Genomic DNA, 227,540 nt, shown 5'->3' with positions numbered 1-227,540 from the left:
CCTGCCGCAACCTCCAGGAGGACTTCCGCTGCGGCATCCACACGCGGCTGCGGCCCAGCGGTTTCCAGGGCTGCACGGTGTACGACTGCTTCGGCGCGGGCCAGCAGGTCTCCCAGGTGACCTTCGGCGGCGTGTCCTGGCGCGAGGCGCCGGAGACCGCGCGCCGGATGTACGAGGTGTTCCCGGTCGTACGCCAGCTCCACGAGCTGCTGCGCTACCTCACCGAGGCCCTGGCCCTGCCCGCCGCCCGGCCGCTCCACGCGGAGCTGCGCGCGGCGCTCGCCCGGGTCGAGGAGCTGGCCGGGGGCACGCCCGACGCGCTGGAGAAGCTCGACGTGGCACCCGTGCGGGCCGAGGTGAACCCGCTGCTCCTGCGGACGAGCGAGCTCGTCCGGGCGACGGCCGGCGGCAAGCCGAAGAGCCGTCGGGGAGCCGACCTGATCGGGAAGCGGCTGCGCGGGGCGAAGCTGCGGGGCGCGGACCTGCGCGGGGCGCTCCTGATCGCCGCCGACCTGACCGGGGCGGATCTGACGCTCGCCGATCTCATCGGCGTGGACCTGCGGGACGCCGATCTGTCGGGTGCGGATCTGACCGGCGCGCTCTTCCTCACGCAGCCGCAGCTGAACGCGGCGCGCGGGAACGCGGCGACCCGCCTCCCGGCGGGCTTCGAGCGCCCCGCGCACTGGACGCCCTGACGGGTGCGCCGCGGCGATCTCGCCGAGGGTGAAGGTCCGTGGCACGCCCGGTCACGCCGGCACCCCGGGAGATCAGCGTTCACGGCAGCATGATGATCTCCTGCATGAAGTGACCATGCGCCGGGCCGGTCCGTGCGAGGGCTTCCGGCGGAAAGCGAATGAGGCGGCCATGAGTGAACTGACGAAGCCCGAGATCGACCTTCCGGAGGGTGACGCTCCCACCGAGCTGACCATCCGCGACCTCGTGGTCGGGGACGGGCTCGAGGCGAAGCCGGGCAGGGTCGTCCAGGTTCACTACGTCGGGGTCACCTTCGCGTCCGGAAAGGAATTCGACGCCTCGTGGGACCGGGGCCAGACGTACAAGTTCGCCGTGGGCGGTGGCAAGGTCATCAAGGGCTGGGACCGCGGGGTCAGAGGGATGAAGGTCGGCGGCCGGCGAGAGATCATCGTTCCCCCGCGCCTCGGCTACGGCAAGCAGTCGCCCTCGCCGTTGATCCCGGCGGGCTCGACACTCGTCTTCGTGGTGGACCTGATCTCCGTCGCCGTCTGAGGCCTTCCGGCACCCGGCCTCTCCGTCCGGAACCAAGGCCGGACAACGCCTGCCCCCGGTCGCCGGCGACACCGCCCCCCACGTACGTCGCCCTGGGGAGGGCCGAGCCGGAGCGTGAGTGCCGCCCTGGTGCCGACGAGCGAATGGGTTCCGGCTTGACCTTCGACCTGGGTCGAAGGTCTACCGTCGAGGTGTGAGCACGATGCGCATATCCCAGCTCGCCGAGCGCTCCGGCGTGCCGGCGACCACTCTGCGCTTCTACGAGGGCGCCGGACTCCTGCCCGCCGACCGGACTCCGTCCGGCTACCGGCTGTACGGCGAGGACGCGGTCGAACGGCTCGCGTTCATCGGCGCGGCCAAGCACCTGGGGCTGCCACTGGAGGAGATCGGCGAGCTCCTGGCGGTATGGGAGGCGGGTGCCTGCCGGGACGTGAAGGCTGACCTGCGGCCGCGGATCGCCGCGCGCCTGGCCGAGACCGATGCTCGCGCTGCCGACCTGGCCGCGCTGACCGCCTCCCTGCACACGGCCCTGGAGCACCTGGACGCGCTGCCCGAGCGTGCGAGCCCCTGTGACCCCGAGTGCGGCCTCCTCACCACGCCGACTCCGGCCGCCGCCAGTACGCGGCTGGTGGACGCGGTGGTCGCGCCCGGCCGCCCGGCAGCCGAGGCGGAGGTGTGGCGGACGGCGCCGGTGGCCTGCTCGCTGACCGGCGACGGGCTGCACGAGCGGACCGTCCAATGGCGCGAGGCGGTCGACGGCGCCGTACGAACCGCGCTGCCCGACGGGCTGCGGCTGACGCTGCCGGTCGAGCGGACCGCGCGGGTGGCGGAACTGGCGGTGGCCGAGCAGCAGTGCTGTCCGTTCTTCGACTTCCGGCTCCATCTCGACGGCCCGCGCCTGCACCTGGAGGTCCGCGCACCGGCCGACGGGGCGAGCCTGCTCGCCGACCTGTTCGATCCCACCACCTGACCGCGCATGGTCGCCGACGGCCCTGGGGGCAGCCCCACCCTCAAGTCGGAGGGTGGCCTCACAGACCAGCCACCCATCCTCGCGTTGGCTTTCACCACTGGGGCTCCAGCCCCCGGCCTCCGCACGGAAGGCGCCGTCTCCTTCAGCAAGGGCACCTCATGAACAGCTTCGACTCCCCGCCCCGGCTCACCACGTCACCGCGACGGCAGATCGGCGTCCTGAGCGCGGTGACCGCGGTACTCCTGGCCGCCTTCTTCGTCGTACCCGGCTCCTTGTCCCATCAGGGCGTCGACACCGGCAACCTCAGCGCGACCTTCCGTAGCGGCATGGTCGGATACTGGGAGTCCGGCAGTCAGGACTTCCCCCGCCAGTTGGAGGCCACGGTCGCCTTCTGGTTCCGCTTCCACCTCGTCAAGGCCGGTGTGTCGGCCCTGCTCCTCGCGGCGACCGTGGCCCTCGGCGTCGCGCTGTGGCGGCAGTGGCGCCGGCCGGCTGTCGACCGTCCCGGCCGTGTCCTCCTCGCGCCGCCCGCCCTCCTTGCCACGCTGCTCGGGCCCTTCGCTCTTGTCGCGCTGGTGGCCAACGTACAAGGCGCGACAGCACCGTTCGCGTCGCTGCTCCCCCTGCTCACCAACGGTGGCGCCGACGGTGAACTCACCACCACCCTCGCCCAGATCCGGCAGCAGCTCGCCGACCACCCCGCCGGCCCGCACACACCCGCCCTCACCGCCATGGTCAACGACCTCGCCCTCTACCACGCGGTCCTGGCCGCGATGGCCGCCCTGGTCACCGTCGCCCTGGCCGCCATCGCCATCGCGCAGTGGCGGCAGCACAGGACCACCCCCGACGCCCGGTCCCGGCGCGCCTTGAAACTCGGGATCACCATGTCGGTCCTCCTGTCGGGCGTCGTCCTCGTCGTCGCCTTTGCCAACACCACGACCGCCACACACTCGCCGGAGGCACTCGCCGGGCTCTTCAACGGAGGCTGGTAACGGCGTCTGACACGCTTCCCCGGTCAAAATGCGTTGGCGAGGGATCCACTCAGTGGCAGGGTGGCTCGGTGAACATGGCACAGAACCAAAGGGCCCCTGTCGTGCGTCCCATCACCGACGCCGACATTCCTGCCGCGGTCGATACCCTCGCCCGCGCCTTCGCCGACTACCCCTACACGCGGCACGTCATCGCGGCGGACGATCACGAGGAGCGGATCCGGCGGTCCCAGGAGCTGTGCCTGACCCGCATCGGCATGGTGTACGGCCGAGTCTGGGTCGCCGACGAAGGCCGCGCCGTGGCTGTGTGGGCCATTCCCGGCCAGGATCCCTCGCCCGCCTTCGCTGAACTGGGGCCGATGCTCGGCGAACTCAGCGGCGACCGGGCCGCCGCTTCCGCAGCCGCGGACGCGGCCCTTGCCCCCTACCGGCCCCAGGAGCCGGGATGGTTCCTGGAAACCGTGGGAACCGCCCCCGAGGCCCAGGGACAGGGCCTCGGCAGTGCGGTGCTGATTCCCGGCATCCAGGAGGCCGAGCGCGCCGGGTGTCCGGCGTTCCTGGAGACCTCCAGCGAGGCGAACGTGCGGTTCTACGAGCGCCTCGGCTTCAAGGTCACAGCCGATGTCCGGCTCCCCGACAACGGCCCCCGCACATGGTGCATGCGCAGGGACCCGCGCTGAGTTCCCGAAATCTGGTGCCCTCCCTCGCTCCGTCCCCGTCGCTTCCGGTGAATCGCCCCTGCTCAGGTGGTACGGACGCCGGGCCGTGCGCATCCTTGGCCGGCGGAGGGCGCGCCGTCTGTTCGGGCGGACCTGCTCCCTTTGATGATCGCCGCCGAGGAACGCGGGAACGCCTGTGGACCGTCGACGGCGACAGGCTCGGGGGGAGCGGACATGACCATGCGGACGAACGAGGTGCCGCCCGGGGGACGGACCAGGCGCACCCTGGCCACGACGGGGGCGACCCTGGTCACCCTCTGTTCGCTCGTCTCCGGATGTGTCTTCTCCGGGGACGAGGGCGAGGCCATGGACGTCGTCTGGGACACTCCTGCGGACCGCAAGGCCGAACCGCAGGGTGAGGGGGCCTGGCTGTCCGGTGACACGCTGGTCCGCAGTCGCTTCGACGCGGTGAGCGGGTTCGACGCGCGTACGGGAAAGCGGAGTTGGGAGTACGTGCCGCCCGGCCGCTCGGCGGTCTGCCACGCCACGGCCGACACCGACGGCTCGGTTCTGGTCCTCACCCGCGACGGGGACGGCGCTTCCGCCTCGGCCAAGGGCAAGCCCTGCGCCACCGCCGTCGCGATCGACATGAAGGACGGCCGCGAGCTCTGGAAGGCCCCTCTCGGCGAGCCGGACCCGCCCCGATTGCAGCACTCCTCGGTGTCCGCCGGCAGCGGTGTCGCCGTGCTCCTCCAGAAGGACGACCTGCACGCCGTGGACGTGCGCACCGGGAAGTCCCGCTGGAAGGCGGCCCTCCCCAAGGACTGCGTCCCGGGCAGGACCGCCGTGGCCGAGCGCCAGGTCGCCGCCCTCCTCGCCTGCGGCGGCACCGACAACATCTGGGGCGACAAGGTCACGGAAGACGCCGAACTGCACGTCGCCACCTTCGATCCGGCCACCGGCGCGCTCGTGTGGTCCGCCCCTCTCGGCGGCCGACGCGCCATCCTCTGGGACGCCAGTGCGGAGTTCGTCTCGGCCGATCCGGTGGTCGTGGCGGCCTCGGAGAGCAATGACTCCGAGGCCGGGGCCTACCTCTCCTTCGGCAGGAACGGCCGCCCGAACCCTCCGATCGATTTCAGCGGTCCCTACGGCGAGATCGAGTTCCACGACCGCCTCAGGGCCGCGGCGGACGGCGACAGGCTCTACCTCCTGCCCCGCCACCGGAAGGTCGACCGCCTGACCGTCTTCGACCTGGCCACCGGTGCCGCCGTCTGGGGCGGCACCCGCCACGACGACCTCTACGAAGGCGACTCCGGGTACCAACTCGTCCTGCAGGACGGGAAACTCACCCTCCTCACCTCGCACCGCCGCGACCCCTACCGCCTCCACGACTTCGACCCCGCCACAGGCAAGCGACGCGAGGTCCGGGTCCTCCCCGACGACCTGGGCCCTGTGGACAAGCTCCTCACGTACGAGGGCCGGCTCATCGTCGCCCGCTACGACGCCTATTCGACAGGATCCAGGCCCTTCACGGCCTACGAACGTCGCTAGGCGTCGCGGGCGGCGGCCCCGCCCGGGACGTCCGTGCGGGCGGGGCCCGTCCGGTGCCGGCTGGGGCGGGTTCCGTAGACGCGTTTGAAGGCCACGCTCAGTCCGAAGGCGCTCCGGTAGCCGACCTGGCGGGCGATCGCGTCCACGGTGGCGTCGGTGCGCGCCAGCAGGTCGGCGGCGAGGGCGAGGCGCCAGCCCGTCAGGTAGGCCATGGGCGGTTCGCCCACGAGGTCACTGAAGCGACGGGCGAGGGTGGCGCGTGACACGCCGGTCTCCTCGGCGAGGGCGGCGACGGTCCACGGACGCGCGGGCCGGTCGTGGATCAGCCGTAGCGCCCTGCCCGCGACGGGGTCGCCGAGCGCCCGGTACCAGGCGGGCGGGTCGGCCTCCGGGCGGGAGAACCACTCCCGCAGCGTGGCCAGCAGCAACAGGTCCAGGAGTCGGTCGAGCACGGCCTGTTGTCCCGCGTCGTCGCGGTCGATCTCCCGGTCGGTGAGGTCCAGGATCGGGCCGAGCGTGCCGTCGTGGCGGACCACGAGCACCCGGGGCAGCCCCCTCAGCAGTCGTTCGGATACGCGGCCGTCGACCTGGTAGCTGCCCGTGAGCAGCACGGTCGAGCCGCCGTGGCCGTTCCCGCAGGTGCGGAGGCCGAGGATGACGTCGTCGCCGACGGACTCGCCGTCGCCGGTCGTGCAGCCGTCGGGGTGGACGACGTAGAAGGGCTGGGTGTCCGCACGGTCGTCGTCGGCGACCGTGAAGGGTTCCGTCCCGGACACGATGGCCACGTCGCCGCGGCCGAGGGCGACGGGCGGGGCGTCGCCGGGGACGACCCAGCCGGTGCCGCGCAGCATCGTGACGACGGCGAGCGGTGTCCCGGCGGTGAAGCGGACCGCCCAGGGCGGGGCGACGATGTTCCGGCTGAACAGGGCGCCGTCGGACCGCACTTCGTACAGGAGGCTCGCCAGGGGATCCACGCGGCGATCTTAGACGCTGAGACATCGAAGTGAGCGTGGAGGGCATTCCGTGACTCAGCGGTGCTCCGGTTGACTGATCACATGATGATCAAGACACGACCGATTCTGGTCCTCGGCGGTACGGGCAAGGCGGGACGCCGGGTGGTCTCCCGGCTTCGGTCGCTCGGTCACGAGGTGCGGGTGGCCTCCCGGCAGGGCGACGGGCCCGCCCGCTTCGACTGGACCGACGAGAACACGTGGGAGCCGGTGCTCGACGGCGTCGGCGCGGCCTATCTGATCGACTCGCAGCGCGACGACGCCGCGACGTCGATGCGGGTCTTCGGCAAGCTCGCCGCGGCGGGCGGTGTCGAGCGGCTCGTACTGCTGTCCCACCGCGACTGGCTGGCGTCCGAAGGTGAGGAGAAGCTTCCCTGCGAGCGCGCGGTGCGGGAGTCCGGCGCGGAGTGGACGATCCTCAAGCCGGCGTGGTTCATGCAGAACTTCAGCGAGGAGGGGTTCTTCCGGGGGCAGCTCCTCGAGGGCGAGGTCGTGCTGCCGACCGGGGACGGCGTCGAGCCGTTCGTCGATCTGGACGACGTCGCCGACGTGGCCGTGGCGGCCCTGACCGAGGCCGGCCACGCGGGGGAGGCGTACGAGCTGTCCGGGCCGCGGCTGCTGAGCCTGGGCGCGCTGAGCCGGGAGATCGGCGGGGCGACCGGCCGGGACATCGCCTACCGTCCCGTCTCACCGGCCGACTTCACGCGCTACGCCACGGGGAGAGGCTTGCCCGAGGAGGTCGCCGAGATGCTGAACCTCCTCCTCGGCTGGATCGGCGAGGGCCACTTCGCCCACCTCTCCGACGGAGTCCGGCGGGCGCTGGGCCGCGAGCCCCGCGACTTCGCCGACTTCGTCGCGAGGACCGCCGTGACCGGCGTCTGGCACGGCTGACGGAGCCGCGCGCGGGCTCAGGGGGTGTACGTGTACGGGGTCGTCGTGGAAAGCGTCAGGAAGCCCAGGCGCTGGAGGATGGGACGGCTCGTGTCCGCCGCGTCGACCTGGACGTAGCGGTGGCCGCGGGCCGCGGCGATGCGGACCCGGTGCGCGACGAGCGCGCGGTAGAGGCCGCGGCCACGCCAGGCCTCGACGGTGCCGCCGCCCCAGAGTCCGGCGAAGTCGGTGCCCGGGCAGAGTTCGAGGCGGGCCGCGCTGACGGGTTCGCCGGCCGCGACGGCGACGACAGCGGTGACCGTGTCCGGGTCGGCGGCGAGCCGGTCGAGGAGCTGACGGCCGATGTGGGAGCTGTCGGTGCCGAAGGCGCGTTCGTGGACCTCGACGACCTGGCGTACTCCGGCCTCGTCGGTGACGGCGTGGAGCTCGACGCCTTCGGGGAGCGGCACGTCCTGGGGCAGGGCGGCGGCTTCGGCGGCCATGAGGGTCTCGGGGTCCTCGGCGGTGAATCCGGCGGCGAGGAGGCGGTCCGCGAGGTCGGCGGGGCCGTCGTGTCCGTACAGCTTCCACTCGAAGGGGAGTCCGGCGGCGCGGTAGTGGGCGATCTGCGCGGCGATGGCGGCGTCGGCCCCGGCGGCGTCGAGACCGGACCAGAGGACGCCGTTCCAGGCGTGCGCGGGACCGGTCTGCCGGACGACGGGTCCGACGCGCTCGACGCGGCACCCGGGCCCGTCGGGGCGCGCCTCGCGGCGCAGCTGACGGTCGTAGAGGTCACGCAGGTGCTGGGGTTCCATGCGGGTCACTCCAGCACCGGGCCCGGCGCCCGGCAACAGGTTTTGCCTGGCCGGAGCGCCGGGCGCCGGGCGCCGGGCGCCGGGCCGTGGTGCTCCGCCGGTGCGGTCACGAGGTGGGGATGCCACGACGGCCTCGAAGGCGGAGGCGGTACGGGAGTGCTCGCCGGTCACCTTGACGGTGACGTGCTGGGCGGCGGTGGTGAGGGTCTTGCCGTGGCCGGGCGGCACGACGAGGCCGCCGCCCGGTCCGATGGCTGTGGCGGTCACGGGATGCCGGGTCCTCTCACCAGGTGACGGGCAGGGTCTCCGGGCCGCGGATGAGGGCGCCGCGCTGCCAGCGGAGCTGTTCCTCGGGGACGGCGAGGCGCAGGTTCGGGAACCGGGTCCACAGGGAGTCGAGGAGGATCTCCGACTCGATGCGGGCCAGGGCGGAGCCCGGGCAGTAGTGCGGGCCGTGGCCGAAGGCGACGTGCGGGTTGTAGCCGCGGTCGAAGTCGAGGCGCTCGGGCTCGGGGAAGACGTCCGGGTCGCGGTTGGCGGTCAGGTACGAGACGTAGACCGGCTCTCCTGCCGGGATGGTGACGCCACCGACGTCGACGTCCTCCAGGGCGATCCGGGAGAGGCCGACGGCGTTGCGGTGCGGGATGTAGCGGAGGAGCTCGTCGACCGCCTGCGGGAGGAGTTCGGGTTCGGCGCGCAGCCGGGCGAGGTGCTCCGGGTGGGTGAGCAGCGCGTACACCATGTTGGCGCTGTTGTTGCGGACGGCGTGGGCGCCGCCGATCTGGATGAGGACGGCGAGCCCGACGGCCTCGTGCTCGGTGAGGGCGTCCTCGTCGACGCCGTCGGCGAGGACGGCGGCGAGGGTCTCCTTGCCGGTGCCGTGGCTGCGGCCGACGAGTTCGGTGACGTACCGGCCCATCTCGGCCTTGGCCTGCTCGCCGGCCTCCCGTCCGGCGCCGGCGGAGATGATCGTGTCGGACCAGCGGGCCATGAGCGGCTGGTCGCCCTCGGGGACGCCCATGAGTGCGCTGACCATGGCGAGCGGGAAGGGGCGGTTGACGAGTTCCATGAGGTCGGCGGGGGCGCCGTGTTCCTCGACCCGGTCGAGGAGCCGGTCCATGACCTCCTGGGCGTGGCCGCGGAGCGCGGTCAGGGCGCGGGCGCTGAACGCGCGGGCGACGACGCGCCGCATCCGGGTGTGGTCCGGCGGGTCGGCGAAGCCGACGGCCCCTTCCATCGGGATGAAGTGCGGGGGGACGCGGGTGATGGAGCGACCCCAGACGGCCTGGCGGCTGAAGCGGGGGTCGACGGAGACGAACTTGACGTCCTCGTAGCGGGTGACGAGCCAGGCGTGGCCCTCGCCGTGCGGGAGCCGGACCCGGGTGACGGGGTCCTCGTGCAGCAGCTTGGCGAGCAGCGGGTCGAAGGCGAGGCCGGTGAGGTCGGGCACGGCCCAGAAGTGGACCTGAGGGGTGTCGGCGGTGTCGAGCGTGAACTGGGTGGACATGACGTTCACTTTTCCCCGCCATGTCACCCGACCGTTGTGATTCACCCGAAAGCACCCCAAGGTGTGATACCGGGGCGAATCACCCGGCCGGTGGGAGTGATCACGTCCCACCCCTTGCCAACCCCCCGGCCCCAGTGGTTTTACTGGCCCGCAAAGGATCTACCGAATGATCGGTAGTCCGTTTTACGACAGCGTGGACGACGGTACGGGTGAAGGAGCGGCGCATGCCGGATCTGACGGGACTGCTCGACAGCGGCGAACGGCTCGGGCGCGAGGAGCTGGCGGCGCTCCAGCTGGAGCGACTGCGCGCGACGCTGCGGCACGCGTACGAGAACGTGCCCTTCTACCGCGACTCCTTCGACGCGGCCGGGCTCTCCCCCGACGACTGCCGTACGCTCGCGGACCTCGCCCGCTTCCCCTTCACCGCCAAGTCCGACCTGCGCGACCACTACCCCTTCGGCATGTTCGCCGTCGACCAGTCCCAGGTGCGGCGGATCCATGCCTCCAGCGGCACCACCGGGCGGCCGACCGTTGTCGGCTACACGGACCGGGACCTCGACATTTGGGCGGACGTGGTGGCCCGCTCCCTGCGCGCCGCCGGGGCGCGCCCCGGGCACAAGGTCCATGTGGCGTACGGATACGGCCTGTTCACCGGCGGACTCGGCGCCCACTACGGCGCCGAGCGCCTCGGGTGCACGGTGATCCCCGCCTCGGGCGGCATGACGGCCCGGCAGGTGCAGCTCATCCAGGACTTCAAGCCCGAGATCATCATGGTGACCCCCTCGTACATGCTCACGCTGCTCGACGAGTTCGAGCGGCAGGGCGTGGATCCGCGCTCGACCTCCCTGAAGGTGGGTGTGTTCGGGGCCGAGCCGTGGACGGAGGCGATGCGGAAGGAGATCGAGGAGCGGTTCGCGATCGACGCGGTCGACATATACGGCCTGTCGGAGGTGATCGGCCCCGGCGTGGCGCAGGAGTGCGTGGAGACCAAGGACGGACTGCACATCTGGGAGGACCACTTCTACCCGGAGATCGTGGATCCGTTCACGGGTGAGGTGCTGCCGGACGGGGAGGAGGGAGAGCTCGTCTTCACCTCGCTGACCAAGGAGGCCATGCCGGTGATCCGCTACCGGACGCGCGATCTGACGCGGCTGCTGCCGGGGACGGCACGGGTGTTCCGGCGGATGGAGAAGGTCACCGGGCGCAGCGACGACATGATCATCCTGCGCGGGGTGAACCTCTTCCCCACCCAGATCGAGGAGATCGTCCTGCGGACGCCGTCCGTGGCCCCGCACTTCCAGCTCCGCCTCACCCGGGAGGGGCGGCTCGACGTCCTCACCGTACGGGCGGAGGCCCGGCCGGAGGCGACGGGCGAGCAGCGCACGGAGGCGGCCCGGGCGATCGCGGCGGCGGTCAAGGACGGGGTCGGGGTCTCGGTCGGGGTCGAGGTGGTCGACCCCGAGACGCTGGAACGGTCGGTGGGCAAGCTCCAGCGGATCGTGGACCTGCGGGAGCGGGGGGCCTGACGGCGCGGGACCTGGCGGGTGGGGGTGTCCGTCCCCGTCAGGTCCCCCTAAGGTCCCGTCAGGACTCCCCCGCCCCGCCGAAGCGGTCCCGCAGTTCGCGCTTGAGGATCTTGCCGCTCGCGTTGCGGGGCAGCTCCGGGGTGAAGTGGACGCGCTTCGGAGCCTTGAAGCCGACGAGCTTCTCGCGGGCGTGCGCGAGGAGTTCGGCCTCCGTGACCTCGCCGCGCGGCACGACGACGGCCGTGACCGCCTCGATCCAGCGCTCGTCGGGGAGGCCGATCACGGCGACCTCGGCGACGCCCGGGTGGGTGTAGAGGGCGTCCTCGACCTGCCGGGAGGCGACGAGCACGCCGCCGGAGTTGATGACGTCCTTCACCCGGTCGACGATGGTGAGGAAACCCTCGGCGTCGCGCACGGCGAGGTCGCCCGAGTGGAACCAGCCGCCCCGGAAGGCCGCCTTGGTCTCCTCCGGCTGGCGCCAGTAGCCGTCGCACAACTGCGCTGAGCGGTAGACGATCTCCCCTGCGGTGCCGTCGGGCACGTCCTTCCCGTCCTCGTCGACGACCCGGGCCTCGACATGGCGGACGGGCCGGCCGCAGGAGTCCATCCGGCCCTCGTGCTCGTCGGGTCCGAGGACGGTGGCGAGGGGGCCGATCTCGGACTGGCCGAAGCAGTTGTAGAACCGCAGTCCGGGCAGCCGCGCCCGCAGTCGTTCGAGGACGGGTACGGGCATGATCGAGGCCCCGTAGTAGGCCTTGCGCAGGGCGGACAGGTCCCGCCCGGCGAACTCCGGGTGGTTGGCGAGGCCGATCCAGACGGTCGGCGGCGCGAAGAAACTGTCCGCGCGGCCCGCCTCGATCAGGTCGAAGAGGACTGCCGGGTCGGGTCCGTCGACGATCGTGTTCTCCGCGCCGACCGCGAGGTAGGGCAGCAGGAAGACGTGCATCTGCGCCGAGTGGTAGAGCGGCAGCGCGTGTACGGGCCGGTCGCCCTCGCGCAGGTCGAGGGCCTCGACGGCGCTCGCGTACTCGTGGACGAGCGCGCGGTGCGTCATCATCGCGCCCTTGGGGAGGGCGGTGGTGCCCGAGGTGTAGAGGAGCTGCACGACCTCCCGGGCGTCTCGGTCGGGGTCGTACTCCTCCGGTACGGCGACCGCGTCGAGGAGCGAACCGGGCGCGTCCCGGAGGGCCTTGGCCGCGAAACCGTCCGGGACCCGGTCCGCGAGGGCGGGGTCGGCGAGGACGAGCGAGCTCTCCGACTGCTCCAGGAGGTACGCGAGGTCGTCGCCGGTCAGGTGGTGGTTGACCGGCACGTGGATCAGGTCGGCCCGCGCGCAGGCGAGGAACGCGATGAGGTAGGCGTCCGAGTTGTGGCCGTAGGTCGCGACGCGGGCGGACTCGGGGAGGCCGAGGTGGTGCGGCTCCCGCAGGAAGGCCGCTGCGGTGGAGACGGCCGCGTCCAGCTCGGCGTACGTCCAGGTCCGGTCGGCGTACCGGACGGCGATCCGGTCCGGGACGCGCTGGGCGCTCATGCGCAGGACGCCGTCGACGGTACGGCTGAGGAGTCGTTCCATGCGGTGATCCTGGGCGCGGAGCGGGCGGAAGGTCAAGTACCGGGCGCTACCCCGTACATGCTCGGAACCTCCCCCGACCTCGGATACCGAACGGGATGTTGACAAGGGGCCACGCAACTGCGTGCATGGTCCGACCCGCAGTGCTCATCCATCCGTTGGGAGGCACCTTGCACCTCCGCACCCGCCTGAAACACCTGGCACTCACCGGCGCGGCCCTCGCCGTCGTCACCGCCACGCTGCCCGGCGCGGCGGCGGCCGACTCCGGGGACCGGGGTCACCGGCCCTCCGACCGGGGCCTGTCGGCCGTCATCCGGTACACCGAGTACGGCATCCCGCACATCGTGGCGAAGGACTACGCGAACCTGGGCTTCGGCACGGGCTGGGCGCAGGCCGCCGACCAGGTCTGTGTCCTCGCCGACGGCTTCCTGACCGTCAACGGCGAACGCTCCCGGTACTTCGGTCCGGACGCCGCCCCGGACGGCTCGCTGTCCTCGGCCGCCACCAACGTGTCCAGCGATCTGTACTTCCGCGGCGTGAAGGACGCCGGGACGGTCGAGGAGCTGCTCCGGACCCCCGCGCCGGCCGGGCCGAGCGGCGACCTGAAGGAGCTGATGCGCGGCTGGGCGGCCGGCTACAACGCCTGGCTGCGGAAGAACCGGATCACGGACCCCGCCTGCGCCGACGCCGACTGGGTCCGCCCGGTCAGCGCGCTCGACGTGGCCCGGCGCGGCTTCGCCGTCTCGGTCCTCGGCGGACAGGGCCGGGCCGTCGACGGCATCACCGGCGCCCGGCCGCCCGCCGTTCCGCCGGCGACCGCTCCCCCGGCGATCGCTCCCCCGGCCGGAGCGGCCGGCGTGACCGGCACGGCACCCGATCCGGCGCGCACCGCGGAGGCGGCCCGCGCCCTGTTCGCCGCCGAGAACGCCACGATGGGCTCCAACGCCGTCGCGTTCTCCGGGGCCGCGACGGCCAACGGGCGCGGCCTGCTCCTGGGCAACCCGCACTATCCCTGGCAGGGCGGCCGCCGCTTCTGGCAGTCCCAGCAGACCATCCCGGGCGAGCTGAACGTCTCGGGCGCCTCGCTGCTCGGCACGACCGTCGTCAACATCGGCTTCAACGACAAGGTGGCCTGGAGCCACACCGTCGCCACCGGAGTCCCGCTCAACCTCCACCAGCTGACGCTCGCCCCGGGTGACCCGACCTCCTACCTGGTGGACGGCCGGCCGGAGCGGATGACCCCGCGCACGGTGTCCGTACCGGTCAAGGGCGGCGCCCCCGTCACCCGTACCCAGTGGTGGACGCGGTACGGCCCGGTCGTCGGCGGCCTCGGTGCGCAGCTCCCGCTGCCGTGGACGGTCACGACGGCGTACGCGCTCAACGACCCGAACGCGGCCAACCTGCGCGGTTCCGACACCGCGCTCGGCTTCGGCAAGGCGCGCTCGACGCGGGACGTCGCCGACACCCTGCGGCGCACGCAGGGGCTGCCGTGGGTCAACACGATCGCGGCGGACTCGGCCGGCCACTCCTATTTCAGCCAGTCGCAGGTGCTCCCCCGGATCACCGACGAGCTCGCCCAGCGCTGCTCGACGCCGCTGGGCCGAGCCACCTATCCGGCCTCGGGTGTGGCGGTGCTCGACGGCTCGCGCTCCGAGTGCGCGCTCGGCTCGGACCCGGACGCGGTCCAGCCGGGGGTCTTCGGCCCGGCGCGGATGCCGGTGCTGCGGGACACCCCGTACGTCGAGAACTCCAACGACAGCGCCTGGCTCACCCACGCCGACCGGCCGCTGACCGGCTACGAGCGGGTCTTCGGCACGATCGCCACCCAGCGCTCGCTGCGTACCCGGGGCGGTGTGGAGGACGTGGCGGCGATGGCCGACCGGGGGCGGCTCACGGTGGCCGACCTCCAGCGTCAGCAGTTCGCCAACCGGGCTCCGGCCGGTGACCTGGCGGCGGCCGACGTCGCCGCGGCCTGCCCCACGGCGTTGCCGGACGATCCCGAGGCGTGCCGGGCGATCGGGGCATGGGACCGGACGGTGAACGCGGAGAGCCGGGGCGCGCTGTTCTTCGACCGGTTCTGGCGGAAGTTCAGCGGTACGGTGCCGCCGGCCGAGCAGTGGAAGGTGCCGTTCTCGGCGGCGGACCCGGTCCGTACGCCGCACACGGTGAACACGGCGGCGCCGGGCTTCGCGAAGGCGCTGCGGGACGCGGCGGCTGAGCTGCGGGCGGCGGGGATCCCGCTGGACGCGCCGCTCGGCTCCCACCAGTTCGTCGTACGGAACGGGGAGCGGCTCCCGGTGAGCGGCGGGACCGAGTCGCTGGGCGTCTGGAACAAGACGGAGCCCGTGTGGAACGCGGCGGGCGGCGGCTACGTGGAGGTCGCGCACGGGACCAGCCACGTACAGGCGGTGGGCTGGGACGGGGGCCGGTGTCCGGTGGCCCGCACCCTGCTCTCGTACTCCCAGTCCTCGAACCCGGCGTCGCCGCACTACAGCGACCAGACCCGGCTGTACGCGGGCGAGCGCTGGGTGACCTCGCGGTTCTGCGAGAAGGACATCCTGCGCTCGCCGGCGCTGCGGGTGGTGGTCGTCAGGGGCTGACCCGGCCGTCCGGGAACCGAACAGGCCCTCAGGGGCTGAACGACAGGAACACGAAGGCGGCGAAGATCACGAGATGGACGCCGCCCTGGAGGAGGGTCGCCCGTCCGGGCACCACGGTCAGCGCGCTCACCACACCGGTGAGGACGAGCAGGACCATGTGGACCGGCCCCAGCCCGAGGACCAGGGGCCCGGACAGCCAGATCGAGGCGAGCGCGATCGCCGGAATCGTCAGACCGATGCTGGCGATCGCGGAGCCGTAGGCGAGGTTGAGGCTGGTCTGCATGCGGTCCCGGCGGGCCGCGCGGACGGCTGCGAGGGTCTCGGGCGCCAGCACCATCAGGGCGATGACGACACCGACGACCGCATTGGGCAGACCCGCCGACTCGACGCCGTCCTCGATGGTGGGCGAGACCAGCTTGGCGTTGCCGACGACGGCGACGAGGGCGAGGACGAGCAGGCCCAGGCTGGCCTGCGTCTCGCGCTTGCCCGGCGGGTCGGCGTGGTCGTCGGCCGACTCCTCGCCGGGCCGTGGGACGGGGAGGAAGTAGTCGCGGTGCCGGATGGTCTGTACGGCGACGAAGAGGCCGTACAGACAGAGGGAGGCGACGGCGGCGAAGGCGAGCTGCGCGGTGGAGAACTCGGGGCCGGGCTCACTCGTGGTGAAGGTCGGCAGGACGAGCGTCATCACGGCGAGGGTGCAGACCGTCGCGAGCGCGCCGCCGGAGCCCTCGGCGTTGAAGGCCGCGACGCGGGTGCGGAGCGTGCCGACGAGGAGGGACAGGCCGACGATGCCGTTACAGGTGATCATCACTGCGGCGAAGACGGTGTCGCGGGCGTACGTCGAGGTCTTCTCCCCGCCTCCCGCCATGAGGGTGACGATGAGTCCGACCTCGATGACGGTGACGGCGACGGCGAGGACGAGCGAGCCGTAGGGTTCGCCGACGCGGTGGGCGACGACTTCCGCGTGGTGGACGGCCGCGAGGACGGCGGCGATGAGGCAGACCGCGATGAGCGCGACGGCGAAGGCGGGGAGGTCACGCCCCCACGCCACGCCAAGCGCAAGCGCCGCCACCACCGGCCCCCAGGTGGTCCACTGCCTTGTCATTGACGCCGTGCTCGAACTCATGATCCGCATCCTGCCATAAACGGGGGTTTTACCCGGTTCGGCGGGAATCGCCACCGCCGGGGACCGGCGCGCGGAGGCCGGGGCCGCCCGGCACGACGCCGGTGCGACCCCTGGTACCTCGATCAGCTCTCAGGCGATCGGGCACCTCCACGCGTCAGCGCGGGTAGTTGAAGCAGGACGATGCCGACCGGGGGCAGTCCGCCCAGGCGTGGCCGGCATGGGTCCTGTCGTAGACATCGATCACCACTTCGGTGATGCCGCCGGAGATCCCGCTGCCGTCGAGCTGGATGTTGCCGTACGAGATCCACCGCCCCGCCGACGAGGACGAGCACTGGTCTCCGACGTCGAAGGAGTCGACGCGCGTGCCGCCCTGCCAGGCCTCGACGGTGAAGGTGGCGCACTCGCGGGGGGCGATGTAGAAGCGGACGGACGTCAGCGTGACCGACCGGTTGTACCAGGAGATCCCGCCCAGCACCTGAGCCCCGACCGCACCCGTCCCACCGCCGTGGACGGACGCGGTGTTGAAGCCGCTCGGGGCCGCGCTGGCCGCCGAACTCAGTCCCAGGAGCGAGGCCGTGGCCACGCCGATCGTGAACCCGATGTGCAGCAACCGTCGTCCCAGCATCGTCTCTCCCTCACGTCGCGGTTCCGCCCGCTGCCGCCGGGCAGTCCCGCACAACCTACCGATCCCTGACGACCCGGGAGAAGAGTGGCCGTCGGGTGCGGCCGGTCCGGTCAATCCAACGGGTCGCTGAGGCCGCGCTCGTACGCGGCGAGGGTCTCGAGGAACATCCGCCGCTGCGCCGCGTCGAGCGGGGCGAGGGCGGAGCGCCAGGCGTCCGCGCTGCGGCCGAGCCATCCGTCGATCGCGGCGGCGTGCGCCGGCGCGATGGAGACGATCTTGCGCCTTCGGTCGGCCGGGTCCTCGACCCGTTCCAGTACGCCCTTCCTCGTCAAGTCCCCCACCATGAGGCTCACGGTCGTCGGGGCGACCTCCAGGCGGGCGGCGAGCTCGTTGACGCTCAGCGACCCGTCGAACAGGAGGTAGGCGAGCAGCGAGAGGTGACGCGGCGCGAGCGTGAGTGTCTGCAGCTCGTCGGGAATCCTGATGCGCTTCACCCGCGAGACCATCCGAGGCATGAGCAGCAACAACGTGCGCACGGCATCGCAGCGGGGCGTTGATCACGATCTCGGTCCGGTGGCGGACGAGGGCGTCCGGGACGACGCCCTCGCCGCGGCAGGTGAGGGAGGCGCCGGGGTGGGAGCCCTTGGAGGGTGGGGAGTCGGCGGACGCGACGGCACCGGCGGGTGCGGCGGCGGTGCCGACCTGTCCGGGCTCGTACACGCCCTGCGCGACTGGGCCTTGACGGGCCCTCAGCGGTGCTTCCTCGTCTACGGCACGCCCGTCCCCGGCTACCAGGCACCCGCGGACACCCCCGCCGTCTCCTCCGAGATCATGACGACGCTGCTCGACACGTGCGCGGCGCTCCCCCAAGGGGGCGCCGCGACCTCGTTCGGCGGTTACCTGGAGGACCATCGGGACTGGGCCGCCGGCCATCCCGCCCCGCCCGAGAGCCGGCCGAACTCGACGAGCTGCTCGCACCCCGGCCCTGAGGCCGGACGCGGGGGGCTTAAGGCGTGCGGAAGCCGCGGAAGGTCACGTGCTTGCGCGTCTCGAAGCCGAGCTTCTCGTAGAGGGCGATCGCGCCGGTGTTCGCTTCGGCGACATGGAGGAAGGGCCCTTCGCCCCGCGCCTCGATGCGTGCCGCGAGCGCTCCGACCAGGCGGGCCCCGTGACCCTGCCCGCGGGCCTCGGGCGCGGTGCAGACGGCGCTGATCTCGGTCCATCCCGGAGGCCGGAGCCGCTCGCCGGCCATGGCCACCAGCGTGCCCTTCTCCCGGATGCCGAGATAGGTGCCGAGTTCGGGGGTGCGGGACCAGAACGGGCCGGGCCGGGTGCGTTCGACGAGGTCCAGCATCTCGGGCAGGCTGTCCGCACCCAGTTCGACCACGCGGTCGTCCGTCTCGTCTCCCGGACGCCCGGAGGCACCGCCGTCCGGCCGGATCATCTGGCGGCCTTCCAGGACGAAGACGGGCTCCCAGTCCGACGGCGGGAGAACCGGGCAGCTGAACATGTCGGCGAACTCGCCCCGGCCGAGGAGTTCGGTGAGGTCGGCCCACCTCGCCGGGTCCGGGTCGGTGGAGACGGCGGCGAAGGTCGATACGTCCGGCAGATAGGTGGCGGCCCGGCCGACGCGGCGGGCGAGATGCGCGTGACGGCCCCGGAGGGACTCACCCACGGGGTCGTCCAGGACGTAGGGATCGCGACCCGCCATCGTGTTGTCCCTCTCAAGCTCCGTGCCGAACGGGGAAGGCGGTCACCGTGGGAGACCTCCTCGCGGACGAAGTCTAAGGGGGCCGGGACGCCGCCCCGCGGGCCGGGTCCACCCGACCTCCGCCCGCCGCACCGCACGCCATGTGCCCAAGGAGTGGGCGGACCGCTACCGGGGCGCATTCGACGAGGGCTGGGACGCCTACCGCGCCGGTACCTTCGACCGGCAGAAGCAGCTGGGTGTCATGCCGCCGGACGCCGAGCTCTCCCCGCGTGACCCGGATGTACCGCCCTGGGAGTCCCTGTCGCCGGACGCGCGCCGGCTGGCCGCGCGGATGATGGAGGTGTTCGCCGGGTTCCTCTCCCACACCGACCACCAGATCGGACGGCTGCTGGACTTCCTCAAGGAGATCGGCGAGCTCGACAACACGCTGGTCATGGTGGTTTCCGACAACGGCGCGAGTGCCGAGGGCGGGGTCACCGGCACCACCAACGAGCTGCAATTCTTCAACAACGCACCGGAGTCGCTGGAGGAGAGCCTGGCTCGGATCGACGAGATCGGCGGCCCGGAGACGTTCAACCACTATCCGTGGGGCTGGACGTGGGCGGGCAACACACCGTTCAGGCGGTGGAAGCGGGAGACCTACCGCGGCGGTGTCAGCGACCCGTTCCTGGTCCACTGGCCTCGCGGTATCCAGGCCCGCGGCGAGATCCGGCACCAATTCGCGCACATCATCGACATGGTCCCCACCGTGCTCGACGTGCTGGGCGTCGAGCCGCCCGCGACCATCCGCGGGGTCACCCAGTCGCCACTGCACGGGGTCAGCTTCGCCCACACCTTCGACGACCCCGCCGCCCCGACCCGTCACCGCACCCAGTACTACGAGATGCTCGGCCACCGGGCGATCGACCACGACGGGTGGCGCGCGGTCTGCCCCTGGCCCGGCCCCTCGTTCGCCGAGGCCGGGCGCCCGTTCGGCACCCCGATCACGATGACGGACCTGGACGACCTCGACGCCCACCACTGGGAGCTCTACCACGTCGCCGAGGACGTCGCCGAGACCCGTGACGTCGCCGAGGAGAACCGCAGCCTCAGATCACCCAGGACCGGACCAGCTACACCTTCCGTCCCGGCACGCAGGTCCTCCCGGCCGCCGTCGCCCCCCGGGTCCTCAACCGGCCGCACAGCGTCACCGCCGACGTGGAGATCCCGGCCGACGGCGCCGAGGGAGTCCTGCTCTGCCAGGGCACCAACGCCGGCGGCTGGTCCTTCTACGTGAAGGACGGCCACCTGCACTACGCCCACAACTACGTGCGCCGCGCTCTGCACCACGTGGCCTCCGCCGAGCGCTTGCCCGAGGGCCGCCACGCGCTCCGCTTCGAGTTCGAGCCCACCGGGAAGCCGGACATCGCCCACGGCAAGGGCGCGCCCGGTCGCGCCCAGCTCTACGTCGACGACCGCCTGGTCGGCGAGACCGAGATGCCGTACACCACGCCGGTGGCCTTCAACCCCGGCGGCATGTGCTGCGGCGCGAACCCGGAATCGGCGGTCGCCGCCTACCGGGCGCCGTTCCGGTACACCGGCACCCTGCACAGCGTCACGGTCGACATGTCCGGCGACCTGATCGTCGACGCCCCCAGCGAGATGCGCAGGCACATGGCCCGCCAGTAAGGGCCCGCAGGCCGGGCCTGCCGCTGGTGAGGGCCTTGTCCGGCCCCGGTGCGATCGCCGCGCGTTGGGCCGACCGGGCTGAGCTGAACCGGTTCGGAGCAGGGCTCCCGTGGGCCTGGCCGACATCGCCATAGGGTCGGACTCCGCATCCCTGCGCGAGGCAGGACGGTCCCCGGGGCGGCGGCCCGGCACGCTGCCGCCCGCCCCCTGGCGCGGGTCGCCCCGGCGACGAACAGGTGCCTGGTGTGAGGAGTGCGGATGAACGTCTGGGCCGTCCTGGTCGCCGGCGCTGTGGTCGTCGGATACGGGGCGCTCTCACGGCGCTTGTCGACCACGGCGCTCTCGGGACCGCTGGTGTTCATGCTCGCCGGTGTGGCGATCGGCCCGCTGGGCCTGGACCTGCTGGACCGCGCGAAGGATCCCGAGGTCACGCGGGCGCTGCTGGAAAGCGCACTGGTCCTCCTGTTGTTCGCGGACGCGGCGGGGATCAAGGCCCGGGACCTGCGCCGGGAGGAGTTCCTGCCGCTGCGGCTGCTCGCGATCGGCCTGCCGGCCACGATGGCTCTGGGATGGCTGGCGGCCTGGCCCCTGCTGCCGGGCCTGGGCGTGTGGGAGCTGGCCCTGGCCGCCGTCATCCTCGCGCCGACGGACGCCGCGCTCGGACAGCAGGCCTTCTCCAACAAGCGGGTGCCCCCGCTGATCCGCGGCGGCCTGACCATCGAATCCGGTCTGAACGACGGCCTGGCCCTGCCGTTCTTCGTCCTGGCACTCGCCGCGGCGGGCGAGGGCCACGGCCATCCGGGCGTCGCCGAGACGTTCCTGCGCGCGCTGCTGCTGAGCAGCGTGATCGGAGTCGCGGCCGGCTGGGGCGGGGCGAGCCTGTTGCGCTGGTCGCTCATGAGGGGATGGAGCAGCTCCGACTGGCGGCAGTTCCTCGTACTCGTCGTCCCGGTCATCGCGTACGTCCTGTGCGCCGAGAGCGAGGGCAGTGGCTTCATCGGCGCCTGGGTCGCCGGTCTGGCCTTCGGCATCCACCTGCGCCACACCCCCGCCGGTCTGGGCCTCCGTCCCGAGGACGCGGATCCCGCGCAGAGCACCGGCTTCACCGAACGCCTCGGCCTCCTGCTCGCCTCGCTCAGTTTCCTCGTCTTCGGCGCGGTCATCCTGGGACCGGCACTCGAGCACCTGACGTGGCGCGTGGTCGTCTACGCACTGCTCAGCCTGACCGTCATCCGTATGCTGCCCGTCGCACTCGCGCTGGCCGGCACCGGCCTACGCCCCGCGTCCGTCGCGTACATCGGCTGGTTCGGCCCGCGCGGACTCGCCTCCCTGGTGTTCGGCCTCCTCGCCCTGGAAGAACACCTGCCCGGGGGAACCCTGCTGAGCGAGGTCATCGCCGTGACCGTGGGCCTGAGCATCATCCTCCACGGAGCATCGGCGCCCTTCCTCGGGGAACGCTACGGCGCATGGTTCACCAGAACCCTCCGCGTCACACCGAACCTGCGGGAGAACGCACTCGCGGACCACGGGACCCCACGCCGGGAAGGTGGAGCATGAGCACGTCCGACATCGACTTCGAGGCGGTATTCAACGCCCTGCCCGGCGCCGTCGCCCTGCTCAGCCCTGACCTGGTGTTCGCCGACGCCAACGAGGCCTACCTGTCGCTGTCCGGCCGCACGCGTGAGGAGGTGATGGGCCGCTACCTGTTCGACGTCTTCCCCGACGATCCCGGCAACCCGGCCGCAAGCGGCATGCGCAACCTGCACGACTCCCTGCGCAGGGTCGCCTCCACCGGGGAAAGCGACAGCATGGCGCTCCAGCGCTACGACGTCGAGGACCCGGACCGGCCCGGGGAGTGGCAGGAGCGGTACTGGAGCCCGGTCAACGTCCCGGTGCTCGCTCCGGACGGCGCCGTGGCGCTGCTCCTCCACCGGGTGGAGGAGGTCACCGAGCTCATCCGCGCCCGCAGCACCGGCAGCACCCGCAACGGAGGTGACGGTGCCCGCGTCCTGGAGGCAGAGCTCTACACCCGCGCCCGCGAACTCCAGGAACTCAACCAGCGCCTGCGCGAGGCCCACGCCCGCGAACGCGAAGTCGCACTCCACCTCCAGCAGTCGATGCTGCCCGCGCCCGGCCCGCTCGGCCACCGCGCAGCGGTGCGCTACCGGCCCGCCACCGGCCCCCTCAACGTGTGCGGGGACTGGTACGACCTGATCGACCTGACCGACCTGCCCCACCGCGACCACACCGCCGTCGCCGTCGGTGACGTCGTCGGCCACGGGCTGCACGCCGCCGGCGTCATGGGTCAGCTCCGCAGCGCCCTGTCCGCCGCCTCCCGGGTGGCAGCCGGGCCCGCCAAGGCCCTTGAAGTCCTCGATCTGTACGCCCGCCATGTCGACGGCGCGGAGTCCGCCACCGCCGTTTCGGTCTTCGTCGACTGGGCCGGCCGGACCCTCACATACAGCAGCGCCGGTCACCCGCCGCCCGTCCTCTGTCACCCGGACGGCACCGTGACGTTCCTCGACGAGGCGACCGATCCTCCGCTCGGAGCCCGCCCCGAACACGTACCGCGCCCCCAGAGCCGGACCGGCTTCACCGACGGCTCCACTCTCGTCCTCTACACCGACGGACTCGTCGAGCGCCGCCACGAGGACATCGACACCGGCCTCCACCGGCTCGCCGACTCCCTCACGCGCCACCGCACCGCCGACCCCGACCAGCTCGCCGACGCCCTCCTGAGAGACCTGATCCCGCCGGCCGGCATCACCGACGACACCGCCCTGGTCGTCCTCCGCCTATGACCACAGCGGGTCACAACGGGCGGTCGTGGCCCTCCCAGTACGGGTCGCGGAGGCGGCGTTTGTACAGCTTGCCGTTCGGGTCGCGGGGCATCGTGGTGACGAAGTCGAGGGACTTGGGTCGCTTGAAGCCGGCGAGGTGGTCGGCGCAGTGGGCCAGGATCTCGTCGGCGAGCGCCGGGCCCGGCTCGTGCCCCTCGGCTGCCTCGACGACCGCTTTGACCTCCTCGCCCCAGTCGGCGTGCGGGATGCCGAAGGCGGCGGCGTCCGCGACGGCCGGGTGGGTGAGGAGCGCGGCCTCGATCTCGGCCGGGTAGATGTTGACCCCGCCGGAGATGATCATGTCGATCTTGCGGTCGCGGAGGAACAGGTAGCCGTCCTCGTCGAGGACGCCCAGGTCCCCGACGGTGAAGAAGTCGCCGATACGGTTCTTCGCCGTCTTCGCCTCGTCCTTGTGGTACTGGAATCCGCCGGTGTTCATCTTCAGGTAGACGGTGCCCACTTCGCCGGGCGGCAGGCGTTTCCCGTCGTCGTCGAAGACGGCGAGTTCGCTGATCGGCCAGGCCCTGCCGACCGTGCCGGGCTTCTTCAGCCACTCCTCGGCGGTGGCGAAGGCGCCGCCGCCCTCGCTGGCCGCGTAGTACTCCTCGACGCACCGGCCCCACCACTCGATCATCGCCCGCTTGACGTGCTCGGGGCAGGGCGCGGCGCCGTGGATGGCGTGGCGCATGGAGGAGACGTCGTACCGGTCCCGTAGCTCCTCGGGGAGGGACAGCAGGCGGTGGAACTGGGTCGGGACCATGTGGGTGTGGGTGCAGGCGTAGCGGTCGATCAGCCTCAGCATCTCCTCCGGCGTCCACCGGTCCATGAGGACGAGCGGATGCCCGATGTGCAGGGCCGCGGAGGCGAACTGGAGGACGGCGGTGTGGTAGAGGGGCGAGCACACGAGGTGGACGTTGCCGTCGGCGGGCCGGATGCCGAAGATGCCGAGGAAGCCGCCGAGCGGCGTCTCCTCGGGGAGCCTGCCGGGCAGCGGGCGGCGGATGCCCCGGGGCCGTCCGGTGGTCCCGGAGGTGTAGTTCATGACCCAGCCGAGCGTGCGGTCGGCGGGTGCGGAGCCGTCCTGGCCGTCGAGGAGTTCGGCGTACGGACGGAAGCCGGGGACCGCGCCGACGGCGTAGCGGTGGCTGGGGGCGAGCCCGGCCTCGTCGGCGGCGAGGGTCGCCGCCTCGGCGAACCGCTCGTGGGCCAGCAGGACCTTGGCGCCGGAGTCGGCGACGATCCAGGCGATCTCGGGGCCGACGAAGTGGTGGTTGACGGGGACCAGGTAGAACCCGGCCTGGGTGGCGGCGAGATGGGCGGTGAAGAACTCGGGGCCGTTGGGCAGGACGACGGCGAAGGCGTCGCCGCGTTCGAGTCCGGCGGCGCGCAGCCCGTGGACGAGCCGGTTGGCCTCGGTGTGCAGCCGGCCGGCGGTCCACTCCTCGCCGTCGGGCGCGACGAGGACTGTTCGGCCCGGGTCCGCGGCCGCCTGGGCCCAGAATCCGGTGGTCGCCTGGCTCATGCCTCGCTCCGTCCCGCGATGCGGTTGATGCGGTCGACGGCCTTCTCGAAGCCCCGGGTGAGCTCGTCGACGACCTGCTGGACACTGCGCTCGGAGTTCATGCGGCCGACGATCTGCCCGACAGGCGTGCCGAGGAGGGGATCGACCTCGTACTTCTGGATACGGGAGACGGCCTCGGCCACCAGGAGTCCCTGGAGCGGCATGGGGAGCGGGCCGGGGCCGGCCGGGTCGTCCCAGGTGTCGGTCCACTCGGTACGGAGCTGGCGCGCGGGCTTGCCGGTCAGCGCGCGGGAGCGGACCGTGTCGCCGGAGCCCGCGGCGAGGAGCTTGGCGGTCAGGGCGCGCGAGTGCAGGTCGGCCTCGGTGGTGGTGAGCCAGATCGAGCCGAGCCAGACGCCCTGGGCGCCGAGGGCGAGTCCGGCGGCGATCTGCTCTCCGCTGCCGATGCCGCCGGCGGCGAGCACGGGCAGCGGGGACACCGCCTCGACGACCTCGGGGGTGAGGACCATGGACGCGATCTCGCCGGTGTGGCCGCCCGCCTCGTATCCCTGGGCGACGACGACGTCGATGCCGGCCTCGGCGTGGTGGCGGGCGTGCCGGGCGCTGCCCGCGAGGGCGGCGACGAGGACCCCGTGGTCGTGGGCGCGGGCGACGACGTCCGGGGGCGGGGAGCCGAGGGCGTTGGCGAGCAGTTTGATGGGGTAGTCGAAGGCGACGTCGAGCTGGCCGCGGGCGACCTGCTCCATCCAGCCGGTGATGCGCCACCCGGAGGCCTCGCCCTCGGCGAGTTCGGGCACGCCGTGTTTGGCGAGGGTCGCGCGGACGAACGCGCGGTGCTCCTCGGGGATCATGGCCTCGACGTCCGCCTCACTCACGCCCTCGACCTTCTTCGCCGGCATCACGACGTCGAGGCCGTACGGCAGCCCGTCCGTGTGCTCCTGCATCCAGTCGAGGTCGCGGGCGAGATCGTCGGGCGCGGTGTAGCGGACCGCGCCGAGAACTCCGAATCCGCCGGCTCTGGTGAGGGCGGCGGCCACCGCGGGGAAGGGCGTGAAGCCGAAGATGGCGTGCTCGATCCCCAGGGTGCGACTCAGCTCCGTCTTCATGGGCGGCAGGATGCCGCAGTGGCGCGGCGGAGGGAAGAGATTTTCTGATGCCACGTCAGATTCTTTTGCCGCCGCGCCGAGCGGCACGTTGACGTTTCGTCGCGGCGCGTCGTGGGAGAGGGTGGGCATGACGGAGCATGCGACAGCACGAGACGGAGTTCTGAGCCGCCGCGCGTTCGGCGGCGGGGTACTGGCACTGGGAGGTGCGGTGATGATCGGTGCGGTGCCGGGGGCCGCGGCGGCGGCCGGCCCGGGGACTGCGACGCGGCGGACGACCCTGCAGCGCGGGTCGGCCGAGCGGGCCGGACTGCTCCCGGACCACCTGGACCGGCTGGTCACGGACGCCGAGACCTTCCTCGCCCCCTCCCCCACGCACCCCTGGTACGCGGGGGCCGTGTTGCTCGCCGGGCGCGGCGGGACCGTCGCCCTGCACCGGCCGATCGGCTCCGCCGTCCGCTACTCCGCGTACGACGAGAAGACGGACACGGGCATCGAGCTGCCGCCGGGCGAGCAGCTCCCGATGACCGAGGACACCGTCTTCGACCTGGCGTCGGTCTCGAAGCTCTTCACCTCGATCCTGGCGGTGCAGCAGATCGAGCGCGGGACCCTGGAGCTGGAGGCGAAGGTCACCGCGTACCTCCCGGAGTTCGGGGGCGGCGGGAAGCAGGACATCACGGTACGTCACCTGCTCACGCACACCTCGGGGTTCCGGTCCTGGATCCCGCTCTACCGGGAGCCGACCCGGGAGGGGAAGCTGCGACTGCTCTGGAACGAGGTCCCGGCGAACGCGCCGGGTTCCACGTACCTCTACTCCGATCTGAATCTGATCTCCCTTCAGCTGATCCTGGAGGAGATCACCGGTCATGGTCTGGAAGTCCTGCTCCACGACGAGATCACTGCTCCGCTCGGGATGCACCGCACTCGTTTCAATCCACCGCTCTCCTGGCGGCCCGACATCGCCGCCACCGAGGACGCCCGGCGTCCCTGGTCGGGTCTCGACCGGGGCATGGTGTGGGGCGAGGTACACGACGAGAACGCCTACAGCCTGGGCGGGGTCGCGGGCCACGCCGGGGTGTTCTCCCGCGCTTGGGACCTCGCGATCCTGGCCCGTACCCTCCTCAACGGCGGCGCGTACGGCCGGGCCCGCATCCTCTCCCCCGAGTCCGTCGACCTGATGTTCACCGACTTCAACACCGCCTTCCCCGGCGACGAGCACGGCCTCGGCTTCGAGCTCTACCAGCACTGGTACATGGGCGCGATGGCCACCCCGCGCACGGCCGGCCACACCGGATTCACCGGCACCAGCCTCGTCCTCGACCCGACGACCGACGCCTTCCTGATCGTCCTCGGCAACTCGGTCCACCCGGTGCGCTCGTGGCGCTCCGGCTCGGCGCCCCGGGTCGCCGCGGCGAACCACCTGGCCCGCGCCGTCCCCGTCCGCCCCGCCCGGGGCCGCGCCGCCTGGTTCTCCGGCATGGCGAGCGCCACGACGGCCACGCTGACGCTCCCCCAGGTGCCGGGCGCGGCACGCCTGGAGTGTGCCCTGTGGTGGGACACCGAGCCGCACGCCGACCCCGTCGCCCTGGAGACCTCGGCCGACGGAGGTACGACCTGGCGGCCGGTGCCCTTCACCACCGGCGGCGGCACCGCGCACCCGACGGGCACGGTCGGCGGCTGGTCCGGCCGCGTCTGGCACACCGTGTCGGCACCGCTGCCCGGGACGGACTCGCTCCTGCGCTGGCGGTACACCACGGACCAGCGGTACGTGGGGCGGGGCGTGTACGTGGACGGGGTGCGGCTTCTCGACGCGGCGGGGCGCCCCGTGTTCGACGAGGCGCGGCCGGCGGACGGGGCCCGGATCGAGGCGAACGGCTGGGCCAGGTCGGCCGATTGAGCCCGCACGGACCGGGGGCCCGGACCTCGGGGCGGACTGCGCACAAGTGATCACATGAGGTAGCGTCCCCGCCGGGAGATCTCACCGGGGGGATGGGACGAACGCCTAGGCGAGCGTCCGTCGCGTCGCCCGTTCGCGGTGGCCTTCCGCTCCGCGGGGGTCGCCGCAACCGGCCCGCTGACGAACGCGGCACAACCGCTTCGAGGCCCAGCCGCCCCCATCGTCCTTCGCCCTCGCCTTCACACCGAGGTGTTCCTTCATGCTGCCCCTGTCCGAGCGCCGTCCACCGGGCGCTCGCCGCTTCGCGCTGCCCGCATGGCTGTGCGCGCTCTCCCTCGCCGCCCTGGCCGCGGTCGTCCTCGCGGTCACGCCGCCGTCGCGCGCGGCCGCGTCGACGACGATCGCCCGCGCCACGACGACGGCCACGACCGCCTCCGCGGCGGCCTCGCTCACCACCCAGGTGTCCACCACGCCGTTCAAGGCGCGCGAGAACTACTACTGCACGCGCATACCGGCCCTCGTCACCAGCAAGACGGGTGTCCTCCTCGCCTTCGCCGAGGGCCGCACGCGGCTGACGACGACCGGCTGCCACGACGTCGGCGACAACGACCTCGTGCTCAAGCGGTCCCTCGACGGCGGTGCGACCTGGGAGGCCCTCCAGGTCGTCGTCGGCGCGGGCGACGCGCTCGCCCACGGCAACCCCGCCCCGGTCGTGGACGCGGTCACCGGCCGGATCACGCTGCTGTACTCCAGCAGCGACTGGAACCGTGACGCGGCCAAGCCCTCGCGCAGCGGCTTCCCCCGCACCGTCCACGCCGTCCACAGCACGGACAACGGTCTGACCTGGTCCCCGAGCGTCGAGCTGCCGCAGCTGAAGGCCGCGGGGTGGAGCTGGGTGTCCACCGGCCCCGGCCACGGCATCCAGCTCGACCGCGGCCCGCACCACGGCCGGCTGATCGTGCCCGGCGACCACACGGCGGGGAGCAACACCACCGCGGGCGCCCACCTGTCCTACAGCGACGACGGCGGCTTGACCTGGCAGCTCGGCGCCACCACCACCCCCGTGGCCAAGTCCGGTTCGTACCCGGCGGAGTTGACGGTCGCCCAGACCGTCGACGGCGGCGTGTACGTCAACGCGCGCAACTCCGAGCCCACCCGCTGCGCCACCAACGAGCACCGGCTGGAGACCACGAGCGCCGACGGCGGCGCCTCCTTCGCCGCGCCCTTCACCCCGGTGGCCAACCTCGACACGTCCCCGACGTTCGGCTCGCTGCTGCGGCTGCACGCCCAGGACCGCGACGGCAAGCCGAACCGGCTCCTCTACTCGGGTCCCTCGCGCCTCGGCCCCAGCCCGCTGGAGGACCGGCGCGAACTGGCCGTCCGCTCCTCGTACGACGAGGGGAAGACCTGGAAGACCGTCGGCACCCTGATCTCCGCGGCCCGCACCGGCTACTCCGATCTGACGGCGCTGCCGAACGACTCCGTCGGCGTCCTGTACGAGACCGCCGGAAACATCCCGCACGGCAACGTCGCCTTCACGGCCTTCACCGAGGGCGCCATGGACACCGCCGCGACGGAGCTGCGCCGCCCGCGCACCGCCGACACCCGCGAGCGCCCCGCCGGCGAGCCCGGCAACCACGCCGTCATCCACGGCGGGGCCGCGCTCGGAGCCCGCGGCAGCGGCAAGGCCATGGAGTTCGACGGCCAGGACGACTACCTGCGTCTCGTCTGCTCGCCCTCCCTCCGGGTCGACGACCGGAACTTCACCGTCACGGCCTGGTTCCGGCACACGGCCACCACCGGCACGCTGCCGATCGTCTGGGCGTACGGGATGCCCGGCACCGACCCGCTGAAGAAGGGGCGGCACTTCTCGGTCCGGGCCGAACCCGGCACCGGAACCGCCGACGTCCTGCGGGCGACCGTCGGCACGGACATCGGTTCCACGGAGGTGACGCTGCCCTCCTCGTACAACGACGGCGGTTGGCACCACGTCGTGTTCACCCGCGACGGCCTCACCCTCGGCCTCTCGGTGGACGGCGGCGTTCCCGCCACGGCCGTCATGCCCGCGGGCAACTCGGCGACGGAACGGAACCTCACCCCCACCGGCGAGTTCACCATCCACATTGCGGCCCGGCCCGACTTCCCCAACCAGCCGGCCGGGGTCGCGCAGCTCTTCCGCGGCACGCTGGACGACGTGCGTCTCTTCCAGCGGGCACTGACCCCGGACGAGGCCACCCTGGTGAGGGACGGCTCCCTCGCCGTGGCCACCGCGGACGAGCGTCTCCGCCTCGGTTTCTCCACCATCTGGTAGCCGCGCGACGACCCATCCGGCGGGCGGACACCGTCCGCCGGAAAGGTCAGTCGCCGGCCTGCGACGCCGCGCGCAGGGCGGTCAGTACGGGGCTGATCAGGGGGTGGTCCTCCGCGCCTCGCCGGACGGCGGCGAAGACCCTGCGGGTCGGGGCGACGCCGTCGATCGGTCGGACGTGCACGCCCGTCAGCTCCATGCCGCGCAGTGCCGACCGCGGCACGAGCGCCACGCCGGCGGACGACGACGCGAGGGCGACGACGGCGCGGAAGTCGTCGGACGAGTGCTCCGGGTTCAGGGTGAATCCGGCGTACTCGCAGGCCAGGACGGTCACGTCGTGACAGGGATTGCCGGCGGACTGGCCGATCCAGGCGTCCTTCGCGAGGTCGCCGAGCGCGACCCGCTCGCCGTCGGCGAGGGGGTGGCCGGGCGGCAGCACCGCGTCGAAGGGCTCCGCGTAGAGCGGGACGCGGGTGAGCCGGGCGTCGTCCTCGCCCGGAGCGCCCCGGTACTCGACGGCGACGGCCACGTCGACCTGTCGGTCGAGGACCATCATCAGGCTCTCGTCGCCCTCGGCGTCCCGCACCCGGACCCGGATGCCGGGGGCGGAGTCGGCCAGGGCACTGATGGCGGGGGCCACCACGAGCCCGATGCCGGTGGCGAAGGCGGCGACCGTGACCGTACCGGCCTCGCCGGAGCCGTAGGCGGCCAGTTCGGACTCGGCTCGCTCCAGCTGGGCGAGGACGGCGTTGGCGTGGCTGAGCAGGATCTCGCCGGCCGGGGTCAGCCGGACGCCCCGGGCGCTGCGGTCGACGAGCCGGTGGCCGGTCTCCTGCTCCAGGGCGGCGAGCTGCTGGGAGACGGCCGAGGGGGTGAGATAGAGCGCGGCGGCCGCCGCCGTGACCGTACGGTGGTCCGCCACCGCACGGAGGATGTGCAACCGCCGCGCTTCGATCATGCCCCTAGTCTCGCAGGCCGCGGGGCCTGCGCCCGCCTCAGCCCTGGAGGGCGGCGCGGGCCTCGACGAACGCGTCCACGGCCCGGTTCACGTCCTCCAGGGAGTGCGCGGCGGAGAGCTGTACGCGGATCCGGGCCTGGCCCTGCGGCACGACCGGGTACGAGAAGCCGATCACGTACACGCCGCGCTCCAGGAGGAGCTCGGCCATGCGCCCGGCCTCGGACGCGTCGCCGATCATGACCGGGGCGATGGCATGGTCGCCGGGGAGGATGTCGAAGCCCTCCTCGGTCATGCGGGAGCGGAAGAGCGCCGTGTTGGCGTTCAGGCGGTCGCGCAGGTCGCCGGCGGACTCCAGCAGGTCGAGGACCTTGAGGGAGGCGGCGGCGATGACCGGGGCGAGGGTGTTGGAGAAGAGGTACGGGCGGGAGCGCTGGCGCAGCAGGGCGACGATCTCGGCGCGGGCCGCGACGTAGCCGCCGGAGGCGCCGCCGAGGGCCTTGCCGAGGGTGCCGGTGATGATGTCGACGCGGTCCATGACGCCGTGCAGCTCGGGGGTGCCGCGGCCGCCGGGGCCGACGAAGCCGACCGCGTGCGAGTCGTCGACCATCACCATGGCGTCGTACCGCTCGGCCAGGTCGCAGATCTCGGCGAGCGGGGCGACGTAGCCGTCCATCGAGAAGACGCCGTCGGTGACGATCAGCTTGCGCCGGGCGCCGCCCGCGGTGGCCTCCTTGAGCTGCTGCTCCAGGTCGGCCATGTCGCGGTTGGCGTAGCGGAAGCGGCGGGCCTTGGAGAGGCGGATGCCGTCGATGATCGAGGCGTGGTTGAGGGCGTCGGAGATGACGGCGTCCTCGGCGCCGAGGATCGTCTCGAAGACGCCGCCGTTGGCGTCGAAGCAGGAGGAGTAGAGGATCGTGTCCTCCTGGCCGAGGAAGGCCGAGAGGCGCGCCTCCAGCTCCTTGTGCACCTCCTGCGTGCCGCAGATGAAGCGGACGGACGCCATGCCGTAGCCCCAGCGGTCGAGCGCCGCGTGGGCGGCGGTGACGACCTCGGGGTGGTCGGCCAGGCCCAGGTAGTTGTTGGCGCAGAAGTTCAGGACCTCGCCGGGGCGCCCGCCCGCGGTGACGGCGACGGTGGCCGACTGGGGGGTGCCGATCACGCGCTCGGGCTTGTGGAGCCCGGCCTGCCGGATCTCTTCGAGGGTGGTACGGATGTCGTCGCGTACGGAATCGAACATGGGTCAGGCTCCCGCAGTCCAGTCGAGGATGATCTTGCCGCTCTTGCCGGAGGCCGCGTCGTCGAAGGCGGCCTCGAAGTCGGAGTACGCGTACCGGCCGGTGACGACGGGGGCGAGGTCGAGACCGCCCTCCAGGAGCACCGACATCGCGTACCAGGTCTCGAACATCTCGCGGCCGTAGATGCCCTTGACCGTGATCATGGAGGTGACGATCTTCGCCCAGTCGACGGCGAAGTCCTCGCTGGGCAGGCCCAGCATGGCGATCTTTCCGCCGTTGGTCATGTTGGCGACCATGTCGCGCATGGCGTGCGGGTTGCCCGACATCTCCAGACCGACGTCGAAGCCCTCCTTGAGACCGAGGGTGCGCTGGCCGTCGGCGATGGTCTGCTCGGCGACGTTGAGGGCGAGGGTGACGCCCGTCTTGCGCGCCAGGTCGAGGCGCTCCTCGCTGACGTCGGTGATGACGACGTTGCGGGCGCCGGCGTGCTTGGCGACGGCGGCGGCCATGATGCCGATCGGGCCCGCGCCGGTGACGAGGACGTCCTCGCCGACGAGCGGGAAGGAGAGCGCCGTGTGCACGGCGTTGCCGAAGGGGTCGAAGATCGCGGCGATGTCGAGGTCGACGGGGACGCGGTGCACCCACACGTTGGAGGCGGGCAGCGCCACGTACTCGGCGAAGGCGCCGTCGCGGCCGACGCCGAGGCCGACGGTGGCGCGGCAGAGGTGGCGGCGGCCGGCCAGACAGTTGCGGCACTTGCCGCAGACGAGGTGGCCCTCGCCGCTGACCAGGTCGCCGACGGCGATGTCGACGACGTCACGGCCCACGGAGGCGACCTCGCCGACGAACTCGTGGCCGATCGTCAGCGGTGTGGCGATGGACTTCTGCGCCCAGCCGTCCCAGGAGCGGATGTGGAGGTCGGTGCCGCAGATACCGGTCCGCTTGACCTTGATCAGTACGTCCCCGGGGCCGGTCTCCGGCTCGGGCACGTCCGTGAGCCAGAGTCCCCGCTCCGCCTTCAGCTTGACCAGCGCCTTCAATGCATCGGCTCCCGACGTGCGTGTCCTGTGATGTGCGGGTCCGGGCACGGCTGAGCACCCAAGATCCCTGGAAGAGAATCTTCCGTACACGGGGCTCCTGGTCCATCGAGGATTTCTTAAGCGCGCTCGCAGATCAGCTTCACGCCCCAGGCGGGCGCGTTCCGCCGTCAACGTGCGACGGGGTTCGGGTCACCGTCCGAGGGCGCGCGCGGGTCACCGTCCGTGGGCGCGCCGGTCACCGTCCGAGGGCGGCCATCGCGGCGTTGTGGCCGGGGATGCCGCTGACTCCGCCGCCCCGGATGGCGCCCGCTCCGCACAGCAGCACGTTGGCGTGGCGGGTCTCGACGCCCCAGCGGCCCGCGCCCTCCTCCCCGTACGGGAAGGAGAGGTCGCGGTGGAAGATGTGGCCGCCGGGCAGGCGGAGTTCGCGTTCGAGGTCGAGCGGGGTCTTCGCCTCGATGCAGGGGCGGCCGTCCTCGTCGAGGGCGAGGCAGTCGGCGATCGGCTCGTCGAGGTGGGCGTCGAGCTGGGCGAGGGTGGTCTTGAGGAGTGCGGCGCGGGTGCCGTCGTTGTCCGCGGCGAACAGCCGGGCGGGCGTGTGCAGTCCGAAGAGGGTGAGGGTGTGGTGGCCCTCGGCGGCGAGTGATGGGCCGAGGATCGTCGGGTCGGTCAGGGAGTGGCAGTAGATCTCGGAGGGCGGGGCGGTGGGGAGGTGTCCCGCGGCGGCCTCGGCGTGGGCGGTGGCGAGCTGCCCGTACCCCTCGGCGATGTGGAAGGTCCCCGCGAAGGCCTCGCGCGGGTCGACGGAGCGGTCGCGGAGCCTCGGCAGCCGGGTGAGCAGCATGTTCACCTTGAGCTGGGCGCCTTCCGGGGGCGGCTGGGGCGTCTCGCCGAGCAGGCCTGCGAGCGCCTGCGGGGAGGCGTTGACGAGCACCTGCCCGGCCTCGACGGTGCCCTCGCCGTCGTCGGCCGTGCGGTAGGTGATGGCGGCACGGTGTCCGTCGGTCTCGATACGGGTGACCTCGTGGCCCGTGAGGATGCGGGCCCCGGCGGTGCGGGCCGCGTCCGCGAGCGCGTCGGTGAGGGCGCCCATGCCGCCGACGGGGACGTCCCAGTCGCCGGTGCCGCCGCCGATGACGTGGTAGAGGAAGCAGCGGTTCTGGAGCAGCGTGGGGTCGTGGGCGTCGGCGAAGGTGCCGATGAGGGCGTCGGTGAGGACGACTCCGCGCACGAGGTCGTCGGCGAAGGTCCGCTCGACGGTGACGCCGAGGGGTTCCTCGAAGAGCATTCGCCAGGTCTCGGCGTCGTCGACGCGGGCGCGGAGTGCGGCGCGGGCGGGCAGCGGCTCGGTGAGGGTGGGGAAGATGCGGCGGGCCGCCCGGCCGGTACGGCCGTAGAAGGCCTGCCAGGCCTCGTACGCGCGGTCGGAGCCGGTGAGCGCGGCGAAGGAGGCCCTGGTCCGGTCGGGCCCTCCGCCGACGAGGAGACCGCCGTCGCCCTTCGGGGTGTACGAGGAGACGGACCGCTTCCGTACGGCGAAACGCAGCCCCAGCTCCCGCGTGATCTTCTCGGGGAGGAGCGAGACGAGGTACGAGTACCGGGAGAGCCGGGCGTCGACCCCGGCGAAGGGCCGTGTGGAGACGGCCGCCCCACCGGTGGAGCCGAGCCGCTCCAGGACGAGGACGGACCGTCCGGCACGGGCCAGATAGGCGGCGGCGACGAGGCCGTTGTGACCGCCTCCGACGATCACGGCGTCGTACGCGGGGGGTGCGCCGGGGGCGCCGGGAAGCGGGGCACGGGCGGTCATGGCTCATGCTCACACGGCGTCGACGGGCCGGGGAAGACCGTGGAGCCGGGGGGCACCGGATGGCCGACGCCGCCGTAGGAGATGATCACCATATGGCCGAGATCATCTTGATGTCCGATCCGCGCGTCACCTCGATACCCGTGGCGGAGTGCGGCGAACGCCTCGTGGACGTCCGCCGCGACGGCGTACTGCTCGTCGACCCTCGCAAGCAGGACCCGGACGGGTCCTTCGCCCACCTGCGCGAAGGTGTCGTCGAGCGCCTGCTCACGGCCCAGTCCCTGCTCCCGGACGGGCTGAGGCTGCTGTTCGTCGAGGGGTACCGTCCGCCCGCCCTCCAGCGGGAGTACTTCGAGGAGTACACGGACGAGCTGCGCGCGCTCCACCCGGAGTGGCCGGCGGAGCGGATCCGTGCGGCCGCGAGCCGGTACGTGTCGCCGCCCGAGATCGCGCCGCACAGTGCGGGCGCGGCCGTCGACCTCACCCTGGTCGGGCCCGACGGACGTGAACTGGACCTGGGGACCCGGATGAACGCGGGGCCGGAGGAGAGCGCGGGAGCGTGCTACACCGACGCCGACTCGATCGGCGCCGAAGCCCGCGCGCACCGGGACCTGCTGGGTGCCGTCCTGACCGCCGCCGGCCTGGTGAACTACCCGACGGAGTGGTGGCACTGGTCCTTCGGGGACCGCTACTGGGCCCTCATGACCGGGAAGCCCGCGGCGCTCTACGGCCCGAAGGAGCCGGCCCCGGGCCGCTGAGCGCTGAGCCGCTGAACCGCTGTGCCGCTGGGCCGGACCCGGCCGTCGGGGCTCACACCGAGTCCGGGCCGGGGAGGCCGGACGTGGCGCGGTGGAGGGCGGCGGCCTCCGTGGGGCGGCCGAGCCGCTCCAGGCACTGGGCCTCGTCGTCACGGCCCGCGAGGGTGTCCGGGTGGTCCGCGCCGAGGACCCGGGTGCGGATGGCCGCGATCGCCCGGTGCGCCGTCAGGGCCTCCTCCCAGCGGCCGAGCCGCCCGAGGGCGACAGCGGTCTCGCGGTGGCTCAGGAGGGTGTCGTGGTGCTCGGGGCCCAGGACGCGCTCCCGGGCGGAGCGGACGCTCTCCGACTCGTCGAGCGCCTCCTCCCACCGCCCGAGCCTGCCGAGGTTGACCGCGAGGGCGTGGCGGGCGCGCAGGGTCTCGGGCCCGTCGGAACCCTGCACGCGCGTGCGGGCCGCGACGACGTCACGGCAGACGTCCAGGGCGTCCGCGGCCTGCCCGATGCGGCCGAGGCAGACCCCGGTCTCGTAGCGGGCGGTGAGGGTGTCCGGGTGGTCGTCGCCGAGGGCCGCGGCACGCGCGTCGGCCACGGCGCGGTACTGGGCGAGCGCCTCCTGTCCGCGCCCCAGCCGCCCGAGGGTGTACGCGACTTCGTGGCGGGTCACGAGCGTGTCGGGGTGGTCCTCGCCGAGCAGCCGGGCCCGGGCCTCCACGACCTCGTTCGCCGTGCGGTACGACTCCTCCAGGCGGCCGAGGCGGCCGAGCGTGAAGGCGAGGTTGTGCCGGCAGCGCAGGGTGTCGGGGTGGTCGGGGCCCACGGTGCGCTCGCGGGCGGCGAGCACGGCGACGTACACCTCGTACGCCTCGGTGTGCCGTCCGAGGCGGCCCAGCGCGTACGCCCGCTCCTGACGCGCCGCCAGGGTGTCGGGGTGGTCGTCGCCGAGGACCCGGGCGCGGCCTTCGGCGACGCGGTCGAAGGCGTCGAGGGCGTCGGCGGGGCGGTCGAGCCGGGCGAGTGCGAAGCCGACCTCGTAACGGCTGGTCAGCGTGTCGGGATGGTCGTCGCCGAGGACGCGGGCACGGTGCTCGGCGACGGAGCGGTGCACCGTCTCGGACTCGTCCCAGCGGTCGAGCCTGCCGAGGCCGATGCCGGCGCGGTGGCGGCCGGCGAGCACGGCGAGCAGCTCCGCGGTGGGCCCGGGGGCGGGGGCCGCCGTCTCGTCGGCGAGCGAGCTCGCGTCCGACGCGCGCGTGGCGGTGGTCCACTCGGTGGTGAGCACGGCCGCGGCCGGGTCATGGGCGACCGGGCGCGGCGTCGTGGCGGCGCCGGTCGGGGCGCCCGCGACCACGGGCCGGTGTCCACCGCTCATCCCCCGGGCCCACGCGGGCGCGTGCGCGCCGGGGCCGGGGCCAGGCACCAGAACTCCCGGCACCGGGTACGGCGCGGTCTCCGCGAGCTCCACACCGAGGCCAGGGACGGGCACGGGCGCCGGGGTCGGGGCGAAGCGGCCCGAGACGATCCGGCGCCGCAGGTCGCCCGCGTCGGCGGGTCGCTCCTCAGGGACCTTGGCGAGCAGGTCGACGACGATCCGGTCGAAGTAGGGGGGCAGCTCGGCGCGGTGCGAGCGCGGCGGGCTCGGGACGGTGTCCCGGTGCCCGATGAGGATCGCCCAGGAGTCGTCCAGGTCGAAGGGCGGGGCGCCGGTGGCCAGTTCGTACAGCACGCATCCCAGCGAGTAGAGGTCGCTGCGGTGGTCGACCTCGCCGCCGCCGATCTGCTCGGGGGACATGTAGTGGGGCGTCCCCATGGCGATGCCGGTGGTGGTGAGCTTGGAGGTGAAGCCCATGTCGGTGCCGAGTCGCGCTATCCCGAAGTCGCAGATCTTCACCGTCCCGTCCGCCAGCCGCATGATGTTCGCGGGCTTCAGGTCGCGGTGCACGATGCCCTGGCGGTGTGTGTAGGCGAGGGCGTCGGCGACCTGGTCGGCGATCTCGACGAGGTCCTGGACGGGCAGCGGGTGCTTGGCGTTGGCCGTGAGGAGCTGGCTGAGGTTGCGTCCCTCCAGGAGCTCCATGACCAGGAACAGCACGCCGTCGTACTCGCCGAAGTCGTGCACGACGGTGATGCCCCGGTGCTGGAGCGCGGCGGCGACGCGGGCCTCGCGCCGGAAGCGCTCGCGCACCACCGAGAGGAAGTTCGGGTCGTGCTGCGGACCGAGTGGCTTGAGGCACTTCACGGCGACGCCGCGCCCGAGTGCCTCGTCGGTGGCACGCCAGACCTCGCCCATGCCGCCGCGGCCGATGACCTCGTGCAGGCGGTACCGGCCCTGGATCAGCCTGCTGTCCCCCATCGTGTGCTGTCGCCCCCGTCGCTTGCGTGCACCCTCCCCGACATGTCCAGTATGGCCGCAGGGTCCGACAGTGGGTACGGGTAGGGCGCGTGTCAGGGCTCGGAGGGTGTGCCGGCGCCCCCGCCCCGGGCCCCGAGGAGGGCGTGGGGATCGGGACGGGTGTCCCGGCCGAGGCGGTCCATGGCCCGGAGGATGTGCCGCGGCGGCAGCCGCCAGCGCAGGCGGTCGGGGACGCAGCGGAGGAGGTTGGCCGTCGCGGTGAGCCGGTGGGTGACGGTCTCGGGCGCCGGGGCGGGCCTGTCGTAGAGCGCGTGGGCGTAGGGAGGCAGGGTGTCGTACGCGAGCGCCGTCACGCGCCGCCAGATCACCTCGCGCGCCGGTACCAGGGCGGGTTTGACCGGCGGACGGCGCAGGAATTCCTCGACGGTCCGCGCGTCCGGCCCGGCGGCGAGCCGGGGAAGCACCGACGCGAAGTAGCGGGCGAGCGCGGCGGCGGAGCCCGGGACGGCGTCCGGGTCGAGGCCGACGAGGCGGGCGGAGACGCGGTGCTCGTCGAGGTAGCGGTCGGCCTGGGCGTCGGTGAGCGGGATGCCGGAGCGGCGCGCCACCGAGAGGTACGAGTCGACCTCGGCGCAGTGGACCCAGAGGAGGAGTTCGGGGTCGTCCACGCCGAGCAGCCGGTGGATCCGGCGGACGCGGGCGCCGGCCGCCTCCGCCGCCTCGGTGGTCCCGTAGCTCAGCGTGCCGACGAAGTTCGCGGTCCGCATGAGGCGCCCCCAGGGGTCCTCCCGGAAGCTGCTGTTGATCATGACGCCGCGGACGGCGACGGGGTGCAGTGCCTGGAGCCAGAGGGCCCGGACACCGGCGATCCACATCACGGGGTCGCCGTGCAGCTGCCAGGTGACGGAGCGGGGTCCGAAGAGCCCGGGGTCGGCGTCCTGCCTCATGTCGCTCAGGCTACGCCGGAAGCCGCCCCGGACAGCAGGTCCCGGGAGAACCGGTCCCGAAGGACTCGGGCCCGGTCAGGTCTCCGCTTCCTCCTCCGTGACGAGTACGCGGGTGGCGGGCGTGCCGACCAGTGCCGGGGCCCGTTCGGGACTCGCCCACACCCGCGTGCGGAGGAGATCCAGGAAGCCCTCGGCGCGCTCGGCGGTCGCGAAGGACAGGTCGACGACGACGTAGGCGGGGTCGTCGACGGGCCGGCGCACCTGGTGCCGGAGCACTCCGGCGTCCCTGCGGGCGTCGGCGAAGCGGTCGAACGCCGCCTTCCACACGGTGTAGTCGGTGATCGGGTGTTCGATGTGCAGGGTGATCACGGCTCCTCCTCCCGGCGTCCGGGGAACGCTTCCAGCGTGGACCGCGGCACCGCGTCGCGTACATCCCAGATCTCTGGGGTATCGGCCCGTACGCTCCGCCCATGCGCCTGCCCGCCGCCCACGCCCGCTCCCACGAGCGCGTGCTGCGGATCTGCGCGGCCGGCGGGGACGCGCACGCGCTGCGGGTCCGGCTGCTCCGGGAGTTCCGGGCGCTGCTCGGCGCCGAGGCGTTCGCGTTCCTCCTGACCGACCCGGCGACGTCGGTGGGGTGCGCGCCGGTGGCCCGGGTCCCGGTCCTGCCGGAGCTGCCCCGGCTGATCCGGCTCAAGTACCTGACCCGCGCGGACCGCTGGACGTCCCTCACCGGTGCCGCCGCGCTGAGCGGCCTGCCGGAGGAGGAACGGGGGCCGCTGTGGGAGGACCTGTTGCGGCCGGCCGGGGTGCGGGACGTGGCATCGGCGGTGTTCCGCGACCGGTTCGGCTGCTGGGGCTTCCTCGATCTGTGGCGGTACGGGGCGGAGTTCGGCGCGGCGGACCTGGCCTATCTGGACGCGGTGACCGCGCCGGTCACCGAGGCATTGCGGCGCGCCCAGGCCGCGGGGTTCCCGGCGCGCCCGCCGGGTGTGGCCAGGCCGGGTCCGCTGGTGCTGCTGCTCTCCCCGGACCTGCGGGTGCGCGGCCAGACTCCCGAGGCCCCGGCCTATCTGGCGGGCCTGATCCCGCCGGAGGAGGGCCGCGCGCCGGTCCCGGCGGCCGCGTACAACGTGGCGGCGCAGCTGCTCGCCCGCGAGGCGGGCGTCGATCCGAACCCGCCACGCGCGCGCGTCCACCTCGCCGACGGCGTGTGGCTGACGCTGCGCGCGGCACGGATCGACGACGGCTCGGGAGTAGCCGCGCCGGGAAAACGCGCGCCGGGCCAGGGGATGTCCCCGCCGTCCGATCGGGAGATCGCCGTGACGATCGAGGAGACCACCCCGGCCGACCGGCTGGACGTGTTCTGCCGCGCCCACGGCCTGACGGGCCGTGAGACGGAACTGCTCGGCCATCTCGCCGACGGCGCCGACACCGGCGCGGTGGCGCACGCGATGTCCCTGTCCGCGCACACCGTCCAGGACCACCTCAAGTCGGTCTTCGCGAAGACCGGCACCCGCCACCGCCGCGGCCTGCTCGCGCGAGCACTGGGGACTTAGCCGTCCTGGGGCCCGCCCTTGCGGACCGTGCAGTGGAGCGAGTCGTCCACGATGTCGGCGACGATCGTGTCGCCGGGCCCGGCCTCGCCGCCGAGCAGCAGGTTGGCGACGCGGTTGTCGAGTTCCCGCTGGATCGTGCGGCGCAGCGGGCGGGCGCCGAACGCCGGCTGGTAGCCGTGCGCGACGAGCAGCTTCTTCGCCGCTTCGGTGACCTCAAGGGTCATGCCCTGGGCGTGGACGCGGCGCTTGCTGCGGTCGAGGAGGTGTTCGAGGATCTCCGACAGGTCTCCCTCGGTGAGGCTGTGGAAGACGATGATGTCGTCGATGCGGTTGAGGAACTCCGGCAGGAACTTCCCCCGCAGGTCCTGCATCAGCTCGTCCTTGAGCTCGGCCGCGTCGCCCTCGTGGGCGAGGATGCGATGCGCGCCGATGTTGGACGTCATGATGACGACGCAGTGGCGGAAGTCGACGGTGCGGCCCTGTCCGTCGGTGAGCCGGCCGTCGTCGAGGATCTGGAGCAGCGTGTTGAAGACGTCGGGGTGCCCCTTCTCCACCTCGTCGAACAGCACGACGCTGTACGGCTGGCGGCGGACCTTCTCGGTGAGCTGGCCGGCCTCCTCGTACCCGACGTATCCGGGAGGCGCGCCGACGAGCCGGGCCACGGTGTGCTTCTCCTGGAACTCGCTCATGTCGAAGCGGATCATGCGGTCCTCGTCGCCGAACAGCAGCTCGGCGAGCGTCTTGGCGAGTTCCGTCTTGCCGACGCCCGTGGGCCCGAGGAAGAGGAAGGATCCGACGGGACGGTTCGGGTCGCCCATGCCCGCCCGGTTGCGGCGTACGGCCTCGGAGACCGCGGTGACCGCCTCGGCCTGGCCGACGATCCTCGCGTGCATCTCCTCCTCCAGCCGGAGGAGCTTCTCCTTCTCGCTGGCGGTGAGCTGGGCGACCGGGATGCCCGTGCGGCGGGAGACGATCTCGGCGATGTCGGAGGCGGTGACCGAGACGACGCCCTCGCGGCGCTCCTCGATGCCCGCGAGTTCGCCCTCGATCTCGGCCATCTGCCGCTTCAGCTCCGAGGCCTTCTCGAACTCCTCGCCCGCGACGGCCTGGTCCTTCTCGCGCGCCAGCTTCGCGAGGCGGTCCTCGCGGCTGACGACCTCGGTGGAGCGGCCGGCGCTGCGCAGCCGTACCCGGGCGCCGGCCTGGTCCATCAGGTCGATGGCCTTGTCGGGCAGGAAGCGGTCGCTGATGTAGCGGTCGGAGAGTTCCGCGGCCGCGGTCAGGGCGCCGTCGGCGAAGCGGACCTGGTGGTGGGCCTCGTAGGCGTCCCGCAGTCCTTCGAGGATCTGCACCGTCTCCTCGACGGTGGGCTCGGGGATGAGGACGGGCTGGAAGCGGCGTTCGAGGGCGGCGTCCTTCTCGACGTACTTGCGGTACTCGTCGATCGTCGTCGCTCCGACGACGTGGAGCTCGCCGCGCGCGAGGGCGGGCTTGAGCATGTTGCCCGCGTCCATCGAGCTCTCGCCGCCGGCTCCCGCTCCGACGACCGTGTGCAGCTCGTCGATGAAGAGGATGATGTCGCCGCCCGCCTCCTGCACCTCCTCGATGACCTTCTTCAGCCGCTCCTCGAACTGGCCGCGGTACTGGGCGCCCGCGACCAGGCCGGACATGTCGAGGGAGACGACCCGCTTGTCCTTGAGGATGTCGGGCACCTCGCCCGCCACGATGCGCTGGGCCAGTCCCTCGACGATGGCGGTCTTCCCGACGCCGGGCTCGCCGATCAGCACGGGGTTGTTCTTGGAGCGCCGCGAGAGGATCTCGACGGTCTGCTCGATCTCGGCGGCCCGGCCGACGACGGGGTCGAGCCTGCCCGCCTTCGCCTCCTCGGTCAGGTCCCTGCCGAACTCGTCGAGCGTCGTCGACGGCTGCTGTGCCTGCGCGCCCGCCTTGCCCTGCCTGCCGGCTCCGGTGCCGGTCCCGATCCCGGACCCGGACCCGGCCCCGGTCCCGGGGGAGCCGTCCGCGCGTACCGCCTGGTCCGCGACGCCGCGCACCTTCCGTACGTCGACACCCTCCGCGCGCAGGAACCGGGCGGCGCCCGAGTCGGCGTCGTTGAGGAGCGCGCCGAGGATGTGCTCGGGGCCGATGTACGAGACCCCGGACGCCTGCGACGTGGCGTGCGCGAGGGCGAGTGTGCGCTTGGCTGCGGGGGTGAGCCCGGGCTCGGCGGACGGTTCCTGCGACTCCCCGGGAAGCGCCTTCTCGATCTCCGCGGCGAGCGCCGCGGGGTCCACCCCGGCCTGGGCGAGGAGCCGCCGCGAGGGGTCGACCTGGGTGGTCGCCCACAGGAGGTGTTCCGTGTCGAGGTCGGACGTGCCGTCCTCGGCCGCCCTGCGCGCGGCCAGGTTGAGGAGCTCGTGCGACGACTCCGTCAGCAGCCGCCCGATCGGTACGCGCTGCACGGCCGGGGGCGACGACGCCGGCGACATCCCGAAGAACCGGCTCAGCAGATCGCTGAACGGGTCGTCGGGCGAACCGAAGGGTGAACCGAACGCCATCGACATGCCGAGCTCCTGGTGCGCAAGGGGATGGTCCTCGTCTCACACCCAAACCCGATGTCGATATGTCCGCAAACGGAGCGACGGTGGGCGGAGAGAGGAGCGGAGAGCCCCCGGGCCGAGCCGTATCGTCACCGCCGGGCAGAACACCCGATCAGCGTCTGATCACAGGAGGCACCAGTCATGAACATCCCCGCATCCGGTCGACGCGTGCTCGTCAGCGGCGCGTCACGGGGGCTCGGCCGCGCGGTGGCCAGGGCGTTCGCGGTCAACGGCGACCGCGTGGCCGTCCACTTCGGCTCGCGCGAGGAGGAGGCCCGTACCACCCTCGCCTCCCTGGCCGGCGGCGGCCACACCCTGGTCGGCGGCGACCTCGCGGACCCGTCGGGGGCGGTGGCCGTGGTGGACGCGGCGGCGGAGGCGTTCGGCGGAATCGACGTGCTGGTGAACAACGCGGCCGTGAACATCCGCCACCCCCTGGCGGAGACCCCGTACGAGGAGTGGGTGGAGGTGTGGCAGCGGCACGTGGCCGTGAACCTGCTCGCCACGGCCAACCTGAGCCATCTCGCGGCGCGGCGGATGATCGACCAGGGCGGGGGCGGCCGGATCGTGAACATCGGCTCCCGTGGCGCCTTCCGGGGCGAGCCGGACCATCCGGCGTACGGGGCGACGAAGGCCGCCGTGCACGCGCTGGGCCAGTCCCTCGCGGTCTCGCTCGCGCCGCACGGGATCGCCGTCGCCTCGGTCGCCCCCGGCTTCTTCGCGACGGAGCGGGTGGCGCCGCGCGTGGAGGGACCCGAGGGCGAGGCGATCCGGGCGCAGAGCCCGTTCGGGCGGGTGGGCTCGGCCGAGGAGATCGCAGCGGCGGTGCTGTGGCTCGCCTCCCCCGCCGCCGAGTGGTCCTCGGGCACGATCCTCGACCTCAATGGCGCGTCCCATCTGCGGAGTTGACGTCGGCTCGGGGCCGCACGCCACGGCCCTGCGCGTAGCGTCACCGAGGTGAGTACCCGTACTCAGGTATCGTCGCCCGGACTCCGCGATGCTGATGCTCGAACACCGGAGCGTCATGCGTCACAGGGGGACACACATGAACCACGCCTTGCAGCTGCGCGCTGCCACGCCCGAGGATCGCGACTGGATCCACGAGCTGCGCCATCGCGTGTACGCGGCGGAGCTGGGGCAGCATCCGGTGGATCCGTCGGGGCGGCTGAGCGACGGGCTCGACGGCGACAACGTGTATCTCGTGGCCGCGCGCGGCGAGACGCGGATCGGCTTCGTCAGCCTCACCCCGCCGTGGGTCGGCCGCTACTCGCTCGACAAGTACCTGACGCGCGAGGAGCTGCCGGTCCTGACGGACGAGGCGCCCTTCGAGATCCGCGTCCTGACCGTCGAGGAGCGCTGGCGGTCCACCGCGGCGGCGCCACTCCTCATGTACGCGGCGCTGCGCTGGGTCGCGGCGCGGGGCGGCCGCCGGGTGGTGGCGATGGGACGCACGGAGCTGCTCGACATGTATCTCGCCGCCGGGCTGCGGCCGGTGGGACGGACGGTCCGCTCGGGCGCGGTCTCCTTCGAGGTGCTGACCGGCGCCGTGGCCGAGCTGACGAGGACGGTCGCGGAGCGCCACGGACGGACCCTGGAGCGGCTGCGGGCGGACCTCGACTGGCGGCTGGACGTGACGTTCGCGCCGCGCGCGGACGGCTGCGAGCACGGCGGTGCGTTCTTCTCGGCGATCGGTACGGACTTCCGGACGCTGACCCGCCGTCACGAGGTGGTCGCGGCCGACGTGCTGGACGCCTGGTTCCCGCCGTCCCCCGATGTCCGCGCGGTCCTGTCGGACGATCCGGGGTGGGCGGCGCGGACCTCGCCGCCGACGGGCGCGGAAGGACTGCTCGCGGAGATCGCCGGAGTCCGTGGGCTGCCGGTGGAGTCGCTGGTCGTCGGGGCCGGCTCGTCCGACCTGATCTTCCGGGCGTTCGGCCGGTGGCTGACGCCGGGCAGCCGGGTGCTCCTGCTGGATCCGAGCTACGGCGAGTACGCGCACGTCACCGAGCGGGTGATCGGCTGCCATGTCGACCGGCTCACGCTCCGCCGCGAGGACGGCTGGCTGCTCGATCCGGCCCGGCTCGCCGCCGCGACCGCGAGCGGGCGGTACGACCTCGTGGTCGTGGTCAATCCGAACAATCCGACCGGACGCCACGCTCCCGCCGACGCGCTGCGCGCGGTGATCGAGGCCTCGCCCGCGCGGACCCGCTGGTGGATCGACGAGGCGTACCTGGGCTATGTCGACCCGGCGGATTCGCTGGCCGGACTCGCCTCGGTCGACCCGCGGGTCGTGGTCTGCACCTCGCTGTCGAAGATGTACGCGCTGTCGGGCATGCGGGCCGCGTATGTGGTGGCGGACCCGGACACGGCCGGGGAGCTGCGCCGCTGGACGCCGCCGTGGCCCGTGAGCCTGCCGGCCCAGCTGGCCGCGGTGACAGCGCTGCGCGACCCCGCGTACTACGCGGAGCGCTGGGCGCGCACCGCTGTGCTGCGCCGGGAGCTCGCCGCAGGGCTCGCGGAGCTCGACGGGTTCTCCTCGGTCGACGAGGGGGTGGCGAACTTCCTCACGGTGACCCTGCCGCCGGACGGTCCCAGCGCGCCCCTGCTGGTGCGCGAGTGCCGCCGCCACGACGTGTACCTGCGGGACCTGTCGCCGATGTCCCCGGCGTACGAGGGAAGGACCGTCCGCGTCGCCGTCCGCGACACGGCCGAGAACGCGCGGATCGTGGCGGCCTGCCGAAGCGCCCTGGAGGCCTTGGGCGCACCGGGGCCGGTGCCGGTGGCGTCGGGCGTGCGGGTCTCGTCGGGCGTGCCGGACGGGCGGGTCTCCTCGTGACGCCGACGGTCGCCGGTCTCGTGCCGTACCTCGGCGGGGCACTGGCGGTCGGCGGGATCGCGGTGGCGGCGACCCGCCAGCGTGAGCTGGTGGTCCGCTGGTGCGTGTGGGCGCTCGGAGTCCCCCTGGTCACTGCCGCGTTCTGGCTCGGCCCGCCGGGGATCGCGGTCCTCTCGGCCGTGGTCGGAGTGGTCGCGGTGGCGGAGTACGGCGGGCTGCTGCGGCTGGCCGCGGTGGACCGGGCGGTGCTCGGCGCGGCGGTCGTCGGGCTGATCCTGACCGCCTGGCTGGCACCCGGGGAGATGCTCCGGGTGGCGGCGATCGGGGCGCTCGCGATCGCCGGGGTGCCCCTGCTGTCGGGCGACGCGGAGCACGGGCTCCGCCGCCTGGGGGCGGGGCTGCTCGGGCTCGTGTGGCTGGGTGCCCTGGCCGGCCTCGTGCCGTCGGGCGCCCTCGGCCTCGTCCTGTTCGTGGCCGTGTCGATCGCCGACATCGTCGCGTACGCGGCGGGTCGCCGTCTCGGCGGCCCCCGGCTCTCCCCGCTGTCGCCCGCCAAGCGGTGGAGCGGCACGCTGGCCGGCGCGGCGGCCGGTCTCTGCGCGCTCGCCGCGCTGTCGTCCCTGACGTGGCAGATGGCGGTGGCCGTGGCGGTGGGCGGCCCGCTCGGGGACCTGCTGGAGTCGATGGTCAAGCGCGGTGCCCACGCGAAGGACGCCGGCCGCTGGCTGGCCGGCTCCGGCGGCCTGCTGGACCGGATCGACTCCCTCCTCGTCGCCCTGACGGTGCTGCTGGTACTGAGCTGAGGCACGGTTCCGCGAGGTGGGGACCAAGCCTCCGTCATCCGGCCCCGTTATTCTGCCCGCGTGAACGGTACGGATGAGGTGCGGGGTCTTCCCGACTGGCGGGTGCTCGTCGTCGGGGGCGCGTCGGGGATGGGGAAGACCGGTGTCGGCCGGGCATTGGCACGACGGTACGACGTCCCCGTCGTGGAGGTCGACGACATCGTGGAGGCCCTCCTCGCCGTCACCCGTTCCGAGCACCTGCCGGAGATCCACTTCTGGCGCACTCACCCGGAGGCCGCCCGTCAGGCGCCCGAGTCGGTGGTCGAGCGGCAGATCGCGATCGCCGAGGCGCTGGCGCCGGCGATCGAGGCGGTGGTGGCCAACCACGTGGGCACCGACACCCCGGTGGTACTCGAAGGCGACTACGTCCTGCCCGGACCGGCGACGCCCGGCGGTCCGGTCCGTGCCGTCTTCCTCCACGAGGACGACGAGGCGCAGGTGACGGCCAACTACCTGCGCCGGGAGCCGGAAGCCGGACCGCAGCGGCATCGCGCACGCGTCAGCGTGCTGTACGGCCGGTGGCTCGCCGCGCAGGCCCGGGCCGCCGGCGTGCCGGTCATCGCTCCGCGTCCGTGGGAGAACCTGGCCGACCGCGTCGCCGAGTCGGTTGAGGGCGGCTGCCGACGGTCCGGGGATCGTCTCCTTCACGAGCGAGGCGGGCATCCGCCACGGCCCGAGGACACCGCATCGGTGGGGAACGGCACCAGGCTCTCGCCTCGCACGGAGGTCGCCATGGCGACGAAAGCAGCCGCCACCCCAAGGCCGGCAAGCACTCCGAACAGTTCCGGATAGCCGCCCAGAAATCCGACGAGGGTGGCTGCCCCGAAGGGCGCGAAGGCTGAGGCCGTCATGGCGGGAGCGCTGAGGATGCCGGAGAGTCGGCCGTAGTGCTGTGTGCCCCAGCGGTCGGTGATCGCGGTCGCCTGGAGGAGCGTGAGATTGCCGCGGACCATCCCGGCCGCGATCGACACCGTGATCACCAGGCCGTACGGGCCCGGCGTGACGGCGAGGGCCGCGGTGGTCACGGCGCCGAGCGCGATGAGCGTCGTGGTGCGCACTGTCGTGCCGGTGTGGCGGGCGAGCGGGGCGTAGAGAGTGCGGCCGAGGGTCTGGCCCGCGCCGCCGAGGCCGAGGGCCCAGGCGGCTTGTGTCGTGGTGTAGCCGCGTTCGAGCAGGAGCGGGACGAGGGTGACGACGACGGCGTACATCGCGAAGGCCGAGAGCGTGAACGCGACCGCGAGCAGGAGGAACGGTCGGCTTCGGGCTACGGCGCCGGGGCTCGCGTCCGTACCGGCCGGGGAGGGTGGTGCCGGGGGCCAGGGGGCTCTGAGGGCGATGGCGTGGGCCGGGATCGTGACGGCGGCGAGGATCGCCGCCAGCACCAGATAGGTCTCGCGCCACGTCAGTTGGGCGGCCAGGGCGGCGGTGAGCGGGGCGAAGACGGTGGAGGCGAGGCCGCCGGCGAGGGTGACGATCGTGAGGGCGCGGACGTGATCAGGGGCCCACCAGCGGGTGAGTGCGGCGAACGCGGGCTGGTAGAAAGTGGCCGCCATGGCAATCCCGCCCAGCAGCCACCCGGCGAAGAAGACCGGCAGGTTCGGCGCCAGGGCCACGATCACCAGACTCAGGACCCCGGCGACGGAGCCTGCCGTCATGACCGTGCGGGGGCCGCGGTGGTCGATGATGCGGCCCACGCGGATTCCGGCGATCCCGGAGATGACCAGGGCGAGCGAGAACGCCGCCATCGTGGCGCCGGTGGACCAGCCGCTGTCGGCGGTGATCTGCGGGTTCAGGACCGGGAAGGCGTAGTAGACGATGCCCCAACTGGTGATCTGGGTGGCGCAGAGCGCGGGCAGGACGGCACGGGGCCGCGACCGGTCCCCCGCTCCGGTCGCGGCTCCGCGGGTGTGAAGGTCGGTCATCGAGAGATCAGCAGCATCCGCCGGCGGCGACCGGTTCACTCGCCTCGTTGTCGGCGGTGGTCGCCGTGCCGGCGCAGCAGGTGCTGCCCTGTTCCTTGGTCAGGGTGGCGGCGTCGGCCTTGACCACGTACACCTCCCACGGTTCGCGGCCGGGGCCGTGGACCCACACCTTGTCCTGGAGGGCGTAACAACAGGTGGTGTCGTTCTCCTCCGTCGTCGGCAGACCGGCCTCGCCCAGGCGGGTGGTGGCGGCGTGGACCGCCTCGGTGGTGTCGACTTCCACGCCGAGGTGGTCCATGCGGGTGTCCTCGTTCTCGGCGCCTTCGATGAGGACGAGCTTGAGCGGCGGTTCCGCAAGGGCGAAGTTGGCGTAGCCGTCGCGGAGTTTGGCCGGTTCGGTGCCGAAGAGCTTCGTGTAGAAGGCGACGGATGCCGCCAGGTCGGGAACGCGGAGGGCGAGCTGTACGCGGGACATCGTGTTCCTCCAGCTGTCGGTGGATGGGACGGGTCAGCAGCCGCCGGAGGCGGCCACCGGGGCTCCGACGCCGATCTGGAGCGCGGCCGGGGTCGCGCAGCAGCCGCCGCCGTCGGTCGTCGTGTCGGCGGGCTGCTCGAAGAGGCCGGCGCCGCCGCAGACCCCGGTCTCGGGGAGGACGAGCTCGACGCGCTCGGCGGACTCACGGTCACCGGCGATCGCGGCGACGACCGAGCGGACCTGCTCGTATCCGGTGAGCGCGAGGAAGGACGGAGCGCGGCCGTAGGACTTCATGCCGACGAGGTAGACGCCCTCCTCCGGGTGTGACAGCTCCTTCACACCGTGCGGGTAGACGGTGCCGCAGGAGTGCTGGTTCGGGTCGATGAGCGGCGCCAGTTCGACGGGGGCCTGGAGGCGGTCGTCGAGACCCAGGCGCAGCTCGTCGAGGAAGGACAGGTCGGGGCGGAAGCCCGTCAGGACGATGACCTCGTCGACCGGGTCGAGCCGGCGGCCGTCCTCGGCGACCAGGACCAGTCGATCGCCGTCGCGCTCGATCGCGTCCGTACGGAAGCCGGTGACGGCGTCCGCGTACCCCTCGTCGACCGCGGCCTTCGCCGCGAGGCCGAGGGCGCCACGGGCGGGGAGCTGGTCGGCGCCGCCCCCGCCGAAGGTGTTGCCCGAGATGCCGCGCCGCAGGATCCATGTCGCACGGGTGTCCACGCCGTCCTGGGACTTCGCGAGGGCGGCGAGCGTGGCGAGCGCGGTGAAGGCGGAGGCTCCGGAGCCGATGACGGCGGTGCGCTTGCCTGCATATCGGGCACGCACGGCGGGGTCCTTGAGGTCGGGAACGCGGTAGGCGATCCGGTCGGCCGCAGCGCGCTCGCCGAGGGCCGGGAGGCCGTCGCCGCCGGCCGGGCTCGGGGTGGACCACGTACCGGAGGCGTCGATCACGGCCCGGGCGAGGACGCGCTCCTCGCGTCCGTCGCCGTACCGGATGTGCACGGTGAAGGGTTGCTGCTCGCGGTCGGCATCGACGACGCGGTCGCGGCCGGTGCGGGAGACACCGGTGACCCGGGCGGCGAGCCTGATCCTGTCGCCGAGGACGTCCGCGAGCGGCTGGAGGTAGTCGGCCGCCCAGTCCCCGCCGGTCGGGTACGTGTCGGCGGCGGGCTTCACCCAGCCGGTCGGGGCGAGCAGCTTCTCGGCGACCGGGTCGACGACCTCGCCCCACGCGGAGAAGAGCCGCACGTGGGACCACTCCCGTACAGCTGCTCCCGCCCGGGTGCCGGCCTCCAGGACCAAGGGCTCCAGGCCCCGGTCGACGAGGTGCGCGGCAGCGGCCAGACCGGCGGGCCCGGCTCCGACGACCACGACGGGCAGCTGGTCGGTGGCGGTGACGTTCACGGCTCTTCCCCTTTTGATTCGACGTTCGTCGATCTCTTGGCCTTCAGCATGGCACTTGCTTCGACAGGCGTCAACATAGACATCTATCGAATCCAGGGTGGCCGCGGGGCTCGCTCGCCGACGCCACAGCCGCACAAGAGACGAATCCTCGGGCCTCTGGTTCGACATGTGTCAACATAGACACATGTCGAACGTGAAGGTGCTCCCGGTGCTGGAGCCCGAGACAGCGCCCTGCTGCCCGCCACTGAACGAGCGGCCGCTGACCGCCGAGGAGGCCGAGCGGACCGCCGTCATGTTCAAGGCGCTGGGCGATCCGGTCCGACTGCGGCTCTTCTCCTCCGTCGCCTCGCACGAGGGCGGCGAGGCATGCGTCTGCGACATCTCCGACGTCGGCGTCTCCCAGCCCACGGTCTCCCACCACCTCAAGAAGCTGAAGGAAGCGGGCCTGCTCTCCTCGGAACGGCGCGGCACCTGGGTCTACTACCGCGTCGAGCCCGCCGTCCTCGCGGCCATGGGAGCGCTTCTCACCAAGGCCGCCTCAGTCTGACCGCAGTCCGAAGACGGCCGGGTCATACGGGAGCACGGTCGTCCAACGCGGACAGGCCGATATCGGGGCGCACGGCCCGTTGTCCGAGGGTTGCCGTAGCGTTCCCCGCGTTCGCCTGCCCTGGGAGATTCGCGTGTCCGCTCGTGCCCGGCTCCGTGCCACCGTCCCCGCTCTCATGCCCTCGACGGAGGCCGGACCGCCGGAGATCGTCGGCCTGCCGGGAGGCAGGATGCTCGTCCAGCGGAGCGACGACGAGATCGTGGCCCAGCCTCTGGACGACGCCTTCGTCGCCCAGCCTGACGCAAGCGTGCGCTTTGCGGCACCCTGGCCCCGGCACCGTGGGACGTGGGAGGTGTCGCCGGACGCAAGTGTGGCCGTATTCGCCGGAGTTCACGCTGTGCGTGCGGTGGAGCCGTCGGGTGCGACGCGCTGGGAGGTCCGCCATGGATGCTGGTACGGCGCGTGCCGGGAGACGCACGCGTCGTACGACGAGTACGCGGACCGTCAGGACCATCGCTACCCGGACGGCGGCTCGGTCGGCTTCTCGGCGGACGGAAGACTCGTCTGGGCTCACGTACGCGGGCCGCTGCCCGGGGGCGAGCTGAGCCCGGACACCGTCGACGAATGGCTCGTGCTGGACGCAGAGAACGGTCGCGTGCTCGCGCGGGCCGACGCCGAGGCCGCAGCGGCCGGCAGCTTCCACCTCCCCCACCCGACCGACCCGCGTCAGATGGGGCTGAGCATCGGCGAAGGACAGGACGGTGCACCGCTGCGCTGGGGCCGATGGGACGGGAAAGAACTGACCGTGGACTGCCTGGACAGCGACCTCTGCCTGCTGAGCGTCAGCCCCTCGGGCGAGCGGCTCATGACCGTCTCCCACGACCAGGACTCACTCGCTGTACGCGACTCCCGTGGCGCCGTGCTGGAGGCATGGGAGTGGAACGCCGAGGCAACGATCCCGAGGCACCCCGACGCTCCCTCCGGCGATGACGGCGAACTGCACGCCTGCTGGGACTGGGCGGGCGGATTCGTCGACGAGACCGCCCTCGTCGTATCGACCGCCGACAGCGACGACGAGTGGGGGCCGATGCGACACTGGCTGATCGACACCACGGATGCGCGCGAATGCGTGCCGGTCGACTATCCCTCGCCGGTCCGCTCCCAGCCGTCCGCACGGGGAAAGGGAACCTGGTCGACCTTGTCCGAGTCCCGCGACGCTCTCCACATCTGGGAACTGGACACTCGGAAGGACTGACCGCGGCTGCCTCGTCGCATCAACGCCGCCCGCTTGGGCAGCGCACGCGAGCTCGCGGCCGGCAGTCTCCGCCGGGCCGTTCCGCCACTCGGGTCTCGCTCTGGGAGACTCCACCCCATGACCGGATCAGCCACCCACGCAGGCACCACCACCGCCGTACCGCTCACGACCGCCCACGCCGACGAGGTCGTCGCGATCTATCAGGCCGGCGTCGACGAGGGCAACGCCACCTTCGAGACCACCGCCCCGACCTGGGAGCAGTTCGACGCCGCCAAACTGCCCGAACACCGCTTCGTCGCGATCGACGAGAACGGCCGGGTGCTCGGGTGGGTGGCCGCCACGCAGGTCTCCGACCGGTGCGCGTACGCCGGTGTCGTCGAGCACTCGGTGTACGTGCACCCCGACGCTCGGGGACGCGGCGCCGCCTCCGCACTGCTCACGGCACTCATCGACTCCACCGAGGCGGCGGGGATCTGGACCATCCAGTCGGGCATCTTCCCCGAGAACACCGCCAGCCTCGCCGTCCACGCCCGCGCGGGCTTCCGGGTCATCGGCACCCGTGAGCGCATCGGGCGCCACCACGGCGTGTGGCGCGACACCGTCCTCGTCGAACGCCGTAGCCCGCACATCGACTGACCGCCACGACCGACCGTCAGAACCTCGGAGTCCGGGGCTTGGGTCGGTAGTACACCCAGGTGCCGCGCCGCTCGGAGGTGAGCAGGCCCGCCCCCCGGAGCTTCTTCACTCACGCAGCCTCATCGCAGAAGGGCCGCGATGGCCCGCGTGGCTTCGCGGGCGGGACGGCCGACGCCGACGAGGGTGGCCGAGGCGGGGCCGGTCCAGTCGCCGTACCCGAGCAGATGAAGTCGCGGCTCGCCGACAGCCTCTGTTCCCCGGGTGGGGATGTGTCCGCGAGGACCGCGGAGCCCGAGCGGGGCGAGGTGGGCGAGCGAAGGACGGAAGCCGGTGCACCAGATGATCGCGTCGGCCTCGGCCCGCGTACCGTCAGCCCACTCGACACCGGTCCCCGTCACACGCGTGAACATCGGCTGCGCCTTGAGGAGGCCCGCATCGCGGGCTTCGCGTACAGGCGGTACGGCGACGATGTCACCGAGCGAAGCGACTCCCCCGCCGTCGGTGCGGCCTTCGTCGAGGGCACGGCGGCGGGCGGTGGCGTGGTCGAAGAGGGCACGGCCGTCGATGTCGTCGGCGAGGAACCGCGCGGGTCGCTGCGTGACCCAGGTGAGGTCGGCGCCGTACGCGAGATCGGCGGCGACCTGCGCTCCGGAGTTCCCGCCTCCGACGACGATGACGCGCATTCCGGCGAACTCGCCGGGGGTGCGGTACTCGACGGTGTGGAGCTGCCGCCCCTGGAACGCGTCACGGCCGGGGACGGCGGGGAGGAACGGTCGTGACCATGTGCCGGTGGCACTGACGACGGCGCGGGCGCGCCAGGTGCCGGAGTCGGTCTCGACGCGAAGGCGATCGCCGTCCCGGCGGACCGCCTGAACGCGGACGGGCCGGTGGACGGGGAGCTCGTATCGCTGCTCGTAGTCGGTCAGGTAGTCGACGACGTGGGCGGCGTCGGGGTACGTCTTTCCCTGCTGCAGTGGCATCAGGCGGCCGGGCAGGGAGGAGTACGGGGCCGGGGAGAAGAGGTGGAGCGAGTCCCAGGTGTGCTGCCACGCTCCGCCCGGCGTGGGCTGAGCGTCCAGGACGGCGAAATCGAGGCCGCCGAGACGGCGCAGGTGGTATCCGGCGGCGAGTCCCGCCTGGCCACCGCCGATGACGACGACGTCCAGTGAGCTGCTCATCTCTCCGGCTTCCCTTCGTACGACGGTGCCTCGCCCGGTCGGAGGGGCGAGGCACCGAGGAGTGGCGTGGCGGGGCTACCGCTGGGCTGGGGTGAACTTCTTGCGCCAGGCCAGCGACACGTACACGAGCGCGACCAGGACCGGGACCTCGATGAGGGGGCCGACGACTCCGGAGAGCGCCTGGCCGGAGGTGACGCCGAAGGTGGCGATGGCGACGGCGATGGCGAGCTCGAAGTTGTTGCCGGCGGCGGTGAAGGCGAGCGTTGCGGTGCGGTCGTACGTCAGGCCGATGGCCTTGCCGAGCGCGAAGGTGCCGAACCACATCACCGCGAAGTAGACGAGGAGCGGGAGGGCGATCCTCGCGACGTCCAGCGGCTGCGAGGTGATGGTCTTCCCCTGGAGGGCGAAGAGGATGACGATCGTGAAGAGCAGCCCGTAGAGCGCCCACGGTCCGATCTTCGGCAGGAACTTCGTCTCGTACGACTCCCGACCCATCTTCTTCTCGCCGATCCGGCGCGTGAGGAAGCCGGCGACCAGCGGAACGCCGAGGAAGAAGACGACGTTCAGGGCGATCTTCCCCATCGAGATGTCGAGCGTCTCCCCCTCGCCGAGGCCCAGCCAGCCGGGCAGCAGGTCGAGGTAGAACCAGCCCAGGACACCGAAGGCGAGGACCTGGAAGACCGAGTTCAGCGCGACGAGGACCGCCGCGGCCTCGCGGTCGCCGCAGGCCAGGTCGTTCCAGATGATCACCATGGCGATGCAGCGCGCCAGGCCCACGATGATCAGGCCGGTGCGGTACTCGGGCAGGTCCGGCAGAAAGATCCAGGCGAGGGCGAACATGAGCGCCGGACCGAGGATCCAGTTGACGACGAGCGACGAGACCATGAGCTTCCGGTCGCCGGTGACGGCGTCGAGCTTGTCGTACCGGACCTTCGCGAGGACCGGGTACATCATGACCAGCAGGCCGACGGCGATGGGCAGCGAGATGCCGCCGATCTCGACCTTGGCCAGCGCGTCGTTCAGGCCGGGGATCAGCCGCCCGAGCCCGAGGCCGAGGCCCATGGCGAGGAGGATCCAGACGGCGAGGAAGCGGTCGAGCGTCGACAGCTTCGCGACGACCGAGGAATCCGCCGTCGGAGCGGGCGCTTGGGTGGGGGTCACGGACAGGCCCTCTTGTTCTCGGCAGCGTTACGGGCGGACTCGGCCAGGTCGGCGAACTGGCCGGCGAGCTGGGCGATGACGTCCGGCTTCAAGCGGTAGTACGTGAAGCGACCGCAGGGCTCGGTGTCCACCACACCGGCCTCGCGCAGTACGCGCAGGTGGTTGGAGAGGTTGGTCTGCTTGGCACCCGTCTCCTCGACGAGGTGGGTGGTGCAGAGCGTCTCGCGGGCGAGCAGGGTCACGATCTGGAGCCTGAGGGGATCGGCCAGAACCCGGATCAGATCAGTGTCGACTGACGTCATCATGGACTGATACTGTCACATCACTCGCTGCTGATACCAGCCGGGGCTGACCTCTTGCCTGCAAGGAAGAACCGATGACCGCCGCTCCGCTCGCCTCCGTGCTCTTCGTCTGCGTCCACAACGCGGGCCGCTCCCAGATGGCCGCCGGATTCCTCGACCACCTGGCCGGCGACCGCGTCGAGGTCCGCTCCGCCGGTTCGATCCCGGGCGACCAGGTCAACCCGGCCGCGGTCGAGGCGATGCGGGAGGTCGGCGTCGACATCTCCGGCCAGAAGCCGAAGGTGCTGACCAGCGAGGCCGTCCAGGCGTCCGACTACGTCATCACCATGGGCTGCGGCGACGCCTGCCCGATCTTCCCGGGCAAGAAGTACCTCGACTGGGCCCTGGAGGACCCGGCCGGCCAGGGCGTCGCGGCCGTCCGCCCCATCCGCGACGAGATCAAGGTCCTGATCGAGGGCCTCATCGCCGAGATCGACGCGAAGCAGGAGGCGTGACTCCCTTGACCGACTCGGATGCAGCGACCGGTGACGACGTCCGCGAGGTCATCGTCATAGGCTCCGACGAGCGCCCTGGACGAGCGGAGCCGCGACACGGGCGAGGAGTCCGTAGCGGCCCTGCGGGCAACCGGACAGTCTTGCTCGTCTCTCACGACCCTGCGCAGGTGGAACGGCTCTGCGACCGGACGGTCCGGATCGACCTGCCGAACACCTGCGCGCCTTCCCCGGCAGCGGTCTGACCGCTTGTCCACTCCGCACTCCGTGCCTGCTGGCACCTGGGCCCGCCGTCCCGAGGACCGCGCGACGGCTGGCCCCAGGCGCATGACCAGGATCGCGGCGGTTCCACCGGTCGGCCCTCGTCTCAGCGGATCAGCAACTCAGCGGCGGACGCGGGGCATGCCCAGGCCGATCCAGGAGATGATCTCGCGCTGGATCTCGTTGTTGCCGCCGCCGAAGGTGAAGATGACGGCGGAGCGGTAGCCGCGTTCCAGTTCGCCGTGGAGGACCGCGCCGGCCGAGCCCTCCTTGAGGGCGCCCGCCGAGCCGACGACCTCCATCAGGGCCGCGTAGGCGTCGCGGCGGGCCTCGGAGCCGTAGACCTTGACGGCCGAGGCGTCCTGAGGGGTGAGGGTGCCGTGCTGGACGGCGTTCACCATCTGCCAGTTGAGGAGCTTCATCGCGTCCAGCCGGGCATGGGTGCGGGCCAGGGTGCGGCGGACCCACGGGAGGTCCAGGACGCGCCGGCCGTCGGTGAGCTTCGTCTCGGCCGCCCAGCGCTGCACGTCGTGGAGGGCGCGGATCGCCATCGTCCCGTGGGCCGCGAGCGTCACGCGCTCGTGGTTGAGCTGGTTCGTGATGAGGCGCCAGCCCTTGTTCTCCTCGCCGACGCGGCGCGAGGCCGGGACGCGGACGTCGTCGTAGTAGCTGGCGGTCGTGTCGTGCGACGCGAGGGTGTTGATGATCGTGCACGAGTAGCCGGGGTCGCTCGTCGGGACGAGGAGCATCGTGATGCCCTTGTGGGGCGGGGCGTCGACGTCCGTGCGGACGGCGAGCCAGACCCAGTCGGCGGTGTCGCCGTTGGTCGTCCAGATCTTCTGCCCGTTGACCGTGTACCGGCCGGTGGTCTCGTCGCCCTCCCGGATCGCGCGCGTCTTGAGCGCGGCGAGGTCGGTGCCCGCGTCGGGCTCGCTGTAGCCGATGGCGAAGTCGATCTCGCCCGAGAGGATCCGGGGCAGGAAGTACGCCTTCTGCTCGTCGGTGCCGAACCGCATGATCGTCGGCCCGACGGTGTTCAGAGCCATGAGCGGCAGCGGTACGCCGGCCTGGGCGGCCTCGTCGAAGAAGATGAACTGCTCCATCGGGGAGAGCCCGCGCCCCCCGTACTCGGCGGGCCAGCCCACCCCGAGCCAGCCGTCCGCGCCCAGCCGGCGCACGGTCTCCCGGTAGAAGCGCTTCTGCGCGGCGGGGTCCTCGTACCGGGTGTGGAAGTCGTCCGGGACGAGCCCGGCGAAGTACGCACGCAGCTCGGCGCGCAGGCTCTTCTGGGCGGGCGTGTACTCGAGGTGCATGCGGGCCTCCCGTGGCGGCGCGCCCCAGGGGCCTGTCCGGCGGCGCGTGACGGCGGCCACGGTAGAACGTGTTTCACAAATGTGGAAGGCCGCGGCCCCGGTTCGGGCAAGCCGATCCGGGGCCGAGGGGACGGGTGGGACGACAGGTCTAGGGCAGGAGCTCGTCCATGGAGGCGCGCCCCTTCTCCGCCATACGGCGTTCGGCCCAGGCGAGGCTCTTCGGATTCACGTCACGGCCGGAGGCCAGGACCAGGTCCTCCGCCGTGAACTCGCCCTCCGATCCGGCGTGGAGCAGCCGGTCGGGCGTCGGGAGATCCCCCACGGACGTCTTGTCGGGCTCAGCGTTCATGCCGCCTCCTACGTGTTCTTCCGGCACTCGCCATTCTCGTGGCCTGCCGACGGGAGCGCATCCGGGGCGGTCGTCCGCCGGGGCGGTGCAGGGCCCTCACTGGCCGAGGGGGTGCCGCAGGGCATGTCGATGCCGTGTCGGTGGCGTGTCGACGGGGCCCGGGAGGGTGAGTGAGCCCGTCGGCGAGGCCGTTCTTACGTACCCCCCCAGGAGTCAGCCATGTCCCAGCCCCCTGCCTTCCCCCTGCGGCGTCTGCTCGTGACCGCCGTCCGCCGCATCACCCCGCGTACGCTGCGCGTCACCCTCGGCGGCCCGTCCCTGGCCGGATTCACGCTCGACGGACCCGACCAGCAGGTCAAGCTGTTCCTCCCCCGGACGCGGGACACGGAGCTCGTCCTGCCCGCCGTCGGGGCGGACGGCGACGTCATGCGGTGGTACGCGGCCTACGCGGCGATCCCGGAGGCGGAGAGGCCCTGGATGCGGAGCTACACCATCCGGGCGCACGACCGGGTGGCGGAGACGGTCGACATCGACTTCCACCTGCACGGGGAGGGTGGCGCGGAGGCCCACGAGGGTCCGGCGACCCGGTGGGCGCGGGGTGCGCGGCCCGGTGACCCGCTGGGCGTGTTCGGGCCGTCCGCCGCGTTCGCGGTGCCCTTCGACCCGGGCGCGGGCGACTGGACGCTCCTGTACGCCGACGCCTGCGCGGTGCCCGCCCTCGCCACGGTCGTGGCCGCGCTCCCGGCCGGCCGGCGGGCCGTCGCGTACGTCCAGGTCGACGACCCGGCCGACGTACAGGCCCTGACGACGCCCGCGGACCTCACCGTGCGGCTGCTGCCCCACGACGCGCCGCCCGCCGACGCCGTACGCGCCGGGGCCCTCCCGGCCGGCAGCCCCTCCGTGTGGCTCGCGGGCGAGGCCTCGGCCGTACGCGGGCTGCGGCGGCACCTCGTGGAGGAGCGCGGCATCGACCGCCGCGCGGTCCACTTCACCGGCTACTGGCGCCGCCGTCTGTCCCAGGACGACGCCCCGACCCCCGAGGACCTCACCGAGGCCCGGGAGCGCCTCGCGGCGGGCCGAGCGGGAGCCCGTCCGGTGCGGGAGCCCGTACAGGAGCCCGTACCGGATCCGGTACGAGAGCGGAGCGCGCCGCCTCCTCCCAGAGGTCCAGCCCGGCGCTCAGGAAGCCCCTCGCGGCGGCGGCGTCATGGACTGCCCCCTGCGCTGGGAGAGGCGAGCGGCACGCCGGCACACTGCGTGCGAGGTCCTCGCGTCAGGCATCCAGGGCCTCCTGAGGCTGCCGGACGAGGTCCGCGGCCGTGTCGACGGAGAGCTTCGCGCCCTCCGCGTAATGGCGGGTGTACTCCGCCGGGGTGAGGCGCTCGCGGAGCGCCTCCTCCGCTCGGGTGCGGATCGCGGCCTCCGTCTGCGGGGCGAAGGGGCGGAAGCCGCCGCCGGGCCCGGGGCCGATGTGGGTGTCGTACGCGCCGAGGAGCGCGGCTCCGGTCTCGGCGTCGCCCGGGGCGCCGCGCCCGCCACGGGCCCAGGCGGCCGTCGCGAACTGGGCGACGACGAGGTAGGGGGCGACCAGGTGGGCGAGGGTCTCCAGATCGGCGACGGCACGGGCCAGCCGGTCAAGGGCCCGGTCGTGGGCGCCGTCCAGGCAGTCGAGCCACGCCCACGTCCCGCCGACGAGGCCCCAGAAGAGCGACGGGGTGTTCTCGCCGAACTCGCCCTCCAGGCGGGTGAGCTGCGCGCGGGCCAGGGCCGTACGCCCGGTGTGGCCGTAGTGCTGGACGAGGAGCAGCCGGCCGGTGCCGGCGGCCTCGGCCCCCCACGCGCCCGCCTCGTCGGCGGCTTCGGCCAGGAGCCGTTCGGCCGCCTCGTCCCCCTCGGGGCGGAGCCGGAGGCGTACGGCCGCGAGGCGCGCCGTGAAGAGCGGCACCTGCGAGCGGGCTCCGACGAGGGCGGCGGCGCGGGTGGCCCGCTCGAAGTCGGCGGCGGCCTCGGTGAGGCGGCCTGCGCGCTCGTACGCCTCGCCCCGCGCCGAAAGGGACTCCGCGATGCCCCAGGCGTCCTCGGACGCCTCGAAGAGGGCGAGTGCCTCGTCGGCGTCCTCGGGGCCGTGACCGAGGAGTTTGCCCCTCACCAGGAGGGCGAAGCCGAGATCCCAGCCGGTCCCGTGGTCGCGGCAGGCCTCGACGATCAGCGTCAGGGTCTCGTCGAGGCCGGCCAGCTCGCCCGTCATCAGGCGGGCGAAGAACCACATCGTCCCCGGCTGGCGGCAGGTCTGCGGGAGGCCCGGGCGGTACGCGGCGGCGAGGGCGCTGAGCCGCGCGCGGGTCTCGGGCCGTTCTAGGGCGGTGGCGCCTTCGCCGCCCTCGGTCGCCAACGCGTACAGGTGGGCTCCGCGGCGGGCCTCCCAGAGCCTTTCGCCGGTCCACGGCGGCGGTACGTCGCCGCAGTAGCCTTCGAAGGGTTCGGCCGGGCGGACGGGCTCCCGGAGCGGGTCGGGTCCGAGCCGGGCGGCCGTCGCCGCCCAGGTCCGGGCGTCCGTCTGGTGGTTCCGCAGCTGCCAGAACCAGCTCAGGGAGTGGACGAGGCAGAGCGCCTCCTGCTCGTCGCCGAGCGCCACGGCGGTGCGGAGCGCGGTCCGGAGGTTGCCGTGTTCGCGCTCCAGGACGGTGATGGCGGCGACCTGTCCGGAGCCGCGGAGCTCGGGATCGGTACGGCGGGCCAGCTCGCGGTAGTACGCGAGATGCCGCCGCTCGGTCGCCGACCGCTCCCCCGCCTCGTCCAGCCGCTCCCCCGCGTACTCCGCCACCGTCTCCAGCAGCCGGAACCGCATCCCCGCACCCTCGGGACCCGGCCCCGCGACGACGAGCGACTTGTCGACAAGAGCACCCAGAACGTCCAAGACGTCCGCCCCCGCGCCCTCGTCGGCGCAGACCGTCTCCGCCGCCACCAGATCACACCCGCCCGTGAACACCGCGAGCCGCCGCAACACCGCCCGCTCCGCCCCGTCCAGCAACTCCCACGACCAGTCCACCACCGCCCGCAACGTCTGCTGACGCGGCAACACCGTCCGCGCCCCCGACGTCAACAACCGGAAACGATCGTCAAGACGGTCCGCGATCTGCCGCACCGACAACATCCGCAACCGCGCCGCCGCCAACTCGATCGCCAACGGCAACCCGTCGAGCCGACGGCACACCTCCTCCGCCGCCCCCACGTCGTCCGCCACCCGGAAACCCGGCCGGGCCGCCGCACCCCGCTCACCCAGGAGCCGCAACGCCATGTCCACCGGCAACGGCCCCAACGGACTCAGCACCTCCCCCAGCACCCCCAACGGCTCCCGGCTCGTCGCCAGGACGGTCACGCCGGGGCAGCGTGTGAGGAGGGTCTGCGCGAGCTCCGCCGCCGCGGCGATCACGTGCTCGCAGTTGTCGAGAACGAGGAGCATCCGGCGCCCTGCGCAGTACTCGACCAGGTGGGCGAGCGAGTCCTTCGGCCCGGCCGCGTCGGTCCCGGCCGGACCGTTCCAGAGGTGGGTCTCGCGCGCGCCCAGCGCGCCGATGACGGCGGCGGCGACCGAGGACTCCTCCCGTACGGAGGCGAGTTCGGCGATGTGCACCGGTCCGCTGTCGAAGGTCTCGGCCGCCTCGAGAGCGAGCCTCGTCTTGCCGACGCCACCCGGTCCTGTGAGGGTGACGAGCCGCCGGTCGGCCCACCCGGCCGCGAGCGCGCCCAGTTCGCCGTCCCGGCCGATGAACGAGGTCAGCCGGGCGGGCAGGCGCCCGTTCCGGTCCACCGCGAGGCCGGGCACGGGCGCGGGTGCGCCGAGGAGTTCGGCGTGCAGGGCGCGCAGTTCGGGGCCCGGGTCCGTACCCAGCCGGTCGGCGAGGCCCGTGCGCACCTCGTCGTACGCCGCGAGGGCCTCCGCGGGCCGTCCGGCGGCCCGCAGGGCCCGGATGCGCAGGGCCTGGACGGGCTCGTCGAGCGGGTGCCCGGCGGCGAGGGCGGCGAGGGGTGCGAGGACGTCCGGGGCGCGTCCGAGGGCCAGATCGGCGGCGAACCGGTCGCGGCGCGCCCGCGTGTGCCGCTGTTCCAGGCGTACGACGAGGGGGTCGGCGTCCCGGCCCGGCAGGTCCGCGAGGGCGGGCCCGCGCCACAGGCCGAGCGCCTCGTCGAGGAGCGCGGCGGCCCGCACGGCGTCCCCGCCGGACAGGGCGGCCGAGCCCTCGGAGGCGAGGCGTTCGAAGCGGTGGAGGTCGACGGCGTCCGGGTCGGCGGCCAGGCGGTAGCCGCCGCCGGGCGCGGAGACGATCGCCTCGTGCCCGAGGGCCCGGCGCAAGCGCCCCACCAGGGCCTGGAGCGCGGCCGTCCGGTCCTGGTCGGCGGCCGGGTCGTCGTCGGCCCACACCTGGGCGATCAGCGCGCCGGTGCTCATCGGGTGCCCGGCTCCACCGGGTCCCGCGGATCCACCGGCCCCAGCGCCGCCCGCGCCCGCGGCGAGCGCGGTGAGCAGCGCGCGGAGCCTGGCACCGCTCAGCGTGGCCTCCGTCCCGTCGTCGGTACGGAGGGCCTGACAGGGGCCGAGAACACGGTAGGACGGCTGCACCGGCCCATTCTGCCCCGCCGGGGACACCCTCCGGGCGCCCGGCCCGTCGAGGCGAACTTGCGCCACGCCGTGCACCGCCATGGCGTCCACGGGGTGCGGGTTCGACAATGGGGGGGATGACCGACGACGACCGGCGTACGCGCAGTGGCGAGATCGGGCCCGCCGAGCGGCTCGCCATGAACCGGACCGGCAGCTTCGACTGGGATCTCGACACGAGCACGATCGATGTCGACGAGGCCGGGCTGCTGGTGTTCGGGCTGGCCCCTGACACCTACGACGGGCGCCCGGCGACGCTGGTCGCGCGCCTGGCGCCCGAGGAGCGGACCCGGCTCGAAGGGATCGTCCGGGACGCGGTGAAGGGTGGCTCGGTGTCGTACACCGCGCACTTCCCGATCCCGCAGGACGAGGGTGCACCCCACTGGACGCACGTGCAGGCACGGATCCTGCGCAAGCCGGACGGCAGGGCCCAGCGCATCGTCGGGGTCGTGCGGGACACGACCGCCGAGGTCACGCACTCCGCCTTCGTACTGGAGCTGGAGAAGCGGCGCGAGCTGCAGACGAGCATCGTCGAGCGCACCACGAACGCGCTGTCGCGCGCGGTGACGGTCGACGACGTGACCGCCGCCCTGACCGGTCCCGGCGGGCTCGCCCGGCTCGGCGCCGAGGGGCTGGCGCTCGGGCTCGTCGAGAACGGTTCGCTCAACGTGATCGCGCTCAGCGGCGAGTCCCTCGACGCCCTCAACGACTTCCGCACCCGGCGGCTCGACCGCGGCCTCCCGCTGGCCGAGGCGGTGCTGAGCGGCCGGCCGCGGTTCGTGTCCTCGTTCCAGTCGCTGGGCCGGGAGTTCCCCGAGCTGGCGCCGTACCTGTCACGGCTGCAGTTCCGGTCCGCCTGCTACCTGCCCCTGGTGGCGCAGGCCCGTTCGCTGGGCGGCATGGCGCTGTTCTACCGGGGCCGTTCGTCCTTCAACGCCGACGAGCGGAACCTCGCGCTCGGTCTCGCGGCGATCGTCGCCCAGTCGCTCCAGCGGGCGATCCTCTTCGACGAGGAGCGGGAGCTCGCGACGGGGCTCCAGGCGACGATGCTGCCGCGCCGGATCCCGGAGATCACCGGCGGCGAGATCGCCGTGCGCTACCACGCGGCGTGGAGCGGACGGCAGGTCGGCGGCGACTGGTACGACGTGATCCCGCTGCCCCGGGGCCGGGTCGGGATCGTCGTCGGCGACGTGCAGGGGCACGACACGCACGCGGCCGCCATCATGGGGCAGTTGCGGATCGCGCTGCGGGCGTACGCGGGTGAGGGGCACGCCCCGTCGACGGTCCTCGCCCGGGCGTCGCGTTTTCTCGCCGAGCTGGACACCAACCGCTTCGCGACCTGCACCTACGCACAGGTCGACCTGGCGAGCGGCACCCTGCGCGCCGTACGGGCCGGGCATCTCGGCCCGCTGATCCGGCACACCGACGGCCGGGTCGGACAGCCCAATCTGCGGGGCGGGCTGCCGCTGGGCCTGGCGACCGTGTTCGGGGACGAGGAGTTCCCGGAGACGCGGCTCGACCTCGTACCCGGGGAGACGCTCGTCCTCTGCACGGACGGGCTCGTGGAGCAGCCCGGCTCCGACATCGACGCGGGGCTCGACGCGCTCTCCGAGGCGATCGGCAGCGGCCCGCCGCAGGCGGAGGCGCTCGCCGACCACCTCTCGGAGCGGCTGTGGGAGCGGTGGGGTTCCGGCGACGACGTCGCGCTCCTCGTGCTGCGGCGCAGCCCGGACCCGGGCACGCCCCGGGCGCCGCGCATCCACCAGTACATCCACCAGGCCGATCCGCAGGGGCTCTCGGACGCGCGGGCGGCCGTGGGGCAGGCGCTGCGCGACTGGGGTCTGCCGGAACTGGCCGACGACGCCGAGCTGTTGACGGGCGAGCTGCTCGTCAACGTCCTGCTGCACACCGAGGGCGGCGCGGTGCTGACCCTGGAGGTGCTGCCGGAACCGGTGCGGAGGGTACGGCTCTCGGTGCAGGACCGGTCGAGCGCGTGGCCCCGGCGGCGCACCCCCGGTGAGGCCGCCACGTCGGGGCGGGGGCTGCTCCTGCTGGACGCGCTCGCGTCCCGGTGGGGCGTCGAGCCCCGCGGCGAGGGCAAGGCGGTCTGGTGCGAGATCGAGCCGGCTCCGGTGGCGGCCGAGGCCGCCCCGGGCGGCGGGTGAGGAGGATGCCGTGGACCCCGTGGCCGCGTTGAACCGGATCGCGTTCCTGCTGGAGCGCGCCCAGGCACCGGCGTACCGGGCGAAGGCGTTCCGTACGGCCTCCGCCGCCGTGGACGCCCTGCCGGCGGGCGAGGCGGCGCGGCGCGCGGAGGCGGGCACCCTGGAGTCGGTGAAGGGGCTCGGGCCGAAGACGGCCGCGGTGGTGCGCGAGGCCCTTGAGGGCCGGGTGCCGAAGTACCTGGCGGGTCTTGAGGCGGAGCTCGCGGCGAGCCTGGGGCCGATGGAGCCGGCGGACGGCGCCGGTGCCGCACTGCGGGCGGCGCTGCGCGGGGACTGCCATCTCCATTCCGACTGGTCCGACGGCGGCTCCACGATCGAGTCCATGGGGCGCACGGCGGCGGGGATCGGGCACGAGTGGGCGGTGCTCACGGATCACTCGCCGCGGCTCACGGTCGCGCGGGGCCTTTCGCCGGAGCGGCTGCGGGAGCAACTGGACGTGGTGGCGCGGCTGAACGAGGAGTGGGCGCCCTTCCGGCTGCTCACCGGGATCGAGTGCGACATCCTGGAGGACGGTTCGCTCGACCAGGAACCGGAGCTGCTCGAACGGCTGGACGTGGTCGTCGCTTCGGTGCACTCGAAGCTGCGGATGGACGCGGGCCCGATGACCCGCCGGCTCGAACGGGCCGTCCGCGACCCGCTCGTGGACGTGCTCGGGCACTGCACGGGGCGGCTCGTGGCGGGCGGCCGGCTGCGGCCCGCTTCGGAGTTCGACGCGGAACGGGTCTTCGCGGCGTGCGCCGAGGCCGGTACGGCGGTGGAGATCAACAGCCGCCCGGAGCGCCTCGATCCCCCGCGCGAGCTGCTGCGCGTCGCGGTCGACGCGGGCGCGTACTTCGCGATCGACACGGACGCGCACGCGCCGGGTCAGCTGGAGTGGCAGATCCTCGGCTGCGCACGGGCGGAGGAGTGCGGCGTACCGGAGGACCGGGTGATCAACACCTGGCCGGCGGAGCGCCTGCTGGAGTGGACGCGGGCCTGAGGGCCTCCCCGGGCGGCAGGCGGGTCAGGCGCGCTGCCAGACCGTGGTCGCGTTGCAGAACTCGCGGATGCCGTGGCCGGAGAGTTCACGGCCGTAGCCGGAGCGTTTGATCCCGCCGAAGGGGAGCGCGGGATGCGAGGCCGTCATTCCGTTGACGAACACGCCACCGGCCTCCAGGTCGCGGACGAAGAACGCGATGTCCTCCTCCTTCCGGGTCCAGACGTTCGAACTGAGCCCGAACGGAGAGTCGTTGGCGACGGTGACGGCCTCCTCGATGTCCCGCACCGGGTAGACGGTGGCGACCGGGCCGAACGTCTCCTCCAGGTGGATCCGCATCGCGGGGGTGATGCCCGTGAGCACGGTCGGCCGGTAGTACCAGCCCCGCCGGAGCCCTTCGGCTTCCGGGCGGCCGCCGCCGCACAGGACGTGCGCGCCCCGGCGTACGGCGTCGTCGACGAGGCTCTCCAGGTCGGTACGGCCCTGCTCGGTGGCGAGGGGGCCGACGTCGGTGGACTCGTCGAGGGGGTCGCCCACGGTGAGGGCGTTCATGGCGGCGGTGAAGCGTTCGGCGAAGTCGTCGTAGACGTCCTGGTGGACGATGAACCGCTTGGCGGCGATGCAGGACTGGCCGTTGTTCTGCACGCGGGCGGTGACGGCGGTCTTCACCGCCCGCACGATGTCGGCGGAGGGCATGACGATGTACGGGTCGCTGCCGCCCAGCTCCAGGACGGTCTTCTTGACCTCGTCGCCCGCGACGGCGGCGACGGCCCGGCCGGCGGGTTCGCTGCCGGTGAGCGTGGCGGCGACGACCCGGGGGTCCCGAAGGACGGCCTCCACGTCGCGGGAGCCGATGAGGAGCGTCTGGAAGCAGCCGTCCGGATAGCCGGCGCGGCGGAACAGGTCTCCGAGGTAGAGGGCCGTCCTCGGCACGTTCGAGGCGTGCTTGAGGAGGCCGGTGTTGCCCGCCATGAGCGCGGGCGCGGCGAAGCGGATCACCTGCCAGAGCGGGAAGTTCCACGGCATGACGGCGAGGACCGGGCCGAGGGGCCGGTAGTGGACGCGGGCCAGGTCCGCGCCGGAGTCCTGGACGTCGCTCTCGGCCGGGTGCTCGTCGGCGAGGAGTTCCTCGGCGTTGCGGGCGTACCAGCGCATGGCCTTGGCGCATTTGGCGGCCTCGGCGCGGGAGGCGGCGATCGGCTTGCCCATCTCGACCGTCATGGTCCGGGCGATGTCCTCGGTGTCCTCGTCGAGCAGCGTGGCGGCGGCCCGCATCAGGCGGGCGCGCTCGGCGAAGGACGTGGTGCGGTACTGCCGGAACGCCTCGTGCGCGGCGGCGACGCGCCGCTCGACCTCCTCGGGCCCGTGGGCCTCGTAGGTGCGCAGCGTCTCGCCCGTCGCGGGGTTCACCGTGGCGATGCCCATGACGTCTCTCCTCCTGCCATCGGCCCCCAACGGCAACTTCCCGCGCCGGGCGCGGCGGCGCAACAGGGGCGGGGCGGTGGGGTGACACCTCCCGGGTGGGGCGGGGTGTGCGGCCTCCGGCGCGTGATCTCGGAAGGCCGCCCTCTCGCGGGCGCCTTCAGGCGGTGAGCCACGCCAGCGCGCCGGAGAGGTGCGCGCGGAAGGCCGGGTCGTCGTACGCCTCCGAGGAGTGCCCGAGCGCGGTGAAGAAGACGCGCCCCTGGTCGACCTCGCGGCACCACACCAGCGGATGGTCGTCGCCGAGGGTGCCGCCGCTGTACGAGGTCTCGTCGGCCCGCGCCAGGACCCGTACGCCCGTCCCGCGCGGGTTGGCCGTGAAGTTGTACCACTCGTCGGTCCAGGTCCAGCGGCCCGGGAGCGGCGCCGTCGCCGGGTGGCCGGGGTCCTCGACGAGCACGGTGCCGGGCTGGATCTCCGGATGTCCGTCGAAGCGGGTGCCGAGGAGCTCCCCGTAGAAGGGCCAGTCCGGCTCCGCGTTGGCCGCCGCGTGGACGGCGAGGAGGGCGCCGCCGCCCCGGAGGTACGCGGCGAAGGCGGCGCGTCCCTCGGGCGTCAGGACGGTGCCGGTGGTGGAGAGCAGCACGACGGCGGCGCACCCCGCCAGCCGCCCGGGCGTGAAGGCCGCCGGGTCTTCGGTGACCTCGGCCCCCCAGCCCCGCTCGCGGGCGATCTCGGCGAGGGCGGCGGCGCCGGCGGGGATCGAGTCGTGGCGGTACCCGGCGGTGCGGGTGTAGATCAGCACGTCGGCGGTGGGCACGCGGTGGACTCCTGAGGGAGCGGGGTCGACGGAGGACAAAGGCTTTGGAAAGCGCTTTCTATCATCTCTGCGCCGACCGTCGCCAGCGAAATCCCCGCGCCGCAAGCCCCGCCACTCGGGCAGACTCCCCCGATGACGCCCCTCCACGACCCCGCACGTCAGGCTCTCGCCCATGTCGCCGGCCTCGCCACGGGCACTCCGCTCGACCCCACCCTGCGGGTCACGCTCAACTTCCACCCGCATTTCCTCGACCGGCTCGCGGACGACGGCGTCTACCGCTCCCAGTTCGTGACCGGTACCGGCAACGGCGGCCTCACCGCCCGGCCCGGCGGGGACCGCTGGTGCTGGGAGAGCCGGATCTTCGGCGGGGCGTACGACGCGGCTCCCGCGCACACGCGGCCGGTCTACGGAGCCCTCGACTTCCGCCGCCGCCCGTTCGGCGCCGCCCCCCGCTTCGGCTCCGCCCATCTGCGGCTGGCGCCGTCGACCCTGGAGCGGGCGTCCTTCTGCTACCCGGACAGCTTCCTGGAGCCCGCGGACTTCGGCGTCGCCTCCCGGATGCGTCTGGTCGCCCTCGCCGAGGCCGACGGGAAGGACCCGCTCGACGACTACGTCGAGGCGCACGTCCACGGTCCCGTCGTGATCGGGCGCGACGTGGAGGCGCTGGTCCTTGACCCGAGCCACCGGGGTACGGCGGTCGAGGCGGCGGCCCGGCGACTGCCGTGCGCCGTCGAGTGGCACGGCGGGTTCCGGCTCTCCGTCGAGGAACTGCGGCGGCATCCCGGGTTCCGGGGACCGGATCACGTGGCGCTGGGCGCCCGGATCGCCGTCGGCGGGTTCCTGGACCCGCGGATCGTTCAGGAGGCGGCAGGTTCCGGGGAGCACGACCCCCAGGACGTGAAGAAGGTCTGGCACTACCTGGCACGTTTCGGGGCGCCTGCGGCCTGAGAGCGATCCATTGTCGTATCGGATGCATCTCTGTATCTTTTGGCGCGCCGTGCCCCACCCGCTCGCCAAGGAAGCCGAGGAGCCGCCATGAGCACCGTGCCGCCCGCGCTCGCCGCCGCCGTCGGGCCGTTGCCCGACGGGGTCGTCCTGCCGCTGCCGCCCGCCTTCGACACCGTCGAGGAGGAGCGCCGGTACCGCAAGGAGCAGCTCGCCGCCGGGTTCCGGATCTTCGGCCGGTTCGGCTTCTCCGAGGGGGTCGCGGGGCATATCACGGTCCGCGATCCCGGGGATCCGAACGCCTTCTGGGTCAACCCTTTCGGGATGAGTTTCAGCCAGATCAAGGCCTCCGACCTGATCCGGGTGGACCACGAGGGGGCCGTCCTCGAAGGACGCAGGCCCGTGAACCGGGCCGCGTTCGTCATCCACTCGCGCGTCCACGCCGCCCGGCCCGACGCTGTCGCCGCCGCGCACTCGCACTCCCTGCACGGCAAGGCGTTCTCCAGCCTCGGCATCCCGCTGGACCCGATCACCCAGGACGCGTGCGCGTTCTTCGAGGACCACGGGATCTACGACGACTACCGGGGCGTGGTGAACGAGACCGAGGAGGGCGAGCGGGTCGCGAAGGCCCTGGGCGGGCACAAGGCCGTCATCCTCAAGAACCACGGGCTCCTGACGGTCGGTCACTCCGTCGCCGAGGCCGTGTGGTGGTTCGTGACCATGGAACGGTCCTGCCAGGCGCAGCTCCTCGCGATGGCGGCGGGCACCCCGCAGCTGATCGACCGGGAGACGGCGCTCCTGACCCGCGGCCAGGTCGGCGGCCACCTCGCGGGCTGGTTCCAGGCGCGCCCCCTGTGGGATCAGATCACCGCGTCCGACCCGGACCTGTTCGACTGAGCTTCGGGGGAAGGGAGTTCCCGCGTCGAGACCTCCAGGAGCGGGGCGAGAAACTCGCGTTCGAGACTCCCCGGCGGCAGCGCCGCCGGTTCGACGTAGCTCTGCGCGAGTCCGCCCTCCCGCAGGGCGACGATGAGCCGGGCGAACCGGTCGGCGTCCACGGTCAGTTCCCGCCCGGCCCTGCGCAGGACGAGGGTGAGGCCGCGGGCGATCTCGGCGCGCAGCCGCTCGTCGTGGCGCGCGAGCACCCAGGCGGCCTGCCGGTCGCGGATGGCGTGCAAGGTGAACTCGGTGGTGACCAGGTACCAGTCCCGCTCGTCCGGCTCGATCCGGGCGGCGAGCTCGGCCAGCCGCGCCAGCGTGTACTCCTCGGCGGTCAGCGCGTCGATCGCGTCGGCGAGCCGTCGTACGGTCCGGTCGCTGTGCTCGTCGAAGAGCGCGAGGAAGAGCTCTTCCTTGCTGGCGAAGTTCGAGTAGTACGCGCCTCGTGTGTAGCCCGCGCGCTCGCAGATCTGCTCGATCGTCGTGGCGTGGAAACCGTGCTCGGCGAAGGCTTCCAGGGCGGCTTTCAGAAGCGCCGCGCGCGTGCGGGGCCGTCGCCTGGTGACACCTTTCGGCACGGGTGGGCCTCCTTCGTCGGGCGCCGCGTCCGGCGGCGGAAGCGCCCACCCTACCGGCGCCTCATCCCGGGCAGGGATCAGCGCCGACGGATAGGATTCACGCATGGGAGAGCGGCCCGTCGCACCCGCCGCGCCCGCTTTGATCCTCGAGATCGACGGGGACGCGACGCTCATGGACCCGAGCCGCGTCTATCGCATCGGGCGCGACCCCACCAGCGACATCGTGCTCTCGGACGCCCGGGCGTCCTGGCACCACGCACAGCTGCGCGCCGTCCGCGGCCATTGGGACCTGGCGGACGAGGGCAGCACGAACGGCACCTTCACGAACGGGCTGAGGGTGGCGGGGGTACGGGAGGTCGGCCCCGGCACGGTCGTACGGTTCGGACACCCGCAGGACGGCCCGCGCGCGGTGCTCTCGACCGCGCCCCGGGCCCACCCGCAGGCACCCCCGCCGCCCGCGCCCCCTCCACCCCCCGAGCCCCCGCCGCCGGTCCACGAGCCCCCGGCCCACGAACCGCCGGTCCACGAGGCCCCGGCCCACGAACGGCCGGTCCACGAGGCCCCGGCCCACAAGGCGCCGGTCCCCGCACCGCCAGTGCTGGAGCCGACACCCCCGGAACCGACGTCCCCCGAGCCCGCGCCCCCGGAACCGACGTTCCTGGAGCCCGCACCCCCAGAGCCGTCCGCCCCGGCGCCCCCCGTCCCCGTAGCGCCCCTCGCGGAGCCCCCCGCCGCCGAGCCGCTGCGCCCCTCCTCCGTCTCGTACCCCGCCGCCACCGGCACCTTCCGGCAGCCGACGTCCGTGCGGCCGCTGCCCGCGCACAGCATCAGGATCGGCCGCGCACCCGACAATGACGTCGTCGTCGCCGACCTCGTCGTCTCCCGCCGTCACGCCGAACTGCGCGCCAAGCCCGACGGCACGTACTGGATCCACGACCTCGGCAGTCACAACGGCACCTTCCTCAACGGCCGCCGCGTCGTCGACGCACGCGTGACGGCGGACGACATCGTCGGCATCGGCCGTTGCGCGTTCTGCCTGATCGGCGGGCAGCTCGTCGAGTTCACCGACAACGGCGAGATCTCCCTCGACGTCCAGGAGCTCGCCGTCACCGTCGACCACGGCCGCAAGACCCTCCTCGACGAGGTGTCGTTCCCGGTGGGCCAGAAGTGCCTGCTCGCGGTCGTCGGCCCGTCCGGTGCCGGGAAGTCGACGCTCCTGGGCGCGCTCACCGGCCAGCGCCCCGCCGACCGGGGCAGCGTGCTCTACGACGGCCGTGACCTGTACCGGGACTACGCCGAGCTGCGCCAGCGCATCGGGCTCGTCCCGCAGGACGACATCCTGCACCTCCAGCTCACCGTCCGGCGGGCCCTCGGCTACGCCGCCGAGCTGCGCTTCCCCGAGGACACGGCGCCGGCCGAGCGCCGGGCCCGGGTCGACGAGGTGATCCGCGAGCTCGGCCTCGTGGAGCGGGCGGAGCAGCCGATCCACAGTCTCTCCGGCGGCCAGCGCAAGCGGGTGAGCGTCGCCCTCGAACTGCTCACCAAGCCCTCGCTCCTCTTCCTCGACGAGCCGACCTCCGGCCTCGACCCGGGGATGGACCGGTCCGTGATGCACATGCTGCGCGGGCTCGCGGACGACGGGCGCACGGTCGTCGTCGTCACGCACAGCGTCCTCAGCCTCGACGTCTGCGACCGTCTGCTCGTCCTCGCCCCCGGCGGCCGGGTGGCCTACTACGGACCGCCCGCGGACACCCTCGGCTTCTTCGGCTACACGCAGTGGCCGGAGGCCTTCGAGGCCTTCGAGAACGACCGGGAGCGCGACTGGGCCGGACAGTACCGGTCCTCCGACTTCCACCGCAGGTACGTCTCGGACGCGACGGCACGCCCGCTGCCGCCCACCGGGGACGGCGGGCCCTCCGGCGCGCCCGGGCAAGCCGGGCCGGCCGGGCGGGAACTCGCTCCGCCGCCGAAGGCGCAGAGCTGGGGCTCCCAGCTGCGGACCCTGGTCCGCCGGTACACGGCCGCGCTCTCCGCCGACCGCACCTTCCTCGCGATCATGATCGCGCTGCCGTTCGTGATGGGCGCGATGGCCCGCGCCCTGTCCGAGGGCGAACTCAACCCCGAGTCGACGTTGAACGTGCTGCTCATCCTGTGTGTGGGCGGTGTCCTCACGGGCGCGGCGAACGCCGTGCGCGAGCTGGTCAAGGAGCGCACGATCTACCGGCGCGAGAGAGCCGTCGGCCTGTCCCGGTCCGCGTACCTCGCCTCCAAGGTGGTGGTCCTCGGCCTGATCACGATCGTGCAGGCGGTGGTCCTGACCCTGGTGGCCCTGATCGGCGTCCCGCTGAACGTGCCCGGGGGCAAGGGCGTCCTGCTGCCCCCGCTCGTCGAGATCACGCTAGCCGTCGCGCTCCTCTCCTTCACCGCGATGATGCTCGGCCTCCTCGTGTCGGCCGTGGTCCGCAAGGAGGAGGTGACGATGCCGCTGCTCGTCCTCCTCGCGATCGTGCAGGTGGTGTTCTGCGGGGCGCTCCTCTCGGTGCGTACGCCCGGCCTGGAACAGTTGGCCTGGCTGGTGCCCTCGCGCTGGGCGTTCGCCGCGATGGGCGCGACGCTCGACATCGGGGAGGTCGCGCCGAGCGACAAGACCGACGATCCGCTGATGCGGCACACCCTGGACGCCTGGCTGTTCGACATGGGCATGCTGATCGTGATCTGTCTTGCCCTCGGAGTGGTCGTGGCGCGGCTGCTGCGCCGCCACGAGCCGGTCGTGATGCGGAGGTAGGCCCGTGAGCGTCCCCGTAACCGAAGGCGTGCCGGACTTCCGGCCCACCCACGTCGTGCCGCGCGACGGTCTGCCCGCCTGGGAATCCCCCGATCCCGGGCTGCCGACGTTCTCGCTCGACGCGTTCCTGCCGGTGCGGCTGACGGAGCGGGCCGGGGACTGGGGGCACGTGCTGTGCTCCAACGGCTGGTCGGCGTGGATCGACGCGCGGCTCCTCGTCACCGTGCCGGACGATCCTCCGGCGGCGGGCCGGCCGCTCACCAGGACGGCCGATCCCAGGCCCCTGCTCGCCCGCGCCGAGGACGCGCTGGGCCGGTACCGGCGGGCGGCCGACGAGCTGGGCGCGGGCCGCCTGGACGGCGAGGCCTTCCGGCTGCGGACCCGCGGCCTGCGGGTGGGGATGGTCGTCGACGGCGAGTCGGTGTGGCTGTACGACGCGGAGCACGAGCGCTGGGTGTTCTGCGACGGCCTCGGACTCCATACGTACGCGGCGTCCGGGGCCCCGTCGGCCTCCGTGCGGGTCGCCGGCTCGCCCGCGCCCCGGGCGGACGAGGTCCCGGAGTCCGCCGGGCCCGCGCCCGGTGACCGGGCGGGAGCCGGACCTCCCGTGTACGAGCCGACCCAGGTGGTGCCGCAGGTCGACCCGGCGGTGGCGGCCGGGCCGCCGCCGACGCAGGTCGTGGAGCGGCCTTCCGAAGCGGCGGGTGAGGACTGATGGCCGACGGCGCGCGGGACGCGGAGCTCCCGGCGGGCCGGCCCTCGGGGCTCCTCGGCAAGGAGATCGCGGGCTACCTCGTGGAGGACGAGATCGGACGCGGGGGCATGGCCGTCGTGTACCGGGCGCGCGACCTGCGCCTGGACCGGACGGTGGCCCTGAAGCTCCTCGCGCCCGAGCTGGCCCGCAACGACACCTTCCGCAAGCGCTTCGCGCACGAGTCACGGGTCGCCGCCTCCATCGACCACCCCCACATCGTGCCGGTCTTCGACGCCGGCGAGACGGAGGGCGTCCTGTACATCGCGATGCGGTACGTGGCGGGGCAGGACCTGGTGGCCCTGCTCCACCGCGAGGGGCCGCTGCCGCCCGTGAAGGCGGGGCGGATCGCCATCCAGGTGGCCTCCGCCCTGGACGCGGCGCACGCGCACGACCTGGTGCACCGGGACGTGAAACCGGGCAACATCCTGGTGGCCGAGGGCACCGACCGTGACCACCCCGAGCACGTCTACCTCACGGACTTCGGGCTGACGAAGAAGTCGCTCTCGCTGACCGGGTTCACGACCGTGGGCGAATTCGTGGGCACCCTGGACTACGTGGCGCCGGAGCAGATCTCGGGCAAGCCGGTCGACGGCCGGTGCGACGTCTACAGCCTCGCGTGCGTGGTCTTCGAGACGCTGGTCGGCGCGCCGCCGTTCCGGCGCGACACGGACTGGGCGGTGCTGTGGGCGCAGCAGTACGATCCGCCGCCGCCGCTCTCCGAAGTGCGCCCGGGGCTGCCGGAGGCGGCGGACGCGGTCTTCGCGAGGGCGCTGGCGAAGTCCCCCGAAGAGCGGTACGGGACGTGTCTGGAGTTCGTCATGGAGCTGCGGTCGGCACTGGCCGGCCCGGGCGCGGCCGGGGGCCCCGTGGTCACGTCGGGCACCCGACGGCCCGGACCGCCGCCGGCACCGCCGGTATGGGCACGGCCCGTCTTCCGGGAACTCTGAGGTCCGTCCGGACCGACCCTGAGGGGCGTCCGGACCGCGGCCTACTTCTTCTTCGCCGTCTTCTCCGCCTCGCCCTTGCGGTGGACCCGGGTGGCGAGGAGGCCGCCGAGGAAGCCGAGGACCAGACCCCAGAGGAGGGCGAAGCCGACCGTCTTCCAGACGTCCGGGCGCAGCAGCACCTCGCCGCCCAGTGCGTCGAGGTCGCCGATGCCGAGGATCGAGAGCCCGAAGCGGGCCTCGACCAGGGTGAGGGGGGCGACGACCAGCATCGTCACGGCGAAGGCGATGCCCAGGCGCAGGGAGTGCTGCCAGAGCTTGGTCCTGGCCGGGGAGCGGACCGCCGCCGCGAAGGCCGCGGCGAGGACCAGGACGGCCGCGATGGGCAGCAGCCACCAGGCCCTCGCGTCCTCCGCCGCGAGCGAGGAGAGGTCGACCGTGGACAGGTCGGTGCCGCCTCCGTCGCGGAGGACGGCGTCGAGGATCTGGGGCATGGGAAGGCCGAACGGGCCCTCGACCCTGCCCTCCCACGAGCCGCCGATCCCGACGCCGAGCGCGAGCCAGGACACGTTGGGCAGGCCGAGCAGGAGGACGGCGAGGGTCTCCGCCGCATGGCCCTTGGTGGCCGCGACGACGATCCCGATGACCAGGCCCAGGGCCACGTACGCGAGGAGGAGCATGAGCATCGCGTGGGCGGCGGGCCGGACGGGCTCGTGGTAGCGGACGAGCCGGGGCGGCAGCGGGGTCCTGCGGGACACCAGGAGGGCGACGACGAGCACGCCGAGGATCCACAGCAGCCCGTAGAAGAGGGTGGGCCCGACGTCGGTACGGAAGCCCACCGTGGGGTTGACGGCGTCAAGAAGCTCGCCGAAGAGGTCCCCGAGGGAGTCCTGCGACGCCTCCGAGGTGTCTCCGCCGATCGTGAGCGGGAAGTCGTGCCGGGCGAGGGCGGAGAGGCCCAGGAGCCCGGCCAGCCAGAGGACGACGGTCCCCGCGGCGCGGAGCAGGAGTTCACGGGTGCCCGCGACCGCGTGGTGGCGCAGGGGGCGGAGGAAGCAGTAGCCGATGACGAGTGCGCCCACCAGGGTGACGGTGAGGGGCATCGCGGTCAGTTCGGCCTGGGTTCCCGCGAGGTCTCCGGCGTCGCCGGAGAGGTCGACCTTGCCGCCCGCGGCCATGACGACGACCGCGGCGAGGACGGCGGTGAAGCCGCCCGGCAGGTCGGCGGCGCCCGCGGCCCAGAGGCCGAGTCCGGCGACGACGCCCATGGCGACGTACCCGGCGACCACCGCTGCCAGCGCCTGGACGCCGACGCGTACGAAGAGCCCGGTCGGGGTCACGGGGCCCGCTGAGGTGGAGAGCCGACTGCTCACGCTGTCCACGCTAGTACCGGTGGCGGCCGCCCGCTTGTGGACGCTCTCCTCCTCTTGCGGACGGTTTCCTCCGCCTGCGGACGGTCTCCTTCGCTTGCGGACGGGCGTTTCTCCGCTTGCGGGTGGGCACCGATCCGCGCACACAATGGGCCCGGAACGGAAGAAAGGGAAAAACGTGACTTCCCACCCGCCGTCAGGCCCTCCGTCCGGCCCTCCGTCGGTACCGCCGTCAGGCCCGCCCTCCGGCCCCCTGTCAGGGCCGGGGAACCGCCCCGGGACCGGCGGCGGCCCCCCACCACCTCCCGGCCCGCCCTCGGGCGGCGGCGCGGGGGGCGCCTCGTCCGGCGGAGGCGGCGCGCCCGGCGGCGGCCCGTCCGGGGGCGACTCCGGCAAGGGCGACGGTGGCGGCCCGTGGTGGCGCTCCGTCCCGAAGGTCGCGTCGGCCACCGCCGTCCTCGTGGCGGGCGTGGCCCTGGCCGTCGTCCTGACCAACCAGTCCGACGACACGAACGGCACGACCGGATCCGGCGGCGGCGAGGTCTTCCTCCAGAACGCCGCCGCGTCCGGCCCCGACCCGTTCACCCAGTCGACGGCCCGCACCGGCGGCGCCTCCGCCTCGCCGCCCTCGCTGCCGCCCCGTACCGCGTCGGCCGAGGCCGGCACGCCGCGGGTGTCGGGCTCGGCACCCGGCCTCTACGGCGGAACGCAGTCGGTCGCGAGCTGCGACGTCGAGCAGCAGGTGCGCTACCTCTCCGCCCAGCCCGCGAAGAACTCGGCCTTCGCCGGGGTCCTCGACATCGAGCCCAACGCGGTGCCCGGCTATCTCCGCTCCCTGACCCCGCTTCAGCTACGGGCCGACACCCGGGTGACGAACCACGGCTTCCGGGACGGCTCCGCCACCTCGTACCAGGCGACCCTCCAGAGCGGGACCGCGGTCCTGGTCGACGGCCGCGGCGTACCGCGCGTCCGCTGCGCGTGCGGCAATCCGCTGACCGAACCGGTGGCGCAGAAGGCACCGAAGACGACCGGCACGCCCTGGCAGGGGTACAACTCCTCGCAGGTCGTCGTCGTGGCCCCGTCGGTGACGGTCGTGAACGTCTTCGTCGTGTACGACCCCGAGGACGACGGCTGGTTCGCGCGGAAGCACGGCGACACCGGCGCGCAGGACAAGCCCGTTCCGCCGCCGCCTCCGACGTCGTCGCACTCGAAGTCGCCCTCCGAGTCGCCGTCCACCTCGGCCTCCACGCCCCCGTCGGACCCCACGTCCCCCTCGGATTCCCCCTCCTCGCCGTCCGACTCGACGAGCCCGGCCGACGAGTCGCCGTCGTCCGAGTCGCCACCGGCGGAGGATTCGCCCGCTCCGGAGTCGAGTCCGGCCACCGACGAGTCCGCGGAGCTGCCGCCGGCACCGCCGGCCGACGAGTCGGCGTCGGTGCTCTCCTCCGTTCCCCCGCCGTCCCCGCAGAGCGAGTCCCAGGCCCCGCCCCTGTCGCTGCCCTTGTCAAACGCGGCGTCCGGCCCGGAATCGGGCTCGGGCTCGGGCTCGGGCTCGGGCTCGGGCTCGGGCTCGGGCTCGGGCTCGGGCTCGGGCTCGGGCTCGGGCTCGGGCTCGGGCTCGGGCTCGGCAGCAGGCTCAGTCCAGGGGTCCGGTCCGGGCGCCGCGCCCGTCATCTGACCTCTCGGCCCGTCGGCCCCCGTCCGCCGCCCGTACCTCCGTACCGGATCCACCCGGTGCGGAGGTACGGGCGTTCCTGCGCAGGACGCGGGCCTCCCCCGGGCGCAGCGCCGGGCCCGGCACTGTCAGCACCGGGCAGGCCGCGCGGTCCTGGACCGCGCGCAGGACCGGGCGGCGACGCAGCCGCGCGAGGCGGCCCCGGCGCGAAGCGGCGCCGACGACCAGGAGGTCGCCGGGGCGGTCGGCCGCGGCGCGGAGGGCGGCCGCGGGGGCGTCCCTGACGATCCGCCGCTCCACCGCGAGGTCCCCGGGAGCCGCCCCGAGGGCGTCGGCGAAGGCGCTCCACAGCCGGTCCCGGGCGGCCTCGCCCCACAGACGGGCCCAGTCCCGGTCGGGCCTCCGGGCGTACAGCCCCTCCCCTTCCGGCGGCTCCCAGGCCAGCACCGCGAGGAGCGGCACGGACTCGCGGCGGGCCAGGGCGGTCGCGTACCGCAGGGCCGCGAGGGAGGCGAGCGAGCCGCTCACGCCGACGACGACCCGTCGAACGGTCCCCTCGGGAACCGCCTCGCCGCCGGGGTGCGCGTCGCTCACGACGAGCCGCCGCGTATCGCCGTGCGCAGGCCACGGAGCCAGGCTCCGATCGCCAGGGGCCGGGCCTTGCGCTCCTCGGCGCACTGTTGCCACATCCGCTCGTCGCGGTCGGTGAAGTGTCCGGACATCGGTCGTCTCCTTTCCCGTGGGGAGGTGGCCACCAGGCCACTGGACAGGAGTCTGTACTCTGATTGGCCTGGACAGCAGAGCCAATAAGGAGTGATTGGCATGGCAGTGGCACGCGTGGTCCACACAGCGGACCGGACCCTGACGGGCCGCCAGCTCGCGTCGCTCCTCACCCCGCCCGCCGAGGGCCGGTTCGGCTACCGGGAGCTCGCGCGGGCGGTCCGCGAAGCCCTGCTCGACGGGCGGGTGGCGCTGCGCCTGCGGCTCCCGGCGGAGCGCGAGCTCGCGACGGTGCTGCAGGTGAGCCGGACGACCGTGACAGGCGCGTACGACCTGCTACGGGAGAGCGGGTACGCGCACAGCCGCCGCGGCGCCGGAACCTGGACCGCGCTGCCGGACGGTCAGGCGCCGACCCCGCTCGGCGCCTTCCAGGACGACGCCGGGGCCACCATCGACCTCGCCCTGGCCGCGCCGCAGGCCCCGGACGAGCTCGCCGCGGCGCTGGCGTCGGCCGCCGCCGAGCTCCCCCGCTACGCCGGCACGCAGGGCTACCACCCGTACGGACTGTCCGTCCTGCGTGCCGCGGTCGCGGAGCGGTACACGGCCCGCGGCCTGCCGACCCGGCCCGAGCAGATCCTCGTCACCACGGGCGCGCAGCAGGCGCTGTCGCTGGTCCTGACGCTGCTCGGCCGGGCCGGTGACCGGGTGCTCGCCGAGAACCCCTCGTACACGAACGCCCTCGACGCGATGCGCGGCCGCATGCTGCGCATCACCCCGGTGCCGGTGACCGAGACCGGCTGGGACACCGGCCTCGTCGACGCCGCGCTGCGGCAGACCGCGCCACGTCTGGCCTATCTGATCCCCGACTTCCACAATCCGACCGGGCATCTGATGCCGCAGGAGCAGCGCCGGGAGCTGGCGCGGGCCGCGCGGGCCACCGGGACATGGCTCGTGGCCGACGAGACGCTCGCCGACATCGCCCTGGACGTGCCCGCGCCGCCGCCTTTCGCCGCGGCGGCCGGCGGGGGCGACGGCGAGCAGATCGTCTCCGTCGGCTCGCTGAGCAAGAGCTGCTGGGGCGGGCTGCGGGTCGGCTGGGTCCGGGCCGCGTCCCGGGTCGTGACCGAGCTGGCCCGGGTCCGGATCACGGCCGACCTGTCGGGGTCCGTCCTGGACCAGCTGGTCGCGGTCGCCCTGATGGAGCGGCTCGACACGATCGTGCCGCGGCGCCTTGCGGAGCTGCGCCGGCGCCGGGACGCCCTGACGACGGCGCTGGCCCGGCACGTGCCCGACTGGCGCTGGACGGAGCCGGCGGGCGGGATGTGCCTGTGGATCGACCTGGGCCGCCCGGTCGCCTCCTCCGTCTCGGCCCGCGCCCTGCGGCACGGGGTGCGGGTGGAGGGCGGCGCGCGGTTCGGGGTGGATCCGGGGACGCACGAGCACCGGCTGCGGATCCCGTTCACGCTGCCGGAGGACGTGTACGAGCCGGCCGCCGAGCGGCTCGCGGCGGCTCTCGACGGGGCTCCGGGACGGTTCGCCGACCCGGCGCTGCCGGACTGGGTGGCCTGAGGCCGCATGCCCCAGGCCCCATCAGGCCGCTGGCCGCTGGTCGGACCCGCGGCCGCCCTATATTCGCGTGCCCCACATCGGTGGTCCGTGTACGGTCCAACGAGTGGAACCACTGACCGACAAAGAGATCCGCTCGTCCTTCGTGAACTGCACGAAGGGTGAGGCGGCACGACTCAAGCTGCCGCTCGACTTCGCCGAACTCCCCTGGGAGGAACTGGACTTCCTCGGATGGGTCGACCCGGGCGCGCCGCTGCGCGCACACCTGGTCGTCCCCCGTGAGGACGGGCCGCTCGGCGTGACCCTGCGGGTCCCGGCCACCGGCCGGACCAGCGCCGTGAGGTCCAGCATGTGCCAGGTCTGTCTGACCGCGCACGCCTCCTCGGGCGTGACGCTCCTCGTCGCACCGCTCGCCGGGGTCCGCGGTCGCGAGGGGAACACGGTCGGCATCTACCTCTGCGCCGACCTCGCGTGCTCCCTCTACGTCCGGGGCAAGCGGCAACCGAAGCTGCGCGCCGGGCGCCAGGAGGAGTCCCTCACCGTGGACGAGCGGATCGCACGGACGACGGCCAACCTGGACGCCTTCGTCGGCCGGGTGACGGCCGTTTGACCGCCGGTTCCGGGGCCCGCTCGCGCGGGGCCCCGGGACGGGCGGAAGGCTCAGCGGAACGCCTGCTCGCCGGTGAGCGCCTTGCCGATGACCAGGGAGTGGACCTCGCTCGTACCCTCGTAGGTGAGCACCGACTCCAGGTTGTTGGCGTGGCGCAGCACCGGGTATTCCAGCGTGATGCCGTTGGCGCCGAGGATCGTGCGGCACTCGCGGGCGATCGCGATGGCCTCCCGTACGTTGTTCAGCTTGCCCACGCTGATCTGTTCGGCCGTGATCGCGCCCGCGTCCTTGAGGCGGCCGAGGTGGAGGGCGAGCAGCATGCCCTTGCCGAGCTCGACCGCCATGTCGGCGAGCTTCTGCTGGGTCAGCTGGTAGGAGGCGAGCGAGCGGGCGAAGACGGTCCGGTCGCGGGCGTAGGAGACGGCCGTCTCCAGGCAGTCGCGGGCGGCGCCGAGGGCGCCGAAGACGATGCCGAATCGGGCTTCGTTGAGGCAGCCGAGCGGGCCGGAGAGGCCGCGGGCGTCGGGGAGCATCGCGTCGGCCGGGAGGCGCACGTCCTCCAGGACCAGTTCGCTGGTGACGCTCGCCCGCAGGGAGAGCTTCATCTTGATCTCCGGGGCGCTGAAGCCGGGGGTGCCCGCCGGGACGAGGAAGCCGCGGACGCCGTCCTCGGTGCGCGCCCAGACGACGGCGACATCGGCCACGGAGCCGTTGGTGATCCACATCTTGGTGCCGTTGAGCACCCAGTCCGAGCCGTCGCGCTTGGCGTTGGTGCGCATCGCCCCGGGGTCCGAGCCGGCGTCGGGCTCGGTGAGGCCGAAGCAGCCGATGTACTCGCCCGCCGCCATCTTCGGCAGCCAGCGCTGCTTCTGCTCCTCGGAGCCGTACTTCCAGATCGCGTACATGGCGAGGGAGCCCTGGACGGAGACGAGGGAGCGCAGTCCGGAGTCGACGGCCTCCAGCTCCAGGCAGGCGAGGCCGTACGCGACGGAGTTGGTGCCGGCGCAGCCGTACCCCTCCAGGTGCATGCCCAGGACGCCGATGCCGCCGAGGGTGCGGGCGAGCTCGCGGGCCGGGATCTCGCCCTTCTCGAACCAGTCGGCGACGTGCGGCCGCAGCTCGCGGTCGGCGACGGCGCGCACGGTCCGGCGGATCTCGCGCTCCTCGTCGGTGAGCAGGCCGTCGATGGCGAGCAGGTCGAAGGGGTGGACGGGAGTGGACGGCGACTTCACGGACGGCCTCCTGTGACGGGCGACTGACGACTGTGCGACTCGGCGAGCCGAAGCGTAGCGTCAGATCGGATATTGGATCCAGTATGGAAAATCCGATCGGCGGGCCGTACCGTCTCGGTCATCCGACATCCGACATCCGACGGGATCCGACATACGACAGGATCCGACGGCCGGCATCGCCTGGCGAGGGAGAAGCGGCATGCGCGCAGACCACGAGGGCACACCGGGCGCCGCCGCGGCGGGTGCCCTGGACGGGATCGTCGTCGCCGACTTCGGCCGGGTCCTCGCGGGGCCGTACATGACGATGCTCCTCGCCGACCTGGGCGCGGACGTCATCAAGATCGAGCGGCCTGGCTCCGGGGACGACACCCGCGCGTGGGGGCCGCCGTTCGCCGGCGGCGAGGCCACGTACTTCCTCGGGGTGAACCGCAACAAGCGCTCCGTCTCGCTCGACCTGACGGATCCGGAGGACCTGGCGACGGCGCGGGCCATCGTCGACCGCGCGGACGTCCTGGTGGAGAACTTCCGGCCGGGCACGATGGAGAAGCTGGGGCTCGGGTACGAGGACGTGCGCGCGGGCAATCCCGGGCTCGTCTACTGCTCGGTGACCGGCTTCGGCACCGCCGAAGGCGCCCGACTGCCCGGCTACGACCTGCTCGTGCAGGCCATGGGCGGCCTGATGAGCGTGACGGGCGAGCCGGAGGGCCCGGGGACCAAGGCGGGCGTCGCCCTCGTCGACGTCATCACCGGCCTCCACGCGGGCCTCGGGGTCCTCGCCGCGCTCCGGCACCGCGAGCGCACCGGCGAGGGCCAGCGCGTCGAGGTCTCCCTGCTCACCTCGCTCCTCTCGGCGCTCACCAACCAGGCCGCCGCCCACCTCGGGGCGGGGGTCGTCCCGCGCGCGATGGGCAACAGGCACCCGAGCATCGCGCCGTACGAGGTCTTCGAGGCCCAGGACCGGCCGCTGGTCCTCGCGGTCGGCAACGACCGCCAGTTCCGCGCCCTCTGTGAGCGGCTCGGCCGGCGGGAGCTCGCCGAGGACCCTCGTTTCGCGACCAACACGGCCCGCGTCGCGCACCGCGAGGAGCTGGTCGAGGAGCTGTCCGGGCCGCTCGGTACGCGCACGGCCGACGGCTGGTTCGAGGAGTTGACGGCCGCCGGGGTGCCCTGCGGCCCCATCAACGACCTGGCCGCCGCCTTCGACCTCGCCGACCGGCTGGGGCTCGACCCGCACGTCCCCGAGCCGGCGGCCGGCCCCGGTCAGGTCGCCAACCCGATCCGGCTCGGCGCCACCCCGCCCTCGTACCGAGGTGCTCCCCCGCGCCTGGGCGAACACACGGACGCGCTGCTCGCGGCGCTCGGTCGGCCCGCGCGTACGCCCTGATCCATAGGAAGATGGTGGTCACCGGCGAGGGGAAGCGGCCGGTGGGCGACATCGGGAACGGAAGGTCACAGGCGATGAGCAGCGCGGTGCAGAAACGGCGGCCGCAGACCGCCCAGCAGTTCGTCCTGGAGGAACTGCGGCGCGCCATCACCAGCGGGGAGCTCAAGCCGGGCGACCAGATCCGTCAGGACGCGCTGGCGGCGCGGTTCGACGTGAGCCGCGTCCCGCTCCGCGAGGCGCTCAAGGCCCTGGAGGCCGAAGGCCTGGTCGTGCACCACATACACCGGGGGTACTTCGTCGCGGAGCTCTCGCTCGCCGACCTGGAGGAGATCTACCGGATCCGGGAGCTCCTGGAGACGGAAGCGGTGCGGATGGCCGTGCGCCGCATGCCGGACGGCACGGTCGAGGCGCTCGAAGCCATCCAGCGCGAGGTGGAGCGGGCAGCCGGGGACGGGGACGTGCCGGCGATGGCGGCCGCGAACAGGCGCTTCCACTTCACCCTGATCGAGGCGTCCGGGATGCCGCGCCTGGTCCGCCTCATCGCGACCCTGTGGGACTCCACCGACGCGTACCGCTCGCTCTACTACACGGAGACCTCGCACCGCGAACAGGCCGTCCACGAGCACCGCGCCGTGCTCTCGGCGCTGCTCCACGGCGACGAGCACGCAGCCGTGCAGTGGCTCGACGAGCACCGCGCCCACGCGGTGGCGGCCCTCCGCGAGGTCCTGGACCTGGACCGGGGCTGACGGCCGGTCGGGCCGCCCCGCCCCTGACGCGCCGTGGCCTAGGGGGTGTCTTGTCGATCAGGCCGGATCAGGGAGCGGCGCCTGGTGCGGTGCGTCGCAAGGCGCCGGAGCGTCCTCATAGCGGAGCTATGTGGGCGTTTCGGCAACGCGGCGAGGTGCCGTGCCAGACGCCGCGAGCCCGGTCTGATCGGCAAGGCACCCCCTCGCGACTTACCCTGTCGCCGGACGCGAGGAGGAACCATGGCGCGGATGCCGTCGGCCGAACGACGCACGCAGCTCGTCGAGGCGGCGATCAGGGCGATGACCAGGGACGGTGTCGCGCGGACGACCACGCGGTCGATCTGCGCCGAGGCGGGCGTCTCGCTGAGCGTCTTCCACTACTGCTTCGACTCGAAGCAGGCGCTGCTCGAAGCCGCGATCGAGACGATCACCGGCAACTACGTCGCCCGGGTGAAGTCGGCGGTCGAGCCGAGGGCCACGCTGCGCGAGACCGTGCGGGCCGGGCTGCAGACGTACTGGGACCACGTCACCGCGCATCCCGGTGAGCACATGTTGACGTACGACCTCACCCAGTACGCCCTGCGCGAGCCGGGGTTCGAGCATCTGGCGCGTGCCCAGTACGAGCAGTACGTGGCGTCGGCGGCCGCCCTGATCGAGCAGGTGGGCGTCGTGCGCGGGGCGGACCCCCGGGTGCCGGTGGAGGTGCTGGCGCGGTATCTGGCGGCGGCGATCGACGGGCTCACCCTCCAGTTCCTGGTCCTGGGCGACAAGCAAGTCGCCGATGACCAGCTCGACATGACGGCTGATCAGCTGGTGGCCCTGATCGACGGCTGAAAGCCTACCGGTCGGTCTACCCGTCGGTCACTTCGCCAACAGGTCGTTTGTCCCGGACTCTTGACTCACTGGCTCGACACCGCGATTCTCGGGGCGCCCGGCACACCCCCACCGACCGGAGGCATCGCCGACCATGATTCGACCCTCACCGCGAAGGACCGGCGGCAGATCCGCCCTCCTCGCCCTGTTCCTCGCCCTCGCCGCGCTCCTGTTCGGATCGGGACCGGTCCCCGCGGCCGCCGCCGGATCCGCCACCGGTACGTGGTGGGAGCCGACGTCCCGGCCCGCACCGGACTCCGGGATCAACGTCACCGGTGCGCCGTTCGCCGGGACCGACGCCCAGGGGAAGGTGCGCGGGTTCGTCGACGCGCACAACCACCTGATGTCCAACGAAGGCTTCGGCGGCCGGCTCATCTGCGGTCAGACGTTCTCCACGGCGGGCATCGCCGACGCGCTCAAGGACTGCCCCGAGCACTACCCGGACGGCAGGGGCGCGCTCTTCGAGAACATCACCGGCGGCGCGGACGGCACGCACGACCCGGTCGGCTGGCCCTCGTTCAAGGACTGGCCCGCCAACAACTCCCTGACCCACCAGCAGAACTACTACGCCTGGGTCGAGCGCGCCTGGCGCGGCGGGCAGCGCGTCCTCGTCAACGACCTGGTGACGAACGGCCTGATCTGCTCGATCCTGCCCCGGGACCGCGGCTGTGACGAGATGGAGTCGATCCGCCTCCAGGCCAAGAAGACGTACGAGCTCCAGGCCTACGTCGACGGCATGTACGGAGGCCCCGGAAAGGGCTGGTTCCGGATCGTCACCGACTCCGCCCAGGCCCGCTCGGTGATCGAGCAGGGCAAGCTCGCCGTCGTCCTCGGCGTCGAGACCTCGGAGCCGTTCGGCTGCAAGCAGATCCTCGACGTCGCCCAGTGCGACAAGGCCGACATCGACCGCGGCCTCGACGAGCTGTACGGGCTCGGCGTGCGCAGCATGTTCCTGTGCCACAAGTTCGACAACGCGCTGTGCGGCGTGCGTTTCGACTCCGGAACCATCGGGGCGGCCGTCAACATCGGCCAGTTCCTGTCCACCGGGACCTTCTGGGCCACGGAGCAGTGCGCGGGCCCGCAGCACGACAATCCGATCGGCCTGGCCGCCGCGCCCGTGATGGCCCAGAAGCTGCCGGCCGGGGTGAGCGTGCCCTCGTACGCCTCCGACGCCAAATGCAACACCCGGGGCCTCACCAGGCTCGGCGAACACGCCCTGCGGGGCATGATCGACCGGGGCATGATGCTGGAGCTGGACCACATGAGCGTCAAGGCCGCCGGCCGCGCGCTCGACATCCTGGAGTCCCAGGAGTACCCGGGCGTCCTCTCCACCCACAGCTGGATGGACCTCGACTGGACCGAGCGGCTCTACCGTCTCGGCGGCTTCGTCGCCCAGTACATGCACGGTGCCGAGGGCTTCATCGGCGAGGCGGGCCAGAAGGCGGACCTCCGCGAGAAGTACGGGGTCGGTCTCGGCTACGGCACGGACATGAACGGCGTCGGAGGCTGGCCGGGTCCGGTCGGCCCGGACGCGCCGAACGCCGTGAAGTACCCCTTCCGCAGCGCCGACGGCGGCACGATGATCGACCGTCAGGTCACGGGCGAGCGCACGTGGGACCTCAACACCGACGGCGCCGCGCACAACGGCCTGGTCCCGGACTGGATCGAGCAGATCCGGCTCAGCGGCGGCCAGGGCGTCGTGGACGAGCTGGCCTCCGGCGCGGAGTCGTACCTGACCACGTGGAAGTCGACCGAGAAGCACGAGCCGGGGATCAACCTCGCCTCGGGCGCGGCGACTTCGGCGAGCTCGGCGGAGTGGCACCCGTTCACCAGCTACGCACCGGGCCGTGCCGTCGACGGTGACACGGGCACGCGCTGGGCGAGCAACTGGTCGGACGGGCAGTGGCTCCAGATGGACCTCGGCTCCGTGCACCGGGTGGGCAAGGTCACCCTCGACTGGGAGCGGGCCTACGCGCGGGAGTACCGCATCGAGCTGTCGGAGAACGGCACGGACTGGCGGACGGCGTGGTCCACGGACGCCGGTGACGGCGGCTACGACACGGCGGAGTTCGCTTCGCAGTCCGCGCGGTACGTACGGATCCAGGGGGTGCGGCGCGCGACCCAGTGGGGCTACTCGCTCCACGAGGTCGCGGTGCACCGCACCTGACGCTCGTCGCGACCCGGCTCAACTCCCCGTGGTGCCCGTCCAGTCGGCGGGCACCCGGGCGAGCCGGACGCGCTGGGGGTGGTCGCCGACATCGACGGTGGCCACCCTCCGGCCGGTGGCGAAGTCGATCGCCGTCACCCGGTCGGCGCCGCTCTCGGAGACGACACAGGACTTTCCGTCGCCGCTGACGGTCGCCCAGTAGGGCTTGGACACCTCGACGAGCGGACCCTGCCGGAGGCTCTCCCGGTCGACGACGGTGGCGTAGTCGTCCATCGTTCCTGCGACGCACAGCTTGGCCCCGTCGGGGCTGATCGACAGGCCGTGGTGGCGCGAGTCGTTGACCCACTTGGTGCGGTCGGGGTCGGTCGACGGGCTGCCGGGGAGGTACTTGGCCCGGGTGATCCGGTCGGTGGCGATGTCGTACTCCAGGAACCCGCTGAGGAACGAGACCTGGAAGTACAGCTTCTTCTCGTCCGGGGTGAAGACGAGCGGCCGTACGGCGTCGGAGAGGTCGTCGCGGCCGAAGGCGTCGAGGCGGGTGCGCATGTCGATCACCCGGACGGTCTCGAAGGTGCGGGCGTCGACGACGGTGATGCGCCGGTCGCCCTTCGTCCAGTCGAGCCAGGGCGCGTCGAGGGCGGTGGTGACCTCGCCGATGGACATGTTCCACAGCCGGCCGTCGGAGGTGAAGACGTTCTCGTGAGGCTTGTCGCCGGTTGCGAAGGAGCCGAGCTGACGGCCCGTGGCGATGTCGAGGACGTGCACCGTGTTCGCCGTGGAGGCGGAGACGGCGACCCGGGTGCCGTCGGGCGAGACGGCCATGTGGTCGGCGCGGTAACCGGCCACGGGGAAGCGCCAGTTGATCCGCCCGGTGCGCAGGTCGAGGGAGACCACGTCGGCGAAGCTGGGGCGGGAGACGACCATGGCGGAGCCGTCGGGGGTCGCGTACATGTCGTCGACGAACTGGTCGTGCCCCTCCCCCGGTCCGCTGCGGACGCCGAGGAAGAAGGCGAGCTTGACGGGGTTCAGATAGATCTCCCGCAGCCGCTCCTCCCGGTCGGGGACGACGTTCAGCCGTCCGATGCGGCGGAAGTCGCCGCGGGACTCGATGACGTCGGCCGTACCGTCCCAGTTGTTGCCGACGAACATCACCTCGCGCAGCCCGGCGGGGGCGCCGCCCGGGGTCGTTCCCGTGGCGGCCGTTCCGGTGGCACCGGTCGTCGCGAGGAGGGCGAGGGCCAGCGCGAGGGCGCCGCCGAAACGGCGGCGGCGGGATGTGCGAGGGGAGGGCATGAGGGGTCCTTCTTCCTTCTCGGAACCGCGACTTACCCGAAGTAACCATGTACATGACACCTCCGGCAAGCCCCTGTCCGACCCTCGTTCGCCACCCCCTCACACCAGGACTACGTCCGGTGCGGGACCATGGAGTCCGGAACGCAGAAGGGACGGAACGGACGATGAGGAACCGCAGTGTCGCGGACCTGATGACGCCGGCCGCGGTCGCGGTGCAGCGGGGGACGTCATTCAAGGAGATCGCGCGGCTCCTCGACGAGTACGGCATCACCGCGGTCCCCGTCGTCGACGACGAGAACCGACCCGTGGGCGTCGTCTCCGAGGCGGACCTGTTGCGACGGCACACCGCGAAGGACGGCCCGAGCACGGCCGAGGCGATGATGTCGAGCCCGGTCCTGACGGCCCGCCCGTCGTGGACGGCGGTCGAGGCGGCCCGGCTGATGGAGCGGCACCGCGTGAAGCGGCTGCCGGTGGTGGACTCGGACGGCCGGCTCATCGGCGTGCTGAGCCGGAGCGACCTCCTCCAGCTGTTCCTGCGGCGGGACCGGTCGATCCAGGAGGAGATCCGGGAGGACGTCGTCGTCCGTATCCTGCGCCTCTCCCCCGCCGCCGTGCACATCGACGTCGACGAGGGCGTGGTGACGCTCAGCGGCACCCTGGACAGCGCGGACACCGCGCCGATCCTGGTCCGGCTGTGCGAGACGGTGGACGGCGTCGTCGAGGTCGTGGACCGGCTCGCGTACGAGGACGGCGACGGCGCCGCTTAGCGGGGATCCGGCCGGGCGGTGCCCGTCCGGCCGGATCCCCGGGGCGGGTGGCGACTCCGTCAGGAGATCGGAGGATCAGGGGTCAGAAGACCTGGGATCAGGAGACCGCCTCCGGCCAGCCGTATCCGGGACCGGTGTGCCGGGGCACGGTATCCGCACCCACCGCCTCCATCTCCCGGTTGGCCTCCCGCATGAGTTTGCCGGCCAGGTCCTTCATGGCCCGGCTCGCGGCGAGCTCGTCGCCGATCGCCGGGACGTCCACGTCCGACGGGTTGCAGCGGGCGGTGCCGTGGCCCGTGATGGTCGAGGTGCCGGTGCTCAGGCGCGCCTCGGCGTCCGTCCTGCCGCTCTCCTCGACCAGTTCCAGGCCGACCGTCCACTCCAGGGTGCGTGTCATGGTCTGCCTCCTCGCGCATGGCTACTACCAGCATCCACCGGCCCGCGCCTCCGCGCGCGGGGGCGCGGGCCGGCGACCCCGAACCCCGTCAGGGCGCGCGGAAGAGGCGAGGGAAGCGGGGCGCGAGCCAGGGCTTGCGCCCCCAGCCGAGGGCCTTGCCCCGGGCGATCACGGGCCACGGGTCGAGCCTCCCCAGGGCCAGCAGGTGGAAGGCGACCGGATCGGTGAGGATCGTGCAGTCCGGGCGGACGGGCGGTTCGTGGGCGACCCGGACCTCGCCGTCCGTGACGGTGACGCCGAAGGCCGGGCCGCCCCGGAGCCGTACCGCGAAGGCCGCGGTCAGACCGGCGACGGCGGCCGGGTCGGCCACCCTCGGCATCGCGACGAACATGAAGGGGAGGGTGAGGGCGACCCGGCGGGCGTCGACCATGTGGGGGCGGCCCAGGGCGAGGGCCAGGTCGTAGCCGTGGCCGAGCATGTGGGTCAGCAGGTACGAGCCGAGGACGGCCGGGCCCATCGTGCCGAGCGGGGTGACGAGCACCTCGTCCGGATGGCGCCGTTCGACCGCGTCCAGGAAGGCTTCGGCCTGCACCGTGATCATGTCGGCGAGGAGGGCCGGGTCGCGCTCGGCGAATCCGGCGAGGGCGCGTTCGTTGGCCTCGGCCAGGCCGCCGGGGGTGCCGTCGCCGTAGGGACACTCGTGACCGGCGGCGAGGTCCGCCATGAGGCCGTTCACCTGGGCCAGGTGCGCGGCGGCCTCGCCGACCGTCCAGACGGACCGGGGAACCGGCAGACCACCGCGGTGCCCGGCGCCCCCGGCCTGCGGCGCGCGCAGGACCTTCGCGATGTCCTCGGCGGTTCCGCGTATCGCCTCGGCGAGATCCTCGGTAAGTACCGCGGTCGTTCGCTGCACCCTCTCCACCCCTCCCAGGACGCCGGCAACTCCCCCGTTGCGGAGTACCGGTCGGTGAGGGACCGTACCAGGGGTAAGCCCACGCGGCGCCGATCTTCACGCGGACCCCACGTTGCATGACCATGCAGGATGATGCATACTCTTCCCATGTCTAAGGTCCTCACCTCCCTTCCCGCCGGCGAGCGCGTCGGCATCGCCTTCTCGGGCGGCCTCGACACCTCGGTCGCGGTCGCGTGGATGCGCGACAAGGGCGCCGTCCCGTGCACCTACACCGCCGACATCGGCCAGTACGACGAGCCCGACATCGCCTCGGTGCCCGGCCGTGCGAAGACGTACGGCGCCGAGATCGCCCGCCTGGTCGACTGCCGCGCCGCGCTGGTCGAGGAAGGCCTGGCCGCGCTCACCTGCGGTGCGTTCCACATCCGCTCGGGCGGGCGTGCCTACTTCAACACCACGCCGCTCGGCCGCGCCGTCACCGGCACGCTGCTGGTCCGCGCCATGCTCGAGGACGACGTCCAGATCTGGGGCGACGGCTCGACGTTCAAGGGCAACGACATCGAGCGGTTCTACCGGTACGGCCTGCTGGCCAACCCGCACCTGCGGATCTACAAGCCGTGGCTCGACGCGGACTTCGTGACCGAGCTCGGCGGCCGCAAGGAGATGTCGGAGTGGCTCGTCGCCCACGACCTCCCCTACCGGGACAGCACGGAGAAGGCGTACTCCACCGACGCCAACATCTGGGGCGCCACGCACGAGGCGAAGACCCTGGAGCACCTGAACACCGGTGTGGAGACGGTCGAGCCCATCATGGGCGTCCGCTTCTGGGACCCGTCGGTCGAGATCGCCGCCGAGGACGTCACGATCGGCTTCGACCAGGGCCGTCCCGTGACCATCAACGGCAAGGAGTTCTCCTCCCCCGTCGACCTGGTGATGGAGGCCAACGCCATCGGCGGCCGCCACGGCATGGGCATGTCGGACCAGATCGAGAACCGGATCATCGAGGCCAAGAGCCGCGGCATCTACGAGGCGCCCGGCATGGCCCTGCTGCACGCGGCCTACGAGCGGCTCGTCAACGCGATCCACAACGAGGACACCCTCGCCCAGTACCACAACGAGGGCCGGCGTCTCGGCCGTCTCATGTACGAGGGCCGCTGGCTGGACCCGCAGGCCCTCATGGTCCGCGAGTCGCTCCAGCGCTGGGTCGGCGCGGCCGTCACCGGCGAGGTGACGCTGCGGCTGCGGCGCGGCGAGGACTACTCGATCCTCGACACGACGGGCCCGGCGTTCAGCTACCACCCGGACAAGCTCTCCATGGAGCGCACCGAGGACTCGGCGTTCGGCCCGGTGGACCGGATCGGCCAGCTCACCATGCGGAACCTCGACATCGCCGACTCCCGCGCCAAGCTGGAGCAGTACGCCGTCCTCGGCCTGATCGGCACGGGCAGCCCCGCCATCGGCGCCGCCCAGGCGGCCGCGACCGGCCTGATCGGCACCCTGACGGAGCTGCCGGAGGGCGGCGCCGAGGCGATCGCCTCCCGGGGCGAGGTCTCCGACGACGACGAGATGCTCGACCGCGCGGCGATGGAGATGGGCACGGACTAGCCGTCCGCCCCTTCGGGCACAGGAAAGGCCGGCTCGGCGCGCACAGCGCCGAGCCGGCCTTTCCGGCGTCACGGGACTCCTTGCGTCACGGGAAGCCCTGCGTCACGGGACGTCCTGCGTCAAAGGTCGCCCTCAGCCCGCGGCAGGCGCCTCGTCCACGACCAGGACGATCTTGCCCGTGGTGCGGTCGGTCTCACCGAGGGCGTGGGCCTTGGCGGCGTCGGCGAGCGGGAAGACGGCCTCGACGTGGGCGCGCAGGGCGCCGGACCCGACGAGTTCGGCGACGGCCTTCATGCCTGCCTGGTCGGCCTCCACGAGCAGGGTCTCCACGCGCACTCCGCGCGCCGCGGCCTTCGTCGCCTCGTCCGGGTCGGTGCCCGGGAGGAGGGAGACGAGGACGCCGCCGGGGCGCAGGACGCCGAGGGAGCGGACACGGGTGTCCCCGGAGACCGGGTCGAGGACCACGTCGACGTCCCCGACGACCTCGGCGAAGTCGACCGATCGGTAGTCGATCACCTCGTCCGCGCCGAGGGAGCGGACGAAGTCGTGCTTGGCGGCGCTCGCGGTGCCGATGACGTACGCGCCGCGGGACTTGGCGATCTGGACGGCGAGGTGTCCGACGCCGCCGGCGGCCGCGTGGACGAGGACCCGCTGTCCGGGGCCGACCTGGGCGGTGTCGACGATCGCCTGGTACGCGGTGAGGGCGGCGAGCGGGAGGGCTCCGGCCTGGACGTGGTCGACGTCGGCCGGCTTGTGCGCGAAGGCGCGGGCGGGGCCGGTCACGTACTCGGCGTGCGAGCCGACGCCGTACGGGTAGGGCAGCATCCCGAAGACCTCGTCGCCCGGCTTGAAGAGGGTCACGCCGTAACCGACGGCCTCCACGACTCCGGAGACGTCCCAGCCGAGGACGAGCGGCAGATGGTCGAGGAACAGGCCGGCGGAACGGTGCTTCCAGTCGGTCGGGTTGACGCCGGCCGCGCGGACGGCGACGAGGATCTGGTTCAGGCCGGGCTCGGGCCGCGGGACCACGACCTCCTGGAGCACGTCGGGGGTGCCGTGGACGGTCTGGCTCATGGCGCGCATGGTGCGGTGATTCGTCATGCCCACCAGCGTCGTCGGCCGCCCCGCGGCGTACCATGGCATGATTGCCATCTTTCGACAGGATTCTGCCATGACCGTCAGGGGAAACCGCCATCGTGTCGTCGTCCTCGCCCTGGACGGGGTGTACCCGTTCGAGCTGGGGATCCCGAATCGGGTGTTCGGTGCCACGCCGGAGTTCTACGAGGTCGTGACCTGCTCGGTGGACGGCCTGCCCGTCCGGACCAACGCCGACTTCTCGGTGACCGTCGCGCACGGCCCGGAGGTGCTGCGCGCGGCCGACACGGTGGTGCTGCCGCCCTTCGACCTGTCGCTCCTCACCCGCGAGGTACCGCCGGCGGTCGCCGAGGCGCTCGCGTCCGTGCCCCCGGGGGCCCGGCTGGTCTCCATCTGCACGGGCGCGTTCGTGCTGGCCGCGGCCGGGATGCTGGACGGCCGTCCCGCCACCACGCACTGGGCGCTCGTGGACACCTTCCGCTCGTGGTTCCCGCAGGTGGCGCTCGACCCGGACGTCCTCTTCGTCGACGACGGGTCCGTCCTGACCTCGGCGGGCGCCGCCTCGGGGGTGGACGTCTGCCTCCATCTCGTACGGAAGGACCACGGCGCCGCCGTCGCCAACCGGGTCGCGCGCATGTGCGTCGCACCGCCGTGGCGGGACGGCGGGCAGGCGCAGTACATCGAGCAGCCGGTCCCCGAGGCGACGGCGAACGACACCTCGGCGACCCGGCAGTGGGCGCTGGAGCGGCTGCACGAACCGCTCGCCCTGAGCGAGCTCGCCGGGCACGCCCGGATGAGCCTGCGCACGTTCGCCCGGCGGTTCGACGAGGAGGTCGGCATGAGCCCGGGGCGGTGGCTGATCCAGCAGCGGGTGTCCCGCGCCCGGCAGTTGCTCGAAACGACCGACCTGGCCGTGGACGACATCGCCGGACAGGTCGGCTTCGCCACCGGCACCTCACTGCGCCAGCACCTGCACGCCGCCATCGGCGTCACCCCGCTCGCCTACCGGCGCACCTTCCGCGGTGTGCCCGTGGCCTGAGCCCCCTCACCCTCCCCCCGATCGGCTCAGCCGCCGGCCGCCTCGCGGGCGATCCGGTCGAACTGCGCACCCATGGCCTCGGAGAGCGCCCGGGCCGCCGACAGGGGCCGGACCATGACGGTCAGGTCGTCGATCTTCCCGTCCTCGTCGACGTGGAGGAAGTCGCAGCCGTGGATCTGCTTCCCGGCGACGGTCGCGGTGAAGACGAGGGCGTGGTCGCGGCCGTCGGGGTTCGCGATCTCCCGGACGTACGTGAAGTCCTCGAAGACGCGCATCACGCCGCGGAGGATCGCGGCGGTCATCGCGCGGCCCGCGTACGGCGCGAACGCCACCGGGCTGGTGAAGACGACGTCCTCGGCGAGCAGCGCCTCCAGGGCGTCCGGGTCACGGTCCTCGACGGCCTTGCGGAACGGGTGCATGGACCCTCCTCACATACACGTACTCAATAAGTTGAATAGGTGAGTCGGAGGCTATGCCCGGACGGTGCGGCTGTCCAGCGGCCAGGCGCGTGGGGCGGGTGGGATAGCGTGCGGTGGTTGATTCGCACGTGCGACGCCCGGGCGAGGGCGGGAAGCAAACAGGGGGCGGGGATGAGCGATTCGGCATGGGCCCGGTTCCGGCGGCACCGATGGCTGCCGCAGGCGACGCTGGTCCTGCTGCTCGTGGCACTGACGGCGGGCTTCGCCCTCGTGCGGGGCGAGCAGCGCCACCGGCACAACGAGGACGCGCTGGCCCGGGCGTGCGGCGGGGCGCTGCCCCGCGAGGACGCGGCGGAGCTGCTGGCCGACGACGCCTGGTGGACGCTGCGGACCGGACCCGGGCCGCGGGGCCTCGTGTCGTGCACCGTCGGCGGGGACGGCGACGGCGACCCGTGGTTCACCGTGACGGCGGAGCCGGTCCTGGACCCGCCGCTGAAGAGCGTCCGGGTGGACGACGTCGTGAGCCGCACCCCGTACGAGGAACTGCCGGACTGGGCCGAGGAGCACAAGCGCGCGGACCAGCGCGTCACGGTCCCCTGCCCGAGCGGCCTGCCGGGGTACGCCCGCCCGGCCACGTCGTTCCGGGTGCACGCCTCGACGGACAGCCCGGCGAGCGAATGGCTCGGCACGCTCGTCGCCGCCGTCGCCGAGGACGTACGCACGAGCGGGCGTTGCGGCGGGAAGCCGGTACGGGACACCGACGTGCGACAGGTCTCCCCGTCCGCGCAGGAGGCGGCGCCGGACGCGCCGCCCGCGGAGTGCGCCTGGTTCCGCCCGGCGCTGCTCGGCCCCGCTCTGAAGGGCGCCGAGCAGTCGGCCTACGGGGCCACCCACGCCTGGGCCAGGGCCTGTTCCACGACCCTCTCGAAGCCGGGGGGCGGTGTGGTGGTGAGCTCCGCGAGCTGGTGGGGCGAGGTCCTGCCGGAAGTGCGTACCGAGTACGGGCACGAGCTCGCCCTGGCCGGGCGCGACGGACAGCCGGCCGCCGGGGCCAAGACGTACGAACTCGCGGTCTGGGCCGAGGCCCGGTGCGCGGGCGGCCGGACCCTGCACCGTCTCGGCCTGGAGGGAGCGGACCGCGATCTGCTCCTCTCCCGCGCCGATGCGCTCCTCGCGCGCTACCTCGACGCGTCGGGCGACTGCGGTGACACGAAGGTGCTCGGAAAGGTGTGGGGATGAGCGAGGAGACCGTGGAGCCCGTGGAGCAGGAGCTGGACCGGATACGCCGACGGCGGCGGATCCGGCTCGCGGCGGGCCTGACGGCCGGCGCGGCCGTGGTGGCGGGCGGCCTGTTCTGGCTGTCGGGCGGTTTGCAGGCCTGGCTCGACGACCGCGCCCTGGACTCGGCGTGCGACGGCACGTTGGCGGCCGATCCGGTGCGGGAGCTGGTCGGCGGGGCCGGGGTGACGGCGGAGGTGAGGACGGGCAGGAGCTTCTGGCAGTGCCGGGTGAGCGAAGCCGATGAGGAGTACGAGGAGGACGGCCGTATCGACCTGCGCGTGACGGTGAGCGACGCGCGGGACCACTTCGCCACGGTGGACGCGACACGCACCGACGCGCCACTTGGCCACGGGTGGACCGGTGGCTTCGCGTTCGACCCCGACCGGGAGGACCGGGGCGAGGCGTCCGCCACCGTCCTGCTCGACTGCGGCGGCACACGGGGCGGCGGCCTCGTCGCGGAGGCACGCGCCAGGATCGACCGGGCCGACTTCGGCCGCCCGGAGGCCCGGACGGGGCTCACCGCGGTGCTGACCCGGACGGCGACGGCCTACGCCCGGCAGCAGGAGGGGTGCGAGGTCACCGAGGGCGCGCCGGTGCGGAAGGTCGACACCTCCGTGAACGCCTGGGACCACGAGCCCTTCGCGTCGGTGTCGGGCAGCTGCGCCGGAATCGTCGACCCGCGGACCTCCGCACGCTGGGGGGTCCGGACGGCCGTCGAGACCGCGCCGGGACCGAAGCCGGTCGAGGGCTGCACCCTGGGCGGCCTGCGGGGCGCACCGCTGTACACGTTCACCGCGACGTACGGCCCCGCACTGGAGCGCAGCACGCGGAACCTCCTCGACGACGTGACCGACCAACGGGCGGGCGACGCCCCGGACGGTCGCTACATCCTGTGGGCGGAGTGCCGCGGCGCGGTGGACCGAGCCGCCTACGTCGTCGCACCGGTGGGCGGCGAACGCGGCCGCACCACCGACCTCGCCCTCGACCACGCGGGCCTCCGCACCGCCCTGTCGGCCTTCGCCGACCGCTCGGCGAAGGCCCACGGCTGCACGGTCACGGTCGACTAGGGGGCGTCCGGCGGGACGCGCGACCGGTCCGGGGGGCGGAGTCGATTACCTGCCGGGTCATCGACCCTGTCGCGGCGGAAAGCCACGATCATCCGCGTACGGAGCAGGAACCGACCGGAAGGACGCAAGCCATGACCGCGTACGCCATCGCGAAGCTGTACAACGGGACCCCGCATGCCGAGGTCGTCGAGTACATCGAGCGCATCCCCGCCACCTTCGAGCCGTACGGCGGCCGCTTCCTCGTGCACGGGACGACGCACGAAGTGAAGGAGGGCGACTGGTCCGGACCGGTGGTGATGATCGGGTTCCCCGGGATCGCCGAGGCGCGGGCCTGGTGGGACTCGCCGGCGTACCAGGAGATCTCGCCGCTGAGGTCCCGTCACTTGGACGGCGACATCATTCTGGTCGAGGGCGTCCCCGCGGACTACGACCCGGCGGCCACCGCGAAGGCCATGCTGGAGGCCATGCCCGCCGATTAGGCGGATGCGTCCGGATCACCGGTGCTGCGACAGGGACGGTCCGCCGACGCTGTCGACGGACCGTCCCTGAGGATCGAGACTCTCAGCGGATTCGATGCGGGTGTCGAACACCGCGATGCCGACGCTGCCCACCGGGGTGGCGACGGTCGGGTTCGGTGGGGCGCCGGCGAGTGCTCCTGCTCGCGGTGATGGCGGGAGCGGCCTTCCTCGTACTCGACGGGTACGCGGACCTGGCCGCAGCCGTCACCTCGGACGCCCCTGTGCGGTGACGCCATGGGGTGCCTTCCTGCGACCGAACTCGTCGGCTGGCCGATCTCCCGCGTGGTGCTGTAATCGAAGGGGCTGCCCCGGACGATCGGACAAGGCGGGAGAGGGTGTGATGGGCCGCTCTCAGGATGCGGACCGCTCGGCGGGCCCGGCGCTCGACAAGGCCGTGCTGGACGCCGTGTTCTCGGAGTTCCCCTTCGGGCTGCACGTGCTGGACCCGGACCTTCGGGTCGTACGGTTCCGGCCCAGCGCACGGTTCGCCCGGCTCTTCCCGCTCGGGGACGTGACCGGACAGCCGCTGATCGAGGTACTGCGGCGCCTCCGCATCCAGGATGCCGAGGCCGCCGAGCGGGCAGCGAGACGGGTTCTGGACACGGGGCAGCCCGCACGGGACATCGAGATGCCGGTCCGGAATCCCGGGGACGCCCACCGCGACGCCATGCTGTCCGTCTCCTGGTTCCGCCTGCACGACGAGGAGGGTGCCGTACTGGGCCTGGCGGCCGTGGCCCTCGACGTCACGCAGCGGCATCGGGCGCAGGAGCGTCTGCGCCTGCTCGACGAGGCCGGCGCCCGCTTCGGAGCCACCTTGGACGTCCTCGGCATCGGCCGGGAACTCGCCTCCGTCGCCGTACCGGACCTCGCGGACATCGTCACCGTGGACGTCATCGACTCGGTGCTGCGCGGCGACGCGCCCGTACCCGGCCCGGCTGCCCGGAACCTGCCTCTCCGTCGTGTGGGACGCGCCGACGGCGACGACCGGCAGCGGGGTGGCGCGGCGGTGGGTCAGATGAGCGACGTCTCGTTGAGTCCGGCGTACCAGCAGGCTCTGGCCGACCTGCGGCCGCGCCTGGTCACCAGCCTGGCCGCGGGCCGGGCGTGGGCCGGTGAGGAGCCGGAGCTGCGGGAGCGTCTCCTGTCGGCCGGGGTGCAGTCCCTGATGATCGTTCCGCTGTCCGCCAGGGACGTCGTCCTCGGACTGGCCTGCTTCTACCGGCTGCACGGGCCGCCCGCGTACGAGCAGGACGATCTCACGTTCGCCGTCCAGCTGACGGACCGCGCCGCGCTCTGTCTGGACAACGCGCGGCTGTACGCCCGGGAGACGTCCGCCGCCCGCGTCCTCCAGCTGGGGCTGCGGCCGCCCGAGGTCCCCTGGCAGTCCGCGGTGGAGACCGCGCACAGCTATCTGCCGTCGGGCGCCGCCGGGGACTGGTTCGATGTCATCCCGCTGTCCGGGGCGCGTGTCGCGCTCGTCGTGGGAGACACCGCCGGGCGGACCCTTCACGCGGTGGCCGCGATGGGAGAGCTGCGCGCCGCGATCGGCGCCCTCTCGGATCTCGACCTGCCGCCCGACGAGCTGCTGGAGCGTCTGCACGGCCTCGTCACGCGCCTCGGTGGTGCGATGGGCGGGTTCGCGGAGGGCGGTCCCGAGGACGGGCCCATGCGCGCCAGCTGCCTCATCGTGGTGTACGACCCGGTCACGGGAGTGTGCGTCATGTCGACGGCCGGTCATCCCCCGCCGGTCGTCGCCTACCCGGACGGCAGGATGGAGCTCGTCGACATCCCCGACGGACCGGCTCTGGGGCAGGGTGTCGCCCGGTACACGGCGGTGCGGCGAACCCTCCCCGAGGACAGCGTCCTCGTCCTCTACAACACGGCACTTCGCGAGGCCGCCCCTCAGGCCACCACGGACGAGCGGCTCGACCGCCTGCGTGACGAGCTGCGGACCGAGGGCCGGAGTCTGCAGGCCGCGTGCGACGCCCTCCTCGGGATCCTCACCGCCCGGCTCTCGCGGCACGACGCGGTCCTGCTGCTCGCCCGCACGCGCCTCCTGGACTCCGAGCACGTGGCCACATGGCAGCTGGTCAACGAACCGGCGACCGTCGCGGCCGCCCGCGGGCTCGTCTCCGAGCGCCTCACGTCCTGGGGCCTCGGCGAACTCGCCTTCACCACCCAACTCGTCGTCAGCGAGCTCGTCACCAACGCGGTCCGCTACGCGACGGGCCCGATCGAGCTGCGCCTGATCCGGGACCGGGCTCTCATCTGCGAGGTCACCGACGACAGCAGCACGGCGCCCCAGCTCCGGTACGCCGACGACACGGACGAAGGCGGGCGGGGGCTCTACATCACCGCGCAGATCACCCAGCGGTGGGGGCACCGGCCCACACCGCGAGGCAAGACGATCTGGACGGAGCAGGAGCTGCCCTGACGGGTCGGGGCGGCTCCGGTGATCAGGGAGTGACGATGGCGAAGTCCGGGTCGAAGTCGTCGAGCAGTCCGGCCAGGGTCTGGAGCACGGTCTCGTCCCCCTGCAGCGTGATCTTCCCCGCCCGTGCCAGCTGCGGGGCGCCCGCCGGCTTGAGGAGGGTCGAGACGAGGGCCGCCTTGGGACCGGTCACCGTGAGCTGTGTGTCGGGCGAGGGGCCGCGGCGGGCGTTGAGGACGCCTCGGCGGACCCACATCGTCCACGTCTCCTCGGCCCCGGCGTCCGCGAAGCGGAAGTCGACGCGGAAGTCGGCGGCGGCGGCCTTGTCGCCGATGAGGTGGACGGCGACGTAGTCGAAGAGGATGTCGATCGGCATGGCCAGGATCGAGTCCGGGCTGGCCGTGGCGAACGCCGCCGGCACGACGCCCTCCCGGAGTTCCTTGGCCGCGGTGAGGAAGATGCCGCGCCACTGGGGCCCTTCGGCCTGGTAGCCCAGCTGCTCGTAGGCGTCGGCCTGCAGGTTCCTCGCCTCGGTGTGCTCCGGGTCGGCGAACACCAGGGCGTGCAGGATCTGGGCGGCCCACCGGTAGTCGCCCGCGTCGAACGCGCGGCGCCCTTCGGCGAGGATCCTCTCGGGACCGATCAGGTCGGTGAGGCGGCGGGCCGTCTCGACCGGGGGGTGCGGGTGGAGGGAGACGGGATCGCCGTCCCACATGCCGAGTTCCTTGGTGAACACGGCGCGGACGTCGTGGTGGAGCGTGCCGTGGTAGCCGCGGTTGAACCACTTGCGGTCCAGCTCCTCGGGCAGCTCGACCACCTCGGCCGCCTCCAGCGGCGTGTATCCCTTGTTCGCGAGCCGGAGCGCCTGGTCGTGGATGTACTTGTACGTGTCGCGCTGCGACTCCAGGAACGAGGTGACCTGTTCGTTGCCCCAGACCGGCCAGGTGTGCGGTCCGTAGTGCACCTCGGCCTCGTCGCCCCACCGTTCCAGGGTCTCGTCGAGGTAGCGGGCGAAGTTGCGGGCGTCTCGGGTCCGCGCACCGCGGAGCGTCTGGATGTTGTGGAGGGAGTGGTTGGCGTTCTCCGCGCACGTGAGCGCCCCCAGCTGCGGGATCCAGATGTGCATCTCCTCGGGCGCCTCGGTGTCCGGGGCGTAGAGGAACTCGAACTCCAGGCCGCCCAGTTCGCGTTTCTCGCCGGTCTTCGTGACCGGGTCGGTCGGCGAGATGTACGAGACGGTGACGCCCGGCACGGTGGAGATGCCGATGCCGCAGGTGACGCAGCCGGTCTCGCCTTGGTCGAGCAGGCTGTTGAAGGCGTACGACGCCCGCCGTGACATGGCGTTGCCCGCGATCACGTTCTCGCCGATCGCGTGCTTGTCGAAGGAGGCGACGGTGCCCGGCGCGATGATGGGCACCTTGCCCGAGGCGACGTCCTCGACGCTCACGACGCCCTTGACCCCGCCGTAGTGGTCGATGTGGGTGTGGGTGTAGACGACGGCGGCGACGGGCTTGTCGCTGACGTGCTCCCGGATCATGCCCATGGCCTGGGTGGCGGCCTCGACGGAGGCCATGCAGTCGACGACGACCAGACCCGTCTCGCCCTCGATGACGGTGAGGTTCGCGATGTCGTTGTTGCGTACCTGGTAGACGCCGTCGACCACCTTGTAGAGGCCGCCCTTCCGGATCAGCTGCGACTGCCGCCACAGACTCGGGTTCACCGTGTCAGGGGCGGGTACGTCGTCGCCGATGTAGTCGAACCGCGCCGCGTCGAAGATCACCCGGCCGTCCCCGCCGTACAGCTTGTCGGGCAGCGGAGCGAGGAAACCGCGGTCCCGGTCGGCGAAGTCCTGCCGGTCCTCCATCGCGTACCGGGAGAGCGCCTCCCGGTTGACGGCCGCGGTCGCGGCGCTGGCGGGCTTGGACGAGTCGACCATGGTCTTCCTCTCCGTCACGGGCGACGCCGGCGGTTTCCGGCCTGCCCTGGCTTCGAGCCTCGGGCAGGGGTCGTCGGTCGGCGAGACGGGTTCGCCCGTTCGGGTGCACCCGGATGTACGCCGACCGCCGACCGCCCGCCCGCGCCGCTCCCGCCGACGCCCGGGCCGGGTCAGTGCTTCAGCAGGGCACAGACGAAGTCCTCCTGGACGGCGCGGACCTTGGCCAGCAGGTCCGGCTTGACGCTCTTGCTGGTCTGGGTGGTGATCGAGAACGTGAGGGCCCGCTTGCCGTCCGCCGTGCCGACCGCGAGCTGCGTGTAGCCCGGGAAGTTGCCGGTGTGGCCGTAGACCGTGCCACAGCGTGTCGTGTAGCGGAAGATCGCCAGTCCGCCCGCGTTGACGCCGGGGCCCGCGGGCTCCGAGGCGGCACCGGGGATGAAGGTCCGCTGCTGGCGGCGCGTCTCTTCCTTCAGGAAGCCGCGTCCGCCGGCCCAGGCGCGGACGAAGGCGCTGAGGTCCTTCGGCGTCGAGACGATGCCGCCGGAGGCCCAGACGCCCGACGCGCTGAGGACCTCGCTGATGTCCTCCGGCGGGGCGGGCGGCGTCACGTCATAGCCGTGCAGGTACGGCCTCGGCAGCCGGTAGCCCTGGGGGAGACTGGTCTGCCGCAGGTCGAGGGGCCGGTACACGAGCTCGTCGAGCAGCCGCTCGTACGGCTGTCCCGTGACCGCCTCGGCCATCAGCGCGACGGCGATATTGTCGGAGTTCGAGTACTCGTACCTCGATCCCGGCGGGAACAGCAGCTCCTTGTCGGCGACGAATTCGAGCAGCCGGCGGGAGTCGAACCGGTGCCTGGGGTCTTCCCGCAGGATGTCGAGGAACGCCGGCGCCGTCGAGAAGTCGGGCAGCCCGCTGGTGTGGCTGAGCAGCTGGCGGAGCGACACCTGGTGCCATGCGGCGGGCTGTGACGGCAGGAGCTCGCCGATCGTGTCGTCGAGGTCCAGCTTGTGCCGGTCCACCAGGCGCAGGGCGACCGCACCGCTGAAGGCCTTGGCGACGCTCGCGATCCGCATGTGGTCGGACGCACGGGGCGGACGGCCGGTCCTGATGTCGGAGACGCCCGCCCGGTAGGCCGACGTCCGGTCGCCCTGCCGCAGCAGCGCGATCACTCCGGGCGGCCCTCCCGCCGTACGGACGAGGTCGTTCAGTTGCTTCTGCAGGGCCTTGTCGTGGGGGGCCGGCGTGCCCGTGGCCTGTGCGGGCTGGACCAGGGCGCCGAGCACCGCGGACGCGGCCAGGCCGGCGAGGGACAGCCGTAGACGTGCGCGCGAGCGGGAACGGATGGGGGTGGGTGCCGCCACAGGAGCTCCTTCACGATGACGCCGGGCGGACGTGCACCCGGTTCCAGGGGGTCCGCACCAGCTTCGGACGCACCGCCGGGACCCGCCTGCCCGATGCGCCATCCGGCCCAGACGCCGTGTGGCCCGTGGGTGCCGTGGCGTGGCGGGTGGGGCGTGGGCCATCCTGGGGGTATGGCTGCCAAGCGCGGTGGGTCCCGTCGTACGGGCCGGCACGGGGGCCACGGCCCCCGCCGGCCGCTGCTCGCCGCCGTCACCGGGGGCGCCGCGGTGGTCGCGGTCGTCGTCGCGCTGACCGGCTGCGCGGGCGGCGACGGTAGCGGTACGTCCACGGGCGTGCACGGCCCGACGTCGGTGGTCCCCTCGACCTCGGCGCCGGCGGCATCGGCCACCTCGGCTTCCCCGGCCCCCTCGGCCCCCTCGGCGAAGGTCCCTCCCCTCACAGCCTCGGTCACCCCGGCCACGTCGCCGGCTCCCTCCCCGCGGGGCCCTGTCGCCGCCGAGATGTCCATACCGTCGATCGGCGTCGAGAACCTGGACGTCACGCCGTACGAGGGCACGACCGACGACCGCGCGGGCACCCGCATCCAGGATCGCGGCGTGGCGGCGAGCCCGTACGGAAAGCGCGGCGGCGTGGGGCCGGGCGAGATCGGCAACTATCTGGTGACCGCCCACCGGCTCTCGGCCGGCGGGCCCCTGCGTGAGCTGCCCTCGGTCGAGGTCGGGGACCTGGTGCACGTCACCGCCGAGGGCACCGTCTACACCTACGAGATCGTCGAGACCCGGTCGACGTCCTTCCGCTCCGCCCGCTCGCTCGCCGAGCAGCGGGCAGCGGTGCCGGGTGAGCCCGGCGAGAAGCCCACCCGGGCCATGATCACGCTCTCCACGTGCGCGACGCCGGAGGACAACGCGGCGGGCAACTTCTGGCGAGACGCCCAGAACAACCCCGAGCACCGGATAGACAAGATCGGCGTCCTGACCTCGACGCGGTCGGCCTAGGCCGAAAAGCCGCGGGCTCTTGCAGCGAAGGGGCCGCTAGGCTCCACGGCATGTGGCCACGGGTAGACGACATGCGGACGCTTGAACTGGGCACTCCGGGCAGCCTTCGCGACAGGCTCAGTGCCCTCGTCCTGGCGGGCACGAAGACCGCCACCGCCACCTTGCTGGCCGAGTACGCCGAAGAGGAGGAGGCCCTGGAGACCCCCGGAGAGGTCCTCGCCCTCCTGGACAGTCACGGTACGGTCCTCGCCGAACTCCGTGTCACCGCCGTGACGACCGTGCCTTTCGGCGAGGTGCCCTGGTCGTTCGCCGAAGCCGAGGGCGAGGGCTATACCGATGTCGCCCACTGGCGCCGTGTTCACGCCGACTACTGGCAGGACAGCGAGGGCCGCGTCATCACCGACGACACCCCCGTGGTGTGCGTGCACTTCACGCGTACGACCCCGCTGTCCGACTGATCCGACGACGTTCCCGCCGCACCAGACGGTCAGCTCACTTCGCCGGAACCTGACGGATCGGTGACGTCGGGGGTGTCAGGTCCGGGAGCGAGGTCGGCCACGCGACGTCGTCGATGGCGAGCCACGGCGCAGCGGCTACGGCGGTGGGGGTCACCCCGGTGAACACTTTGACCTCGCGGTGGAGGTGGGCCTGGTCGGCGTAGCCACTCGCGGCCGCCACCTGGGCGGCGGCGTTACCCGCCGCGAGGAGATGGGCGGCGTGGTCGAAGCGCACCAGCCGGGCGGCGTGCTTGGGGGTGAGGCCGATCTGGGACCGGAAGCGGGACCACAGGCGCTTACGGCTCCATCCCACCTCGTCCGCCAGGCTGTCGACGCGCACCCGTCCCCGGCTGGTGAGCATCAGCCACCAGGCAGCGGCCACCTCTGGATCAAGCGCCGGGCGGGCGCTCGTCCGTCGGCCGAGGGCATCCACGGCGATCGTGAACCGCTCGTCCCATGACGCGGCGGCCCGCAGCCTTTCCTCGGTTCGCCCGGCGTCGCGGCCCCAGACGTCCTCCAGGGAGACCACCGGCCCGCTGAGGTCGGTCGATGCGCCGAGCACCGCAACCGCCAGGGCCGGTGACAGCCGGATCTGGAGGCACTCGATCCCCCCGGCCGCCCGGCCTCCGAGCCGAAGGTCGCCCGGTACCAGTCCGACGACCATGCTGCCGCGTTCGCGCCGACCGGGGGCGTCGTAGACGAGGCTGTCTTCGTTACTCAGGTCCACGAACAGGGTGACCGAGGGGTGCGCGACCATGGCGATCTGCACGGGCGCCGGAGCACGTTGGCGGAACCCGGCCATGCTGACCCCCGGCAGCCGGTCCGGCTGCCGGGGCACGGCGACCTCCACCGACGCCCAGTCAGGTGGTGATTCGGTGGACATCACAGCACCAGGCTAGGCGATGGGTGTCAGCGGCCCGTCGCGGCGAAGCACAGCAGCAACTCGCCGGTTGCCTCCGGCGCTTCGAGCATGGGGAAGTGCCCGACATCGGGCAGCTGCTCGACTCGCGTGTTCGGCACCGTGTCGTAGTGGTGCGCCGAAGACGGATCCCAGCGGGGGTCGGCAGCGCCGAAGATCACCAGAACAGGGACGTCGAGTGCGGTCAGGCGCGCGGGTACGCTCCTCTCGGCGATGTACGCGCCGTTCTGACGCAGCACCGCCCTGAACGTGCGGTAGCCGATGCCCCGTACGTCGGCGATCAGGTCGTCCGGGACGTCCACCGGGCGGTTGCACACCGCGGTCACCCCCCGGCGGAGCATCGCTTCGGAACGGATTCTCCAGAGAAGCGGGCCGAGCGGCGGGTCGAGCAGGACCCGAAGGATGACGGGCTGCGGAAGGAGCGCGTCGGGACTCGGGCCACTGCTGACCAGCGCGAGCGAACCCACCAGGTCCGGACGCTGTTCGGCGAGGGCGGTGGCGATGTATCCGCCGCTGGAGTGCCCGACCACGGTGACCGGACGAAGGCCGAGCTCATCGAGCGCCGCGGCCAGGCAGGCCGCCTGCTCAGGCACCTCGTACGACGGTGCGGGCGGGGACTGACCGTGGCCCGGGAGGTCGATCCGGATGACGTGATACCGGCCGGCCAGTGCCGGTACCACCGGGCCCCAGGAGCTGCCCGAGGCCCCCGATCCGTGGATGAGCACCAGCGGCGGCGCCTCCCGCGGGCCGTCGTGGACCACGTACATCCCGTGCACATGCTTACCGTCGGAGATCCCCATGCACGGGAGGATGCCTGGGCCGGCGGCCCTCGGTCTTGTACGAATGTCGTCACGGGGCCGACGATCGCCAGGGCTTTGGGCCTCCCCCGCCGAAGTCAGCCGTCGGCGTGGAGAGGGGAGGCGCGTGGAGTGCTGTCGATGAGCTGGGCCGGGTCAGCCTGCCAGTCGGGCGAGGGCCAGCGCGTGTGCGCGGTCGAGGGAGTCGGCGGCAGCGCAAGGGATGTCCGGCTGCACACCGGTGCCTTCCCAGTTCGTGCCGGAGACGGGGTTGACGGCGCGGCCGACGGGGATGGTGGCTTCCAGGTGTGGGTGCACGGTCCAGCCGTTGCACGGGTGTGCGCCGCCGCGGGTGGGCTCGCCGACGACCACGGCGCGGCCGAGCTGCTGGAGGTCGTACGCCAGCTCTTCGGCGGCAGAGAAGGTGGTGTCGCTGGACAGCACGTACAACGGCTTGCTGCCGCCGAAGCGCGCGCCGGGAACGTGCGGCAGGCTCCAGGACTGCTCGCTGCGCTCGCCGCTGCGCCAGTACATGCTGTTGAGGTGGGTGCGCTCGTCGAGTAGATAGCTGCAGACGAAGGCGACGGTGTCCGGGTCGCCGCCCCTGTTGGCGCGAAGGTCCACGATCAGTGCCTGGGCGCGGGAGGCCAGGGTGAGCGCGGCGCTCAGTGGTTCTGCGGCCCACTCCAGCGGAAACAGCATCGGTGCCAGCTCCACCACGGCGACCCCTCCGTCGAGCAACTGCACCCGGGGCGCACCGCCCAGCGAGGTGTCGAAGTCACGGCGCATGGCGTCCAGGGTGGCCGCCCCCCGCTTCGGGGGGACCGGGCCGACGTGGTGCTTCAGTCTCAGGTGTCGGTCGCCGTTGACGGACTGGAGGTCCGCGGTGACCAGCCGGGCGAGCTCCTCGGCGTCGTCGACGTCGTAGGCGCCCTCGGCGAGGCGTCGTCGCAGCAGGCCGGCGAGCTGCTCGGCTATCTCGGGGAAGACGTAGTGCTCGGTCACGAGCCGGGCTGTCTCGTCGATGACAGGGGCCGGCGGAAGCTTCGTCGAAGTCGTCATGGCAGGGAGTAGAGCATTGCCCTTGCGAAAGCGTCAAAGAGTTTAGACACTTTCGGTATGCGTGATGAGCCTCCCTATCCACCGCCCCCTGAGGACGTCCTGGAGATCGGTGCGCCCGAGCAGTTCGCGGCACTCGCCCACCCGCTGCGTCAGCGGTTGCTCTTCGCCCTTGGCCACCGGCCTGCCACCACCAGCCAGCTTGCGGCGCAGCTCGACGCGAAGAAGGGCAACGTGGCCCACCACCTCAAAGTGCTCCGCGATGCCGGGCTGATCCACGTCGCCGAGACCCGCCGGGTCCGCGGCGGCACGGAGCAGTACTACCAGCGCACGGCCCGCCACATGATCGTCGCCGAACCCCAAGCGGCAGGCACCGCCGCGATGCTCGCCGCGGTCGCCCAGGAGCTGGACCTCTCCCCCGCCGAGCCCCACCTGACACTGCGCCACCTGCGGCTCAGCCCCGCGAAGGCGCGAGAACTCGGCGAGACCCTCGCCGGACTGGTCGACGAGGCCGAGGAAGAGCCAGAAGACCAGCCCCTGCACGGCGTGTTGGTGACGCTCTATCAGCAGGTCCTGCCGCCCCGGTAACGGGATCAGATGATGGTCAACGCGTCGATGAGCTGAGCGAACTCGGTGCGTTGCCGGTCGGTCAGTGCAGCGTAGAGCGGCGCCTGCAACGCGTCGGTGAGCTGTTCGGCACGCTGCCCTCTGGGGATCTGGGTTGCGTCGGCGGGATGCGACCCTTGCCAGCCGTAGTGGCTCGCCTGCTCGGCGCCGAGGTTGATGACCATGGCCGCTCGGGCGCTCAGCCCACTCAGGCGCACCGCCGCCAGATGGCAGGCGCCGCGGTGTTCCCGTAGGACGTGTACGCGCTGCATGGCCGCGCCGACCGGGTCGTCTTCGGGGCAGGGTTGCGCGCGCCAGCCGGCGAACAGGGGCAGCGCGTCGGCATCAGCGGCATCGATCAGCCGCTGTGCCAAGTGGTTGAAGTGCTCCACGTCCACGTCGGCGGGAATGTGGGCGGGGCCGTGTGCCAGCAGCTGGCCGCGCTGCGGCACGACGTGGGGGTCGATCTGCTGCGTCCCGACGGGCGTACCGTCGCTCTCACGGAAGCGGGCCGCGTCCTCCGCGAACACGCCGACCGGATCCTCGCCGCCGCGGAGGAGGCCGAGTGCGCCATCGCAGCGATCAAGGGCACGGTCGGCACCACCGCCACGCTCTCCGCGCTGCCGTCGACCGTCGCCAGGATCGTGGCCCCCGCACTGGCCGCACTGGGCACGCTCCATCCGCAGCTCACGGTGACCTGCCTCGTCACCGACCAGGCGCAACTGCGCGAACTCACGCTCGGCACCGTCGATGTGGTGCTGGGCCAGCGCTATCACCACCTCCCCGACGCGACACCCCGGGGCATCGAGGTCTCACCGCTGCTCGACGATCCCCTGCTCGTCGTCACCGCAGCCGACCGAGCCGTCGACGGGCCCGTCGCCCTACTGGAGCTGGCCACGCACGATCTGGCCGTGCCGCCGCCGACCACGGACTGCGGACAGGCCATCCTGCACGCCTGTCACCAAGCCGGCTTCACACCCAGGCCCCGCTACGTCACCGCCGACATCGCCGCCCAGCTCACCCTCGCACGGACCGGTCTCGCGACCGCGCTCGTCCCCCGAACCGCCATCGACCCGACCACACCCGGCATCCGCACGGCACCCCTCGAAGGCCACCCGATCCAGCGCCTCCTGTTCGGCGCGACCCGTCACACGGAGGCCGCGAAACCGACGACCACGGCCGTCATCGCAGCACTGCGCACCGCCGCACGACAGGACCACCCCACACACCTCCCGGCGGCCCCTCGACGGTGGTGACCTCCCGGCACCACCCGGTCCCGGTGAGGAGGACTCGCGCGGAAGCGGTCTTGCCCGCATGACGTTCGCAGCGGCAACGTTGATATTGCCCAAGGCGGGAACCGCCACCAAGACACCAGACGTGCGCCCCTCCCTCGAAATCCAAGGAGACACCCATGCGGATGTTGATCAACGTCCCGGAGACCGTCGTGTCCGACGCGCTGCGGGGGATGGCCGCCGCCCACCCCGAGCTGACCGTGGACGTGGAGCGGCGGATCGTCGTGCGGCGGGACGCGCCCGTGGCCGGGAAGGTCGCGCTGGTGTCCGGGGGCGGGTCCGGGCACGAGCCGTTGCACGGCGGGTTCGTGGGGCCCGGGATGCTGTCGGCTGCGTGCCCCGGGGAAATCTTCACGTCGCCGGTGCCCGAGCAGATGGTACGGGCCGCGGCCGCCGTCGACAGCGGTGCCGGGGTGCTGTTCGTCGTCAAGAACTACACCGGCGACGTGCTCAACTTCGAGATGGCGGCGGAGCTCGCCGAGGACGAGGGCATCCAGGTCGCGAAGGTCCTGGTCGACGATGACGTGGCGGTGACCGACAGCCTGTACACGGCGGGGCGGCGCGGGACCGGGGGCACCCTGTTCGTGGAGAAGATCGCGGGGGCCGCCGCCGAGGAAGGCGCCCCGCTGGAACGGGTGGAGGCGATCGCCCGCCAAGTGGACGCGCGCTGCCGGTCCTTCGGGGTCGCGCTGAGTGCGTGCAGCACGCCCGCGAAGGGCAGCCCCACCTTCGATCTCCCCGCCGGCGAGCTGGAGTTGGGCATCGGCATCCACGGCGAGCCGGGCCGCGAGCGACGCGCCATGATGACCTCGCGGGAGATCGCGGACTACGCCGTCGACGCCGTGGTCGAGGACCTGCGCCCGTCCGGTCCGGTGCTCGCGCTGGTCAACGGCATGGGCGCGACCCCGCTGCTCGAACTGTACGGCTTCAACGCCGAGGTGCAGCGGGTGCTGACCGAGCGCCGGATCCCGGTCGCCCGGACGCTCGTCGGGAACTACGTGACGTCGCTCGACATGGCCGGCTGCTCGGTGACCCTGTGCGAGGTGGACGAGGAGCTGCTGCGCTTGTGGGACGCGCCGGTGCAGACGCCCGCGTTGCGCTGGGGTCGGTGAGACAAGGTATGGGAGACGGAGTGGGAGAGGGTGAGGACGCAGGCATGGACGAGACGTTCGGTGCGGACTTCTTCGTGCGGTGGCTGGAGGCGACGGCCGGGGCCGTCGACCGTGAGGCCGACCGGCTCACCGAGCTGGACTCGGCGATCGGCGACGCCGACCACGGCGTCAATCTGAAGCGCGGGTTCGCGGCCGTGGCGGAGCTGCTGGCGAAGGATCCGCCCGCGACGCCCGGAGCGGTGCTCGTCGCCGCGGGACGGCAGCTGATCTCCACGGTGGGCGGAGCTTCGGGACCGCTGTACGGGACACTTCTGCGCCGTACGGGCAAGGCACTGGGCGAGGACGAGCGTGTCGCCCGGGAGCGGCTCGCGGAGGCGTTCGGTGCCGGGGTGGCCGCTGTGGGCCAGTTGGGTGGCGCCCAGGTGGGCGACAAGACGATGCTGGACGCGCTCGTCCCGGCCGTGGAGGGACTGCGGAGCTCCTTCGGTGCGGCGCGCGCGGCGGCCGAGGAGGGCGCCCTCGCGACCGTACCGCTCCGGGCGCGCAAGGGCAGGGCCAGCTATCTCGGCGAGCGGTCGATCGGGCACCAGGACCCGGGGGCGACGTCGTCGGCGCTGTTGTTCGCCGAACTCGCCGCCGCAGCCCGTACGGAGGGCGCCGGGTGAGCGCGACCGCGCCGGTCGGCATCGTGCTGGTCTCGCACAGCGCGGATGTCGCGGCCGCGGTGGCGGCGCTGGCCCAGGGCCTCGCGGGCGGGGGCGGGACCGCGCCGATCCTGCCGGCGGGCGGGCTCCCCGACGGCGGTCTCGGGACGAGCGCCGAGCTGATCCGCGCGGCGGCGGAGGCCGTCGACGGCGGCGCCGGGGTGGCGCTCCTGGTCGACCTCGGCAGTGCGGTCCTGACGGTGAAGGCGCTGCTCGCCGAGGGCGACGCGCTGCCGGAGGGCTCCCGGCTGATCGACGCGCCGTTCGTCGAGGGCGCGGTCGCGGCGCTGGTGACGGCGAGCGCGGGCGGGGATCTCGACGCGGTGGCCTCGGCGGCCTCGGAGGCGTACACCTATCGCAAGCAGTGAGTGACGGCGCCAGGGAGTGAGGGTGTCGACTTGATAGGCAAGCGAGGAGTTGCCTATCCTGGAGTGGTGGCCGACGACCTTTTCAAAGCCTTGGCCGACCCCACCCGCCGCACGATCCTCGACGAGCTCACGGAGAAATCCGGACAGACACTGTTCGAGATCTGTTCGCGGCTGAGCATGAGGCATCAGCTCGGCATCTCGCGCCAGGGGGTCTCCCAGCACCTCGCCGTGCTGGAGGCCGCCGGGCTCGTCGAGACCAGGCGGGAGGGCCGGTACAAGTTCCACGACCTGAACACCGCCCCCCTGCGGCACATCACCGAGCGATGGCCCGTGCCCGACACCCCAGGACCGGAGAAGAGCACCTCATGAAGATCCATCTGACCAGCGTCTTCGTCGACGACCAGGCCAAGGCCGAGCGTTTCTACACCGAGATCCTCGGCTTCGTGAAGAAGCACGACGTCCCGCTGGGCGAGACGGACCGGTGGCTGACGGTCGTCTCGCCCCACGAGCCCGCCGGCACCGAACTCCTCCTGGAGCCCGCCGGCCATCCGGCGGTCAAGCCGTACCGCGACGCGCTGGTCCAGGACGGCATCCCGCTGGCCCAGTTCGCGGTCGACGACGTGCGGGCGGAGTACGCCCGTCTGCGCGGCCTCGGCGTCCACTTCACCCAGGAGCCCCTGGAGATGGGCCCCGTCACCACCGCCGTCTTCGACGACACCTGCGGCAACCTGATCCAGATCGCGACGGAGCCGAAGTAGTACGGAGCAGTGGCGGGCCGGCCGACTGTCGGCCCGCTCCCCCCGTCGTCAGTCCACGACCGCGTCGAGCTCCACCTCGACGAGCCACGCGGGATCGATGAACCGCGAGACCTCGACGAAGGTCGTCACCGGCCGCACCTCCGCGAACCGCTCCCCGTGGGCCCGCGCGGCCTCCTTCCACGAGGTCACGTCGGTGAGCATGACGCGGGTGCGCACGACGTCGTCCAGGGACGCACCCGCCGCCTTCAGCGCCGCCTCGGCGATGTCGAGACACCTGGCGGTCTGGGCGTACACGTCGCCCGGCGCGACGGCGGCCCCGTCGTCGCCGATGGGAGCGGTCCCGGCGACCGCTACGTACGCACCCTTTCGAACGGCCCGGGAAAAGCCGATCTCCGGTTCGAGTGGCGACCCGGAACTGACCCTCTGTCGAACATCACTCACCGCTCCGTGCTCCTCCGCGTTGTAATGCACCTGGTCAACGCACTAGTGTCGCAGGGCCTTGGTGTACGGGAAACCGGTGCAGTACCGGTGCGGCCCTCGCCACTGTGATCGGGAGTTCCGGCTCCACACCCGTGGGAGACCCCCGTGGGCAAGCCACTGGACCGTTGTGGGAGACCACCGCGGTGTGGGAAGGCGGAGTCGGGACGTATGACCGTCAGCCAGGAGACCGGCCAAGGTGCGTTGTCCATCCACGAGGTGCTGGAGAGGGTCTCCCAACCATGCATATAGCCGAGGGGTATCTGCCCCCCGTACACGCCGCCGCCTGGGGCGTCGCGGCCGCTCCGTTTGTCGTCCACGGGGTTCGCGCGCTCACCCGCGAGGTGCGCTCCAACCCCGAGTCCACCCTGCTGCTCGGCGCCTCCGGCGCCTTCACGTTCGTCCTGTCCGCGCTCAAGCTCCCGTCCGTGACGGGCAGTTGCTCGCATCCGACGGGTACGGGTCTGGGCGCGATCCTCTTCCGACCGCCGATCATGGCGGTCCTCGGGACGATCACCCTGCTCTTCCAGGCGCTGCTGCTCGCCCACGGCGGGCTCACCACGCTCGGCGCGAACGCCTTCTCGATGGCGATCGTCGGGCCCTGGGCGGGGTACGGGACCTATCTGCTGGTGCGCCGGTTCGGTGCGCCGCTGATGGTCGCCGTCTTCTTCGGCGCGTTCGTCGCCGACCTGTCCACGTACTGCGTCACGAGCGTCCAGCTCGCGCTGGCCTTCCCCGACCAGGGGAGCGGCATCATGGGCGCCCTGGCCAAGTTCGGTTCCATCTTCGCCGTGACGCAGATCCCGCTGGCGGTGAGCGAGGGCCTGCTCACCGTGCTCGTGATGCGGCTGCTCATGCAGTCCAGCAAGGGCGAGCTGACCCGGCTGGGCGTCCTGACCCGGTCCGCCACGAAGCGACACGAGGAGGCGGCCGCGCGATGAGCTTCACCGTCAGCCGGAACACGAAGATCAACGCCCTGCTGCTGCTCGTCGTCGCCGCGCTCGCGGTGCTGCCGCTCGCGCTGGGGCTCGGCGACCACAAGGAGGAGCCGTTCGCCGGGGCGGACGCGGAGGCGGAGACCGCGATCACGGAGCTCCAGCCGGACTACGAACCGTGGTTCAGCCCCCTGTACGAGCCTCCGTCGGGGGAGATCGAGTCGGCGCTGTTCGCCCTCCAGGCGGCGCTGGGCGCCGGTGTCCTCGCCTACTACTTCGGTGTGCGGCGCGGACGTCGGCAGGGTGAGGCCCGCGCGCTGGCGCAGGCCGGGGATGGTATGGAGAGCGCGGAGGGTGTCGCGCGTGCGGACTCGCGCGTCGACGCCGGGGACAAGGACGCGTAGCCGCCCATGTTGCCGATCGACGCGGCGGCGCACAGCAGTCGCTGGCGCCGCCGCCATCCCGTCGAGAAGGCCCTGCTCGGCTTCGGTCTCACCCTGTGCGCGGTGTGTCTGCCGCCGTGGCCGGGTGCGGTGCTCGTCGCGGCGGCCACGCTCGTGGTCCTGCTCGGCCCGGCCGGGGTGGCGGGCCGTCAGCTGTGGCGGGCGTTCCGCGTGCCGCTCGGGTTCTGCGTCACGGGCGCGGTGCCGCTGCTCTTCGAGGTGGGCGGGGCGCGGGGGTTCGTGGCCCTCGCGCCCGGCGGGCCCGTCCACGCGGGCGAGCTGCTGCTGCGGACCGCCGCCGCCTCGCTGGGGGTGCTGCTCTTCGCGTTCACGACGCCCGTCTCCGACGTGCTCCCCCGGCTCGTCCGTGCGGGGGTGCCCGCTCCCGTGGTGGACGTGGCGCTCGTGATGTACCGGATCATCTTCCTGCTCCTCGACTCCCTGTCCAAGATCCGTCAGGCGCAGGCCGCCCGCCTCGGGCACACCACCCGGGCGGCGACCTGGCGCTCGCTCGCCGGCCTCGGCGCCACGTCGTTCGTGCGCGCCTTCGACCGGGCCCAGCGCCTGCAGTCCGGGCTCGCCGGGCGCGGCTACGACGGGACCCTGCGGGTCCTGGTCCCCGCGGCCGCGGTCTCCCGCCGGTTCCTGGCGACGGCCGGCGGGCTCCTCTGCGGGCTCGTCGCCCTCACCCTCGTACTCGAAAGGTTCCTGCCGTGACGTCTCCGACGACCTCCGCGACGCCCGTCGTGGAGCTGGTGAAGGCGGGTTTCGCCTACGAGGACGGGCCGGCGGTGCTGTCGGACGTGGACTTCGCGGTGCCGGAGGGGCGGGCGATCGCGCTGCTCGGGCGGAACGGCAGCGGCAAGACGACGCTGCTGCGGCTGCTCAGCGGGGGGCTGCGGCGCGGGAGCGGGTCGCTGCTCCTGGACGGGGCGGAGGTGACGTACGACCGGAAGGGGCTGACCCGGCTGCGGACGACCGTGCAGCTCGTGGTGCAGGACCCGGACGACCAGCTGTTCGCGGCCTCGGTCGGCCAGGACGTGTCCTTCGGGCCGATGAACCTGGGACTGCCGGAGGAGGAGGTGCGGCTCCGGGTGCGCGAGGCCCTGGAGGCGCTGGACATCGTGGCCCTGGAGGACCGGCCGACGCATCTGCTGTCGTACGGGCAGCGCAAGCGGGCGGCGATCGCGGGCGCGGTGGCGATGCGGCCCCGGGTGCTGATCATGGACGAGCCGACGGCCGGGCTCGATCCGCACGGCCAGGAGCGGCTGCTCGACGCCCTCGCGCGGCTGCGCGCGTCCGGGACGACGGTGGTGATGGCGACGCACGACGTGGATCTCGCGCTGCGCTGGGCGGACGAGGCGGCGGTGCTCTCCCCCGCCGGGCTGCGGACCGGTCCGGTCGCCGAGCTCCTCGGGGACGACGCCCTGCTCGACGCGGCGCGGCTGCGGCGGCCCTGGGGCACGTCCGTCGCCCGGCTGCTGCGCGCCCACGGGCTGCTCGCCCCGGACGCGCCCGAGCCCCGTACGCCGGAGGAGCTCGACGCCTGGTCGCAGACCGCCCCGGTAGCTACTGAGTAGTACACATCACGTTCCGAACCTTCTGCAACTAGTTGCATAACAGAGAGGGGTCCCCTAGAACTGAGGTCGACTGATCCTGCGCGAGGAGGCGCCCCCATGACCGCGACCCCCACCCCCACCCCGTACCCGCATCTGCTGAGCCCGCTCGACCTCGGGTTCACGACCCTGCCCAACCGGGTGATCATGGGTTCGATGCACGTCGGCCTGGAGGAGACGGAGCACGGCTTCGAGCGCATGGCCGCCTTCTACGCCGAGCGCGCCCGCGGCGGCGTCGGCCTCATCGTCACCGGCGGCATCGCGCCCAACGAGGCCGGCCGCCCCTGGGACGGCGGGGCCAAGCTCACCACCGCCGACGAGGTCGCCGAGCACCGGCTGATCACCGACGCCGTGCACGGCGAGGGCGGCCGGATCGCGATGCAGATCCTGCACTTCGGCCGGTACGCGTACCACCCCGGCCTCGTGGCGCCCAGCGCCATCCAGGCCCCGATCAGTCCCTTCGTACCGAACGAGCTGACCGACGCCGAGGTCGAGCAGACCGTCGAGGACTACGCCCGCTGCGCCGAGCTCGCCAAGGAGGCGGGGTACGACGGCGTCGAGGTCATGGGCTCCGAGGGCTACCTCATCAACGAGTTCATCGCCGCGGCCACGAACCAGCGCACCGACCGGTGGGGAGGTTCGTACGAGAACCGCGTCCGCTTCCCGCTGGAGATCGTCCGCCGGATCCGCGAGCGGGTCGGCACGGACTTCATCCTCGTCTACCGCCTCTCCATGCTGGACCTCGTACCCGGCGGCTCCACCCTGGAGGAGGTCGTCCAGCTGGCCAAGGAGATCGAGGCGGCCGGCGCCACCATCATCAATACCGGCATCGGCTGGCACGAGGCGCGCATCCCCACCATCGCCACCTCCGTGCCGCGCGGCGCCTACACCTGGGTGACGAAGAAGCTGATGGGCGCGGTCTCCGTCCCGCTCGTCACCAGCAACCGCATCAACACCCCCGAGGTCGCCGAGGAGATCCTCGCCGACGGCCGGGCCGACCTGGTCTCGCTGGCCCGTCCCTTCCTCGCCGACCCCTCCTTCGTCGCGAAGGCCTCGGAGGGCCGCGCCGACACGATCAACACCTGCATCGGCTGCAACCAGGCCTGCCTCGACCACACCTTCAACCTGAAGATCACCTCCTGCCTGGTCAATCCGCGCGCCTGCCACGAGACCGAGCTCGTCCTCTCCCCCACCCGCCTCGCCAAGCGCGTCGCGGTCGTCGGCGCCGGCCCCGCCGGACTCGCCTGCGCGGTGTCGGCGGCCGAACGCGGCCACGCCGTCACCCTCTTCGACGCCGCCGCCGAGATCGGCGGCCAGCTCAACATCGCCAAGCGCGTGCCGGGCAAGGAGGAGTTCGACGAGACCCTCCGCTACTTCCGCGTCCAGCTCGCCGAGCGCGGCGTCGAGGTCCGCCTCAACACCCCGGTGGCGGCGGGCGACCTCGACGGCTTCGACGAGGTCGTCGTCGCCACCGGCGTCTCCCCGCGCACCCCCGTGATCGCGGGCGTGGACCACCCGAGCGTCGTCAGCTACCTGGACGTGCTCCGGGACGGCGCGCCGGTCGGCGAGCGGGTGGCGATCATCGGCGCCGGCGGCATCGGCTTCGACGTCGCCGAGTTCCTCACGGACGGCGGGGAGGGCGCGAGCCAGGACCCCGAGACGTACTTCCGCCAGTGGGGCGTCGACACCTCCTACGAGAACCGCGGCGGACTGCGCGCCCCCGAGCGCACCGCGCCGCCGCGCCAGGTGCACCTGCTCCAGCGCAAGAGCACCAAGGTCGGCGCGGGCCTCGGCAAGACGACCGGCTGGATCCACCGCACCGAGCTCAAGCACCGGGGCGTCGCGATGGTGGCGGGCGTGTCCTACGACCGGATCGACGACGAGGGCCTGCACGTCACGATCGACGGAGAGGCCCAGCTCCTGCCCGTCGACACGATCGTGCTGTGCGCCGGCCAGGAGCCGCGGCGGGACCTGTACGAGGAGCTGGTGGCGGCGGGCCGCTCGACGCACCTGATCGGTGGCGCGGACGTCGCCGCCGAGCTGGACGCCAAGCGGGCGATCGACCAGGGCACGCGGCTCGCCGCCGCCCTGTGATCCGTGTGGCCGGCCGAATCTAGGATGCGAGCATGTCCCTCCCGCACGCGATCCTCACCGCGTTGCTCGAAAAGCCGTCCTCCGGCCTCGAACTGACGCGCCGCTTCGACAAGTCGATCGGCTACTTCTGGTCGGCCACGCACCAGCAGATCTACCGCGAGCTGGGCAGGCTGGAGCAGGCGGGGCACATCCGCGCCCTGCCCGCTCCGGTGCCCGCGCGCGGGCAGAAGAAGGAGTACGAGGTGCTGCCCGAGGGCCGGGCGGAGCTGAGCGACTGGGTCGCCAGGTCCGAGGACCCGAAGCCGATGCGGGCCGCCCTGCTGCTGCGGATGCGGGCGGCCGCGATCGTCGGGGCCGAGGGGCTCCGGTCCGAACTGGAGCGCCATCTCGCGCTGCACCGGGAGCAGTTGGAGGAGTACCTCGCGATCGAGGAGCGGGACTTCCCGGCGGAGCGACGCCGCACCGAACCGGACCGGCTGCGCCATCTCGTCCTGCGGGGCGGGGTGGATCTGGAGCGGTTCTGGGTCGAGTGGCTGACGGGGGCACTCACGGAGCTGGGACGGCCGGAGGCGTAGCCGCGCGCGGCCTGCTCCCCGCCGGCCCCCGTCCCGCGAGCCCCCCGTCGCACACCACGACTCACGCCACGGCCTTCTCCGCTCGGCGCCAGGCCGCCTCCCGTAGCAGCCGCAGTCCGTTGAGGCCCACGAGGACCGTCGAGCCCTCGTGGCCGGCGACGCCCAGGGGCAGGGGCAGGTGGCCGACGAGGTCCCAGACGACCAGGGCGCCGATGCAGACGCCCGCGATCACCAGGTTCTGCACGACCAGGCGGCGAGCCCGGCGCGAGAGCGCCACGACGGCCGGGATCGCGCCGAGTTCGTCGCGGACGACGACCACGTCGGCGGTCTCCAGGGCCAGGTCGGAACCGGCCCTGCCCATGGCGACGCCCGTGTGGGCGGCGGCCAGGGCCGGGGCGTCGTTGACGCCGTCGCCGACGAGCAGCACCTTCGCGCCCGCCCGCTCCCACTCCCGTACCGCCTCCGCCTTGTCGTGCGGGAGGAGTCCGGCGCGGACGTCGTCGATGCCCGCCTCGGCGGCGATCCGGGCGGCGGCGCCCGCGTTGTCGCCGGTCAGCAGCGTGGGGGCGGTGCCGGTGAGCCGGCCGAGGGCGGCGACGGCCTCCGCCGCTCCCTCGCGGAGCCGGTCGGAGAGTTCCAGTACGGCGGCCGGGGCGCCGTCGACGACGACCTCGACCGCCGTGTCGCCGTGGGTGCCGGACGCCCGGCGGACCCGTACGTCATGGCCGTCGACCACCGCCCGTACGCCCTGCCCCGGCTCGGCGGCGAAGTCGGTCGCCTCGGGCACGCGCAGGCCCCGGGCGCGGGCCTCGGCGACCACGGCGCGGGCCAGCGGGTGCTCGCTGGGGAGTTCGGCCGCGGCGGCCAGGGCGAGGGCGGTCGCGTCGCCGCGTACGGCGGTCACCCGGGGCGCGCCCTCGGTGAGGGTGCCCGTCTTGTCGAGCGCCACCCGGTCGATCGCGCCGAGCCGTTCCATGACGACGGCGGACTTCACGAGGACGCCGTGGCGCCCGGCGGTGGCGATGGCGGAGAGCAGCGGGGGCATGGTGGCGAGGACGACCGCGCAGGGCGAGGCGACGATCATGAAGGTCATGGCGCGCAGGAGGGCCTCGGTGAGGTCCGCGCCGAAGGCGACGGGCAGGCCGAAGAGCGCGAGGGTGGCGACGACGACGCCGACGGAGTAGCGCTGTTCGATCTTCTCGACGAAGAGCTGGGTGGGGGCCTTGGTGGCGCTCGCCTCCTCGACGAGGGCGACGATCCGGGCGACGACGAAGTCGCCGGGGTCCTTGTCGACGCGGACGCGCAGCGCCCCGGAGCCGTTCAGGGTGCCCGCGAAGACCTCGTCGCCGGGCACCGCGGGGGCCGGGAGGGGTTCGCCGGTGATGCTCGCCCGGTCGATGTCGCTCGTGCCGTTCAGGACGGTTCCGTCGGCGGGAAGGCGTTCCCCGGGCCGGACGAGGACAGTGTCGCCGGGCACGAGCGCGGTGGCCTCGACGGTCTCCTCGCCCGCCGCCGTGAGACGTACGGCGGTGGCGGGCGCGAGGTCGAGGAGCCCCCGTACGGAGTCGGCCGTACGACGGGTCGCGAGGGCCTCCAGGGCGCCGGAGACGGCGAAGATCACGATGAGGAGCCCGCCGTCGAGGTACTGGCCGATGGCGGCGGCGCCGATGGCGGCGACCACCATCAGCAGGTCGACGTCGAGGGACCGCTCGCGCAGCGCCTGGAGGCCCGCGACGGCCGGCTCCCAGCCTCCGGCGGCGTAACAGACGGCGTAGAGCGGCCCCCAGGCCCAGCCGGGGGCGCCGGCCAGGTCGAGGGGGAAGGCCGCGAGGAAGGCGAGGGCGGCGAGCGCGGCCCAGCGCACCTCGGGGAGGGCGGTGGCACGGGTACGGGTGGGGCGGACCGCCCGGGCGGGGGCGGGGGCCGTGGCCTGAGCGGTGTCCAGCTCCGGGAGGGCCATGGGAGGAGCACCTCTTTCGAGGGTGGCGGGGAGGGCTATGCCCTGTCCGGCGGGGGCGGGGCATCACCATACCCGAATACATGAAGAGGTCTTCACGTATTGACATACAAGCCGCGGCTACGATGAGCACATGGGACACGGAGTGCACGGCGAGACGACCCCCGCAACCCACTTGGACGCCGAGTCCGCGGCGACCATCGCCGCCACCCTCCAGGCCCTCGCCACCCCGTCGCGGCTGATGATCCTCACCAAGCTCCGCCAGGGCCCCTGCGGAGTGACCGAGCTCGCCGCCGCCGTCGACATGGAGCAGTCGGCCGTCTCCCACCAGCTCCGTCTACTGCGCGCCCTCGGCCTCGTCAGCGGGGTGCGTCAGGGCCGCCGGATCGAGTACAGCCTCTACGACACCCACGTCGCCCAGCTCCTCGACGAAGCCGTCTACCACATCGAGCACTTGCGCCTCGGGGCACGCGACGCGGCCCGCACCGCAGTGGATACTGGTCAGTTGTAGATCCACGCTACGAAAGGGCGGGCATGGCCGACGACTTGGGGCGCCGCGCGACACGTCACGCGGTGGTCATCGGGGGAAGTCTCGCGGGCCTCCTGGCCGCACGGGTCCTCGCGGAGCACGCGGAGAAGGTGACGGTCGTCGAGCGCGACCGCTTCCCGGAGGGGCCGGACGCCCGGCCGGGCGTGCCGCAGGGCCGGCACCTCCACGTCCTGATCGCGGGCGGGCAGCAGGCGTTCGACGAGCTGCTTCCGGGGTTCATGGCGGAGCTGAAGGAGCTCGGGGCGCCCAGGGTGGGCATGCCCGAGGACATGGTCCAGCTCCAGAGCGGCCGGTGGTTCCGCCGGACGCCCGCGACCGCCCACTTCTACGCGGGTCCGCGCCCGCAGCTGGAGTGGCTGGTGCGGCGACGGGTGCTCGCCGACCCGCGCATCGAAGTCGTCGAGGGCCACGAGACCGTGGGCCTGACCGGCGACTCCTCCCGCGTCCGCGGCGTGCGGCTGCGCGAGCGCGGCGCGGGCACCGGGAAGGAGACCCGCGTCCTGGAGGCCGACCTGGTCGTGGACGCCTCCGGGCGGTCCACGAAGGCGGCGGACTGGCTGGCGGGGATCGGCGCCGAGGCCCCGCACGAGGAGACGCTCGATACGGGTCTCGCCTACAGCACGAGGGTGTACCGGTCACCGGCCGCCAGCCCGGACGACGACTCCATCGGCTACAACATCGTGCCCAACCCCTCCCAGGTGTACGGCGGTGTCGTGCTGCCGCTCGGCGACGGACGGCACCTCGTGACCCTGTCCGGGCTACGCGGCGACGAACCTCCCACGGAGGAGGGGGCGTTCGAGGAGTACGCGAAGCGACTTCCGCACCCGATGGTGAGCGACTGGCTCGCCCGGACCGAGCCGGTGTCCCCGGTGTACGGCTTCCGCGGGACCGCCAACATCCGGCGCCGGTACGACCGTCCGGGCCGACGCCCCGCCGGCTTCCTCGCCACGGGTGACGCGCTCTGCGCCTTCAACCCGATCTACGGGCAGGGCATGGCGGTCGCCGCGCTCTCCGCCGTGGCGCTGCGCCGGGCGCTCGCCGACCCGAAGCGCACCGCGACCACGCGGCAGGTGCAGCGCGCGCTCCTCGACGCCTCGAAGCAGGCCTGGGAGATCTCCGCCGGCGCGGACAAGAAGATGCCGGGCGCCACCGGAGACGCGGCCCGCCCCGGACGCATGGACAAGGTCGTCGGCTGGTACCTGGGCCGCGTGCAGGAGCGGGCCGCGGGAGACCCCACCGTCGGGGCGCCGTTCCGCGCGGCAACCCACCTGACCGCCCCGCTGACGGCGCTGTTCGCCCCGGCCGTGGCGAAGGCCGTGCTCTTCGGGCCGGTGCCGGAGACGCCGGCCGCTCCGCCGCTGCGCCGCGACGCGTAGCACGTAGGGAGCGGCGGTCCCGGGTGCCGGACGGTTCAGGCGCCCGGGGCCGCCGTCACCATGCCGGCCGCGATGGCCGCGCCGAGCGCCGCGTAGTCGTCGGCGTTCTGGCCGGCGTAGGCGAGCGAGAAGTCGGCGACGGCGCGGTCGAAGACGTCCGAGGTGCCGAGGTAGCCGGCGATGGCGATCCGGTCGCCGGAGCGGGCGTGGGCGCGGGCCAGGGCTCTGCCGCAGAGCCGCGCGTAGTTCCGGAGCGTGGCCGGGGACATGGTCTCCACTTCGGCCGAGCCCTTCATGTCGCGCAACTGGCGCCAGTAGAAGTGCCGTTGCCCGGGTCCGGTCATCCAGCCGAGGAAGATGTCGCTGGCGGCCTGCGTGAGGCGCTGTCCGGAGACGACGCGGCGGCCCTGGTGCTCGTAGGCCGTGGGCGGCAGGTAGGGCTCCAGGACGGAGCGGCCGGCCTCCTTGATCTGGAGGAAGAGCGGGTCGGCGTCGTCGCGGCCTTCGAGGAGGAGCACGAAGCAGCGGGTGCCGACGCTCCCGACCCCGACGACCTTCCGGGCCGCGTCGACGAAGCGGTAGCGGTCGAGCAGCAGGCGCCTCTCCTCGGAGAGCGAGCTGCGGTAGTCGCTGAAGATCTTGCCGAGGCCGACGCGGTCGACGTCCGTGGCCCGCTCCAGGAGCGGCGGGTCCTCGACGATGCGGCGGGCACCGGACTCGTCCGTCTCGGTCAGCTTGGCGAAGGCCTGGAGGCTGGTGCGGCGGCGGGCCCGGGCGATCCGGTCGGCCAGGCGGGCGCGCTCGTCGCGGCGGACGAGGGGAAGCAGGTCGTCGGCGGCTATCCGCTCGTACCAGACCTCGAGTTCACCGAGATCCGCGAGGCGGCTCATGGCCGTGCGGTACGCCTCCGTGGCCACGAGCGCGGCCCGGTGGGCCTTGGCCTTCGTGCTGCCGTTCTGGAGGGCTGCGACGGTGACGCTGGCGGCGAGCCGCTTGACGTCCCACTCGAAGGGCCCGGGGAGGGTCTCGTCGAAGTCGTTCACGTCGAAGAGGAGCGTCCGTTCGGGTGATCCGTACACCCCGAAGTTGAGGAGATGGGCGTCGCCGCAGAGCTGGACGGTGAGTCCGGTGTGGCGCGGGGCGGCGAGGTCGGCCGCCATGATGCCGGCGGCGCCGCGGAAGAACGCGAAGGGCGAGACCGCCATCCGGCCGTAGCGGAGGGGGACGAGGTCGGGCAGCCGGTCCGCGGACTCGCGCTCCAGGACCGCCAGCGGATCGGGGCGCTGCGAGGAGGGTATCCAGCGGCCGTGCGAGGAGCGGGGGACGCGCTTGCGGGCGGCCCGACCCCTCGCCGCGCGCTCCGACGGTGTCGTCATCCGGCCTCACCCGCCTCTTCCGCCGCCGCGGCCCGATGCCCGCCGCCTGGAACCCATTACACGGTGCGACGCTCGTTTCGGCCACTCTGCCGGGCCGCTCTAGCGGAATGGTTTAGACCAATGATAGGAATTGATCACCGATACGGCCCATGCGGTCACGCTGTGCTTAGAGAGGGTTTGATCATGGCCGAGCCCGATGTCGAAGCGGCGGAAGTCCCGCTCTATCTCCGGGTCGCCGCCGCGCTGCGCGAGGATCTCGCTCACCGGCGCATCTCCCCCGGGACCCGGCTCCCTTCGGAACGGTGCCTGTCCCAGCGCTACCACGTCAACCGGCAGACGGTCCGCAGCGCGCTCCAGCTCCTGCGCGACGAGCGCCTCGTGGTCACCGACCGGCGCGGCACGTTCGCCGCGGCGGCGGGCGCCGATCCCGCCGCGCCGGCGCTCGCGGCGCGCCGACCTACCTTCCCCGGCGGGCCGCGCGTGAGCGAGGCCCTGGTGCGGGCCTCGCTCACCTGGGAGCCACCGCCGACGCCGCTCACCTCCCGCCTGCTGCTCGCCCCCGGCGAGCCGACGCTCGTCCACCGGCATCTGGTGCTGGGGCCCCAAGGAGCGGCGCTCCAGCGGGCGGTGTCGTGGTTCTCCCGGCCGGCGCTCTCCGAGATTCCGCAGCTCGCCCGCTACCGGCGGATCAAGGAGAGCCATCACCAGCCCGACCTGCGGCTCCTCTACCACTGGATGCACCAGGCGGGACTGCGGATCACCCACCGGGAGTCGATCGGCGTCCCGCCCGGCCCGGTCACCACGACGACGGCGGGCGACGGCGCGGCCCGGCTGATCGTGCACCGGGTGGTGACCGACCAGCACGGACACGCGCTTGAGATCACGGACATCGACTTCTCGGCCCGGTCCGCGGCCTGGACGTACGAGTTCAGCGCCTGACCCGCTCGCTACGGAGTCGTGATCAGCGGCCTCGGCGGAGTGCGCATGCCGTTGCCGATGTGGAAGCTCGGGTGCGGGGGCTGGTTGTAGGCGGTGTTCTGCCAGGCCAGCCCCGTGCGGTACATGGTGTCGTGCAGCAGGGTCGTGATCCGGGTCCCCGTCTCGTACGGCGTCGAGTGGATCCGCAGCGCGGTGTTGTCGCTCGTGCGCCACACGACCTCCTCGCGCCAGTCGCCGAGGATGTCCCCGGAGAGCGCGGGCGTCGCCTTGGTGGTGTTGTTCGACGCCACCGAGGCGCCGGTGAGGAGCCGGGTCTCGCCGGCGGTCCCGTACTTGTCGATCCTGGTTCCGTCGAGGAGTTCCCGGGTGGTGTCGCCGTCCCACCAGCTCAGGAAGTTGGCGGACGAGGGCTCGCGCCCTTTCGTGGCGCCGGCCTCGTCCCGTATCGAGGTGTCGGACGAGGACCACACCTCCGCCCCGTCGTTCCCGGCCCAGATGTCGCCGGCGACCCCGCGGCCGTTGTCGCAACAGGCCGCGAGCCGCCAGCGGACGGCGCCGTTCGCCGGGTCGATGTACAGCTGGGAGGGCTGAGCGGACGACTCCGAGACCTTGAAGTACTCCAGACCCGCCGTGCCCGGGTCGAGGTCGCCGAGGTGCTGGGCGTCGCCGTGGCCCGTCCTCGTGGTCCACAGGCCGTTGCCGTTGTCGTCCACGGCCATCGCGCCGTAGACGATCTCGTCCTTCCCGTCGGCGTCCACGTCGCCCACGGAGAGGCTGTGCGAGCCCTGGCCGTCGTAGCCCTTCCCGGCGTTCGTGGAACTCGACGAGTCGAAGGTCCACCGGCGGGTGAAGGCTCCGTCACGCCAGTCCCAGGCGGCGATCACGCTCCGCGTGTAGTAGCCGCGCGCCATGATCAGCGAGGGCCGGGCGCCGTCGAGGTACGCGGTGGCCGCGAGGAAGCGGTCGACCCGGTTGCCGTAACTGTCGCCCCAGGAGGAGACGGTGCCGCGCGCGGGCACATAGGCGGTGGTGCCCAGGGCGGCGCCCCTGCGCCCGTCGAACATCGTCAGGTACTCGGCACCCGCCAGGACGTACCCGCTGCTGTTGCGGTGGTCGGCGGAGGCGCTGCCGATCACCGTGCCGCGTCCGTCGACGGTCCCGTCGGCGGTCTTCATGGCCACCTCGGCCCGGCCGTCGCCGTCGTAGTCGTACACCTGGAACTGCGTGTAGTGCGCGCCGGAGCGGATGTTGCGGCCGAGGTCGATCCGCCACAGCCGGGTGCCGTCGAGCGTCACGCCGTCCACGATCGTGTTGCCGGTGTATCCGGACTGCGAGTTGTCCTTGGCGTTCGTGGGCTGCCATTTGAGGACGAAGTCCAGGTCGCCGTCGCCGTCGAGGTCGCCGACGGAGGCGTCGTTGGCCTCGTACGTGTACGCCACCCCGTCGGGGGTCGTGCCGCCGGCCGGCGGGGTGATCGGCACGTCCTTGTAGCCGGTGCGGAACTGCACGGCGTGCACGGAGTCCGCCTGTTCGACGCCGCCGACGACCGCGCGGACCGTGTAGTCGGCGGTGCTCGGCGCGCCCGCGTGGAAGTAGTTGGTGGAGGCGGTGACGGGCGTGGCGTTCACCTTCGTACCGGCCCGGTAGACGTTGAAGGCGACGGAGTCCGGGTCGGTACCCAGCCAGCGCCAGCTGACGAGGTTGCCGGTCCCGGTGTGGACGCTCACCACGCCCCGGTCGAGCCGCTCGGCCTGCCGCGCGGTGGCGGCGGAGGCGGTTCCGGTGGTCGCGGTGAGCGCGGCACAGGTCACGACGCCGGCCACGAGCGCGGCGGCCAGGCGGCGGGCGGCGACGGGGAGTCGGGGGTACCTGGTGGGTACGTGCGGGTACTGCACGAGTCCTCCTGCGGGGGGAAGAGAGCCGTTGCGTACCTCCCAGTCGTCGCCGCCCCCGGGATCGGTTGCCCGTTCCCGGCGATCGGTTGCCCGGCCCCGGTGATCGGTCGCCCGGCCCCGGTGATCGGTCGCCCGGCCCCGGTGATCGGTCGCCCGCGCCTGGCGATCGGACCGTCCGTCAGTCGGTGTCGCGCGGGTCGAAGGACTCGGTGTCGACGATCAGGGGCCGGTCGAAGGCGCGGGCCACCGACTCCCAGGGCGTGAACTTGAAGTTCGTGCTCTCGCGTTCGCCGTCGGCGGGCGCGGCCTCGCCGTCGTGGGTGATGAGGACGCCCCGGGGGAAGTCCCGGCCGAGCGGCACGTTGACCACGGTGCTGCCGTCGGAGTGCTGCACCCCGTCGGTGGCGGCGCCGTCGCCTATGGCGAAGGAACCGAGGTAGGCGTTGTCGCCCTGCCGGTCGTAGGCGGCGAAGGTGTTGTCGCCCTGACTGGAGGCGAGGACGTAGCCCTTGCCTTCACCGGCGTGGTAGACGGTGACGCCCTCGGCGTCGGCGCTCAGGTGCTCGCCGCCGAAGCCGGGGTCGTGGGCCGTGTCGACGACGCACTCCTCCTCGGCGCTGTCGTACGTCCACGGAGTGCCGTACTCGCGTACGCGGTCGAGGAGTTCGGGATCCTCGAACTCGGCGTCGTCGAGCTCGACCCGCCACAGGCCGACGGCCTCCTGGGCGGCGTAGAGGACGTGCTCCTCCTGGTCGACGGCCATGCCCTCGACCTGCGGGCGCTCGCCGGGGTCGGCGCAGGGCCGCCAGGAGGTGCCGTCGGGGAGGGTGAAGGAGGCGGGCAGGTCGAGGGTGTCCTCGGTGCGGTAGCCGACGCGGCCGCCCCGGTCCACCAGTTCGAGCAGGCGCAGGCTGGTCTCCTCGCGACGGGAGACCACGACGTAGGCGTCTTCGTCGTCGCTGTAGGCGGCGAGACCGTACGTGGTGTGCTGCTCGTCCACCTCGGACTCGTCCGCGGCGAAGACCGGCGGCACGCCGGCCGCGGTCACGTCGCGCAGGGGCGGGCGACCCGCGGCGACGGCGGCGGGGTCGATGGCGTAGGCCCGGACGCGGTCCCGGCCGCGGTCGCTGACCAGGGCCAGGTCGGTCTTCCGGCCGGCCAGCTCGAAGCCGTAGACGATGTCGACATTGTTGAAGCGGCCGGGTGCCGCGTCCTCGCCGGGGGCCTGCGGTGCGGCGATGTGCTGGAGCCGGCGCCCGTCGAGGCCGTAGACGTCGAGCCCGGCCTCCTTCAGGGTGCCGATCACGATGCTGCGGCCGGGGCGTGCCGGGTCGACCCAGACGGCGGGGTCGTCGGCGTTCGCGTTGCCGCCGGCCTCGTCGTCGTACACGGCGGGCGTCTCGACGCGCGCGGTGACGGTGGCGGGGACGGGCTGGGTGGTCGCGGAGGCCGCGGTGACCACCGCGAGGGCGGCGGCGGCGAGAGCGGTCAGAGCGGAAGCGCTCACGGTACTCCTCGGTAGCGTTTGCGGACGGGCGTGACGCTACGGACGGAGGGTGGAGCACCGGGGTCGCCGATGTGAACACCGGATGCACCGTGAACCCCCGCTGCGTGTGCGGGGGTTCACGGTGCCGAAGGCGCGGGTGTCAGACGATGCCCTCCGCGATGTCCGCTTCCTCGCGGGCCGTGCCGTACGTCGTCGGCGTGCCGTACGAGCGGCGGGCGACGTACCACCAGACGCTGGCCAGGACGAGGACGACGGCGAGCGCGATCACGGCGTAGTTCATGGTGTCGACGGTCACCGGAGACTTCTGCGGCAGGCAGAAGAGGACGGTCACCACGGCCACCCACACGACGGCGGTCCAGCCGATCGGCTTGCTCCAGCGGCCCAGGCTCCACGGTCCGGGGGTGAACCGGTCTCCGGCGCGCAGCCGGAGGTAGATCGGGATGGCGTAGGCCGGGGTGATGCCGATGACGTTGATCGCGGTGACCGCGCCGTAGGCGGTGGCGGAGTACAGCGAGGGCAGGGCGAGCACCGCCGCCACGGCGACGGCGAGCCAGACGGCCGGGACAGGGGTCTGGGTACGGCCGCTGACCTTCCGCCAGATCGCGGAGCCGGGCAGGGCGTTGTCGCGGCTGAAGGCGAAGACCATGCGGCTCGCGGCGGCGACCTCGGCGTTGCCGCAGAAGAGCTGGGCGACGATCACCACGAGGAGGAGGGCGGTGGCACCGCCGGAGCCGAGCGCGTCCAGGAAGATCTGGGCGGGCGGGACGCCGGTGGCGGTGCCCTGCGTGGCGGCGTAGTCCTGGATGGCGAAGCTCAGTCCGGCGAGGAGGGCGAAGCCGGCGATCCAGGAGACCCAGATGGCCCGCACGATGCCCTTGGCGGCGGTGACGGAGGCGTTCGAGGTCTCCTCGGAGAGGTGGGCCGAGGCGTCGTAGCCGGAGAACGTGTACTGGGCGAGGAGCAGGCCGATCGCCGCGACGTAGAAGGGGTTGGCCCAGCCGGTGTCGTTGACGAACTCGGTGAAGACGAAGCCGACGGACTGGTGCTGGTCGGGGATGATGGCGAGCGCGCCGACGATGACCGCGACGCCCGCGAGGTGCCACCAGACGCTGATCGAGTTGAGGACGCTGACCAGGCGGACGCCGAAGAGGTTCAGGACGGCGTGCAGCAGCAGGATCGCGAGGAAGATGAGGAAGGTGGAGCCCGCGGTGGGCTCGAAGCCCCACTGGAGGTTGAGGAAGGCCCCGGTGAAGAGGGCGGCCCCGTAGTCGATGCCGGCGATGGCCCCGAGCAGGCCGAGCAGGTTCAGCCAGCCGGTGTACCAGCCCCAGCGCCGCCCGCCGAGCCGGTCCGCCATGTAGTAGAGCGCGCCGGAGGTGGGGTAGGCGCTGGTCACCTCGGCGAGGGCGAGGCCCACGCAGAGGACGAAGAGGCCGACGCCGGCCCAGCCCCAGAGCATGACGGCGGGGCCGCCCGTGCCCATGCCGAAGCCGTAGAGGGTCATGCAGCCGGACAGCACCGAGATGACGGAGAAGCTGATCGCGAAGTTGCCGAAGCCGCCCATGCGGCGGGCCAGGACCGGCTGGTAGCCGAGCTCTCTGAGCCGCGTCTCCTCGTCCTGGGCGGGGGGCGGTGGCTTGCGTATCGCGTCGATCGGTGCCGTGCTGCGGGACATTGGGGACCTCCGGGGGACGGACGGATGGAGCGGGAGCGGGGGTGGTACGTACGGGGGGCGCGGTGGCGCCTGGGGCCGGCCGTGGCGCCGCGGGCTGTGGCGCGGGGCGGGGTCAGCCGGTGAGACAGCGGGCGCGGGCGCGGAGGAAGATGTCCTCCGCGAGGGCTCGGTCGTCCGGCCGGGCGGTGCGGTAGGCCCACGGCAGCGTCGCGTAGTACGGCCCGAGTGCCTTGAAGACGCGGGCCGCGTCGTCGAAGCGGAGGGCCCCGTAGAGCGCGTGCGCCAGGTAGTTCAGGTCGAGAAGGGAGGCCTCTTCGGTGGCGCAGAAGAGGAACCAGGTCTCCAGGGCCCGCTCGGCGTCGCGTACGGCGTCCTCGGCGACCCAGTGGAGGTCGAGGGCACGCTCGTGGCCGCGCTCGCGCCGGTAGCGCTCGACGCGCACGTACAGCGGGAGGGCGTGCAGGGCGGAGCCGACGGGTGCGGACGTGGCGGCCCATTGGGCGTAGTTGACGGCCTCGGAGAGCGGTCCGGGGCTGCGTGCGTAGACGAACTGGAGCATGCGGTGGTGCGCTTCGCGGTTGTACGGGTCGCGTTTCTCCGCCTCCGCGAGCAGCCCCCAGGGGCCGGGGGCCAGCATGGGCGCCGGCGGGGAGAGCCGGTGCTCGGCCATGCGCTGGCGTCCGTCGAGGGCGGCGAGGGCGAGGAGGCCCACCCAGGGCACGGGGTCGGCGGGTGCCAGTTCGGCGGCCTCGCGGCAAGCGGTCCACGCCTCCTGCCAGAGCTCGCGGGTGCGGGCGTGGCCGGCGCGGTGGGCGCGGACGGCCCGCTCGACGGCGACGCGGCTGTGCATCACGGTGGCGGCGATGCTCCCGGGCTGTTCGGTGCGCCAGGTGTGGACGACGTCGGTGCCCGCGGCGACGGCGGCGAGGACCTGGGTGCGCCGGGTCCAGCCGTCCCACCCGGAGGTCTCGTCGAGCAGCCGGGCCATGGCCACCCAGCGGCCGGTGCGCAGGTCCTGGACGGCACCCCGCAGGGCGTGGTCGTGTCCCGCCGGGTGGTAGACGGGCCGGAAGCCCTGTGCGGCCATCAGGGGGTGGTGCCAGGTGTGGGTGACATGGTTCCTCGGTGGACGAAGGGGGGTGGTCAGTCCCCCGAAGGCCTTCCTGCCGTTGATCGGCGATCACTATAGAGGGCACTGGACTCGACCAGTCCACTCTTCTCGACGACAGTAACTATTAAGACAGCGACTGGAATTGACTCACTGTCAGGCGGGCGGGGCCGACCTGACGATGTCGGTCGCCGACGCTTGACGCGGGCCCCTGACGGGGGCACCCTGACCCCTTTCGGTGATCGGACGATCACCCTCCGATCCTGCGACGGGAGCAACGGAATGACGGGCGGCCCGGTACTCGCCGTCGACCAGGGCACGTCGGGCACGAAGGCGCTCGTCCTGTGCCCGGAGCGCGGGGTGATCGGCACCGGCACGGCCCCGGTCCGGCCCCGGTACCTCCCGGGCGGCCTCGTCGAGGTCGACCCCCGTGAGCTGTACGACTCCGTCGTCGCGGCCGGGCGGGCGGCGCTGGCCGAGGCCGGCACCCCGGTCTCGGCCGTGGGTCTCGCCAACCAGGGGGAGACCGTGCTCGCCTGGGACCCCGCCACCGGCGAACCCCTGACGGACGCGCTCGTCTGGCAGGACCGCAGGGCCGCCTCCGTCTGCGCCGGACTCGACGACCACGCCGAGCTCCTGCAGCGGCTGACCGGCCTGCCGCTGGACCCCTACTTCGCGGCGCCCAAGATGGCCTGGATCCGCCGTCACGCCACCAGCGCCGGGGTGGTCACCACCAGCGACGCCTGGCTCGTCCACCGACTGACGGGCGCCTTCGTCACCGACGCGGCGACCGCCGGCCGTACCGGACTGCTCGATCCGGACACGGTCGCGTGGTCGGAGACCGCCCTCGACCTGTACGGCCTGGGCGGCGAGCGGCTGCCCCGGGTGGTGGACTGCGACACCCCGGTCGGCACCACGACCGCCTTCGGGCCGCCGCTGCCGCTGACGGGCCTTCTCGTCGACCAGCAGGCCGCCCTGCTCGCGCAGAGCGCGGGCGACCCGTCCGCCGCCAAGTGCACGTACGGCACGGGCGCCTTCCTCCTCGCACGGACCGGACCGGAGCCGCGGCGCGTCACCTCGGGCCTGGTGAGCTGTGTCGCCTGGCGGCTCGGCGGGCGCGTCGAGCACTGTCTGGACGGCCAGGTGTACACGGTGGCCTCGGCCGTCCGCTGGCTCACCGACCTGGGCGTCCTCGCCGGCGCGGAGGAGATCGACGCCGTCGGCGGCGGTGTGCCGGACACGGGCGGGGTCACGTTCGTGCCCGCGCTCGCCGGTCTCGCCGCGCCGTGGTGGCGGGGGGACGTGCGCGGCTCGCTGACCGGGCTCGGCCTGGACACCGCCCCGGGCCATCTGGTGCGCGCGCTGTGCGAGGGCATCGCCGCCCAGGTGGTGGAGCTCGCCGCGGCGGTCGCCGCCGACCGGGGCGCGCCGCTGACCGCGCTGCGCGCGGACGGGGGCCTGACCCGGTCGGCGCTGCTCATGCAGACCCAAGCCGACCTGCTGCAACTCCCCGTCGAGGTGGCCTCGTCGCCCGATGCCACGGCCCTCGGGGTGGGCGCGGTGGCCCGCCTCGGCCTCGACCCGGGGCTCTCGCTCCGCGAGGCCGTGCCGGAGTGGAAGCCCTCGGCCGTGTACGAGCCCCGGATCCCGGGCGACGAGGCCGCCGCGCGCCTGGCCGCGTTCCGGGCGGAGGTGTCGACGCTGCTCGACCGCGGCGGCGCGGGTGCGGGTGGTACCGGTGGTGCGGGGAGTGCCGGGTGAGCGTCACCCGTACGGGGCCGCTGCCGACGGGCCGGGAGGCCGAGTACGACGTCGTGGTCGTCGGCGCGGGGGTCGTCGGCTGCGCCATCGCGCGCGCCCTCGCCCGCCATCCGTTGCGGGTCGCGCTCGTGGAGGCCTCGAACGACGTCGGAGACGGTACGTCGAAGGCCAACACCGCCATCCTGCACACCGGTTTCGACGCCGCACCGGGCACACTCGAAGCCCGGCTCGTGCGCGAAGGGCACCGGCTGCTCGGCGCGTTCGCCGGGGAGGCGGGCATTCCCGTCGAGCCGCTCGGCGCGCTGCTCGTCGCCTGGGACGAGCAGCAGCTGGCGGCGCTCCCCCGCCTCGCGGAGAAGGCGGTGCGCAACGGCCACCGCACCACACGACTCCTCTCCGCCGACGAACTTCCCACCAGCGAGCCCCACTTGGGTCCGGGCGCGCTCGGCGCGCTCGCCGTCCCGGGCGAGTCGGTGATCTGCCCGTGGACGACCACCCTCGCGTACGCGACGCAGGCCGTGCGGTCGGGCGTCGACCTCTACCTCGGCTGCCGGGTGGAGAAGGTGCGTACCGGCGATCCGTGGCACCGGCTCGTCACCCGGCGCGGCGTGCTGCGGACCCGCCACCTGGTGAACGCCTGCGGGCTCCACGCGGACGCCTTCGACGCGCTCCTGGACCGCCACGACTTCACCGTCACTCCGCGCCGGGGCCAGCTGCTCGTCTTCGACAAGTTCGCCCGCGACCTGGTCCGGCACATCCTCCTCCCCGTACCAGGACCGCTCGGCAAGGGCGTGCTCGTCTCCCCCACGGTGTACGGGAACGTCATGCTCGGGCCCACCGCCGAGGACCTCGACGACAAGTCCGCCACGGGCACGACGGCGGAGGGACTCGCCGGGCTCCGCGAGCAGGGCGGCCGCATCGTTCCCGCACTGCTCGACGAGGAGGTCACGGCGGTCTACGCGGGGCTGCGGGCCGCCACGGGACAGGAGGACTACCGGTGCGCGGCCCACCCCGAACTGCGGTACGTCACGGTCGGCGGGATCCGCTCCACCGGGCTCACCGCCTCCCTGGCGCTCGCCGAGCATGTCCTGGGGCTCCTCGCCGACTGCGGCCTCGACCCCGGGCCCGAGCGGCCACTCGCCCCGATCCGCATGCCGAATCTCGGCGAGGCCTTCCGGCGCCCGTACCGCGACGCCGAACTCATCGCACGAGACCCCGAGTTCGGGATGGTCGTCTGCCACTGCGAGCGGGTGACGCGGGGTGAGATCCGGGCCGCCTACGCGTCGGTGATCCCCCCGGCGGGCCCGGACGGTCTGCGGCGCCGGACGCGCGCCCGGGGCGGGCGGTGCCAGGGCCATTTCTGCGGCGCGGAGGTCAGGGCGTTGAGCGAGGAGTACGGAAAGGGAGCGCAGTGAACCGAACGGTCGACGTGCTCGTGGTCGGCGCGGGACCCGCCGGACTCGCCGCCGCCGCACGCCTCGCGGCGGCGGGCGCGGGGCGGGTCGAGGTGCTGGAGCGGGAACGCGTGGCCGGGGGCGTACCGCGGCACTGCGGGCACGTCGGGTTCGGCGCGGACCACCGGGGGCGGCCGCTCGACGGCCCCGCGTACGCGCACCGCGCACTCCGGGCGGCGCTCCGCGCCGGGGCCGTCGTCCGCACCGGGGTCTCCGCCACGGGCTGGGCCGGGCCGCTCACCCTCGACGTCACGGCGCCGACGGGGCCCGAACGGATCCGGGCGGGCGCCGTGGTCCTCGCGACGGGGGCACGCGAACGACCGCGCAGCGCGAGGCTCGTGCCGGGCACCCGGCCGTCCGGGGTACTGACGACGGGCGAACTCCAGCAGACGGTGCGGATGTTCGGACCCGAACGGGATTCCGTCCGCGAACGCGTCGGGCGTCGTGCGGTGGTCGTCGGCGGTGAGCCGGTGGCCCGGCACGCCGTGCGGACGCTGCGCGGGGCGGGCGTGGAGGTGGCCGCGGTCGTCACCGAACTCCCCCGTGCGGCCCAGGGCTTCGGGCCCGTGCCCGTCCTCACCGGGACAGCGGTGACCGAGCTGCTGGGACGGGGGAGGCTGACCGGGGTCGCGGTCCGGGGACGGGGAGGACGGACGTCCGTACTGCGCTGCGACACCGTGGTGTTCACCGGGGACTGGATCCCCGACCACGAGCTGGCCCGCGCGCGGGGTCTCGCGATGGCGCCGGGCACCCGCGGGCCCGTCACGGACGGCTCGTACCGCACGGTCGAGCCGGGGGTCTTCGCCGTCGGCAACCTGCTGCGCGGGGTGGAACCGGCACAGGTGGCCGCCGCCGAGGGCCACGCGGTCGCCGACGCCGTCCTCGACCTGCTCGCCGGGCGACACCGCCCCGCCGAGGGGGTACCGGTGGTGACGGAGGGACCCTTGCGGTGGGTGACACCCGGTCTCCTCGGCCCGGCGGCCGTCCCCCTGCTCGTACGGCCGGACCGCCCGCTCGTACACCCCCTCCTGACCATCACCCAGGGGGGTGTACCGCTCCGGCGGGAACGGCTGCGGGGGTCGCTCGTGCCGTGGCGTTCGGTGCGGCTGGGGCCGGAGTGGACGAGCGGCATGGATCCCGCGGGCGGTCCGGTGGTGATCGGCGCAAAGGAGTGCCCGACTGGGGAACGGTCGGTCAGACTGGGCCGTATGTCGGCAAAACGCAGCGCGGGTCTTCTGGTCTTCCGTCACACGGCGGGCAAGGGCGTCGAGGTCCTCATCGGCCACATGGGCGGGCCTCTCTGGGCCTCCCGGGAGCAGGAGGCCTGGTCGATCCCCAAGGGGGAGTACGAGCCGGACGAGGCTCCCGCAGCGGCGGCGCGGCGGGAGTTCCTGGAGGAGCTGGGGCTGCCGGCCCCCGAGGGCGCGTGGATCGACCTCGGCGAGTCCCGCCAGCGCAGCGGGAAGACCGTCACCGTCTGGGCGGTCGAGGGAGAACTGGACCCGACGGCGGCGGTCCCCGGCACCTTCACGATGGAGTGGCCGCCCCGATCGGGTGTCCGCCAGGAATTTCCGGAGATCGACCGAGTCGGCTGGTTCACCCCGGAGGCAGCAGCTCCCCTGCTGGTCGCCGGCCAGCAGGTCTTCCTGGCCCGGCTGACGGAACACCTCGGGCAATCGGCCTGACTCCCCTGACGCTCCGCGCCCGCGGTCAAAAGGCGTCCGGACAGACCCTGCGCCACGGCCATCGGAACCCGCTACGAGCGTCGATGTCAGACCCGTGCGAGAGGGTGGTCCTGCAGAACTGTCGAGAGGGAGCCCGACATGACCACGATGACCGCCACCGAGCGCGCGGCGGCCCAGGCGTACCTGCGGCTGCTCGAATCCACGCAGGCCGTGCTGACCGACCCGCAGCTCGCCCCGTACGCCGGGGTGATGCTCACCCATCCGATGGCCGAGGCCGACGAGGCGCTCCGCGCGGCGGGCCTCTCGGGGAACGAGGACCGGCTGTTGCGCCTCGTCTCCTCGCTGCGGGCCTCCCCCGCGAGCGTGTGGGGGAGGACCGGGTAGCGGTGTCGGCGGCGGTCCGTCAGGGGGTCGGGTGGACCGGGAGCGTCCGGACGCTGTTGCCGACGAAGCCGGAGTGGCGGGTCAGCGAAGCCTCCGGAACGGCCAGGTCCAGGTCGGGGAAGCGGGTGAAGAGCGCCTCCAGGGCGATCGCGGCCTCCATGCGGGCGAGCGGGGCGCCCAGGCAGTAGTGGGGGCCGTGGCCGAGGGAGAGGTGTTTCGCCGCCGTGGTGCGGGTGATGTCGAAACGGTCGGCGTCCGGACCGTGCGCCTTCGCGTCTCGGCCCGCCGCCGAGTAGCCGGCGAGGACGGGGGTGCCCTTGGGGATGAGGGTGCCGTCGATCGTGAGGTCGCGGGTGGGGTAGCGGAACGGGAAGTAACTGACCGGGCTGTCCCATCGCAGGGTCTCCTCCACCACGTCCGCCCACGCGGCCCGGCCATCGAGGACAAGGGCGAGCTGCTCACGGTGGCCGCAGAGCGCGCGGACGGCGTTGGTGACGAGGTTCAGCGTGGTCTCGTGGCCCGCGATGATCATCAGAAGCAGGGTGCCGATCAGCTCGGGCTGGCTCAGTCGGTCGCCGCCCTCGTCCCTGGCGGCGATGAGCGCGCTGGTGAGGTCGTCGCCGGGGGTGCCGGCCTTGTCGGCGACGATCGAGGCGAGGAGCTCGACGAGTTCGCGGTTGGCGGCGACGGCCCGCGCGGGCTCGGTGTCGGTGGCGACGACGAGGCTGGACAGGTGGTGCAGCCGGTCCTGGTGGGCGGGGTCGACGCCGAGGAGTTCGCAGATGACCCCGAGGGGCAGGGGCAGCGCGTAGTGGCGTCGCAGGTCGGCGACGCCTCCGCCGGTCCGGGCCGCCTCGGCGAGTCCGTCGAGGAGCCCCGCCGTGACGGCTTCGACGCGCGGGCGGAGCGCTTCGACCCGGCGCGCGGTGAAGGCGCTGCTGACCAGGGCGCGCAGCCGGCGGTGGTCGGCGCCGTCCGCCGTGGTCATGCCGGGCACGGTGGCGAAGGTGCGCAGCGGCCAGCCGTCGGGTATCCGGCCCTCGGAAAGCGCGGTGAAGTGCCGGGCGCCCTTGGCGACGTCGGGGTGGGAGAGGAAGTCGCGGAGGGCGTCGTGGCCGAGGACCGCCATGCCCTCGATCTCGCCGGGCAGGACCACGGGGGTCACGGCTCCCTCGGCGAGGAGCCGGGCGTTGGCCGCGTGCGGGCAGCCGCCGGCCGGGTCCATGCGGTGCGGCGGCCGGCCGGGGGCGGCGCTGTGCGGGGTGTTCATGGAGGGCACTCCTGACGACGAGGACGAGGACGAGGACAAGTACGGGGCCGGTTCGGCGCGCGTGGGCGGGCGGGCGGGCGCGCGGGCGGTCAGATCCTAGGGAATGGCGCGCAGTTGAACCTGCCCGGTGACAGGAGGGTCTACGGGGCCTCTTGACCTCAAGCGTGATTGAGCATCTATCGTCGTCTCCAGTTGATCATTTGACGACGGGAGAACACGCTCATGATCCTCGTGACCGGAGCCACCGGAAACATAGGCAGTGCGCTGGTGAAGGAGCTGCGAGCGTGCGACGCCGGGCCGCTGAGGGCGCTCAGCCGGAATGCCGCGCAGGCCGCCTTCCCCGAGGGGGTCGAGGCCGTGGAGGGTGATTTCGCGGATCCCGCGTCGTTGAAGCGCGCGCTGGAGGGGGTGCGTTCGCTGTTCCTCGTGTCGCGGGTGGGTTCGGACGCCGACATCCTCGAAGCCGCCCGGCAGGCGGGGGTGGAGCACGTGGTGCTGGTGTCGTCGATCACCGTCCAGACCCATCCGCACCTCGGCCCCGCCGCCGAGAACGCGGCGGTCGAGCGCCTGCTCCAGGAGAGCGGCATGTCCTGGACGATCCTGCGGCCGACGCAGTTCGCGTCGAACGCCCGGATGTGGGCGGCTTCCATCCGTGGCCACGAGACGGTCCGCGCGCCCTACGCGGACACCGCGCTGCCCACGATCCACCCCGCGGACATCGCGTCGGTGGCACGGGTCGCGCTGACCGAGCCGGGCCACCAGGGGCGCACGTACGCCCTGACCGGTCCCGAGCCGGTGTCCGCCCGGCAGCAGGCCGAGGCCATCGCGGCCGCTCTCGGGCGCGAGGTTCCCTTCGCCGAGATCAGCCGCGACGAGGCCCACGCGCACATGGCCGCGGTCTTCGGGGCGGAGGCCGCCGACGCGGTGCTCGACGTCACGGGTGGAGACGTCAACGACGAGCTTCTGATGGTGCGTGACACGGTGTCGCAGGTCACCGGAGTGCCGGCCCGGCCGTTCCGGGAGTGGGCTGCGGAGAACGCCGCCGCGTTCCGCTGAAGCACCCGGCCCGTTGCCCGTTCGCCTCGTCCGCCGTGAACGGCAACGTGCCTCGGGTTATGCCGAGTTGTCCGATGGGTGGGCTTCGGCGGTGCCGTGGGCCGTCGCGCCCCCGCGGCCGAGGAGTTCCGCCAGGCCCCGGCGGGTCGCGGCCACGATCACCCGGTCGCCCGGGCCGAGGACCCGCTCCGGGGCGAGGCGCCAGTCCTGGCCCCGGGCCGCTGTCCCGGCACCGGACGGGACGCCGTAGGCGCCGTACGAGGAGCGGCTCAGGTCGAGGGCGATCACCCGCCAGGCTCCGGGTGTGAAGGCCTCGGCGACCGTACGGTCCTCCAGGAGCGGGTGGTCCGCGACGTCGACGGCGGCGAAGAGCAGGACCCGGCGCTCGACGGGGACGGCGCCGAGGACCTGGCGTCCCATCATGGCCCCGGCGAAGGCGGGCGCGGCGAGGTGGGAGACGCTGCGGCTCCGGGTGAGTGCCTCGGGGTGGGCGGTGCGCAGGGTGCGGTAGACGGCGGTGGCGAAGTCGTCGTCGTACAGGCGGAGCACGACCCGCAGGTCGGGGGTGACGGAGCGGGCGGAGAGCGCGGCCTCCAGATTGGTGATGTCGACGCTGGTCAGGGCGAGGAGGGCGTGGGCGCGGTGGATGCGGGCGGCCTCCAGGACGCCTTCCTCCGTGACGTCGCCGATGACGGTGGGGACGCGCAGCCGCCGTGCCACGGCGATGCCGCGCGCCTCCGGGTCGGACTCGACGCACACGACGGGGATGTCCATCCGGCGGAGTCTGGCGAGGACCCGGGTGCCGACCTTGCCCAGGCCGAGGAGGACGACGTGGCCGTGGAGCCCGCGCGGCGGCCGTCGCAGGGTGGTCGCCGTGCGGAAGGTCCCGAGGCCTTCGAGGAGGGCGGCGACGATCACGGGCAGCAGGAGCAGTCCGACGAACCCGGCCAGGATCTGGAGGACCTGACGGCTGGTCGGCTCTCCGACGGCCGGGTCGCCGATGGCGAAGACGTCGAGGAGCGTCAGATAGGCGGCGTGCAGGGGGTGGTCGCCGGTGGTGAAGGTGGAGGCGAGGGCCAGGGCGAGGACGGCGGAGACCGCGCCGCCGAGGGACCAGCGCAGACGGCGGGAGAAGAGCGAGGCGACGGGCAGTCCGGTGCCGCCGAAGCGGCCGGACGGGAGCGTCGGGGCGGCCGGGGTGACCGCTTCGAGCGTGACGGCGGCCCGGCCGGTGGCGGCGGCCACCGTACGGTCGTCCGGGAGGAGGCGCGGGCCGTCGTCGCCGCTCCGCTCGGAGCCCTCGCAGCCCGCCGGGTCGCCGGCCGTGGCGGAGAGCAGCGCGAGCGTGCACCGGCCGGGGTCGGGAGCCTCGCCCTCGGGTGGGGTCCGCTCGACGGCGTGCAGCAGGAGTCCACCGGCCTGGACGACCTTGCTGGTGCCCGCGACGGCCGCCGCGGCGAGCCCCGGGGCCGCGGTGTCGACGTCGGAGAGGACGGTGGTGGCGGCGTCGAGCTTCTCGGGGTCGAGGCCTGGTTCGGCGACGGCCGCGGCCTGGTCGAGGAGGGTTTCGAGGTGCTGTCCGAGCTTGCGGTTGTAGAGCCGGATGACCAGGCGCAGCCGGGGGTTGAGGCGGCGGGCCGTGAGCGCGGCCCGGATGTTGGTCTCGTCGTCCTCGTGGACGAGGGCGAGCGCGGCGGCGCGCTCGACCCCGGCGTCCGTCAGGGCCCGGTCGTCGGCCTCCGCGGCTTCTACGACCCGCAGGGTGCCGGTCGGCTCGCCGCCGTCCGGGTCGCCTCCGGTCGCCCCTGTGGCCCCGCCGGTCGCCGTAGTCCCGGACGCCCCGGACGCCCCGGACGCCCCGGTGGTGCGGGTGACGGCGGCGGTGACGCGCCCGAACAGGGCGAGGGCCCGGCCGGTGCGGGCGGTGGGGGTGCGCGGAGCGTCGGGCCGTACCGGCACGAGGAGGGTGACCCGCTCTCCGTACACCCCGTGCAGCTCGTCCGCGAGGCGGTGGGCGAGGGCGTCGTCCCCGCAGACGATCATGTGCCCGGCGGGGGCGGTACGGGGCTGCCGCTCGGTCCGGAACGCGGGCACGCCGAAGGGACCGCCGGTCTGGCTTCCCTGCGCCCGCGCGGGCGCGGGCACCGACCGGCCGGCCGGGACGACGGGAGACGTTCCGGCCGGTGGGGCACCGGGAGACGTTCCCGCGGGCGCGGCGCCGGCGCCGGCGTCCGGAACGGCGTTGTTCTGGTTCGGGTGTGAGGGCACGTCACCAGCATGCCCTGTCGGACAGACAACAGCTGCGGGAGCCCGTGCGGCTCCGTCCTCCCCCGGGCGGGCGCACGCCGTGCCGCCGTACGCCGGAACCTCTACGCCGGTCGGCGCACTCCGTCCTGCGCGGTCCGCGCCTCCTTCCTACGGTGGCTGAATGATCGTCACGTCAGCTGTCCGTCATGCTGCCGCCGGTACCGCGGCGCTGCTGTTCGTGCTGTCCGCTCCGGCGGCCACGGCCTCCCCCGCTCCCCCCTTCTCCCCCGCCTCCGGCTCCTCCGTGGACGAGCCGACTCCGCCGGCACCGCGGTTCGTCGATCCGGCTCGGCTCGACCGGAAGGGCACGCAGGTGCAGCGGCTGCCGGGCGCACCCTCCGTACCGGAGCTCTCCGCGCTGTCGTGGGTGGTGGCGGACGCGTCCTCGGGCGAGGTGCTCGCCGCGCGGAACGCCCACCGGAAGCTGCCGCCGGCCAGCACCCTCAAGGCGCTCTTCGCGCTCACCGCGCTCCCCCACAACGAACCCTCGGACCAGCACACCGTGGCCGATTCCGAGCTGACCGGGATCGGGGCGGGCAGCAGTCTCGTCGGGATCAAGGAGGGGTACACCTACAAGGTGTCGGACCTGTGGAACGGGGTCTTCCTCAGCTCGGGGAACGACGCCGTGCACGTCCTGGCCGCGATGAACGGCGGCTGGGAGTCGATGTCCCGGAAGATGCAGGAGAAGGCCCGCTCCCTCGGGGCGCGGGACACCCACGTGGTCTCCCCCGACGGGTACGACGCGCCCGGGCAGGTGTCCTCCGCGTACGACCTCGCGGTCTTCGGACGGGCCGGGCTCCAGGATCCCGCCTTCACCCGGTACTGCTCCACGCCGTACGCGGACTTCCCCGCGGGTTCCTGGTCGTACGGCATCGCCAACACCAACCGGCTCCTCACGGGCGCGGACGGCGTGGCCCGCTACCCGGGGCTCCTCGGCATCAAGAACGGCTACACGACGAACGCGGGCAACACGCTGATCTCCGCGGCGCGCCGCGACGGCCGGACGCTGGTCGTCTCGGTGATGAACCCGCAGGGCGGCGGCGGGCTCGCCGTCTACGAGGAGGCGCGCGCGCTGCTCGACTGGGGCTTCGAGGCCGCGGGGCGTGTGCAGCCGGTGGGCTCGCTGCTGCCGGGCCGGCCGAAGGCCGAGGCCGAGGCCGAGGCCGAGGCGGAGGCGGGCGGTCGGGCCATGGCGGCGGTGCGGGCCGCCGACCGCGCGGACGAGACCGTCTCCGTCGCCGCCGGTGGCGCTCCGCGCGCCGGGGCGGAGGCGGTGGCGGCGCCCGACAAGGGCTTCGTGGGCGAGGACGCGCCGTCGGGCCGGTCTGCCGGGCTTCCGCTGGCACTGGTGGGCTCGGCCTGCGCGGCGGCCCTCGCGCTCTGGGCCTGGCGGCGCCGCGCGGCTCACCGTGCCTGACGGCGGCACGCCTGGGGGACGCGTACGGGGGACGGAGGTCGGGACCGCCGGTCGTGCGGCGCCGCTGGAGACATCGGACGGTCGTGTGGGCGACGGTCCGGTGGGCGCCGCACGGTCCGGCTGCCAGGGGGTGCCCGTTGATGCCGGGCACCCCCTGGGACGTACGGTCAGGCGCCCACGTACGCCGCGAGGTGTTCGCCGGTGAGGGTGGAGCGGTCGGCGACGAGCTTCGCGGGCGTGCCCTCGAAGACGATCGAACCGCCGTCGTGGCCGGCGCCCGGACCGAGGTCGATGATCCAGTCGGCGTGGGCCATGACCGCCTGGTGGTGCTCGACGACGATGACGGACTTGCCGGAGTCGACGAGCCGGTCGAGCAGGCCGAGGAGCTGTTCGACGTCAGCGAGGTGCAGACCCGTGGTCGGCTCGTCGAGGACGTAGATCCCGCCCTTGTCGCCCATGTGCGTGGCCAGCTTGAGCCGTTGCCGCTCGCCGCCGGAGAGCGTCGTGAGCGGCTGCCCGAGGCTGAGGTAGCCGAGGCCGACGTCGGCGAGCCGTTCGAGGATCTTGTGCGCGGCCGGCGTGCGTGCCTCGCTGTCCCCGTCGCCGAAGAAGTCCTCGGCCTCGGTCACCGACATCGCGAGCACCTCGCTGATGTCCTTGCCGCCGAGGTGGTACTCCAGGACGGAGGCCTGGAACCGCTTGCCCTCGCACTCCTCGCAGGTGCTCGCGACCCCGGCCATCATCCCCAGGTCGGTGTAGATGACGCCCGCGCCGTTGCAGGTCGGGCAGGCGCCCTCGGAGTTGGCGCTGAACAGCGCCGGCTTGACGCCGTTGGCCTTGGCGAAGGCCTTGCGGATCGGTTCGAGCAGCCCGGTGTACGTCGCCGGGTTGCTCCGGCGCGAGCCGCGGATGGGGCTCTGGTCGACGGAGACGACGTCCTCGCCGGGCGGGATCGAGCCGTGCACGAGCGAGCTCTTGCCGGAGCCGGCGACCCCGGTGACGACGGCGAGCACGCCGAGCGGGATGTCGACGTCGACGTCGCGGAGGTTGTGCGTGGACGCGCCGCGGATCTCCAGCGTGCCGGTGGGCGTCCGGACCGCGTCCTTGACGGAGGACCGGTCGTCGAAGTGCCGGCCGGTGATGGTGTCGCCCGCCCGCAGGCCCTCGACGGTGCCCTCGAAGCAGACCGTGCCGCCGCCCGTACCGGCGCCGGGGCCGAGGTCGACGACGTGGTCGGCGATCGCGATCGTCTCCGGCTTGTGTTCCACGACGAGCACCGTGTTGCCCTTGTCGCGCAGGCGCAGCAGCAGGTCGTTCATCCGCTGGATGTCATGGGGGTGCAGGCCGATGGTCGGCTCGTCGAAGACGTACGTGACGTCGGTGAGCGAGGAGCCGAGGTGCCGGATCATCTTGACGCGCTGTGCCTCGCCGCCCGAGAGCGTGCCCGCGGGCCGGTCGAGCGAGAGGTAGCCGAGGCCGATCTCCACGAACGAGTCGAGGGTGTCCCGCAGGGCGGTGAGCAGCGGCGCCACCGAGGGCTCGTCGAGCCCGCGGACCCACTCGGCCAGGTCGCTGATCTGCATGGCGCAGGCGTCGGCGATGCTGACCTTCTTGATCTTCGATGCCCGGGCCCCCTCGCTGAGCCGGGTGCCGTCGCACTCGGGGCACGTGGTGAAGGTGACCGCCCGGTCGACGAACGCCCGGATGTGCGGCTGCATACCCTCCTTGTCCTTGGCCAGGAAGGACTTCTGGATCCGCGGGATCAACCCTTCGTACGTCATGTTGATGCCCGCGATCTTCATGCGGGTCGGCTCGTGGTGGAGGAAGGCGTGCAGTTCCTTCTTCGTGTACTTGCGGATCGGCTTGGCCGGGTCGACGAGGCCCGACTCGCTGTAGAGGCGGTAGTTCCAGCCGCCCGGGGTGTAGCCGGGGATGGTGAGCGCGCCCTCGTCGAGCGACTTGGCGTCGTCGTAGAGCTGGGTGAGGTCGATGTCGGAGACGGAGCCGCGGCCCTCGCAGTGCGGACACATCCCGCCGGTGCGTTCGAAGGTCGCCCGCACGGCCTTCTTGTTCCCTCGCTCGACGGTGATCGCGCCGCTCGCCCGGACCGAGGGGACGTTGAAGGCGTAGGCGCTGGGCGGGCCGATGTGGGGCTTCCCGAGGCGGCTGAAGAGGATGCGGAGCATCGCGTTGGCGTCGGTGGCGGTGCCGACGGTGGAGCGGGGGTCGGCTCCCATCCGCTGCTGGTCGACGATGATCGCGGTCGTCAGCCCTTCGAGGACGTCGACCTCCGGCCGTGCGAGGGTCGGCATGAAGCCCTGGACGAAGGCGCTGTACGTCTCGTTGATCAGCCGCTGGGACTCCGCGGCGATCGTGTCGAAGACGAGGGAGCTCTTGCCCGAGCCGGAGACGCCCGTGAAGACCGTGAGCCGGCGCTTCGGGATCTCGATGCTGATGTCCTTGAGGTTGTTCTCGCGCGCGCCGAGCACGCGGATCGTGTCGTGCTGGTCGGCGGCGTGCGGCGCGGCCGCCTTCTTACCCGTCCTCGGGGTCTGGCTCATCGTTTCTCCTCCGTCGGACGGGCCGAGTCATGATCATCGCGAACGTCGTGATCATCGCACCGTGCCGGCTCCGGCGCCGGGGAAATCGCGATGTCCACGACGCCACGCTAGCCGGGGCCCCATGTCGACGCTTCTCGATTCCTGACGGGACCCGACCGGTCCCCGCTCAGCTCCCCGGCAGCCCTTCCAGGGTCTGCCGGGGTGCGGGCCGCCCCTCGGAGACGTACCGCTCGGCCGCGCGGACCGCCTCGTGCGCGGTCCGCTCTCCCATCAGGACGCAGAGGGTGTACGCCGTGTCCTCGAAGCGCCGGCGGACCGACAGGTCGCACGGCCTGGCGAGCACGGACCGCTCCTGGGTGCGGTAAAGCCGGAGCAGCCGGTCGACCGTGTTCGCGTCGGGCAGCAGCATCGCGTCCTCCTGTCTTCTGGCTCGAGTCGCTCCATCCTGACGGTCGTCGACCACGCCCGCGACCCGCGCGGACACGCTGCGTGACGGGGCGGGTTCCGGAGTGCGGATCCGCCGCCCATGGCGGAGGGTCGGAGACATGAACCCGAGCACGCAACAGCGGGTGGTCGTCACCGGCGCCACCGGCAACGTCGGTACGAGCCTGGTGCGGGCGCTGTCCCGCGAACCGCGGGTCGGTTCCGTCCTCGGGCTGGCCCGGCGCAGGCCCGGCCTGGAGCTGCCCGGCGTGGAGTGGGCCGAGGTCGACCTCTCCCGGGAGGGGGACGAGCCCCGGCTCGCGCAGTACGTGGCGGACGCGGACGCGGTCGTGCACCTGGCCTGGCGGTTCGGGCCGACGCACGACCCGGTGGAGACCTGGCGGACCAACGTCCTGGGCGCGGTGCGCGTCTTCGACGCGGTCGCGGCGGCGCGGGTGCCGGTCCTCGTGCACGCCTCCTCGGTGGGGGCGTACTCCCCCGGCCCGAAGGGCGGCGCCCCCGTGTCCGAGGCCTGGCCGACGCACGGCTGGCCCGGTGCCGCTTACACCCGGGAGAAGGCGTATCTGGAACGGGTCCTCGACACCTTCGAGCGCGACCATCCGCTGACCCGGGTGGTCCGGATGCGCCCGGCCTTCCTCTTCAAGGAGGAGTCGGCGAGCGGGCAGCGGCGGATCTTCGCGGGACGGTTCTTCCCCGGTCAGCTGATGCGCCCGGAACTACTGCCGCTGCTGCCGGAGTTCGAGGGGCTCCGCTTCCAGGTCCTGCACACCGAGGACGCCGCGGACGCCTACCGGAGGGCGCTCCTCCGGGACGTCCGCGGCGCGTTCAACCTCGCCGCCGAGCCGGTGCTCGACGCCGAGACGCTCGGCCGGCTCCTGCATGCCCGGCCGGTGAGGGTCCCGGCCGGAGCGGTACGCGGCGCGCTGTCGGCGGCCTGGCGGCTGCGGCTCGCCCCGGCCTCCCCCGGGCTCTTCGACGCGCTGCTGCAGATGCCGCTGCTCGCCACCGAGCGGGCCCGGCGGGAGCTGGGGTGGGAGCCGTCGGCGAGCTCCCTGGAGGCCGTGGAGGCGTTCCTGCGCGGGGCCCGCGCGGGAACCGGCGACGACACGGCTCCGCTGGCGGGCCACCGCATCGGCTGAGGGCGCGGGGCCACGACGGACGTTCCGGCGGCGGCCGGTGTCGGCGGCGCGCGGCCGGTCGCTGTCTTCGCCGTCAGCCGGTGGTGCCGGACCAGTCGACGAGCCGGATCCCGGCGCCCGCGGCCTCATGGCCGCGACAGTGGGCCTGGTGCCGGCGCAGCACGGCGTCGATGTCGAGATGGCGGGCGAACTCCGGGCGGGCGGCGAGGCGTTGGGCGTACGCCCAGAGCGCGGGATGTCCGGCCACCCGGTCCATCGCCGCGGCGTCCAGGTGCCAGCGGTGGACGGTGTCGAGGCGGACGAGGGTGACCCAGACCTGCACGTCGGCGGCGGTCGGGCGGTCGCCGAGGACGTAGGGGCGGCCGGTGAGGCGCCGCTCCAGGGAGCCGAGTGCCGCGAAGAGGACGCCGAGCGGGTCGCGGTGGGCGGCGTCGCCGTCGAGGCCGAGTTCGCCGGCGCGCTGCGCTGCCCGGTTGACGCTCCGCTCGCACAGGTCGGCGATGGCCTCGATCTCGCCCCGGTGCTCCTCGGGCAGCAGGTCGGGGCCGTCGCCGCGGAAGCGCAGGGCGAGGTCCCGCAGGATGTCGGGCACGTGCGTGCTGACGATCCGCCCGGTCCACCCGTCGCTCAGGACGGGCGCGGCGGCCGGCCCCGCGTACAGGTGGGCGCTCGCCTCGTACAGCGGGCGGAGCGCGGTGTACCCGCCGTCGGGCATGTCGGGGGTCCCGGGGAGCACGGTCAGCGGAAGGGTGTCGTCGAGGCCGAGCAGGCCGTGGGTGAGGGCGATGCTCAGACAGCCGGGGCCCGACGGTGCCAGATGGAGGCGGTAGCGGTGCGGTACGGCGTAGTGGCCGCTGCGCACGTCGCGGCCGATCCGGCCGCGGAAGGCGGGCACGGCGGAGGCGGGCAGCAGCGAGGACGGGACGACGGACATGCTTCTCCCTGGTGGGTGCTCGGTGCTGGGTCGGGGCGGTGCACGGCGGCGACGGTCGCGGTCGTGCGACGTCGTCGGCCGCCGTGCAGGGCCCGGAGGCAGCAGAGGAACGGGAAGGAGGAGACGGGCGGACCGCGGCGAGGTGCACGTCCGGTCCCGGATCCCGGCCCGGCCCGGAGCGGCCGAAGCGGGCCGTCGCGCCGGGGCGGCGCGGGGCGGACGGGCTCAGCGGACGCGGGGGACGCCCCGGCGGGGCAGGCGACTCGCGGCGCTGCAGACCCGCAGCAGATCGATGTGACGGCGGGACGTGAGGGGCACGGAGCGCGGGAGGAGCACGGCGTGCGCGGTGTCCCGCCGGCCGTTGCGTCCCATGATTCCCTACCCGTTCACTCGGTTTTTCCCTTTCACGAGTCTCGGACCGGTCACCCGTGACGTCAAGGGTGCGGGACGCGCCGCCTCCGGGGCGCACGGATCCGGCCGGGGGCGTACGGGATAATGCGCGCATGCGCATTTCAGCCAGGGCCGACTACGCGGTACGGGCCGCCCTCCAGCTCGCCGCCGCCCAGGACACGGGGCCACTGAAGGCCGAGGCGATCGCCGAGGTCCAGGGGATCTCCCACAAGTTCCTGGAGGGCATCCTCGGCGACATGCGCAAGGGCGGGCTCGTCCAGAGCCAGCGCGGCGGCAACGGCGGGTACTGGCTGGCCAGGCCGGCCGAGTCGATCTCGGTCGCGGACGTCATCCGCTGCGTGGAGGGCCCCTTGGTCTCCGTGCGCGGCGAGCGGCCCCCGGATCTGGCGTACACGGGGCCCGCCGAGTCGCTGCTCCCGCTGTGGATCGCGCTCCGCGCGAGCGTGCGGGAGGTGCTCGGGGTCTCCCTCGCGGAGGTGGCGGCGGCCGAGCTGCCGGCGGACATCACCGCGCTCGCGGACGACCCGGAGGCCTGGACCAACCCCTGACCCAGGGTGGTCCGAAAAGCGCCCACCCGGCCGGTTCCCGACGAAGCCAACTCCGCACGACCTGCGCCGACGTGACGGCATCTCACTCAACAAGACGCACGCGTCCAGCCCTCGGACGCCTCTTGGGGGCAGGCGACCGCCTCTGTCACTATCCCTAGTGTTCCAGTGGGGATACAAGGGATCGGGTGAGGTGACGTGACTACGCCGAGGAAATCGGTCAGGAGAACCGCGATACGCATCGTCCCGGCACCGGCCGACCGGCCCGCGGACGACGAGATCTGGCCCCGCGTCACCCGCGAGCTCGCCGACGACCTCGCCGTCGACGCGCCCGCCCGTGACCGGGCGGGCAAAGCCCCCTTCGACGAGGTCGCCCGGCTCCAGGAGGCCGGCCTGCCCGCCCTCCTCACCGCGCCCGGGGCGAACCGTCGGGGCGCGGACTGGCGGGCCGCGTCCGCCGTCGTACGGGAGATCTCCGCCGCCGACAGCTCGGTCGGCGAACTCCTCGCCCACCACTACGTCCTGTCCTGGAGCAGCCGGTTCTTCGGCCGGGCGCACGACACGGAGGGCGCGAAGGACGCGACAGGCGCCCCCGCCCACGACCTCGACGTTCGGACGGCCGAGGAGCACTGGCTGCTCGGCGGGGGCGTCGAGCCTCCGCGTACCGAGAAGGACCCCGGCCTCAGACTCACGCCCGAAGCGGGCGGCTGGATCCTCGACGGGCGCCGCGCCTTCGCCTCCGGTGTCGCCGTCGCCGACCGGCTCGTCGTCGGCGCGCGTCCCGGCGGGACCGGCGACTGGCTGATCGTCCTGGTGGACCCGGCGCACCCCGGCGTGTTCACCGATGCCGGCACGGACCGGGTCGGACAACGGGTCTCCGGCGCGGGCACCGTCACCTTCGACCACGTCCCGGTCCAGGCCGACCAGGTCCTCGGACTGCTCCCCCACGACGAACACGCCGTCACCCCCTTCGCCGCCCTCGCCCCGCTCGCCCTGCGGCTGCTCCTCGTCCAGGTCGGGCTCGGCATCGCCGAGGGGGCGCTCGCCGAGGCCCGGGACATCAGCCGCGCCGGGCAGGCCGGACCGGCCCCGGCACCCTCGGCCGCCGGCAGGCCGTCCAGCGCCGGCGCGGATCCCGTGGGGACTGACGACGACCCCTATCTGCTCCTCGCGTACGGCGAGCTGGCCACGGCCGCGCACGCCGCCTCGGCGGTGGTGGAGCGGGCGACGGACGCCCTGGCCCGCGGTCTCCTCGCCGGACGGACGCTGACCCCCGAGGAGCGCGCCGACATCGCCGTCCTGGTCTCCGCCGCCGAGACGGTCACCGGCCGGGCCGCCGTCCGCATCACGACGCGCGTCCTCGAACTCGTCGACGGGGCCGAGGGTGCCGACGCCCAGTCGGGAGGGCCGGGATTCGACCGCTTCTGGCGCAACGCCCGTGCGCTCACCGCCCACACGCAGCCGGCCCATCGGCTCCGCGACATCGGCGACCACTACCTCAACGGCACCCACACGCGGCTCACCCTGCCGGCCTGACACCACGACAGCCGACGGCACGACCGCACGACCGCACGACCGCACGACCGCACGACCGCACGACCGCACGACCGCACGACCGCAGCAGAAGGGACGGACGGTCCGGCATGTCGGGACGTCCGTCCCTCTCTTCGGGCCGCCGATGGGCCCAAGCTGGAGGCAGGAGGGCCCCGCCGCCCGGCGGGCCCGTCGCGCTACCGACGGAGGCAGTCCGATGAGTCGTGAGATCGTCGCAGGAGTGGACGGTTCCCCGGAGAGTCTCGCCGCGGCCGACTGGGCCGCCCGCGAGGCCCTCCACCGGGGGCTCCCGCTGCGGCTCGCCCACGCGTGGCGCTGGGAACCCCTCGACATCCCGCTGGTCCAGGACCGGGCGAGCCAGGAGCGGATCGCCGACGAGGTCCTGCGCGAGGCCGAGGCGACGGTCGCGCGGCGCCACCCGGACGTCACTCTCACGGCCGAGGTGCTCCCCGACACACCGGTCGCGGCGCTGCTCGGCACCGAGCCGCGGGCCGAGATGCTCGTCATCGGCTCACGCGGCCACGGCGCCGTCGCGGGCTTCCTGCTCGGCTCGTACGGGCAGCAGATCATCGCCGCCGCCGGCCGGCCCGTGGTGGCCGTCAGGTCCCGGGACGGCGAGCCCGCCGAGCCGCCGGTCGGTGACGTCCTCGTCGGCCAGCTCGGCAGTCCCGAGGACAGTGCCGCGGCGCTCGGCTTCGCCTTCGAGACCGCTGCCGCGCGCGGGGCTTCGGTGCGGGCCGTCCGCGCCTGGAGCCTGCCGCCCCTCTACGCCTACAGCCCGGCCTCGATGCGGATCGCCGACGAGGCAGGCGGCCTCGTCCCGTACGAGGAGAAAGCGCTGCGCGAGGCCTTGGCACCCTGGCGGGAGCGGTTCCCCGAGGTGCCGGTGACGGAGCACGTCGAACTGGGCAGCGCGGGGCAGGTGCTGCTCTCCGCCTCGGGGGCGGCCCAGCTCCTGGTGGTCGGCAGGCGGGCCAAGCGCGGCGCCGTCGGCCCGCGCATCGGCTCCGTGGCCCACGCGGCGCTCCATCTCGCGCCGTGCCCGGTGGCGGTGATCCCGCAGGGCTGAAAGGCTCTGACGTGCGTTGACGCGTCGGGTTGACGAGGAGTGTCGGGGCGGCCGGGGCCGGAAAGGGTTACGCCGTCGCCCCGGTGGCTCTCCCCAGCGCCGGACCGTCCGGCGACCTCGGCGAGAGAGCGGATCTCCATGCGGCACCACGACCATCCCTGTCACCCCGACGACCCTGAACACGTCGAACACGTCGAACACGAAGAACGCATCGCCCACGAAGAACATGTCGTGCGGGACGGCGGGCGCCACCGGAAGGGCCACGGACCACGGCGGCGCGCTCTCCGCCGTCCGGGCTTCCGTACGGCCGTCACCGCCGCCGGGTCCGCGACCGTCGTCCTCACGGTGGCGGCCGGGGTGTACGTGGCCGCTCCCGCCCCGGCCGCCGGCACCTCGGCCGTCACGGCACCCGCCACCGCTGATACCAGTGCCGGAGTCGGAGCCGGTGGAGCCGACGCCGTCGGCGGGACCGTCTCGGAGTACGTCCAGGAGCTCGTCGCCCTCGCCAACACCGAACGGGACAAGGCTGGTTGCGGCCCGCTCCGTGCGGAGAGCCATCTGCGGACCGCCGCCCAGGGGCACGCCGACGACATGGCCGCGCGCGACTACTACGAGCACGACAGCCCGGAGGGCCGTGACGCGGGCGACCGGATGACCGTCGCCGGGTACACGTGGTCGACGTGGGGGGAGAACATCCATCGCGGGCCGAAGACCCCGGCGCAGGCGATGGAGAGCTGGATGGACAGTCCCGGACACCGCGAGAACATCCTCAACTGCTCCTTCGAGGACCTCGGTGTCGGGGTGACCCTCACCGCCAACGGCCCTTGGTGGGTCCAGAACTTCGGCGCCAAGGGCTGACCCGCCGGCCCCGGCGGCCCGGGGTTCAGGAGGCCGGGGCCGCCAGCTTCTGCACCCAGATCGTGCCGCCGGGACCGGGCACCGACGCCACTCCGGTGTCCCGGTACCGGCAGTTCAGCATGTTCTCCTCGTGCATCGACCCGTCGGTCCAGCCGTCGACGACGGCCGCCGGGTCCGCCGCCCCCTGGGCCAGGTTCTCTGCCCAGGCGCTCCAGGCGTACCCGGACGCGGTGATCCGCACGTCCGCGAAGTCGCCCTCCGGGCTGCTGTGCGCGTAGTAGCCGCGCGCGACCATGTCGCGGGCGTACCCCCGGGCCGCCGCGACCAGGCGCGGGTCGGTCCGCAGCGGGGCGCAACCCGCCGCCGCCCGAAGCCTGTTGACCCTCTCCGTCACCCGCTCCTCGACGGTGGGTGCGGGTGCGGGGGGCGTGGTGCGGCGGGGTGCCGGAGTGCGGGTCGTGGGGGCCGGGGCCGCGACGGTGGCCGCCGTGGTGGTGGGGGGCGCCGGGGTGGTCGGGGGCGCGGGTGCCGGGGTCGCGGCGCGGGGCCGGTCGGGTGTCACCCGTACCTCCTCCTGCCTCGGTACGAGCACGGCGAGCGCGCCGAGGACGGCGACGGTCACGCCTCCGGCGAGGCAGGCGCGCCGTATCGGCGTCCACCGGCCCACGGGCGCGGCCGCGAGGGTCTCCGCGCCGGGCCGGGCGAGGGCCGCCGCGGCCAGCGGGGGGACGAGGCCGATGCCGACGAGCAGGCCCTCGACGGGGGCGAGGCCGCGGCTCCCGGTCGCCTGCCCCGTACAGGCGGCGCAGTCGCGCAGGTGGCGGGCGATCCGCTTGCGCCAGAGGGGCGAGGGGCGGCCGTCCCAGCCGGTGAGGGACTCGGCGAGGCGCGGGCACGACGGGTCGGCGTCGAGGGCGCGGACCACGGCCCGGCCGGTCTCCAGGCGTTCCTTCATCCGCTGGACCCGGACGGCGGCGTGCTGCGGGGAGACGCCGAGGCCCTCGGCGAGTTCGGTGCGGGTGAGCTCTCCGGCGGCCTCCAGCCACCACAGGGAGAGGAGTTCGCGGTCCTCGTCGTCGAGCCAGCGGGTGGCGCGGGCCACCTCGCGGCGCTCTCCGGAGAGGCGGAGGCGGAGGATGGTGAGTTCGGTGAAGTCGCCGGCCGGGTCGGCGAGCTCGGCCGCCCCGTCGAGGCCGGGCACGGGGGCCTGCCGGTTCTCGCGCCAGCGACGGCGTATCCCGTTCATGGCGATGGCGACGAGCCAGGAGCGGAAGCGGGCCGGGTCACGGAGCCCGGCGAGGCCGTCGAGGGCGCGGACCATCGTCTCCTGGACGATGTCGTCGGTGTCGGCGTGGCCGTCGAGGGCGCGGCCGACGACGTTGTGGACGAGGGGCAGGTACGCGCGTACCAGCTCGTCCCTGGCGTGCGCGTCACCGGCCCGGGCCGCCTCCACCAGGGCGGTGGTGCGGCGCTCGTCGCTGTGCATGGGTCTGCTCCCTCATCCGTGATCCGAGTCCCCCGTCGTTCGGAGACCCGTGGGAGCGGGAGGGATAACACTTCCTGCGGTGTGACGGTATGCGTCGCGACCGCGCGAGCCCTCGCGACTACGGTACTGCTCCGGGCAGCGACGGGACCGTGGCCCCCTTGCCTTCCCGGACGGCCTCCACGACCGCGTCGTGGAGATCTCGGCTCTCCTCCTCCGTCGCGCACGGAACGGGACTGCCCGACATGGTGAACCAGTCGGATGCGCCGCTGTACTGCACGGCCACGCGTGCCTCGCGCTCGGCCCAGGTCGTGTGCACGGTCAGATCGCCCGTGACGACTCCGGCCTCGTCGGTCAGCACCCCACCACGCCCGGTGTAGACACCGGCGGTCGTCCAAGATGCCCAGCTCATCCATCCAGGTTCACACCCGGACGGCGGATGCGCCACCGACGGGACCGCCCCGACCGGAATCCCTCCGGCCGGGGCGGTACGTGTCATCCGCCGGGAGCGGGTGACCGGGTCGCGCGCCGGATCAGGCGAGGGACGCGAGGGCCTCGTTCAGCGTGGCGGACGGGCGCATCACGGCCGCGGCCTTGGCCGGGTCGGGCTGGTAGTAGCCGCCGATCTCGGCCGGGGAGCCCTGGACGGCGACGAGCTCGTCGACGATCTTCTGCTCGTTGGCGGCCAGCGTCTCGGCGAGCGGGGCGAAGGCCTTGGCCAGCTCCGCGTCCTCGGTCTGGGCGGCCAGCTCCTGGGCCCAGTAGAGGCCGAGGTAGAAGTGGCTGCCGCGGTTGTCGATGCCGCCGAGGCGACGGGTCGGCGACTTGTCCTCGTTGAGGAAGGTGCCGGTGGCGCGGTCCAGCGTGTCGGCGAGGACCTGGGCGCGGCCGTTGCCCGTGGTCGTCGCGAGGTGCTCGAAGCTGGCGGCCAGGGCGAAGAACTCGCCGAGGCTGTCCCAGCGGAGGTAGTTCTCCTTGACGAGCTGCTGGACGTGCTTCGGGGCGGAGCCGCCGGCGCCGGTCTCGAAGAGGCCGCCGCCCGCCATCAGCGGGACGACCGACAGCATCTTGGCGCTGGTGCCCAGCTCCAGGATCGGGAAGAGGTCGGTCAGGTAGTCGCGGAGGACGTTGCCGGTGACCGAGATGGTGTCCTCGCCGCGGCGGATGCGCTCCAGGGAGAACTTGGTGGCCTCGACCGGGGACAGGATCTTGATGTCCAGGCCCTCGGTGTCGTGCTCCGGCAGGTACTGCTCGACCTTGGCGATCAGCTGGGCGTCGTGGGCGCGCGCGGCGTCCAGCCAGAAGACGGCCGGGGAGCCGGTGGCGCGGGCGCGGGTGACGGCGAGCTTGACCCAGTCCTGGATGGGCAGGTCCTTGGTCTGGCAGGCGCGGAACAGGTCGCCCTCGGCGACCTCCTGCTCCAGGACGACGTTGCCCGCGGAGTCGACGAGGCGGACGGTGCCGGCCTCGGCGATCTCGAAGGTCTTGTCGTGGGAGCCGTACTCCTCGGCCTTCTGCGCCATGAGGCCGACGTTCGGGACGGAGCCCATGGTCGACGGGTCGAAGGCGCCGTGGGCACGGCAGTCGTCGAGGACGACCTGGTAGACGCCCGAGTAGCTGTGGTCCGGGAGGACGGCGAGGGTGTCGGCCTCCTGGCCGTCCGGGCCCCACATGTGGCCGGAGGTGCGGATCATGGCCGGCATCGAGGCGTCGACGATGACGTCGGACGGCACGTGCAGGTTGGTGATGCCCTTGTCGGAGTCGACCATCGCCAGGGCGGGGCCCGCGGCGAGCTCGGCCTCGAAGGAGGCCTTGATCTCCGCGCCCTGCGGGAGGGACTCCAGGCCCTTGAGGACGCCGCCGAGGCCGTCGTTCGGGGTGAGACCGGCGGCGGCGAGGACCTCGCCGTACTTCGCGAAGGTCTCCGGGAAGAAGGCGCGGACGACGTGGCCGAAGACGATCGGGTCGGAGACCTTCATCATCGTGGCCTTGAGGTGCACGGAGAAGAGCACGCCCTCGGCCTTGGCGCGGGCGACCTGCTCGCTCAGGAAGGTGCGCAGGGCGGCGGCGCGCATGACGGCGGCGTCGACGACCTCGCCGGCGATGACCTTCAGCGGCTCGCGGAGCTCGGAGACGGTGCCGTCGGCGGCGGTGAACTCGAAGCGGAGGGTGTCGTCCTGCGCGATGACGGCGGACTTCTCCGTGGAGGCGAAGTCGTTGTCGCTCATGGTGGCGACGTTCGTCTTCGACTCGGGGGTCCAGGCGCCCATGCGGTGCGGGTGGGCCTTGGCGTAGTTCTTGACCGAGGCGGGGGCGCGGCGGTCGGAGTTGCCCTCGCGCAGGACCGGGTTGACGGCCGAGCCCTTGATCTTGTCGTAGCGGGCGCGGACGTCCTTGTCCTGGTCCGTCTGCGGGTCGTCCGGGTAGTCCGGGAGGGCGTAGCCCTGCGCCTGGAGCTCGGCGACCGCGGCCTTCAGCTGCGGGATGGACGCCGAGACGTTCGGCAGCTTGATGATGTTGGCGCCGGGCGTCTTGGCGAGCGCGCCGAGCTCCGCGAGGGCGTCGGCGATGCGCTGGCCCTCCTCCAGGTACTCCGGGAAGACGGCGATGATGCGGCCGGCGAGGGAGATGTCCCGCGTCTCGACCGTGACGCCGGCCTGCGAGGCATACGCCTGGATCACGGGCAGGAACGAGTACGTCGCCAGGGCAGGCGCCTCGTCAGTGTGGGTGTAGATGATGGTCGAGTCAGTCACCGGGTGCTCCGCTCCACGTCTGCGTATGCGAGATTGCTCGACATCAAGATATCTCGTGATCGCGGTCCTCCGTAAAGGGCCCCACGAGCTCGCCGTCGTGCGGTGCCCCCGCGGCCTCCACGAAGGGGCCGCCGAGGCGGTACGGGGCGGGGGCCCCGTCCACGGCGACGCGGCGGAGCAGGGTGAGCAGGAGCAGTCCGGCGGCGGCGGTGACGCCCGCGGCGAGGGCCTGTCCGCAGCGGTGGGCGAGCCGGAGCTCGGCCGGGTCGTAGGGGGCGGTGGCGGGCAGGCCGAGGGTGTCGCCGAGGAGCCAGACACCGGCGCCGAGCCCCGCGGCGGCGAGGATGGCGAGCGGGACGGTCGCGAGGAGCACGTGCGGGAGGGGGCCGCGGGGCGCGGGGCGGATCTTGCCCTTGCGGGCGAGGAGGCCGACCAGGCCGCAGAAGACGGCGAGGACGACGAGGGCGGCGGCTATGAGGTCGCCGGGACGGTGGTCCCCCGCCGCGATGGTGTACGCGCCGACGGCTCCGGCCCAGAGGGTGCCGGCGAGGACGGTGGGGCCGCGGAGCCGGTACGGGACGACGAGGGCGAGACCGAAGGCGGTGCCGAGGGCGAGGGTGGTCTGGGCGCTGGGGAAGCCGCTCTGGAGGAGGGCGCCGCCGGCGTCGAGGAGGCGGGGGCGTGGCGCGTACCGCTGGAGGAGCCCCGTCAGCGCGAGGGAGGTGACGAGGGCGCCGGCGACGGCTCCGGTGAGCGCGTACCGCTTGCGGAGGAGGCCGGTGGCGAGCAGCAGGACGCAGCCGAGGACGAGGGAGAGCGTGGTGAGCCCGGCGAGCGAGGGGTGCTCGCGGAGGACGGTGGCGGCGGCGGTGTCGGCGCGCCGTCCGGTGAGGGCGGCGTCGCCCCAGCGGCGGCCGGTCGCGGTGAGCACGAGGCCCGCGTAGACGACCGTGAGGAGGAGGACGGTCCCGAGGCAGGCACGCCGGGTCCGGGTGCGGACCCTGGTGCTGAAGGAGCCGGCGGCCTCGCCGGCCACGGCGGCGTACCACCAGGTGTCACCGGTCTCCAGCGGCCTCGGGGTGCCGCCGGCGCGGAGCCTGTCGTAGGAAGCCATGCCCCGATTCGAACCCACGCGCGGCACACCCGCCCGCTGGATGCACCCGAACGACACGCCGAAGGTCCTGGCGGGGCTGTGTGCCGCTTCCCGGCAGCTCGGCCGGGCGCGGCGGGGCGCTCATGCCACGGCGAGACGGTGGGCGGCCGCTCGGTCGTGGCGGCGTGTGCCGTACAGCGTGAAGGCGGTGTTCACCAGTGCCACGTGGCTGAGCGCCTGCGGCGTGTTGCCGAGCTGGCGGCCGGCCACCGGGTCCCACTCCTCGGCGAGCAGCCCGACGTCGTTGCGGATGGCGAGAACCCGCTCGAAGACGGTGCGGGCCTCGGCGACGCGGCCGGTGGCGGCGAGGGCGTCGGCGTACCAGAACGTGCACGCGACGAAGGACCCTTCGGTGCCGCCGAGGTCGTCGAGCCGGTGAGTCCCGCCGTCCCGGACGTCGCCGTACCGGCGCAGGAATCCGTGCTCGTCGAGCCGTCCCATCGCCTTGACGGTGCCGAGGACCCGGGGGTCGTCGGCGGGGAGGAAACCGAGCCGGGGGATCAGCAGGGCGGTGGCGTCGACCTGAGGGCTGCCGTAGTACTGCGTGAACGACTGCTGCTCCTCGCTCCAGCCCTGGGCGCAGATCTCCGCGTGGATCTCGTGGCGCAGAGCCTGCCAGCGGCGCACGGTGCCGCGCAGTCCGGCGACGCGGGCGAGGCGGACGGCGCGGTCGGCGGCGACCCAGGCCATGACCTTGGAGTGGACGAAGTGGCGGCGCGGGCCCCGGACTTCCCAGATGCCCTCGTCGGGTTCCTGCCAGCGCGTCCCGAGGTATTCCAGGAGCTCGGCCACCAGCGCCCAGGCCGGCGGGTCGACGGCGACCCCGGCGCGTACGGCCGAGTAGACGGTGTTGAGCACCTCGCCGTAGATGTCGAGCTGGAACTGGTCGACGGCCGCGTTACCGAATCTGACGGGGCGTGAGTCCTCGTAGCCGGGCAGCCAGTCGGCGTACGTCTCGGGAAGCCGGCGCTGCCCCTCGACCCCGTACAGCGGCTGGAGGTCGGCGGGATCGCCCGCGACGGCGCGGAGCAGCCAGTCCGTCCAGGCCATCGCCTCCCGGCGGAATCCGCCGCGCAGCAGACAGGACAGGGTGAAGGTGGAGTCGCGCAGCCAGCAGAAGCGGTAGTCCCAGTTGCGCTGCCCTCCGATGCTCTCGGGGAGGGAGGCGGTGGCGGCGGCGACGACGCCGCCGGTGGGGGCGTAGGTGAGGGCCTTGAGGGTGAGGAGGGACCGGAGCACGGCGTCCCTGGCCGGCCCTTCGTAACGGAGCGCGCTCGCCCAGTCGTTCCAGAAGTCGAGGGTACGCAGGAGGGTGGCGTCGATCTCGGCGGGCGAGGCGGTGGGGGGCACGGAGGCGTGCGAGGGGCGCCAGCCGAGGACGAACCGGACGATGCTCCCGGCGGTGACGGTGAACTCGACGGTCGTACGGTCCGACGTGACGACGGGGTCGGCGCCGGGGCCGCAGGAGAGGTAGGCGGCGTCGGGTCCCGCGACGCAGGCGACGGTGTGCCGGTCCAGCGCACGGGTCCAGGGCACGATGCTGCCGTGGTGGAATCGGAGGCTCGACTCGCCGCGCATGGCGACCCGGCCGGCGATCCCCTCGACGACGCGGACGATCCTCGGCCCGCTCTCGTGGGAGGAGTCCGGGGAGCGCGGGGGCATGAAGTCGGTGACCCGGACGGTGCCGGTGAGGGACTCCCAGAACGTGTCGAGGACGAGTGTGTCGCCTCGGTAACTCCTGCGCGTGCAGCGGGTTTTCCCGACCGGGGCGAGGAGCCACCGACCGTGACCTGGATCGCCGAGGAGGGCCGCGAAACAGGCGGGCGAGTCGAAGCGCGGCGCGCACCACCAGTCGACGGACCCGTCGGACCCGATGAGCGCTGCCGTCTCCAGGTCGCCGACGAGGGCGTAGTCTTCAATTCGCCCTGCCATGACCGGATTGTATGCCGTTCAGAAATCTCGCGCAGAAACAGCGGCGGTAGGGAAGAGTATTCCTTCGCGGCCCTCCGCATATTCTTCCGGTTTTCTTGACGGCATCACCTTCCCCGCAGGATTCTGAAATACGCGGGTTCGCCTCGCGGAAGGCCGTACCCATGGGTAGTGACGCGCATCCCCTCCGCCGGTCGACCGACCGGGTGCCCGGCTCCGGCACGCGCACCGTGAGCCTCGTCCTGACGGTCCGCCCCGACGGACGGGACCCGGGACACGCGCTCGACCTGCTGCTCGACCAGGTACCGGAGGACGTGCGGGACGTGGTCCTGATCGGCGGACCGACGGGCACGAGACCCGCGCGGAAGGGCATGACCATCCGGACGCTCGGGCCCTGGGACTTCGCCCGGGGCGACATTCCGCACGCGGGACTGCGCGCGGCCACCGGGGATCTGATCGTGCTGATGGACGCCGACGGCAGCATGTCGCCCCACGAGATCCCGCACTACCTGTATTACCTGGAAAGCGGGTTCGATTTCGTCAAGGGTTCCCGTTTCATCGCGGGCGGGGACGTCGCCGACTATCCGCTCGCGCGGCGCCTCGGCCATCGCGCCCTGCTACGGGTCGCACGGCGGCTGTACGGCCAGCAGCTCACCGATCTCTGGTACGGATTCTGTGCGTTCCGGCGGGGCTTCGTCGACCTCCTCGACCTGCGCGAGGACGGTGTCGAGCTCGGCGCCGAGCTCGTGACGCACGCCCTGCACTACGGGCTGCGCGTCGCCGAAGTGCCCAGTCGCGAACTGCCGCGCCGCCACGGCCCTTCGCACCCCCGCACGGTCCGCGACGGCGCCCGCATCCTCGGCACGCTCCTCGACGAACGGCCGCACAACGCCCTCTCGCGGTTCGCCCACGGCCGCTCCCGCCACGCCCAGGCAAACCCCGGCACTCCGCCCCTGGACGCCTCCGGCCGACCCCCTGGCTGACCCTCCGGCCCGGTTGACGAATCCCACCCGGGGGGATAAGGCTGGAAAGAGCATGATTTCAGGCCAGAGAGCAGACCCTCGGTTGGGTCGGTTGCCGGAAGAGGCTCATCGTGACCTCACGCCAGATCAACCGCGTGCCGGCGGCACCCGCTCCGCATCCCTTGCGGCGGGTGACCGACTGGCCCCTCGCCGAGGCCCGACGCCGTCCCGTCCGCAGCGCCCCGCACCGCCCGAGCGTTCACCCGGCCCGCCGGGTCTCCGACCGGCTCCGCGCCGTCGTTCCTCCGCCCCTCAGCAGGGCGTGCAGGCCCCGGGGCGCCGCCCGCCGCCGTCGCGCTCGTACGGTCAGGACACACGCCCGGAGCCGCGACGGTTCCGGCGGCCCAGCCGGTTCCGACGGTCCCGCCCGATCCGACGGCCCCTCCGGGTCTGACGGCCCACGTGCCCAGGCCCGTAGCGGCCGTCGCCCTGGTCGACGCCCCGCCCCCGCGCTGACCCCCCGCTCTGCCGCGCGCGCCACGCGCCGCGCCTCCTCCCAGCACACCCTCGACTCGTCGCGGTACCCCGGCTCGCGCGCCCTGGGGTACCGCGGCGTGCCCGGACACGCGGTGTTCGGCGGGCACGTGGTGGGCGAGAAGCCCAAGGGGCGCCTGCCATGACGACCTCACGAGGCGTTCTGCTGGTGGCGGTGTCCGGTCCCGACGGAGCGGGCCTGTCCTCGCTGGTCCGCAGGCTCGCGACGCTGCTCGGGGAGCGGGGGGTCCACGTCGTCACCGCGCAAGGCCACGGCTGCTTCCTGTGCCGCAGGTTCCCGGTTCCACCGCGGGTGAGGGATGAGGGGGAACCGGGTGAGCGATGGGCACGGCGGGCATCGGATCCCGAGCGCCGGGGATCCCTGCCGCGCCGCGCCCACGCGTTCCTCCACGCCGCCGAGCTGGCGGTCCGGATCACGGTGGCCAGGCTGACGGCGGCCCTGCGGGCGCGCGGCAGGCAGGCAGTGGTCCTGACCGACCGGGGCCCCCTGGACGGTCTGGTGACCTTCGGCCCGCCCGCCTCGGCGGCGGCGGGCGCCTTCCGCCGGCTGGCCGACCGGTACGCCCTGACGCTCCTCGTGGAGACCGGGGCCGACACGCTGCTCGGGCGCGGCCGACAGGTCCTCGCCGGCTCTCCTGCCGCCTCGCGGGCCCGCTACCGGTCCCGGTCCGCGCAGCTGCCGCGGGTGGTGCACGTCGACGGAGAGCGGGCCCCGTCGCTCGTCGCCGCCGGCGCCCTGGAACAGGTCCTCGACGTGGTGCGGACGCCCCCTCCGGGGCGCGAGGACGACGGCGGGCGCGCCGAGAGCGGCGCCGATGCCCGCCAGCACGTGGTCGTGTCGGTCTACGACGACGCCGACGGCCCCGGCGACCGGGGCGGCGGTGCCGTGGTCGTCGGCAAGGTGGCCCGCAGGCTCGCGGAGGACTTCCGCGTGACGGTCGTGACGGCGGGCCGCCGCGCCGGAACCGAGTACCGCGACGGCATCCGGTACGTACGGCTGCCGGTGGGCCGCGTGGGCCCGCGCGCCGGGCGGCTGGTGTTCCTGGCGCTGCTGCCGTTCGCGGCCCGCCGCATCCCGCACGACCTGTGGCTGGAGAGCTTCACTCCCCCGTTCTCGACCGGCTTGCTGCCCCTGGCGACCCGCGCGCCCGTCGTCGGCATCGACCAGAACCGCGGCGCCGAGGCGCTGTGGCGCCGCTACCGCGTGCCGTTCTTCCTGGCCGAGCGGCTCGGGCTGCGCCGCTACCGGCACCTCGTGGCGATGAACGCGGCGGACGCCTCGGCGATCCGGCGGCTCAGCCCCCGCGCCGACGTGCAGGTCATCGCCAACGGCGTGGAGCCGCGTCTCCTCGACGAATCCCGGCTCGGCAGGGGGCAGTTCATCCTCTTCCTGGGGCGGATCGACACCTGGGCCAAGGGCCTCGACCTGCTCCTCGACGCCTACGACCGGGCCGGGGCGCCACTGGAGCTGCTGCTCGCGGGCAGTGGCACGCCGGCCGAGGAACGCCGGCTCGCGGCGCTCGTCGCCGCCCGGGCGAGGGGACCCGAGCCCCGGATCCACTGGGTGGGCTGCGCCGACGAGGAACGCAGGCGGCAACTGCTGCGCGACAGCGCGTTCCTCGTGATGCCCTCCCGCCACGAGACGTTCGGTCTCGTGGCCCTCGAAGGCATGGCGTACGGCAAGCCCGTCCTCCACTTCGACCTGCCCGCCCTGCGCTGGATGCGCGACGGCGGCGACGTGGCCGTCCCGCCGTTCGACGTGGCGGCCTTCGGCGACCGGATGGGCGAGCTGGCCCGCGACGCGGCGCTCCGCCGCGGCCTGGGCCGGCGCTCCGCGCTCGCCGCCCGGCACTACACGTGGGACGAGATGACGGGCCGCTATCTGGCCCTGGCCCACCGGCTCCTGGACGCACCCGCCCCCGCACGGCGGCCGAGGAAGAGGGGGACGTCATGGCAGTCGACCCGCTGACCCCCTTCGTCCGGCCCCCCTTCGTCCGGCCCCCCTTCGTCCAGACCGTCCTCGGATCGGACGCCCCCATGCCGGTGCTCTCCCCGCACCCGGCCGACGCCGTGCTCTCCTGCGGCGCGCTGCCTGAAACCGCCCGGAGGGACCTTCGCCGGGCCCGTTCCTCCGGAGGTGTGTCGTGACGATCCCCCTGTACGGTTCCCGGCGCCGCGGCCTCGACGGAGACGGAGGCGCGTGATGGTCCGCCATGAGCGGCCCCGGGTGCTGCTCCTGACCGGCGGCCCGATGGACGGGGCGGAGAGCTCCGACGTGCGGCTCGCCTCCGACGTCCTCGAAGCGCTGCCCGACGTCGACTTCGTCTGGTTCGCCCGGTGGCCGGACCACGGGCGGGACCCGCCGCGGCGCGGGCGCCCGGTCCGCATGCTCTCCCGCGACGGCGTCTCCCACGTCCCGCAGCGGGTGCAGGCCGTACTCGCCGGAGCCGTGTTCGCCCGCAGAGTCGACCTGGTCCACGCCTTCCTCTCCGTCGGCAGCGCCTTCCCTGTCTTCTCGTGGCTCCGCCCGCTGTTCCTCGGGGGGCGGCCGGTCGTGCACACCGTGCCCGCGGTCGCGGACTGCCGCTTCCTGGCCCGCTCCCGGCCCCTGGGGGCGACGGTCGCCCTGTCGGAGTCGATGGCGCGGCGGCTGCGGTCCGCGGACTTCGGGGACGTACGGGTGATCCCGCCCATGATCGACTTGGACACGTGGCCGTATCTGCCGCGCCCGCGGGGGTATCCGATGGTCCTCTTCGCCGGATACCACGATCTGCGGGGCGGCGCGGAGACGGCGATCGACGCGGCGGCCGAGGCGTGGCGGGCGGGTGCCAGGTTCCGGCTGGTGCTCGCGATGCGCAGGCGGCCGGGGCAGCATTCCGGGCTGCTGGACCAGGCGCTGCGGGAGCGGGCCGGCGCGGCGGGGCTCCCGGACGTCGAAGTCCGGGGTCACGTCGAGGACATGCGGGCCCTGATCGCCTCGGCCCACGTGCTGGTGTACGCGCCGGCCGTGCTCGGCGGCAAGGCGGACATCCCGCTCATCGTGCTCCAGTCGCTGGCCTCGGGACGGCCTGCGGTCCTCAGCGACCTGCCGCAGTTCGCGGACTTCGGCCACGCCGTGCTGCGGGCGCCCGCCGGCGACGCGCGCCGCACCGGACAGCAACTGGCGTGGCTGCTCGACCAGCCGCGCTCCTGGGACGTGCTCGCGGAGCGTGGACGGGCGCTGGCCGAGGACCACTTCGGGCCCGAACGGTTCGCCGCCCGGTACGCGGCGCTCTACCGGGAGCTGCTGCTGTCATGACATGACCGTCGCTCAGAAGTTGCCGGGCGGCAGGGGAAGCGGCAGCCCGGGCAGGCCGTCGATGCTCTGCGCGATGTGGTCCTTCTTGGCGAAGTACGCGCTCAGCGAGGCGTCGTCCTCCCGCGCGAAGCGCTTGCCGTGCAGGTCGCGCTCCTCGTCGTACGACATGAAGGGCACCCCGTATCCGCAGGAGTCACGGACGAGTTCGGCCGTCACCACGATGACCGCGCGCAGCCCGTGCCGGGTCGGGTCGATGTCCGGGAAGTGGGCGAGCAGTTCCGTGAAGCGCGGGTCGTCGCGGAAGACGGGCTCGCCCCGGCCGTGGACCCGGACGATGTTGGGCGGCCCCTGGAAGGCGCACCACATCACCGTGATCCGGCCGTTCTCCCGCAGGTGCGCGATGGTCTCGGCGGTGCTGCCGGCGAAGTCGAGATAGGCGATGCGCTGCTCGTCGAGCACCGCGAAAGAGCCCTTGAGGCCCTTGGGCGAGAGGTTGACCGTGCCGTCGCCGTCCAGCGGGGCGGTCGCGGTGAAGAAGATCGGCTGCTGCTCTATGAAGGTGCGCAGCCGGCCGTCGATGCGTTCGTGCGTCTTTCCCATGTCCGAGGATTATGTAAGGAAACGCTTCGCCTGTCTCACGAACTCGTCCGGTGCGGCGCGGTCAGGGGTCGGCCCGCAGCGCTGTCATGAGCAGGACGCCGGTGTCGCCGTATTCGGGCAGGGTGCGGTCCTTGGCGAGCCGCTCGATCCGCAGGCCGGTGGTGCGCGGTCCGAAGACGGCCCGCAGGGCGGCGCCGTCGACCGGGCAGGCCGGCCAGACCGGTCCCTCTCCGATGCGGTAGCTCGGCATGCGTTCCATGAAGGAGGCGACGAGGCAGCCGCCGGGGCGTACCGCCCGGACGAAGGTGTCGCAGAGGGCCGTGAATTCGGCGAAGTCCTCGGTGACGCTCTCGGCGACGAAGTTCATCGACGCGAGGGCGTACGTGCCGTCGGTCAGGTCCTCCGCGGTGCCCGGCACGACCCGGACCCGGCGGAGCGCGTCCGCACAGCTCTCGGGGAGTGCGGGGTCGAGGCTGCGGCACAGGGTGTAGAAGGGCAGCCAGCTGTCGTCGGGGCCGTCCTCGAGCTGCTGCCGCAGGTAGCGGACGTTGGCGGCGCTCGGTTCCAGGGCGTCGACGCGGAGGCTGGCGGCGCCCGCCTGCATCAGGGGGTAGAGGTTCGGGCCCGCGCCCAGTTCGAGGGTGCGGGGAAGGGCGCCGGGGGCGAAGGTCCGGTAGACGGCGGCGTGGTGGCGGATGACACCGACGTCGCAGGGGTGGAGCCTGCGGTAGTTCTCGGCGAGGTAGTCGGCGACTGGCCAGGCGTTCCAGTCCGCGTCCCGGTTGCGGCGCAGTCCAACGGCCAGGCCCCACCGGCCCGACTCGCCCGACTGACCCGACTCGCCCGATCGGCTCGACGGGCGCGGCGGGTTCGGGGGGCCGGGGCGCCCGGTCGTGTCCATCACCGCACGGGCGGCCGGCGGCCGGCCGTGACGGCGCCGGGGCGCTGGGCCTCGGCGTGCTGGAGGGTGAACCGCTCGGCGAGCGCCGTGAGGGCCGCGCACAACTGGTCGATCTCCTCGTCGGTGTTGGCGGCGGTGACCTGGATGCGGAAGCCGACCTTGTCGCGCGGGACGAGCGGGTAGGAAGCGAGCGTCACGTAGATGCCGTGCTCCCAGAGGAACGCGGCGACGGCGTCGAGATCCGCGGAGTCGGCGAGCGGGATCTCGATGATCGGCAGCCCGTCGGTGTTCGGGGTGGCGAGGCCGAGGCTCCGGACGTGGGCGAGGACCCGGCCCGTCTTGCGGTAGAGGTCGGCCCGGATCTCGTCGCCGCGCTCGTCGTTGACGTCGAGCCCGGCGAGGGCGGTGGCGAGCGAGGCCGTCGGCGAGGGCCCGGAGTAGAGGTACGGAGCCGCCGCCACCTTCAGGTGGTCCTTGAGCCACTTCGGGACGGCGAGGAAGGCGAGCAGCGAGGAGAACGCCTTGGAGAAGCCTCCGACGAGCACCAGGTCGTCGTAGGTCTCGCCGAGGTGGCGGACGATGCTGTTGCCGCGTGAGCCGTACGGGCTGCTCTCGTCCGCGGTCCGCTCCCCGATGACGCCGAAGCCGTGGGCGTCGTCGACGTACAGCAGGGCGCCGTTCTCCCGGCAGATCCCGGCCAGGGTCCGCAGGTCCGGGAAGTTGCCGGTCATGCTGTTGACGCCGTCCATGCAGACGAGCCGGCCGGCGTCGCCGGGGGCCCCGCGGAGCAGCGAGGCCAGTTCGTCGGGCCGGTCGGCGCTGAAGCGGTGGATCTCGGCGCCCTGGCCGCGGGCGACGACACAGCCGTCGTACACGGTGCGGTGGGCCTGCGCCTCGACGAAGACCTGGCCCGTGCCGGCCAGGAGCGGGATGACGGACTGGTGGATGAGGGTGATCGTGGGCAGCAGGAGGGTGTCGGGGGCGCCCAGGAGCTCGGTGAGCCGCTCCTCGATGCGCGGGTAGAGCCGCGGACTGCCGATGAGGCGGGACCAGCTCGGGTGGGTGCCCCACCGTCTGACCTCCGGTTCGATCGACGCCATGATCGTGGGGTCGAGGTCGAAGCCGAGGTAGTTGCAGGAGGCGAAGTCGACGAGCCAGTCGTCGCCGACCCGGATGCGGCGGCCGTCGATCTCGTCGATGACGGCGTCGCACATGAGGCTGGTCCGCTGGAGGTGCTCCAGGTCGCGCCAGCGGGACGGGCGCGGCGGCCGGCCGGTCCGGGCGGTCGCGGCGGCGGGTCCGATGGCGGGTGCGGGTGCGGGTCCGATGGCGGGTGCGGGTGCGGGTCCGATGGCGGGTCCGATGGCCGGTGCGGGTGCGCGTGCGGGGCCGATCGCGGGGGCGGAGGTGCCGGCGCCCGCGCTGGTGGGGACGGCGGCGGGGGCGGTTCCCGGTGCGGCCGGGGCGACGGGCCGAGCCGGGCGGACGGATCGGTGGGCGCCCGGGGACGGGGCGCGGTGGAGGTACGACTCGGCCTGGTGGGCGGTCATCGGCCGGGCGAAGAGGTAGCCCTGCCCGTAGCGGCAGCCCATCTCGGCGAGGAGCTCCCGCTGCTCCTCGCGCTCGATGCCCTCGGCGACGACCAGCAGGCCGAGGACGTCGGCGATGCGCACGATGCCCTCCACGAGGGCGACCTGCTGGGAGTCGGTCGTGATGTCGTCGATGAACGACTTGTCGACCTTGAGGATGTCGATCGGGAACTCGCGGAGATAGCTGAGCGAGGAGAAGCCGGTGCCGAAGTCGTCGATGGCGATGGAGACCCCGAGGTCCTTCAGGGCGGCCATGGTCGTACGGATCTGGGTGTCCTGGCGCATGAGGACGGTCTCGGTGAGTTCCAGGACCAGCGATCCCGGCGCGAGCCCGGAGGAGCGGAGGGTGCGCCGGACCCCTTCGAGGAACCCCGGGTCGCGGAACTGGCGGGCGGAGACGTTGACGTTGGCGTACAGGGGTGGCCGGTTCGGGCGGGAGCGCTGCCAGCGGGCGATCTCGAGCGCCGCGTGTTCGAGGACCCAGGCGCCCAGCGGCATGATGTGGCCGCTCTCCTCGGCCAGGGTGATGAACTGGTCGGGCGGCACCATCCCGCGCCGGGCGTGCGGCCAGCGGATGAGCGCTTCCAGGCCGGCGGTGGCACCGCCGTCGACCTCCACGATGGGCTGGTAGCGCAGGGCGAAGGCGTGGTCGGCGATGGCCGTGTCCATGCCCGCCTGGAGCTCGTGCCGGGCGACGAGCCGGGAGTGGAGTTCCGGGTGGAAGAGCCGCCACCGCTTCTTGCCGGCCGCCTTCGCCGCGTACAGGGCGAGGTCGGCGTGGCCGAGGAGCTCCTCGGCGTGCGCGCTGTCGAGGACGGTCGCGATGCCGACGCTCGTGGAGACGGAGACGGCTCCGTCGGTGAGGTGGAACGGCTGGCTGAGGGTGTGCACGATCTCGGCGGCGAGGGTCTCGGCGTCGCGGGGTTCCCTGGCCCCCTCGATGAGGACGGCGAACTCGTCCCCGCCGAGCCTGGCCGCCGTGTCGGTGAGCCGCAGGACGGACGTGAGGCGGCGGGCCACGGCGACGAGGAGTTCGTCGCCGACGGAGTGCCCCATGGTGTCGTTGACGACCTTGAAGTCGTCGAGGTCGACGAAGAGCATGCAGGTCAGGGTGGACTCGCGGCGGCCGCGGAGCAGGGCTCGCTCGATCCGTTCGAGCAGCAGGACGCGGTTGGGGAGGCCCGTGAGGGAGTCGTGGAAGGCCCGGTGGGTGAGTTCCCGTTCCAGCTTCCGCTGTTCGGTGACGTCCCTGAGGGTGAGGACGAGACCGTGCACGGTGCGTTCGTTGCGGAGGTTGCTGCACCGGACCTCGACCTGGAGGTCGGCGGAACCGCTGGGGCCGCCGTGGAGCAGCTTCCAGTCGTCCCGGGCGTCGACCGCGTCGCGTGAGCGGGCGTCGGCGAGGACGCGCAGGGCACTGGCCTTGTCCGCGGGGGCGAGCAGCTCCGTGAGCGGGGTGCCCGGCAGCAGGGAGTGACCGAACATGGACTCGGCGGACGGGCTCGCGTAGCGGACGGTGTCGTCGTCGTCGACGATGAGGATGACGTCCGAGGTGTTGTGGACGAGCGTCCGGAAGTACGCCTCGCTCGTCCGGCGGTTGACCTCCTCGCTGAGCCCGAAGCGTTCCAGCGCGAGGGCCGCCTGGGAGGCGAGCGACTGGGCGGGGCCCGCGATCTCGGAGAGCTTCTTCTCGTCTCCCGCGAGGAGCAGCACGCCGAGCATCGATTCGCGTCCTGTCGGCGTCTGGAGCTCCAGGGGGCAGAGCAGTGCGTGGGACTCGGGCGCCGCCTCGGCGGCGACGGCGGGGTCGAGCCGGGTCACGGGGAGGAGCCGGGCACCGTGGGCGACGAGCTCGGGCCAGGCCGTCGCGGGAGGGAGCGTCAGCCGGTCGGTACTACAGCTCCATGGGTGGGCCACGGTGGCCACCGCGGTGAGGCCGCCCTTGCGGTCACGGGTGAAGAGGAGGACCCGGTGATCGGTGCCGGGGCCGAAGAGCGTCGCGGAGGCCGTCTCCACCGATCCGGCGACCTCGCGCGGGCTCAGGGCCGCGACGAGGGAGGCGGCGGCGACCCGGAGGCTGCGCTCGCGCGCCTCGGACTTCCCGTGAGCGGTCATCATGCTCCACAGCCGGGCGAGGACCAGCAGGAACATCAGCGCCGAGAAGATCGCGATGACGGCGATGTCCTGGTCCTTGTCGTTGCGCAGCGACTGGAAGAGGAGCAGGGCGGGGGCGACGAGGGAGGCGCCGGCGAGGAGCGCGAGGCGGCGCTCCGCGACGTGCGGTGCCGGTTCGGGGGCGCGCTCGGTGAGGCCGGTCATCGAGGGGTGGAGCGCGGCGAGGCCCCAGGCGGTGAAGAACACGACCCAGCCGAGGTCCCACGGTGTGCCGACCTGCCAGGTGCCCTTGAGCTGGAGCGTGCCGTAGATGACGTCGGAGGCGAGGATGCCGCAGGTGCCGAGGGTGAGGAGCTGCACGGAACGGGAGCGCAGGCCGCCGGGGACGAGCAGCCGGGCGAGCATCGCGAGCATCAGGACGTCGCCGAGGGGATAGGCGATGGAGATGGCCTTCTCGGTCCAGGTCATGTCCTCGCTCCGGGCGAGCGGGGTGATGAGGTTGACCCAGGAGAGCAGCGCGATTCCCGAGGTCAGGATCAGCGCGTCGAGGACGACCGCGAGGTCGCGGCCGGCTGCCCGGTAGCGGATGAAGCCGAAGAGGCCGATGGCGAAGAGGGGGTACGTGGCCAAGTACAGGGCGTCGGCGACGGAGGGGAAGGGCCGGGTCTGGCCGAAGAAGCCCTCCAGGACGTTGTAGGCGGTGTCTCCGGCGACGAAGGCGAAGTTGGCGGCGGCGAGCACCAGCCAGGGCCAGCGGCGGGCGGGCCGGTGAAGGTGGACGCCGACGAGGATCGCGACGACGCCGCCGAGTCCGATGAGTGCCCAGAGGATGGTGTGGCGGGCCGGGAACTGGAGGTACGCGAGCGTCAGCAGGGTGACGACCACGAGATAGACCAGCGTCCACGTGCGTAGTGACCCGGACGCGGTGAGTGACCGGATCGGCTGACGCAACGCCATCGTGGCCCCCTTGCCGGGTCGGGCGCCGAGGGAAGCGCCCTGGTCGCGGATACGGACCCCGTACGGTGTCCATTCTCCGGGGGCCCGGAGCGGGCTGCATCTCGGACCGTCCCGGACCGTCCCGGACCGGCAGCCGCCTCTGAAGGGGCTCGTCAGGAAGAGCTCGTCAGGAGGAGCCGCGGACGACCAGCTCGGTGGGCAGCATCCGGCGCGGCTGCTCGTCCGGCTCGCTGGGCTCGGCGATCTCCTGGAGGAGGAGGCGCGCCATCGTGCGGCCCATCTCCTCGATGGGCTGCCGGACGCTCGTGAGGGGCGGGTCCATGTGCCGGGCGACGGCCGAGTCGTCGACGCCGACGAGCGCGACGTCCTCGGGGACCCGGCGGCCCGCCTCGCGCAGCATCCCGCGCGCGCCGGCCGCCATCACGTCGGAGGCGGCGAAGACCGCGTCGAGGCCGGGCCTGCGGTCCAGGAGTTCCCGCATGGCGCGCCGGCCGCCCTCCTCGGTGAAGTCGCCGTTGGCGACGAGGGCCTCGTCGGGGGCGAGTCCGGCCTCCGCCAGGCCCTCGCGGTAGCCGTCGAGCCGGCAGCGGGCCACGTACATGTCGAGGGGGCCCGTGATGGTGGCGATGCCGCGCCGGCCGCGTGCGGCGAGGTGGGCGACGGCGGTCCGGCCGGCGCCGGTGTTGTCGGAGTCGACGAAGGCGACGCGTTCGTCCTCGCGGCGGCGGCCGTTGAGGACGGCGGGCAGGCCGAGGGCGCGGACCTGGTCCGGCAACGGGTCGTCGCCGTGCACGGAGACGAGCAGGACGCCGTCGACGCGCTGGGCTGCGAGGTACTGCTCGAAGCGCTGGCGCTCCTGGTCGCTGCGGATCAGGGTGAGCAGCAACTGCTTGTCGGCGTCGGCTAGTTCGGTGCTGACGCCGCGGATGATGTCGAGGAAGTACGGCTCGGCGAAGAGCCGTGCCTCGGTCTCGGGGATCACCAGGGCGACGGCGTCGGTGCGGCTGCCGGCGAGGGCGCGGGCGGCCCGGTTGGGGACGTAGCCGAGTTCGGCGACGGCCTGTTCGACGGCGGCCTTGGCCTGCTCGCTCACTTTCGGGGAGCCGTTGATGACCCGGGAGACCGTGCCGCGGCCGACTCCGGCCCGGGCCGCGACCTCCTCCAGGGTGGGCCTGCCGGTCTGCCGTCCGCTCACCGCCATGTGCCGCTTCTCCCCTCGGGCCGCCGCCCCGCCTGCGTTTCCGCGAACCTATCAGGCGGGCCGGGGGCCCCAGAGGCGTACGGGGCCGGGGCTCAGGCCTCGGTCGGGGCGAGCTCGGCCATGGCGCCCCAGCCCTGCTGCGGGACCTCGACGTTGATGATCTCGGGGGTGGTGGCGATGGCTCCGGCCATGGTGGCGAGGCCGGCGGCGAAATGGGCGGAGGAGACGTGGGCGGCGCCCGCCTCGGCGTCGGCGAACGCCTCCAGGAGGACGAAGACGTTCGGGTCGTCGACGCCGCGGGACCAGTCGAAGAAGAGGTTGCCGGGCTCCTCGCGGGTGGCGCGGGTGAAGTCGGCGACCAGGTCGAGCCAGCGGTCGGCGTGGTCGGGGCGGGCGGTGAAGCGGACGGCGATGAAGATCATGCGTCCACCCTGCGGCGGTCCCGCCCGGTCGGCCAGCCGGGCCGGTCAGGATTCCGGCAGGGCCGGAAAGTCGGGTACGGCGCGGGCGAGCGCCGCCCGCAGTTCCCCCTGCCGCCGTCCGAAGTCGGCGGTGGGGAGGGAGACGGAGAGCGCGTGGACGATGCCGTCGCCGCGCTCGGGCAGCGCCACGGCGAGGCAGGTGTAGGCGAGGTCCGCCTCGCCCACGGAGACGGCGAAGCCCTGACCGCGCACCCGGGTGGCCTCCGCCTCGAAGCGTTCGGCGCTGGTGATGGTCCGCTCGGTGAAGCGGGCCATGCCGTGGTCCGCGAGATAGCGGCGGCGCAGCGGGCGCGGGAGCGCGGCGAGGAGCGCCTTGCCGTGGGCGGTCGCGTGCGCGCGGACCTCGGGGCCGGGGGTGAAGGGGTGGGCGGTGTCGGTCACCGGGGCGGTGGTGTCGACGACGGTGATCAGTCCGTCGCGGTAGGCGGTGTGGTACGCCTCCGCTCCCGTGGCCCGCCGCAGCCGGCCGAGGAGCGCTCCGGTCCCGGCGTCGAGACCGTGGTGGCGCTGGTGGGAGCGGTGCAGGGCGGGGACGCGGGGCCCGGGCGCGTACCCCTCGCCGGTGCGGACGAGGTAGCCGCGCGCGAGCAGGGGCCCGGTGACGTGGTAGACGGTCGAGAGCGCGCAGCCGAGCCGCCGCGCCAGCGTCTTCGCCCCGACGGGCCGGTCGGCGTCGGCGACGGCGTCGAGCACGGCGAGGGCCCGGTCGACGGACTGGGGCCCGGCGCTCGAAGGTCCGGGGCTCAGCACTCCGGGGCTCAGCACTCCGGGGCTCGGGGGCCCGGGGCTCGGGGTGGCGGTGCTCGGGCTCGGCGTGACGGGCATCGTTCCAGCTTAGGGGGCGCTTTCGGCAGCCTTCGCAGTCCCCCGGAACGGTCCGGAACGGTCCGTACCGCTCCCGTCCCGCTCCGTATCCCCGCAGGTCAACCCTGCTTTATGTGCATTTGACACTCTTTCGGCGTACCGTCGTGGGGATCCCCTCATCCTCGACGCCCCGGGAGAGCGTGTGCCCCGCTCCAGGACCGACCGTGCCCCGACGCCCCGCGAGGGGCGCAGTCCGCGCCTCCGGACGGCGGCGATCGCGACGGGTGTGGTCGCCGTCGCCGCGGGCGGCCTGTACGTCGCGGGCCTTGTCACCACCGGGGACGACATATCCGCCGGCACCAGCGTCGCCGGCGTGGACGTGGGCGGCATGAGCCGCGCCGAGGCGCGGGCGAAGCTCGCGGCCGAGGCCCCGGCCGCCTGGAGCACACCGATACCGGTCAAGGTCGGCGACCGCGCGTCCACCGTCTCCCCCGCCGCCGCGGGCCTGACCGTGGACGTGGAGAAGACCGCCGACCTCGCGGCCGATCCGTCCCGCGACCCCGTGACCGTCATCGGACGGCTCTTCTCCTCCGGAGAGCGCGAGATACGGCCGGTGTTCGCCTACGACGAGGCCAAGGCGCGGGCCGCCGTGGCCGAGCTGGCCAAGAAGAACGACCGGAAGGTCCGCGAGGGCTCCGTCGCCTTCCGCGACGGCGAGGCCGTCGCGACCCGGGCGGTCACCGGCCAGAAGCTGGACACCGGGCGGGCCGCCGAGACCCTGCGCGCCGCCTACCCCGCCACTTCGGGCGCCTCGCCCGTCACCCTCCCCGTCGCCCTCACGGAACCGAAGCTGGGCGACTCCGAGGTCACCCGCTTCCTCGACACGTACGCGAAGTCCGCCGTCTCCGCCCCCGTGACGCTCACGGCCGGTGCCGAACGGCTGCGGATCTCCCCCGCCACCCTCGGCGACCACCTCTCCGTGAAGGCCGAGAACGGCACGCTCAGCGCCGCGCTCGACGCCGAGGCCCTCCTCCGCGACCCCGACGTCGCCCAGCCCCTCGCGTCCATGACGGGCGCCCCGGTCGAGGCGACCCTCGGGGTGCGGGACGGCAAGGTCGTCGTCGAGGCGGAGGGCAGGCCGGGGCAGGAGGTCACCGCGAAGGCCCTCGGCGACGCCGTGCGCCCGCTGCTCACGAAGGACGGTGCCGCGGCCCGTACGGCCCCGGTGGCCACCACGGTCACGCAGCCCGAGCTGACCGCCGACTCGCTGGCCCGCCTCGGCATCACCGAGCAGATGTCGACCTTCACGGTCGACTTCCCCACCGCGCCCTACCGGACCACGAACATCGGCCGGGCCGCCGAGCTCATCAACGGCTCCGTGGTGCAGCCCGGCGAGGTGTGGAGCTTCAATGAGACGGTCGGCGAGCGCACCCCGGACAACGGCTTCGTGGACGGCACGATGATCCTCGACGGCCAGTACCGGTCCGCACCGGGCGGCGGCGTGTCGGCCATGGCCACCACCGTCTTCAACGCGATGTTCTTCGCCGGGGTGAAGCCCGTCGAGTACGGCGCCCACTCCTTCTACATCGAGCGCTACCCGGCCGGCCGCGAGGCCACCGTCGCCTGGGGCAGCCTGGACCTGAAGTTCCGCAACGACTCGGGCAAGCCGATCTACATCAAGGCGGACGCGACGGACTCCTCGGTCACCGTGAGCTTCCTCGGGACGAAGAAGTACGACTCCGTCGAGGCGGTGGCCGGTCCGCGCACCAACGAGACGGAGCCCGCGAAGCGCGAGGGCACCGGCGAGGCCTGCATGCCGCAGGAGCCGCTCGAAGGCTTCGACATCTCCGTGGACCGCGTCTTCAAGGACGGCGGCGCCGTGGTGAAGCGCGAGACCTTCACCACGCACTACACCCCGCGTGACGAGGTCACGTGCAAGTCAACTTCTCGGCCCTGAAGGACCGAGCTTGTCGGCGCGGTCGGGAGGGTCGTGATGGCAAGTGGAGCGCGGCTGGCTGTCGCGTTGTCCTCTACGTCCGGAATCAGCGTGTGCTGGTTCTGGGGCGGTTGACCGCGCCCCGCTTCCACACAGCGTCGCCTCGGTGGGCGATGTTGCGGGAGCCGTTGTGGTCCGCGTGCATGACGGTCCCGCAGGACCGGCAGACGAACCGTGCTTGAGTCACCCTGTAACCCTCTGCCGGAACTCCGCTGCTGCGCGGCTCCGCTCCAGGGAGTCGATTCCTCCCGAGGTTGAAGCCCCGGGCTTCCCAGGCAGATGAACAGGTGAAGTCCTGGGACAGGGGCTGACGGAAGGGTGTCTTCCCCCACTGCCCGGGCATGACTCCGGAGCGGGGCCCGTCAGGGAGCGGACGGGTCCGGCCCGCCGGCCCCGGACGGGTCCGCCCCGACCCGCCGGAGGCACGCCTTGGTCCAGCTCAGCGATCCCTTGACCCAGCACGGCAATCCCTTCGGACCGCTCCTCGACGACGGCGTGCGCGCGGGCGTGTACCCCGGTGCCGTGTGGGCGGTGGGCGACGCACGTACCACCCTCTCGGCGGGGGCCGTCGGAGCGCTCGATCCCGCGCGGCCCGCCGGACCGATGCTCCGGGACTCGCTCTTCGACGTCGCGAGCCTGACCAAGATCCTCACGGTCTGGGCCGTGGTCGGCACCCTCGTCGACGCGGGGAAACTGGAACCGGACGCACCGCTCGGCGCGTACTGGCCGGAGGCCGCGGGGCGGCCCCTCGCCGGCGTCACGGCCCTGAACCTCCTCACCCACACCGCCGGGCTGCCGCTCCGCGCCAACCTGCGGCCCCTGTACGGCTCCGATCCGCAGGACGTCCGCGACGGGGTCCTCTCCGAGCCCCTGCGGCACCGGCCCGGGGAGGCCGTCGCGTACACGGACCGGGCGGCGCTGATCCTCGGCTACCTCGCCGAGCACCTGACGCGCAGGCCCCTGGCCCGGCTCGCCCAGGACCGGGTCTGGACACCGCTCGGCATGACGGAGACCCGCTACGGACCGCTGTCCGCCGAGACCCGGGAGCGCTGCGCGCCCACCGAGTACGACGAGGAGAGCGGCGCCCCGCTCCGGGGGACCGTGCACGACTTCTCGGCCCGGCTCCTCGGCGGCGCCTGCGGGATCGCCGGCGTCTTCACCACGGCGGGCGACATCGGCCTGTTCCTGCGCCACCTGCTCGTCCCGGCGCCCGGGACGTTCTCCGCCGACTGGACGGCGGCCTCGCTGCGCGTCCGCACCGGCGCGCTCACCCCGCCGCGCGGGCTCTTCTGGCACCCGGCGCCTGGCACGGAACCGGCGGACGACATCTGGGCGCACTTCGGGTTCACGGGGACGGGCATGTGGGTCTCGCCCGCGCGCGGGCGCTGGGCGGTCCTGCTCACGAACCGGCTGTACTTCACCCGGGACCCCGGACCGCTTGCCCGCGTCCGTGAGGTCTTCCGGACGCTCGCGTTCCCGGACCGGACCGGCCTCTGACCAGCACCTGAAACACACGTGCTTCCCCGGCCTGACTCTGCGATCCTCCTCACCGTCCGGTGATCGTCGACGGACTCGACACGTACACGGGGGCGGATCCATGGGTTTCACGCTGGAAGGGCCGGTTCTGGAGGGCGCGTTCGTGCGCCTGGAGCCGCTGGGGCATCAGCACGCAACAGGTCTCGCCGACGCGGCCGAGGAGAACCGGGACTCGTACGGGTTCACCTGGGTGCCGGGGCGGGAGGGATTCGGGGCGTACGTCGACACGCAGCTCGGCCGCGCCGCCGACGGCAGGCTCGCCCCGTACGCGCAGGTGGACGTGGCGACCGGGCGGGTGGTCGGCGCCACCTCCTTCTGGGACCCGCGATTCTGGCCGTCCGGTGAGCGCCTGTGCGCGATCGAGATCGGCTTCACGTGGCTCGCGGCCTCGGCCCAGGGCACGGGCGTGAACGCGGAGGCCAAGTACCTGCTCTTCCGGCACGCCTTCGAAAGCTGGGACGTGGCGCGAGTGGACCTCAAGACGGACGCGCGCAACGCCCGCTCGCGGGCTGCGATCGAGAAGGTGGGTGCCACGTTCGAGGGCGTCCTGCGGAACTGGTCCGTCTCGTGGGCCCCGGGCGAGGAGGGCCGCCTCCGTGACTCCGCCGTCTTCTCGATCGTGGCCGAGGAGTGGCCCGCGCGCCGGGCGGCTCTGGAGGAGCGTCTGGCGCGCGCCCGCGAGCGGCGCGCGGGGGCGGAGCGTGGGATGCGCCACCCCTCTGAAGCACCGCGCGGACCTGGGGTTACCATATGAGCGCCGCCTAGCTCGAAAGATAAACTTGTGACTGTCAATGACGACTCGTTCACCAGCTGGAAGAACCGCGAGGAGATCGCGGAGTCGATGATCCCGATCATCGGGAAGCTGCACCGGGAGCAGGACGTCACCGTCCTGGTCCACAGCCGCTCCCTGGTGAACAAGTCGGTGGTCAGCATCCTCAAGACCCACCGCTTCGCCCGGCAGATCGACGGCGAGGAGCTCTCGGTCACCGAGACGCTCCCGTTCCTCCAGACGCTCACGACGCTCGACCTGGGCCCGTCCCAGATCGACATCGGCATGCTGGCCGCCGAGTACAAGAACGACGACCGCGGTCTCTCCGTGGCGGACTTCACCGCCGAGGCCGTCGCCGGTGCGATCGGTGAGAACAAGATCGAGCGCCGCGACGGGCGTGACGTCGTCCTGTACGGCTTCGGCCGCATCGGCCGGCTCGTCGCCCGCCTCCTCATCGAGAAGGCCGGCTCCGGCAACGGTCTGCGCCTGCGCGCGATCGTCGTCCGCGGCGGCGGCGACCAGGACCTGGTGAAGCGCGCCTCGCTGCTGCGCCGCGACTCGATCCACGGCCAGTTCCAGGGCACGATCACGGTCGACGAGGCGAACAGCACGATCCTCGCCAACGGCAACACGATCAAGGTGATCTACGCCAACGACCCGTCCGAGGTCGACTACACGGCGTACGGCATCGAGAACGCGATCCTCATCGACAACACCGGCAAGTGGCGCGACCGCGAGGGTCTCTCCAAGCACCTGCGCCCGGGCATCGACAAGGTCGTCCTCACCGCGCCCGGCAAGGGCGACGTGCCGAACATCGTCCACGGTGTGAACCACGAGACGGTGAAGCCGGACGAGAAGATCCTGTCCTGCGCGTCCTGCACGACCAACGCGATCGTCCCGCCGCTGAAGGCGATGGACGACGAGTACGGTGTGCTCCGCGGCCACGTCGAGACGGTCCACTCGTTCACGAACGACCAGAACCTCCTCGACAACTACCACAAGGCCGACCGTCGCGGCCGCTCGGCGCCGCTGAACATGGTGATCACCGAGACCGGTGCCGCCTCGGCCGTCGCCAAGGCGCTGCCCGACCTCAAGGCCCCGATCACCGGCAGCTCCATCCGCGTGCCGGTGCCGGACGTCTCGATCGCCATCCTGAGCCTGCGCCTGGGCCGCGAGACCACCCGCGAAGAGGTCCTCGAGTACCTCCGCGACGTCTCGCTGCACTCGCCGCTGAAGCGTCAGATCGACTTCACCACGGCCCCCGACGCCGTCTCGATGGACTTCGTCGGCTCGCGCCACGCGTCCATCGTCGACGCCGGTGCGACCAAGGTCGACGGCGACAACGCGATCCTCTACCTCTGGTACGACAACGAGTTCGGCTACTCGTGCCAGGTCATCCGGGTCGTCCAGCACGTCTCCGGCGTGGAGTACCCGACCTTCCCGGCTCCGGCGGTCTGATCGCCCGGCACCGACAGCACGGCGGCGCGCCGCACTTCCCGTACGGGGGGTGCGGCGTTCCGCGCTTCCCGTACGGGGGGGTGCGGCGTTCCGCGTTTCCCGTACCAGGGGGTGCGGCGCGGCATTTCCGCCGGGCGGGTAGCATCGTGCCCGCCGCGACTGGCGAAGGTGGATCACCACCGGGGAGCGGCATCCGGTCCCGTCTTCCCGCGTGCGCGTCGACCGCCTGGGCGCCTGCGTCAGTGATGTCCCGCTGACCCAGGAGGTCTTGAGATGGAACTGCGCTACGGCATCAATCCCCAGCAGCTGGTGGCGACCGCCGTGCCGGTGGAGCCCGGGAGTCGGCCGGTGCGGGTGGTGAACGGCAGCCCGTCCTACGTCAATCTGCTGGACACGCTGAACAGTTGGCAGCTGGTCCGGGACGCGAGCCGCGCCCTGGGCGGCCGGCCGGCCGCCGCCTCGTTCAAGCACGTCTCGCCGGCCGGCGCGGCGGTGGCCGGGCCGGTCGACGAGGTGACCGCCGAGCTGTACGGCGTGGACCGCGACCGCGTCGGCGCGGTCACCAGCGCCTACCTGCGGGCGCGTGACGCCGATCCGAAGTCGTCCTACGGCGACTTCGCCGCCGTCTCGCACCCGGTCGACGCCGAACTCGCCGAGCTGCTGACCCGGGTGGTCTGCGACGGTGTGATCGCCCCGGGCTACGCTCCCGGCACCGTCGAGACCCTCAGCCGGAAGAAGAGCGGCCGCTTCCTGGTCGTGGAGGCCGACGCGACCTACACCCCGCCGGGCCAGGAGGCCCGGGAGGTGTTCGGCACGCGGCTGACCCAGCAGCGCGACGACGTGCCCCTCTCCCCCGCCCTCCTGGACGACGTCGTGTGCGGTGAGCTCACGGCCTCGGCCAGGGAGGACCTGCTGCTCGGACTCGCGGTGCTGCGCTACACCCAGTCCAACTCGGTCTGTTACGTACGCGGCGGGGCGACGCTCGGGATCGGCGCCGGGCAGCAGTCCCGGGTGGACTGCACCCGGCTGGCGGGCGCGAAGACCGACACGTGGTGGCTGCGCCGCCACCCCGCCGTCCGCGCGCTCGCCTTCCGGCCCGACATCCGTCGGCAGGACCGGATCAACTGGCAGATCCGGTTCGTCGAGGGCGACCTCACCCCGGACGAGCGCGCGCGCCTGTCCGGGGCCCTGTCCGTGCCCACCCCCGACCTCACCGACGTCCGGCGCACCGCGTGGCTCGCGGAGCTGACCGGGGTGGCGTTCGCCTCGGACGGCGCGCTGCCCTTCCGGGACAACGTCGATCACGCGCAGCGGCACGGCGTCACCGCCGTCGCCGAACCCGGCGGGTCGATGCGGTCCACCGACGTCGAGGACGCCTGTCGCGAGCACGGGATCACGCTCGCGCGCACCGGACTGAGGCTCTTCCACCACTGATCGGCGCGATGCCGGCCGAGGTAGCCCCTACGGGACCCAGTGGTTCCCGGAGGCCGTGATCATGACCTGGAGCTGGATGCTGGCCGAGAAGTAGCTGCTCGTGTCGACCGGGGTGGCCAGCATCTTGTTCCAGAGGGCGTCCAGCCAGGCCTGGCTGCCCGGGTCGGTCATGGCCGCCACGGCGAACGGCGCGAAGAAGGCGGCCTCGCTGCCCGCCGAGATCTGGGTGCCGTTGAGCTTGTAGCCGATGGCGATCTTGTTCGGGTCGCCGCCGGTCTTCGTCTTGATCCAGCTGTTGAGCTTCCGCGCGGCGGCGAGCGACGTGGCGTCCCCGCTGGTCACCGCGTCGTCCGCGATGCGCCACGGCGTACGACACGCGTTCCACCAGTACGCGCCGTCGTTCGGGTCCTCCAGGACCTGGCCGGGAGCGGGCTTGGGCGTGGTGTTCGTGTCGACGACGAAGTCGGGCAGCAGGCCGGTGCCGGACGCGTACGTCGACTGGAGCCGCGATATCTGGGTCTGGTGCGCGGTGCGCACGGCGTCCCAGGTCGTGTCGCCGGAGGCCGTACGGAAGGCGCGGAAGTGGTCGACCATCCAGTCCGAGGTACGGGAGATGTAGTAGTACTGGTCGCCGGAGCTGCTCCAGTCGCCGAGCTTCAGGAGCTTGGTCGTCGGGTTGAGCTCGTCCTTCTTGATGGCGGCGATGTGCTTGAGCGCGAGGTCCTTGTAGTCGTACGTGCCGGCGCTGCCCCACTGCTTGTCGGCGAGGAGCAGGCCGTAGGCCACGTCCATGTCGCCGTCGGTGGCGCCGTCACCGCCGTTGACGCTCTTGCAGGCCGCGTCCTGTTCGGCCGCGAGGAGGTTCGGGTTGATCGAGGACGGGTGGTCGATCTTCCACTTCACGAGACCGTCGAAGATCTTCTTCGCGTCGGGGTCGGCGCCGGCCATCGTCGCGGTGACGACCATGCCGTAGCCCTGCGCCTCGGCGACGTACGGGTGGTCGGCGTCCGGCGAGATGATCTGGTACCAGCCGTTGCCGCAGTTCTGCCGGACGAAGGCGGCCTTCCACTTGTTGTAGTACTCGACGACCTTCTGGTCGACGGTGGCCTGCGCGCCCGAGGGCTTCAGCGTTCCCGCGGTGTACGGCCTGAGGTGGCTGCCGAAGGGGACGGCCGGGCCGCCGGGGACGCCGCCGCCGGTCGGGGCGCCGTAGACCTCGAACTCCCAGAGGGAGTAGCCGTACGGCGTGCCGCGGGTGGTCCCGTGCATGCGGAGGTACCGGCCGGTGCCGGAGACGGTGAGGTCGTCGACGCCTCCGTCACCGGTCGTCGTCGCGTAGACGTCGGTCCAGGTCGAGCCGTCGGTCGAGGTCTGGATCCGGTACGCCTTGCCGTAGGCGGCCTCCCAGTTGAGCTTCACCCGGGAGACGGTGTGCGCCGCGCCGAGGTCGATTCTGACCCACTGCGGGTCGACGCCCTCCAGACTGGCCCAGCGGGTGCCGGTGTTGCCGTCCACGGCCTTGCCGGCCTCGAAGCCCGCGGCCTCGACGGACGAGGCCGTCACCGGCTTTCCGACGGAGACCAGGCTGTCGGCGGCGGCCGCCTGATCCTGCGCGCGCGGCTGCGCCTGGGGTTGTGCCTGTGCCTGCGGGATCGACACCAGGGGCAACGCCAGTAGTCCGGCGAGCCCGAGAAGCGAGACGCTTCGTCGACGCATGACAACTCCCTTTCCTTCGCGGCTCATTCGTTAGGAAGTTTTCCTAACCATTGAGCCGCGAGGGTAGAGAGGGTCGGGGATCCGCGCAAGACCCCCGACCCGTCACGTCCGCGCTACGGGACGAGCCGCAGGAGGCGGTTGGGCGAGCCGCTGCCCGGGCTGGTCACCTTGTTCGGGGTCGAGCCGTTCACCAGAGCGGTCGCGACCTGCGCCGGAGTGGCGGAGGTGTGCCCCGCGAGGTACACGGCGGCGGCGCCCGCGACGTGCGGGGTGGCCATCGAGGTGCCGGAGATGGTGTTGGTGGCCGTGTCGCTCGTGTGCCAGCCCGCCGTGATCGAGACGCCGGGGGCGAACAGGTCCAGCACCGAACCGTAGTTGGACCAGCTCGCCTTGGCGTCCGTGTTGCTCGTGGCGCCGACCGTGATGGCGGCGGCGACGCGGGCGGGGGACGTGGAGGAGGCGTTGACACCGGAGTTGCCGGCGGCGACGGCGTAGGTGACGCCGTCCGCGATGGAGTTCTTCACCGCATTGTCGAGGGCGGTGGAGGCACCGCCTCCGAGGGAGAGGTTGGCGACGGCCGGGGCCCCCGCCGTGTGGTGGGAGGTGACCCAGTCGACGCCCGCGATGACGCCGGCGGTGGTGCCGGAGCCCGCGTTGTCGAGGACCCGGACGGCGACGATCTTCGCGGCCTTGGCCACGCCGTACGTCGATCCCGCGATGGTCGTGGCGACGTGCGTGCCGTGTCCGTTGCCGTCCTGGGCGACGGTGTCGCCGTCGACCGCGTCGTACCCGTTGACGGCCCTGCCGGCGAGCTGGGCGTGCGAGATGCGGACGCCGGTGTCGATGACGTACGCGGTGACGCCGCCGCCCGCCGAGTCGGGGTAGGTGTACGTGCCGTTGAGCGGCAGGTTCGCCTGGTCGATGCGGTCCAGGCCCCAGGGGGCGTTGGTCTGCGTCGCGTCGGCGCGGAAGATCTGGTTCTGCTCGACGGAGGCGACGGCGGGGTCGGCGGCGAGGCGGCGGGCCTCCGTCGCGCCGAGGGTGGCCGTGTAGCCGTTGAGGGCGGAGCCGAAGGTCTTGCCGACCGTGCCGCCGTAACCGGCTATCAGGTTCCGGCCCTTGGTGGAGGCGGCCTTGAAGCCCGCGCCCTGCTTCAGGGTGACGATGTAGCTGCCGGGCACCGCGTCGGCCGAACCGGCCGCGAGGACGACGCCCTCGACGGGGGCCGCCTGGGCGGGGACGGCGGCGAAGGTGCCGAGCAGGGCGGCCGCGGTCGCGGCGGACACGGTCAGCGCGAACCGGGCCTTGGTGTGCTGCGGGAGTGCCATACGAGGGAGTCCTCCTCTTCGGCGTCGCGCCTCATGTGGGGGCGGCGCGACTGTGGGGGGCGCGTGTGGGTCACACGCACGGCCGGGAGCCGTGTGGGGCGCTCCGGATGACCAGCAGCCTGTCCGGTCTACGGGCGTAGCTCAAGGGAGTTGGGCGCTTGTCATGCATCTGCCACACTCCAGCAATCGAACTCCCGTCGAACCCACAGAAAACGCCCACCGCACCGCCCCGGGAACGCGCGTCGAACTGCCCGGCGACCCTGGACGTAATGCCCCGATTCGCCTGATACCTTCGGCTTGCCGTGACCGATCCGCGGCACGCATCCGTGCCGCCCGCTGCCCGACGGGATCAGACATGACCGGTGGACCCGAGCCCCTCAGCGCCGTCGCTCGTGCGGCGTTCGAGCGCGAACTCGCCGACCTGCGCGCCGAACGCGAAACGGTCGCCGTGACCTTGCGCGACGGCGGCGGCGATCAGGTGGGCGATCGCGCCGACCAGGCCGACGAGCTGCAACGCGTCACGCAGCTCCAGCGCCTGGACGCACGCATCACCGACATCGACGCGCGGCTGCGCGAAGGCTCCGTCGCCGGTCCGCCGAGCACCGACGAGGTCGGCGTCGGCAGTTCCGTGACCGTACGGTTCGCGGACGGCACGGAGACGACCGTCCAGATCGGCGAGGTCGCCGAGGTCCTGGACGCCACGATGGTCACCGCCGCCAGCCCGCTCGGCCGCGCGCTGCTCGGCCACCGAGCCGGCGACACCGTCTCGTACGACACCCCTGAGGGCCGCACGAGCGCGGTCGTGCTGTCGCTCGGCGACGCGGGCGACGCGGGCGACGCGGGCGACGCGGGCGAGCCGTCATAGCCGCCGGGACCGAACGGGCCCAGCAGACCGAGCGCAACGGACCGACCGGCTGATCGAGCTGGGCCGCAAACGGTACCGGCGTCGTCGGCTGGAACCTCGACTCGGAGCAGATCTCCAACCGCCTGGGCTGCACGAGCGAGGAGAGCCGCTACGTACGCGAACCCTGGTGGCGCACCTAGGTGCAAGGGGCCGCTCAGGCGAACACATCACCAGCCCCGGGCGCCGCGGCTGCCGCGGCCCTCGTCATCCGGCCGGCTCAGCCGGTGACGATGCCGGTCACCAGGTTGATGGTGGTCGCCAGGATGCTGGCGCCGAAGACGTAGGACAGCAGGCAGTGGCGGAGGACGATCGCGCGGAGCGAGGACGTCGAGACGTTCGTGTCGGAGACCTGGTAGGTCATGCCGAGGTTGAAGCTGAAGTACAGGAAGTCGCTGTACCGCGGCGGGTCGTGGGTGTTGAAGTCGATGCCGCCGCCGGGCTGCACGGCGTAGTAGACGTACGCGTAGCGGGCCGCGTACATCAGGTGGAGCGCCGCCCAGGCCATGAAGACGCCGCAGAGCGCCGTCGCGGCGGCGGCGTGGCCCAGGTCCGAGTGGCCGACCAGGAGCATCACGATGATGCCGACGAGGCCGCACACGGCGGTTCCGACGACGACGAGTTCCTCGACGGCGGGCCGGAACTCCTCCCGCCGAACGTTGCGATGGGTAGTGGCCGCGTCCATGGGCCAGAGCACGAGCCACCCCGTGACGACGAAGAGGGTCTCCGCCGTGGCGATGCCGGCGAGGAAGCCCAGGGGCGTGTTCGCGAGAGCGCCGACGACCACCCCGGTCGCCGCCCCGACGGCCGTCGCTCCGACGAGCCGTGGGACGGCGTCGACCGGTCGGCGGTTCACGGCTCAGGCCTCCAGGACGACCACGGCCTCGTCGGTATGGGCGAGGAAGGTCAGCGTCTCGTGGAAGTACAGGTGGATGTCGTCCGCGTCGTGCCCCGCGTAGCCGATCGCCACGTCCTGGCCGAGGCGCAGTTCGAAGTCTCCGCCCCGGGTGGAGAGGAGGAAGCCGCCGCGGAGGGCCGGTGCCCAGATCGGGGAGCCGTCGAGCATCCGGGTCAGGTGGGCGGCGATCGGGTAGCCGTGGTCGGAGGTCTCGCTGACCGCCCGGTACTGGTCGGCGCCGAGCAGCAGCGCGTACGGCCCGTCGACGCCGACGAGCCGCAGCGCCGTCAGGGCCCGGCTGACCGCGTCGGGGTACTCGCGAGGCTCGGCGGGCAGCCGCAGCACCGGGTTGGAGGACCGGGAGCGCAGTCCGTCGACGCCGGCGGCGCCGTATCCGTCGAAGATCGTCCGGTCCTCGACGTACGCCATCGTGCGCGCCGCGTCCTTGACGGGCTGCCAGTCGGAGTCCTTGGAGCCGCGCTCGACGTCGTCCACGGCGGCCCGGGAGACGGTGAACGGCACCCGCAGTTCCACGATCGGCCGCGCCTCGCGCAGCCGCGCCGAGACACCGGGCGCGGGCGGCGCGATGTCGGTGAGGTGGCCGACACCGACGGCGGCGAGCCCGGGGCCCGCCGGGTCGGGCACGTCGACGACGCGACGGCCGGCGACGTGGCGCCGGAAGGTGCGGCGGGCCTCCTCCTCGATCTCCGCCCAGGCCGCGGGGGTGATCGGGGCGAGTTCTCGGTGCAGGTTGTTCGTCACGTCGGGAGTCGTCATGGCGCGGGGGCTCCTTTCAGGCTGCCGATGCCCAGGGAGTCCCCGGGGCGCGCGGCGGCCGCGGACGGGGCGGCGGGGAGGTCGTCGAGCAGGTCGGCGCTCGGCACGAAGAAGAGGCCGCCGGTGACGGCGCGGGAGAAGTCGAGGATGCGGTCCGTGTTGCCCGGGGGATCCCCGAGGAACATGTTGCGCAGCATCCGCTCAGTGACGGCGGGCGTGCGGGCGTAACCGATGAAGTAGGTGCCCAGTTCGCCGCTGCCGACGCGGCCGAACGGCATGTTCTGGCGCACGATCTGCTGCTCGACACCGTCGTCGTCGACGACCGTGGTGAGCGCGACGTGCGAGTCGGCCGGCTGGACGCCGTCGGGGAGTTCGACGTTGGCCTGCTTCGTACGGCCGATGACGCGTTCCTGCTCCTCGACGGTGAGCGAGTCCCAGGCGGTCATGTCGTGCAGGTACTTCTGCACGACGACGTAGCTGCCTCCCCGGAAGTCCGGGTCCTCGTCGCCGATGTGCACCGCCTCGACGGCGGTCGCGCCCGCGGGGTTCTCGCTGCCGTCGACGAAGCCGAGCAGGTCGCGCTCGTCGAAGTAGGTGAAGCCGTGGACCTCGTCGACGACCGTGACCGCGCCGGCGAGCCGGTCCAGGATCAGCCGGGCCAGTTCGAAGCAGAGGTCCATGCGCCGGGCACGCAGATGGAACAGCAGGTCGCCCGGGGTCGCCGGGGCGCGGTGGCGGGGGCCGCTCAGGGGCGGGAAGGGGTGCAGGTCGCGCGGGCGCGGATCGCCGACGAGCCGGTCCCACGCTTCCGACCCCACGCCGACGACGCAGCCGAGCGCCGATTCGGGGGAACGGAACGCCACCGAACGGGTCAGGCCCGCGAGGTCCTGGAGTGCCTCCCGTACGACCGGCTCTCCGCCGGGGGCGACGGTGGCCACCAGGAAGACGGCCGCCCGGGAGGAGGGTGTGATGACGGGCTGCGCGATGACGGGCTGAGCGACGACCATGAGACTCCCGTCGAGCAGGACAGATGGTACAAAAACGGATTTCTGGAGCGGCGTCAGCGTAGCCGCGCACGGAGGTGCCCGCGCGGCCGGACGGGCACACGGGAGAGGCCACGGAGTGGACGCCGGAGAGGACACCGGAGGCAGGCGGCGAGACCCCCGGGGTCGAGTGGCAGGGGGTCCTCGCCCGACCTAGCCTGCCGGAGAAAGCCGTTTCGCCTCCCCGTGCCCGAAGGCCGGAAGGGTTGAGAGTCGTGAATGCTGCCGACCGCGACGACCAGGAACGCCCGGAAGGCTCGGACCGCCCGGAGCCCCCCGAGCGGCCCGCGCACCCGGAAGCCCGTGTGGGGCCCACTCCCGAGGGCGAACCGGAGTTCCACCCGTACCACCACCCCGCGGCCGGCTGGGGCGCGGCCAAGAGCGTGACGCGCTTCCTCGTCGCCGAAGGCGCGCTGGTGGACGGCCCCCGCGCGATCATGAAGATGAACCACGAGAACACCGGGTTCGACTGTCCCGGCTGCGCGTGGCCCGACGACACCAAGGGCCTGCACCTCGACATCTGCGAGAACGGCATCAAGCACGTCACCTGGGAGATGACGAGCAAGCGCGTCGGGCGCGAGTTCTTCGCCGCCCACTCGGTCACCGAGCTCGCCGGGTGGAGCGACTACGACCTGGAGAACCAGGGCCGGCTGACCGAGCCGATGGTCTACGACCCGGACACGGACCACTACGTACCGATCAGCTGGAAGGACGCGTTCGAGGTGGTCGGCCGCGCCCTGCGCGAGCTGGACAGCCCGCACAAGGCGGCCTTCTACACCTCCGGCCGGCTCGGCAACGAGGCCACGTTCCTCTACCAGCTGATGGCCCGCGAACTGGGCACGAACAACCTGCCCGACTGCTCCAACATGTGCCACGAGGCCAGCGGCCGCGCCCTCACGGCCTCGCTGGGCACGGGCAAGGGGACCGTCGACCTGAAGGACTGGGAGACCGCCGACGCGCTGTTCATCCTGGGGGTCAACGCCGCCTCCAACGCGCCCCGGATGCTCACCGCCCTCGCGGAGGCTCACCACCGGGGGGCGCAGATCGTGCACGTCAATCCGCTGGTCGAGGCGGCCGCCACCCGTACGATCGTCCCCCACGACTTCCTCGACATGGCCCTCTTCAAGACGACGAAGACGAGCACCCTGAACCTCCAGCCGCGCATCGGCGGCGACATGGCGCTGCTGCGCGGCATGGCCAAGGCGGTCCTGGAGCAGTCGGAGACCGATCCCAAGGCGCTGGACCGGGAGTTCATCGACCGGCACACGGCCGGCTTCGACGAGTACCGCGCGGTGTGCGAGGCCACGTCGTGGGAGCAGCTGGAGAGGCAGTCCGGGCTGAGCCGCGCCGACATCCTCGCGGCCGCGCGCGTGTACGGGGAGGCCGACCGCTCCATCGTCAGCTGGTGTCTGGGCGTCACGCAGCACGAGCACGGCGTCGACACCGTCCGGGAGATCGTCAACCTCCTTCTGCTGCGCGGCAATCTGGGCCGCGAGGGCGCGGGCCCCTCCCCCGTCCGCGGCCACAGCAACGTCCAGGGCAACCGCACCTGCGGCATCGACCACCGCCCCACCGACGCGTTCCTCGACCGCCTCGCCGAGGTCTGCAAGATCGACCCGCCGCGCGAGCACGGCCTGGACACCGTCCGGACCATCCCGGCGATGCACGACGGCGACATCACGGTGTTCGTCGGCATGGGCGGCAACTTCGCACTCGCGGCGCCGGACACCCCGTACACGTACGCCGCACTCGCCAACTGCGACCTCACCGTGCAGGTGAGCACCAAGCTCAACCGGAGCCACATCGTCCATGGCCGTCGGGCCCTGATCCTGCCCTGCCTCGGCCGGACCGAGAAGGACCATCAGCGCAAGGGGATCCAGAGCACGTCGGTCGAGGACTCGATGAGCATGGTCCACCTCTCCGTCGGCATGAAGCGCCCCGCGTCGCCGCACCTGCTGTCCGAGCCGGCCATCGTCGCGGGCATGGCGCGCGCGGCGCTGCCCGGCAGCGAGACGCCGTGGGAGTGGTACGTCGAGGACTACGACCGCATCCGCGACACCATGGCCCGGGCCCTCGACGGCTTCGAGGACTTCAACCGGCGGGTCCGGCTGCCCCTCGGCTTCCGCATCAAGCAGCCCGCGCGGGAACTGGTCTTCCTCACCCCGTCCGGACGCGCCGAGTTCTCCTCGGCCGCGCTGCCCGACGTCGTCCCCGCCCCCGGCACCCTGGCGCTCGGCACCATGCGGTCCCACGACCAGTGGAACACCACGATCTACTCCGACAACGATCGCTACCGGGGCGTCAAGAACCTCCGCACGCTGGTCTTCATGAACCGGGCCGACATGCGTGAACGCGGCATCCCCGACCTGGGGCCCGTCGACATCACGAGCACCGCGAAGGACGGCAGCCGGCGCTTCCTGCGCGGCTACCTCGCGGTCCCGTACGACATCCCCCGGGGCTGCGCGGCCGGTTACATGCCGGAGATGAACGTGCTGTGCGCGCTCGGCGACTACAGCACCCAGAGCGACCAGCCGATCATGAAGCACGTCAAGGTCACGATCGGCCCGGCGGCCTGACGAGCCGATCGAGGAGCCGGTACGCGCGCTGCTCCGCGGCGGCCAGTTCGGTGGGATCCATCTCCGCGGGCCAGAGCTCGCCCGCCGCGGCGTCGTCGGCCTCGCGGAGCTCCACGACGGCCGCCGCGAGTCGCGTCTGCACGAGCGGGAACGACACCTGTGCCCCCTCGGCCAGGGCGCGTTCCGCGCCGTCGGCGGCGTCCGTGCACGCGGCCAGCGCGCGCTGCGCCCGGACGGCCGCCCGGTCGTGGACGACGAGCAGCGCGCAGACCAGGGCGATGGTCATGCCGAGGACGCTGCTCAGCGCCCGGTCCTGGACGAGCGCTTCGGCCGGGGAGTCGGCGGCCAGGTCGGTCAGGAGCAGGGCGAGCGGTGTCAGGAAGACGACACCGAGACCGTAGTTGCGGGCCACCACGTATTCGAGCAGGAACTCCAGGAGCACGATCACCAGGACCAGCACGACGGGTTCGGGGCGCGCGGCGAGCACGCCGAGCGCGAGGGCCAGGCCGACGACGGTGCCCAGGGTGCGCTGGACTGCGCGCTGGGTCGCCGTACGGACGTTGACCGAGTGCAGGACCGCGGCGGCGGACACGGCCGCCCAGTAGCCGTGGCCGAGGCCGAGCAGGAGGGCCGCGCCGCCCGCGAGACCGGTGCCGAGGACCATCCGCAGCGCGGGGACGAGCAGGACCGAGGCGTGCGTCTCGGCGCTTCTGCCGCCCGTCAGCAGTTCCGCCGCGCGGAGTTCGGCGGCGCGGCGGGTGGTGGGGGCGGGCGGCGGCGGGTCGGGGCCGGTGTCGTCCTTGGCCAGGGCGGACAGGAGCGCGAGTTCGGGCAGGAGTCCCGGGTCCCGCCGGCGACGGCTCACGAGCAGCCGGACCTGGGCGCGGAGGGAGCGGGCCAGGCCGGTGGGGTCGTCGGACGGGCGGCGGGCGATGCCGATGAGCAGTGACCAGGCGAGGTCGGCGAGCCGCAGGCAGGTGCCGTCCCGGTCTCCGCGTGCGGCATCGGCGGCGGTCGGCGGTACGCGGCCGAGTGTCCGGTACGCCTGGAGGACGGCGGCGGTCGCGCGGTGGCGCGGTAGCCCGCTGTCGTACGCCGTGCCCGTGGTCGCCTGGACGTCGAGGAGGTCCGCGAGCTCGCGGAGCGCCGCGGCGACGGCGAGGCGCTGCGGCCGGTCCGGGTGGACGAGCCGGCCGGACACGGCGAGGACCCAGGCCACGGCGGCGCCCGACGCGGCCAGGGCGGTGTGGGGCAGGACGTCGGCCGTCGTCGAGGAGCTGTTGGCCGCCACGGCGAACGAGAAGAGCAGCAGCACCGCGCCGAGGCCGCTCAGGCGGGCCGCGTCACAGGCGAGCTTGGCGAGTCCGGCCACGACGGCAGTCGCCGCGACCACCACGGCGGCGCCCGCTCCCCCGCCGGCCGGTTCGGCCCACGCGGCGAGCGCCGAACCGCCGCCCACGCACGCGGTCATGGCCACCGCGGCGAGCGCGAGCACGCGGGCGCGCCGCGCGTAGGGCAGATTGCGGCCGAAGGTGGTGGTGAAGGACCCGAGCATGGCGTAGACGGCCAGGTCCGCCCGGCCCGCCAGGGCCATCGGCAGCGCGGGCAGGGCCATCGCGAGGGCGGCCCGCAGCGCGAAGGACAGGGCGCCGTCCACGCTCTGCAGGGCGAGCGCGCCGCGCGGGGAGAGCGCGCTCCGCGCCCGGCCCGCCGTACGCCGCAGACCGTTCAGCACGCGCCGACCCACTCCGCCGCGCGATGCGGGCAGGAGCCGGCCGAGGTGTACGCGGCGGCCACCGCCGCGTACACCTCGACCGCGTACACCTCCTCGGAGAAGAGCGAGATGTCGCGTACGACGCGGAGGCAGCGGTGCATCGGGGCGTCGGCGGATGCGGGGCGGTACGGCATCGGGCTCTCCACGGGGATGGCTCGTCCGCTGTTCACGGTCCCGGTACGTCCAGGATCTCGACGTCGGCCCCGGCCGGGACGCCGCCGGGCGGGACGACCGCCAGGCCGTCGGCCACGGCGAGACCGCGCAGCATCGCCGGTCCGCCGAACGGCAGCGGCGCGACCCCGTGCGCCACGCGCCGCACCGGGAGCAGCCACGTGTCGTGCGGGTGCCCGGGCAGCGTCTCGGCGGCGGCCGTCCGGCACGCCGCGGGGTCCGGTTCCGCGTGGCCGCCGAGGCGGCGCAGCAGGGGTACGGCGAGGGTGACCGTACCGGCGACGGCGGCCAGCGGGTTGCCGGGCAGCCCGACCAGGTGGCGGGGCCGGCCGTCGGGGGACGGGGGCAGCTCGGCGAGCAGCATGGGGTGGCCGGGCCGTACGGCGACGGAGTCGACCAGGAGCCGCGCGCCCGACTCGCCGAGGGCGGCGTGCAGATGGTCCACGGGCCCGGCGGCAGTGCTGCCGGTGGTGACGACGACGTCGGCGGTGGAATCGCGCAGGGCGTCCCGCAGCCGTGCGAAGTCGTCCGCCAGGAGGCGGCGGCCGGTCAGCTCCGCTCCGTGGCGGGCGAGCCACGGCGGGAGGAGGGGGCCGAGCGCGTCCCGGACGAGTCCGTCGCGGGGCGGGCCGGACTCCAGCAACTCGTCGCCGAGGACGAGGAGTTCCACGCGGGGGCGGCGGTGGACGACCAGCCGGTCGTAACCGGCCGCGGCCGCCAGGCCGACGACGGCCGGGGTCACGGCCGTCCCGGCGGGAAGCAGGGTGTCGCCCGCGCGACATTCCTGCCCCCGCGCCCGGACGTCACGGCCGGGGCCCGCGCCCACGCCACCGGCCGCCGGGCGTCCCGAGCGGTCGAACAGCATGCCGTCGTCCGCCCCCGCCTCGCCGTGCTCCGTGCGCAGTACGGCGCTCGCTCCCGTCGGCAGGCGGGCGCCCGTGGCGATGGCGACGGCGGTGCCGTCGCCCAGCGGTTCGGGCTGCCCGCCCGCCAGGACGCGGCCGCCGCGCAGCCGCCACGGCCCGGGTCCGGCGACGGCCCAGCCGTCCATCGCCGAGGTGTCGAACGGCGGCAGGTCGGTGAGGGCCGTCAGCGGTCCGGCGAGGGCGTGGCCGAGGGCCGCGTCCAGGTCGCGGGTGACGACGGGCAGCGGCTGCCCGAGGCGGGCACGGGCGCGGGCCTGCTCCCACGCCATGGGGAGACCCGCCGTCGCAGGCTCAAGCGCGGGCTCGCGTGCAAGCGCGGGATCGGGCGTGGGCAGCGGCACGGGCGTGGGCGCGGGCGGCCGCGCGTTGGTCGAGCCGAGCAGCCTTTCGAGGGCGAGCTCCCTGTCCAGTTCGGCCTCGGCCGCGGCGATCCATTGAGGCATCTGGTACATCCGGCTCCCCTTCAGTCGTGCGGTGCCGGAATTCGCTGTCGTTCCGGTCGGCCGGCGAAACCGGAACAATCACCCGCCGATCACCTTCGGCGCATTCCCTCGGGAAGTCAAAGAGGGATTCTCGATGGGTTCATCGGCGGCGCCTATCCGACCACAGAACCCCTGTACACAGCCGTGCGACACATCGATAGGCCGCGCCTGTCACCTCATCGGAAACACCTCTTTGACATTGCCCGGGAAATCCCACGAAGCTTCCCCCGCAGCGCGAGCCGGAATGGGGAAAGAGGCAGAGCGGAACATGAGTTTCATCGAGGACCCCAGCGACGACCTGAAGGTCACCGCGCCCAAGACCTGGGCGACGGGTCTGCCCGCCGTGACGCACGCGCTCCAGTACTCCCTCGGGCAGACGTCCCCGCTCCGCACCGCGCTGACCCTGCTGAACATCAACCAGCCCAAGGGCATCGACTGTCCGGGCTGCGCCTGGCCGGAGCCCCCGGCGGGCGAGCGGCACCGGAACGAGTACTGCGAGAACGGCGCCAAGCACATCAACGACGAGGCGACCTCGCGCCGCGTCACCCGGGAGTTCTTCCGCGAGCACTCGATAGCCGAGCTGGACGGGAAGTCCGACTACTGGCTCAACCAGCAGGGCCGGCTGACCGAGCCGATGGTGAAGCGCCCCGGCGCGACGCACTACGAGCCGGTCGGCTGGGACGAGGCGCTCGGGCTGCTGGCAGCGGAGCTCAAGGCGTCGGCCTCCCCCGACGAGGCCCTCTTCTACGTCTCCGGCCGGCTGAACAACGAGGCCGCCTTCCTCCTCCAGCTCTTCGCCCGCGCCTACGGCACCAACAACCTGCCGGACTGCTCCAACATGTGCCACGAGTCGAGCGGGTCCGCGATGTCGGAGACCCTCGGCATCGGCAAGGGCAGCGTCTCGCTCGACGACATCCACCACGCCGACCTGGTCTTCGTCGTGGGCCAGAACCCGGGCACCAACCACCCGCGCATGCTCTCCGCGCTGGAGGAGACCAAGCGCAACGGCGGGCGGGTCGTCGCCGTGAACACCCTGCCCGAGGCCGGTCTCCTGCGCTTCAAGCACCCGCAGAAGGCCCGCGGCATCATCGGCCGGGGCACGCCGATCGCCGATCAGTTCCTGCACATCCGCGCGGGCGGCGACCTCGCGCTCTTCCAGGCCCTCAACCTCCTGCTCCTGGAGGCCGAGGACGCCGCGCCGGGCACGGTCCTCGACCACGACTTCATCCGGGCCCACACGACCGGCTTCGACGAGTTCGCCGAGCACGCGCGGAAGACCTCCTGGGACGACGTCCTGCGGGCGACCGGCCTGACCCGCGAGGAGATCGAGGAGGTGCACGAACGGGTCCTCGGGAGCGGGCGGATCATCGTGTGCTGGGCGATGGGGCTCACCCAGCACAAGCACGGGGTGCCCACCATCCGGGAGGTCGTCAATTTCCTCCTCGCGCGCGGCAACATCGGCAGGCCCGGCGCCGGCGTGTGCCCCGTGCGCGGCCACAGCAACGTCCAGGGCGACCGCACGATGGGCGTGTGGGAGCGCATGCCGCAGGCCTTCCTCGACGCCCTGGGGCGCGAGTTCGGCTTCACGCCGCCCACCCGGCACGGGCTCGACGCGGTGAACGGCATCCGTGCCATGTACGAGGGCCGGGCCAGGCTCTTCCTCGGCGTCGCCGGGAACTTCGTCCGGGCCACGCCCGACAGCGCGGTCACCGAGGAGGCGATGCGGAAGTGCCGGCTCACGGCGCACGTCTCCACCAAGCTCAACCGCTCGCACACCGTCTGCGGCGACACGGCCCTCATCCTGCCGACCCTGGGCCGCAGCGACCGGGACGTCCAGGCGGGCGGCGAGCAGTTCGTGACCGTCGAGGACTCCATGAGCGACGTGCACGCCTCCCGGGGGAAGCTGCCGCCGGCCTCTCCCCAGCTCCTCAGCGAGGTCGCGATCGTCAGCCGGCTGGCCCGGCTGACCCTCGGCGACGAACCGGCCGTCCCCTGGGAGGAGTTCGAGGCGGACTACGGGACGATCCGCGACCGGATCTCCCGTGTCGTACCGGGCTTCGAGGACTTCAACGCGCGGGTGTCCGTGCCCGGCGGCTTCACCCTGCCCAACCCGGTGAACGCGCGGGTCTTCCCCACCCCGAGCGGCAAGGCGGTCTTCACCCGGAACGCGTTCACGATGCCGCATGTCCCCGAGGGCCACCTGCTGTTGCAGACGCTGCGCTCGCACGACCAGTGGAACACCGTCTGGTACGCGCCGAACGACCGCTACCGGGGCATCCACGACGCGCGCCGGGTCGTCCTCGTCAACCCGGCCGATCTGGCGGCCCTCGGCCTCGCCGACCGCGACACGGTGGATCTGGTGAGCGTCTGGCACGACGGCAGGGAGCGCCGCGCGGAGGGCTTCCGGGTCGTCGCGTACCCGGCGAGCCGCGGTTCGGCCGCGGCCTACTACCCCGAGACGAACGTCCTGGTGCCGCTGGACAGTGTCGCCGACATCAGCAACTGCCCGACGTCCAAGGGTGTCTTGATCCGGCTTGAGCCCGCCGAACCGACCGGGGCTTCGGCCGGGACTTCGACCGGGGCTTCCGCCGGGGCTTCGGCCGGGGCGGTGACGCCGATTGGCGTTCCGCCGGGCTCTCGGGTAGACCCGTGAGGTGCTGTTCCGTCAACTCGAATACCTGGTGGCCCTGTCCCGGGAGCGTCACTTCGCGCGCGCTGCCCAGGCCTGTCACGTCTCCCAGCCCGCGCTCTCCGAGGCCGTACGGAAACTGGAGGAGGAGCTGGACGTCCCGCTGGTCCTGCGCGGCCGTACGTACGAGGGCCTCACGCCCGAGGGCGAACGGATCGTGGTGTGGGCGCAGCGGATCCTCGCCGACCGCGACGCCCTCACGAGCGAGGTCGGCGCCCTGCGCGGCGGGCTCGGCGGCAGGATCCGGATCGGCGCGGTGCCGACCGCGTCCGGGGCGGTCGCCCAGCTGACCGCCCCGTTCTGTCTGGCGCATCCGCTGGTCACGGTGGAGGTGACAGCGGACCTCCAGGCGGAGGAGGTGCTCCGGCAGCTGCGGTCCTTCGAGATCGACGCCGGGATCACGTACCTCCACAAGGGGCTCGCCGAGGGCCTCCGGTCGGTCCCGCTGTACGAGGAGCGGTACGTCCTCCTGACCGACGCCGCCGACAGCCTCGTCCATGTGACGACGGCGACCTGGGCGGAGGCCTCGCGGCTGCCGCTGTGTCTGCTGACCGAGGCCATGCAGGGGCGTCAGGTGCTCGACGAGGTGTTCGCGGAGGCCGGGGTACGGCCGTCGCCGCGGGTCGAGACCGACTCGGTCGCCGCCCTCTTCGCCCACGTCCGCACGGGCCGGTGGGCGAGCATCGTGCCGCACACCTGGCTGCACGTCTTCGGCGTGCCGCACGGGATGCGGGCGGTGCCGCTGGTCGGGCCCGCGCGCACGGTGCCGGTCGGCCTGGTGACCGTCGCCCGGGAACCGGGCTCGGTCATGGCCCGGGCGCTCACTGAGGTCGCCCGCCGGACGGATGTCGCCGCAGCCTTGGAGAGGCTGCCGGGGGACCCCGCGCCGTAGCCTGTCCGCATACCGGCCGCCGCCGCAGACGATGCGGACGACGCAGACGAAAGGACAGCCATGCCCCTCGAAGGTGAGTACGAGCCCAGCCCGTCGACATGGGTGCGCGACCAGGTCGAGCTGTACGAGTCGTCCGGCGGCACGGAGGGCACCACGATGCGGGGCATGCCCGTGGTCCTGGTGACGAACGTCGGCGCACGGAGCGGCAAGCTCCGCAAGACGCCGCTGATGCGCGTGGAGCACGAGGGCGCCTACGCGCTGGTGGCGTCGAACGGCGGGGCGGTGAAGCACCCCGTCTGGTACCACAACCTGGTCGCCACGCCCCTGGTCGAGCTGCGCGACGGCCCGCGGACCTGGGACATGAAGGCCCGCCTGGTCACGGGCGAGGAGCGGCAGGCGTGGTGGGAGCGGGCGGTCGAGGCCTTCGCCGACTACGCGGACTACCAGCGGAAGACGGACCGCGAGATCCCGGTGTTCGTGGTCGAGCCCATCAGCTAGGACCGGACAGGTCCTGGCCCTCGGTCCGCCGTTGCCCGCGCGGACGCCGGTGTCAGCCGAGCGCCGCGCGGGCGCGGTTGAGGAAGTCGCGGAAGGTGGTGCGCTCGCGGGCGGTGAAGCCCGCGAGCATCTCGTCCTCCAGGTGCTGGACGGCCGGCGCGTGGAGGGCGAGCAGGGCGCGGCCCTCGTCGGTCAGGCTGATCACGTGGCGCCGCCGGCTCGCCGGGTCCGGGGACCGGGTGATGAGGCCGCGCCGCTCCAGGGCTCCGACCAGGTCGGACATCGACTGGGGCGTGACGAACGAGTTGCGGGCGAGCTCCGCCGAGGACATGCCGTCCCGGCGTTCGAGCACGGTCAGCGCCGTGTACTGGAGGGCGGTCACGCCCGCGGGCCTGAGCAGCTCGTCGAGCCGGGCCCGGGTCGCCAGCTCGACCTGTTTCACCGAGTACAGCAGAGACGGCGGAGCGGCGTCCGTCACATCCCCTCCCCTTCTCACCATCATCAGGAATCCTGTCGAAAATTCTAGCGCAATCCCCCTTGCCTGGCGGCGGGGCATCCTCCGATACTCAGGATTCCTGATGATTGAGGAGTCCTTCTTGAGCACGCTTTCGATCGACCGCCGCGACGGCGTGGCGGTCCTGACGCTCTGCCGCCCGGCCAAGCGCAACGCCCTCGACGACGCCACGGTGCTGCGCATCGAGGAGTTCTTCCGGAAGCCGGGACCCGACGTCCGGACCGTCGTCCTGGACGCCGAGGGCGACCACTTCTCCGCCGGGCTCGACCTCGGCGAGCTGACGGAGCGGTCCACGGAGGAGGCTCTGGAGCACTCGCTCATGTGGCACCGCGTCTTCGACACGATCGAGGGCGGGCGGGTCCCCGTGGTGGCCGCGCTGAAGGGCGCGGTCATCGGCGGCGGCCTGGAGCTCGCGGCCTCCGCGCACATCCGGGTCGCCGAGCCGTCCGCGTTCTACGCGCTGCCGGAGGGGCAGCGCGGGCTGTTCGTCGGTGGCGGCGGCTCGGTCCGGATCCCCCGGCTGATCGGCGCGCACCGGATGGCGGACATGATGCTCACCGGTCGCGTCCTCGACGCCGCCGAGGGACAGGCCGTCGGCCTCTCGCACTACCTGACCGACGGGGGCGGGGCGCGCGCCAAGGCCCTGGAGCTCGCGGAGCGGATCGCGGCCAACGCGCCGCTGACCAACTTCGCCGTCCTCCAGGCCCTCCCCCGGATCGCCGAGGCCTCCCCCGCCGGCGGCCTCCTGCTCGAATCCCTCATGGCGGCCGTCGCCGCCGGCAGCTCCGACGCCCAGCAGAGGATGCGGGCGTTCCTCGACGGCCGCGCCGGAAAGGTCACCCGATGAGCGAGATCCTCAGCACCCCCGGCCCCCGGGTCAGGGACGAGTCGGAGATCGGGCGCTACCTCCGCTGGCTGGAGTCGGAGCGGCAGCTGTCGTTCCCGGACTACGACAGCCTCTGGCAGTGGTCCGTCACCGACCTCGACGGCTTCTGGTCCTCGATCTGGGAGTTCTTCGACGTCCGCCCGCACACCCCGCCCACCGCCACCCTGGGCCGCAGGTCGATGCCGGACACCGAGTGGTTCCCGGGCGCGACCCTCAACTACGCCGAGCACGCCCTCGGGCGGGAGGCAACCGACGACGACGCCGTCGCGGTCGTCGCCCACTCCCAGACCCGGGCGCCGGTCGAGCTGACCTTCGGCGAGCTCCGCGACCACGTCGCCCGGGCCCGTGCCGGGCTCCTCCGCCTCGGCGTCCGCAAGGGCGACCGGGTCGTCGCCTATCTGCCGAACATCCCCGAGACCCTGGTGGCGTTCCTCGCCACGGCGAGCATCGGGGCGGTCTGGGCGGCCTGCGCGCCGGAGTTCGGGCCGCGCAGCGTCGTCGACCGGTTCGCCCAGCTCGAACCGAAGGTGCTGCTCACCGTCGCCGGCTACCGCTACGGCGAGCGGGACGTCGACCGCCGTACCGAAGTGGCGGAGATCGCCGCGCTGCTCCCCACCGTGGAGCGGGTCGTCCACGTCCCGTACGGCCCGAACGCGCTGCCCGACGCGCTGGGCTGGGCGGAGCTGCTCGCGAAGCCCGCCCCCGGGCCCGTGCCGTTCGAGCCCGTGCCGTTCGACCATCCGCTGTTCGTGCTGTTCTCCTCCGGCACCACCGGCATCCCCAAGGCGATCGTCCACCGCCACGGCGGGATCCTCCTGGAGCACCTGAAGAACAACGCGCTGAGCTGGGACCTCAAGCCGGGCGACCGGATGCTCTGGTTCAGCACCACCGCGTGGATGCTGTGGAACACCCTGGTCTCGGCGCTGCTCGTCCGGGCCTCGATCGTCATGATCGACGGCAATCCGGTCCACCCGGAGCTGCGGGAGCAGTGGCGGATCGCCGAGGAGACGGGGGCGACGCTCATGGGCGTCAGTCCCGGCTACCTGATGGCCTGCCGCAAGGCGGGGGTCCGGCCCGCCGAGGAGTTCGACCTGTCGCGGCTGCGGCAGCTCGGCGCGGCGGGCAGCCCGCTCGCCGCCGACGGCTTCCGCTGGGTGGCCGAGCAGTTCGGCGACCGGCTGCTCCTGAACGTCGGCTGCGGCGGCACCGATGTGTGCACCGGGATCCTCCAGGGGAGCCCGCTCCAGTCCGTGCGCGCGGGGGAGATCTCCGGCCCGTGCCTCGGGGTCGCCGCGTACGCCTACGACGGTGAGGGGAATCGGGTCGTCGGCGAGCTGGGCGAGCTGGTGATCACCGAGCCGATGCCGTCGATGCCCGTCGGTTTCTGGGGCGACACGGACGGCTCCCGCTACCGGGCCGCCTACTTCGAGGAGTACCCGGGTGTGTGGCGGCACGGCGACTGGGTGCGGTTCTCGCCCGAGGGCCACTGCGTCGTCGCCGGCCGCTCCGACGCCACCCTCAACCGTGGCGGGGTCCGGCTCGGCACCGCCGAGTTCTACGCCGTCGTCGAGGACCTGCCCGAGGTCGACGACAGCCTCGTCGTCCACATCGAGGACCCCGAGGGCGGCAACGGCGAGCTGCTGCTCTTCGTCGCGGGCCCCGTCGAGCTCGACGACGCGCTCCGTACGAAGATCGCCCGCACGCTGCGGTCGGCGCTGTCGCCCCGGCACGTCCCCGACGTGATCGAGCGGGTGCCCGCCGTCCCGCGCAACCGCACCGGCAAGAAGCTGGAGGTGCCGGTCAAGCGGATCCTCCTCGGCGCGGCCCCCGAGTCCGTCGCGAGCACCGACGTCCTCGCCGACCCCCGCTCGCTCGACACCTTCGTGGCGTACGCCACCACGCGCGGCGGCGCGGCGAAGCCCGGGAGCGCGGCCCAGCCCGGGAGCACGGCGACGCCCGGGAGCGCGTCATGAGGGTCGCCGTCGTCGGGACCGGCGTCATCGGGGCCTCCTGGACCACCCTCTTCCTCCGGTACGGGCACGAGGTCGTCGCCACCGATCCGGCGCCCGGCGCGGAGGCCAGGCTCCGGGCGGCCGTCACCGCCGACCAGACCCGGCTGACGTTCACCGCGGACCTCGCCGAGGCCGTCGCGGACGCCGGATTCGTCCAGGAGAACGGCCCCGAGCGCCCCGACCTGAAGGACGAGGTGTTCGCCGTGCTCGACGCCGCCGCCCCGCCGGAGACCGTGCTGGCGAGCAGCTCCTCCGGGCTGCTCCCGTCCCGGATCCAGCAGGCCTGCGCGGCCCACCCCGAACGGGTCCTCGTCGGGCACCCGTTCAACCCGCCCCATCTCATTCCGCTGGTCGAGGTCGTGCCGGGCGAGCGCACGGGCGAGGCCGCGGTGGACGAGGCCATGCGGTTCTACCGCGGCCTCGGCCGGCGCCCGATCCGGCTGCGCCAGGAGCTGCCCGGGCACGTCGCGAACCGGCTCCAGGCGGCGCTGTGGCGCGAGGCGTACTCCCTGGTCGACCGGGGCGCGGCCAGTGTCGCCGACATCGACACGGCCATCGCCCACGGCCCCGGTCTGCGCTGGGCGCTGCTCGGGCCCTTCCTCAACCAGCACCTCTCGGGCGGCGCGGGAGGCATCGCCCACGTGCTGGAGCATCTCGGCCCGCCCATGGAGGAGTGGTGGGCCGACCTCGGAGCGCCGCGCCTCACGCCCGAGCTGACCCACAAGATCACCCAGGGCGTCGCCGAGGAGCTGGACGGGACCGCCGAGGCCGATGTCGTCGCCGCGCGCGACGCCCTCCTGGCCCTCCTGCTCGACGCCAAGAACCGGACCGACCACCTGTGAGCACTCCGATGACCTCTCCGCTCCCTTCGCTGAATCCCGACGCGCTGACCGCGATCGACTTCCACGTCCACGTCGAGCAGGACGCCCACGGGCATCTCGCGCTCGACGCGGAGCTGATGGACGCCTCGGCCGCGTACTTCAGGTCCGGCCAGGACCGCACCCCGACCGTCGAGCGCCTCGCGGCCCACTACCGCGAACGCCGGATGGCCGCCGTGATCTTCACGGTGGACGCCACGACGGGCCTCGGCCACCCGGCCCTGTCCAGCGAGGAGATCGCGGCGGCCGCGGCCGAACACCCCGACGTCCTCATCCCGTTCGGCTCGGTGGACCCGCACCGTCCCGACGCCGTCGACCGGGCCCGCTCGCTGGTCCTCGACCACGGCGTCCGCGGCTTCAAGTTCCATCCGAGCCTCCAGGCGTTCGCGCCGAACGCGCCCGAGCACTACCCGCTCTACGAGGCGCTCCAGGAGCTGGGCGTCCCCGCGCTGTTCCACACCGGGCAGACCGGCATCGGGGCGGGCCTGCCCGGCGGCCGCGGCATCAAGCTGCGCTACTCGGACCCGATGCTCCTGGACGACGTCGCCGCCGACTTCCCCGGCCTGACGATCGTCCTGGCGCACCCGTCGGTGCCGTGGCAGGACGAGGCGATCTCCATCGCCACCCACAAGGCGAACGTCCATATCGACCTGTCGGGCTGGTCGCCGAAGTACTTCCCGCCGCAGCTCGTCAAGGCGGCCGGCTCCTTCCTCCGGCACAAGGTGCTGTTCGGCTCCGACTTCCCCGTCGTCACCCCGGACCGCTGGCTGGCCGACTTCGACGCCCTCGACATCAAGCCCGAGGTCCGGCCGCTGATTCTGAAGGAGAACGCCGTGCGTCTTCTCGGCCTCTGACGCCGTGCAATATCTTGCTGCAACAGTCAGCAAGATATTGCCTGCGGAGAGGAGCAGCGATGGCCGGCGAGTACGACGTCCTCGTCCTGGGAGGCTCGGGCGTCGACACGATCGTGTACGTCCCCGAGCTCCCCCTGCCGTACGCCGACAGCTACATGATCCGGCCGGGCATCGAGGCCCGGGCGGGGCAGACCGGCGACTTCGTCGCCCTGGGGCTGACCTCCCTGGGCCTGCGGACGCACCACCTCGACATGATCGGCGCCGACACCCACGGGGACCTCGTCCGCGCCTTCCACCGCGACCGGGGCATCGACTTCACCGAAGTGCCCCTGCCCGGGGGGACGAAGCGGGCCGTCAACCTCGTCGGCCCCGACGGGCGGCGGCTCTCGCTCTACGACGACAGCCGCTCCCACGCGTCGGACCGGCTGCCCGAGGAGCTGGTCCGCTCCCTGGCCGCGAAGAGCCGCCACGCGCACGTCTCGATCACGTACCCGTGCGCCTTCGCCTTTCCCGTGCTGCGCGAGGCGGGTCTGACGATCTCCACGGACCTGCACGACTGGGACGGCGAGAACCCGTATCACGAGCCGTTCGCCTACGGCGCGGACATCGTCTTCGTCTCCACCGCGGCCCTGGTGGACCCGGAGAAGACCATGCGGCGCATCCTGGAGCGGGGCCGGGCCGACGTCGTGGTCGCCACCGCCGGGGCCGAGGGCGCGTACCTGCTGACCTCCGACGGTCTCGCGCACGTCCCGGCCGTCGCGCCGCACGCGCCGGTGGTCGACTCCAACGGCGCCGGGGATGCCTTCGCCTCCGGCTTCCTCTTCGGCCGGCTGACGGGTGAGGACCCGTCCCGGTGCGCGCTGTTCGGCGCGGTGGCCGGCGCGTACGCGTGCACCGTCCCGGCGACCGGGAGCGACACCATCGACCGCGCGACCCTCCTCCGGGAGACCGCCGAGCCGACGCCCCTGACCTAGGCCGTGTCCGGAGCGGGCGTCGTGGTGCGTGGTCGTGCCTGCATGTGCAGGTCGCGGAGTTCGAGCGTCACCGCCGCGGCGAGGCGGCCTCGGTGGCCCGGCACGTGCTCCAGGCGCCAGCGTGCGGCGATGGTCGCGAGGGCGAGGGTGGCCTCGATCATGCTGAAGGAGTCGCCGATGCACTTGCGGGCGCCCGCGGCGAAGGGGAGGAAGGCGTGGCGCGGAGGTCGGGGGTGCGGGGCGGCCCAGCGATCGGGGGCGAAGGCTTCGGGGTCGTCGTAGAGGTCGGGCCGGTGGTGGATGAGGTAGGGGCTGTAGGCGACGCTGGTCCCGGCCGGCAGCAGGTGCCCGCCGAGGTGCGTGTCGGCGGTGACCACGCGGGTGAAGAACCAGCCTGGCGGGCGCAGCCGGAGGGTCTCGGTGATGACGCGCTCGGTCAGTCGCAGGCGCGGCAGGTCGGCGTGGGTGGCCGGCGCGCCGCCCAGGACGCTGTCGACCTCGGCGTGCAACCGCCGCTCGATCTCGGGGTGGCGGGCCACCAGATCCAGCGCCGAGGACAGTGTGGCGGCGGTGCTCTCGATGCCGGCCAGGATGAAGGAGACGACCGTGTCGCTGATCTCGGCGCCGGTCATGCCCGGTCGGTCGTCTTCGGGGTCGTGGGCCGCGACCAGGGCCGAGAGCAGGTCACCGTAGTCGGCGCCCTCGGCGCGGCGCTGGGCGATGACGCGCTCGACCGTGTCGTGGAGGCGGGTGCGGGCGGCAAGGTGGGCCCGATTGCCGGGGGTGGGCAGTCGATCCAGCGGCGGGATCAGGAACATCCGCTGATAGAGGCTCTTGACCACGGTGGTGACGTCGTCGACGAGCCGACCGTGCGCGGTCGAGGGCAGGGTGTCGGAGAACAGCGTGGCGGTGATGATTCTGGAACTGGTCGCCATCATCTCGGCGGGCACGTCGAGGACCTGGCCGGGACTCCAGGAATCGGCCGTCTCCTGTGCGCAGGTCGTCATGGCCCGGGCGTAGTCCGGAAGCCGCGCCTGGTGGAAGGCGGGCTGGGACAGCCGCCGCAGCCGGCGATGCGCCTGGTGCTGACAGGAGATCACGCCGTCGCCGATCACTTCGCGCAGCCGGTCGTACAGCGGGCCGCCCTTGTCGAAGATGCGGTCGTCCAGCAAGGCTCGCCACGTCAGCTCCGGATCGCAGATCACGATCATGGTGAGGGGGCCGAGCCGGATGCGGACCAGCTCACCGAGGGCGGGCAGCGAGTTCAGGAACGCCAGCGGATCCCGCAGCAGCGGCACGACGTGCCCGATCAGGGGCAGCGCACAGGGAGCGACAGGGATCGAGGGGAAGTCCTTCATGACGCGCTACGGCTCCTCTTGTCTCGCCCGGTCCCGCCCGTCCACGCGTCGTATCTAGCCCAGCCTCCTGGCGTCATATGCGTCCGGCCCGGAAAGCGGCAGGTCAGCGGCCGTCACCCGGATCGCTGTCAGGTTGACGAGCTGCGGCGCTGTATCGCGGGCATATCGAAAAACGCCTACGCCACCGCAACAGCCCTCCCGCTCCAATGAGGACATGAACCACGACGCGTCCCTGTCAGCACCGCCCCGCCGCACGCGCGGGATCGTGCTCATCGGTCTGGCCCTCCTCGGCGTGGCGAGCGCCCTCTTCGTCATCCGGAGGCCGCTCCTGATGTCCGCTCCGCGGTGCATGGCGGGGCGGTGGCACGGCTGCTTCGACACGTTCAACGGTGTCGTGCTCATGACCTTGGTTGCCCTGCCGTTGTCCGCGCTGGTGGTGTGGGCTCTGGCGCACCGTCGGCGTACCGCCGGCGTCACCGGCGCGTGGCGGATGTCGCTGGCCGAGGTGGGCATGGTCCACGGGACGCTGCCGTTCCTCTGGATGACGATGATGCCGGGCGGTGGGGCCGGCATCGTCCCGGCCAGGATGAGCCTCGTACCGCTGCGGGACCTGGTGACGATGGGGCCCCTCGGGATCGGCGGCAACCTGCTGGTCTTCGCGGCGCTGGGGTTCTTCGCCCCGATGCGCTTCGCGGCGCCGGCGTCCGTGCCGCGGGTCCTGGCCCTCGGGGCGGGCTGCTCGGTCCTGGTCGAGACCGCGCAGTACGTCCTGCGACTCGACCGGGTGTCCTCCGTGGACGACGTCCTCGTGAACGCCACCGGCGCCGTACTGGCCGCTCTGGCGTCGCGCCGCTGGTGGCGCGGTCCGGCGGGCGCGTCCCCGCATACGTCGGCGATACGTCGTGCTGCTTAGGCTTCGGACATGCGCGTACTGATCGTGGAGGACGAGCCCTACCTGGCGGAAGCCGTCCGTGACGGTCTCCGGCTGGAGGCGATCGCCGCCGACATCGCCGGCGACGGCGACTCCGCCCTGGAACTGCTCGGCGTCAACTCCTACGACCTCGCGGTTCTCGACCGCGACATCCCCGGCCCCTCCGGCGACGAGGTCGCCCGGCGCATCGTCGCCTCCGGCAGCGGCATCCCGATCCTCATGCTCACCGCCGCCGACCGGATCGACGACAAGGTCTCCGGGTTCGGGCTCGGCGCCGACGACTACCTCACCAAGCCGTTCGAGCTGCGGGAGCTCGTCATGCGGCTGCGGGCGCTCGACCGCAGACGCGCGCACGTCCGGCCGCCGGTCCGCGTGATCGGCGGACTCCGGCTCGATCCCTTCCGCCGGGAGGTCTTCCGCGACGGGCGCTACGTCGCGCTCACCCGCAAACAGTTCGCCGTGCTCGACGTCCTCGTCGCCGCCGAAGGCGGGGTCGTCAGCGCCGAACAGCTGCTGGAACGGGCCTGGGACGAGAACGCCGACCCCCTCACCAACGCCGTCCGCATCACCGTCTCCGCCCTGCGCAAACGGCTCGGCGAACCCTGGCTCATCGCCACGGTGCCCGGCGTCGGCTACCGGATCGACACCGGCCCCGGCCCTGGCACCACCCGTCCCGGCGGTACGCGTGCGTAGACGCCCAGGCCTCAGCGCCCGGCTGAAGCTCACCCTCAGCTATGCCGGGTTCCTGGCCGTCGCCGGCGCCCTCCTGCTGGCCGTGGTGTGGGGGTTCCTGCTGCGCTACGTACCCGACAACTCCCAGGGCCTCCTCGGGGTCGCACCCAACCGCTACCTCCTCGTGCGTACTTTCGCCCCCGCCGCGGCCGTGGCGATGGCCTTCCTCCTCGTGTTCGGCCTCCTGGGAGGCTGGCTCCTCGCCGGGCGGATGCTGGCGCCCCTCACACAGATCACGGATGCGGCACGGAGGGCGGGCAGCGGATCGCTCTCCCACCGGATCCGCATGAAGGGCCGGCAGGACGAGTTCCGTGAACTCTCCGACGCGTTCGACTCGATGCTCGAACAGCTCGACTCCCACGTCGCCGAGCAGCAGAGGTTCGCCGCGAATGCCTCCCACGAACTGCGCACCCCGCTGGCGATCTCGAAGACGCTCCTCGACGTGGCCCGCGAGGACCCCACGCGGGACCGGGGCGAACTCGTCGAGCGCCTGCACGCCGTCAACGCACGGGCGATCGACCTCACCGAGGCCCTCCTGCTGCTCAGCCGCGGCGATCGCGGAATCGTCATCCGCGAGAGCGTCGACCTCTCCCTCGTCGCCGAGGAAGCCGCCGAGACACTGCTTCCCCTCGCGGAACAGCGCCGGACCACGCTCGACGTCACCGGCGGGCCGGCCTGGACCGGCGGCTCCGCGGAGCTCCTGCTGCGGATGGTGACGAACCTCGTCCAGAACGCCGTCGTCCACAACCTCCCCGCCGGCGGCACCGTGACGGTCCACACCGAGGCGCACGGCGACACGAACGTGGTGCGGGTCGAGAACACGGGCCCGCCGCTCCCACCGGACCTGGTGCCGACCCTCACCGAACCCTTCCGGCGCGGGACGGATCGGGTACGCACCGACGAGCACGCGGGGGTCGGCCTCGGCCTGGCCATCGTGCACAGCATCGTCCGCGCCCACGACGGGACCCTCGACCTCACTCCCCGCCCCGCCGGCGGTCTCCTGGTGACAGTCCGGCTTCCCGGCACGCCACAGGCGGCCTAGGCTTTTCCTTCCCTGGCGCGGTGGCCGTCCACGTACGTCGCCACGATCTCGATGTCCCCGATCCGGGACGGGTCGACGCGGCGCGGGTCGTCTCCCAGGACCACGAGGTCGGCGCGCTTGCCGGGGCTCAGGCTGCCCGCCGTGTCGTCCCAGCGGCAGGCGTACGCGCCGGCGGCGGTGTAGGCGTGCAGGGCCTCGTCGACGGTGACGGCCTCGTCCGGGCCGATCCGGCGGCCGGAGAGGGAGGCGCGCTCGACCATGAACTGGACGGCCCGCAGCGGCGAGCCGTCCGTGACCGGGCGGTCCGAGCTGCCGACGAGGGTGACGCCGTGGTCCAGGAATCCCCGGCCGCGGTACATCCACGGCGCCCGCAGCTCCCCCATGATCTCCGCGTAGTCGTCGCCGAAGTACCGCAGGAAGTTGGGCTGGACCACGGCGCTGAGACCGAGGCGCCCGAGGCGGGGCAGCTGGTCGGGACGGATCAGCCCGGCGTGCTCGATCCGGTGGCGGGCGTCGGGGCGGGGCCGCAGCTCCTGGGCGCGTTCCAGGGCGTCGAGGGAGGTCGTGGGCGACGGGGTGGTCCGGGTCCATCGTGAGGACGTGCGCGTTCGTCAGCCTCGTACAGAGCATGGGCGGTCCGTCCGGTTCGTCGTCGGAGTCAGTCGCAGTCGGTCGGAGTCAGTCGGCGTCGTCGGCGTCGGTCGGCGTCAGGAGGTCTCGGCCAGGACGTTGGCGCCGGTGGACGTGGGCGCGTACCGCTTGGGCGCCGCCGGCACCATCAGGGGCGTCCCCGTCTCCGGGTCGTCGATGATCCGGCAGGGCAGGCCGAACACGTCCTCGACCAGCTCGGCGGTCATGACGGTCGACGGGTCGCCCTCGGCCGCGATGACGCCGCCGGGCCGCATCACGATGAGGTGCGTGGCGTAGCGGCAGGCCTGGTTGAGGTCGTGGAGGACCGCCACGATCGTGTGGCCCTCGCGGGCGTGGAGTTCGGCGCACAGGTCGAGGACCTCGACCTGGTGGGCGATGTCGAGGAAGGTCGTCGGCTCGTCGAGGAGGAGGATCGAGGTCTGCTGCGCCAGGACCATGGACAGCCACACGCGCTGGCGCTGGCCGCCGGAGAGGTCGTCGACGGGCCGGTCGGCGAGTTCGAGGACGCCGGTCTGCCGCATCGCCTCGACGACGGCCGTCTCGTCGTCGGCGGACCACTGCTTGAGCATGCCCTGGTGCGGGTAGCGGCCACGGGCGACGAGGTCGCCGACCGTGATGCCGCCGGGGGCGGTGGAGGACTGCGGGAGCAGTCCGAGGCGGCGGGCGACCTCGCGCGAGCGGTACGAGCCGATGGCGCGGCCGTCGAGGTAGACCTGTCCGGCGCGGGGCTTGAGCATCCGGGCGAGGGCGGTGAGGAGCGTGGACTTGCCGCAGGCGTTCGGGCCGATGATCACGGTGAACGAGTGGTCGGGGATGTCGACGCCGAGGTCGGTGGCCACGGTCCGCTGGTCGTAGGAGAGGGTCAGGTTCTCGGCGCGCAGGCGGGAGGCCGGACGGTCCGTCGGACGGTTCTCCGTGGTCGGACGGTTCTCTGTCGTCGGACGCTTCGCTGTCGTTGTCATGCGCGGCTCTTTCGCGACTCGGTGACCAGTAGCCAGATGAGGTAGAGCCCGCCGACGCAGCCGGTCGCCGTGCCCACGGGCAGGAGCGCGGGGGCGAAGAGCCGCTGCACGGCGAGGTCGCTGAGGGCGAGCATGACCGCGCCCATGAGGGCGGACGGCAGCAGGGCGGGCCCGGAGGAGCGGGTCAGCTTGCGGGCCACCTGGGGAGCGGCCAGGGCCACGAACCAGATGGGGCCGGTGACGGCGGTGGCGAAGGCGGCGAGGGCGACGCTGATGACGAGGAGCAGGGTGCGGGTGCGTGCCACGTCGACGCCGAGGGCCATCGCGGTGGTGTCGCCCATCTCCACCATGGAGAGGCGGCGGGAGAGGAAGAAGGCGAGCGGCAGCAGGACGGCGACGGCGATGCCGATGGCGTTGGCGTGTGTCCAGAGCCGGTTGCCCAGGCTGCCGATGAGCCAGGCCTGGGCCTCCAGGGCCTCCTGGAAGGTCGCCCGGGTGATCAGGTACGAGTTGACGGCGAGGAGCAGGGCGCTGACGCCGATGCCGACGACGACCAGCCGGAACCCCTGGATGCCCCGGCCGAGCATGAGGAGGTGGACGGCGAGGGCGGTGGCGAGACCGCCGATCAGCGCGCCGAGCGCGATCTGCATCATGCCGCCGTGGAGGACGACGATGACGACGAGCGCGCCCACGGCGGAGCCGTTGGTGAAGCCGATGATGTCGGGGCTGCCGAGGGGGTTGCCCGTGATGCTCTGGAGGATGGCCCCGCTGACGGCGAGGGCGGCGCCGACGAACAGGGCGGTCAGGAGCCGGGGCATGCGCAGGGTGTTGACGACGAAGTCGGCGATGCCCGTTCCGTTGCCGGTGAGCGCCTGGAGGACCTCTCCGACGGTGAGGTCGAAGTCGCCGGTGGTGAGGGTGACGCCGGCGACGGCGAGGAGCGCGGCGAGGAGGGCGGCGGTGACGGCGACGGTCCGGCCCCGGACGAGCACGGAGACGGCCCCCGAGGGCGTACGGACGACCCGGCCACTGACGACGCGTGACGGGGCGGGCCCGCCCTCGGAGCCGGTCGGGGGTCCGGAGGCCTTCGCCTCCCGTACGGCAGTCACAGCATGACCAGCTTTCGGCGGCGGCACAGGGCGATGAAGAGGGGGGCTCCGATGAAGGCGGTGACGATGCCGACCTGGACCTCGCCGGGGGCGCCGAGGATCCGGCCGAGGACGTCGGAGCCGACGAGGAGGACGGGGGCGATGAGCATCGAGTACGCGAACACCCACCGCTGGTCGGGGCCGACGACGAAGCGGGCGACGTGCGGGACGGCGAGCCCCACGAAGCCGATCGGTCCGGCGGCGGCGGTCGCGGCGCCGCACAGCAGCATCACGGCGACGGCGCCGAGGGCGCGGGTCCGGCCGACGTTCACGCCGAGGGCCCGCCCCATCTGGTCGCCCATGGCCAGGGCGTTGAGCGAGGGCGCGAGGACGAGGGCGATGACCAGGCCGACCGCGATGAACGGCAGGGCCATCAGGACGACGTCGTAGTAGCGGCCCGCGAGGGAGCCCACGGTCCAGAAGCGGAACTGGTCGAAGGCCCGGGGGTTGAGCAGCAGGATCGCCCAGTTGAAGGCGTACAGGACGGCGGTGACGGCGGCGCCGGCGACGACGAGCCGCTCGGGTGAGGCGAGCTTGCGGCCGGAGGAGCCGAGCAGGAAGACCCCGACGGACGCGGCGGCGGCGCCCGCGAGGGCGAACCACACGTAGCCGAGGGGGGCCGCGATACCGAAGAAGGCGATGGCGACCACCACGCCGGCGGAGGCCCCGAGGTTGACGCCGAGCATGCCGGGGTCGGCGAGCGGATTGCGGGTCAGGGCCTGCATGAGGGCGCCGGCGAGGCCGAGCGCCATGCCGACGAGCATGCCGAGGAGGGTCCGGGGGATGCGGTAGTCATGGATGATCACCGACGTCTCCGACCCGTCGGGGTTCCACAGGACGTTCCAGGTGGCGGTGAAGGGGATGCCCCGGGTGCCGACCCAGATGCTGAGGAGGGAGACGAGGACGAGTGCGGCGACGCCGACCAGCAGGCCGAGGCTCCGGAGCGTCGCCCCGGTACGGCCCGACCGGGGTGCGGCGTCGACGGCCTTCCCGACTCTTTCGCGGGACTGGACGGACAACGACAGCTCCCCTGACGGCAGTTGGCGTGTGGGGCGGGCCCTCGACGCACGGACTGGCGAGTCGATACTTAGGTGAGGCTAACCCGAACGCAAACGGCCGGTCAACGCGCCGTACGGTCAGAGTAGGCTTACCTAACCATTATCTACGTCTCCGTGGAGGAGTCACATGCCAACGGGCGTACCGACAGGGGCACTTGTCCTCGGTCGAGCGATCAGAGGACAGCGCCCGCGCATCATCGCGGCGTCCCTGCTCGGCATGACCCACCAAGGCTGCGAGGCCCTGATCCCGGTGGTCATCGGCCTCATCATCGACTCGGCCGTGGCGACCGGCTCCTCCGCGTCCCTGCTGCGCTGGCTCGTCGTCCTCGCGGTCCTCTTCCTCGTCCTCTCGACGTGTTACCGCACGAGCGCGCGGATCACCGAGGGCGCGGGCGAGCACGCCGCGCACCGGCTCCGGATGGAGCTGGCCGGGCGCGTGCTCGACCCCCGGGGCGGCTCCGAGACGAACCGGCTCCCCGGCGCCCTCACCAGCATCGCCACCAACGACGCCCGCCGGGTGGGCTCGGTGGCGGGCGCCATCGCCTACGGGGTGTCGGCGATCGCGGCCCTCGTGATCAGCGCCGTCGCCCTGCTCAGGATCTCCGTGCCGCTCGGCCTGCTGGTCCTGCTCGGCATCCCGCCCCTGCTCTGGCTCGGGCACCGCATCAGCCGGCCGCTCGAACGGCGCAGCGAGACCGAGCAGGAGCGCGCCGCCCACGCCTCGGGCGTCGCCGCCGACCTCGTCGCCGGGCTGCGGGTCCTCAAGGGCATGGGCGCCGAGTCGGCGGCCGTCGCCCGCTACCGCACCACGAGCCAGGACTCGCTGGCCGCCGCCCTGCGCGCGGCCCGCAGCCGGGCCGGGCACGAGGGCGCGGTCCTCGCCCTGACCGGCGTCTTCATCGCCGTGATCGGCCTGGTGGGCGCCTACCTCGCCATGGACGGCAGCATCAGCGTCGGTGAACTGGTGGCGGCCGTGGGCCTGGCGCAGTTCCTCCTCGGGCCGTTCCAGCTGCTCACCTACGTCAACGCCGAACTCGCCCAGGGGCGGGCCTCCGCCAAGCGCATCGCGGAGGTGCTGGCCTCGCCCGTCACCGTCGAGGGCGGCGAGGCGGTCCCGGCCGACCCGGCCGCCGGGCACCTCGCGCTGCGCGGAGTGGCGCTCGGCGCCCTGCGCGGAGTGGACCTCGACCTGCCCGCAGGCAGCCTGACCGGCATCGTCACCAGGGATCCGGCGGCCGCCGCCGACCTGCTGCTCTGCCTGGCCCGGGAGAAGGACCCCGCCGAGGGCACGGTCGAGCTCGACGGCGTACCGCTGACCGGGCTCGACCCCGACGCGCTGCGCCGGGTGGTCCTGGTCGCCCACCACGACGCGGACCTGTTCGAGAGCACCCTCCTCGACAACGTACGGTCCGGGGCCGACGGCGACGCGGCCGCGGTCGAGAGCGCCCTCGCGGCCTCGGCCGCCGACGACGTGGCCCAGCTGCTCCCCGACGGTGTGGACACCCTCCTCGCCGAGCGCGGCCGGTCCCTCTCCGGCGGCCAGCGCCAGCGGGTGGCGCTCGCCCGGGCGCTCGCCGCCGACCGGCCCGTCCTCGTCCTGCACGATCCGACGACCGCCGTCGACACCGTCACCGAGTCGCGGATCGCGCGCGAGCTGCGGGAGGTCCGCCGGGGCCGTACGACCGTCCTCGTCACCACCAGTCCCGCGCTCCTCGCGGTGACCGACCGGGTGGTGGTCCTGGAGGACGGCGCCGTACGCGCCGACGGCCACCACAACGACCTCCTCGCCGCCGACGAGACGTACCGCGCGGCGGTGCTCGCATGACGGCCGACGAGGCACCAGGTACGACACCGGGTACGACGCCGGGTACGACACCGCCCAAGGAGACGGAACAGACCATGACCGGAAGCAGCCCGGACCGCGCGCTCCTGCCGACCGCCACCGGCGCCGAGTCCATGGCGGCGCTCCGCACCATGCTCCACGGCCACCGGCTCCTGGCCGTGGCCGCGATCACCGTCCTGGTCGCCGGCACGGCCATCGGGCTGCTGACGGCACCCCTGCTCGGGCACATCGTCGACCTGGTGGTGGAGCAGCGGGGTTCCCAGGCCCTGACGCTGCCGCTCGTCCTGCTCATCGCCGTCGCCGTGGCGCGCGGCGCCGCCGCCGCCGTCGGCAGCACGCTCGTGGCCCGGCTCGGCGAGACCGTGCTCGCCGCGCTGCGCGAGCAGTTCATCGAGCGGGCGCTGCGGCTGCCGCTCGAACGGGTCGAGGCGGCCGGCTCCGGCGACCTCGTGTCCCGGGTGACGAGCGATGTCAGCATGATCGCGAAGTCGGTGCGGCAGGCCCTGCCCGAGTTCAGCCGGTCCGCGCTCACCATCGTGCTCACCTTCGCGGGACTCGCCGTGCTCGACTGGCGGTTCCTGCTCGCGGCGCTCCTCGCCGCGCCGGTGCAGGTGTTCTCCGTCCGCTGGTACATGCGCCGCTCCTCCCCCGTGTACGGCGAGCACCGCATCGCCACCGGGGCGTTGCAGCACCAGCTGCTCGACAGCGTCGGCGGCGCGCGGACCGTGCGCGCCTTCCGGCTCGGCTCCACGCACACCGGGCTCCTGGAGGACCGGTCGGGGGCCGCGCGCGACCTCGGCCTGCGGGGCATCCACCTCGTCACGGGCTTCTTCTCCCGGCTGAACCTCGCCGAGTTCATCGGCCTCGCCGCGATGCTCGCCACCGGCTTCGTGCTGGTCGACGGCGGCTCGGTCAGCATCGGTACGGCCACCGCGGCCGCGCTGTACTTCCACAGCCTCTTCAACCCGATCAACGCCACGCTGTACCTCCTGGACGACGCGCAGTCCGCGGGTGCGAGCTTCGCCCGTCTGGTGGGGGTCTCGGCCCTTCCCGCGGAGTCCGAGCCGGAGGAGGCCGACGCGCCCGTGGACGGTTCCGTCACGGTGTCGGCGCTCGGTCACGCGTACGGCACCGGGGCTCCGGTGCTGCACGAGGTCGACCTCACCGTGCACGGCGGGGAGCGGGTCGCCCTGGTCGGCGCGAGCGGGGCGGGCAAGACGACCCTCGCCAAGGTCATCGCCGGGGTCCACGAGCCGACGTCGGGCTCGATCACGCTCGGCGGGGTGCCCGTGGGGAAGCTGGGTCCGGCCGGGGTCCGCCGCGCGGTGACCCTCATCAGCCAGGAGGTGCACGTCTTCGCCGGGCCGCTCGCCGAGGACCTGCGGCTCGCCCGGCCCGGCGCCGGTGACGACGAGCTCCGCGCGGCCCTGGACCGGGTGGGTGCCCTGGAGTGGGCGGAGGCGCTGCCCGAGGGCCTGGCCACGGTCGTCGGCGAGGGCGGGCACCGGCTGACGGTGACGCAGGCGCAGCATCTCGCGCTGGCCCGGCTGGTGCTCGCCGATCCGCCGATCGCCATCCTCGACGAGGCGACGGCCGACGCGGGCAGCGCGGGCGCGCGCGTCCTGGAGGACGCCGCGGCGCGGGCCCTCGAGGGCCGTACGGGCATGATGGTGGCCCACCGTCTCCCGCAGGCCGCGACGGCCGACCGGGTCGTCGTCCTGGACAGGGGGCGGGTCGTGGAGAACGGCACCCACGAGGAGCTGATCGCTGCGGGCGGCCGGTACGCCGACCTCTGGGCCGCGTGGTCCGACAGCCGTCGGCAGCCCGCGGACAAGGTGCCGAAGCCGGCCTCCGGCTCCGAATCCGCCGCCGAGTTGCCCGTCTCGCCGGCTCTCTGACGGGGAGAACGAAGGAGGGGCGTCACGACGGATCGTCGTGACGCCCCTCCTTCGTTGCTCAGCCCTGCCGGGCCACGAGGCTCGCCGGGCGCAGGTCGGTCCAGTGGGACTCCACGTACGCCAGGCACGCTTCCCGGGTGTCCTCGCCGAAGACGGTCCGCCAGCCGGCGGGTACGGCGGCGAAGGAGGGCCACAGCGAGTGCTGGTTCTCCTCGTTGGCCAGGACCCAGAAGCGGCCCTGCGGGTCCTCGAAGGGGTTGGTCGTCATGCGTTCTCACTCCTCGTGGATGTGACGTCGAACAGTTCGGACAGCGGCAACTCGGAGTCGGCTGTCACCGTGCGCAGCAGGGTCTGGAGTTCCTCGGCGATCCGGCGGGCCTTGGCGGCGCCGATCCGCTGGTGGGCGTGGATGATGCCGCAGTGCACGGGCCCGTCGCCGCGCGGCTCGTAGAAGGAGAGCGTCAGCTCCGCCCGTGTCGAGCCGGTCGGGACGGCCTGGAGGGTGCCCACGCCGCCCTCCAGCCGGTCGAGGTCGGCCTGCTCGTGGTGGATCACCATCACCTGCGGGCCCTCCGGCCGCAGACCGGCCGTCCGGACGACCGCGTCGAAGGGGACGTCTTGCCGGTCGAGGGCGCTGAGCGTGGTCTCCCGTACGCGGCCGAGCAGTTCGGCGAAGGTCGGGTCGCCCGCCGTGTCGGTGCGCAGCAGGACCGTGTTGAAGAAGCAGCCGACGAGGTCGGCGAGCCGGTCGTCGGTGCGCCCGGCGACCATGGTGCCGATGGGCAGGTCGGTGCCCGCGCCGTGGGCGGTGAGCACGGCGGCGAGCGCCGAGTGCAGGACCATGAACATGCTGGTGCCGGTGGCCCGCGCGAGCCGGTCCACGTCGGCGTGGAGCTGCTCGTCGAGGACGAACTCGACGATCCCGGTCGCCGGCCCGCGGCCGGTGTGCCCCTCGGTCCGGGGTGCGGGGACGTCGGCCGGCAGGGCCAGTTCGCGCGGTGCCTCCCTGAGCGTCCGGTGCCAGTAGGCCAGTTGGCGGGCGCCCCGGCTGTCCGGGTCGTCGAGGTCGCCGAGGACCTCGCGCGCCCAGCGGGTGTAGTCGGCGTAGGAGACGGGGAGCGGCTCCCAGTCGGGCGCCCGGCCGGCGGTCCGCGCTCCGTAGGCCGTGGTGAGGTCGCGGAGGAGCGGGACCACGGACCATTCGTCCACGGCCAGGTAGTGCATGGTCAGCAGGACCGCCTGGGCCCCGTCCGGGCCGGTGAGCAGCCGGACGCGCAGCGCGGGTTCCCGCTCCAGGTCCGGTGCCTGTCCGGCCAGTTCGGCCAGTCGGGCGTCCAGGTCCGCGCAGTGCTCCGAGGTCGGGGCCGGCGCCTCGGCGGCCCGCCGGAGCACCGTCCCGTCGGGCTGCGCGGCGAAGGCCGTGCGCAGCGGTTCGTGGCGGGCCGTCACGTCGGCGAGCGCGGTGGCGAGGGCGTCCTCGTCGAGTCCGCCGGGCGAGCGCAGCACGAGCGCGTGGTCGAAGCCGGGGCTCCGCCGGTACGCGTCCCACTGCCACTGCTGGACGGGGGCCACCTGAAGGTCGCCGTCAAGACCGGCGTCCCGCGGCGCGGGGCGCAGGGCGGGGCGGGCGGCGGTCGCGCCGTCCAGTTTGCCGGCGATGCCGGCGACGGTCAGGGCGTCGAAGACGTCCCGGATGCTCAGCTCGACGCCGAACTCGGCGCGGATCCGGCCGAGGAGCCGCATCGACGCCATGGAGTGGCCGCCGAGCGCGAAGAAGCTGTCGTGGACGCCGACGGCGTCCAGCTTGAGGATCTCGCAGAACAGCTCGGCGAGCCGGGCCTGGGTCGGGGTCGCCGGGTGGGCGTCGCCGGTCATCGCGGTCCACTGCGGCGCGGGCAGCGCCTTGTGGTCGAGCTTGCCGTTGGGCGTGAGCGGCAGCGGGCCGTCGAGGGCGACGACGAGGGCGGGGACCATGTACTCGGGCAGCTGGCCGGCGACATGGGCGCGCAGTTCCTGCGGGTCGAGTTCGCCGGGCCGGCCGTCCCCGGTCTCGGGTACGGCGTAGCCGACGAGCCGGACGATGTCGCCGTCGCGGTCGGGCAGGACGGCGGCCTGGGCGACGGACGGGTGACTGGCGAGCGCGGCCTCGATCTCGCCCAGTTCGATGCGGAAGCCGCGGATCTTCACCTGGGTGTCGACCCGGCCGAGGAAGTCGAGGTTGCCGTCGGAGCGCCAGCGGGCGCGGTCGCCCGTGCGGTACATGCGGCTGCCGGGCGCGCCGAACGGGTCGGCGACGAACCGCTCCGAGGTGAGCCCCGCCTGCCCGAGGTAGCCCCGGGCGAGGCCGCGCCCGGCGACGTACAGCTCGCCGACGACACCGGGCGGCACCGGCCGCAGGTGCTCGTCGAGGACGTAGCAGCGGGTGTTGGGGTCGGGGCGGCCGATCGGCACCCGGCCGGCGGCCCGGCCGCCGTGCTCGCGGGCGGGCCACAGCGTCGAGTTGACGGTCGCCTCGGTGAGTCCGTACGCGCAGATCAGGTGCGCGGTGGCGCCGAACCGCTCGAAGAGGTCCGGCGGCACGGTCTCGGTGCCGACGAGGACGGTCGAGCCCTCCGGCAGGGCGCAGCCCGGGGGCAGCGCCGAGACGAGGGACGGCGGCAGGATCATGTGGGTGATCCGCTGGTCCGCGAGGAAGTCGGTGAGCGCGGGGCCCGCGACCCTGGCCTCGTCGGTGATGAGGACGAGCCGTCCGCCGTGGCAGAGCGCCATGGCGAGCTCGAAGGCGAAGACGTCGAAGCCGATGGACGCGAACTGGAGGACGCGGCTGTCGTGTGCGAGGCCCATCCGGTCGACGGCGGTGGCGACGAGGCTGGCGATGCCCTCGTGCGGGACGACGACGCCCTTGGGCCGGCCGGTGGAGCCGGAGGTGTAGATGACGTACGCGGCCTGGTGCAGGCCGACCGGGCCGCCGGGCGGCGGCGTCGCGGGCAGCGCGTCCAGCTCGGCCGCGATGTCCGGGGCGTCGAGCAGGAGCACCGGGACGCCCGGCACGTCGGGGATCTTCCCGGCGACGGGCTCGGTGCCGACGACGACGGCCGCGCCCGAGTTCTCGATCATGTACGTGAGGCGGTCGCCCGGGTGGACGAGGTCGAGCGGCAGGAAGGCGGCGCCCAGCTTCAGCGCGGCGAGGACCGTCGCGATCATGTCGACCGAGCGCGGCACGGCCACGCCGACGACGCTCTCGGCGCCGACACCGCGGGCGGTGAGCAGCCGGGCGACGCGGTCGGCGCGGGCGTCGAGCTGGGCGTACGTCACCGACCGGGAGCGCTCGACGACGGCGACGGCGTCCGGGCGCTCGGCGACCCAGCGGGCGAAGAGCGCCGGCAGGGTCTCCTCGTCGACCTCGCGGGGCGCGCCGTTGAAGCCTTCGAGGACCAGCCGGCGTTCCTCGGCGGAGAGGATCTCCGCGCGCGACACGGGTTGGTCGGGGGCGGCGACGAAGGCCGCGACAAGCCTGCGGAGGCGGTCGGCGACGAGCTCGGCGGTCTGCCGGTCGAAGAGTTCGGTGGCGAACTCCAGGCGGCAGCCTAGGGAGTCGGAACCACCGGCGCCCTCGACGGATGTCCGCTCCGTGAAGCTGAACACGAGGTCGAACTTCGCGGTGCCGATCCCGTACGGGACGTAGTCGGCGCGGAGTCCGGGCAGCCGCAGCTCGTCGTCGGTGCGGGCGTGGTAGCCGACCATCACCTGGAACAGCGGGTTCCGGGAGAGGGAGCGGGTGGGGTTGAGCTTCTCCACGACCGACTCGAAGGGGACGTCGGCGTGGGAGAACGCGGCCAGGTCGGTCTCCCGGACCCGGGCGAGCAGCTCGGTGAAGCTGGGGTCTCCCGCGAGGTCCGTCCGCAGCACCAGCGTGTTGACGAAGAAGCCGACGAGCTCGTCCAGGGCTTCGTCGCCCCGACCGGCGATGGGTGCGCCGAGAGGGATGTCGGTGCCCGCGCCGAGCCGGTGCAGCAGGGCGGCGACGGCCGCGTGGGCCACCATGAACATGCTGGCGCCGGTCTCGCGGGCGAGCCGCTTGAGTCCCTCGTGGACCGTCCGGTCGAACGTGATGTCCAGCTCGCCCCCGGTGAACGCCGGGCGGGCGGGCCGCGGCCGGTCGGTGGGCAGCTCCAGCTCCTCGGGGGCGCCGGCGAGGGTCGTGCTCCAGTGCTCCAGCTGCCGGGCCGCGAGGCTGTCCGGGTCGGCCGGGTCGCCCAGGAGGCGCCGCTGCCAGAGGGCGTAGTCGGCGTACTGGACGGGCAGCGGCTCCCAGTCGGGGGCGGCGCCGTCGAGGCGGGCCGTGTAGGCGGTGGTCAGGTCTCGCAGGAAGGGGCGGTCGGACCACTCGTCGGTGGTGATGTGGTGCAGGAGCAGCGCGACGACGTGGTCGTCGGGCGCGACCTCCACGATCGTGGCGCGGATCGGCAGTTCGCCGGAGAGGTCGAAGGGCCGCCGGACGGCGGCGTCGACGATGCCGGGGACCTCGTCCTCGGTGGCGCGCAGGTGCTCGACGGCGGGCAGGACGCCGGCGGGCAGGACCCGCTGGAACGCCTGGCCCTCGCGCTCGGCGAAGACCGTGCGGAGCGCCTCGTGGCGGGCGGTCACGTCGGCGAGGGCGGCGCACCAGGCCTCGCGGTCGAAGGCGCCGCGCAGGCGCATGACGAGCGGGAAGTTGTACGCGGCCGAGGTGCACTCGATCTGCTGGATGACCCACAGGCGCTGCTGGGCGTGCGAGAGCGGCAGTTCGTCGGGCCGTTCGGCGGCCGTGAGTGCCGTCAGGGCCGGGCGGGCCGGGCCGCGCGAGGCGGCCGCGCGCTCCACGAGCTCGGCGACGGTGGGCGCCTCGAACAGGTCGCGGATCGCGAGTTCGGCGTCGAGGGCGGTGCGGGCGCGGCTGACGAGCCGGGTGGCGAGGAGCGAGTGCCCGCCCAGGTCGAAGAAGTCACTGTCGATGCCGACGCTGCCCTCGGCGAGGCCGAGGACCTCCGCGAACAGCGCGCAGAGCGTCTCCTCCTGCGGCGTGCGCGGCGCCCGGGTCTCGCCCGTGCCGGCGAAGTCGGGTGCGGGCAGGGCCCTGACGTCCAGCTTGCCGTTGACGGTCAGCGGCAGGGTGGCCACGGTGACCAGCGCGGACGGGACCATGTAGTCGGGCAGGCCGGCCTTCAGGTGCTCGCGCAGCCGCTGGACGAGGGTCTCCTCGACGGGATCGGCGCCCTCCTCCCGTACGACGTAGCCCACCAGCCGCTTGGTGCCGGCGGCCTCGTGGACCACCACGGCGGCGTGGGCGACCTCCGGGTGCCCGGACAGGGCCGTGGAGATCTCGCCGAGTTCGATGCGGTAGCCGCGGATCTTCACCTGGTCGTCGGTGCGGCCGAGGAAGTCGAGCAGGCCGTCGGGGCGCTGCCGTACGAGGTCGCCCGTGCGGTACATGCGTTCGCCGGGCTCGCCGAACGGGTCGGCGACGAACCGCTCGGCCGTGAGGCCCGCGCGGTCGTGGTAGCCGCGGGCGAGGCCCGTGCCGGCGATGTACAGCTCGCCGGGACAGCCCGGCGGAACGGGGCGCAGCATCGTGTCGAGGACGTGGGCGCGGGTGTTGCGGATGGGCCTGCCGACGGTCGGCGTCGCGCTGTCGGTGGTGGAGCCGCCGAGGGTGTTGATCGTGTATTCGGTCGGGCCGTACAGGTTGTATCCGTACGTGTCGTCGGTGTCGCGCAGGCGGGTCCAGACGGTGTCGGAGACGGCCTCGCCACCGAGCAGGACCAGGGCCGGCCGGTGCCGCCCCGAGGCGTCGTCGCGGTCGAGGAGGCCCTCCTCGATGAGGAGCTGGGCATAGGTGGGCGTCACGTTGACGACGTCGACGCGGTGCTCGTCGCAGTACGCGACCAAGGCTTCGGCGTCGCGGCGGAGCTCCTCGTCGCAGACGTGGACCTCATGGCCCTCGACGAGCCAGAGCAGCTCCTCCCAGGACATGTCGAAGGCGAAGGAGACGGTGTGCGCGATCCGCAGGCGTCGTCCGCCGGCCGAGGCGATGGCCGGGTCGAAGATCTCCTTCTGGTGGTTGAGCTGCATGTTCGTCAGACCCCGGTAGGGGGTGACGACACCCTTGGGGCGGCCGGTGGAGCCGGAGGTGTAGATGACGTACGCGGGGTGTTCGAGGCGGTCCGGCACCCCGCGGGCGAACGCGGGCCGCTCGGCGTCGGTGATCCCGTCGCCGGACAGCGCGGCCAGCTCGGCCGTCACCGCCGGATCGTCGAGGAGGAGTTCATGGGCGACGGGCCCGTCCTCGCCGCGCAGCGTCGGGGCTACCGCGGTCGTGGACAGCAGGCACAGCGGTCCCGTGTCCTCGGCCATCAGGCGCAGCCGATCGGCGGGGTGGTCGAGGTCGAGCGGCAGGTAGGCGGCGCCCGTCCGCAGGACGGCGAAGAGCGCGGCCACCATCTCGATGGACCGGGGCAGCGCGAGCGCCACGACGGTCTCGGGCCCGGCGCCGCGGGCGAGGAGGAGGCGGGCGAGCCGGTTGATCCGCCCGTCGAGTTCGGCGTACGTCAGGGCGACGTCGCCGAAGACGAGCGCCACGGCGTCCGGGGTACGGGCGACCTGGGCCGTCAGCATGTCGGCGACGGTCTCGTCCGGCACGTCCTCGCGGGTGGCCGCACGGCCGGATTCCAGCGCGAGGCGCTCCTCCGGCAGCAGCAGGTCCACACCGGCGGTACCGGTGGGCGTCCCGCCTTCGAGGGCCTCGCCCAGGCGGTCGAGGACCGTCGTGAAGCGGTCGAGGATCGTGGCGGCCGCCTCGGCGTCGAAGAGGTCGGGCCTGGCCGCCAGGGTCACCCGCAGCCGCGCGCCGGGCGTGACGATCAGGGTCAGCGGGAAGTGGGTGCCGTCGACGTTGGCGACGCCGGTGATGCCGTGCCGCGCCCGGAGCTCCGCCGCGCGGTCCTCGCCGTCGGCCGAGCGGAGCACGAAGAGGGTGTCGAAGAGGCGGCGGTGGCCGGTCTCCTGCTGGAGCGTGCCCAGGCCGACGTACTCGTACGGCATGACGGAGGCGCGCTCGGTCTGCATCCGCCGCAGCAGGTCGAGCGGCGGCTCGTCCGGGGCGAAGGCGACGCGGGCGGGGACGGTGTTCAGGAACATGCCGATGATGCCGGCCACGTTCGGTACGTCCGCCGGGCGGCCGGCGACCGCCGTGCCGAAGGCGACGTCCCCCCGGCCCGTCATCGCCGAGAGGACCAGGCCCCAGGCGGCGTTCAGGACGGTGTTCAGGGTGAGTCCGTGGCGCCGGGCGAGGGTGCGGAGCCGGTCGCTGCTCTCCTGGGTGAGGTGGGCGTCGAAGTCGGCGGGGATGACCGGTCCGGCGTCGCGTCCGGACGGGGCGACGAGCGTCGGTTCGTCGAATCCGGCGAGCGTCCCGCGCCAGGCGTCCAGGGCGGCGGTGGTGTCCTGGGCGTCGAGCCAGGCCAGGTAGTCGCGGTACGAGCCCGGCAGCGGCAGGCCGGTGGCGTCGCCGGCCCGCTCGTACAGCGTGAACAGCTCCTCCAGGAACAGCCAGGCGGACCAGCCGTCCCAGAGGATGAGGTGGTGGGTGACGACGAGCCGGTCGCGGCCGTCGCCGAGGCGGATGAGCAGCAGGCGGCAGAGCGGCGCGGCGGACAGGTCGAAGCGCTGCCGGCGGTCGGCGGCGAGCAGCTCCTCCACGCGGGTCCGCTGCTGCTCCTCGGAGAGGTGGGTCAGGTCCTCCTCGACGAGCGGGATCTCGGCGCCGTCCGCGATGAACTGGACGGGCCGGGGCAGGCCGTCGCTGGTGAATCCGGCGCGGAGGCTCGCGTTGCGGTCGAGGAGGGCGCGGCAGGCGGCCCGCAGCCGGTCGGCGTCGACGCGGCGGTCGAAGTCCAGGGCCTCCTGGGACTGGTAGACGTCGAGGGCGTCGCCCGCGTCGTAGGTGGCGTGGAAGTACATGCCCTCCTGGAGCGGGGAGAGCGGCCAGATGTCCGCGACGGGGAGGCCGGCGGCGGCGTGGACGCGCTCGGTCTCCTCGGGGGTGAGGACGAGTCCGCCCAGCGGGGCCGGGGCGGGGGCCGGGGCCGGGGGCTCCGGGGGTGCGGCGGCGGTCAGTTGGTCGAGCAGGGCCTTCAGGGCCGGGTCGACGGCCGCGCCGGACTGCTGCTGGAGGGCCAGGACGGCCTGGAGGGCGGCGGCGGCCTGCCCGGCGTCGGTGGCGGAGACGGTCACGCCGTCTGAGTGCACGGGTACCTCGGGTGTCTGGAGTGCGGTGGGGTCGGCCGGGGCCTCGACCGGGGCCGCGTGCGCGGCCGTCTCGGCGAGGGCGGCGGGGGTGCGGCTGGCGAACACGTCGCGCGGGCTGAGCGTCAGCCCCTGCTCGCGGGCGCGGGTGGCGACGGTGATCGAGGTCAGGCTGTCGCCGCCCAGGACGAAGAAGTCGTCGTCGACGCCGATTCCCGGGACGCCGAGGACGTCGGCGAAGATCGCGCACAGGGCTCGCTCGCGGTCGTCGCGGGGTGCGCGTCCGTCCGCCCGGGGTGCTGCCTCGGGGGCCGGCAGGGCGTTCTGGTCGAGCTTGCCGCTGGGTGTCAGCGGCAGTTCGGTGAGGACGACGACGGCGCCGGGCACCATCGGGGCGGGGAGCGCGGCGACGAGACCCGCGTGCAGGGCCGCGGAGTCCGGGGTGGCGCCGGGGGCCGGGACGGCGTAGCCGACGAGGGCGCCGTCGCGGACGACCACGGCCGCCCGGGCGACGCCGGGGAGCGCGGCGAGGGCGGTCTCGATCTCGCCCAGCTCGATGCGGTTGCCGCGGATCTTGACCTGGCGGTCGGTGCGTCCGAGGTACTCGACCGCCCCGTCGGGGCGCCGCCGCACCAGGTCGCCGGTGCGGTACATCCGGGTGCCGGGCTCGCCGAAGGGGTCGGCGACGAACCGCTCGGCGGTCAGCCCGGGCCGGTCGTGGTAGGCCCGCGCCAGCTGGACGCCCGCGAGGTACAGCTCGCCGGGCACCCCGTCGGGCACCTGGCGCAGGAACGGGTCCAGGACGTGGAGCCGGGTGTTCCACACGGGTCGGCCGATCGGCACGGCCGGCTCGTCGCCGCCCTCGTACGGGAAGTACGTGACGTCGACGGCGGCTTCGGTGGGGCCGTACAGATTGTGGAGGGGTACGGGTCCCCGCCCGTCGCGGGAGGTCCCGGTCGTGAGGTCCCGCCAGCGGCGGGCGTCGGCGCCGGTGAGCGCCTCGCCGCTGCAGAACACCCGGCGCAGGCTCGCCGCCCAGTCGGGGACGTCCGCGGCGGTGACCGTGTCGGCCTCCATGACCTGGGTGAACGCGGCCAGCATCGAGGGCACGAAGTGGGCCGTGGTGACGGCGCGGTCGCGGATCAGGCGGGCCAGGTAGGCCGGGTCGCGGTGGCCGTCGGGGCGGGCGAGGACGACGGTCGCGCCCTCGGTCAGGGCCCAGAAGAACTCCCACACCGACACGTCGAAGCTGGACGGGGTCTTCTGGAGGACCCGGTCGTCGGCGGTGAGCCCGTAGGCGTGCTGCATCCAGGCGAGCCGGTTGACGATGGCCCGGTGGGTGACGGCGACGCCCTTGGGGCGGCCGGTGGAGCCCGAGGTGTAGATCAGGTACGCGGGGTGGTCGGGTCCGGCGGTCCGGGCTGCCGCTGCCGCTGCCGCGGGGACGGTCTCGGCCGGGTCGTCCGCGCCGATGACGACGTGGTCGAGGCCGGGGACGGCGGGCAGCCGGCCGGCGGCCTCCTCGGTCGTCACGACGGTGCGGGCGCCCGAGTCGGTGAGCATGAACGCGACCCGGTCGGCCGGGTAGTCGAGGTCGACGGGCAGGTAGGCGGCGCCCGCCTTGAGGACGCCGAGGAGCGCGACCATCAGCTCGGCCGAGCGCGGCACCGCGACGGCGACGTACTGCTCGGGGCCCGCGCCGTGGGTGCGGAGCCGGGCCGCGAGGGCCTCGGCGCGCCGGTCGAGTTCCGCGTAGGTGAGGGTGGTGTCCTCGAAGACGACGGCCGGGGCGTCCGGGGTGTCCGCCACCCTTGCGGCGATGAGCGCGTCGAGGGTCGTCTCGGGAACCGGGTGCCCGGTGGCGTTGAGTTCCGTGAGGTGTTCCCGCTCGCGGAGGGAGAGCAGGCCGGTCCGGCCGACGAGGCGGGAGGGTTCGGCCACGACGGTCCGCAGCAGGGCCGTGTACCGGCCGGCGAGGACCGCGACGGCCACCTGGTCGAGGCGTACCGCGTCGTGCTTGAACCGCAGCAGCAGCCCGCCGTCGGCCGGCTCGACGACGAGCGCGAGCGGGTAGTGCACGGAGTCGAGGACCTCGGCACCTGTGATGCGCAGCCGCTCCGGCTCCTGTCCGTCGGACCGGTCGCCGGTCGGGTAGTTCTCCAGGACCACGAGCGTGTCGAAGAGTTCGCCGCCGCCCGCGACCCGCTGGATGTCGGTGAGGCCGAGGTGCTGGTGGTCGAGCAGGGCCGTGTGCTCGTCCTGGACGCGCCGCAGGAGGTCGGTGAGCGTCTCGTCGGCGCGCAGGGTCACCCGGGCCGGGATCGTGTTGATGAAGAGGCCGACGGCGGAGTCGAGGCCCGCGACCTCCGTGGTGCGGCCGGACACGGTGGTGCCGAAGACGACGTCCTGGCTGCCGGTGAGCGCGCCGAGGACGAGGCCCCAGGCGCCGTGGAGGACGGTGCTCAGGGTGAGGCCGTGGGCGCGGGCGTAGGCGGTCAGCTCGTCGGCGAGGTCCTGGGGGAGGCGGGTGTCGACGTGCTCGGGGCGGGCGGGTGCCTCGGTGGTTCCCGTGGCGGAGAGTTCCGGCAGTCGTGTGGGTTCCGCGAGCCCGGCGAGGGCCTCGCCCCACGCCGCACGCGCGGCGTCCCGGTCGCGGCCCGCCAGCCAGGACAGGTACGGCTCCGGGGCGACCGGCTCGGGGAGCGTGACGCCCTCGTACGCGGCGGTCAGTTCGCGGAGCAGGACGGAGACGGACCAGCCGTCGGCGACGATGTGGTGCAGGGTGAGGAGGAGCCGGTGGCGCTGCCCGTCCTTGACGAGCGTGGCGCGGAGCAGCGGCGGCCGGTCGAGGGCGAACCTCTCGGCGCGGTCGGCGCGCAGGAGCTCGTCGAGTCCGGTGGTCGCGGTGTCGGCCTCCCGCCACGGCAGGGTCACGCGGTCCGCGAGCCGCTGGACGATCTCGCCGCCGGGCAGCTGGCGGAACGACGCGCGCAGCAACGGGTGCCGGTCGAGGAGCAGTTGGAGGGCGCGGCGCAGCCGGTCGGGGTCGACGGGGCCCGTGAGGTCGAGGAGTTCCTGGACGACGTAGAGGTCGGCGGCGCGGTCGTCGAACTCCGCGTGGAAGAAGAAACCTTCCTGGAGCGGGGAGACGGGCAACGCGTCGGCGTCGAGCTCCACTGGGGGAGCCGTGGCGCCGGCCGTCTCGCCGGCGATCCGGGCGAGCGCGGCGACGGTCCTGTTCCGGAACACCTCGCGCGGGGTGATCGCGAGGCCGGCCTCGCGGGCGCGGTTGACGAGCTGGATGGCGACGATGCTGTCGCCGCCCAGTTCGAAGAAGCTGTCGTGGACGCCCACCGACGGCAGGCCGAGGACCTCGGCGAACAGCGCGGCGAGCGCGGTCTCGGCCGGGGTGCTCGGGGTGTCGGCGCCGGTCATGGCCGTCCACCGGGGCTCGGGCAGCGCCTTGCCGTCGAGCTTGCCGTTGGGGGTGAGAGGGAGCGGGCCGGCCAGGAGCACGACGGCCGACGGGACCATGTGGTCGGGCAGCGCGTCGGTCACGTGGGCGCGTGCGGACGTCACGGCGGCCTCGGCCTCCTCGCCGTCCACCTCCGCGACCAGGTAGGCGACGAGGCGCTTCACGCCCCGGTGGTCCTCGCGGGCGAGGACGGCGGCCTGGGCGATGCCCGGGCAGGCCATCAGGGCGCTCTCGATCTCGCCGGGCTCGATCCGGTGGCCGCGGATCTTGATCTGGCCGTCGGCGCGGCCGAGGAACTCCAGGTTGCCGTCGGCGCCCCAGCGGACCCGGTCGCCCGTGCGGTACATCCGGGTGCCGGGCTCGCCGTACGGATCGGCGACGAACCGCTCCGAGGTCAGTCCGTGGCGGCCCAGGTAGCCGCGGGCGAGGCCGCGCCCGGCCACGTACAGCTCGCCCTCCGCGCCGGCGGGGGCCGGACGGAGTGCCGTGTCGAGCACGTAGGCGCGGGTGTTGGGGTCGGGCCGGCCGATGGGCGCGGGGCCGGGCCGGTCGGGTTCGGCGATCCAGAGCGTGGAGTTGACGCTCGCCTCGGTGAGGCCGTAGGCGACGACGACCCGGAGCCTGCCGTCCCAGCGGGCGATGAGCTCGCTCGGGACCGCCTCGGTGCCGACGACGAGCACGGCTCCGGTGGGGAGTTCGCACTCCTGCGGCAGCGCGGAGACGAGCGACGGCGGCAGGATCATGTGGGTGGCGCGGTGGTGTGCGATGTAGTCGGTGAGCGCGGGGCCGGCGACGCGGCGCTCGGCGGGGACGACGATGATCCGGCCGCCGACGCACAGCGACATGATCAGGTCCCAGACCGTCACGTCGAAGCCGACGGAGGCGAACTGCACGACCCGGCTGTCGGCGGTGATGCCGATCCGTTCGGTCGCCGTGGCGATGAGGCTGCCGACGCCGTCGTGCGGGACGACGACGCCCTTGGGGCGTCCGGTCGAGCCGGAGGTGTAGATGACGTACGCGGCCTGGTCGAGGACGACCGGGACGCCCGGGTCGGTGGCGTCCTGGGCGGCGAG

Annotated in this window: 183 protein-coding genes, 5 pseudogenes and 2 riboswitches (2 of these 190 cut by a window edge); of the genes and pseudogenes, 102 read left to right on the top strand and 86 right to left on the bottom strand. The window is 73.1% G+C overall.

Annotated elements, in window-relative coordinates; all coding sequences use genetic code 11:
- The 6 genes from ACIBG6_RS03510 to ACIBG6_RS03485 all read left to right on the top strand — a co-directional run.
- Positions 1-695 carry the 3' portion of a pentapeptide repeat-containing protein gene (locus ACIBG6_RS03510; RefSeq protein WP_399221176.1) on the top strand. It extends 142 nt beyond the left edge of the window, so 695 of the gene's 837 nt are visible here — the last part of the coding sequence; the start codon falls outside the window, past its left edge; its stop codon occupies positions 693-695.
- Positions 696-864: 169 nt separating this feature from the next.
- On the top strand, positions 865-1,245 hold the full coding sequence (locus ACIBG6_RS03505; protein ID WP_399220812.1) for an FKBP-type peptidyl-prolyl cis-trans isomerase: 381 nt from the start codon (positions 865-867) through the stop codon (positions 1,243-1,245).
- 202 nt (positions 1,246-1,447) lie between these two features.
- Positions 1,448-2,215 (top strand): MerR family transcriptional regulator, encoded by a 768-nt coding sequence (locus ACIBG6_RS03500; RefSeq protein WP_399221174.1) that lies wholly within the window; start codon positions 1,448-1,450, stop codon positions 2,213-2,215.
- A 158-nt stretch (positions 2,216-2,373) separates the two neighbouring features.
- Positions 2,374-3,207: a tat (twin-arginine translocation) pathway signal sequence gene (locus ACIBG6_RS03495; RefSeq protein ID WP_399220811.1), complete on the top strand. Its 834-nt coding sequence runs from the start codon at positions 2,374-2,376 to the stop codon at positions 3,205-3,207.
- A gap of 74 nt (positions 3,208-3,281) precedes the next feature.
- The gene (locus ACIBG6_RS03490) at positions 3,282-3,884 is read left to right on the top strand and encodes a GNAT family N-acetyltransferase (protein ID WP_399220810.1); all 603 of its coding nucleotides are present in this window, start codon (positions 3,282-3,284) and stop codon (positions 3,882-3,884) included.
- Positions 3,885-4,097: 213 nt separating this feature from the next.
- Positions 4,098-5,414 (top strand): PQQ-binding-like beta-propeller repeat protein, encoded by a 1,317-nt coding sequence (locus ACIBG6_RS03485; RefSeq protein WP_399220809.1) that lies wholly within the window; start codon positions 4,098-4,100, stop codon positions 5,412-5,414.
- Here ACIBG6_RS03485 and ACIBG6_RS03480 read toward each other — a convergent pair.
- Complete coding sequence (locus ACIBG6_RS03480; RefSeq protein ID WP_399220808.1) at positions 5,411-6,388, bottom strand: cupin domain-containing protein; 978 nt, start codon at positions 6,386-6,388, stop codon at positions 5,411-5,413. The genes ACIBG6_RS03485 and ACIBG6_RS03480 overlap by 4 nt on opposite strands.
- Positions 6,389-6,469: 81 nt before the next feature.
- Here ACIBG6_RS03480 and ACIBG6_RS03475 point away from each other — a divergent pair, with 81 nt between their 5' ends.
- Positions 6,470-7,315, top strand: coding sequence for an NAD(P)H-binding protein (locus ACIBG6_RS03475; protein WP_399220807.1), 846 nt, complete (start codon positions 6,470-6,472; stop codon positions 7,313-7,315).
- 17 nt (positions 7,316-7,332) lie between these two features.
- Here the strand turns inward: ACIBG6_RS03475 and ACIBG6_RS03470 are convergent, their stop codons facing one another.
- A complete protein-coding gene (locus ACIBG6_RS03470) occupies positions 7,333-8,109 on the bottom strand; it encodes a GNAT family N-acetyltransferase (RefSeq protein WP_399221173.1) in 777 nt (258 codons plus the stop codon).
- Positions 8,110-8,392: 283 nt separating this feature from the next.
- Positions 8,393-9,616, bottom strand: coding sequence for a cytochrome P450 (locus tag ACIBG6_RS03465; protein WP_399220806.1), 1,224 nt, complete (start codon positions 9,614-9,616; stop codon positions 8,393-8,395).
- A gap of 233 nt (positions 9,617-9,849) precedes the next feature.
- Between ACIBG6_RS03465 and paaK the strand changes: the two genes are divergently transcribed.
- Positions 9,850-11,142: a phenylacetate--CoA ligase PaaK gene (gene paaK, locus ACIBG6_RS03460; RefSeq protein ID WP_399221171.1), complete on the top strand. Its 1,293-nt coding sequence runs from the start codon at positions 9,850-9,852 to the stop codon at positions 11,140-11,142.
- Positions 11,143-11,200: 58 nt separating this feature from the next.
- Here paaK and ACIBG6_RS03455 read toward each other — a convergent pair whose 3' ends face one another.
- Positions 11,201-12,715, bottom strand: a complete 1,515-nt coding sequence (locus tag ACIBG6_RS03455) for a fatty acyl-CoA synthetase (RefSeq protein WP_399220805.1) — start codon at positions 12,713-12,715, stop codon at positions 11,201-11,203.
- Positions 12,716-12,882: 167 nt separating this feature from the next.
- On the opposite strand from ACIBG6_RS03455, the gene ACIBG6_RS03450 reads away from it, so the two are divergent.
- Positions 12,883-15,312: a penicillin acylase family protein gene (locus tag ACIBG6_RS03450; protein WP_399220804.1), complete on the top strand. Its 2,430-nt coding sequence runs from the start codon at positions 12,883-12,885 to the stop codon at positions 15,310-15,312.
- Between the two features lie 28 nt (positions 15,313-15,340).
- Here the strand turns inward: ACIBG6_RS03450 and ACIBG6_RS03445 are convergent, their stop codons facing one another.
- From ACIBG6_RS03445 to ACIBG6_RS03435, 3 genes are all read right to left on the bottom strand, one after another.
- Positions 15,341-16,417, bottom strand: a complete 1,077-nt coding sequence (locus ACIBG6_RS03445) for a calcium:proton antiporter (RefSeq protein ID WP_399220803.1) — start codon at positions 16,415-16,417, stop codon at positions 15,341-15,343.
- Between the two features lie 175 nt (positions 16,418-16,592).
- Positions 16,593-17,063, bottom strand: coding sequence for a hypothetical protein (locus ACIBG6_RS03440; RefSeq protein WP_399220802.1), 471 nt, complete (start codon positions 17,061-17,063; stop codon positions 16,593-16,595).
- 110 nt (positions 17,064-17,173) lie between these two features.
- Complete coding sequence (locus ACIBG6_RS03435) at positions 17,174-17,578, bottom strand: MarR family winged helix-turn-helix transcriptional regulator (protein ID WP_399220801.1); 405 nt, start codon at positions 17,576-17,578, stop codon at positions 17,174-17,176.
- Between the two features lie 178 nt (positions 17,579-17,756).
- Between ACIBG6_RS03435 and ACIBG6_RS03430 the strand changes: the two are divergent.
- Positions 17,757-18,008: pseudogene (locus ACIBG6_RS03430) on the top strand (TetR-like C-terminal domain-containing protein); the annotation flags it as partial.
- A 61-nt stretch (positions 18,009-18,069) separates the two neighbouring features.
- On the opposite strand, the gene ACIBG6_RS03425 reads toward ACIBG6_RS03430, so the two are convergent.
- Positions 18,070-18,774, bottom strand: a complete 705-nt coding sequence (locus ACIBG6_RS03425) for a GNAT family N-acetyltransferase (protein WP_399220800.1) — start codon at positions 18,772-18,774, stop codon at positions 18,070-18,072.
- 142 nt (positions 18,775-18,916) lie between these two features.
- On the opposite strand from ACIBG6_RS03425, the gene ACIBG6_RS03420 reads away from it, so the two are divergent.
- The 4 genes from ACIBG6_RS03420 to ACIBG6_RS03405 all read left to right on the top strand — a co-directional run bounded on the left by ACIBG6_RS03420 (position 18,917) and on the right by ACIBG6_RS03405 (position 23,243).
- Positions 18,917-20,050: a sulfatase-like hydrolase/transferase gene (locus tag ACIBG6_RS03420; RefSeq protein WP_399220799.1), complete on the top strand. Its 1,134-nt coding sequence runs from the start codon at positions 18,917-18,919 to the stop codon at positions 20,048-20,050.
- Complete coding sequence (locus ACIBG6_RS03415; RefSeq protein ID WP_399220798.1) at positions 19,972-20,442, top strand: hypothetical protein; 471 nt, start codon at positions 19,972-19,974, stop codon at positions 20,440-20,442. Before ACIBG6_RS03420 ends, ACIBG6_RS03415 begins: the two co-directional genes overlap by 79 nt.
- A 258-nt stretch (positions 20,443-20,700) precedes the next feature.
- Complete coding sequence (locus tag ACIBG6_RS03410; RefSeq protein WP_399220797.1) at positions 20,701-21,999, top strand: cation:proton antiporter; 1,299 nt, start codon at positions 20,701-20,703, stop codon at positions 21,997-21,999.
- The gene (locus tag ACIBG6_RS03405) at positions 21,996-23,243 is read left to right on the top strand and encodes a PP2C family protein-serine/threonine phosphatase (protein WP_399220796.1); all 1,248 of its coding nucleotides are present in this window, start codon (positions 21,996-21,998) and stop codon (positions 23,241-23,243) included. Before ACIBG6_RS03410 ends, ACIBG6_RS03405 begins: the two co-directional genes overlap by 4 nt.
- A 10-nt stretch (positions 23,244-23,253) precedes the next feature.
- Here the strand turns inward: ACIBG6_RS03405 and ACIBG6_RS03400 are convergent, their stop codons facing one another.
- A complete protein-coding gene (locus ACIBG6_RS03400) occupies positions 23,254-24,804 on the bottom strand; it encodes an acyl-CoA synthetase (RefSeq protein ID WP_399220795.1) in 1,551 nt (516 codons plus the stop codon).
- Positions 24,801-25,910 carry an NAD(P)H-dependent flavin oxidoreductase gene (locus tag ACIBG6_RS03395; protein ID WP_399220794.1) on the bottom strand — a complete coding sequence of 370 codons (1,110 nt, stop codon included), beginning with the start codon at positions 25,908-25,910 and terminating at the stop codon, positions 24,801-24,803. The genes ACIBG6_RS03400 and ACIBG6_RS03395 overlap by 4 nt, the downstream gene beginning before the upstream one ends.
- A 127-nt stretch (positions 25,911-26,037) precedes the next feature.
- Here ACIBG6_RS03395 and ACIBG6_RS03390 point away from each other — a divergent pair, with 127 nt between their 5' ends.
- Together ACIBG6_RS03390 and ACIBG6_RS03385 are read left to right on the top strand one after the other, a co-directional pair.
- On the top strand, positions 26,038-27,804 hold the full coding sequence (locus tag ACIBG6_RS03390) for a serine hydrolase (protein WP_399220793.1): 1,767 nt from the start codon (positions 26,038-26,040) through the stop codon (positions 27,802-27,804).
- Positions 27,805-28,063: 259 nt separating this feature from the next.
- Positions 28,064-30,115 carry an exo-alpha-sialidase gene (locus tag ACIBG6_RS03385; protein ID WP_399220792.1) on the top strand — a complete coding sequence of 684 codons (2,052 nt, stop codon included), beginning with the start codon at positions 28,064-28,066 and terminating at the stop codon, positions 30,113-30,115.
- Between the two features lie 46 nt (positions 30,116-30,161).
- Here the strand turns inward: ACIBG6_RS03385 and ACIBG6_RS03380 are convergent, their stop codons facing one another.
- The 4 genes from ACIBG6_RS03380 to ACIBG6_RS03365 all read right to left on the bottom strand — a co-directional run bounded on the left by ACIBG6_RS03380 (position 30,162) and on the right by ACIBG6_RS03365 (position 35,152).
- A complete protein-coding gene (locus tag ACIBG6_RS03380; protein ID WP_399220791.1) occupies positions 30,162-31,070 on the bottom strand; it encodes a LysR family transcriptional regulator in 909 nt (302 codons plus the stop codon).
- Positions 31,071-31,107: 37 nt separating this feature from the next.
- Positions 31,108-32,307 (bottom strand): glycine C-acetyltransferase, encoded by a 1,200-nt coding sequence (locus tag ACIBG6_RS03375; protein ID WP_399220790.1) that lies wholly within the window; start codon positions 32,305-32,307, stop codon positions 31,108-31,110.
- 3 nt (positions 32,308-32,310) lie between these two features.
- Positions 32,311-33,345 carry an L-threonine 3-dehydrogenase gene (gene tdh / locus ACIBG6_RS03370; RefSeq protein ID WP_399220789.1) on the bottom strand — a complete coding sequence of 345 codons (1,035 nt, stop codon included), beginning with the start codon at positions 33,343-33,345 and terminating at the stop codon, positions 32,311-32,313.
- Positions 33,346-33,580: 235 nt separating this feature from the next.
- Positions 33,581-35,152, bottom strand: a complete 1,572-nt coding sequence (locus ACIBG6_RS03365; protein WP_399220788.1) for a phytoene desaturase family protein — start codon at positions 35,150-35,152, stop codon at positions 33,581-33,583.
- 92 nt (positions 35,153-35,244) lie between these two features.
- On the opposite strand from ACIBG6_RS03365, the gene ACIBG6_RS03360 reads away from it, so the two are divergent.
- Positions 35,245-35,907: a M15 family metallopeptidase gene (locus ACIBG6_RS03360; protein ID WP_399220787.1), complete on the top strand. Its 663-nt coding sequence runs from the start codon at positions 35,245-35,247 to the stop codon at positions 35,905-35,907.
- Between the two features lie 52 nt (positions 35,908-35,959).
- Here ACIBG6_RS03360 and ACIBG6_RS03355 read toward each other — a convergent pair whose 3' ends face one another.
- From ACIBG6_RS03355 to ACIBG6_RS03345, 3 genes are all read right to left on the bottom strand, one after another.
- Positions 35,960-38,257: a tetratricopeptide repeat protein gene (locus ACIBG6_RS03355; protein WP_399220786.1), complete on the bottom strand. Its 2,298-nt coding sequence runs from the start codon at positions 38,255-38,257 to the stop codon at positions 35,960-35,962.
- A gap of 92 nt (positions 38,258-38,349) precedes the next feature.
- Positions 38,350-39,204, bottom strand: coding sequence for an oxygenase MpaB family protein (locus ACIBG6_RS03350; RefSeq protein WP_399220785.1), 855 nt, complete (start codon positions 39,202-39,204; stop codon positions 38,350-38,352).
- Between the two features lie 75 nt (positions 39,205-39,279).
- Complete coding sequence (locus ACIBG6_RS03345) at positions 39,280-39,573, bottom strand: hypothetical protein (protein WP_399220784.1); 294 nt, start codon at positions 39,571-39,573, stop codon at positions 39,280-39,282.
- A gap of 101 nt (positions 39,574-39,674) precedes the next feature.
- On the opposite strand from ACIBG6_RS03345, the gene ACIBG6_RS03340 reads away from it, so the two are divergent.
- Positions 39,675-40,763, top strand: a complete 1,089-nt coding sequence (locus ACIBG6_RS03340; RefSeq protein WP_399220783.1) for a LuxR C-terminal-related transcriptional regulator — start codon at positions 39,675-39,677, stop codon at positions 40,761-40,763.
- On the opposite strand, the gene ACIBG6_RS03335 is transcribed toward ACIBG6_RS03340, so the two are convergent.
- Complete coding sequence (locus ACIBG6_RS03335) at positions 40,760-43,327, bottom strand: ATP-dependent Clp protease ATP-binding subunit (protein ID WP_399220782.1); 2,568 nt, start codon at positions 43,325-43,327, stop codon at positions 40,760-40,762. The genes ACIBG6_RS03340 and ACIBG6_RS03335 overlap by 4 nt on opposite strands.
- 177 nt (positions 43,328-43,504) lie before the next feature.
- Between ACIBG6_RS03335 and ACIBG6_RS03330 the strand changes: the two genes are divergently transcribed.
- The 3 genes from ACIBG6_RS03330 to ACIBG6_RS03320 all read left to right on the top strand — a co-directional run bounded on the left by ACIBG6_RS03330 (position 43,505) and on the right by ACIBG6_RS03320 (position 47,002).
- The gene (locus tag ACIBG6_RS03330) at positions 43,505-44,272 is read left to right on the top strand and encodes an SDR family NAD(P)-dependent oxidoreductase (protein ID WP_399220781.1); all 768 of its coding nucleotides are present in this window, start codon (positions 43,505-43,507) and stop codon (positions 44,270-44,272) included.
- Between the two features lie 136 nt (positions 44,273-44,408).
- Positions 44,409-46,199, top strand: coding sequence for an aminotransferase class I/II-fold pyridoxal phosphate-dependent enzyme (locus ACIBG6_RS03325; RefSeq protein WP_399220780.1), 1,791 nt, complete (start codon positions 44,409-44,411; stop codon positions 46,197-46,199).
- 62 nt (positions 46,200-46,261) lie between these two features.
- Positions 46,262-47,002 carry a phosphatidate cytidylyltransferase gene (locus tag ACIBG6_RS03320; protein WP_399221170.1) on the top strand — a complete coding sequence of 247 codons (741 nt, stop codon included), beginning with the start codon at positions 46,262-46,264 and terminating at the stop codon, positions 47,000-47,002.
- A gap of 683 nt (positions 47,003-47,685) precedes the next feature.
- Here the strand turns inward: ACIBG6_RS03320 and ACIBG6_RS03315 are convergent.
- Genes ACIBG6_RS03315 through ACIBG6_RS03305 form a run of 3 tightly spaced genes read right to left on the bottom strand, consistent with a single transcriptional unit; the run spans position 47,686 to position 50,842 of the window.
- Positions 47,686-48,963 (bottom strand): MFS transporter, encoded by a 1,278-nt coding sequence (locus ACIBG6_RS03315; RefSeq protein ID WP_399220779.1) that lies wholly within the window; start codon positions 48,961-48,963, stop codon positions 47,686-47,688.
- Positions 48,964-48,970: 7 nt separating this feature from the next.
- Complete coding sequence (locus ACIBG6_RS03310; protein ID WP_399220778.1) at positions 48,971-49,438, bottom strand: ArsI/CadI family heavy metal resistance metalloenzyme; 468 nt, start codon at positions 49,436-49,438, stop codon at positions 48,971-48,973.
- Between the two features lie 33 nt (positions 49,439-49,471).
- Complete coding sequence (locus ACIBG6_RS03305) at positions 49,472-50,842, bottom strand: NAD(P)-binding domain-containing protein (protein WP_399220777.1); 1,371 nt, start codon at positions 50,840-50,842, stop codon at positions 49,472-49,474.
- A 184-nt stretch (positions 50,843-51,026) separates the two neighbouring features.
- On the opposite strand from ACIBG6_RS03305, the gene ACIBG6_RS03300 reads away from it, so the two are divergent.
- The 3 genes from ACIBG6_RS03300 to ACIBG6_RS03290 all read left to right on the top strand — a co-directional run bounded on the left by ACIBG6_RS03300 (position 51,027) and on the right by ACIBG6_RS03290 (position 53,280).
- Complete coding sequence (locus ACIBG6_RS03300; protein ID WP_399220776.1) at positions 51,027-51,389, top strand: ArsR/SmtB family transcription factor; 363 nt, start codon at positions 51,027-51,029, stop codon at positions 51,387-51,389.
- Positions 51,390-51,522: 133 nt separating this feature from the next.
- A complete protein-coding gene (locus tag ACIBG6_RS03295; RefSeq protein ID WP_399220775.1) occupies positions 51,523-52,644 on the top strand; it encodes a hypothetical protein in 1,122 nt (373 codons plus the stop codon).
- Positions 52,645-52,761: 117 nt separating this feature from the next.
- Positions 52,762-53,280: a GNAT family N-acetyltransferase gene (locus ACIBG6_RS03290; RefSeq protein ID WP_399220774.1), complete on the top strand. Its 519-nt coding sequence runs from the start codon at positions 52,762-52,764 to the stop codon at positions 53,278-53,280.
- Between the two features lie 119 nt (positions 53,281-53,399).
- Here the strand turns inward: ACIBG6_RS03290 and ACIBG6_RS03285 are convergent, their stop codons facing one another.
- From ACIBG6_RS03285 to ACIBG6_RS03275, 3 genes are all read right to left on the bottom strand, one after another.
- Positions 53,400-54,458 (bottom strand): ArsO family NAD(P)H-dependent flavin-containing monooxygenase, encoded by a 1,059-nt coding sequence (locus tag ACIBG6_RS03285; RefSeq protein ID WP_399220773.1) that lies wholly within the window; start codon positions 54,456-54,458, stop codon positions 53,400-53,402.
- A gap of 75 nt (positions 54,459-54,533) precedes the next feature.
- Positions 54,534-55,619: an ACR3 family arsenite efflux transporter gene (gene arsB, locus ACIBG6_RS03280; protein ID WP_399220772.1), complete on the bottom strand. Its 1,086-nt coding sequence runs from the start codon at positions 55,617-55,619 to the stop codon at positions 54,534-54,536.
- Positions 55,616-55,924 (bottom strand): ArsR/SmtB family transcription factor, encoded by a 309-nt coding sequence (locus ACIBG6_RS03275; protein ID WP_399220771.1) that lies wholly within the window; start codon positions 55,922-55,924, stop codon positions 55,616-55,618. The genes arsB and ACIBG6_RS03275 overlap by 4 nt, the downstream gene beginning before the upstream one ends.
- 71 nt (positions 55,925-55,995) lie before the next feature.
- Between ACIBG6_RS03275 and ACIBG6_RS03270 the strand changes: the two genes are divergently transcribed.
- Entirely contained in the window at positions 55,996-56,415 is a 420-nt protein-coding gene (locus ACIBG6_RS03270; RefSeq protein WP_399220770.1) for an arsenate reductase ArsC, read from the top strand.
- Between the two features lie 63 nt (positions 56,416-56,478).
- Positions 56,479-56,657 (top strand): annotated as a pseudogene (locus ACIBG6_RS03265) (ABC transporter); the annotation flags it as partial.
- 138 nt (positions 56,658-56,795) lie between these two features.
- Here the strand turns inward: ACIBG6_RS03265 and ACIBG6_RS03260 are convergent.
- Both ACIBG6_RS03260 and ACIBG6_RS03255 read right to left on the bottom strand, forming a co-directional pair.
- A complete protein-coding gene (locus ACIBG6_RS03260) occupies positions 56,796-57,986 on the bottom strand; it encodes an acyl-CoA dehydrogenase family protein (RefSeq protein ID WP_399220769.1) in 1,191 nt (396 codons plus the stop codon).
- A gap of 148 nt (positions 57,987-58,134) precedes the next feature.
- The gene (locus tag ACIBG6_RS03255) at positions 58,135-58,335 is read right to left on the bottom strand and encodes a hypothetical protein (protein ID WP_399220768.1); all 201 of its coding nucleotides are present in this window, start codon (positions 58,333-58,335) and stop codon (positions 58,135-58,137) included.
- A gap of 219 nt (positions 58,336-58,554) precedes the next feature.
- Here ACIBG6_RS03255 and ACIBG6_RS03250 point away from each other — a divergent pair, with 219 nt between their 5' ends.
- Complete coding sequence (locus ACIBG6_RS03250; protein ID WP_399220767.1) at positions 58,555-59,712, top strand: siderophore-interacting protein; 1,158 nt, start codon at positions 58,555-58,557, stop codon at positions 59,710-59,712.
- On the opposite strand, the gene ACIBG6_RS03245 is transcribed toward ACIBG6_RS03250, so the two are convergent.
- Positions 59,609-62,956: an ATP-binding protein gene (locus tag ACIBG6_RS03245; RefSeq protein WP_399220766.1), complete on the bottom strand. Its 3,348-nt coding sequence runs from the start codon at positions 62,954-62,956 to the stop codon at positions 59,609-59,611. The two genes, ACIBG6_RS03250 and ACIBG6_RS03245, sit on opposite strands and share 104 nt — an antisense overlap.
- A 116-nt stretch (positions 62,957-63,072) precedes the next feature.
- Between ACIBG6_RS03245 and ACIBG6_RS03240 the strand changes: the two genes are divergently transcribed.
- Entirely contained in the window at positions 63,073-65,157 is a 2,085-nt protein-coding gene (locus tag ACIBG6_RS03240) for a SpoIIE family protein phosphatase (protein ID WP_399220765.1), read from the top strand.
- Between the two features lie 10 nt (positions 65,158-65,167).
- Complete coding sequence (locus ACIBG6_RS03235; protein ID WP_399220764.1) at positions 65,168-66,196, top strand: PHP domain-containing protein; 1,029 nt, start codon at positions 65,168-65,170, stop codon at positions 66,194-66,196.
- Between the two features lie 24 nt (positions 66,197-66,220).
- On the opposite strand, the gene ACIBG6_RS03230 is transcribed toward ACIBG6_RS03235, so the two are convergent.
- Positions 66,221-67,618, bottom strand: coding sequence for an NADP-dependent succinic semialdehyde dehydrogenase (locus ACIBG6_RS03230; RefSeq protein ID WP_399220763.1), 1,398 nt, complete (start codon positions 67,616-67,618; stop codon positions 66,221-66,223).
- Between the two features lie 157 nt (positions 67,619-67,775).
- Positions 67,776-68,435, bottom strand: a complete 660-nt coding sequence (locus ACIBG6_RS03225; RefSeq protein WP_399220762.1) for a ThuA domain-containing protein — start codon at positions 68,433-68,435, stop codon at positions 67,776-67,778.
- A gap of 132 nt (positions 68,436-68,567) precedes the next feature.
- Here ACIBG6_RS03225 and ACIBG6_RS03220 point away from each other — a divergent pair, with 132 nt between their 5' ends.
- Together ACIBG6_RS03220 and ACIBG6_RS03215 are read left to right on the top strand one after the other, a co-directional pair.
- Positions 68,568-69,383, top strand: coding sequence for a DUF3626 domain-containing protein (locus ACIBG6_RS03220; protein ID WP_399220760.1), 816 nt, complete (start codon positions 68,568-68,570; stop codon positions 69,381-69,383).
- 87 nt (positions 69,384-69,470) lie between these two features.
- On the top strand, positions 69,471-70,277 hold the full coding sequence (locus ACIBG6_RS03215; RefSeq protein WP_399220758.1) for a class II aldolase/adducin family protein: 807 nt from the start codon (positions 69,471-69,473) through the stop codon (positions 70,275-70,277).
- Here ACIBG6_RS03215 and ACIBG6_RS03210 read toward each other — a convergent pair.
- Positions 70,241-70,897, bottom strand: coding sequence for a TetR/AcrR family transcriptional regulator (locus ACIBG6_RS03210; RefSeq protein ID WP_399220757.1), 657 nt, complete (start codon positions 70,895-70,897; stop codon positions 70,241-70,243). The two genes, ACIBG6_RS03215 and ACIBG6_RS03210, sit on opposite strands and share 37 nt — an antisense overlap.
- A 103-nt stretch (positions 70,898-71,000) precedes the next feature.
- On the opposite strand from ACIBG6_RS03210, the gene ACIBG6_RS03205 reads away from it, so the two are divergent.
- The 3 genes from ACIBG6_RS03205 to ACIBG6_RS03195 are packed head-to-tail and all read left to right on the top strand — an operon-like array spanning position 71,001 to position 75,383.
- Positions 71,001-73,682 (top strand): FHA domain-containing protein, encoded by a 2,682-nt coding sequence (locus tag ACIBG6_RS03205; RefSeq protein WP_399220756.1) that lies wholly within the window; start codon positions 71,001-71,003, stop codon positions 73,680-73,682.
- Positions 73,683-73,686: 4 nt separating this feature from the next.
- Complete coding sequence (locus tag ACIBG6_RS03200; RefSeq protein WP_399220755.1) at positions 73,687-74,397, top strand: hypothetical protein; 711 nt, start codon at positions 73,687-73,689, stop codon at positions 74,395-74,397.
- A complete protein-coding gene (locus tag ACIBG6_RS03195) occupies positions 74,397-75,383 on the top strand; it encodes a serine/threonine-protein kinase (RefSeq protein WP_399220754.1) in 987 nt (328 codons plus the stop codon). Before ACIBG6_RS03200 ends, ACIBG6_RS03195 begins: the two co-directional genes overlap by 1 nt.
- Positions 75,384-75,424: 41 nt before the next feature.
- On the opposite strand, the gene ACIBG6_RS03190 is transcribed toward ACIBG6_RS03195, so the two are convergent.
- A complete protein-coding gene (locus ACIBG6_RS03190; protein WP_399220753.1) occupies positions 75,425-76,762 on the bottom strand; it encodes a streptophobe family protein in 1,338 nt (445 codons plus the stop codon).
- Between the two features lie 166 nt (positions 76,763-76,928).
- Here ACIBG6_RS03190 and ACIBG6_RS03185 point away from each other — a divergent pair.
- Positions 76,929-78,173: pseudogene (locus tag ACIBG6_RS03185) on the top strand (DUF6777 domain-containing protein); the annotation flags it as partial.
- A gap of 213 nt (positions 78,174-78,386) precedes the next feature.
- On the opposite strand, the gene ACIBG6_RS03180 reads toward ACIBG6_RS03185, so the two are convergent.
- Together ACIBG6_RS03180 and ACIBG6_RS03175 are read right to left on the bottom strand one after the other, a co-directional pair.
- Positions 78,387-79,019, bottom strand: coding sequence for a universal stress protein (locus ACIBG6_RS03180; protein ID WP_399220752.1), 633 nt, complete (start codon positions 79,017-79,019; stop codon positions 78,387-78,389).
- Complete coding sequence (locus tag ACIBG6_RS03175) at positions 79,016-79,147, bottom strand: hypothetical protein (RefSeq protein WP_399220751.1); 132 nt, start codon at positions 79,145-79,147, stop codon at positions 79,016-79,018. Before ACIBG6_RS03175 ends, ACIBG6_RS03180 begins: the two co-directional genes overlap by 4 nt.
- 100 nt (positions 79,148-79,247) lie before the next feature.
- Here ACIBG6_RS03175 and ACIBG6_RS03170 point away from each other — a divergent pair, with 100 nt between their 5' ends.
- Together ACIBG6_RS03170 and ACIBG6_RS03165 are read left to right on the top strand one after the other, a co-directional pair.
- Positions 79,248-80,714, top strand: coding sequence for a PLP-dependent aminotransferase family protein (locus ACIBG6_RS03170; RefSeq protein WP_399220750.1), 1,467 nt, complete (start codon positions 79,248-79,250; stop codon positions 80,712-80,714).
- A 103-nt stretch (positions 80,715-80,817) separates the two neighbouring features.
- On the top strand, positions 80,818-81,321 hold the full coding sequence (locus ACIBG6_RS03165; RefSeq protein ID WP_399220749.1) for an FBP domain-containing protein: 504 nt from the start codon (positions 80,818-80,820) through the stop codon (positions 81,319-81,321).
- Positions 81,322-81,371: 50 nt separating this feature from the next.
- On the opposite strand, the gene ACIBG6_RS03160 is transcribed toward ACIBG6_RS03165, so the two are convergent.
- Positions 81,372-82,553 (bottom strand): acyl-CoA dehydrogenase family protein, encoded by a 1,182-nt coding sequence (locus tag ACIBG6_RS03160; RefSeq protein WP_399220748.1) that lies wholly within the window; start codon positions 82,551-82,553, stop codon positions 81,372-81,374.
- Between the two features lie 199 nt (positions 82,554-82,752).
- Between ACIBG6_RS03160 and ACIBG6_RS03155 the strand changes: the two genes are divergently transcribed.
- The 4 genes from ACIBG6_RS03155 to ACIBG6_RS03140 all read left to right on the top strand — a co-directional run bounded on the left by ACIBG6_RS03155 (position 82,753) and on the right by ACIBG6_RS03140 (position 87,723).
- A complete protein-coding gene (locus tag ACIBG6_RS03155) occupies positions 82,753-83,937 on the top strand; it encodes a CaiB/BaiF CoA transferase family protein (protein WP_399220746.1) in 1,185 nt (394 codons plus the stop codon).
- 74 nt (positions 83,938-84,011) lie between these two features.
- Complete coding sequence (locus tag ACIBG6_RS03150) at positions 84,012-84,683, top strand: GntR family transcriptional regulator (protein WP_399220745.1); 672 nt, start codon at positions 84,012-84,014, stop codon at positions 84,681-84,683.
- Positions 84,684-84,923: 240 nt separating this feature from the next.
- The gene (locus ACIBG6_RS03145; protein ID WP_399220744.1) at positions 84,924-85,517 is read left to right on the top strand and encodes a TetR/AcrR family transcriptional regulator; all 594 of its coding nucleotides are present in this window, start codon (positions 84,924-84,926) and stop codon (positions 85,515-85,517) included.
- A 133-nt stretch (positions 85,518-85,650) separates the two neighbouring features.
- Positions 85,651-87,723 (top strand): discoidin domain-containing protein, encoded by a 2,073-nt coding sequence (locus ACIBG6_RS03140; RefSeq protein ID WP_399220743.1) that lies wholly within the window; start codon positions 85,651-85,653, stop codon positions 87,721-87,723.
- A gap of 18 nt (positions 87,724-87,741) precedes the next feature.
- Here ACIBG6_RS03140 and ACIBG6_RS03135 read toward each other — a convergent pair whose 3' ends face one another.
- Complete coding sequence (locus ACIBG6_RS03135; RefSeq protein ID WP_399220742.1) at positions 87,742-89,016, bottom strand: YncE family protein; 1,275 nt, start codon at positions 89,014-89,016, stop codon at positions 87,742-87,744.
- Positions 89,017-89,180: 164 nt separating this feature from the next.
- Between ACIBG6_RS03135 and ACIBG6_RS03130 the strand changes: the two genes are divergently transcribed.
- Complete coding sequence (locus tag ACIBG6_RS03130) at positions 89,181-89,783, top strand: CBS domain-containing protein (protein ID WP_399220741.1); 603 nt, start codon at positions 89,181-89,183, stop codon at positions 89,781-89,783.
- 97 nt (positions 89,784-89,880) lie between these two features.
- On the opposite strand, the gene ACIBG6_RS03125 is transcribed toward ACIBG6_RS03130, so the two are convergent.
- Both ACIBG6_RS03125 and ACIBG6_RS03120 read right to left on the bottom strand, forming a co-directional pair.
- Positions 89,881-90,180 carry a DUF1876 domain-containing protein gene (locus ACIBG6_RS03125; protein ID WP_399220740.1) on the bottom strand — a complete coding sequence of 100 codons (300 nt, stop codon included), beginning with the start codon at positions 90,178-90,180 and terminating at the stop codon, positions 89,881-89,883.
- An 88-nt stretch (positions 90,181-90,268) separates the two neighbouring features.
- Positions 90,269-91,093, bottom strand: coding sequence for a maleylpyruvate isomerase family mycothiol-dependent enzyme (locus ACIBG6_RS03120; protein ID WP_399220738.1), 825 nt, complete (start codon positions 91,091-91,093; stop codon positions 90,269-90,271).
- A 147-nt stretch (positions 91,094-91,240) separates the two neighbouring features.
- On the opposite strand from ACIBG6_RS03120, the gene argG reads away from it, so the two are divergent.
- Positions 91,241-92,695, top strand: a complete 1,455-nt coding sequence (gene argG, locus ACIBG6_RS03115) for an argininosuccinate synthase (RefSeq protein WP_399220737.1) — start codon at positions 91,241-91,243, stop codon at positions 92,693-92,695.
- A gap of 132 nt (positions 92,696-92,827) precedes the next feature.
- Here argG and ACIBG6_RS03110 read toward each other — a convergent pair whose 3' ends face one another.
- Positions 92,828-93,796, bottom strand: coding sequence for an NADP-dependent oxidoreductase (locus tag ACIBG6_RS03110; protein ID WP_399220736.1), 969 nt, complete (start codon positions 93,794-93,796; stop codon positions 92,828-92,830).
- A gap of 70 nt (positions 93,797-93,866) precedes the next feature.
- Here ACIBG6_RS03110 and ACIBG6_RS03105 point away from each other — a divergent pair, with 70 nt between their 5' ends.
- Positions 93,867-94,829 carry a GlxA family transcriptional regulator gene (locus ACIBG6_RS03105; RefSeq protein ID WP_399220734.1) on the top strand — a complete coding sequence of 321 codons (963 nt, stop codon included), beginning with the start codon at positions 93,867-93,869 and terminating at the stop codon, positions 94,827-94,829.
- A 26-nt stretch (positions 94,830-94,855) separates the two neighbouring features.
- Here the strand turns inward: ACIBG6_RS03105 and ACIBG6_RS03100 are convergent, their stop codons facing one another.
- Positions 94,856-95,248, bottom strand: a complete 393-nt coding sequence (locus ACIBG6_RS03100) for a nuclear transport factor 2 family protein (RefSeq protein WP_399220732.1) — start codon at positions 95,246-95,248, stop codon at positions 94,856-94,858.
- Between the two features lie 171 nt (positions 95,249-95,419).
- Here ACIBG6_RS03100 and ACIBG6_RS03095 point away from each other — a divergent pair, with 171 nt between their 5' ends.
- The 4 genes from ACIBG6_RS03095 to ACIBG6_RS03080 all read left to right on the top strand — a co-directional run bounded on the left by ACIBG6_RS03095 (position 95,420) and on the right by ACIBG6_RS03080 (position 100,548).
- Positions 95,420-96,487: a hypothetical protein gene (locus tag ACIBG6_RS03095; RefSeq protein WP_399220731.1), complete on the top strand. Its 1,068-nt coding sequence runs from the start codon at positions 95,420-95,422 to the stop codon at positions 96,485-96,487.
- Complete coding sequence (locus tag ACIBG6_RS03090; RefSeq protein ID WP_399220730.1) at positions 96,484-97,596, top strand: hypothetical protein; 1,113 nt, start codon at positions 96,484-96,486, stop codon at positions 97,594-97,596. The genes ACIBG6_RS03095 and ACIBG6_RS03090 overlap by 4 nt, the downstream gene beginning before the upstream one ends.
- A 131-nt stretch (positions 97,597-97,727) precedes the next feature.
- Positions 97,728-98,075, top strand: a complete 348-nt coding sequence (locus ACIBG6_RS03085; protein ID WP_399220729.1) for a DUF1330 domain-containing protein — start codon at positions 97,728-97,730, stop codon at positions 98,073-98,075.
- 379 nt (positions 98,076-98,454) lie between these two features.
- Entirely contained in the window at positions 98,455-100,548 is a 2,094-nt protein-coding gene (locus ACIBG6_RS03080) for a SpoIIE family protein phosphatase (RefSeq protein WP_399220728.1), read from the top strand.
- A gap of 22 nt (positions 100,549-100,570) precedes the next feature.
- Here ACIBG6_RS03080 and ACIBG6_RS03075 read toward each other — a convergent pair whose 3' ends face one another.
- Together ACIBG6_RS03075 and ACIBG6_RS03070 are read right to left on the bottom strand one after the other, a co-directional pair.
- A complete protein-coding gene (locus tag ACIBG6_RS03075; protein ID WP_399220727.1) occupies positions 100,571-102,481 on the bottom strand; it encodes an alkyl/aryl-sulfatase in 1,911 nt (636 codons plus the stop codon).
- 170 nt (positions 102,482-102,651) lie between these two features.
- Complete coding sequence (locus ACIBG6_RS03070) at positions 102,652-103,842, bottom strand: serine hydrolase domain-containing protein (protein ID WP_399220726.1); 1,191 nt, start codon at positions 103,840-103,842, stop codon at positions 102,652-102,654.
- A 171-nt stretch (positions 103,843-104,013) separates the two neighbouring features.
- On the opposite strand from ACIBG6_RS03070, the gene ACIBG6_RS03065 reads away from it, so the two are divergent.
- Positions 104,014-104,838 carry a class E sortase gene (locus ACIBG6_RS03065; protein ID WP_399220725.1) on the top strand — a complete coding sequence of 275 codons (825 nt, stop codon included), beginning with the start codon at positions 104,014-104,016 and terminating at the stop codon, positions 104,836-104,838.
- A gap of 50 nt (positions 104,839-104,888) precedes the next feature.
- Positions 104,889-105,296 (top strand): ASCH domain-containing protein, encoded by a 408-nt coding sequence (locus ACIBG6_RS03060; protein ID WP_399220724.1) that lies wholly within the window; start codon positions 104,889-104,891, stop codon positions 105,294-105,296.
- A gap of 34 nt (positions 105,297-105,330) precedes the next feature.
- Here ACIBG6_RS03060 and ACIBG6_RS03055 read toward each other — a convergent pair whose 3' ends face one another.
- The 3 genes from ACIBG6_RS03055 to ACIBG6_RS03045 all read right to left on the bottom strand — a co-directional run bounded on the left by ACIBG6_RS03055 (position 105,331) and on the right by ACIBG6_RS03045 (position 108,113).
- Positions 105,331-106,218, bottom strand: coding sequence for a helix-turn-helix domain-containing protein (locus ACIBG6_RS03055; RefSeq protein WP_399220723.1), 888 nt, complete (start codon positions 106,216-106,218; stop codon positions 105,331-105,333).
- A gap of 26 nt (positions 106,219-106,244) precedes the next feature.
- On the bottom strand, positions 106,245-107,054 hold the full coding sequence (locus ACIBG6_RS03050) for an alpha/beta fold hydrolase (protein ID WP_399220722.1): 810 nt from the start codon (positions 107,052-107,054) through the stop codon (positions 106,245-106,247).
- Positions 107,055-107,207: 153 nt separating this feature from the next.
- Positions 107,208-108,113: a S41 family peptidase gene (locus ACIBG6_RS03045; protein WP_399220721.1), complete on the bottom strand. Its 906-nt coding sequence runs from the start codon at positions 108,111-108,113 to the stop codon at positions 107,208-107,210.
- Positions 108,114-108,170: 57 nt separating this feature from the next.
- Here ACIBG6_RS03045 and ACIBG6_RS03040 point away from each other — a divergent pair, with 57 nt between their 5' ends.
- Complete coding sequence (locus ACIBG6_RS03040) at positions 108,171-108,698, top strand: ArsR/SmtB family transcription factor (protein ID WP_399220720.1); 528 nt, start codon at positions 108,171-108,173, stop codon at positions 108,696-108,698.
- Positions 108,699-108,703: 5 nt separating this feature from the next.
- On the opposite strand, the gene ACIBG6_RS03035 is transcribed toward ACIBG6_RS03040, so the two are convergent.
- Positions 108,704-109,114 carry a hypothetical protein gene (locus ACIBG6_RS03035; RefSeq protein WP_399220719.1) on the bottom strand — a complete coding sequence of 137 codons (411 nt, stop codon included), beginning with the start codon at positions 109,112-109,114 and terminating at the stop codon, positions 108,704-108,706.
- A gap of 24 nt (positions 109,115-109,138) precedes the next feature.
- Between ACIBG6_RS03035 and ACIBG6_RS03030 the strand changes: the two genes are divergently transcribed.
- The 6 genes from ACIBG6_RS03030 to ACIBG6_RS03005 all read left to right on the top strand — a co-directional run bounded on the left by ACIBG6_RS03030 (position 109,139) and on the right by ACIBG6_RS03005 (position 112,950).
- Positions 109,139-109,972 (top strand): LysR substrate-binding domain-containing protein, encoded by an 834-nt coding sequence (locus ACIBG6_RS03030; protein ID WP_399220718.1) that lies wholly within the window; start codon positions 109,139-109,141, stop codon positions 109,970-109,972.
- A gap of 155 nt (positions 109,973-110,127) precedes the next feature.
- On the top strand, positions 110,128-111,120 hold the full coding sequence (gene dhaK / locus ACIBG6_RS03025) for a dihydroxyacetone kinase subunit DhaK (protein ID WP_399220717.1): 993 nt from the start codon (positions 110,128-110,130) through the stop codon (positions 111,118-111,120).
- Positions 111,121-111,164: 44 nt separating this feature from the next.
- A complete protein-coding gene (gene dhaL / locus ACIBG6_RS03020; protein WP_399220716.1) occupies positions 111,165-111,785 on the top strand; it encodes a dihydroxyacetone kinase subunit DhaL in 621 nt (206 codons plus the stop codon).
- A complete protein-coding gene (locus ACIBG6_RS03015; protein ID WP_399220715.1) occupies positions 111,782-112,192 on the top strand; it encodes a PTS-dependent dihydroxyacetone kinase phosphotransferase subunit DhaM in 411 nt (136 codons plus the stop codon). The genes dhaL and ACIBG6_RS03015 overlap by 4 nt, the downstream gene beginning before the upstream one ends.
- Positions 112,193-112,258: 66 nt before the next feature.
- Complete coding sequence (locus ACIBG6_RS03010) at positions 112,259-112,561, top strand: ArsR/SmtB family transcription factor (protein WP_399220714.1); 303 nt, start codon at positions 112,259-112,261, stop codon at positions 112,559-112,561.
- On the top strand, positions 112,558-112,950 hold the full coding sequence (locus ACIBG6_RS03005; protein WP_399220713.1) for a VOC family protein: 393 nt from the start codon (positions 112,558-112,560) through the stop codon (positions 112,948-112,950). Before ACIBG6_RS03010 ends, ACIBG6_RS03005 begins: the two co-directional genes overlap by 4 nt.
- 48 nt (positions 112,951-112,998) lie before the next feature.
- Here ACIBG6_RS03005 and ACIBG6_RS03000 read toward each other — a convergent pair whose 3' ends face one another.
- A complete protein-coding gene (locus ACIBG6_RS03000; protein WP_399220712.1) occupies positions 112,999-113,391 on the bottom strand; it encodes a Rid family hydrolase in 393 nt (130 codons plus the stop codon).
- Between the two features lie 14 nt (positions 113,392-113,405).
- A riboswitch (cobalamin riboswitch) is annotated at positions 113,406-113,641 on the top strand.
- Between the two features lie 28 nt (positions 113,642-113,669).
- Between ACIBG6_RS03000 and ACIBG6_RS02995 the strand changes: the two genes are divergently transcribed.
- The 6 genes from ACIBG6_RS02995 to ACIBG6_RS02970 all read left to right on the top strand — a co-directional run bounded on the left by ACIBG6_RS02995 (position 113,670) and on the right by ACIBG6_RS02970 (position 119,090).
- Positions 113,670-114,368: an energy-coupling factor ABC transporter permease gene (locus tag ACIBG6_RS02995; protein ID WP_317593183.1), complete on the top strand. Its 699-nt coding sequence runs from the start codon at positions 113,670-113,672 to the stop codon at positions 114,366-114,368.
- On the top strand, positions 114,365-114,766 hold the full coding sequence (locus ACIBG6_RS02990; protein ID WP_399220711.1) for an energy-coupling factor ABC transporter substrate-binding protein: 402 nt from the start codon (positions 114,365-114,367) through the stop codon (positions 114,764-114,766). Before ACIBG6_RS02995 ends, ACIBG6_RS02990 begins: the two co-directional genes overlap by 4 nt.
- Before the next feature lie 6 nt (positions 114,767-114,772).
- Entirely contained in the window at positions 114,773-115,522 is a 750-nt protein-coding gene (cbiQ, locus tag ACIBG6_RS02985; RefSeq protein WP_399220710.1) for a cobalt ECF transporter T component CbiQ, read from the top strand.
- Entirely contained in the window at positions 115,519-116,385 is an 867-nt protein-coding gene (locus ACIBG6_RS02980; protein WP_399220709.1) for an ATP-binding cassette domain-containing protein, read from the top strand. Before cbiQ ends, ACIBG6_RS02980 begins: the two co-directional genes overlap by 4 nt.
- Positions 116,386-116,481: 96 nt before the next feature.
- Positions 116,482-118,515: an FAD-dependent oxidoreductase gene (locus tag ACIBG6_RS02975; protein ID WP_399220708.1), complete on the top strand. Its 2,034-nt coding sequence runs from the start codon at positions 116,482-116,484 to the stop codon at positions 118,513-118,515.
- A gap of 32 nt (positions 118,516-118,547) precedes the next feature.
- A complete protein-coding gene (locus ACIBG6_RS02970; RefSeq protein WP_399220707.1) occupies positions 118,548-119,090 on the top strand; it encodes a PadR family transcriptional regulator in 543 nt (180 codons plus the stop codon).
- A 61-nt stretch (positions 119,091-119,151) separates the two neighbouring features.
- Here the strand turns inward: ACIBG6_RS02970 and ACIBG6_RS02965 are convergent, their stop codons facing one another.
- A complete protein-coding gene (locus ACIBG6_RS02965) occupies positions 119,152-121,050 on the bottom strand; it encodes a heavy metal translocating P-type ATPase (RefSeq protein ID WP_399220706.1) in 1,899 nt (632 codons plus the stop codon).
- Positions 121,051-121,180: 130 nt separating this feature from the next.
- Between ACIBG6_RS02965 and ACIBG6_RS02960 the strand changes: the two genes are divergently transcribed.
- Both ACIBG6_RS02960 and ACIBG6_RS02955 read left to right on the top strand, forming a co-directional pair.
- Positions 121,181-121,558 carry an ArsR/SmtB family transcription factor gene (locus ACIBG6_RS02960; protein WP_399220705.1) on the top strand — a complete coding sequence of 126 codons (378 nt, stop codon included), beginning with the start codon at positions 121,181-121,183 and terminating at the stop codon, positions 121,556-121,558.
- 23 nt (positions 121,559-121,581) lie between these two features.
- Positions 121,582-122,973: an FAD-dependent oxidoreductase gene (locus ACIBG6_RS02955; RefSeq protein WP_399220704.1), complete on the top strand. Its 1,392-nt coding sequence runs from the start codon at positions 121,582-121,584 to the stop codon at positions 122,971-122,973.
- A 35-nt stretch (positions 122,974-123,008) separates the two neighbouring features.
- Here ACIBG6_RS02955 and ACIBG6_RS02950 read toward each other — a convergent pair whose 3' ends face one another.
- Positions 123,009-124,349 carry a DUF2252 domain-containing protein gene (locus ACIBG6_RS02950; RefSeq protein WP_399220703.1) on the bottom strand — a complete coding sequence of 447 codons (1,341 nt, stop codon included), beginning with the start codon at positions 124,347-124,349 and terminating at the stop codon, positions 123,009-123,011.
- A 183-nt stretch (positions 124,350-124,532) separates the two neighbouring features.
- Here ACIBG6_RS02950 and ACIBG6_RS02945 point away from each other — a divergent pair, with 183 nt between their 5' ends.
- On the top strand, positions 124,533-125,288 hold the full coding sequence (locus tag ACIBG6_RS02945; RefSeq protein WP_399220702.1) for a GntR family transcriptional regulator: 756 nt from the start codon (positions 124,533-124,535) through the stop codon (positions 125,286-125,288).
- Positions 125,289-125,296: 8 nt separating this feature from the next.
- Here the strand turns inward: ACIBG6_RS02945 and ACIBG6_RS02940 are convergent, their stop codons facing one another.
- From ACIBG6_RS02940 to ACIBG6_RS02925, 4 genes are all read right to left on the bottom strand, one after another.
- Entirely contained in the window at positions 125,297-127,183 is a 1,887-nt protein-coding gene (locus tag ACIBG6_RS02940) for a rhamnogalacturonan lyase (RefSeq protein ID WP_399220701.1), read from the bottom strand.
- Between the two features lie 178 nt (positions 127,184-127,361).
- Positions 127,362-128,690: a phytase gene (locus ACIBG6_RS02935; RefSeq protein ID WP_399220700.1), complete on the bottom strand. Its 1,329-nt coding sequence runs from the start codon at positions 128,688-128,690 to the stop codon at positions 127,362-127,364.
- 139 nt (positions 128,691-128,829) lie between these two features.
- Positions 128,830-130,365 carry an amino acid permease gene (locus ACIBG6_RS02930; protein ID WP_399220699.1) on the bottom strand — a complete coding sequence of 512 codons (1,536 nt, stop codon included), beginning with the start codon at positions 130,363-130,365 and terminating at the stop codon, positions 128,830-128,832.
- Between the two features lie 112 nt (positions 130,366-130,477).
- A complete protein-coding gene (locus ACIBG6_RS02925) occupies positions 130,478-131,452 on the bottom strand; it encodes a hypothetical protein (RefSeq protein ID WP_399220698.1) in 975 nt (324 codons plus the stop codon).
- A gap of 303 nt (positions 131,453-131,755) precedes the next feature.
- On the opposite strand from ACIBG6_RS02925, the gene ACIBG6_RS02920 reads away from it, so the two are divergent.
- From ACIBG6_RS02920 to ACIBG6_RS02900, 5 genes and pseudogenes are all read left to right on the top strand, one after another.
- A complete protein-coding gene (locus ACIBG6_RS02920; RefSeq protein ID WP_399220697.1) occupies positions 131,756-133,234 on the top strand; it encodes an FGGY family carbohydrate kinase in 1,479 nt (492 codons plus the stop codon).
- On the top strand, positions 133,231-134,649 hold the full coding sequence (locus ACIBG6_RS02915; RefSeq protein WP_399220696.1) for an FAD-dependent oxidoreductase: 1,419 nt from the start codon (positions 133,231-133,233) through the stop codon (positions 134,647-134,649). The genes ACIBG6_RS02920 and ACIBG6_RS02915 overlap by 4 nt, the downstream gene beginning before the upstream one ends.
- A pseudogene (locus ACIBG6_RS02910) lies at positions 134,646-135,857 on the top strand (FAD-dependent oxidoreductase); the annotation flags it as partial. The gene ACIBG6_RS02915 and the pseudogene ACIBG6_RS02910, both read left to right, overlap by 4 nt.
- A gap of 39 nt (positions 135,858-135,896) precedes the next feature.
- Positions 135,897-136,373 carry an NUDIX domain-containing protein gene (locus tag ACIBG6_RS02905; protein ID WP_399221169.1) on the top strand — a complete coding sequence of 159 codons (477 nt, stop codon included), beginning with the start codon at positions 135,897-135,899 and terminating at the stop codon, positions 136,371-136,373.
- A gap of 138 nt (positions 136,374-136,511) precedes the next feature.
- Positions 136,512-136,757 carry a hypothetical protein gene (locus tag ACIBG6_RS02900; RefSeq protein ID WP_037646345.1) on the top strand — a complete coding sequence of 82 codons (246 nt, stop codon included), beginning with the start codon at positions 136,512-136,514 and terminating at the stop codon, positions 136,755-136,757.
- Between the two features lie 19 nt (positions 136,758-136,776).
- On the opposite strand, the gene ACIBG6_RS02895 is transcribed toward ACIBG6_RS02900, so the two are convergent.
- Positions 136,777-138,027, bottom strand: coding sequence for a cytochrome P450 (locus tag ACIBG6_RS02895; protein ID WP_399220695.1), 1,251 nt, complete (start codon positions 138,025-138,027; stop codon positions 136,777-136,779).
- A gap of 222 nt (positions 138,028-138,249) precedes the next feature.
- Between ACIBG6_RS02895 and ACIBG6_RS02890 the strand changes: the two genes are divergently transcribed.
- Positions 138,250-139,083: an NAD(P)H-binding protein gene (locus ACIBG6_RS02890; protein WP_399220694.1), complete on the top strand. Its 834-nt coding sequence runs from the start codon at positions 138,250-138,252 to the stop codon at positions 139,081-139,083.
- 57 nt (positions 139,084-139,140) lie between these two features.
- On the opposite strand, the gene ACIBG6_RS02885 is transcribed toward ACIBG6_RS02890, so the two are convergent.
- Positions 139,141-141,126, bottom strand: a complete 1,986-nt coding sequence (locus ACIBG6_RS02885) for an NAD-binding protein (RefSeq protein ID WP_399221168.1) — start codon at positions 141,124-141,126, stop codon at positions 139,141-139,143.
- A 385-nt stretch (positions 141,127-141,511) separates the two neighbouring features.
- Between ACIBG6_RS02885 and ACIBG6_RS02880 the strand changes: the two genes are divergently transcribed.
- A complete protein-coding gene (locus ACIBG6_RS02880; protein WP_399220693.1) occupies positions 141,512-142,807 on the top strand; it encodes a D-alanyl-D-alanine carboxypeptidase family protein in 1,296 nt (431 codons plus the stop codon).
- Between the two features lie 167 nt (positions 142,808-142,974).
- On the opposite strand, the gene ACIBG6_RS02875 is transcribed toward ACIBG6_RS02880, so the two are convergent.
- Both ACIBG6_RS02875 and ACIBG6_RS02870 read right to left on the bottom strand, forming a co-directional pair.
- A complete protein-coding gene (locus ACIBG6_RS02875; RefSeq protein WP_399220692.1) occupies positions 142,975-145,368 on the bottom strand; it encodes an ATP-binding cassette domain-containing protein in 2,394 nt (797 codons plus the stop codon).
- A gap of 166 nt (positions 145,369-145,534) precedes the next feature.
- The gene (locus ACIBG6_RS02870; protein ID WP_399220691.1) at positions 145,535-145,777 is read right to left on the bottom strand and encodes a DUF5133 domain-containing protein; all 243 of its coding nucleotides are present in this window, start codon (positions 145,775-145,777) and stop codon (positions 145,535-145,537) included.
- Positions 145,778-145,913: 136 nt separating this feature from the next.
- Between ACIBG6_RS02870 and ACIBG6_RS02865 the strand changes: the two genes are divergently transcribed.
- Positions 145,914-146,951 (top strand): NAD-dependent epimerase/dehydratase family protein, encoded by a 1,038-nt coding sequence (locus ACIBG6_RS02865; protein WP_399220690.1) that lies wholly within the window; start codon positions 145,914-145,916, stop codon positions 146,949-146,951.
- Between the two features lie 73 nt (positions 146,952-147,024).
- On the opposite strand, the gene ACIBG6_RS02860 is transcribed toward ACIBG6_RS02865, so the two are convergent.
- Together ACIBG6_RS02860 and ACIBG6_RS02855 are read right to left on the bottom strand one after the other, a co-directional pair.
- Positions 147,025-147,885, bottom strand: coding sequence for a glutathione S-transferase C-terminal domain-containing protein (locus ACIBG6_RS02860; protein ID WP_399220689.1), 861 nt, complete (start codon positions 147,883-147,885; stop codon positions 147,025-147,027).
- A gap of 225 nt (positions 147,886-148,110) precedes the next feature.
- Positions 148,111-148,257 carry a hypothetical protein gene (locus tag ACIBG6_RS02855; RefSeq protein ID WP_399220688.1) on the bottom strand — a complete coding sequence of 49 codons (147 nt, stop codon included), beginning with the start codon at positions 148,255-148,257 and terminating at the stop codon, positions 148,111-148,113.
- Between the two features lie 131 nt (positions 148,258-148,388).
- On the opposite strand from ACIBG6_RS02855, the gene ACIBG6_RS02850 reads away from it, so the two are divergent.
- From ACIBG6_RS02850 to ACIBG6_RS02835, 4 genes are all read left to right on the top strand, one after another.
- Complete coding sequence (locus ACIBG6_RS02850; protein ID WP_399220687.1) at positions 148,389-148,844, top strand: RrF2 family transcriptional regulator; 456 nt, start codon at positions 148,389-148,391, stop codon at positions 148,842-148,844.
- A 195-nt stretch (positions 148,845-149,039) separates the two neighbouring features.
- A complete protein-coding gene (locus tag ACIBG6_RS02845) occupies positions 149,040-150,377 on the top strand; it encodes an acyl-CoA dehydrogenase (RefSeq protein ID WP_399220686.1) in 1,338 nt (445 codons plus the stop codon).
- Positions 150,378-150,591: 214 nt separating this feature from the next.
- Positions 150,592-151,464, top strand: a complete 873-nt coding sequence (locus tag ACIBG6_RS02840; RefSeq protein WP_399220685.1) for a universal stress protein — start codon at positions 150,592-150,594, stop codon at positions 151,462-151,464.
- Between the two features lie 231 nt (positions 151,465-151,695).
- On the top strand, positions 151,696-152,322 hold the full coding sequence (locus tag ACIBG6_RS02835) for a CAP domain-containing protein (RefSeq protein ID WP_399220684.1): 627 nt from the start codon (positions 151,696-151,698) through the stop codon (positions 152,320-152,322).
- A gap of 25 nt (positions 152,323-152,347) precedes the next feature.
- On the opposite strand, the gene ACIBG6_RS02830 is transcribed toward ACIBG6_RS02835, so the two are convergent.
- From ACIBG6_RS02830 to ACIBG6_RS02810, 5 genes are all read right to left on the bottom strand, one after another.
- A complete protein-coding gene (locus tag ACIBG6_RS02830) occupies positions 152,348-153,808 on the bottom strand; it encodes a sigma-70 family RNA polymerase sigma factor (protein ID WP_399220683.1) in 1,461 nt (486 codons plus the stop codon).
- A 118-nt stretch (positions 153,809-153,926) separates the two neighbouring features.
- Positions 153,927-154,217 carry a hypothetical protein gene (locus tag ACIBG6_RS02825; RefSeq protein ID WP_329625093.1) on the bottom strand — a complete coding sequence of 97 codons (291 nt, stop codon included), beginning with the start codon at positions 154,215-154,217 and terminating at the stop codon, positions 153,927-153,929.
- A 121-nt stretch (positions 154,218-154,338) separates the two neighbouring features.
- A complete protein-coding gene (locus ACIBG6_RS02820) occupies positions 154,339-156,558 on the bottom strand; it encodes an NADP-dependent isocitrate dehydrogenase (RefSeq protein ID WP_399220681.1) in 2,220 nt (739 codons plus the stop codon).
- A gap of 43 nt (positions 156,559-156,601) precedes the next feature.
- Positions 156,602-157,672, bottom strand: a complete 1,071-nt coding sequence (locus tag ACIBG6_RS02815; RefSeq protein ID WP_399220680.1) for a phosphatase PAP2 family protein — start codon at positions 157,670-157,672, stop codon at positions 156,602-156,604.
- A 120-nt stretch (positions 157,673-157,792) separates the two neighbouring features.
- Positions 157,793-159,643: a glycoside hydrolase family 15 protein gene (locus ACIBG6_RS02810; protein ID WP_399220679.1), complete on the bottom strand. Its 1,851-nt coding sequence runs from the start codon at positions 159,641-159,643 to the stop codon at positions 157,793-157,795.
- 161 nt (positions 159,644-159,804) lie between these two features.
- Here ACIBG6_RS02810 and ACIBG6_RS02805 point away from each other — a divergent pair, with 161 nt between their 5' ends.
- The 4 genes from ACIBG6_RS02805 (at position 159,805) to ACIBG6_RS02790 (ending at position 164,455) form a co-directional block, all read left to right on the top strand.
- On the top strand, positions 159,805-160,623 hold the full coding sequence (locus ACIBG6_RS02805; RefSeq protein WP_399220678.1) for a glycosyltransferase family 2 protein: 819 nt from the start codon (positions 159,805-159,807) through the stop codon (positions 160,621-160,623).
- A gap of 655 nt (positions 160,624-161,278) precedes the next feature.
- Positions 161,279-163,126, top strand: coding sequence for a glycosyltransferase (locus ACIBG6_RS02800; protein WP_399220677.1), 1,848 nt, complete (start codon positions 161,279-161,281; stop codon positions 163,124-163,126).
- A complete protein-coding gene (locus ACIBG6_RS02795) occupies positions 163,108-163,305 on the top strand; it encodes a hypothetical protein (RefSeq protein WP_399220676.1) in 198 nt (65 codons plus the stop codon). Before ACIBG6_RS02800 ends, ACIBG6_RS02795 begins: the two co-directional genes overlap by 19 nt.
- A gap of 55 nt (positions 163,306-163,360) precedes the next feature.
- The gene (locus tag ACIBG6_RS02790; RefSeq protein WP_399220675.1) at positions 163,361-164,455 is read left to right on the top strand and encodes a glycosyltransferase family 4 protein; all 1,095 of its coding nucleotides are present in this window, start codon (positions 163,361-163,363) and stop codon (positions 164,453-164,455) included.
- A 12-nt stretch (positions 164,456-164,467) separates the two neighbouring features.
- On the opposite strand, the gene ACIBG6_RS02785 is transcribed toward ACIBG6_RS02790, so the two are convergent.
- The 6 genes from ACIBG6_RS02785 to ACIBG6_RS02760 form a co-directional block, all read right to left on the bottom strand.
- Positions 164,468-165,055: a pyridoxamine 5'-phosphate oxidase family protein gene (locus tag ACIBG6_RS02785; protein WP_399220674.1), complete on the bottom strand. Its 588-nt coding sequence runs from the start codon at positions 165,053-165,055 to the stop codon at positions 164,468-164,470.
- 61 nt (positions 165,056-165,116) lie between these two features.
- Positions 165,117-165,956, bottom strand: coding sequence for a class I SAM-dependent methyltransferase (locus tag ACIBG6_RS02780; RefSeq protein ID WP_399220673.1), 840 nt, complete (start codon positions 165,954-165,956; stop codon positions 165,117-165,119).
- Positions 165,956-170,617 (bottom strand): aminotransferase class I/II-fold pyridoxal phosphate-dependent enzyme, encoded by a 4,662-nt coding sequence (locus tag ACIBG6_RS02775; RefSeq protein WP_399220672.1) that lies wholly within the window; start codon positions 170,615-170,617, stop codon positions 165,956-165,958. The genes ACIBG6_RS02780 and ACIBG6_RS02775 overlap by 1 nt, the downstream gene beginning before the upstream one ends.
- Positions 170,618-170,783: 166 nt before the next feature.
- Positions 170,784-171,818: a LacI family DNA-binding transcriptional regulator gene (locus ACIBG6_RS02770; RefSeq protein ID WP_399220671.1), complete on the bottom strand. Its 1,035-nt coding sequence runs from the start codon at positions 171,816-171,818 to the stop codon at positions 170,784-170,786.
- 92 nt (positions 171,819-171,910) lie between these two features.
- Positions 171,911-172,240, bottom strand: coding sequence for a putative quinol monooxygenase (locus ACIBG6_RS02765; RefSeq protein WP_399220670.1), 330 nt, complete (start codon positions 172,238-172,240; stop codon positions 171,911-171,913).
- A gap of 45 nt (positions 172,241-172,285) precedes the next feature.
- On the bottom strand, positions 172,286-173,125 hold the full coding sequence (locus ACIBG6_RS02760; protein ID WP_399220669.1) for an IclR family transcriptional regulator: 840 nt from the start codon (positions 173,123-173,125) through the stop codon (positions 172,286-172,288).
- A gap of 181 nt (positions 173,126-173,306) precedes the next feature.
- On the opposite strand from ACIBG6_RS02760, the gene ACIBG6_RS02755 reads away from it, so the two are divergent.
- Positions 173,307-175,061 (top strand): VanW family protein, encoded by a 1,755-nt coding sequence (locus tag ACIBG6_RS02755; RefSeq protein ID WP_399220668.1) that lies wholly within the window; start codon positions 173,307-173,309, stop codon positions 175,059-175,061.
- Between the two features lie 85 nt (positions 175,062-175,146).
- Here the strand turns inward: ACIBG6_RS02755 and ACIBG6_RS02750 are convergent, their stop codons facing one another.
- Positions 175,147-175,443, bottom strand: coding sequence for a zinc ribbon domain-containing protein (locus ACIBG6_RS02750; RefSeq protein WP_399220667.1), 297 nt, complete (start codon positions 175,441-175,443; stop codon positions 175,147-175,149).
- Between the two features lie 86 nt (positions 175,444-175,529).
- Here ACIBG6_RS02750 and ACIBG6_RS02745 point away from each other — a divergent pair, with 86 nt between their 5' ends.
- The 4 genes from ACIBG6_RS02745 (at position 175,530) to ACIBG6_RS02730 (ending at position 180,297) form a co-directional block, all read left to right on the top strand.
- On the top strand, positions 175,530-176,597 hold the full coding sequence (locus tag ACIBG6_RS02745) for a serine hydrolase domain-containing protein (protein ID WP_399220666.1): 1,068 nt from the start codon (positions 175,530-175,532) through the stop codon (positions 176,595-176,597).
- A 100-nt stretch (positions 176,598-176,697) separates the two neighbouring features.
- Positions 176,698-177,390: a GNAT family N-acetyltransferase gene (locus ACIBG6_RS02740; protein WP_399220665.1), complete on the top strand. Its 693-nt coding sequence runs from the start codon at positions 176,698-176,700 to the stop codon at positions 177,388-177,390.
- Positions 177,391-177,417: 27 nt separating this feature from the next.
- Complete coding sequence (locus ACIBG6_RS02735) at positions 177,418-178,863, top strand: glyceraldehyde-3-phosphate dehydrogenase (RefSeq protein WP_329625077.1); 1,446 nt, start codon at positions 177,418-177,420, stop codon at positions 178,861-178,863.
- A 145-nt stretch (positions 178,864-179,008) separates the two neighbouring features.
- A riboswitch (ZMP/ZTP riboswitch) is annotated at positions 179,009-179,102 on the top strand.
- A gap of 34 nt (positions 179,103-179,136) precedes the next feature.
- Complete coding sequence (locus ACIBG6_RS02730; protein WP_399220663.1) at positions 179,137-180,297, top strand: phosphoribosylaminoimidazolecarboxamide formyltransferase; 1,161 nt, start codon at positions 179,137-179,139, stop codon at positions 180,295-180,297.
- A 27-nt stretch (positions 180,298-180,324) separates the two neighbouring features.
- On the opposite strand, the gene ACIBG6_RS02725 is transcribed toward ACIBG6_RS02730, so the two are convergent.
- Both ACIBG6_RS02725 and ACIBG6_RS02720 read right to left on the bottom strand, forming a co-directional pair.
- Positions 180,325-182,013: a glycosyl hydrolase family 8 gene (locus ACIBG6_RS02725; protein ID WP_399220662.1), complete on the bottom strand. Its 1,689-nt coding sequence runs from the start codon at positions 182,011-182,013 to the stop codon at positions 180,325-180,327.
- Positions 182,014-182,126: 113 nt separating this feature from the next.
- Positions 182,127-183,341 carry a S8 family peptidase gene (locus ACIBG6_RS02720; RefSeq protein ID WP_399220661.1) on the bottom strand — a complete coding sequence of 405 codons (1,215 nt, stop codon included), beginning with the start codon at positions 183,339-183,341 and terminating at the stop codon, positions 182,127-182,129.
- 355 nt (positions 183,342-183,696) lie between these two features.
- Here ACIBG6_RS02720 and ACIBG6_RS02715 point away from each other — a divergent pair, with 355 nt between their 5' ends.
- On the top strand, positions 183,697-184,206 hold the full coding sequence (locus ACIBG6_RS02715; RefSeq protein ID WP_399220660.1) for a GreA/GreB family elongation factor: 510 nt from the start codon (positions 183,697-183,699) through the stop codon (positions 184,204-184,206).
- 256 nt (positions 184,207-184,462) lie between these two features.
- Here ACIBG6_RS02715 and ACIBG6_RS02710 read toward each other — a convergent pair whose 3' ends face one another.
- From ACIBG6_RS02710 to ACIBG6_RS02700, 3 genes are read right to left on the bottom strand one after another with little or no spacing between them, the layout of a single operon-like run.
- Positions 184,463-185,098, bottom strand: a complete 636-nt coding sequence (locus tag ACIBG6_RS02710; RefSeq protein ID WP_399220659.1) for a DUF1345 domain-containing protein — start codon at positions 185,096-185,098, stop codon at positions 184,463-184,465.
- Positions 185,099-185,101: 3 nt separating this feature from the next.
- Positions 185,102-185,917, bottom strand: coding sequence for a family 1 encapsulin nanocompartment shell protein (locus ACIBG6_RS02705; RefSeq protein ID WP_399220657.1), 816 nt, complete (start codon positions 185,915-185,917; stop codon positions 185,102-185,104).
- Complete coding sequence (locus tag ACIBG6_RS02700; RefSeq protein ID WP_399220656.1) at positions 185,914-186,924, bottom strand: Dyp-type peroxidase; 1,011 nt, start codon at positions 186,922-186,924, stop codon at positions 185,914-185,916. The genes ACIBG6_RS02705 and ACIBG6_RS02700 overlap by 4 nt, the downstream gene beginning before the upstream one ends.
- A 341-nt stretch (positions 186,925-187,265) precedes the next feature.
- Between ACIBG6_RS02700 and ACIBG6_RS02695 the strand changes: the two genes are divergently transcribed.
- Positions 187,266-189,536: an FdhF/YdeP family oxidoreductase gene (locus ACIBG6_RS02695; RefSeq protein ID WP_399221167.1), complete on the top strand. Its 2,271-nt coding sequence runs from the start codon at positions 187,266-187,268 to the stop codon at positions 189,534-189,536.
- Here the strand turns inward: ACIBG6_RS02695 and ACIBG6_RS02690 are convergent.
- Genes ACIBG6_RS02690 through ACIBG6_RS02680 form a run of 3 tightly spaced genes read right to left on the bottom strand, consistent with a single transcriptional unit; the run spans position 189,514 to position 192,676 of the window.
- Positions 189,514-191,271, bottom strand: a complete 1,758-nt coding sequence (locus tag ACIBG6_RS02690; RefSeq protein WP_399220655.1) for an FUSC family protein — start codon at positions 191,269-191,271, stop codon at positions 189,514-189,516. The genes ACIBG6_RS02695 and ACIBG6_RS02690 overlap by 23 nt on opposite strands.
- Positions 191,265-191,444 carry a hypothetical protein gene (locus ACIBG6_RS02685; RefSeq protein ID WP_399220654.1) on the bottom strand — a complete coding sequence of 60 codons (180 nt, stop codon included), beginning with the start codon at positions 191,442-191,444 and terminating at the stop codon, positions 191,265-191,267. Before ACIBG6_RS02685 ends, ACIBG6_RS02690 begins: the two co-directional genes overlap by 7 nt.
- A gap of 32 nt (positions 191,445-191,476) precedes the next feature.
- Entirely contained in the window at positions 191,477-192,676 is a 1,200-nt protein-coding gene (locus ACIBG6_RS02680) for a molybdopterin molybdotransferase MoeA (protein WP_399221166.1), read from the bottom strand.
- Between the two features lie 481 nt (positions 192,677-193,157).
- Here ACIBG6_RS02680 and ACIBG6_RS02675 point away from each other — a divergent pair, with 481 nt between their 5' ends.
- The 3 genes from ACIBG6_RS02675 to ACIBG6_RS02665 are packed head-to-tail and all read left to right on the top strand — an operon-like array spanning position 193,158 to position 196,968.
- Complete coding sequence (locus tag ACIBG6_RS02675) at positions 193,158-195,542, top strand: FdhF/YdeP family oxidoreductase (RefSeq protein ID WP_399220653.1); 2,385 nt, start codon at positions 193,158-193,160, stop codon at positions 195,540-195,542.
- Between the two features lies 1 nt (position 195,543).
- Complete coding sequence (locus tag ACIBG6_RS02670) at positions 195,544-196,470, top strand: LysR family transcriptional regulator (RefSeq protein WP_399220652.1); 927 nt, start codon at positions 195,544-195,546, stop codon at positions 196,468-196,470.
- Between the two features lie 60 nt (positions 196,471-196,530).
- Entirely contained in the window at positions 196,531-196,968 is a 438-nt protein-coding gene (locus ACIBG6_RS02665; RefSeq protein ID WP_399220651.1) for a nitroreductase family deazaflavin-dependent oxidoreductase, read from the top strand.
- Positions 196,969-197,020: 52 nt separating this feature from the next.
- Here ACIBG6_RS02665 and ACIBG6_RS02660 read toward each other — a convergent pair whose 3' ends face one another.
- Positions 197,021-197,446 carry a MarR family winged helix-turn-helix transcriptional regulator gene (locus tag ACIBG6_RS02660; RefSeq protein ID WP_399220650.1) on the bottom strand — a complete coding sequence of 142 codons (426 nt, stop codon included), beginning with the start codon at positions 197,444-197,446 and terminating at the stop codon, positions 197,021-197,023.
- Between the two features lie 118 nt (positions 197,447-197,564).
- Here ACIBG6_RS02660 and ACIBG6_RS02655 point away from each other — a divergent pair, with 118 nt between their 5' ends.
- Genes ACIBG6_RS02655 through ACIBG6_RS02635 form a run of 5 tightly spaced genes read left to right on the top strand, consistent with a single transcriptional unit; the run spans position 197,565 to position 203,086 of the window.
- On the top strand, positions 197,565-198,329 hold the full coding sequence (locus ACIBG6_RS02655; RefSeq protein ID WP_399220649.1) for a crotonase/enoyl-CoA hydratase family protein: 765 nt from the start codon (positions 197,565-197,567) through the stop codon (positions 198,327-198,329).
- Positions 198,326-200,341 (top strand): acetoacetate--CoA ligase, encoded by a 2,016-nt coding sequence (locus ACIBG6_RS02650; RefSeq protein ID WP_399220648.1) that lies wholly within the window; start codon positions 198,326-198,328, stop codon positions 200,339-200,341. The genes ACIBG6_RS02655 and ACIBG6_RS02650 overlap by 4 nt, the downstream gene beginning before the upstream one ends.
- Complete coding sequence (locus ACIBG6_RS02645; RefSeq protein WP_399220646.1) at positions 200,338-201,222, top strand: 3-hydroxyacyl-CoA dehydrogenase NAD-binding domain-containing protein; 885 nt, start codon at positions 200,338-200,340, stop codon at positions 201,220-201,222. The genes ACIBG6_RS02650 and ACIBG6_RS02645 overlap by 4 nt, the downstream gene beginning before the upstream one ends.
- 8 nt (positions 201,223-201,230) lie before the next feature.
- Positions 201,231-202,112 carry an amidohydrolase family protein gene (locus ACIBG6_RS02640; RefSeq protein WP_399220645.1) on the top strand — a complete coding sequence of 294 codons (882 nt, stop codon included), beginning with the start codon at positions 201,231-201,233 and terminating at the stop codon, positions 202,110-202,112.
- Between the two features lie 59 nt (positions 202,113-202,171).
- Positions 202,172-203,086, top strand: a complete 915-nt coding sequence (locus tag ACIBG6_RS02635) for an adenosine kinase (protein WP_399220644.1) — start codon at positions 202,172-202,174, stop codon at positions 203,084-203,086.
- On the opposite strand, the gene ACIBG6_RS02630 is transcribed toward ACIBG6_RS02635, so the two are convergent.
- Positions 203,083-204,444, bottom strand: coding sequence for a cytochrome P450 (locus ACIBG6_RS02630; RefSeq protein WP_399220643.1), 1,362 nt, complete (start codon positions 204,442-204,444; stop codon positions 203,083-203,085). The two genes, ACIBG6_RS02635 and ACIBG6_RS02630, sit on opposite strands and share 4 nt — an antisense overlap.
- Before the next feature lie 214 nt (positions 204,445-204,658).
- On the opposite strand from ACIBG6_RS02630, the gene ACIBG6_RS02625 reads away from it, so the two are divergent.
- From ACIBG6_RS02625 to ACIBG6_RS02615, 3 genes are read left to right on the top strand one after another with little or no spacing between them, the layout of a single operon-like run.
- The gene (locus ACIBG6_RS02625; protein WP_399220642.1) at positions 204,659-205,357 is read left to right on the top strand and encodes a VanZ family protein; all 699 of its coding nucleotides are present in this window, start codon (positions 204,659-204,661) and stop codon (positions 205,355-205,357) included.
- A gap of 9 nt (positions 205,358-205,366) precedes the next feature.
- Positions 205,367-206,068 (top strand): response regulator transcription factor, encoded by a 702-nt coding sequence (locus tag ACIBG6_RS02620; RefSeq protein ID WP_399220641.1) that lies wholly within the window; start codon positions 205,367-205,369, stop codon positions 206,066-206,068.
- The gene (locus ACIBG6_RS02615) at positions 206,061-207,149 is read left to right on the top strand and encodes a sensor histidine kinase (RefSeq protein ID WP_399220640.1); all 1,089 of its coding nucleotides are present in this window, start codon (positions 206,061-206,063) and stop codon (positions 207,147-207,149) included. The genes ACIBG6_RS02620 and ACIBG6_RS02615 overlap by 8 nt, the downstream gene beginning before the upstream one ends.
- Here the strand turns inward: ACIBG6_RS02615 and ACIBG6_RS02610 are convergent.
- The 4 genes and pseudogenes from ACIBG6_RS02610 to ACIBG6_RS02595 form a co-directional block, all read right to left on the bottom strand.
- A pseudogene (locus ACIBG6_RS02610) lies at positions 207,146-207,709 on the bottom strand (amidohydrolase family protein); the annotation flags it as partial. The gene ACIBG6_RS02615 and the pseudogene ACIBG6_RS02610 sit on opposite strands and share 4 nt — an antisense overlap.
- Positions 207,710-207,856: 147 nt before the next feature.
- Positions 207,857-208,762, bottom strand: a complete 906-nt coding sequence (locus ACIBG6_RS02605) for an ABC transporter ATP-binding protein (RefSeq protein ID WP_399220639.1) — start codon at positions 208,760-208,762, stop codon at positions 207,857-207,859.
- Positions 208,759-209,871 (bottom strand): FecCD family ABC transporter permease, encoded by a 1,113-nt coding sequence (locus ACIBG6_RS02600; RefSeq protein ID WP_399220638.1) that lies wholly within the window; start codon positions 209,869-209,871, stop codon positions 208,759-208,761. Before ACIBG6_RS02600 ends, ACIBG6_RS02605 begins: the two co-directional genes overlap by 4 nt.
- A complete protein-coding gene (locus tag ACIBG6_RS02595) occupies positions 209,868-210,935 on the bottom strand; it encodes a FecCD family ABC transporter permease (RefSeq protein ID WP_399221165.1) in 1,068 nt (355 codons plus the stop codon). Before ACIBG6_RS02595 ends, ACIBG6_RS02600 begins: the two co-directional genes overlap by 4 nt.
- A gap of 160 nt (positions 210,936-211,095) precedes the next feature.
- Here ACIBG6_RS02595 and ACIBG6_RS02590 point away from each other — a divergent pair, with 160 nt between their 5' ends.
- On the top strand, positions 211,096-212,793 hold the full coding sequence (locus ACIBG6_RS02590; RefSeq protein WP_399220637.1) for an ABC transporter ATP-binding protein: 1,698 nt from the start codon (positions 211,096-211,098) through the stop codon (positions 212,791-212,793).
- A gap of 74 nt (positions 212,794-212,867) precedes the next feature.
- Positions 212,868-214,709 (top strand): ABC transporter ATP-binding protein, encoded by a 1,842-nt coding sequence (locus ACIBG6_RS02585; RefSeq protein WP_399220636.1) that lies wholly within the window; start codon positions 212,868-212,870, stop codon positions 214,707-214,709.
- 58 nt (positions 214,710-214,767) lie between these two features.
- On the opposite strand, the gene ACIBG6_RS02580 is transcribed toward ACIBG6_RS02585, so the two are convergent.
- Positions 214,768-214,977, bottom strand: coding sequence for an MbtH family protein (locus ACIBG6_RS02580; protein WP_399220635.1), 210 nt, complete (start codon positions 214,975-214,977; stop codon positions 214,768-214,770).
- On the bottom strand, positions 214,974-227,540 hold the 3' portion of the coding sequence (locus tag ACIBG6_RS02575; protein ID WP_399220634.1) for an amino acid adenylation domain-containing protein. The gene runs 1,806 nt beyond the window's last position; the window shows 12,567 of its 14,373 coding nt (coding positions 1,807-14,373); its start codon lies beyond the right edge, outside the window; the stop codon is at positions 214,974-214,976. The genes ACIBG6_RS02580 and ACIBG6_RS02575 overlap by 4 nt, the downstream gene beginning before the upstream one ends.

Origin of the sequence: Streptomyces sp. NPDC050842, from assembly GCF_044456565.1 — a bacterium.
Lineage (GTDB): Bacteria > Actinomycetota > Actinomycetes > Streptomycetales > Streptomycetaceae > Streptomyces.
This window is presented reverse-complemented; position numbering and strand designations above follow the sequence as displayed.

Coding starts and splice junctions, on each gene's coding strand:
- ACIBG6_RS03335 (WP_399220782.1), bottom strand. CDS start 43,327: ATGTCGATGGCGTTCGGTTCACCCTTCGGTTCGCCCGACGACCCGTTC.
- ACIBG6_RS02780 (WP_399220673.1), bottom strand. CDS start 165,956: ATGGACACGACCGGGCGCCCCGGCCCCCCGAACCCGCCGCGCCCGTCG.
- ACIBG6_RS03075 (WP_399220727.1), bottom strand. CDS start 102,481: ATGGTCGACTCGTCCAAGCCCGCCAGCGCCGCGACCGCGGCCGTCAAC.
- ACIBG6_RS02730 (WP_399220663.1), top strand. CDS start 179,137: ATGGAACTGCGCTACGGCATCAATCCCCAGCAGCTGGTGGCGACCGCC.
- ACIBG6_RS02675 (WP_399220653.1), top strand. CDS start 193,158: ATGAGTTTCATCGAGGACCCCAGCGACGACCTGAAGGTCACCGCGCCC.
- ACIBG6_RS03330 (WP_399220781.1), top strand. CDS start 43,505: ATGAACATCCCCGCATCCGGTCGACGCGTGCTCGTCAGCGGCGCGTCA.
- ACIBG6_RS02810 (WP_399220679.1), bottom strand. CDS start 159,643: ATGGCAGGGCGAATTGAAGACTACGCCCTCGTCGGCGACCTGGAGACG.
- ACIBG6_RS02815 (WP_399220680.1), bottom strand. CDS start 157,672: ATGGCTTCCTACGACAGGCTCCGCGCCGGCGGCACCCCGAGGCCGCTG.
- ACIBG6_RS02970 (WP_399220707.1), top strand. CDS start 118,548: ATGTCCCTCCCGCACGCGATCCTCACCGCGTTGCTCGAAAAGCCGTCC.
- ACIBG6_RS02785 (WP_399220674.1), bottom strand. CDS start 165,055: ATGGGAAAGACGCACGAACGCATCGACGGCCGGCTGCGCACCTTCATA.
- ACIBG6_RS02700 (WP_399220656.1), bottom strand. CDS start 186,924: ATGGTCGTCGCTCAGCCCGTCATCGCGCAGCCCGTCATCACACCCTCC.
- ACIBG6_RS03040 (WP_399220720.1), top strand. CDS start 108,171: ATGCGTGATGAGCCTCCCTATCCACCGCCCCCTGAGGACGTCCTGGAG.
- ACIBG6_RS02855 (WP_399220688.1), bottom strand. CDS start 148,257: ATGGGACGCAACGGCCGGCGGGACACCGCGCACGCCGTGCTCCTCCCG.
- ACIBG6_RS03105 (WP_399220734.1), top strand. CDS start 93,867: ATGACCGTCAGGGGAAACCGCCATCGTGTCGTCGTCCTCGCCCTGGAC.
- ACIBG6_RS02665 (WP_399220651.1), top strand. CDS start 196,531: ATGCCCCTCGAAGGTGAGTACGAGCCCAGCCCGTCGACATGGGTGCGC.
- ACIBG6_RS03385 (WP_399220792.1), top strand. CDS start 28,064: ATGCTGCCCCTGTCCGAGCGCCGTCCACCGGGCGCTCGCCGCTTCGCG.
- ACIBG6_RS03300 (WP_399220776.1), top strand. CDS start 51,027: ATGTCGAACGTGAAGGTGCTCCCGGTGCTGGAGCCCGAGACAGCGCCC.
- ACIBG6_RS03425 (WP_399220800.1), bottom strand. CDS start 18,774: ATGGCGGGTCGCGATCCCTACGTCCTGGACGACCCCGTGGGTGAGTCC.
- ACIBG6_RS02945 (WP_399220702.1), top strand. CDS start 124,533: ATGGCCGAGCCCGATGTCGAAGCGGCGGAAGTCCCGCTCTATCTCCGG.
- ACIBG6_RS03005 (WP_399220713.1), top strand. CDS start 112,558: ATGAAGATCCATCTGACCAGCGTCTTCGTCGACGACCAGGCCAAGGCC.
- ACIBG6_RS03230 (WP_399220763.1), bottom strand. CDS start 67,618: ATGGGCATCGCCACGGTGAACCCCGCGACGGGCGAGACGCTGCGCACC.
- ACIBG6_RS03490 (WP_399220810.1), top strand. CDS start 3,282: ATGGCACAGAACCAAAGGGCCCCTGTCGTGCGTCCCATCACCGACGCC.
- ACIBG6_RS03255 (WP_399220768.1), bottom strand. CDS start 58,335: ATGAACGCTGAGCCCGACAAGACGTCCGTGGGGGATCTCCCGACGCCC.
- ACIBG6_RS02870 (WP_399220691.1), bottom strand. CDS start 145,777: ATGCTGCTGCCCGACGCGAACACGGTCGACCGGCTGCTCCGGCTTTAC.
- ACIBG6_RS03340 (WP_399220783.1), top strand. CDS start 39,675: ATGCGCCTGCCCGCCGCCCACGCCCGCTCCCACGAGCGCGTGCTGCGG.
- ACIBG6_RS02920 (WP_399220697.1), top strand. CDS start 131,756: ATGACGGGCGGCCCGGTACTCGCCGTCGACCAGGGCACGTCGGGCACG.
- ACIBG6_RS03360 (WP_399220787.1), top strand. CDS start 35,245: ATGGCCGAGATCATCTTGATGTCCGATCCGCGCGTCACCTCGATACCC.
- ACIBG6_RS03150 (WP_399220745.1), top strand. CDS start 84,012: ATGAGCAGCGCGGTGCAGAAACGGCGGCCGCAGACCGCCCAGCAGTTC.
- ACIBG6_RS03495 (WP_399220811.1), top strand. CDS start 2,374: ATGAACAGCTTCGACTCCCCGCCCCGGCTCACCACGTCACCGCGACGG.
- ACIBG6_RS02965 (WP_399220706.1), bottom strand. CDS start 121,050: ATGGCCCTCCCGGAGCTGGACACCGCTCAGGCCACGGCCCCCGCCCCC.
- ACIBG6_RS02625 (WP_399220642.1), top strand. CDS start 204,659: ATGAACCACGACGCGTCCCTGTCAGCACCGCCCCGCCGCACGCGCGGG.
- ACIBG6_RS03290 (WP_399220774.1), top strand. CDS start 52,762: ATGACCGGATCAGCCACCCACGCAGGCACCACCACCGCCGTACCGCTC.
- ACIBG6_RS02950 (WP_399220703.1), bottom strand. CDS start 124,349: ATGACGACACCGTCGGAGCGCGCGGCGAGGGGTCGGGCCGCCCGCAAG.
- ACIBG6_RS03475 (WP_399220807.1), top strand. CDS start 6,470: ATGATGATCAAGACACGACCGATTCTGGTCCTCGGCGGTACGGGCAAG.
- ACIBG6_RS03310 (WP_399220778.1), bottom strand. CDS start 49,438: ATGTCCCGCGTACAGCTCGCCCTCCGCGTTCCCGACCTGGCGGCATCC.
- argG (WP_399220737.1), top strand. CDS start 91,241: ATGTCTAAGGTCCTCACCTCCCTTCCCGCCGGCGAGCGCGTCGGCATC.
- ACIBG6_RS03140 (WP_399220743.1), top strand. CDS start 85,651: ATGATTCGACCCTCACCGCGAAGGACCGGCGGCAGATCCGCCCTCCTC.
- ACIBG6_RS02995 (WP_317593183.1), top strand. CDS start 113,670: ATGCATATAGCCGAGGGGTATCTGCCCCCCGTACACGCCGCCGCCTGG.
- ACIBG6_RS02795 (WP_399220676.1), top strand. CDS start 163,108: ATGGCAGTCGACCCGCTGACCCCCTTCGTCCGGCCCCCCTTCGTCCGG.
- ACIBG6_RS02900 (WP_037646345.1), top strand. CDS start 136,512: ATGACCACGATGACCGCCACCGAGCGCGCGGCGGCCCAGGCGTACCTG.
- ACIBG6_RS02770 (WP_399220671.1), bottom strand. CDS start 171,818: ATGGCGGTGAGCGGACGGCAGACCGGCAGGCCCACCCTGGAGGAGGTC.
- ACIBG6_RS02865 (WP_399220690.1), top strand. CDS start 145,914: ATGAACCCGAGCACGCAACAGCGGGTGGTCGTCACCGGCGCCACCGGC.
- ACIBG6_RS03400 (WP_399220795.1), bottom strand. CDS start 24,804: ATGAGCCAGGCGACCACCGGATTCTGGGCCCAGGCGGCCGCGGACCCG.
- ACIBG6_RS02650 (WP_399220648.1), top strand. CDS start 198,326: ATGAGCGAGATCCTCAGCACCCCCGGCCCCCGGGTCAGGGACGAGTCG.
- ACIBG6_RS03260 (WP_399220769.1), bottom strand. CDS start 57,986: ATGCACCTCGAGTACACGCCCGCCCAGAAGAGCCTGCGCGCCGAGCTG.
- ACIBG6_RS03380 (WP_399220791.1), bottom strand. CDS start 31,070: ATGATCGAAGCGCGGCGGTTGCACATCCTCCGTGCGGTGGCGGACCAC.
- ACIBG6_RS02680 (WP_399221166.1), bottom strand. CDS start 192,676: ATGGCGTGGGAGCAGGCCCGCGCCCGTGCCCGCCTCGGGCAGCCGCTG.
- ACIBG6_RS03390 (WP_399220793.1), top strand. CDS start 26,038: ATGACGGAGCATGCGACAGCACGAGACGGAGTTCTGAGCCGCCGCGCG.
- ACIBG6_RS03470 (WP_399221173.1), bottom strand. CDS start 8,109: ATGGAACCCCAGCACCTGCGTGACCTCTACGACCGTCAGCTGCGCCGC.
- ACIBG6_RS03050 (WP_399220722.1), bottom strand. CDS start 107,054: ATGGGGATCTCCGACGGTAAGCATGTGCACGGGATGTACGTGGTCCAC.
- ACIBG6_RS02760 (WP_399220669.1), bottom strand. CDS start 173,125: ATGCCCGTCACGCCGAGCCCGAGCACCGCCACCCCGAGCCCCGGGCCC.
- ACIBG6_RS02715 (WP_399220660.1), top strand. CDS start 183,697: ATGACCGGTGGACCCGAGCCCCTCAGCGCCGTCGCTCGTGCGGCGTTC.
- ACIBG6_RS02885 (WP_399221168.1), bottom strand. CDS start 141,126: ATGATCGTCTGCGGGGACGACGCCCTCGCCCACCGCCTCGCGGACGAG.
- ACIBG6_RS03505 (WP_399220812.1), top strand. CDS start 865: ATGAGTGAACTGACGAAGCCCGAGATCGACCTTCCGGAGGGTGACGCT.
- ACIBG6_RS03205 (WP_399220756.1), top strand. CDS start 71,001: ATGGGAGAGCGGCCCGTCGCACCCGCCGCGCCCGCTTTGATCCTCGAG.
- ACIBG6_RS03375 (WP_399220790.1), bottom strand. CDS start 32,307: ATGTTCGATTCCGTACGCGACGACATCCGTACCACCCTCGAAGAGATC.
- ACIBG6_RS02805 (WP_399220678.1), top strand. CDS start 159,805: ATGGGTAGTGACGCGCATCCCCTCCGCCGGTCGACCGACCGGGTGCCC.
- ACIBG6_RS03355 (WP_399220786.1), bottom strand. CDS start 38,257: ATGGGGGACAGCAGGCTGATCCAGGGCCGGTACCGCCTGCACGAGGTC.
- ACIBG6_RS03130 (WP_399220741.1), top strand. CDS start 89,181: ATGAGGAACCGCAGTGTCGCGGACCTGATGACGCCGGCCGCGGTCGCG.
- ACIBG6_RS03145 (WP_399220744.1), top strand. CDS start 84,924: ATGGCGCGGATGCCGTCGGCCGAACGACGCACGCAGCTCGTCGAGGCG.
- ACIBG6_RS02875 (WP_399220692.1), bottom strand. CDS start 145,368: ATGAGCCAGACCCCGAGGACGGGTAAGAAGGCGGCCGCGCCGCACGCC.
- ACIBG6_RS03485 (WP_399220809.1), top strand. CDS start 4,098: ATGACCATGCGGACGAACGAGGTGCCGCCCGGGGGACGGACCAGGCGC.
- ACIBG6_RS03055 (WP_399220723.1), bottom strand. CDS start 106,218: ATGTCCACCGAATCACCACCTGACTGGGCGTCGGTGGAGGTCGCCGTG.
- ACIBG6_RS02860 (WP_399220689.1), bottom strand. CDS start 147,885: ATGTCCGTCGTCCCGTCCTCGCTGCTGCCCGCCTCCGCCGTGCCCGCC.
- ACIBG6_RS03365 (WP_399220788.1), bottom strand. CDS start 35,152: ATGACCGCCCGTGCCCCGCTTCCCGGCGCCCCCGGCGCACCCCCCGCG.
- ACIBG6_RS02750 (WP_399220667.1), bottom strand. CDS start 175,443: ATGCCCGGGCAGTGGGGGAAGACACCCTTCCGTCAGCCCCTGTCCCAG.
- ACIBG6_RS03395 (WP_399220794.1), bottom strand. CDS start 25,910: ATGAAGACGGAGCTGAGTCGCACCCTGGGGATCGAGCACGCCATCTTC.
- ACIBG6_RS02620 (WP_399220641.1), top strand. CDS start 205,367: ATGCGCGTACTGATCGTGGAGGACGAGCCCTACCTGGCGGAAGCCGTC.
- ACIBG6_RS02825 (WP_329625093.1), bottom strand. CDS start 154,217: ATGAGCTGGGCATCTTGGACGACCGCCGGTGTCTACACCGGGCGTGGT.
- ACIBG6_RS03350 (WP_399220785.1), bottom strand. CDS start 39,204: ATGAGGCAGGACGCCGACCCCGGGCTCTTCGGACCCCGCTCCGTCACC.
- ACIBG6_RS03095 (WP_399220731.1), top strand. CDS start 95,420: ATGAGCGATTCGGCATGGGCCCGGTTCCGGCGGCACCGATGGCTGCCG.
- ACIBG6_RS02905 (WP_399221169.1), top strand. CDS start 135,897: ATGTCGGCAAAACGCAGCGCGGGTCTTCTGGTCTTCCGTCACACGGCG.
- ACIBG6_RS02955 (WP_399220704.1), top strand. CDS start 121,582: ATGGCCGACGACTTGGGGCGCCGCGCGACACGTCACGCGGTGGTCATC.
- ACIBG6_RS03325 (WP_399220780.1), top strand. CDS start 44,409: ATGAACCACGCCTTGCAGCTGCGCGCTGCCACGCCCGAGGATCGCGAC.
- ACIBG6_RS02590 (WP_399220637.1), top strand. CDS start 211,096: ATGCCAACGGGCGTACCGACAGGGGCACTTGTCCTCGGTCGAGCGATC.
- ACIBG6_RS03080 (WP_399220728.1), top strand. CDS start 98,455: ATGGGCCGCTCTCAGGATGCGGACCGCTCGGCGGGCCCGGCGCTCGAC.
- ACIBG6_RS02725 (WP_399220662.1), bottom strand. CDS start 182,013: ATGCGTCGACGAAGCGTCTCGCTTCTCGGGCTCGCCGGACTACTGGCG.
- ACIBG6_RS03060 (WP_399220724.1), top strand. CDS start 104,889: ATGTGGCCACGGGTAGACGACATGCGGACGCTTGAACTGGGCACTCCG.
- ACIBG6_RS02580 (WP_399220635.1), bottom strand. CDS start 214,977: ATGACGACCAACCCCTTCGAGGACCCGCAGGGCCGCTTCTGGGTCCTG.
- ACIBG6_RS03455 (WP_399220805.1), bottom strand. CDS start 12,715: ATGGAACGACTCCTCAGCCGTACCGTCGACGGCGTCCTGCGCATGAGC.
- ACIBG6_RS02720 (WP_399220661.1), bottom strand. CDS start 183,341: ATGGCACTCCCGCAGCACACCAAGGCCCGGTTCGCGCTGACCGTGTCC.
- ACIBG6_RS02790 (WP_399220675.1), top strand. CDS start 163,361: ATGGTCCGCCATGAGCGGCCCCGGGTGCTGCTCCTGACCGGCGGCCCG.
- ACIBG6_RS03315 (WP_399220779.1), bottom strand. CDS start 48,963: ATGACCGACCTTCACACCCGCGGAGCCGCGACCGGAGCGGGGGACCGG.
- ACIBG6_RS02930 (WP_399220699.1), bottom strand. CDS start 130,365: ATGTCCCGCAGCACGGCACCGATCGACGCGATACGCAAGCCACCGCCC.
- ACIBG6_RS02645 (WP_399220646.1), top strand. CDS start 200,338: ATGAGGGTCGCCGTCGTCGGGACCGGCGTCATCGGGGCCTCCTGGACC.
- ACIBG6_RS03220 (WP_399220760.1), top strand. CDS start 68,568: ATGACGCCCCTCCACGACCCCGCACGTCAGGCTCTCGCCCATGTCGCC.
- ACIBG6_RS03435 (WP_399220801.1), bottom strand. CDS start 17,578: ATGCCTCGGATGGTCTCGCGGGTGAAGCGCATCAGGATTCCCGACGAG.
- ACIBG6_RS03410 (WP_399220797.1), top strand. CDS start 20,701: ATGAACGTCTGGGCCGTCCTGGTCGCCGGCGCTGTGGTCGTCGGATAC.
- ACIBG6_RS03135 (WP_399220742.1), bottom strand. CDS start 89,016: ATGCCCTCCCCTCGCACATCCCGCCGCCGCCGTTTCGGCGGCGCCCTC.
- cbiQ (WP_399220710.1), top strand. CDS start 114,773: ATGTTGCCGATCGACGCGGCGGCGCACAGCAGTCGCTGGCGCCGCCGC.
- ACIBG6_RS02960 (WP_399220705.1), top strand. CDS start 121,181: ATGGGACACGGAGTGCACGGCGAGACGACCCCCGCAACCCACTTGGAC.
- ACIBG6_RS03275 (WP_399220771.1), bottom strand. CDS start 55,924: ATGATGACGTCAGTCGACACTGATCTGATCCGGGTTCTGGCCGATCCC.
- ACIBG6_RS03170 (WP_399220750.1), top strand. CDS start 79,248: ATGGCAGTGGCACGCGTGGTCCACACAGCGGACCGGACCCTGACGGGC.
- ACIBG6_RS02850 (WP_399220687.1), top strand. CDS start 148,389: ATGCGCATTTCAGCCAGGGCCGACTACGCGGTACGGGCCGCCCTCCAG.
- dhaL (WP_399220716.1), top strand. CDS start 111,165: ATGGACGAGACGTTCGGTGCGGACTTCTTCGTGCGGTGGCTGGAGGCG.
- ACIBG6_RS03100 (WP_399220732.1), bottom strand. CDS start 95,248: ATGCACCCGTTCCGCAAGGCCGTCGAGGACCGTGACCCGGACGCCCTG.
- ACIBG6_RS03110 (WP_399220736.1), bottom strand. CDS start 93,796: ATGACGAATCACCGCACCATGCGCGCCATGAGCCAGACCGTCCACGGC.
- ACIBG6_RS02895 (WP_399220695.1), bottom strand. CDS start 138,027: ATGAACACCCCGCACAGCGCCGCCCCCGGCCGGCCGCCGCACCGCATG.
- ACIBG6_RS02990 (WP_399220711.1), top strand. CDS start 114,365: ATGAGCTTCACCGTCAGCCGGAACACGAAGATCAACGCCCTGCTGCTG.
- ACIBG6_RS03065 (WP_399220725.1), top strand. CDS start 104,014: ATGGCTGCCAAGCGCGGTGGGTCCCGTCGTACGGGCCGGCACGGGGGC.
- ACIBG6_RS03445 (WP_399220803.1), bottom strand. CDS start 16,417: ATGACAAGGCAGTGGACCACCTGGGGGCCGGTGGTGGCGGCGCTTGCG.
- ACIBG6_RS03090 (WP_399220730.1), top strand. CDS start 96,484: ATGAGCGAGGAGACCGTGGAGCCCGTGGAGCAGGAGCTGGACCGGATA.
- ACIBG6_RS02975 (WP_399220708.1), top strand. CDS start 116,482: ATGACCGCGACCCCCACCCCCACCCCGTACCCGCATCTGCTGAGCCCG.
- ACIBG6_RS03045 (WP_399220721.1), bottom strand. CDS start 108,113: ATGACGACTTCGACGAAGCTTCCGCCGGCCCCTGTCATCGACGAGACA.
- ACIBG6_RS02640 (WP_399220645.1), top strand. CDS start 201,231: ATGACCTCTCCGCTCCCTTCGCTGAATCCCGACGCGCTGACCGCGATC.
- ACIBG6_RS02800 (WP_399220677.1), top strand. CDS start 161,279: ATGACGACCTCACGAGGCGTTCTGCTGGTGGCGGTGTCCGGTCCCGAC.
- ACIBG6_RS03500 (WP_399221174.1), top strand. CDS start 1,448: ATGCGCATATCCCAGCTCGCCGAGCGCTCCGGCGTGCCGGCGACCACT.
- ACIBG6_RS02775 (WP_399220672.1), bottom strand. CDS start 170,617: ATGGCGTTGCGTCAGCCGATCCGGTCACTCACCGCGTCCGGGTCACTA.
- ACIBG6_RS03240 (WP_399220765.1), top strand. CDS start 63,073: ATGACCGACGACGACCGGCGTACGCGCAGTGGCGAGATCGGGCCCGCC.
- ACIBG6_RS03250 (WP_399220767.1), top strand. CDS start 58,555: ATGTCCCAGCCCCCTGCCTTCCCCCTGCGGCGTCTGCTCGTGACCGCC.
- ACIBG6_RS03175 (WP_399220751.1), bottom strand. CDS start 79,147: ATGTCCGGACACTTCACCGACCGCGACGAGCGGATGTGGCAACAGTGC.
- ACIBG6_RS02635 (WP_399220644.1), top strand. CDS start 202,172: ATGGCCGGCGAGTACGACGTCCTCGTCCTGGGAGGCTCGGGCGTCGAC.
- ACIBG6_RS02890 (WP_399220694.1), top strand. CDS start 138,250: ATGATCCTCGTGACCGGAGCCACCGGAAACATAGGCAGTGCGCTGGTG.
- ACIBG6_RS03215 (WP_399220758.1), top strand. CDS start 69,471: ATGAGCACCGTGCCGCCCGCGCTCGCCGCCGCCGTCGGGCCGTTGCCC.
- ACIBG6_RS02605 (WP_399220639.1), bottom strand. CDS start 208,762: ATGACAACGACAGCGAAGCGTCCGACGACAGAGAACCGTCCGACCACG.
- ACIBG6_RS02765 (WP_399220670.1), bottom strand. CDS start 172,240: ATGATCTTCATCGCCGTCCGCTTCACCGCCCGCCCCGACCACGCCGAC.
- dhaK (WP_399220717.1), top strand. CDS start 110,128: ATGCGGATGTTGATCAACGTCCCGGAGACCGTCGTGTCCGACGCGCTG.
- ACIBG6_RS03405 (WP_399220796.1), top strand. CDS start 21,996: ATGAGCACGTCCGACATCGACTTCGAGGCGGTATTCAACGCCCTGCCC.
- ACIBG6_RS03285 (WP_399220773.1), bottom strand. CDS start 54,458: ATGAGCAGCTCACTGGACGTCGTCGTCATCGGCGGTGGCCAGGCGGGA.
- ACIBG6_RS03155 (WP_399220746.1), top strand. CDS start 82,753: ATGCGCGCAGACCACGAGGGCACACCGGGCGCCGCCGCGGCGGGTGCC.
- ACIBG6_RS03440 (WP_399220802.1), bottom strand. CDS start 17,063: ATGCTGGGACGACGGTTGCTGCACATCGGGTTCACGATCGGCGTGGCC.
- ACIBG6_RS02705 (WP_399220657.1), bottom strand. CDS start 185,917: ATGACGACTCCCGACGTGACGAACAACCTGCACCGAGAACTCGCCCCG.
- ACIBG6_RS03125 (WP_399220740.1), bottom strand. CDS start 90,180: ATGACACGCACCCTGGAGTGGACGGTCGGCCTGGAACTGGTCGAGGAG.
- ACIBG6_RS02630 (WP_399220643.1), bottom strand. CDS start 204,444: ATGAAGGACTTCCCCTCGATCCCTGTCGCTCCCTGTGCGCTGCCCCTG.
- ACIBG6_RS02880 (WP_399220693.1), top strand. CDS start 141,512: ATGATCGTCACGTCAGCTGTCCGTCATGCTGCCGCCGGTACCGCGGCG.
- ACIBG6_RS02740 (WP_399220665.1), top strand. CDS start 176,698: ATGGGTTTCACGCTGGAAGGGCCGGTTCTGGAGGGCGCGTTCGTGCGC.
- ACIBG6_RS03465 (WP_399220806.1), bottom strand. CDS start 9,616: ATGTCCACCCAGTTCACGCTCGACACCGCCGACACCCCTCAGGTCCAC.
- ACIBG6_RS02830 (WP_399220683.1), bottom strand. CDS start 153,808: ATGCACAGCGACGAGCGCCGCACCACCGCCCTGGTGGAGGCGGCCCGG.
- ACIBG6_RS02925 (WP_399220698.1), bottom strand. CDS start 131,452: ATGGCCGCACAGGGCTTCCGGCCCGTCTACCACCCGGCGGGACACGAC.
- ACIBG6_RS02585 (WP_399220636.1), top strand. CDS start 212,868: ATGACCGGAAGCAGCCCGGACCGCGCGCTCCTGCCGACCGCCACCGGC.
- ACIBG6_RS03270 (WP_399220770.1), top strand. CDS start 55,996: ATGACCGCCGCTCCGCTCGCCTCCGTGCTCTTCGTCTGCGTCCACAAC.
- ACIBG6_RS02840 (WP_399220685.1), top strand. CDS start 150,592: ATGAGTCGTGAGATCGTCGCAGGAGTGGACGGTTCCCCGGAGAGTCTC.
- ACIBG6_RS03195 (WP_399220754.1), top strand. CDS start 74,397: ATGGCCGACGGCGCGCGGGACGCGGAGCTCCCGGCGGGCCGGCCCTCG.
- ACIBG6_RS03085 (WP_399220729.1), top strand. CDS start 97,728: ATGACCGCGTACGCCATCGCGAAGCTGTACAACGGGACCCCGCATGCC.
- ACIBG6_RS02685 (WP_399220654.1), bottom strand. CDS start 191,444: ATGCCGTACCGCCCCGCATCCGCCGACGCCCCGATGCACCGCTGCCTC.